Annotated in this window: 210 protein-coding genes, 2 tRNA genes and 1 riboswitch (2 of these 213 only partly in view); of the genes, 116 read left to right on the top strand and 96 right to left on the bottom strand. The window is 36.0% G+C overall.

All coding sequences use genetic code 11. The features are described from left to right. The 3 genes from DYE60_RS07065 to truD all read left to right on the top strand — a co-directional run. Window positions 1-54 carry the 3' end of a LysM peptidoglycan-binding domain-containing protein gene (locus DYE60_RS07065; RefSeq protein ID WP_115315922.1) on the top strand. 378 nt of this gene lie to the left of the window's left edge, so only the last 54 of its 432 coding nucleotides appear in the window; the start codon falls outside the window, past its left edge; the stop codon is at window positions 52-54. A gap of 22 nt (window positions 55-76) precedes the next feature. Then, window positions 77-1,228, top strand: a complete 1,152-nt coding sequence (locus DYE60_RS07060; RefSeq protein WP_115315921.1) for a peptidoglycan DD-metalloendopeptidase family protein — start codon at window positions 77-79, stop codon at window positions 1,226-1,228. A 99-nt stretch (window positions 1,229-1,327) separates the two neighbouring features. Then, the gene (gene truD / locus DYE60_RS07055; RefSeq protein WP_115315920.1) at window positions 1,328-2,332 is read left to right on the top strand and encodes a tRNA pseudouridine(13) synthase TruD; all 1,005 of its coding nucleotides are present in this window, start codon (window positions 1,328-1,330) and stop codon (window positions 2,330-2,332) included. A 60-nt stretch (window positions 2,333-2,392) separates the two neighbouring features. Here truD and DYE60_RS07050 read toward each other — a convergent pair whose 3' ends face one another. Continuing rightward, window positions 2,393-3,334, bottom strand: coding sequence for a 2-dehydropantoate 2-reductase (locus DYE60_RS07050; protein WP_115315919.1), 942 nt, complete (start codon window positions 3,332-3,334; stop codon window positions 2,393-2,395). Between the two features lie 187 nt (window positions 3,335-3,521). Here DYE60_RS07050 and DYE60_RS07045 point away from each other — a divergent pair, with 187 nt between their 5' ends. Continuing rightward, the gene (locus tag DYE60_RS07045) at window positions 3,522-4,190 is read left to right on the top strand and encodes a phosphoglycolate phosphatase (RefSeq protein WP_115315918.1); all 669 of its coding nucleotides are present in this window, start codon (window positions 3,522-3,524) and stop codon (window positions 4,188-4,190) included. Window positions 4,191-4,296: 106 nt separating this feature from the next. Here the strand turns inward: DYE60_RS07045 and DYE60_RS07040 are convergent, their stop codons facing one another. Further along, complete coding sequence (locus DYE60_RS07040; RefSeq protein ID WP_115316444.1) at window positions 4,297-5,673, bottom strand: DASS family sodium-coupled anion symporter; 1,377 nt, start codon at window positions 5,671-5,673, stop codon at window positions 4,297-4,299. 264 nt (window positions 5,674-5,937) lie between these two features. On the opposite strand from DYE60_RS07040, the gene htpG reads away from it, so the two are divergent. The 18 genes from htpG to DYE60_RS06950 all read left to right on the top strand — a co-directional run bounded on the left by htpG (window position 5,938) and on the right by DYE60_RS06950 (window position 25,940). Then, on the top strand, window positions 5,938-7,824 hold the full coding sequence (htpG, locus tag DYE60_RS07035; RefSeq protein WP_115315917.1) for a molecular chaperone HtpG: 1,887 nt from the start codon (window positions 5,938-5,940) through the stop codon (window positions 7,822-7,824). A gap of 255 nt (window positions 7,825-8,079) precedes the next feature. Beyond that, window positions 8,080-8,574 (top strand): 2TM domain-containing protein, encoded by a 495-nt coding sequence (locus DYE60_RS07030; protein WP_115315916.1) that lies wholly within the window; start codon window positions 8,080-8,082, stop codon window positions 8,572-8,574. Window positions 8,575-8,800: 226 nt separating this feature from the next. After that, on the top strand, window positions 8,801-10,018 hold the full coding sequence (locus DYE60_RS07025) for a CDP-glycerol glycerophosphotransferase family protein (protein WP_115315915.1): 1,218 nt from the start codon (window positions 8,801-8,803) through the stop codon (window positions 10,016-10,018). Between the two features lie 39 nt (window positions 10,019-10,057). Then, window positions 10,058-11,389 carry a Gfo/Idh/MocA family oxidoreductase gene (locus DYE60_RS07020; RefSeq protein ID WP_115315914.1) on the top strand — a complete coding sequence of 444 codons (1,332 nt, stop codon included), beginning with the start codon at window positions 10,058-10,060 and terminating at the stop codon, window positions 11,387-11,389. Between the two features lie 50 nt (window positions 11,390-11,439). Further along, window positions 11,440-12,816, top strand: coding sequence for a CDP-glycerol glycerophosphotransferase family protein (locus tag DYE60_RS07015; RefSeq protein ID WP_147285451.1), 1,377 nt, complete (start codon window positions 11,440-11,442; stop codon window positions 12,814-12,816). Further along, window positions 12,800-13,993 carry a CDP-glycerol glycerophosphotransferase family protein gene (locus DYE60_RS07010; protein ID WP_115315912.1) on the top strand — a complete coding sequence of 398 codons (1,194 nt, stop codon included), beginning with the start codon at window positions 12,800-12,802 and terminating at the stop codon, window positions 13,991-13,993. Before DYE60_RS07015 ends, DYE60_RS07010 begins: the two co-directional genes overlap by 17 nt. A gap of 37 nt (window positions 13,994-14,030) precedes the next feature. Then, window positions 14,031-15,293 carry a sugar transferase gene (locus DYE60_RS10350; RefSeq protein WP_245942690.1) on the top strand — a complete coding sequence of 421 codons (1,263 nt, stop codon included), beginning with the start codon at window positions 14,031-14,033 and terminating at the stop codon, window positions 15,291-15,293. Window positions 15,294-15,363: 70 nt separating this feature from the next. Further along, the gene (locus DYE60_RS07000; RefSeq protein WP_115315911.1) at window positions 15,364-15,594 is read left to right on the top strand and encodes an acyl carrier protein; all 231 of its coding nucleotides are present in this window, start codon (window positions 15,364-15,366) and stop codon (window positions 15,592-15,594) included. 14 nt (window positions 15,595-15,608) lie between these two features. Beyond that, window positions 15,609-17,048, top strand: a complete 1,440-nt coding sequence (locus DYE60_RS06995; RefSeq protein ID WP_115315910.1) for an AMP-binding protein — start codon at window positions 15,609-15,611, stop codon at window positions 17,046-17,048. A 1-nt stretch (window position 17,049) separates the two neighbouring features. Next, entirely contained in the window at window positions 17,050-18,462 is a 1,413-nt protein-coding gene (locus DYE60_RS06990; RefSeq protein ID WP_115315909.1) for an XcbB/CpsF family capsular polysaccharide biosynthesis protein, read from the top strand. Between the two features lie 30 nt (window positions 18,463-18,492). After that, window positions 18,493-19,275 carry an ABC transporter permease gene (locus DYE60_RS06985; RefSeq protein ID WP_115316442.1) on the top strand — a complete coding sequence of 261 codons (783 nt, stop codon included), beginning with the start codon at window positions 18,493-18,495 and terminating at the stop codon, window positions 19,273-19,275. A 2-nt stretch (window positions 19,276-19,277) separates the two neighbouring features. After that, on the top strand, window positions 19,278-20,024 hold the full coding sequence (locus DYE60_RS06980) for an ABC transporter ATP-binding protein (protein WP_115315908.1): 747 nt from the start codon (window positions 19,278-19,280) through the stop codon (window positions 20,022-20,024). Window positions 20,025-20,394: 370 nt separating this feature from the next. Next, the gene (locus tag DYE60_RS06975) at window positions 20,395-20,679 is read left to right on the top strand and encodes a chaperone NapD (RefSeq protein ID WP_115315907.1); all 285 of its coding nucleotides are present in this window, start codon (window positions 20,395-20,397) and stop codon (window positions 20,677-20,679) included. Between the two features lie 32 nt (window positions 20,680-20,711). Beyond that, window positions 20,712-23,195 (top strand): nitrate reductase catalytic subunit NapA, encoded by a 2,484-nt coding sequence (napA, locus tag DYE60_RS06970; RefSeq protein WP_115315906.1) that lies wholly within the window; start codon window positions 20,712-20,714, stop codon window positions 23,193-23,195. Between the two features lie 75 nt (window positions 23,196-23,270). Then, window positions 23,271-24,026: a ferredoxin-type protein NapG gene (gene napG / locus DYE60_RS06965; protein ID WP_115315905.1), complete on the top strand. Its 756-nt coding sequence runs from the start codon at window positions 23,271-23,273 to the stop codon at window positions 24,024-24,026. Continuing rightward, entirely contained in the window at window positions 24,026-24,886 is an 861-nt protein-coding gene (napH, locus tag DYE60_RS06960; RefSeq protein ID WP_115315904.1) for a quinol dehydrogenase ferredoxin subunit NapH, read from the top strand. Before napG ends, napH begins: the two co-directional genes overlap by 1 nt. 5 nt (window positions 24,887-24,891) lie before the next feature. Next, the gene (locus tag DYE60_RS06955; RefSeq protein ID WP_115315903.1) at window positions 24,892-25,320 is read left to right on the top strand and encodes a nitrate reductase cytochrome c-type subunit; all 429 of its coding nucleotides are present in this window, start codon (window positions 24,892-24,894) and stop codon (window positions 25,318-25,320) included. Between the two features lie 11 nt (window positions 25,321-25,331). Then, window positions 25,332-25,940 carry a NapC/NirT family cytochrome c gene (locus DYE60_RS06950; protein ID WP_115315902.1) on the top strand — a complete coding sequence of 203 codons (609 nt, stop codon included), beginning with the start codon at window positions 25,332-25,334 and terminating at the stop codon, window positions 25,938-25,940. Between the two features lie 79 nt (window positions 25,941-26,019). Here the strand turns inward: DYE60_RS06950 and DYE60_RS06945 are convergent, their stop codons facing one another. From DYE60_RS06945 to DYE60_RS06930, 4 genes are all read right to left on the bottom strand, one after another. Then, window positions 26,020-26,532 (bottom strand): transposase, encoded by a 513-nt coding sequence (locus tag DYE60_RS06945; RefSeq protein WP_115315901.1) that lies wholly within the window; start codon window positions 26,530-26,532, stop codon window positions 26,020-26,022. A gap of 501 nt (window positions 26,533-27,033) precedes the next feature. Next, window positions 27,034-28,443, bottom strand: a complete 1,410-nt coding sequence (locus DYE60_RS06940) for a surface lipoprotein assembly modifier (protein ID WP_115315900.1) — start codon at window positions 28,441-28,443, stop codon at window positions 27,034-27,036. 291 nt (window positions 28,444-28,734) lie between these two features. Then, window positions 28,735-29,517 (bottom strand): Slam-dependent surface lipoprotein, encoded by a 783-nt coding sequence (locus tag DYE60_RS06935; protein ID WP_115315899.1) that lies wholly within the window; start codon window positions 29,515-29,517, stop codon window positions 28,735-28,737. 81 nt (window positions 29,518-29,598) lie between these two features. After that, window positions 29,599-32,709, bottom strand: a complete 3,111-nt coding sequence (locus tag DYE60_RS06930) for a TonB-dependent receptor domain-containing protein (protein WP_115315898.1) — start codon at window positions 32,707-32,709, stop codon at window positions 29,599-29,601. 210 nt (window positions 32,710-32,919) lie between these two features. Between DYE60_RS06930 and mutL the strand changes: the two genes are divergently transcribed. The 4 genes from mutL to DYE60_RS06910 all read left to right on the top strand — a co-directional run bounded on the left by mutL (window position 32,920) and on the right by DYE60_RS06910 (window position 38,472). Continuing rightward, window positions 32,920-34,836, top strand: coding sequence for a DNA mismatch repair endonuclease MutL (gene mutL / locus DYE60_RS06925; RefSeq protein ID WP_115316441.1), 1,917 nt, complete (start codon window positions 32,920-32,922; stop codon window positions 34,834-34,836). A gap of 24 nt (window positions 34,837-34,860) precedes the next feature. Further along, on the top strand, window positions 34,861-35,952 hold the full coding sequence (locus tag DYE60_RS06920) for a sugar diacid recognition domain-containing protein (RefSeq protein WP_115315897.1): 1,092 nt from the start codon (window positions 34,861-34,863) through the stop codon (window positions 35,950-35,952). 88 nt (window positions 35,953-36,040) lie between these two features. After that, the gene (locus tag DYE60_RS06915; RefSeq protein WP_341701815.1) at window positions 36,041-37,333 is read left to right on the top strand and encodes a GntP family permease; all 1,293 of its coding nucleotides are present in this window, start codon (window positions 36,041-36,043) and stop codon (window positions 37,331-37,333) included. A gap of 8 nt (window positions 37,334-37,341) precedes the next feature. Continuing rightward, window positions 37,342-38,472 (top strand): glycerate kinase, encoded by a 1,131-nt coding sequence (locus tag DYE60_RS06910; protein WP_115315895.1) that lies wholly within the window; start codon window positions 37,342-37,344, stop codon window positions 38,470-38,472. 67 nt (window positions 38,473-38,539) lie between these two features. Here DYE60_RS06910 and DYE60_RS06905 read toward each other — a convergent pair whose 3' ends face one another. Beyond that, complete coding sequence (locus DYE60_RS06905) at window positions 38,540-40,426, bottom strand: PTS fructose transporter subunit IIABC (RefSeq protein WP_115315894.1); 1,887 nt, start codon at window positions 40,424-40,426, stop codon at window positions 38,540-38,542. Window positions 40,427-40,689: 263 nt separating this feature from the next. Between DYE60_RS06905 and tehA the strand changes: the two genes are divergently transcribed. Then, entirely contained in the window at window positions 40,690-41,649 is a 960-nt protein-coding gene (gene tehA, locus DYE60_RS06900) for a dicarboxylate transporter/tellurite-resistance protein TehA (protein WP_115315893.1), read from the top strand. A gap of 18 nt (window positions 41,650-41,667) precedes the next feature. Here tehA and DYE60_RS06895 read toward each other — a convergent pair whose 3' ends face one another. Beyond that, a complete protein-coding gene (locus DYE60_RS06895) occupies window positions 41,668-42,273 on the bottom strand; it encodes a YigZ family protein (RefSeq protein ID WP_115316440.1) in 606 nt (201 codons plus the stop codon). 189 nt (window positions 42,274-42,462) lie between these two features. Here DYE60_RS06895 and DYE60_RS06890 point away from each other — a divergent pair, with 189 nt between their 5' ends. From DYE60_RS06890 to DYE60_RS06880, 3 genes are all read left to right on the top strand, one after another. After that, on the top strand, window positions 42,463-43,425 hold the full coding sequence (locus DYE60_RS06890) for a TAXI family TRAP transporter solute-binding subunit (RefSeq protein ID WP_115315892.1): 963 nt from the start codon (window positions 42,463-42,465) through the stop codon (window positions 43,423-43,425). A 90-nt stretch (window positions 43,426-43,515) separates the two neighbouring features. Further along, entirely contained in the window at window positions 43,516-46,131 is a 2,616-nt protein-coding gene (locus DYE60_RS06885) for a TRAP transporter permease (protein ID WP_115315891.1), read from the top strand. Window positions 46,132-46,134: 3 nt separating this feature from the next. Next, window positions 46,135-46,560 (top strand): universal stress protein, encoded by a 426-nt coding sequence (locus tag DYE60_RS06880; protein WP_115315890.1) that lies wholly within the window; start codon window positions 46,135-46,137, stop codon window positions 46,558-46,560. A 181-nt stretch (window positions 46,561-46,741) separates the two neighbouring features. Here the strand turns inward: DYE60_RS06880 and tsaD are convergent, their stop codons facing one another. Both tsaD and DYE60_RS06870 read right to left on the bottom strand, forming a co-directional pair. After that, window positions 46,742-47,767, bottom strand: a complete 1,026-nt coding sequence (tsaD, locus tag DYE60_RS06875) for a tRNA (adenosine(37)-N6)-threonylcarbamoyltransferase complex transferase subunit TsaD (protein WP_115315889.1) — start codon at window positions 47,765-47,767, stop codon at window positions 46,742-46,744. Window positions 47,768-47,867: 100 nt separating this feature from the next. Further along, entirely contained in the window at window positions 47,868-48,644 is a 777-nt protein-coding gene (locus tag DYE60_RS06870; RefSeq protein ID WP_115315888.1) for an outer membrane protein assembly factor BamD, read from the bottom strand. A 120-nt stretch (window positions 48,645-48,764) separates the two neighbouring features. Here DYE60_RS06870 and rluD point away from each other — a divergent pair, with 120 nt between their 5' ends. Next, entirely contained in the window at window positions 48,765-49,742 is a 978-nt protein-coding gene (gene rluD / locus DYE60_RS06865; RefSeq protein WP_115315887.1) for a 23S rRNA pseudouridine(1911/1915/1917) synthase RluD, read from the top strand. 54 nt (window positions 49,743-49,796) lie between these two features. Further along, window positions 49,797-49,938, top strand: a riboswitch (FMN riboswitch). 240 nt (window positions 49,939-50,178) lie between these two features. Further along, on the top strand, window positions 50,179-51,060 hold the full coding sequence (locus tag DYE60_RS06860) for a DMT family transporter (protein ID WP_218563622.1): 882 nt from the start codon (window positions 50,179-50,181) through the stop codon (window positions 51,058-51,060). A gap of 217 nt (window positions 51,061-51,277) precedes the next feature. On the opposite strand, the gene DYE60_RS10345 is transcribed toward DYE60_RS06860, so the two are convergent. Further along, window positions 51,278-51,796 (bottom strand): hypothetical protein, encoded by a 519-nt coding sequence (locus tag DYE60_RS10345; protein WP_245942689.1) that lies wholly within the window; start codon window positions 51,794-51,796, stop codon window positions 51,278-51,280. 33 nt (window positions 51,797-51,829) lie between these two features. Beyond that, window positions 51,830-52,144, bottom strand: coding sequence for an ORF6N domain-containing protein (locus DYE60_RS10340; RefSeq protein ID WP_245942688.1), 315 nt, complete (start codon window positions 52,142-52,144; stop codon window positions 51,830-51,832). 267 nt (window positions 52,145-52,411) lie between these two features. Here DYE60_RS10340 and rluF point away from each other — a divergent pair, with 267 nt between their 5' ends. The 3 genes from rluF to DYE60_RS06840 all read left to right on the top strand — a co-directional run bounded on the left by rluF (window position 52,412) and on the right by DYE60_RS06840 (window position 55,077). Then, the gene (gene rluF, locus DYE60_RS06850; RefSeq protein WP_115315886.1) at window positions 52,412-53,308 is read left to right on the top strand and encodes a 23S rRNA pseudouridine(2604) synthase RluF; all 897 of its coding nucleotides are present in this window, start codon (window positions 52,412-52,414) and stop codon (window positions 53,306-53,308) included. 235 nt (window positions 53,309-53,543) lie between these two features. Further along, complete coding sequence (locus tag DYE60_RS06845) at window positions 53,544-53,876, top strand: ArsR/SmtB family transcription factor (RefSeq protein ID WP_218563621.1); 333 nt, start codon at window positions 53,544-53,546, stop codon at window positions 53,874-53,876. Beyond that, entirely contained in the window at window positions 53,869-55,077 is a 1,209-nt protein-coding gene (locus tag DYE60_RS06840) for an SO_0444 family Cu/Zn efflux transporter (RefSeq protein ID WP_172460378.1), read from the top strand. Before DYE60_RS06845 ends, DYE60_RS06840 begins: the two co-directional genes overlap by 8 nt. A gap of 120 nt (window positions 55,078-55,197) precedes the next feature. Here the strand turns inward: DYE60_RS06840 and DYE60_RS06835 are convergent, their stop codons facing one another. Further along, a complete protein-coding gene (locus DYE60_RS06835; protein WP_115315885.1) occupies window positions 55,198-55,833 on the bottom strand; it encodes a hypothetical protein in 636 nt (211 codons plus the stop codon). A 21-nt stretch (window positions 55,834-55,854) separates the two neighbouring features. Then, the gene (locus DYE60_RS06830) at window positions 55,855-56,949 is read right to left on the bottom strand and encodes a hypothetical protein (protein ID WP_115315884.1); all 1,095 of its coding nucleotides are present in this window, start codon (window positions 56,947-56,949) and stop codon (window positions 55,855-55,857) included. 205 nt (window positions 56,950-57,154) lie between these two features. Here DYE60_RS06830 and prlC point away from each other — a divergent pair, with 205 nt between their 5' ends. Continuing rightward, window positions 57,155-59,185, top strand: coding sequence for an oligopeptidase A (gene prlC / locus DYE60_RS06825; RefSeq protein WP_115315883.1), 2,031 nt, complete (start codon window positions 57,155-57,157; stop codon window positions 59,183-59,185). Between the two features lie 96 nt (window positions 59,186-59,281). Here prlC and secB read toward each other — a convergent pair whose 3' ends face one another. The 5 genes from secB to DYE60_RS06800 all read right to left on the bottom strand — a co-directional run bounded on the left by secB (window position 59,282) and on the right by DYE60_RS06800 (window position 65,068). Beyond that, a complete protein-coding gene (gene secB / locus DYE60_RS06820; protein WP_115315882.1) occupies window positions 59,282-59,797 on the bottom strand; it encodes a protein-export chaperone SecB in 516 nt (171 codons plus the stop codon). A 28-nt stretch (window positions 59,798-59,825) separates the two neighbouring features. Continuing rightward, on the bottom strand, window positions 59,826-60,275 hold the full coding sequence (locus DYE60_RS06815) for a rhodanese-like domain-containing protein (RefSeq protein ID WP_115315881.1): 450 nt from the start codon (window positions 60,273-60,275) through the stop codon (window positions 59,826-59,828). 104 nt (window positions 60,276-60,379) lie between these two features. Continuing rightward, window positions 60,380-61,678, bottom strand: a complete 1,299-nt coding sequence (gene tig, locus DYE60_RS06810) for a trigger factor (RefSeq protein WP_115315880.1) — start codon at window positions 61,676-61,678, stop codon at window positions 60,380-60,382. 153 nt (window positions 61,679-61,831) lie between these two features. Further along, window positions 61,832-63,487, bottom strand: coding sequence for a putative transporter (locus DYE60_RS06805; protein ID WP_115315879.1), 1,656 nt, complete (start codon window positions 63,485-63,487; stop codon window positions 61,832-61,834). 195 nt (window positions 63,488-63,682) lie between these two features. Further along, on the bottom strand, window positions 63,683-65,068 hold the full coding sequence (locus tag DYE60_RS06800) for an outer membrane protein transport protein (RefSeq protein ID WP_115315878.1): 1,386 nt from the start codon (window positions 65,066-65,068) through the stop codon (window positions 63,683-63,685). Between the two features lie 261 nt (window positions 65,069-65,329). Between DYE60_RS06800 and DYE60_RS06795 the strand changes: the two genes are divergently transcribed. Continuing rightward, window positions 65,330-65,614, top strand: a complete 285-nt coding sequence (locus tag DYE60_RS06795; protein WP_115315877.1) for a YfcZ/YiiS family protein — start codon at window positions 65,330-65,332, stop codon at window positions 65,612-65,614. A 31-nt stretch (window positions 65,615-65,645) separates the two neighbouring features. On the opposite strand, the gene trmA is transcribed toward DYE60_RS06795, so the two are convergent. From trmA to lptM, 3 genes are all read right to left on the bottom strand, one after another. Beyond that, window positions 65,646-66,737 carry a tRNA (uridine(54)-C5)-methyltransferase TrmA gene (gene trmA / locus DYE60_RS06790; protein WP_115315876.1) on the bottom strand — a complete coding sequence of 364 codons (1,092 nt, stop codon included), beginning with the start codon at window positions 66,735-66,737 and terminating at the stop codon, window positions 65,646-65,648. 53 nt (window positions 66,738-66,790) lie between these two features. Next, window positions 66,791-67,114 carry a MaoP family protein gene (locus tag DYE60_RS06785; RefSeq protein WP_115315875.1) on the bottom strand — a complete coding sequence of 108 codons (324 nt, stop codon included), beginning with the start codon at window positions 67,112-67,114 and terminating at the stop codon, window positions 66,791-66,793. Window positions 67,115-67,219: 105 nt separating this feature from the next. Next, entirely contained in the window at window positions 67,220-67,330 is a 111-nt protein-coding gene (lptM, locus tag DYE60_RS06780) for an LPS translocon maturation chaperone LptM (protein WP_115315874.1), read from the bottom strand. A gap of 102 nt (window positions 67,331-67,432) precedes the next feature. Here lptM and hemH point away from each other — a divergent pair, with 102 nt between their 5' ends. The 6 genes from hemH (at window position 67,433) to DYE60_RS06750 (ending at window position 78,478) form a co-directional block, all read left to right on the top strand. Continuing rightward, window positions 67,433-68,383, top strand: coding sequence for a ferrochelatase (gene hemH / locus DYE60_RS06775; RefSeq protein WP_115315873.1), 951 nt, complete (start codon window positions 67,433-67,435; stop codon window positions 68,381-68,383). A gap of 226 nt (window positions 68,384-68,609) precedes the next feature. Continuing rightward, complete coding sequence (locus tag DYE60_RS06770) at window positions 68,610-70,313, top strand: ShlB/FhaC/HecB family hemolysin secretion/activation protein (protein ID WP_115315872.1); 1,704 nt, start codon at window positions 68,610-68,612, stop codon at window positions 70,311-70,313. Window positions 70,314-70,329: 16 nt separating this feature from the next. Continuing rightward, complete coding sequence (locus DYE60_RS06765; protein ID WP_115315871.1) at window positions 70,330-76,515, top strand: two-partner secretion domain-containing protein; 6,186 nt, start codon at window positions 70,330-70,332, stop codon at window positions 76,513-76,515. Between the two features lie 190 nt (window positions 76,516-76,705). Next, entirely contained in the window at window positions 76,706-77,269 is a 564-nt protein-coding gene (locus DYE60_RS06760; protein WP_115315870.1) for a hypothetical protein, read from the top strand. After that, the gene (locus DYE60_RS06755; protein WP_115315869.1) at window positions 77,270-77,839 is read left to right on the top strand and encodes a hypothetical protein; all 570 of its coding nucleotides are present in this window, start codon (window positions 77,270-77,272) and stop codon (window positions 77,837-77,839) included. Window positions 77,840-77,851: 12 nt separating this feature from the next. Further along, window positions 77,852-78,478, top strand: a complete 627-nt coding sequence (locus tag DYE60_RS06750; RefSeq protein ID WP_147285450.1) for a hypothetical protein — start codon at window positions 77,852-77,854, stop codon at window positions 78,476-78,478. A 67-nt stretch (window positions 78,479-78,545) separates the two neighbouring features. Here the strand turns inward: DYE60_RS06750 and accC are convergent, their stop codons facing one another. The 4 genes from accC to rapA all read right to left on the bottom strand — a co-directional run bounded on the left by accC (window position 78,546) and on the right by rapA (window position 84,253). Continuing rightward, window positions 78,546-79,889 carry an acetyl-CoA carboxylase biotin carboxylase subunit gene (gene accC / locus DYE60_RS06745; protein ID WP_115315867.1) on the bottom strand — a complete coding sequence of 448 codons (1,344 nt, stop codon included), beginning with the start codon at window positions 79,887-79,889 and terminating at the stop codon, window positions 78,546-78,548. 18 nt (window positions 79,890-79,907) lie between these two features. Then, window positions 79,908-80,363, bottom strand: a complete 456-nt coding sequence (gene accB / locus DYE60_RS06740) for an acetyl-CoA carboxylase biotin carboxyl carrier protein (protein WP_115315866.1) — start codon at window positions 80,361-80,363, stop codon at window positions 79,908-79,910. 321 nt (window positions 80,364-80,684) lie between these two features. After that, window positions 80,685-81,350 carry a bifunctional tRNA pseudouridine(32) synthase/23S rRNA pseudouridine(746) synthase RluA gene (gene rluA / locus DYE60_RS06735; protein ID WP_115315865.1) on the bottom strand — a complete coding sequence of 222 codons (666 nt, stop codon included), beginning with the start codon at window positions 81,348-81,350 and terminating at the stop codon, window positions 80,685-80,687. 8 nt (window positions 81,351-81,358) lie between these two features. Then, window positions 81,359-84,253 carry an RNA polymerase-associated protein RapA gene (gene rapA, locus DYE60_RS06730; protein WP_115315864.1) on the bottom strand — a complete coding sequence of 965 codons (2,895 nt, stop codon included), beginning with the start codon at window positions 84,251-84,253 and terminating at the stop codon, window positions 81,359-81,361. 300 nt (window positions 84,254-84,553) lie between these two features. On the opposite strand from rapA, the gene aspA reads away from it, so the two are divergent. Next, complete coding sequence (aspA, locus tag DYE60_RS06725; protein ID WP_115315863.1) at window positions 84,554-85,978, top strand: aspartate ammonia-lyase; 1,425 nt, start codon at window positions 84,554-84,556, stop codon at window positions 85,976-85,978. 83 nt (window positions 85,979-86,061) lie between these two features. On the opposite strand, the gene fadR is transcribed toward aspA, so the two are convergent. Next, the gene (gene fadR, locus DYE60_RS06720; protein WP_115315862.1) at window positions 86,062-86,784 is read right to left on the bottom strand and encodes a fatty acid metabolism transcriptional regulator FadR; all 723 of its coding nucleotides are present in this window, start codon (window positions 86,782-86,784) and stop codon (window positions 86,062-86,064) included. A gap of 171 nt (window positions 86,785-86,955) precedes the next feature. Between fadR and nhaB the strand changes: the two genes are divergently transcribed. The 19 genes from nhaB to DYE60_RS06625 all read left to right on the top strand — a co-directional run bounded on the left by nhaB (window position 86,956) and on the right by DYE60_RS06625 (window position 106,138). Further along, complete coding sequence (gene nhaB / locus DYE60_RS06715; RefSeq protein WP_115315861.1) at window positions 86,956-88,494, top strand: sodium/proton antiporter NhaB; 1,539 nt, start codon at window positions 86,956-86,958, stop codon at window positions 88,492-88,494. A gap of 22 nt (window positions 88,495-88,516) precedes the next feature. Beyond that, window positions 88,517-89,053 carry a disulfide bond formation protein DsbB gene (dsbB, locus tag DYE60_RS06710; RefSeq protein WP_115315860.1) on the top strand — a complete coding sequence of 179 codons (537 nt, stop codon included), beginning with the start codon at window positions 88,517-88,519 and terminating at the stop codon, window positions 89,051-89,053. Between the two features lie 157 nt (window positions 89,054-89,210). Beyond that, window positions 89,211-90,309 (top strand): peptide chain release factor 2 gene (gene prfB, locus DYE60_RS06705; protein WP_115315859.1). Its coding sequence is split into 2 segments (ribosomal slippage): window positions 89,211-89,285 and window positions 89,287-90,309, totalling 1,098 coding nucleotides; the frame shifts between segments, so codons are not numbered across the junction. Further along, a complete protein-coding gene (locus tag DYE60_RS06700; RefSeq protein WP_115315858.1) occupies window positions 90,310-92,226 on the top strand; it encodes an ABC transporter ATP-binding protein in 1,917 nt (638 codons plus the stop codon). 148 nt (window positions 92,227-92,374) lie between these two features. Further along, on the top strand, window positions 92,375-93,814 hold the full coding sequence (locus tag DYE60_RS06695; protein WP_115315857.1) for a L,D-transpeptidase family protein: 1,440 nt from the start codon (window positions 92,375-92,377) through the stop codon (window positions 93,812-93,814). Window positions 93,815-93,927: 113 nt separating this feature from the next. Next, window positions 93,928-94,488, top strand: coding sequence for a peptidoglycan L,D-endopeptidase MepK (mepK, locus tag DYE60_RS06690; RefSeq protein ID WP_115315856.1), 561 nt, complete (start codon window positions 93,928-93,930; stop codon window positions 94,486-94,488). A 13-nt stretch (window positions 94,489-94,501) separates the two neighbouring features. Then, window positions 94,502-95,134 carry an MBL fold metallo-hydrolase gene (locus DYE60_RS06685; protein WP_115315855.1) on the top strand — a complete coding sequence of 211 codons (633 nt, stop codon included), beginning with the start codon at window positions 94,502-94,504 and terminating at the stop codon, window positions 95,132-95,134. 45 nt (window positions 95,135-95,179) lie between these two features. Then, a complete protein-coding gene (locus tag DYE60_RS06680; RefSeq protein ID WP_115315854.1) occupies window positions 95,180-95,986 on the top strand; it encodes an ATP-binding cassette domain-containing protein in 807 nt (268 codons plus the stop codon). Continuing rightward, window positions 95,979-96,755: a lipid asymmetry maintenance ABC transporter permease subunit MlaE gene (mlaE, locus tag DYE60_RS06675; RefSeq protein ID WP_115315853.1), complete on the top strand. Its 777-nt coding sequence runs from the start codon at window positions 95,979-95,981 to the stop codon at window positions 96,753-96,755. Before DYE60_RS06680 ends, mlaE begins: the two co-directional genes overlap by 8 nt. Before the next feature lie 30 nt (window positions 96,756-96,785). Beyond that, window positions 96,786-97,286, top strand: coding sequence for an outer membrane lipid asymmetry maintenance protein MlaD (mlaD, locus tag DYE60_RS06670; RefSeq protein ID WP_115315852.1), 501 nt, complete (start codon window positions 96,786-96,788; stop codon window positions 97,284-97,286). A 24-nt stretch (window positions 97,287-97,310) separates the two neighbouring features. Beyond that, entirely contained in the window at window positions 97,311-97,952 is a 642-nt protein-coding gene (mlaC, locus tag DYE60_RS06665) for a phospholipid-binding protein MlaC (protein ID WP_115315851.1), read from the top strand. 5 nt (window positions 97,953-97,957) lie between these two features. Beyond that, window positions 97,958-98,281, top strand: a complete 324-nt coding sequence (locus DYE60_RS06660; protein ID WP_115315850.1) for an STAS domain-containing protein — start codon at window positions 97,958-97,960, stop codon at window positions 98,279-98,281. A 17-nt stretch (window positions 98,282-98,298) separates the two neighbouring features. Next, a complete protein-coding gene (locus tag DYE60_RS06655) occupies window positions 98,299-98,556 on the top strand; it encodes a BolA family protein (RefSeq protein ID WP_115315849.1) in 258 nt (85 codons plus the stop codon). Between the two features lie 66 nt (window positions 98,557-98,622). Continuing rightward, complete coding sequence (murA, locus tag DYE60_RS06650) at window positions 98,623-99,885, top strand: UDP-N-acetylglucosamine 1-carboxyvinyltransferase (protein ID WP_115315848.1); 1,263 nt, start codon at window positions 98,623-98,625, stop codon at window positions 99,883-99,885. A gap of 225 nt (window positions 99,886-100,110) precedes the next feature. Then, window positions 100,111-101,706 carry an ABC transporter substrate-binding protein gene (locus DYE60_RS06645; RefSeq protein WP_115315847.1) on the top strand — a complete coding sequence of 532 codons (1,596 nt, stop codon included), beginning with the start codon at window positions 100,111-100,113 and terminating at the stop codon, window positions 101,704-101,706. A 100-nt stretch (window positions 101,707-101,806) separates the two neighbouring features. Continuing rightward, window positions 101,807-102,811, top strand: coding sequence for an ABC transporter permease subunit (locus tag DYE60_RS06640; RefSeq protein WP_115315846.1), 1,005 nt, complete (start codon window positions 101,807-101,809; stop codon window positions 102,809-102,811). Between the two features lie 17 nt (window positions 102,812-102,828). Beyond that, entirely contained in the window at window positions 102,829-103,722 is an 894-nt protein-coding gene (locus tag DYE60_RS06635; RefSeq protein WP_115315845.1) for an ABC transporter permease subunit, read from the top strand. 405 nt (window positions 103,723-104,127) lie between these two features. After that, window positions 104,128-105,798, top strand: a complete 1,671-nt coding sequence (gene ettA, locus DYE60_RS06630; RefSeq protein WP_115315844.1) for an energy-dependent translational throttle protein EttA — start codon at window positions 104,128-104,130, stop codon at window positions 105,796-105,798. A gap of 64 nt (window positions 105,799-105,862) precedes the next feature. Next, on the top strand, window positions 105,863-106,138 hold the full coding sequence (locus DYE60_RS06625; protein ID WP_115315843.1) for a chorismate mutase: 276 nt from the start codon (window positions 105,863-105,865) through the stop codon (window positions 106,136-106,138). Between the two features lie 49 nt (window positions 106,139-106,187). Here the strand turns inward: DYE60_RS06625 and pyrG are convergent, their stop codons facing one another. Continuing rightward, window positions 106,188-107,825, bottom strand: a complete 1,638-nt coding sequence (gene pyrG, locus DYE60_RS06620; RefSeq protein WP_115315842.1) for a glutamine hydrolyzing CTP synthase — start codon at window positions 107,823-107,825, stop codon at window positions 106,188-106,190. 369 nt (window positions 107,826-108,194) lie between these two features. Here pyrG and infC point away from each other — a divergent pair, with 369 nt between their 5' ends. The 3 genes from infC (at window position 108,195) to rplT (ending at window position 109,488) form a co-directional block, all read left to right on the top strand. Next, window positions 108,195-108,734, top strand: a complete 540-nt coding sequence (infC, locus tag DYE60_RS06615; RefSeq protein WP_115315841.1) for a translation initiation factor IF-3 — start codon at window positions 108,195-108,197, stop codon at window positions 108,732-108,734. Window positions 108,735-108,882: 148 nt separating this feature from the next. Further along, the gene (gene rpmI / locus DYE60_RS06610) at window positions 108,883-109,080 is read left to right on the top strand and encodes a 50S ribosomal protein L35 (RefSeq protein WP_115315840.1); all 198 of its coding nucleotides are present in this window, start codon (window positions 108,883-108,885) and stop codon (window positions 109,078-109,080) included. Window positions 109,081-109,134: 54 nt separating this feature from the next. Beyond that, window positions 109,135-109,488 carry a 50S ribosomal protein L20 gene (gene rplT / locus DYE60_RS06605; protein WP_005596075.1) on the top strand — a complete coding sequence of 118 codons (354 nt, stop codon included), beginning with the start codon at window positions 109,135-109,137 and terminating at the stop codon, window positions 109,486-109,488. Between the two features lie 646 nt (window positions 109,489-110,134). On the opposite strand, the gene aspS is transcribed toward rplT, so the two are convergent. The 3 genes from aspS to DYE60_RS06590 form a co-directional block, all read right to left on the bottom strand. Continuing rightward, a complete protein-coding gene (gene aspS / locus DYE60_RS06600) occupies window positions 110,135-111,907 on the bottom strand; it encodes an aspartate--tRNA ligase (RefSeq protein WP_115315839.1) in 1,773 nt (590 codons plus the stop codon). A 368-nt stretch (window positions 111,908-112,275) separates the two neighbouring features. Continuing rightward, a complete protein-coding gene (locus DYE60_RS06595) occupies window positions 112,276-114,120 on the bottom strand; it encodes a TRAP transporter large permease subunit (RefSeq protein WP_115315838.1) in 1,845 nt (614 codons plus the stop codon). Window positions 114,121-114,210: 90 nt separating this feature from the next. Next, window positions 114,211-115,197, bottom strand: a complete 987-nt coding sequence (locus DYE60_RS06590; RefSeq protein ID WP_115315837.1) for a sialic acid TRAP transporter substrate-binding protein SiaP — start codon at window positions 115,195-115,197, stop codon at window positions 114,211-114,213. Window positions 115,198-115,407: 210 nt separating this feature from the next. Here DYE60_RS06590 and DYE60_RS06585 point away from each other — a divergent pair, with 210 nt between their 5' ends. Genes DYE60_RS06585 through nanA form a run of 3 tightly spaced genes read left to right on the top strand, consistent with a single transcriptional unit; the run spans window position 115,408 to window position 117,897 of the window. Then, entirely contained in the window at window positions 115,408-116,082 is a 675-nt protein-coding gene (locus DYE60_RS06585) for an N-acetylmannosamine-6-phosphate 2-epimerase (RefSeq protein ID WP_115315836.1), read from the top strand. Between the two features lie 38 nt (window positions 116,083-116,120). Then, the gene (locus DYE60_RS06580) at window positions 116,121-117,002 is read left to right on the top strand and encodes an N-acetylmannosamine kinase (RefSeq protein WP_115315835.1); all 882 of its coding nucleotides are present in this window, start codon (window positions 116,121-116,123) and stop codon (window positions 117,000-117,002) included. A 16-nt stretch (window positions 117,003-117,018) separates the two neighbouring features. Next, window positions 117,019-117,897, top strand: a complete 879-nt coding sequence (nanA, locus tag DYE60_RS06575; protein ID WP_115315834.1) for an N-acetylneuraminate lyase — start codon at window positions 117,019-117,021, stop codon at window positions 117,895-117,897. Window positions 117,898-117,978: 81 nt separating this feature from the next. On the opposite strand, the gene dcuC is transcribed toward nanA, so the two are convergent. After that, entirely contained in the window at window positions 117,979-119,325 is a 1,347-nt protein-coding gene (gene dcuC, locus DYE60_RS06570; RefSeq protein ID WP_115315833.1) for an anaerobic C4-dicarboxylate transporter DcuC, read from the bottom strand. Between the two features lie 282 nt (window positions 119,326-119,607). Between dcuC and galE the strand changes: the two genes are divergently transcribed. The 6 genes from galE (at window position 119,608) to metK (ending at window position 127,867) form a co-directional block, all read left to right on the top strand. Beyond that, entirely contained in the window at window positions 119,608-120,624 is a 1,017-nt protein-coding gene (galE, locus tag DYE60_RS06565; RefSeq protein ID WP_115315832.1) for a UDP-glucose 4-epimerase GalE, read from the top strand. A 207-nt stretch (window positions 120,625-120,831) separates the two neighbouring features. After that, window positions 120,832-123,408 carry an ATP-dependent chaperone ClpB gene (clpB, locus tag DYE60_RS06560; RefSeq protein WP_115315831.1) on the top strand — a complete coding sequence of 859 codons (2,577 nt, stop codon included), beginning with the start codon at window positions 120,832-120,834 and terminating at the stop codon, window positions 123,406-123,408. 155 nt (window positions 123,409-123,563) lie between these two features. After that, window positions 123,564-124,529 carry a nucleoside hydrolase gene (locus tag DYE60_RS06555; protein ID WP_218563620.1) on the top strand — a complete coding sequence of 322 codons (966 nt, stop codon included), beginning with the start codon at window positions 123,564-123,566 and terminating at the stop codon, window positions 124,527-124,529. 10 nt (window positions 124,530-124,539) lie between these two features. Continuing rightward, entirely contained in the window at window positions 124,540-125,625 is a 1,086-nt protein-coding gene (dinB, locus tag DYE60_RS06550) for a DNA polymerase IV (protein ID WP_115315829.1), read from the top strand. A gap of 78 nt (window positions 125,626-125,703) precedes the next feature. Further along, window positions 125,704-126,555, top strand: a complete 852-nt coding sequence (htpX, locus tag DYE60_RS06545) for a protease HtpX (protein ID WP_115315828.1) — start codon at window positions 125,704-125,706, stop codon at window positions 126,553-126,555. A gap of 157 nt (window positions 126,556-126,712) precedes the next feature. Further along, on the top strand, window positions 126,713-127,867 hold the full coding sequence (gene metK / locus DYE60_RS06540; protein WP_115315827.1) for a methionine adenosyltransferase: 1,155 nt from the start codon (window positions 126,713-126,715) through the stop codon (window positions 127,865-127,867). Window positions 127,868-128,041: 174 nt separating this feature from the next. On the opposite strand, the gene lpxB is transcribed toward metK, so the two are convergent. Next, the gene (gene lpxB, locus DYE60_RS06535) at window positions 128,042-129,199 is read right to left on the bottom strand and encodes a lipid-A-disaccharide synthase (RefSeq protein WP_115315826.1); all 1,158 of its coding nucleotides are present in this window, start codon (window positions 129,197-129,199) and stop codon (window positions 128,042-128,044) included. Between the two features lie 291 nt (window positions 129,200-129,490). Beyond that, window positions 129,491-132,187, bottom strand: coding sequence for a DNA topoisomerase (ATP-hydrolyzing) subunit A (gene gyrA, locus DYE60_RS06530; RefSeq protein ID WP_115315825.1), 2,697 nt, complete (start codon window positions 132,185-132,187; stop codon window positions 129,491-129,493). A 223-nt stretch (window positions 132,188-132,410) separates the two neighbouring features. Between gyrA and DYE60_RS06525 the strand changes: the two genes are divergently transcribed. The 11 genes from DYE60_RS06525 (at window position 132,411) to pnuC (ending at window position 143,093) form a co-directional block, all read left to right on the top strand. Then, window positions 132,411-133,172, top strand: coding sequence for a DeoR/GlpR family transcriptional regulator (locus DYE60_RS06525; RefSeq protein WP_115315824.1), 762 nt, complete (start codon window positions 132,411-132,413; stop codon window positions 133,170-133,172). Next, window positions 133,165-134,046 (top strand): 4-hydroxybenzoate octaprenyltransferase, encoded by an 882-nt coding sequence (ubiA, locus tag DYE60_RS06520; RefSeq protein ID WP_115315823.1) that lies wholly within the window; start codon window positions 133,165-133,167, stop codon window positions 134,044-134,046. The genes DYE60_RS06525 and ubiA overlap by 8 nt, the downstream gene beginning before the upstream one ends. A 213-nt stretch (window positions 134,047-134,259) precedes the next feature. Further along, window positions 134,260-135,243, top strand: coding sequence for a tRNA dihydrouridine synthase DusB (dusB, locus tag DYE60_RS06515; protein ID WP_115315822.1), 984 nt, complete (start codon window positions 134,260-134,262; stop codon window positions 135,241-135,243). Beyond that, the gene (fis, locus tag DYE60_RS06510) at window positions 135,237-135,533 is read left to right on the top strand and encodes a DNA-binding transcriptional regulator Fis (protein WP_115315821.1); all 297 of its coding nucleotides are present in this window, start codon (window positions 135,237-135,239) and stop codon (window positions 135,531-135,533) included. Before dusB ends, fis begins: the two co-directional genes overlap by 7 nt. 157 nt (window positions 135,534-135,690) lie before the next feature. Then, window positions 135,691-137,016, top strand: coding sequence for an anti-phage deoxyguanosine triphosphatase (locus DYE60_RS06505; RefSeq protein WP_115315820.1), 1,326 nt, complete (start codon window positions 135,691-135,693; stop codon window positions 137,014-137,016). 159 nt (window positions 137,017-137,175) lie between these two features. Beyond that, window positions 137,176-138,201, top strand: coding sequence for a RodZ domain-containing protein (locus DYE60_RS06500; RefSeq protein ID WP_115315819.1), 1,026 nt, complete (start codon window positions 137,176-137,178; stop codon window positions 138,199-138,201). A gap of 21 nt (window positions 138,202-138,222) precedes the next feature. After that, window positions 138,223-139,338: a flavodoxin-dependent (E)-4-hydroxy-3-methylbut-2-enyl-diphosphate synthase gene (gene ispG, locus DYE60_RS06495; RefSeq protein WP_172460377.1), complete on the top strand. Its 1,116-nt coding sequence runs from the start codon at window positions 138,223-138,225 to the stop codon at window positions 139,336-139,338. Between the two features lie 18 nt (window positions 139,339-139,356). Then, entirely contained in the window at window positions 139,357-140,352 is a 996-nt protein-coding gene (locus DYE60_RS06490) for a 2-hydroxyacid dehydrogenase (protein ID WP_115315817.1), read from the top strand. A 107-nt stretch (window positions 140,353-140,459) separates the two neighbouring features. Continuing rightward, complete coding sequence (gene hisS, locus DYE60_RS06485) at window positions 140,460-141,734, top strand: histidine--tRNA ligase (protein WP_115315816.1); 1,275 nt, start codon at window positions 140,460-140,462, stop codon at window positions 141,732-141,734. 9 nt (window positions 141,735-141,743) lie between these two features. Then, window positions 141,744-142,367, top strand: a complete 624-nt coding sequence (locus DYE60_RS06480; RefSeq protein ID WP_172460411.1) for a YfgM family protein — start codon at window positions 141,744-141,746, stop codon at window positions 142,365-142,367. Window positions 142,368-142,400: 33 nt separating this feature from the next. Then, a complete protein-coding gene (gene pnuC, locus DYE60_RS06475) occupies window positions 142,401-143,093 on the top strand; it encodes a nicotinamide riboside transporter PnuC (protein ID WP_115315814.1) in 693 nt (230 codons plus the stop codon). 58 nt (window positions 143,094-143,151) lie between these two features. Here the strand turns inward: pnuC and lpcA are convergent, their stop codons facing one another. Beyond that, complete coding sequence (gene lpcA / locus DYE60_RS06470) at window positions 143,152-143,736, bottom strand: D-sedoheptulose 7-phosphate isomerase (RefSeq protein ID WP_115315813.1); 585 nt, start codon at window positions 143,734-143,736, stop codon at window positions 143,152-143,154. Between the two features lie 9 nt (window positions 143,737-143,745). Beyond that, complete coding sequence (gloA, locus tag DYE60_RS06465; protein WP_115315812.1) at window positions 143,746-144,156, bottom strand: lactoylglutathione lyase; 411 nt, start codon at window positions 144,154-144,156, stop codon at window positions 143,746-143,748. Between the two features lie 78 nt (window positions 144,157-144,234). Here gloA and DYE60_RS06460 point away from each other — a divergent pair, with 78 nt between their 5' ends. Beyond that, window positions 144,235-145,041 carry a hypothetical protein gene (locus tag DYE60_RS06460; RefSeq protein ID WP_115315811.1) on the top strand — a complete coding sequence of 269 codons (807 nt, stop codon included), beginning with the start codon at window positions 144,235-144,237 and terminating at the stop codon, window positions 145,039-145,041. A gap of 99 nt (window positions 145,042-145,140) precedes the next feature. Here the strand turns inward: DYE60_RS06460 and DYE60_RS06455 are convergent, their stop codons facing one another. The 17 genes from DYE60_RS06455 to DYE60_RS06375 all read right to left on the bottom strand — a co-directional run bounded on the left by DYE60_RS06455 (window position 145,141) and on the right by DYE60_RS06375 (window position 163,400). After that, on the bottom strand, window positions 145,141-145,791 hold the full coding sequence (locus tag DYE60_RS06455; protein ID WP_115315810.1) for an ABC transporter ATP-binding protein: 651 nt from the start codon (window positions 145,789-145,791) through the stop codon (window positions 145,141-145,143). Next, window positions 145,791-146,585 (bottom strand): ABC transporter permease, encoded by a 795-nt coding sequence (locus DYE60_RS06450; protein ID WP_115315809.1) that lies wholly within the window; start codon window positions 146,583-146,585, stop codon window positions 145,791-145,793. The genes DYE60_RS06455 and DYE60_RS06450 overlap by 1 nt, the downstream gene beginning before the upstream one ends. Continuing rightward, window positions 146,585-147,700, bottom strand: a complete 1,116-nt coding sequence (locus DYE60_RS06445; protein ID WP_115315808.1) for a capsule biosynthesis protein — start codon at window positions 147,698-147,700, stop codon at window positions 146,585-146,587. The genes DYE60_RS06450 and DYE60_RS06445 overlap by 1 nt, the downstream gene beginning before the upstream one ends. A 15-nt stretch (window positions 147,701-147,715) precedes the next feature. Then, the gene (locus tag DYE60_RS06440) at window positions 147,716-148,861 is read right to left on the bottom strand and encodes a polysaccharide biosynthesis/export family protein (protein WP_115315807.1); all 1,146 of its coding nucleotides are present in this window, start codon (window positions 148,859-148,861) and stop codon (window positions 147,716-147,718) included. Window positions 148,862-148,992: 131 nt separating this feature from the next. Then, on the bottom strand, window positions 148,993-149,889 hold the full coding sequence (gene galU, locus DYE60_RS06435; RefSeq protein ID WP_115315806.1) for a UTP--glucose-1-phosphate uridylyltransferase GalU: 897 nt from the start codon (window positions 149,887-149,889) through the stop codon (window positions 148,993-148,995). Then, the gene (locus DYE60_RS06430) at window positions 149,890-151,062 is read right to left on the bottom strand and encodes a nucleotide sugar dehydrogenase (RefSeq protein WP_115315805.1); all 1,173 of its coding nucleotides are present in this window, start codon (window positions 151,060-151,062) and stop codon (window positions 149,890-149,892) included. Between the two features lie 27 nt (window positions 151,063-151,089). Continuing rightward, entirely contained in the window at window positions 151,090-151,707 is a 618-nt protein-coding gene (locus DYE60_RS06425) for an acyltransferase (protein ID WP_115315804.1), read from the bottom strand. Window position 151,708: 1 nt separating this feature from the next. Next, on the bottom strand, window positions 151,709-152,803 hold the full coding sequence (gene glf / locus DYE60_RS06420) for a UDP-galactopyranose mutase (protein WP_115315803.1): 1,095 nt from the start codon (window positions 152,801-152,803) through the stop codon (window positions 151,709-151,711). Continuing rightward, window positions 152,800-154,833: a glycosyltransferase family 2 protein gene (locus tag DYE60_RS06415; protein WP_115315802.1), complete on the bottom strand. Its 2,034-nt coding sequence runs from the start codon at window positions 154,831-154,833 to the stop codon at window positions 152,800-152,802. Before DYE60_RS06415 ends, glf begins: the two co-directional genes overlap by 4 nt. A gap of 11 nt (window positions 154,834-154,844) precedes the next feature. Next, window positions 154,845-156,470, bottom strand: coding sequence for a hypothetical protein (locus DYE60_RS06410; RefSeq protein WP_115315801.1), 1,626 nt, complete (start codon window positions 156,468-156,470; stop codon window positions 154,845-154,847). Further along, complete coding sequence (locus DYE60_RS06405) at window positions 156,434-157,600, bottom strand: glycosyltransferase family 2 protein (protein ID WP_172460376.1); 1,167 nt, start codon at window positions 157,598-157,600, stop codon at window positions 156,434-156,436. The genes DYE60_RS06410 and DYE60_RS06405 overlap by 37 nt, the downstream gene beginning before the upstream one ends. A 183-nt stretch (window positions 157,601-157,783) precedes the next feature. Further along, window positions 157,784-158,131, bottom strand: a complete 348-nt coding sequence (locus DYE60_RS06400) for a nucleotidyltransferase domain-containing protein (protein ID WP_115315799.1) — start codon at window positions 158,129-158,131, stop codon at window positions 157,784-157,786. Then, window positions 158,124-158,537, bottom strand: a complete 414-nt coding sequence (locus DYE60_RS06395; protein WP_115315798.1) for a nucleotidyltransferase substrate binding protein — start codon at window positions 158,535-158,537, stop codon at window positions 158,124-158,126. Before DYE60_RS06395 ends, DYE60_RS06400 begins: the two co-directional genes overlap by 8 nt. A 35-nt stretch (window positions 158,538-158,572) precedes the next feature. After that, window positions 158,573-159,772: a capsule biosynthesis protein gene (locus DYE60_RS06390; RefSeq protein WP_115315797.1), complete on the bottom strand. Its 1,200-nt coding sequence runs from the start codon at window positions 159,770-159,772 to the stop codon at window positions 158,573-158,575. Then, on the bottom strand, window positions 159,772-161,823 hold the full coding sequence (locus DYE60_RS06385; RefSeq protein WP_115315796.1) for a capsular polysaccharide biosynthesis protein: 2,052 nt from the start codon (window positions 161,821-161,823) through the stop codon (window positions 159,772-159,774). Before DYE60_RS06385 ends, DYE60_RS06390 begins: the two co-directional genes overlap by 1 nt. A gap of 125 nt (window positions 161,824-161,948) precedes the next feature. Beyond that, window positions 161,949-162,386: an NfeD family protein gene (locus DYE60_RS06380; protein WP_115315795.1), complete on the bottom strand. Its 438-nt coding sequence runs from the start codon at window positions 162,384-162,386 to the stop codon at window positions 161,949-161,951. An 87-nt stretch (window positions 162,387-162,473) separates the two neighbouring features. Continuing rightward, window positions 162,474-163,400, bottom strand: a complete 927-nt coding sequence (locus DYE60_RS06375; protein ID WP_115315794.1) for an SPFH domain-containing protein — start codon at window positions 163,398-163,400, stop codon at window positions 162,474-162,476. 123 nt (window positions 163,401-163,523) lie between these two features. On the opposite strand from DYE60_RS06375, the gene alr reads away from it, so the two are divergent. Beyond that, window positions 163,524-164,612 carry an alanine racemase gene (gene alr / locus DYE60_RS06370; protein WP_115315793.1) on the top strand — a complete coding sequence of 363 codons (1,089 nt, stop codon included), beginning with the start codon at window positions 163,524-163,526 and terminating at the stop codon, window positions 164,610-164,612. A 1-nt stretch (window position 164,613) separates the two neighbouring features. Further along, a complete protein-coding gene (gene recO / locus DYE60_RS06365) occupies window positions 164,614-165,333 on the top strand; it encodes a DNA repair protein RecO (RefSeq protein ID WP_115315792.1) in 720 nt (239 codons plus the stop codon). On the opposite strand, the gene ptrA is transcribed toward recO, so the two are convergent. From ptrA to secM, 12 genes are all read right to left on the bottom strand, one after another. After that, a complete protein-coding gene (ptrA, locus tag DYE60_RS06360) occupies window positions 165,317-168,256 on the bottom strand; it encodes a pitrilysin (RefSeq protein WP_115315791.1) in 2,940 nt (979 codons plus the stop codon). The genes recO and ptrA overlap by 17 nt on opposite strands. Window positions 168,257-168,353: 97 nt before the next feature. Beyond that, on the bottom strand, window positions 168,354-169,205 hold the full coding sequence (rapZ, locus tag DYE60_RS06355) for an RNase adapter RapZ (RefSeq protein WP_115315790.1): 852 nt from the start codon (window positions 169,203-169,205) through the stop codon (window positions 168,354-168,356). A 21-nt stretch (window positions 169,206-169,226) separates the two neighbouring features. Next, window positions 169,227-169,766 carry a PTS sugar transporter subunit IIA gene (locus DYE60_RS06350; RefSeq protein ID WP_115315789.1) on the bottom strand — a complete coding sequence of 180 codons (540 nt, stop codon included), beginning with the start codon at window positions 169,764-169,766 and terminating at the stop codon, window positions 169,227-169,229. A 35-nt stretch (window positions 169,767-169,801) separates the two neighbouring features. After that, a complete protein-coding gene (gene lptB / locus DYE60_RS06345; RefSeq protein ID WP_115315788.1) occupies window positions 169,802-170,527 on the bottom strand; it encodes an LPS export ABC transporter ATP-binding protein in 726 nt (241 codons plus the stop codon). Window positions 170,528-170,535: 8 nt separating this feature from the next. Further along, window positions 170,536-171,036, bottom strand: coding sequence for a lipopolysaccharide transport periplasmic protein LptA (gene lptA / locus DYE60_RS06340; protein WP_424450091.1), 501 nt, complete (start codon window positions 171,034-171,036; stop codon window positions 170,536-170,538). A gap of 12 nt (window positions 171,037-171,048) precedes the next feature. Beyond that, window positions 171,049-171,621, bottom strand: a complete 573-nt coding sequence (gene lptC, locus DYE60_RS06335) for an LPS export ABC transporter periplasmic protein LptC (RefSeq protein WP_115315787.1) — start codon at window positions 171,619-171,621, stop codon at window positions 171,049-171,051. 93 nt (window positions 171,622-171,714) lie between these two features. Then, entirely contained in the window at window positions 171,715-172,704 is a 990-nt protein-coding gene (locus tag DYE60_RS06330) for an N-acetylmuramoyl-L-alanine amidase (protein WP_115315786.1), read from the bottom strand. Next, window positions 172,705-173,205, bottom strand: a complete 501-nt coding sequence (tsaE, locus tag DYE60_RS06325; RefSeq protein ID WP_115315785.1) for a tRNA (adenosine(37)-N6)-threonylcarbamoyltransferase complex ATPase subunit type 1 TsaE — start codon at window positions 173,203-173,205, stop codon at window positions 172,705-172,707. Between the two features lie 9 nt (window positions 173,206-173,214). Continuing rightward, a complete protein-coding gene (gene orn / locus DYE60_RS06320) occupies window positions 173,215-173,766 on the bottom strand; it encodes an oligoribonuclease (protein WP_115315784.1) in 552 nt (183 codons plus the stop codon). Window positions 173,767-173,769: 3 nt separating this feature from the next. After that, window positions 173,770-174,207, bottom strand: coding sequence for an 8-oxo-dGTP diphosphatase MutT (gene mutT / locus DYE60_RS06315; RefSeq protein WP_115315783.1), 438 nt, complete (start codon window positions 174,205-174,207; stop codon window positions 173,770-173,772). A 99-nt stretch (window positions 174,208-174,306) separates the two neighbouring features. Then, complete coding sequence (gene secA / locus DYE60_RS06310) at window positions 174,307-176,985, bottom strand: preprotein translocase subunit SecA (protein WP_115315782.1); 2,679 nt, start codon at window positions 176,983-176,985, stop codon at window positions 174,307-174,309. A gap of 50 nt (window positions 176,986-177,035) precedes the next feature. Next, complete coding sequence (gene secM, locus DYE60_RS06305) at window positions 177,036-177,365, bottom strand: secA translation cis-regulator SecM (RefSeq protein WP_115315781.1); 330 nt, start codon at window positions 177,363-177,365, stop codon at window positions 177,036-177,038. 121 nt (window positions 177,366-177,486) lie between these two features. On the opposite strand from secM, the gene DYE60_RS06300 reads away from it, so the two are divergent. Both DYE60_RS06300 and DYE60_RS06295 read left to right on the top strand, forming a co-directional pair. Beyond that, window positions 177,487-177,786: a DciA family protein gene (locus tag DYE60_RS06300; RefSeq protein ID WP_115315780.1), complete on the top strand. Its 300-nt coding sequence runs from the start codon at window positions 177,487-177,489 to the stop codon at window positions 177,784-177,786. A 43-nt stretch (window positions 177,787-177,829) separates the two neighbouring features. After that, a complete protein-coding gene (locus DYE60_RS06295; protein ID WP_115315779.1) occupies window positions 177,830-178,207 on the top strand; it encodes a copper resistance protein NlpE in 378 nt (125 codons plus the stop codon). Between the two features lie 15 nt (window positions 178,208-178,222). Here the strand turns inward: DYE60_RS06295 and DYE60_RS06290 are convergent. Continuing rightward, window positions 178,223-178,312 (bottom strand) — tRNA-Ser (locus DYE60_RS06290). 83 nt (window positions 178,313-178,395) lie between these two features. On the opposite strand from DYE60_RS06290, the gene lpxM reads away from it, so the two are divergent. Then, window positions 178,396-179,337, top strand: a complete 942-nt coding sequence (gene lpxM, locus DYE60_RS06285) for a lauroyl-Kdo(2)-lipid IV(A) myristoyltransferase (RefSeq protein WP_115315778.1) — start codon at window positions 178,396-178,398, stop codon at window positions 179,335-179,337. Window positions 179,338-179,390: 53 nt separating this feature from the next. On the opposite strand, the gene glyA is transcribed toward lpxM, so the two are convergent. The 21 genes from glyA to DYE60_RS06185 all read right to left on the bottom strand — a co-directional run bounded on the left by glyA (window position 179,391) and on the right by DYE60_RS06185 (window position 194,573). Further along, window positions 179,391-180,653, bottom strand: coding sequence for a serine hydroxymethyltransferase (glyA, locus tag DYE60_RS06280; RefSeq protein ID WP_115315777.1), 1,263 nt, complete (start codon window positions 180,651-180,653; stop codon window positions 179,391-179,393). A 182-nt stretch (window positions 180,654-180,835) separates the two neighbouring features. Continuing rightward, window positions 180,836-181,576: a YebC/PmpR family DNA-binding transcriptional regulator gene (locus DYE60_RS06275; protein ID WP_115315776.1), complete on the bottom strand. Its 741-nt coding sequence runs from the start codon at window positions 181,574-181,576 to the stop codon at window positions 180,836-180,838. A 13-nt stretch (window positions 181,577-181,589) separates the two neighbouring features. Next, a complete protein-coding gene (locus tag DYE60_RS06270) occupies window positions 181,590-181,931 on the bottom strand; it encodes a rhodanese-like domain-containing protein (RefSeq protein WP_115315775.1) in 342 nt (113 codons plus the stop codon). A 27-nt stretch (window positions 181,932-181,958) separates the two neighbouring features. Continuing rightward, window positions 181,959-182,390, bottom strand: coding sequence for a dihydroneopterin triphosphate diphosphatase (gene nudB, locus DYE60_RS06265; protein WP_115315774.1), 432 nt, complete (start codon window positions 182,388-182,390; stop codon window positions 181,959-181,961). Beyond that, on the bottom strand, window positions 182,390-183,298 hold the full coding sequence (gene rdgC / locus DYE60_RS06260; protein ID WP_115315773.1) for a recombination-associated protein RdgC: 909 nt from the start codon (window positions 183,296-183,298) through the stop codon (window positions 182,390-182,392). Before rdgC ends, nudB begins: the two co-directional genes overlap by 1 nt. Window positions 183,299-184,142: 844 nt before the next feature. Beyond that, complete coding sequence (locus DYE60_RS06255) at window positions 184,143-185,246, bottom strand: DUF927 domain-containing protein (protein WP_172460375.1); 1,104 nt, start codon at window positions 185,244-185,246, stop codon at window positions 184,143-184,145. Beyond that, complete coding sequence (locus DYE60_RS10385) at window positions 185,164-186,303, bottom strand: DUF927 domain-containing protein (protein WP_115315771.1); 1,140 nt, start codon at window positions 186,301-186,303, stop codon at window positions 185,164-185,166. Before DYE60_RS10385 ends, DYE60_RS06255 begins: the two co-directional genes overlap by 83 nt. Before the next feature lie 67 nt (window positions 186,304-186,370). Then, on the bottom strand, window positions 186,371-186,538 hold the full coding sequence (locus tag DYE60_RS10220) for a hypothetical protein (RefSeq protein ID WP_172460374.1): 168 nt from the start codon (window positions 186,536-186,538) through the stop codon (window positions 186,371-186,373). Next, complete coding sequence (locus DYE60_RS06245; RefSeq protein WP_115315770.1) at window positions 186,528-186,827, bottom strand: helix-turn-helix transcriptional regulator; 300 nt, start codon at window positions 186,825-186,827, stop codon at window positions 186,528-186,530. The genes DYE60_RS10220 and DYE60_RS06245 overlap by 11 nt, the downstream gene beginning before the upstream one ends. Next, window positions 186,820-187,092, bottom strand: a complete 273-nt coding sequence (locus tag DYE60_RS06240; RefSeq protein WP_115315769.1) for a helix-turn-helix transcriptional regulator — start codon at window positions 187,090-187,092, stop codon at window positions 186,820-186,822. Before DYE60_RS06240 ends, DYE60_RS06245 begins: the two co-directional genes overlap by 8 nt. Then, window positions 187,082-187,399, bottom strand: a complete 318-nt coding sequence (locus DYE60_RS06235; RefSeq protein ID WP_115315768.1) for a hypothetical protein — start codon at window positions 187,397-187,399, stop codon at window positions 187,082-187,084. The genes DYE60_RS06240 and DYE60_RS06235 overlap by 11 nt, the downstream gene beginning before the upstream one ends. Next, the gene (locus tag DYE60_RS10380) at window positions 187,392-188,030 is read right to left on the bottom strand and encodes an ash family protein (RefSeq protein ID WP_115315767.1); all 639 of its coding nucleotides are present in this window, start codon (window positions 188,028-188,030) and stop codon (window positions 187,392-187,394) included. The genes DYE60_RS06235 and DYE60_RS10380 overlap by 8 nt, the downstream gene beginning before the upstream one ends. A 99-nt stretch (window positions 188,031-188,129) precedes the next feature. Further along, entirely contained in the window at window positions 188,130-188,360 is a 231-nt protein-coding gene (locus DYE60_RS06225; protein ID WP_115315766.1) for an Ogr/Delta-like zinc finger protein, read from the bottom strand. Then, entirely contained in the window at window positions 188,361-188,576 is a 216-nt protein-coding gene (locus DYE60_RS06220; protein WP_115315765.1) for a helix-turn-helix transcriptional regulator, read from the bottom strand. Between the two features lie 283 nt (window positions 188,577-188,859). Continuing rightward, complete coding sequence (locus DYE60_RS06215; RefSeq protein ID WP_115315764.1) at window positions 188,860-189,819, bottom strand: hypothetical protein; 960 nt, start codon at window positions 189,817-189,819, stop codon at window positions 188,860-188,862. A 141-nt stretch (window positions 189,820-189,960) separates the two neighbouring features. Then, window positions 189,961-190,971: a P2 family phage major capsid protein gene (locus DYE60_RS06210; protein WP_115315763.1), complete on the bottom strand. Its 1,011-nt coding sequence runs from the start codon at window positions 190,969-190,971 to the stop codon at window positions 189,961-189,963. Then, window positions 190,964-191,692 carry a hypothetical protein gene (locus tag DYE60_RS06205; protein ID WP_115315762.1) on the bottom strand — a complete coding sequence of 243 codons (729 nt, stop codon included), beginning with the start codon at window positions 191,690-191,692 and terminating at the stop codon, window positions 190,964-190,966. Before DYE60_RS06205 ends, DYE60_RS06210 begins: the two co-directional genes overlap by 8 nt. 11 nt (window positions 191,693-191,703) lie before the next feature. After that, window positions 191,704-191,910, bottom strand: coding sequence for a helix-turn-helix transcriptional regulator (locus DYE60_RS06200; protein ID WP_115315761.1), 207 nt, complete (start codon window positions 191,908-191,910; stop codon window positions 191,704-191,706). A 571-nt stretch (window positions 191,911-192,481) separates the two neighbouring features. Beyond that, on the bottom strand, window positions 192,482-192,979 hold the full coding sequence (locus tag DYE60_RS06195; protein ID WP_115315760.1) for a hypothetical protein: 498 nt from the start codon (window positions 192,977-192,979) through the stop codon (window positions 192,482-192,484). Window positions 192,980-193,088: 109 nt separating this feature from the next. Then, window positions 193,089-194,285, bottom strand: a complete 1,197-nt coding sequence (locus tag DYE60_RS06190; RefSeq protein ID WP_172460373.1) for a tyrosine-type recombinase/integrase — start codon at window positions 194,283-194,285, stop codon at window positions 193,089-193,091. 202 nt (window positions 194,286-194,487) lie between these two features. Then, window positions 194,488-194,573, bottom strand: a tRNA-Leu gene (locus DYE60_RS06185). A gap of 177 nt (window positions 194,574-194,750) precedes the next feature. Between DYE60_RS06185 and hflD the strand changes: the two genes are divergently transcribed. From hflD to DYE60_RS06160, 5 genes are read left to right on the top strand one after another with little or no spacing between them, the layout of a single operon-like run. Then, window positions 194,751-195,386: a high frequency lysogenization protein HflD gene (gene hflD / locus DYE60_RS06180; protein WP_115315758.1), complete on the top strand. Its 636-nt coding sequence runs from the start codon at window positions 194,751-194,753 to the stop codon at window positions 195,384-195,386. A 19-nt stretch (window positions 195,387-195,405) separates the two neighbouring features. After that, on the top strand, window positions 195,406-196,776 hold the full coding sequence (gene purB / locus DYE60_RS06175) for an adenylosuccinate lyase (RefSeq protein WP_115315757.1): 1,371 nt from the start codon (window positions 195,406-195,408) through the stop codon (window positions 196,774-196,776). A 31-nt stretch (window positions 196,777-196,807) separates the two neighbouring features. Beyond that, window positions 196,808-197,290 (top strand): ankyrin repeat domain-containing protein, encoded by a 483-nt coding sequence (locus tag DYE60_RS06170; RefSeq protein ID WP_172460372.1) that lies wholly within the window; start codon window positions 196,808-196,810, stop codon window positions 197,288-197,290. Beyond that, a complete protein-coding gene (locus DYE60_RS06165; RefSeq protein ID WP_115315755.1) occupies window positions 197,284-197,418 on the top strand; it encodes an ankyrin repeat domain-containing protein in 135 nt (44 codons plus the stop codon). Before DYE60_RS06170 ends, DYE60_RS06165 begins: the two co-directional genes overlap by 7 nt. A 51-nt stretch (window positions 197,419-197,469) precedes the next feature. Next, entirely contained in the window at window positions 197,470-197,802 is a 333-nt protein-coding gene (locus tag DYE60_RS06160) for a DUF1904 domain-containing protein (protein WP_115315754.1), read from the top strand. A gap of 95 nt (window positions 197,803-197,897) precedes the next feature. On the opposite strand, the gene DYE60_RS06155 is transcribed toward DYE60_RS06160, so the two are convergent. The 3 genes from DYE60_RS06155 to DYE60_RS06145 form a co-directional block, all read right to left on the bottom strand. Further along, window positions 197,898-198,785 carry an NAD(+) kinase gene (locus DYE60_RS06155; RefSeq protein WP_115315753.1) on the bottom strand — a complete coding sequence of 296 codons (888 nt, stop codon included), beginning with the start codon at window positions 198,783-198,785 and terminating at the stop codon, window positions 197,898-197,900. Window positions 198,786-198,814: 29 nt separating this feature from the next. Continuing rightward, window positions 198,815-199,663 carry a co-chaperone YbbN gene (locus DYE60_RS06150; protein ID WP_115315752.1) on the bottom strand — a complete coding sequence of 283 codons (849 nt, stop codon included), beginning with the start codon at window positions 199,661-199,663 and terminating at the stop codon, window positions 198,815-198,817. Window positions 199,664-199,921: 258 nt separating this feature from the next. Beyond that, window positions 199,922-201,448 carry a SulP family inorganic anion transporter gene (locus tag DYE60_RS06145; RefSeq protein ID WP_115315751.1) on the bottom strand — a complete coding sequence of 509 codons (1,527 nt, stop codon included), beginning with the start codon at window positions 201,446-201,448 and terminating at the stop codon, window positions 199,922-199,924. A gap of 255 nt (window positions 201,449-201,703) precedes the next feature. On the opposite strand from DYE60_RS06145, the gene DYE60_RS06140 reads away from it, so the two are divergent. The 7 genes from DYE60_RS06140 to DYE60_RS06110 all read left to right on the top strand — a co-directional run bounded on the left by DYE60_RS06140 (window position 201,704) and on the right by DYE60_RS06110 (window position 212,086). Further along, window positions 201,704-203,383, top strand: coding sequence for a carbon starvation CstA family protein (locus tag DYE60_RS06140; RefSeq protein ID WP_115315750.1), 1,680 nt, complete (start codon window positions 201,704-201,706; stop codon window positions 203,381-203,383). Between the two features lie 487 nt (window positions 203,384-203,870). Continuing rightward, the gene (locus DYE60_RS06135; RefSeq protein WP_115315749.1) at window positions 203,871-204,143 is read left to right on the top strand and encodes a cory-CC-star protein; all 273 of its coding nucleotides are present in this window, start codon (window positions 203,871-203,873) and stop codon (window positions 204,141-204,143) included. Between the two features lie 37 nt (window positions 204,144-204,180). After that, the gene (locus tag DYE60_RS06130; protein ID WP_115315748.1) at window positions 204,181-205,161 is read left to right on the top strand and encodes an ArsA family ATPase; all 981 of its coding nucleotides are present in this window, start codon (window positions 204,181-204,183) and stop codon (window positions 205,159-205,161) included. Between the two features lie 643 nt (window positions 205,162-205,804). Beyond that, window positions 205,805-207,244: a uroporphyrinogen-III C-methyltransferase gene (locus tag DYE60_RS06125; protein ID WP_115315747.1), complete on the top strand. Its 1,440-nt coding sequence runs from the start codon at window positions 205,805-205,807 to the stop codon at window positions 207,242-207,244. Between the two features lie 9 nt (window positions 207,245-207,253). Continuing rightward, window positions 207,254-208,498 (top strand): heme biosynthesis protein HemY, encoded by a 1,245-nt coding sequence (locus tag DYE60_RS06120; protein ID WP_115315746.1) that lies wholly within the window; start codon window positions 207,254-207,256, stop codon window positions 208,496-208,498. 171 nt (window positions 208,499-208,669) lie between these two features. Continuing rightward, window positions 208,670-209,977 carry an acetyl-CoA C-acyltransferase gene (locus DYE60_RS06115; RefSeq protein WP_115315745.1) on the top strand — a complete coding sequence of 436 codons (1,308 nt, stop codon included), beginning with the start codon at window positions 208,670-208,672 and terminating at the stop codon, window positions 209,975-209,977. 3 nt (window positions 209,978-209,980) lie between these two features. Continuing rightward, window positions 209,981-212,086: a 3-hydroxyacyl-CoA dehydrogenase NAD-binding domain-containing protein gene (locus tag DYE60_RS06110; RefSeq protein WP_115315744.1), complete on the top strand. Its 2,106-nt coding sequence runs from the start codon at window positions 209,981-209,983 to the stop codon at window positions 212,084-212,086. 115 nt (window positions 212,087-212,201) lie between these two features. Here the strand turns inward: DYE60_RS06110 and DYE60_RS06105 are convergent, their stop codons facing one another. The 4 genes from DYE60_RS06105 to DYE60_RS06090 are packed head-to-tail and all read right to left on the bottom strand — an operon-like array spanning window position 212,202 to window position 214,850. Beyond that, a complete protein-coding gene (locus tag DYE60_RS06105) occupies window positions 212,202-212,669 on the bottom strand; it encodes a redoxin family protein (protein WP_115315743.1) in 468 nt (155 codons plus the stop codon). Between the two features lie 21 nt (window positions 212,670-212,690). Then, on the bottom strand, window positions 212,691-213,341 hold the full coding sequence (locus DYE60_RS06100) for a cytochrome c biogenesis protein CcdA (RefSeq protein ID WP_115315742.1): 651 nt from the start codon (window positions 213,339-213,341) through the stop codon (window positions 212,691-212,693). Between the two features lies 1 nt (window position 213,342). After that, window positions 213,343-214,410 (bottom strand): bifunctional peptide-methionine (S)-S-oxide reductase MsrA/peptide-methionine (R)-S-oxide reductase MsrB, encoded by a 1,068-nt coding sequence (gene msrAB, locus DYE60_RS06095; protein WP_115315741.1) that lies wholly within the window; start codon window positions 214,408-214,410, stop codon window positions 213,343-213,345. Window positions 214,411-214,436: 26 nt separating this feature from the next. After that, a complete protein-coding gene (locus DYE60_RS06090) occupies window positions 214,437-214,850 on the bottom strand; it encodes a putative periplasmic lipoprotein (protein ID WP_115315740.1) in 414 nt (137 codons plus the stop codon). A gap of 196 nt (window positions 214,851-215,046) precedes the next feature. Here DYE60_RS06090 and DYE60_RS06085 point away from each other — a divergent pair, with 196 nt between their 5' ends. The 3 genes from DYE60_RS06085 (at window position 215,047) to DYE60_RS06075 (ending at window position 220,375) form a co-directional block, all read left to right on the top strand. Beyond that, a complete protein-coding gene (locus DYE60_RS06085; RefSeq protein ID WP_172460410.1) occupies window positions 215,047-215,604 on the top strand; it encodes a sigma-70 family RNA polymerase sigma factor in 558 nt (185 codons plus the stop codon). Between the two features lies 1 nt (window position 215,605). After that, window positions 215,606-215,779, top strand: a complete 174-nt coding sequence (locus tag DYE60_RS06080; RefSeq protein ID WP_115315738.1) for an anti-sigma factor family protein — start codon at window positions 215,606-215,608, stop codon at window positions 215,777-215,779. 93 nt (window positions 215,780-215,872) lie between these two features. Further along, window positions 215,873-220,375 carry a S6 family peptidase gene (locus DYE60_RS06075; protein WP_172460371.1) on the top strand — a complete coding sequence of 1,501 codons (4,503 nt, stop codon included), beginning with the start codon at window positions 215,873-215,875 and terminating at the stop codon, window positions 220,373-220,375. A 67-nt stretch (window positions 220,376-220,442) separates the two neighbouring features. Here the strand turns inward: DYE60_RS06075 and DYE60_RS06070 are convergent, their stop codons facing one another. Further along, complete coding sequence (locus tag DYE60_RS06070; RefSeq protein WP_245942685.1) at window positions 220,443-222,479, bottom strand: autotransporter domain-containing protein; 2,037 nt, start codon at window positions 222,477-222,479, stop codon at window positions 220,443-220,445. A gap of 204 nt (window positions 222,480-222,683) precedes the next feature. After that, entirely contained in the window at window positions 222,684-223,631 is a 948-nt protein-coding gene (locus tag DYE60_RS06065; protein WP_115315736.1) for a Kdo(2)-lipid IV(A) acyltransferase, read from the bottom strand. 192 nt (window positions 223,632-223,823) lie between these two features. Between DYE60_RS06065 and hpf the strand changes: the two genes are divergently transcribed. From hpf to hscA, 9 genes are all read left to right on the top strand, one after another. Beyond that, window positions 223,824-224,138 carry a ribosome hibernation-promoting factor, HPF/YfiA family gene (gene hpf, locus DYE60_RS06060; RefSeq protein WP_115315735.1) on the top strand — a complete coding sequence of 105 codons (315 nt, stop codon included), beginning with the start codon at window positions 223,824-223,826 and terminating at the stop codon, window positions 224,136-224,138. Window positions 224,139-224,295: 157 nt separating this feature from the next. After that, window positions 224,296-224,712, top strand: coding sequence for an Rrf2 family transcriptional regulator (locus DYE60_RS06055; RefSeq protein WP_115315734.1), 417 nt, complete (start codon window positions 224,296-224,298; stop codon window positions 224,710-224,712). Between the two features lie 47 nt (window positions 224,713-224,759). Continuing rightward, a complete protein-coding gene (locus tag DYE60_RS06050; protein WP_115315733.1) occupies window positions 224,760-225,974 on the top strand; it encodes an IscS subfamily cysteine desulfurase in 1,215 nt (404 codons plus the stop codon). A 29-nt stretch (window positions 225,975-226,003) separates the two neighbouring features. Beyond that, complete coding sequence (gene iscU, locus DYE60_RS06045) at window positions 226,004-226,384, top strand: Fe-S cluster assembly scaffold IscU (RefSeq protein ID WP_115315732.1); 381 nt, start codon at window positions 226,004-226,006, stop codon at window positions 226,382-226,384. A gap of 121 nt (window positions 226,385-226,505) precedes the next feature. Continuing rightward, window positions 226,506-226,829 carry an iron-sulfur cluster assembly protein IscA gene (iscA, locus tag DYE60_RS06040; RefSeq protein WP_115315731.1) on the top strand — a complete coding sequence of 108 codons (324 nt, stop codon included), beginning with the start codon at window positions 226,506-226,508 and terminating at the stop codon, window positions 226,827-226,829. A gap of 38 nt (window positions 226,830-226,867) precedes the next feature. Beyond that, a complete protein-coding gene (gene hscB / locus DYE60_RS06035; protein WP_115315730.1) occupies window positions 226,868-227,389 on the top strand; it encodes a Fe-S protein assembly co-chaperone HscB in 522 nt (173 codons plus the stop codon). A gap of 25 nt (window positions 227,390-227,414) precedes the next feature. Then, window positions 227,415-228,458, top strand: a complete 1,044-nt coding sequence (locus DYE60_RS06030) for a PDDEXK nuclease domain-containing protein (protein ID WP_115315729.1) — start codon at window positions 227,415-227,417, stop codon at window positions 228,456-228,458. Between the two features lie 23 nt (window positions 228,459-228,481). Further along, complete coding sequence (locus tag DYE60_RS06025) at window positions 228,482-229,159, top strand: DUF2625 family protein (protein WP_115315728.1); 678 nt, start codon at window positions 228,482-228,484, stop codon at window positions 229,157-229,159. A gap of 64 nt (window positions 229,160-229,223) precedes the next feature. Beyond that, on the top strand, window positions 229,224-230,686 hold the 5' portion of the coding sequence (hscA, locus tag DYE60_RS06020; protein WP_115315727.1) for a Fe-S protein assembly chaperone HscA. Its footprint extends 391 nt past the window's final position; the window shows 1,463 of its 1,854 coding nt (coding positions 1-1,463); it begins with the start codon at window positions 229,224-229,226; its stop codon lies off the right edge, out of view.

Raw genomic sequence — 230,686 nt, 5'->3', positions numbered from 1 at the left:
AATTTAAGCTATCCATACACACTGTCAGTTGGACAAGTATTAAAACTTAAATAATTTAATTAAATAGAGGTTGAGGATGAAAAAATCACTTTTACTGTTACCATTAGGTGCAGTAGCATTAGGGGCGTGTAGTACAGATTATGCTGCACCTGTTGAATACGTATCTAAGGTTAAATCACCTGTTGCTAAGAAAATGGCAAAAACGCAATATCAGCGTCAAAGATTAGCACATAATACACAAATACCTGCTCCAATAAAGACGATGTCTCAACCTCAAAAAACGGTGGCTCTTGTAACAAACAAGCCAACAAATATGACGGTGAATAACGTTAAACCTGTTGCAAAGCCAATACAGCCTGTTGTTAAGAAAGTGACTGAAAAAGTTAGAGTAAAGGAAAAGGAAGTAGAGAAAGCCATTACTATTCCGCGTGATGAGCAAACCAACAAACCTATTTATAGTAAGATAGATAAAGGCTCTTATGAGGGCAATATTTATACGGTACGTAAAGGGGATACAATCTTTTTAATTGCATACATTGCAGGAATGGATGTGCCAGAAGTAGCAGAATTAAACGGTTTAAAAGCACCTTATCCGCTTCATATTGGTCAAAAAATTAAATTATCAAGTGGCTATAAAGAAAAAGTTGTCACAAAAGAGGTCGTGGTACCAGTCCCACAACCTGTTAAGCCAAAAGAGCCAGAGGTTACTTATGTACCTGCAGCAAATGGTACAGCATATGGTTCAGATGGTTCTGTAAAAGGACCAATTAAAGCAAGTGTTGGGCAAGAAAAATCACAAGTGAGTGTATCTCATCAAACAGAAAAAAGCGTAAAAACAGCCCCTAAAATTAGTCATTCTCTTAGATGGAATTGGCCAACAGCGGGAAGAATTAGTTCTTATTTTTCATCGTCTGATGGTGGAAATAAAGGGATTGATATTAAAGGTTCAAAAGGTCAAAGTGTTAAATCAGCAGCAAATGGACAAGTTGTTTATGCTGGTGATGCTTTACAAGGCTATGGTAATTTAATCATTATCAAACACGATGATAATTATCTCAGTGCTTATGCTCACAACGATGAAATTTTAGTAGAAGAAAATGATAAAGTGAAATTGGGGCAACGCATTGCAACAATGGGAAACACTGGAACTGACTCTACAAAACTTCATTTTGAAATTCGTTACAAAGGTAAATCAGTGAATCCAATGGATTATTTACCAAAACGTTAATTTGTAAATTTATGAAAAAATATTACCGCTTGCACTTTTTAAAACTTTAAGTGTTGGCGGTATTTTCATATCTATCGTAATAAAAATAAGGATCAGAAAATGAATTTAGCCTATCTTAATGGCGAACCGCAACAAACAGGGCGATTAAAAGCAGAGAGTGCTGATTTTATCGTAAAAGAGGAATTAGGCTATGAACTTGCAAATGAAGGCGAATTTGTTGCAGTAAAAGTACGTAAAACCAACGCAAATACGTTATTTGTCGGTGAAAAATTAGCAAAATTTGCAGGTATTTCTGCCAAAAATATGAGTTATGCGGGCTTAAAAGATCGCAATGCGGTGACCGAACAATGGTTCTGCTTACATTTAGCAGGCAAAGAAACCCCAGATTTTAGTCAGTTTGCAGAAGAAGGCGTTGAAATTTTAGAGGTCACTCGCCATAACCGAAAAATCCGTGTGGGGGCATTAGTGGGCAACCATTTTGAGCTTTTACTCAGAGATGTAAAACAAACAGATGAGTTAGAGCAGCGTTTAGCTCAAATCCAAGCGGTCGGATTTCCTAACTATTTTACCGAACAACGCTTTGGACGAGATGGCAATAATTTAACTCAAGCACAACGCTGGGCAAATGGTGAAATAAAAGTTAAAGATCGCAAAAAACGCAGTTTTTATCTTTCAGCAGCACGCAGTGATATTTTCAATCAGGTCGTTTCTGCTCGTATTCAAGAAAATTTGATTTCACAGGTTGTAAGTAATGACTTACTTCAACTTTCAGGCTCAAACAGCTTCTTCCAAGCGACGGAAAATGAGCTAGCAGAATTACAACAACGTTTAATCGATAATGATGTATTACTGACTGCACCATTGATTGGCGAAGATTCCTTAGAAAAACTCGCCCCACAATCAGAGCAACACATCATCGAACAAAACCAATCTTTTATCAACTTAATGAAAGACGTTAGAATGAAAGCGGCTCGCCGAGCAATGTTGTGTAAACCACAAAATTTCCAATGGCAGTTTATGGATGAAGGATTAAAATTACACTTCTTTTTAGATTCCGGAAGCTACGCGACGGGGTTAGTGAGAGAGTTGGTTTTAACGAATTAAATATGTCATTTTATAGATGATAAAAATGGGGGATTGGGGAAAGCCAATCCCCAAGTAATATTAAATAATCCCCAGCACTTTTTCTTTTCCGTGTACTAATAGAGTGATGAGTTCACAGTAAGGGACGGGAATGCCTTGCTCCTTTCCCTTTCTCGCAATATAGCCGTTGATGTAATCAACCTCCGTGAGGCGATGATTTTTCACTAGATCTTGATGCATTGAAGGGTAGTGCATGCCTTGCTTTTCAGGATCATAAGTACTTTCAATCAGCTTAATCACTGCGGTTTGGTCAATGTCGACATTATCAATAGATTTAGCGATAGCGGCAAATTCGGATACGACTTGAGCCACAAAATCGTGATGGGATGGAATCTGACCGAATTGGTATAAATTGCAATCTAAAATCGCACATATCCCATTTAATACGCCATTCACACAGGCTTTTTTCCAGATGGATACAAGCACATCGTGGCTATATCTTGCTTTCAAGCCAGCTTCATTAAAGATATCCACCAATTGTTGCCCTGATTCATTTTCTGAAGGTGTAATATTTTGAAGCTCAATACTGCCATCGCCCGCTAAATGTATATGCCCAGCACTTACTAGCCCCGCCGTCCACATTGTGACACCGATAAAAATATTTTTATGAGAGACATATTTTTTGATCGTGTCTATATGCCCAAGCCCATTGAGTAAGCAAATAACACGGGTGTTTTGACCGATGATGGATTGTAAATCCGAGAGCATTTCTGGTAACTGCATTGCTTTCACAAAAAGAATAATCGTATCGGCAATCTCTAGGTGTGCTATTTGTTTTGTGTGATAAGCGGTAAAAGGCACGCTTTCTCTTTTACCGTCGCTTTCCACCGTTAAACCATTTTGAGAAATAATATCAATATGTTCTTTCCAACTATCAACTAAAATAACTTGTTGCCCTGCTTGTTTTAGCATATAGCCAAAACGTCCGCCCATTGCCCCAGCACCTGCAATCACTATTTTCATTTTATTGTCCTTACTCATTAGAATGCAACGAAATCACACCTAAAATAGTTCAGCGTTTAATTATATAAGATTTTAAATAATTTTTGAGTATCATTTTTATTCCCTTATTTTTTAAAATTAAAGGTTCTACCTTGATTAAGATTGATTTAAACTATATGCCGATCAATAAATATAAATGGGAAACAAAATGAACAACAAATTTAAACTTATTGGCTTTGATTTAGACGGTACGTTAGTGAATAGCTTGCCAGATTTAGCGTTATCATTAAATTCCGCTTTTGAGGAAGTAGGGTTGCCATCAGCACCAGAAGAAAAAGTATTAACTTGGATTGGTAAAGGGGCGGATGTATTATTCCAAAAAGGCTTAGAATGGTCGGGTAAGGCGGAGCAATTTAATGCGGAACAAATTGCCCAACTTAAACAACGTTTTGATTATTTTTATGGGCAGAATGTGTGTACTAAAAGTGTGTTGTTTGATAACGTGAAATCAACTTTAGAAGCGTTACATAACAAAGGCTATATTTTGGCGGTGGTTACCAACAAACCTACCAAGCACGTGCAACCAGTCTTAAAAGCCTTTGGGATCGATCATTTATTTTCAGAAACCTTAGGCGGGCAGTCGTTACCTTTGGTTAAACCACATCCAGCACCGCTGTTTTATTTATTCGGTAAATTTGGCTGCTATCCAAATGAAGTGCTATTTGTGGGGGATTCTAAAAATGATATTTTGGCGGCAAAAGCAGCAGGTTGTAAAAGTGTTGGCTTAACCTACGGTTACAATTACAATATCCCAATCAGTGAATCTGAGCCAGATTATGTGTGCGAAGACTTTGCAGAAATTTTAAAAATTGCATAATAATAATTTAAAATTGGTAATTTATTGTCTCAGGCTTGGGCTAAGTTACCCATAAAAAAACACCCCAAAGTTGCGTCCAACATTTGGGGTGAATATTATCGGCTAGTTATAGCCAGAATATGTAGGCAACTGTGGCGATAATAAATACGCACATAATATTTAACCAGAAACCTGTTTTTAACATTTCACGCTGTTTTACAATACCCGTACCGAATACAATCGCATTTGGCGGGGTGGCAACAGGTAGCATAAATGCACAAGAAGCCCCTAAACCAATGATAAGCGAGAGTCCAACCACAGGCATATTTAATGCTTGTGCAATTGAAATAAATAATGGCACTAATAACGCAGCACTTGCGGTATTTGAGGCGACTTCTGTTAGGAATATAATAAAAGTGGCAACCAGTAATCCGATTAAGAAGAAGTGGCCGCCTTCCATCATAAAGACAATACCATCTGCTAAAACTTTGCTTGCCCCTGTTTTTCCCAAAACAGTGCTTAATGTGATACCACCCCCGAAGAGCATTAACACGCCCCATTCGGTATTTTTCTGAATTTGCTCCCAAGTAACAACACGAGTCATACAGACTAGCACTACTGCAAGCAGAGCTACCATTCCATCGAACTTAGCAATTTTTCCATCAATACCTAACACTTCAGAGAGTAATGGATTCAAGTAGCGTCCAAACACCCAGCACGCCACAGTGAAAAGGAAAATCGCGAGGGTAATGATTCGATGATTATTTAGTTTGATTTTCTCAAATTTATGCTCAAAATTCTGGTGTAAATTTGGTTTTAATAAGACATAAAGTACGCCGACCATCAATGGTAATAACATTATGACCATTGGCATACCATAGCCCATCCATTCAGAGAAAGACATTTTTAGATTTGATACCACAATCGCATTTGGTGGGCTGCCCACAGGCGTTCCCATACCACCAATACTCGCACTGTATGCGATACCTAATAGCACAAATACATAAGTATTATGATTTGCCTCTCTATCCATTTGACTTAAAATACCAAGTGCTAAAGGTAGCATCATTGCCGTTGTTGCCGTATTACTGATCCACATTGATAAAAATGCAGTCACCCCAAATAAGTATAAGACAGCAATAAATAGCTTGCCTTTTGCTAGCACCATAATTTTGTTAGCAATCAAACGATCCAATTTTTGAATATGCAATGCAGTTGCTAGTGCAAATCCACCAAAAAATAGAAAAATGGTTGGTGATGCAAAGCCTGCCAACGCCGCTTTAGATTGTACAATTCCTAGTCCCACAGCCATAATTGGCACAAGTAATGCAGTGACAGTCACGTGTAACGCTTCCGTTAACCATAACACTGCAATAAAGGCTAATAATGCTAGACCTTTGTTTTCCTCAACAGAAAAAGGTAAAAAATTTAAAAGTGCAAAAAATAGCACTACATCTGCTGAGAAAATAACGGTATTTCGCCAAGAGCGAATTGTTTCAAACATTAATTTTCTTCTAGCCATAACGCCTCCTTAATATAACGATAGGTCTTGATCCTATAAAAAATTCAGGATAATTAAAACAAGTTTGTTACAGAATTGTGACATTTGTCTAATTTTTATTCTTTCTTCGTTTTTTATAAAATTTCTAAAAATAGACTTGAAACCATCGCTATCGCCCCCATTTACCCAAGCCTAAGCGGTCATATTTTTTTAATTTTTTACAAATTTTTTCAAATAGAGTTTCAAAAATAATAGAAGAGGATAACAATGAGTACTAATCAAGAAACGCGTGGATTTCAATCAGAAGTCAAACAACTATTACAACTAATGATTCACTCACTTTATTCAAATAAAGAAATATTTTTGCGTGAGTTAATTTCAAATGCATCGGACGCAGCGGACAAACTGCGTTTTAAAGCCCTTTCTGATACCTCACTTTATGAAAATGACGGTGAATTGCGTGTGCGTGTTAGCGTTGATGAAACCTTAAATACCATCACTATTAGCGATAACGGAATCGGTATGAGCCGTGAGCAAGTGATTGAACACTTAGGGACAATCGCAAAATCAGGCACCAAAGAATTTTTAAATTCACTTGGCACAGACCAAGCGAAAGATAGCCAACTTATCGGACAATTTGGGGTTGGGTTCTATTCTGCCTTTATCGTGGCGGATAAAGTCACCGTAAAAACCCGTGCAGCAGGCTTAACCGCTGAACAAGGGGTGATTTGGGAATCAGCAGGCGAAGGTGATTACACCGTTGCCGATTTAGAAAAACCAACACGTGGAACAGATGTGATTTTACACCTACGTGAAGAAGAAAAAGAATTTTTAAACGAATGGCGTTTACGTAGTATTATCAGCAAATATTCAGATCACATCGGTTTACCTGTTGAAATTCAAGCCAAAGATTTTGATGATGAAGGCAACGAAAAAGGCACTAAATGGGAAAAAATCAACAAGGCCCAAGCCTTATGGACACGAGCAAAAAGCGATGTGTCTGATGAAGAATATAAAGAATTTTACAAACATATCAGCCACGACTTTGCCGAGCCTTTGACTTGGTCACACAACAAAGTGGAAGGTAAACAAGAATATACTAGCTTGCTTTATGTCCCTTCAAAAGCACCGTTTGATTTATTCCAACGTGATCAAAAACACGGCTTAAAACTTTATGTTCAACGCGTATTTATTATGGACGATGCAGAAGTCTTTATGCCAAATTACTTACGTTTTATGCGTGGTTTATTAGATTCAAACGACTTACCATTAAACGTGTCTCGTGAAATTTTACAAGATAACAAAACCACCACAGCATTACGTAACGCTCTAACTAAACGCACTTTGCAAATGCTTTCAAAATTAGCGAAAGACGACAAAGAGCAATATCAAACGTTCTGGAATGAATTTGGTTTAGTGTTAAAAGAAGGTGTCGGCGAAGATCAAGCAAACAAAGAAAAAGTTGCTGAATTATTGCGTTTTGCTTCAACCCATTCTGACAGTAGCGTACAAAATATTGCTCTTGCTGACTATATTGAACGAATGAAAGAAGGACAAAAAGCGATTTACTTCTTAACTGCCGACAGCTACCAAGCCGCAAAAAATAGCCCACACTTAGAGCTATTTAACAAAAAAGGCATTGAGGTGTTACTGCTTTCCGATCGCATTGATGAATGGTTAATCAGCTACTTAACCGAGTTCCAAGATAAACCATTACAAAGCATTACCAAATCTGATTTAGACTTAGGCGACTTAGCAGATAAAGAAGACGAAGCACAACAAAAAGCCCAACAAGAAGAGTTTGGTTCATTCTTAGAAAGAGCAAAAACTTATTTAGGCGATCGTGTAAAAGATGTGGTATTAACCCACCGCTTAACCGACACACCAGCAGTTGTTTCAACAAATTCTGATGAAATGGGGACGCAAATGGCGAAACTTTTTGTCGCAATGGGACAAAAAGCCCCAGAAGTAAAATATACTTTTGAGCTAAACCCTGATCACACAATGGTTAAACATATTGCAGACATTGCCGATGAAGCACAGTTTAATGAATGGATTGAGTTATTATTAGAACAAGCCCTGTTTGCAGAACAAGGTACGTTAGAAGATCCAACGTCATTTATTAAACGAATGAATAAATTGTTGAGTGTTTAATGTTATGTAGGGGCGGTATTAGCAAAGGTAGTTTGCGTATATCCGCCCGTTATTGCTCCCGTTCTTTCAAATATTAACGGGAAAATATTCCATTCGCTTACGCTCATTAAATCCCTACAAAAATAATATAATTCAACTGCTTGATTTATAAGTAAATATACTTATCTGTCAGTATTACGTCACCTTGCTGTCGTCACTTTTTTAAATATTTATAGTTAGAATAAAAGCCTATTTAAACTTTAAAGGAAGTCATCAATGATTATACAAAAATTAAGATTAGAAAAAGGCTGGTCACAACAATTATTATCTGAAATGAGCGGTTTAAGTACTCGTACTATTCAGCGTATTGAAAATGGACAAAAGCCAAGTGTCGAATCAGTAAAATCATTAGCAGCAGTCTTTGAAGTTGATTTTAAAACTTTGAATGAGGCTTTAACTATGAATAATTCAACGACTACATCTCTAAATGAATCGAGCACTTTAACATTAACAGAAAATGAAAAACTCGCTTATCAAAAAATACGCAATATTAAAGCGTTTTATATTAAACTTTTTGTATTTGCTGTGGTAATAACAGGATTATTTATTATCAATATTATTACAACACCTGAAACTTGGTGGATTCAATGGGTATTTCTTGGTTGGGGAATAGCTTTAATTATTAAGGGATTAAAAACATTTGATTGGCTTCCACCATTAGGCATTGAGTGGGAAAAACGTCAGTTAGAAAAATATTTGAATAAAAAATAATAGTTTTTATTTTATAAGTAAGCGGTCACTTTTTTTCAAGAATTTGCAAAAAGTTGAAAAAAAGTGACCGCTTCTTTTGTTTTATAAATAATCGTTGGTATTGTTTGTCTAAAAATAGTACAATCTTGGTGTTCCTTATTATTATAAAAATGGAAAAAATACTGATTTTAAGTACTTGGATGATTGGGAGCCTAAAATAAGCAGTTGAAAAATAAAGAGATAATAGATGAGTTTTAAAAAGTCGATAAAAAAATTTTTATCAAGATATCCATTATTGGATTATATAGCTAAATGTGGCTATACAGTGATTTCTCGGATATGGTTTAGCGTCAAGTATAGAGAAGTCATAAAGCCAAATAGCTTTTTCTTTGAGAGTTTTCAGGGAAGAAGTGCCTCAGATTCCCCTCGTGCTATCTATGATAGAGTAAGAAAAGAAGATCCCTCCGCTATTTGTATTTGGGCTGTAAATTCTATGGATAATGTGAATTTTAAGGAGCTTTTTACTCATAAAAATACGGTATGTGTTGTGAGAAATTCACCAGCTTATTTTAAAGCATTATCTGAGTGCCAATACTTAATTTTCAATAGCCGTACTCCTTTTTTATTAAAAGGAAAACCGAATCAGCGTATTATCCAATGTTGGCATGGTACACCGTTGAAAAAGTTAGGCTATGATTTAACTTGTGATAATCAACCAACAACGAGTTTAAAGGGGATTCGTTATGCATATTCTTTGGAAGCGAAGAAATGCAAATATTTTGTTTCTCCTAGTCCACACGTAACTGCTTGTTTGAAAAGTGCATTTTTAATTAGCGACGAGCAAATTTTAGAATTAGGTTATCCTCGTAATGATGAGCTTGTTGTTCGTAAGCAAGATAAGACGTGGATTCTTAATTTAAAGAAAAAATTAGGCTTAGATTTGGATAAGAAGATTATTTTGTATGCACCGACTTTTAGAGATAACAAGTACGATAAGAAAGAAGGTTTTTTAGCAGAAAATAAGCTTAGTACAGAGGCGTTTTTGAAGTTTGTGAAAAATAATGATTATGTTGTTTTATTCAGAGGTCATTATTTTACGAAAGCGGATTCTGGCGATCGGCATTTTATTGATGTAAGCAGGTATGGTAATATCAATGAGTTAATGCTGGTGTCAGACATTTTGATAACCGATTATTCAAGTTTAATGTTTGATTATTTGTTATTAGAAAAACCGATTTTTCTTTATATGTATGATAAAGAAGAATATTCACAAGAGGTGAGAGGCATATATCTGGATTTGAATAAAGATATTCCCGGTAAGATATGTCATAAAGAGAAGGATTTGATTGATGCACTGAATGATATTCAATCAAACAATATTGATTTTACGTATTTTAATAAAAGATATAATCCTTATGAAGATGGAGATTCTAGTTTGAGAGTATTAGAAAAAATTAAATACTGATGTTGTATTTAAGTTATCATTAAAAGTAAGGAATAAAGAATGAAAACAGTTATTACTTATGGTTCTTTTGATTTATTCCATCAAGGACATATAAATCTTCTAAAAAGAGCGAAAGCATTTGGAGATAAGTTGATTGTTGGGGTAACGAGTGAATTATATGATCGAGAGCGGGGGAAGTTTAACGTAGTTAATTCTTTAGAAGAAAGGGTTAAAACAATTCAAAATCTGCCCTTCGTTGATGAAGTAATTATCGAATATGATAAAGATCAGAAGCCAAAAGATATTCAAGAGTTGAATGTTGATGTGTTTGTGATAGGGGATGATTGGAAAGGTCATTTTGATTACTTAAAAGATTTCTGCGAAGTGATATATTTACCCAGAACCCCTCGCATTTCTAGCACCCAGCTTCGCCAAGACTTAAATGAGATAAATATCGGTGTTATTGGAACTGGTCGTATTGCTAATCGTTTTGTTTCCTCCATTGATGAACATTGTAATGTTATTGTCAAAAGTGCTTTTTCTAGAAATATTCAAAATGTGAATGATTTTATAACAAGGAATGGCATTAGTTATGGATTTGATGATATTGATAAATTTCTAAATTCTGGCATTGATGCCGTCTACATAGCCTCTCCTCATCAAACGCATTTTGAATATGCAAAAAAATGTATTCTGAGCAATAAACACGTCCTTTGTGAAAAGCCTGTTACTTTAAATAAATGTGAGTTAGAAGAACTGATTATTTTAGCTGAGCAACAAAATGTTGTATTTATGGAAGCTATAAAAACCGCATTTTTACCCGCTTTTTCTCAATTATTATCAGAATTAGAATCAGGTATTATTGGCGATATATTAGAAGTTAGAGCAACATTCACCAAGTTAGTTGATGATAAAAATGCCAGAGAATATGATTGTGATTTTGGTGGTGCAACCAATGAATTAGCTAGCTATCCTTTGCTTTTAGCAACAAAAGTTTTAGGTAATGTAAAAGATATCTCTTTTTATCCAATAATGGAGGATAAAGTTGATATAGCAAATAGAATTGTGACAACGCATGAGAATGGCAATATAGCTATATCAACTGTTGGTATTGGGATGAAGCAGGAAGGTTGTGCAGTTATTTCAGGAACGAAGGGGTATATTTATATTCCTGCACCGTGGTGGTTAACTAAGAAATTCTTTATTCGTTTTGAAAATACACATAAAGAAATAGAGTTATTTTATGACTTTGTTGGGGATGGATTACATTATGAAATATCAGAATTTGTTGTAATGATAAGAAGACAGAAAACGTGTTCTGATATCCTCTCTTGTGATGAGATGAAAGAGATAAATAAAGTTATATCTAAATTTCAAGAAGAAAAGGCATAGTATTTTTAAAGTATGAATGTCTGTTTTTTATATAGTTTTAGGAGTGCTATGTGATAGTAAAAAAAGTAATAACGCTGATTAGACATCCTATTCGTGTGTACAACAAGTATGTACTGGGTCAGTCTAGAGTGAAGAAAATAGAGAAGAGTGAGAAAGTAGAGAAATTAAAAATGCCAGTAAAAGAAAGTGTAAAACCAAAATCAGAATTCAAAGTAACAAAATCGGCAGGGAATATTTTTGATGGCTGTTTTGCTAATGTGAATTGCCATGATGAGATTGCGGTTTATTTTAGTGGTAACGTTGCTCAATTATATCAAGTAAAGCAATGGTTAGCTGTTCTTAAAGAGTTAGAAAAATTCAAAAAAGTAACATTTATTACACGTTTTGCAGATGTTTTTGATGTTTTGAGACAGAATACGGATTTTTCAGTTTGCTATTGTCGTACCATTGATGATGTGCTGAGTGTTTATCAAAATGGGCATTTTAAATGTATTTTATATGTAAATCATGGCAATAAAAATTTCCAGTCATTGATTGTGAATGATGCGTTACATATTCATATCAATCATGGAGAGAGTGATAAATTATCAACGATTACGAATCAATCTAAAGCATATGACTATGTGTTTGTTGTTGGTCCTCTTGCGTATGAAAGGTATGAGAATAATTTGATAAATAAAGATATGAGTAAATTTATCCAAATTGGACGACCTCAATTAGATCATATTGAGAAGATTGAGCAATTTGTAACAAATCTTCCAGAACCAAGTAGTCGTAATAAAGAAAAATCAGTTCCAAGAAAAGTCGTGTTATATGCACCTACTTGGGAAGGGACACATGAAACGATGAATTATAGCTCTTTGGGCGATTTTGGTGTGGATCTTGTAAATATGATTTTAGAACAACCAGATCTTTATCTGATATACAAACCTCATCCAACAACAGGAAGTCGTCTTAAGGATATAGATAAAATCAATCAAAGAATTTTAGATAAGTTAAAAAATAGCCATAAAGCAACAGTTGCGACTTGCGAGGATATAAATTCTCTTTATGAACATATTGATTTAGCGATTTTTGATAATTCAGCGGTTGCGGTAGATTATTTGATTGTTGATAAACCTATGTTAATGACGGATACATTTGAGCATCTTGATGGTGTGAGGATTGATAAACCTAAAATTGTGGAAGCAACAAGGCTTATTAAAACGACGGATATGCCAAACTTAATTAAGATTATAAAAGAAGAGCTTCGTGCTGATACGGTGAAGCAGCAACGTAATGAAATTAAAAAATATTTTCTCGGTGATTTTGATTATGCAAATAAGCAGAGTACAAAAATGTTTATAGAGACAATTTGTCAACTTTGTGATCTTAGAGATAGAGAAATTGAGAATAATAAAAAAAGAGTTGATGAGAATCTTATTTAAAAGAATAACTAATCCAATTAAATACTCAAAAATAAGACTTTTTATATTTTTAGTTGGGTTACCTTTTTCTATTTTAAGTATTTTTTGGATGAGGAAGCAAAAGAGGATTATCTTTAATTCTCAGTATAATATGCAGTTCTCTCATAACTCAAAGTATTTATTTTTATATTTTATAAAATATAAAAAGGAGTTTGAAACATCTTTTGTAATTGATGATGATTCGTTGCGTAACAAGCTAATTGCTCAATATGGAAATTATTTTATTAGCTCAAAAGGGTTAAAAAATAAATTATATATTTTAAGTGCAAAAACTTGGATTACTTCTTCCTTTGAAACACCAATTGGGGGATGCTTTCATAAGTTTCGTCGTAATGTTTTTCATTTAGGGCATGGCTCACCTTTAAAAAATATTGGTTTACTTGAAGAGAATATTTTCCTTTTTAAAAAAGTATATTATTCGATCATAAAATATAATTTTAGTTATTTTTTTTCAGTATCTGATGTGTTTCATAAAACGTGGCAGAATAGCCTTCATTTAAAAAATAACCAAATATTACTTTCAGGGCAGTCGAGGAATGATGTAAGGTTGCATTTCAATCAATTAGAGTTAGAGAAAAAATATTTAGAATCTGGATATAAACATATTTTGTATGCACCGACTTGGAGACCTTATGGTGATACAGAGTTGTGCCCTTTTAAAGATTTAGATTTGAATATTTTAAATGATTTTTTATTAGACAATAAAATTAAGATACATTTAAGATTGCACCCATGCTTTGATGATCAAGAAATTAACAGTCTTTTGACGCTAACTAATATTTCTATATTAGATTCGAATGAGTTACCAGATATTAACGAATTACTATTTAGTTTTGATTTATTGATAACAGATTATTCAAGTATATATATCGATTTTTTAATGACTGAAAAACCAGTTTTGTTTCTACCTTATGATATTGATGTTTATGAGAAATATGTTGGTTTTTCAATAGATTATTATAAATATACACCTGGACCTAAGCCTGAATGTATGCAGGATTTTATGATTGATATCTTGAAGTTATTAAATAGCGATTTTTATAAGAAAGAGCGATTACTGGTGAATGAATTATTAAATCCTATATTGAATAATCAAAGTGATGGAAATGCAGAGATTATTCTTAGTAAATTAGTCTGAAATTAAATTTTTATAATAATAAATAGTTGAAAAAACAATGAATATTTTAATGAGAACATTATTGATAAAGCTTTTACAGTATTGGGGGATTCAGTTCTTTATAGGGGCTTTTGTTTCATTATATTTAGTGGGCGTTGTTATGTGGAATGCTGATTTGCATAGCTGGTTTACGGTAGCTATCAAAGGGCAAAGTTTATGTCTTATGGTTGGCGTTTATTTATGCACGTTTTTCAGTATCAATCGTTTTTCGATTCATTTACATAATTTGAGTTATCGCTATATTATTCCGATTTTTTCTTTTTGGTTAATGGTTGCATTGCTTTGTTTATTGATTTTTAGGCTATCCTATTCTGTATATTATTTGGGTGGTTCTGGAATAGTAATGCTGTCTTTATTTCTGTTTTTTGAGTATATCAATATGGTATATGATAAAAAAATTGTAGGTTATTTGCCTTTTGGAAACATTTACACGCCAGAGGTATCTTTTATTACTTGGGTAAAAATAGATGATGCTCAAAAAGTAGATAAGAATATTGATATTATAATGGCTGATTTAAGAGCTGGTCTGCCCAATAAATGGATGTTTTTTTTGGCTGATTGTTCATTGAAAGGAATACCTGTTTATCATAGTTCTAGGTTATTAGAAATGGTATTAGGTAGAGTAAAGATTGATCATATGTATGAAAATGAATTGGGTTCATTGCTTCCATCAAAGAGATATCAAGTGATAAAAAGAATAATTGATGTCTTTTTAGTGATTGTGAGTTTACCTATTACATTCCCCTTGCTTATTATTACGGGGTTGGTTGTGATGATAGATACCAAAGCGTGGTGCATATTTTCTCAAATAAGAATTGGTCAAGGCGGGAAGCCTTTTGTGATGTATAAGTTTCGTAGTATGTGTAAAAGATTAGAAAATACGGGAGCTAAGTTTACTAAGCATAATGATTTTCGTATTACTTCAATAGGACGGTTTATTAGAAAAACACGTATTGATGAATTACCTCAATTATTTAATGTCTTAAGAGGGGATATGAGCTTAATTGGGCCAAGACCGGAGCAAGTAGAGTGTGTTGAAAATTTTAATAAAGAAATCCCTTTTTATAATTATCGACATATTGTAAAACCAGGTATTTCGGGGTGGGCACAAGTAGAGTATGGTTATACAGAAAATGTAGCTGAGACTAAAGTAAAACTGGAATATGATTTTTATTATATTAAAAATTTATCTTTTTCTTTTGATTTACTGATTTTCTTTAAAACTATTAGAACCATAATCACGGGATTTGGTGCTCGTTAGATGTAGTGAGAGACTTTAATGTCTTAAAAGGGTACAACAGTACCATTATTTTTTATTAGGAGTAATAAGTATGAGTTTAGAATCAAAAATTCTTAAAATGGTAGCAAAAGGTGTTCAAAAAAATAAGGTTGAGCTTGGTCAAGAACTAATTTCTACAGGGCTTATTGATTCCATTAGTGTGATGGAGTTAATTATGGAAATTAAAAAGGAGTTTGGTGTTGAAATTCCTTTTGAACAGATTATGGATATTTTTGCTGATACAAAAACATTGGTTGATTTTATTAAAAAAAATGTGAAATAGAATTGGAAATCAATATGAATGAATTAAGTAATTTATTGTTCAAGCGGCTTGTTGGTAATACATCAGAGAATATTGCCATTGAAAATAGTAAAGAGTCGTGTAGCTGGAAAGAGCTTTCGGAGAAAATCACTGTATTTATTAAGCAGTATAAGCAACTATGCTGTGCTGACAAGAATAATCCTTTGATTATTTATGGGCATAAGGAAATAGATTTTGTTGTAGCGATTTATGGCTGTTTACTTCATAAAATACCTTTTATTCCACTAGATAATATTTATCCTTTATCTAGAGTTAATGATATTTGTGAAATTTCGAAAGCGTGTTATATCTATCATACAGATAGCGGTATATTTGAACAGCGTTCTAGTGATGTAGTTGAGTTGGAAGAAAAGGATCTTGCATATTTAATTTTTACATCAGGAACAACAGGAAAGCCTAAAGGTGTACAAATAGGAAGAGAGAGTGTCTCTAATTTGATCCTCTGGATGAGAGACCAATTAAGACTGTCTTCGCCAAATATTTTTATGAACCAGTGTCTTTTTTCTTTTGATGTTTCTATTTTTGACCTCTTTGGTGCATTGATTTATGAAAGTAAAGTGGTTTTGAATAGTCGAGAAGATATCGCTAATCCTAATTTTTGGTTAACATTTTTACAGAAGACAGAGATATCAACTTGGGTTTCAACTCCTTCTTTTGCACTGCAACAATTGATGAATCCTAAATTCAATAGTGAGAACCTCCCTTCATTAAAAGAATTCTTTTTAGCTGGGGAAAGCCTATCTAAGCAAGTCGTCACTTTAATCTTGAATCGATTCCCGAATGCACGAGTAATCAATGGTTATGGTCCAACAGAAGCAACAATTATTAGCTCTTTTGTTGATATAACTGCTGAGATGCTTGATTCTGACGATGATTTACCAATAGGGTTTCCTGTCTTAAATTCAACATTAAGTATTGATAATGGAGAAATATGTACATCAGGTATTCACGTAATGCGTGGTTATTTAAATAATCCAGAAGAAAATAGTAAACATTTATTCTTGTCAGATAGTGAATCGCCTTTGTATAGAACAGGAGATTGTGGCTATGAGAAAGATGGTTTAGTTTATTGTCAAGGAAGAATAGATGAACAAATCAAGTTAAATGGATATCGAATTGAGCTTTCAGAAATAGAGGCAAAGATATTCACCCTTAAAGAGTTTAATATAGAAAAAACAGCAGTAATAGCATTAAGACGTGCAAGCGGTACTGTATTACGTTTAGTTGGGTTTTATACAACCTCCCAGCTAGAATCTATTAGCGAAGCTCAATTAAAAGAATCTTTACAAGAAATATTACCATCTTATATGGTTCCATCGGAGTTGATTAAAATTGATGAAATTCCAACTAGCGTCAATCATAAAGTCGATAAAAAAGCATTGTTACAGAAGTATTTTCAGGAAAAAGAAGATTAAAATGGCTCAGTTAGATTTAAATCAAATTCAAAGTGAAGTTTTATTAGCAATTAAAGATAACTTTGATACACAAAAATTTCACACAAGAATTTATAGTGAGACAACAGTTGCATTTGAGTTTTTGGTAAAAGATTACATTATAGGTATGAGTTATAACATTAAGTACAAAAAGTTTAGTTTCTTTTTGAGATGTGATAGTAAAACCAACAGCACAATTTATGATAATTTTATACAATTCATTATGACAACTTTTGCTGAATTCAAGCCTGTTGCTAAGGATGTAGAAGATCGCAGAATCGGATTTGTTTATTCTGCAAAGAATCAACAAGATTTGATTTCGATGTATGTAAGAGTTTTTACTAGGGTGTATCAGTATATAAATAATATTTCACCTTTAGAAATCATTCTACGAGCAGAGGATATTCAAGATTCTTTGGAAAATTTTGAAAGCGTATTAAATAATGATGCGGTTAATTATTTGGGTATCACAAATCAAGAAAAGAAATTTTTTGTAAAGTATGCTCGTAAGGATAAAAAATTAACAGAAATTGTTTATGCTCTTAATCGAAAAGGGTTTGTTGCCATAGAACATAATTCTGGAATTACCATTTTTAGAAAAATGAATAAAAATAATTATGCTGAATTATTACCTTATTTTTCTAAATCTTTCAATGAATTAAATAATGTTCTATATACGATTGAAAAACCTAAGCAATATTATGCAAATAATAATTTAGTGATTATTTTTCCATATACGAGCAAGTGCGTACCTGATATTTCAGAACGATATTATACTCATACTGCACCATTTCTAACCAGAAGCATTCCACCGAATACTTACATTGTAAGAATTTGTGATTTAGGTGATGCAATGGGAAGTCACGGATTAAATACGCAATTTGATGATGGTATTGAACAGAATATTCAAGGCTTTATTCAAAAAATTATGAGCTTATATTCTATCGCCAAAGAGAATGTATTACTTTTCGGCATATCATCAGGTGCGACAGCTGCACTTTATCATGGTCTATTGGGTAAATATAAAAATTATAGTGTTGAACCTTTTTTAGGAAATATGGGCTATTATGACAATAAAGATCCTCTATTCTTAAAAACATTGAATACCCCTGTTGCAGATTCATTTGAAAAATTACAGGGACAAATTGGCAAGAGTGCCGTATTTAATGAAGGTTTTGAGTCTTTAATTATTTCATCTCCTGATTCTGAGTTTTTCTATCCCAATATCATTGCATTGAAAGAGAAAATTCCTGAATTATCGTTGGTGACTTATAAAGATAATCAAATTGAAGAACACGAAGGATTTTCCTTAATTGTGTACTATTTAACTTATTCATTTATTAACAATTTACTTATCAATATTCGAGTAGGTGACAAATATTTAGATATTACTTAGCGATTTATGAGATACATTGGGAAAAATTTAATGAAATTAAATAGGCATTTAAAACGTGACATCACCAAAAATATATATATTTTATGTGTTTTGGCACATTTGAAACAAAAGGCAAAAGTAAGGGATGCTTTCTTGGGGTATCTCTGGTGGTTTATTGAACCTTTAATGTTGATTATCCTATATAGCTATATTGTGGTTGTTATTTTTGGTCAAGATGGTGAAAATAGAATCTTTATGATAGCTATTGGGGTAACGCTTTGGAAGTGGTGGAGAATGTCTCTATCTCGAGGAGTATCAACTTTTCAACGGTATAAAGGGATCGTGTCTCAAATAAAAATGCCATTGAGTATATTACCTATTTCAGAAGTGTGCGGCGAGGTTTATCTGTTCACTTTTGCTTATGTTATTTTACAAACGACAATGATTGCTTTTGGTCATTATCCGGATATTCCAGCACTGTTACTTTCTTTCTTAATCTCTTTTTTTATAATAAATAGCCTTACTATTTTATTGGCAGTTTTAAATACATTTATTCGAGATATTGAGTTTATTATTGGCTTTGCTTTGCGAATAGTCTTTTATTTGACACCTATTTTATACCCTATTTCTCGCGTGCCTGAAGAGTATCGATTTTTAGTTGATTTGAATCCGTTTGCGTATATGATTACCTTTTACAACAATGCTTTTATTGATACGTATTTAGTAGATTATCAAATTTTAATTTTATCCTTATTATTTAGTTTAGTGCTTTTTTATTTTTCTGTTGTACTTTGCAATAAAGTATCACCTAAAATAGTGAGGAATATTTATTAACTATGGATAACATAACAGATACCCCCGTATTAGAATTAAAAAATGTCACATTACGCTATTCTAGTCGTAAACGTTTAGCCTTAAAAAAATTTTTGCTTTCTAAATATGAAAGAGAAAAAGTAGCAAAACAGACGAATTCAAGCCGTAGTGATGCATTGAGCGATGTTTCTATTAAGTTTTATAGAGGGGACATTGTGGGCATTTTAGGAAGAAACGGCTCGGGTAAGTCAACATTATGTCGCGTGATATCAGGTGTTCTTGAGCCAACTGAGGGCGAGGTCATTTCTAGATTAGACATTGGTTTTTTATTGTCACTAAAATCCTTCTTTTCTAAAGAACTGAGTGGGATTGATAATATCTATTTAACTGGTGCATTACTTGGCAAGACCAAACAAGAGATTGAAGAAAAGATAGATGATATTATTGATTTCTCAGAACTGCAAGATTCTATAAACAAACCTGTAGAAACCTATTCTAATGGAATGCTTTCACGATTAGCGTTTTCTATTGCAACAACATATCGAAGCGATATTCTCATTATTGATGAGGTGCTTAGTGTTGGTGACAAATATTTTAAAGCAAAATGTAAGAAAAGAATGGAAAGTATTATAAAAGATTCTCAATTGATTATTTTAGTTTCTCATTCTGATTCAGATATCAAAAAAATGTGTAATAGAGCTATCTTATTAGACAAAGGAAAGGTTATTTTGGATGGCTCTGTTGATGAGGTGCTTGAATATTACACGTAATAAGAAGCCTCCCTTTTGTATTTTCAGATAAGTATTATCATTTAAGATGACTTATCTGAAATATACTTTTTCAAGAGACATAAGCGGTCATATTTTTCTTAAATTTTGCAAAAATCCCTTTTATTTTCCTTATCTATCATCCGCCCCAATTTTTAGCTATAACAAAACAATACATAACCAAAATAATTAGAAAGATAAACTCAATAGCATTGAGAATGATTTTTGTTAAAATTTGTCGAGAATTGTATCATTGTGGTTAAGAATTAAATTGATTTGAAACAAGAAAAGAACATATTGTTAAGTAAAAGAATATGTGAATACGATACAATAAAAATAATCGTCGCTATAAAAAATAAGGCTTTTAACGAGAATGGAAAAAAAACAAAATTCAATGCTGGTGGAAAATGCACAAGAATGGCACGTTTGTGGTTTAGTCGTGCAAACAAGACCTGAAAATGTGGCAAAAGTAAAGGAAGCCCTTTTAAAGGTTGCCAATACGGAAATCCCGGCGGTTGATGAAGAAAAAGGAAAGATCGTGGTTGTTATGCAATCCCACGATCAACGAGAATTACTCGAAAATATGGAAAATGCACGTAATATCGAGGGAGTGATTGCAGTATCTTTGGTTTATCATCAGCAAGATGATGACCTGTAATATTTTTAAAATAAGTAAAGTGTGGGGACGCTATGAATTTAAGTCGTAGAGATTTTATGAAAAGTAATGCGGCATTAGCCGCAGCAACTGCCGCAGGATTAACCATTCCTGTGAAAAATGTTGAGGCAGCTGATACCAAAATTAAATGGGATAAAGCAGTTTGCCGTTTTTGTGGTACAGGTTGTGCCGTGTTAGTGGGAACAAAAAATGGTCGAGTGGTCGCGTCGCAAGGTGATCCTGATGCAGAGGTAAACCGTGGTTTAAACTGTATCAAAGGCTATTTCTTACCAAAAATTATGTACGGAAAAGACCGTTTAACTGAGCCAATGTTGCGTATGACAAATGGCAAATACGATAAAAACGGAGATTTTGCCCCTGTCACTTGGGATTTTGCGTTCAAAACTATGGCTGAAAAATTCAAATCAGCGATGGAAAAAAATGGTAAAAATGCAGTAGGTATGTTTACCTCTGGACAATCAACCATTTTTGAAGGCTATGCAAAAAACAAATTATTTAAAGCTGGTTTTAGATCGAACAATATCGATCCAAATGCACGTCACTGTATGGCGTCAGCTGCGGTTGCTTTTATGCGTACTTTTGGAATTGATGAGCCAATGGGCTGTTATGACGATATTGAACACGCTGACGCATTCGTGCTTTGGGGTTCAAATATGGCGGAAATGCACCCGATTTTATGGTCACGCATTTCAGATCACCGTTTAGCCAATCCTGAAACGGTTACCGTAAGCGTGCTTTCAACCTTTGAACACCGTTCATTTGAATTAGCGGATTTAGGTATTTTATTTAAGCCACAAAGTGACTTAGCGATCTTAAACTATATCGCAAATTACTTGATCGAACACGATGCGATTAACCACGATTTTATTGAGAAACATACCAATTTTAAACGTGGACAAACAGATATCGGTTATGGTTTACGCCCTGATCACGCCTTAGAGCAAAAAGCAGCAAATAATAAAACTGCGGGCAAAATGTTCGACAGTAATTTTGAAGAATATAAAAAATCTGTTGCACCTTATACCCTTGAAAAAGCCCACGAAATCTCAGGCGTACCAAAAGATCAATTAGAAAAATTAGCTAAACTTTATGCGGATCCAAACAAGAAAATTGTTTCTTTCTGGACAATGGGCTTTAACCAGCATACGCGTGGGGTTTGGGTAAACCACTTAATGTACAATGTGCATTTATTAACGGGTAAAATTTCACAACCGGGGTGTGGACCTTTCTCATTAACAGGGCAACCTTCTGCCTGTGGAACAGCACGTGAAGTAGGGACATTTGCACACCGTTTACCTGCGGATATGGTGGTAATGAATCCTAAACACCGTGAAATTGCGGAGAAAATTTGGAAAGTGCCAGCAGGTGTCGTTTCGCCTGTAAAAGGTTATCACGCAGTCGCTCAGGATCGTGCATTGAAAGACAAAAAAATGAATGTGCTTTGGGTAATGTGTAACAACAATATGCAAGCAGGTCCAAATATCAGCCAAGAGCGTTATCCAGGTTGGCGTGATCCTGACAACTTTATCGTGGTGTCAGATCCTTATCCAACAGTGTCAGCGTTAGCGGCAGACTTAATTCTACCAACCGCAATGTGGGTGGAAAAAGAAGGGGCATATGGTAATGCAGAACGTCGTACACAATTTTGGCGTCAGCAAGTGAAAGCACCGGGTCAGTCAAAATCTGACTTATGGCAAATTGTGGAATTTTCAAAATATTTCACTACCGATGAAATGTGGCCAGCAGAAATTTTAGCAGCAAGCCCTGAATATAAAGGCAAAACCTTATATGAAGTGTTGTATAAAAACGGCAATGTTGATCAGTATAAAAATGAAGAGTTAGACGGACGTTTAAATGATGAGGCCTACGATTTTGGTTTCTACATTCAAAAAGGACTCTTTGAAGAATACGCACGTTTTGGACGTGGTCACGGTCACGATTTAGCGAACTTTGATGATTATCACAAAGCACGTGGTTTACGTTGGCCTGTGGTGGACGGCAAAGAAACCTTATGGCGTTATCGTGAAGGTTCAGATCCTTATGTAAAAGCAGGTACAGGCATTCATTTCTATGGTAAGCCTGACGGTCGAGCGATTATTTTAGCTGTACCTTATGAAGAGCCTGCTGAAAAACCAAATGAAGAATATGATTTATGGTTATCAACAGGTCGTGTGCTTGAACATTGGCATACAGGAACGATGACACGTCGTGTGCCTGAATTACACCGTTCATTCCCAAATAACTTAGTTTGGATGCACCCTGATGATGCGAAAAAACGTGGTTTACGTCACGGCGATAAAGTGAAAGTGATTTCACCGCGTGGGGAAATGGTATCGCATATTGATACACGTGGACGTAATAAAGTGCCAGTAGGTTTAGTGTTTACGACTTTCTTTGATGCAGGACAGCTCACTAATAAATTAACATTAGATGCAACAGATCCGATTTCAAAAGAAACCGACTTTAAGAAATGTGCCGTGAAAGTGGTAAAAGCGTAATAAGTTTTTTGCAAAAAGTTCATAAAAAATGACCGTTTATAAGCAACAAAATAATTAGGGTTGGATTTGTATCAAATGAAAAAAAATCTTGTGACACCAGAACGCCGTAAGTTCTTAAAAAATGCCACTCGCACTGCGGGTGGACTGATTGGAGTCGGCTTGCTGTTAGGTTTACAGCAAAAACAAGTGATGGCGAGAAAAGGCGTTGCATTACGTCCACCTTTTGCCTTGCTTGATGAACAAGAATTTTCAGCGGCTTGCATTCGTTGTGGACAATGTGTGCAAGCCTGTCCTTATGATATGTTAAATCTAGCAAGCCTCGTTTCATCAAAAGAAGCGGGGACACCTTATTTTGTGGCTCGTAATAAACCTTGTGAAATGTGTGTGGATATTCCTTGTGCGAAGGCTTGCCCAACGGGGGCGTTGGATTCCAAAGCAACGGATATCAACAAAGCAAAAATGGGCTTGGCGGTGTTGCTTGATCACGAAACCTGCTTGAATTGGCAAGGGTTACGTTGTGATGTGTGTTATCGTGTTTGTCCATTGATTGATGAGGCGATAACCCTAGAAGAGCAACGTAATCCGCGTTCTGACAAACACGCAATGTTTATTCCAACGGTGCATTCTGATTTTTGTACAGGGTGTGGTAAGTGTGAACAGGCGTGTGTATTGGAAGAAGCAGCGATCAAGGTGCTACCAAATGATCTCGCCAAAGGAATGCTGGGCGAACATTATCGTTTTGGCTGGCAAGAGAAGGAAAAAGCAGGGCATTCGCTTGCACCGAAAGACATCATTAGCTTTCCCATTCGTGGATTTAAGGACGGTCTATAATGGCAAATTGTCCTAAATACGCTGGCAGAGAGGCCAGAGAAAAGCTCGGTTGGTGGTATGCAAATCGCTTTTTATTTTGGCGACGCATTTCACAGCTCTCCATTTTAGCGATGTTTTTATCAGGACCTTATTTGGGTGTGTGGATCTTAAAAGGCAACTATTCAGGGAGCTTATTATTTGATTTGATCCCATTAAGTGATCCGTTAATTACCGCAGAAAGCTTAGCCACAGGGTATCTACCGACAGCAACCACCTTAATTGGTGCGTTAATTATTGTCGGCGTGTATGCCCTATTAGGCAGTAAAGTTTTTTGTGGTTGGGTATGTCCGCTGAATGTAGTAACCGATTGTGCTGCGTGGTTACGTCGTAAATTAGGTATTCGTCAAAATTCACGGGTATCCAGAAATTTACGTTATGGATTATTAGCAATTATTTTAGTTGGTAGTGCCACCAGTGGCTTATTATTGTGGGAATGGATCAACCCTGTCGCAGCCTTTGGGCGAGCCTTAATTTATGGTTTTGGGGCGACGATTTGGTTAATTCTTGCGATTTTTCTATTTGATTTATTCATCGTAGAACACGGCTGGTGTGGGCATTTATGTCCGATTGGGGCAACTTATGGGCTGATTGGTGCAAAAAGCCTATTACGTATTAAAGTGATTGACCGAACAAGATGTGATAACTGTATGGACTGCTATAACGTTTGTCCTGAACCACAAGTATTACGTTCGCCATTACACGGTAAAAAAGAGGAAAGCCTGATTGTGCTTTCAAAAGATTGTATTAGTTGCGGACGTTGCATTGACGTCTGTGCAGAAAAAGTTTTTAAATTTAGTCATCGATTTAATTCGGGGGAGTGATAACAATGAAAAAGTATTTATTGATTTTAACCGCACTTTTAGGTGCAACAACTTTATCAAGCAATGTGTTTGCAGTGGGAAATAATATTGATGAGTCGCCAGAAAATGTAACGCCTGCATTTCATAATCCACCTAAGGAAATAGAATTACCACCATTAAACTATGTGAACCAACCACCTGTGATTCCACATAGTGTGAAAGGTTATCAAGTAACCAAAAATAACAACCAGTGTTTAAGTTGTCATAGCCCTAAAAATGCACGAGTAACAGGGGCGACACGCATTAGCCCAACTCACTTTACGGATCGTGATGGTAATATCGTAGGCGGTACATCGCCACGTCGTTACTTCTGTTTACAATGCCACGTGACACAAGCTGATGTGGATAGCATTGTGCCAAATGATTTTGAACCAATGCCAGGATTTGGGAAATAAGGGTTAAGAAAATGACAGAAAAAAAACAGAAAAAACCAAATTTTATTGTCCGTTTTTGGCAATGGTTTCGTTCCCCAAGCCGTGTTGCTGTGGGTGTGTTAATCACACTATCCTTCATTGTTGGAATTTTATTTTGGGGCGGATTTAACACTGCCTTGGAACACACTAACACCGAAGAATTTTGTTCAAATTGCCATATGAATGACGTTGTACCGGAGTATCGTCAATCATCGCATTATATGAACCATTCAGGGGTTAAAGCAATCTGTTCCGATTGCCACGTTCCACATAAATTCTTCCCAAAATGGAAACGTAAACTTGAAGCTGCCAAAGAAGTGTATGCACACTTTACGGGCAAAGTGGATACCAAAGAAAAATTTGAAGCGGTACGTTTAGAAATGGCAGAACGCGAATGGGCTAGAATGAAAGCCAACGATTCTGCTGCTTGTCGTAGCTGTCATAATTTTGATGATATGGATTTCACAGGACAAAAACGTGTAGCAGTAAAAATGCACAAAATGGCAATTGAAGAAAATAAAACCTGTATCGACTGCCATAAAGGTATTGCCCACCAATTACCGAATATGGAAGGGGTAGAGTCAGGGTTTACCAAAGAGTAAAAACAACGCCTGTTTTGTTTTTAAAAAAAATAAAAATACCGTATCGCCAAGTCATAACTTGGCGAATTTTTGTAATAAATTAAAGATCATTATTATATTTTTTTGACCATTTTGTGGGGTTTTCTAAAATGTATTGGGAAATTTTCTCTAATGAATATTCATTCCTAACAATGTGTTCATAAAAATTAGATTGCCATTGAAATTCAAAATTGAGTTTATGTGCATATCTACTCACGGATGATTTATAACCACCAATAATAGAAGATAAAGAGTTTTTCCCGATATTTTGAAATCTATTTGTTCCTAGATGATTATTATTTTCTATATTATCTGATAATAATATTAAGATGGCGTGAATATGATTTGGCATTATAACGAAATCGCCTAATATTATATGTTTATTCCTATGTTGCATTTCATTCCATAAAACATAACATATTGAACCAATAGGGGAATAATGAATTTTTTCCTGCACTATCTCTCCGAAATAATGCACTTTGTTTTTGGTACAAATAGTTACAAAATAAACAGCAGAATTTTGATAATTCCAATACCTTAAACGTAAGGATTTTGATTTGAATTTATTTTTCATTGTACAAAAATATCTTTATTATTTTTGTGCGTAAAGAATAGAATCATTTTGCGACAGCGATCGAAAAATTTAATTTCGCCAATAAAAAAACAACGTATGCGTTGTTTCTACAAAATATGAATACTGTAGCGTCAAGGCATGCCTTGACGAATGAATATAGGCTGATTAAATATCTTTATTATTTTTGTGCGTAAAGAATAAAATCATTTTGTGACAGCGATTGAAAAATTTAATTTCGCCAATAAAAAAACAACGCATGCGTTGTTTCTACAAAATATGAATACTGTAGCGTCAAGGCAGGCTTTGACGAATGAATATAGGCTGTTAAACATTTTTATTATTTCTGTGCGTAAAGAATAAAATCATTTTGTGGCAGCGATTGAAAAATTTAATTTTGCCAATAAAAAAACAACGCATGCGTTGTTTCTACAAAATATGAATACTGTAGCGTCAAGGCATGCCTTGACAAATAAATATAGGCATTACATTATCAATAATATATTAAAATCTTTTCACAAACTTTAAATAAAAATTGGTTTTATTATAAGAATAAAGCCAATCAACATTACTTTTATTACGGATGTGTTCTACTGTAAAACTTGGTTTAAAATCATAAATAGCCCAATTTTCGTTACCTAGTGAGATAGAATAAGTTTGTTTTTTATCGTGCCTTTTCGCTTGTAAAGAACCGTTATAACCATCAAAACGGCGTTTTTCTAAACTGCCTAACAAGGCAACATTAAAACCGTTATTAAATTGGGTTTGTAAACCTAGCCTTGCACGATATTTTTTATAACTATTAACAATTTGTTTTGTGTGGCTTTTTCCCAAGTCTATCCCTCCAAATAGTAACGTGTTTGACGTGATTCCATAGGATAATGAACTGTAAAAATTAAACTGGTTACCTTCGTTATTTTTATAATCGTTATCAATATAATCCAGCTTCTTATAACTTAATTCAATATTACTATTTAAGTTTGGTGTGATGTTATGACTCCATTCAGCTTGCCCTCCGAAGCTACGATATAACGCGTGGTTACCGTCAAAAACATATTCAAAAGTTGGTGCAATAGAAAGGCTGTTATTGGCATTTTGATAGTTATAACCCACGCTCAATGACAGTGTGCTTTCATTATAATCTTTGTGATCCTTATAGTTTTTTCCATACCATAACCCTCGCATCTCAATGCCGTGCTGATCCCAAAGTTCAATGCGTTTTCCTAATGCTATTTCATAGCTTAATCCCGTTGCATTCAAGGCTTTTGGTGCTTTTCGGTCATTGATACAAAATCCATTCGGTAATCTTAAAAAACAGCGATAATCTTGTGAAGATTGATTGAGATTTCGGCTATGCACTAATCCTATTCCCATATTTCCGTGCCAATCATCTCGTATTTTTAAGGCATTCAAATACGCATTGATATTATTCGTTACTGCAACGGGCAGAGAGGTAGTATCAATTTGACTAAAATTCTGTTTCGCTGAACTATTTTTTTTATTCTCAAATTGAGTGCGTGCAAGATCTAATCTCGCACGAACAAATTGCGGATAAAGATCTAACACTTGCTGAAAATAATCTTCTGCAATCTCATTATCTCCCTTTGCTTTAGCTAAGTGGGCTTGTGCAAATAATCCTAAGGCTTTTTCATAATTTGGATACTGCTGATATTCAGCTAATATTTTTTCTACTAATTGCCATTGATGACGGTTAATCGCCATCATCAACGCCGTTGTAATATTTATTCTTTGTGGCATTGATATAGCATTTTTGGCAATAGGCTCTTCCACAAGGTGTTGCTCTTGGGCTTGATTATGGCGATTTACTTTTTGCCAAATATTAGCCTGTTGATTTTCATCTGCAAAAGCCAAACTGGTAATAAAAGGTAATACTAAAATAAGATTTTTTTTCATAATATTTTCATTAAATAAAAAACATAAGCGGTTATATTTTATAAAGAATTTGCAAAAATTTTGCTGACAGATAAAAAAGCAAGGCAAAGAGCTCTTTTACTATCACAATAAATTTTTCATTTTTTTACTATTTTAGATAACGTTTTATCTTTCTCATCAAACTTCACAATTCTATACGGAATATTTTCATTAAATAAAAAACATAAGCGGTTATATTTTATAAAGAATTTGCAAAAATTTTACTAAAAGATAAAAGGGCAAGGCGAACTTGCCCTTTGTATTTATAATAAATTATTTATTTTTTGTACCACCAAAGGCAGTGTTTTTATCTTTATCAGCAAACTCTGCAATACCTGCTAAGTTAACTGCTTGGTTGCCGAAGAAATGACCTTTTGAGTCTCCTTTTGTTCCATTAAATAAAGCATCTCCATCAAAAGAAGCACTAGCTGGTTTAATTTCGGCTTGAATAACTAATTTATTTCCAGCGTTAGCAATACCACCAACTAATGTATTTTTATCAAAGTCAGCTATTAACTTACCTTTCATTACGTTGTTACCTGTAAATTTATTTACACCGTAAGTTGTATAGGTTGCTTTTCCGCCTTTTGGCATTGTTGTACCTTCTTTATCGCCAACATAGAATACTTGACGACCTTTGAAGTTGCCTTCTGCACCATTTTCAGACCATTCGCCAAACCATACATCAGCACCGCCTACTTGAACAAAGTCAAAGCTACCAATACCTTTATGGATTTTCCACCAGTTACCGTTGCCTTCCATTGTTTTGTATAAATGATTAACTGTAACGCCTTTATCGACTATTGGCTTAGTGTTGCTATTGTTAGCAAGCCCGCCAAAATCAACTTTATCTTCAACGTTATTGTTTTCACTTTTTACACCAACACCTGCTTTATGTTTACTATGAATAAAAGGTGCCCATACAGTTGATTCTCCCACTGCAATTGAAGTATTTCCGTGAGGTTGTGAATTTTTTCCGACGATATTCGCTGCATAAGAAGAAGTGAATACAGAAAGAGCTACTGCACTAAGTGCTAATTTTTTAGAGATTTTCATTATTTTTCTCCTACTATTGTGAATAAATATGTGCAAAATGCACGGTTTATTAGCGTTATTGCTAATTCGATTTTGAGCATTTTAGAAACGCCCAGTAAAACTTAATTTAATATTTCTACCTGGTGCTGGTCTTGCTGTTCGAGTAGCTGGATCGACGTAATATTGATCCGTTAAGTTATTACCAGATAGTTCAAATGTGACATTTTTATTTAATTTATAGCGAGCATAAGCATCCACTAAGAAAGTGTTATCCCAACCATAAACTGGGTTGAATGGCCAAGTGGCTTTTTTATCTGCAATTTCAATATAGTTATCGTAATCTGTTGTGTTTATTCTGTTGTAGTAAGTAATGCGAGAGCCTAGCTCTAACTTACGATCGAGGAAGCGTCCACCTAAATGTAATTTAGCGGATAATTTAGGCACAGCGTGTGTTACAGAGAATGTACCCCAGAAGCCATCATTGACACAGGTTGGTACAGGCTGATCAGCACGATATCCATTACGCTTAGCATCTGTAAGAGCCGCAGTATTTCTATCACATACTTTATTTTTAAGTAGATAATGCACTCCTAAATCACTGAAAAAAGTGCCGTTATCATAACGAGCTTGTAGCTCTAATCCTTTAATACTTTGTTTATCAAGGTTAAATACGTGGAAATTAGGATCGCGATCGATTACATTTTTAATATTATTTTGATAATAAGCCATTTTTAGATCCACTTTTTCTGCGGTTGGGAAATAGCGAGTAAGATTATGCACATAGCCCACTTCTAATTTTTTACTATGTTCTGGGCGTAATGCTAACCCTTCTCCAACATATATGGAGGAGAAAGAGAGTAAGCCTTCACGAGTGCTTGGAAAACGTATTGACTCATTATAGCGAGTATAAATGCGTGAGGTATCTGTGATTTGGTAATTTAAAGCCAAAGCGGGTGTCCATTTATGCCCCTTAGTTTTATCAACAGAGGTTATTTTTACCTCTTTAGATACAGAGGTTAAGTCAGCATTACAACGAGTATCAATACCTAGCATATTTTTAGGTTTAACTAGACCTTCCACTTTACTAATTGTGCCATTTAAACACGGATTGTTTTTTATGCTAAATCTTCCATCGCTATCTTTTTGCCATTCGATAGTATGTTCATCACCTTCGCTATAATATTTATCATCAAAATTTTTAAAATCTTCTTTAAATATTTCTTCTAACCATTTTTGGATAATAGGATCTCTAAGATTATTTACATTAGCTTGATCTCCATTAGGTACTTTGCCACTTGCAACATCTTCTTCAAATTGAGCTTTATATATTAACCCCCAACCAGAATACTCAGGATCATATTCATAGGCTGCTATTTCATTGTTAAGTTTTTTCTTAACAAAGTCTTTTTCATTATCAACCCCAAAAATATCTTTTAATGCTTTTAATCGCCCTGCATCTGTTTTTGTCCAATAGGTATATTTATAATGATCATCTTTTGTGGTAAATTGCGAGTTATTTACAACAGAATCTGGATATTGAAGTTGCTCAGCTAAGAAATCATCAAACATCCAATAAGAATTATATTGAGCTCCAAGATCTAAGGTTAATTTATCCGTTGCTTTCCAATTAACATTAAACCCTGTGCCATATTCTTGGCGACGACCTTTTCGTGGTGTTTGAACCCAGTGTTGCACAGCTCCTTTGGTTGGTGTTGCAGCTCCTATTTTTTCTTTTTGTAAGCTAGCAAAAGCAGTAATATTTACATTATCAGAGAGTTTAAAGCGGTTAGAAATATCTACGCCTTTGCGTGTATGTAAAGTATTTACAAACGCCATATCCTCTGCAAAGTCATCTTGTAGTTTGCTTAAATCCCATTTATTTTTGTTGCGATCGTAATCATCGAAAGTCATTTTCGTTCCGTTATCATTCACAACAAGAATTTTTCCCCCTGAATTGTAGGTTTTCATATCGGTGCGAGTGAGCCATACATTGGTTTTTAAATTGAGATAAGGATTATCTTGTGGATTTAGATAATACTGTAAGCTGTAAGCATCAGCAGTAACTTCGGAAAGTGGCCATTGTATCCCTATATGTGAATTTCTTGCTGCCTCAATACGACTTGGCATAATTTCGCCATAAATACTTTTACTGCGACGGAAATTAAATTTAATTTTTTGTGAATCTGTTGGCTGATAGCTTGTTTTGAACAGATAAGAAGTCATTTTATTAGATGAGTTAAACACTTCTTCACCCGGTTTAAAAAAGTGTGCCATTTCTCTCACGGTTTGGTTATGTGTACTATCTATTGGGGTATTGTAATAATTATAGTTTTTTGCTCCTGCAAAATAGTTACCACGATTACGCTCTGCTATTGCTCCCATAATATCCCAATTATCCGCTTTATAACCTAATGCGACTCGTATTGCATAATCATTGCCTTTTAAAGGATTAAATTGATCACTTTTACTTTTTTGGTTACGTGATTGAGAATATAAAATAGTGGTGCCTGATTTTAAATCCCAACGGGGAATAGTGAAATAATTGTTAGTCTCTGTCCCATCAATTTTATATTCAGGAATATTTACCATTTTCTCGCCAGCATAATTTTTAGGGGCTCTTTGTTTAACTGAGTTTGAACTTCCCTCAACACGAATTTCTCCTCCTAATCCACCTTCTTCTCCAATAAAATCATTTACATCTAAGGTCTTAATTTCAACAGCTCCGCCAATACCAGTTTGCACACCTGTATCTAATCCTGAATCTTTAACCACTCGAATACTGCTGGTTAGCATCGGGTCAATATAATTACGATTTGAAGCACCGTTATAACCACGATAAGCGGTAATTGCTTGCTCTGTGCCATCAATTCGGGTTTTGATTCGTTGCTCTCCTTGTAAACCACGAATATTCGGATCTATCGCCCCACTATTTCTCGCATCACCACTGTAAACCCCAGCAAAGCTTGATAGCAAATCTGATGGTGTTGTACCACGATAAGAATCGATACGCTTTTTGCCCACAAAATCCGTGCTGTAATTATTATCGTAAACAGCGTCGTAATTTTGTTCATCAGTTTTATAACCGTCTAAGGTGGCTGTTTCACCATAAACCGTTACAGGAGTAAGAGTTTCGCTATATACAGAAGAGGTATAACCGCCAAGAATAGCGAGTGTAATTGCAGATAAATGCGTTTTTAAACGATAGTTTTTCATTAGATTTTTCCCTTATATCAAGAATTAAATAAGAATGAATATCAATTAGATATGAGTGCGTGATTATAATAAAATTTCAAATAAAAACAATAATATTAACCATTTTTATTATCATTTGGTTTGAGAGTAATGAGAACTTTTGATGTTTTGGTCACCCTTATAATTTATGCTAAAATTCCCTCAATTATCTTCTTAAAATCTAAAAATAAAATGACACAAACACACCTTATCAATATTTTACCCCCACAACTTGCCAACCAAATTGCGGCTGGGGAAGTGGTAGAGCGACCAGCTTCTGTGGTTAAAGAATTAGTGGAAAATAGCCTTGATGCAGGGGCGACCAATATTCAAATTGATATTGAAAAGGGCGGATCGCAGTTGATCCGTATTCGTGATAATGGCTGTGGTATTGCAAAAGTAGATCTGGAATTAGCCCTCGCTCGTCACGCCACCAGTAAAATTGCGAGCCTTGAAGATTTAGAGGCGATTTTAAGTTTAGGTTTTCGTGGCGAGGCGTTGGCAAGTATCAGTTCGGTATCTCGTTTAACTCTCACTTCTCGCCCTGAAAATCAAACGGAAGCGTGGCAAGCCTACGCACAAGGGCGAGATATGGCGGTGGAAATTCAGCCCGCCTCACACCCTGTTGGCACAACCATTGAAGTGGCAAATTTGTTTTTTAATACCCCTGCGAGACGTAAATTTTTGCGTACCGATAAAACGGAATTTAGCCATATTGATGAAGTGGTGCGACGCATTGCATTGGCAAAACCAAGCATTACCTTTACTTTAACCCACAACGATAAAAAAATCCGCCATTATCGTGGCATTGCTCAGCATAATTTAGCGCAACAGCAAAAACGTGTGGCGGCAATTTGTGGCGATCATTTTATTCAAAATAGCGTGCATTTAGATTGGCAACACGGCGATCTTCATTTGCAAGGTTGGATCGGATCGCCCACCATTGCTCGTACGCAAAATGATCTCAATTATAGCTATGTAAACGGCAGAATGATGCGTGATAAAACCATCAACCACGCTATCCGCCAAGCCTATGGCGATTTACTCGCCAAAGATTGTTACCCAAGTTTTGTGCTGTTTTTGGATTTAGATGCGAGCCAAGTGGACGTGAATGTTCACCCAGCAAAACACGAAGTACGTTTTCATCAAGGACGATTGGTACACGATTTTATTTATCAGGGTATTGCGAATGCGTTGCAAGAGCAGGCGAATTTACCTTTAACTGGCAATCAGGTTAATGAACCGATTCCAAGTTATGCGAAAGATACAAACCGAGCCGCAGCGGGCAAGAATATTTTTGCGGAGCGATTTCAAGAACAATATCAAGCACAACGCCAAGAAAATTATTCACAGGGACTTAGTTTTCAACGACCATCAACGCCTTCTCGTTCCACGAGTTATACGCCCTCTTATGGCTCGTCTTCTTATGGTTCACCAAGTGTAAGTAAATCCTCACAACGTCTTTATGGCGAATTATTACAAAGAGGTACGGAAACCTCTCGACCTTCAGAAATGAAGCGGTCAGATTTTAGTGAAAATTTACCAAAAATGGATAATTTGCAAAAAACCGCAGAAATTACACCGCTTACACAGCCAAGTTCGGACTATATCCAAGCCCTTACGATTGTGAAAAACAAAGCTCTGTTGTTGAAGAAACAAGAATCTTTTTACTTAATTCCATTAAAAAAATTAGCGGAATTAAAACTACAAGCCGAACTGAAAAAAACTGAAACCAAAGTATTACTGATTCCATTAAGTTTAACCCTTGATGAAGCCCAAACCATCGCGTGGCAACAATGTGAGCAACAACTTACTATGATTGGTTTTGAAATTATTGAAAAACACTGGCAAGGACAAACTCGCTTAACCATCAACAAAGTACCACAATGTTTACGAGAACAAAATTTACAACAATTATTACTCGATTTATTCAACCAACAAGCGGTCAGTTTAAGCGAATTTTTTGCAAAAAATTGTGTAAATCACACCGCTTGTAATTTAAGCGATTGCATTACCCAACTCGCAGAAATTGAGCAAAATTTAATGACTAAACAACAACTAGAACAAAGTTATATTGAAGTGGATTTTGGGCAGTTTTTGGAAGAATAACCCTTTTTACTTGTGAGATCTCAAATGAAAATTGATCAACGCCTCGCACAAGATATTGTCAAACGTACGATGAAAATCATCAATTATTCTGTGAATGTGATGAATGAAAATGGAATAATTATTGCTTCTGGTAATCCCTCTCGTATTGGCGAACATCATATTGGTGCAGTGTTGGCGTTGCGTAATTCGAGTGTGATTGAGATTGATCGTGAGCTTGCTCAAAAGTGGCATAATGAAGTGCGTTCAGGGATCAATTTACCTATTACTTATCAATCTCAAAATATTGGGGTTATCGGTATTTCAGGGGAACTGGAAGAAGTACGTTATTATGCACAGCTCGTCAAAATGACCGCAGAGTTGATTGTAGAGCAAGCCTATCTTTTAGAGCGAGAGCAATGGAACAGACGCTATCGAGAAGATTTTATTTTACAGTTGCTTAAAAATAATCTTTCTGAAAGCGAACTTGTTGAACAAGCACAGTTTTTTGCTTTTCCCTTAAACGTCACAAGAACCGTGATTATTATTCAACTAACGCAACCTTCCGTTGAAAATGTACAGCAATTAGTGGGCTATTTTGAGTCAAATCTTGTTAACGTAGAGATTGCTATCAATGCAGAGAAACAGATTATTTTATTGTGGGAGAATGAAATCCCAACGCCTATTCATCACATAATGTCTCCTCTTTTTAAGAAGAATGAATATCGGATAGCGGTCGGTTTAAAGAACTGTTTTGCAAAAGCATTGCATTTATCTTATCAAACGGCGTTAAGCTCTTTGCGTTATGGACAAAAAGCCTTTCCGAGAAAGACTTGTTACTTTTTTGAAGAATATAAATTACCTGCTTTGCTCAATAATATGAGCCATTCTTGGTATGTTGATGAGTTGCTTCTTCCTGTTGAAAAATTGATAGAAAATGACACCAAAAAAGTATTATTTAAAACGCTACAACAATATTTTTTAGCAAATTGTGATCTAGATCGCACCGCTCAGAATTTATTTATTCACATCAATACATTACGTTATCGTTTAAATAAAATTGAGCAGATAACTTCTTTATCATTCAATAAGATAGATGAAAAATTTATTTTATATTTAAGTACGATTTTAAAAAGATAATTTGTAGAAAAATACAAAAATTTGTTAAATCTGCCACACCTTTTTATATTTTTATCCAAAGATTTTCTTTTGAAGAATAGAAATAATAATAGTATCTATTTTACATTCAAAAGGAGTAACAATGATAACTGTATCAGCCTTAGGTGCAATCGTTGCATTAACGGTGGCAATCTTTTTAATTTTACGCAAAGTATCTCCCGCTTACGGTATGCTCGTGGGGGCATTAGTTGGGGGCTTGATTGGCGGTGCGAATTTAACCGAAACGGTTTCACTGATGATCGGCGGTGCACAGGGCATTACCACTGCGGTAATGCGAATTTTAGCCGCTGGGGTATTAGCTGGTGTACTGATTGAATCAGGGGCTGCAAATGCGATTGCGGAAACTATCGTCAAAAAATTAGGGGAAGCGAGAGCCTTGCTTGCCTTAACCTTAGCAACAATGATTTTAACAGCTGTTGGCGTGTTTGTTGATGTGTCTGTGATTACGGTTTCGCCTATCGCTCTTGCCTTAGCGAGACGAGTGGATTTATCTCGCCCAGCGATTTTACTTGCGATGATTGGTGGCGGTAAAGCGGGTAATATTATGTCGCCAAATCCGAATGGGATTGCGGCTGCGGACGCATTTGATTTACCGCTCACATCGGTAATGGTAGCAGGGATTATTCCTGCTATTTTTGGGGTTATCTTAACGTATTTTTTAGCTAAACACCTTATGTCAAAAGGCTCAAAAGTGAATGCTGAAGAAGTGATTGTAATTGATAATCATCATTTACCACAATTCTTACCAGCAATGGTTGCCCCGCTGGTTGCGATTATTCTATTAGCATTACGTCCATTATTTAATATCAGTGTCGATCCGCTTATCGCCTTACCGCTCGGTGGCTTGATTGGGGCTATCTGTATGGGTAAACTAAAAAACGTCAATCAATATGCGATTGTAGGTTTAGGAAAAATGGCACCAGTTGCAATAATGTTATTAGGCACAGGGGCGTTGGCGGGAATAATCGCACATTCAGGGCTAAAAGATGTGTTAATTAACGGATTAGAAGCCTCAGGTTTACCATCTTATGTGCTTGCACCCGTATCAGGGGCATTGATGTCCTTAGCAACAGCTTCAACAACCGCAGGCACGGTGGTTGCCTCTAATGTATTTAGTAGTACATTGCTTGAACTTGGTGTGAGTAGCTTAGCGGGGGCTGCGATGATCCACGCAGGTGCTACCGTCTTTGATCATATGCCACACGGCTCTTTCTTCCACGCAACAGGTGGCTGTGTGAATATGGATATTAAAGAACGTTTAAAACTCATTCCTTATGAAAGTGCAGTGGGTTTAATAATGGCGGTTGTTTCAACCTTGATTTTTGGTGTATTCAAATTTTAGGACAGCGTATGAAAATTATCATTGCCCCTGATTCATTTAAAGAAAGTTTAACCGCCTTAGAAGCGGCGAATGCGATTGAAGAAGGGTTTTCAGCAGTTTATCCAAATGCAGAATTTGTAAAAATTCCGATGGCAGACGGTGGCGAAGGTACGGTGCAATCCTTAGTTGATGCAACAAATGGCTCAATTATAGAAACCGAAGTCACCGCTCCATTAGGGAATAAAATAACCGCTTTCTTTGGGCTATCAGGGGATCGTAAAACGGCATTTATTGAGATGTCCGCCGCCTCTGGTTTACACCTTGTTCCGCCTGAAAAACGTAATCCCCTGAAAACCACTTCTTTTGGCACAGGGGAATTGATTGGTTCAGCGTTAGAGTATGGCGTAGAAAAAATCATTCTTGGGATTGGCGGAAGTGCGACCAACGATGGCGGTGTTGGAGTGTTGCAAGCCTTAGGTGGAAAATTTTTAGATGGTTCAAATCAGCCGATTGGTTTTGGGGGCGAAGCGTTACAAGAGATTGCTCAAATTGATTTATCGGCGTTAAATCCACGTTTAAGCAAGGTTCAATTTGAAGTGGCTTGTGATGTGAATAACCCTTTATGTGGCGAGAATGGAGCGAGTGCTATTTTTGGTCCTCAAAAAGGGGCAACCCCTGAAATGGTTGGGCAATTAGATGAATCATTGGCACATTTTGCGAATATTGTTCAGCAACAGCTTCAACTTGAAATTAAAGAAAAAGCAGGTTGTGGTGCGGCAGGTGGAATGGGTGGCGGTTTATTATTATTGCCTAACGTCACCCTAAAATCAGGCGTAGATATTGTGATTGAAGCCACGTCACTGGCTCAATTTGTAGAGCAAGCTGATTTAGTGATTACCGGCGAAGGCAGAATGGACGCTCAAAGCATTGCAGGTAAAACGCCGATTGGTGTTGCGAAGGTTGCAAAACAGTTTAACAAGCCAGTGATTGCGATTGTGGGCTGTTTACGAGAAGATTATGAAGTGGTGTATCAATATGGCATTGATTGCGTTTTTCCGATTATTCGTAATCTAGGCTCGCTTGAAGAAACCTTGCAACAAGGTAAAGCAAATTTGATTTCAACGGCACAGAATATTGCAAGGTTGTGTCGGGTTGTGTAAATAAAAGCAATCCTATAAAAAAGCAGACTTTAAAAGTCTGCTTTTTGTTTTAGTTATAACGCATATTTTATGCTGTTACCATTTTAGCCTGACGCACTTTTTTCAGTGCGATACAAACAATCGCGGTTACCACTGCACCGGCAATCATACAAAGTAGTGCTAATACCGGTTTATTCATTGCACCAAGTAGGGCAACGATTGGTCCGCCGTGTGCAACGCTATTTGTGATGCCGAATGAGAAGGCTAATACCGCTGCAACCATTGAGCCGATGACGTTTGCAGGGATAACAGATAATGGATCTTGTGCCGCAAATGGAATCGCCCCTTCAGAAATACCCACCAAGCCCATCGCACCTGATGCTTTACCGGCTTCAATTTCAGATTCTTCAAAGAGGTTTAATTTACGTCCCATTACGGTTGCAAGGAACATTCCAAGTGGTGCGACAGGAATAGCGGCTGCCATTGCCCCCATAAATTGTGTTTGACCATTTGCAATCATTCCCACAGAGAAGAGGAATGCCACTTTATTTACTGGTCCACCCATATCAAAGCCTGCCATTCCACCAAGTACGATACCCAGTAAAATCACGTTGCCGGTACTCATTTCTGTTAACATCGCATTTAACCATTGCATTAAATCCGCAATTGGTGCACCGATAACGAAGATAAAGAGGGTTGCGATAAAGACACTTCCTAAGATTGGGGCAATCATAATAGGCACGAGTGGGGCAACCATTTTATGGTAGTTTTGTTGTACGATAAAACGCACAAAGTAACCAACCAGTAAACCGGCAATAATGGCACCAATAAACCCAGTTCCCGCTGACGCACCGTAGAAAGATCCATTATTTGCAATCCAACCACCAATGAAACCTGGAGCAAGGGCTGCACGATCCCCGATCGCATAAGCGATATAACCTGCAAGGATTGGGATCATTAAAGTAAAGGCGACCACCCCAACATTAAGAACGTGGTTCCATAAACTCCCCTCCGGAATTTGCATACCTTGTGGTGTTGGTTCACCTCCCAAAGCAAGGGAAAGAGCAATCATCAAACCACCCGTTACCACAAATGGAATCATATGTGATACCCCATTCATTAAGTAGCGATAGAAATTTGAACGGTTAGATTTTTGGTTGGCTTGTTGGCGGGTTTCTTTACTGTCCGCTGTAAAAATAGGAGCTTGTAAACCTTGTTCAATCACTTGTTTAGCATTGTTTATTGGTGCTTTTACCCCAGTTTGAATGACTTTTTTACCATTAAAACGAGCCATATCCACCTGTTTATCACAGCATACTAAAATAGCAGTGGCCTGTTCGATTTCTTCTTTTGTTGGTGCATTGCGTACCCCAATGGAACCATTGGTTTCTACTTTAATGCTATATCCCATTTCAGCGGCTGCTTTTTCAAGGGATTCTGCGGCAAGATAGGTGTGTGCAATGCCTGTTGGGCAGCCGGTTACGCCAATCAGAAAGCCTTTATTTACTGATGTAGTTGTAACTGATTTTTTCTCGGCAAGTAATAAGGTAAGTGCTTCACTGTTGGTTTTTGCATTGAAAAGTGCATCAATAAAACCGTCTTCAATCAATTTAGAAGAAAGCTCGGCTAATACTTGAATATGGTGATCTGAACTATCATCAGGTGAAGCAATCATAAAGAATAATTTAGATAATTCACCATCTTCGGCATCATAATCAATACCCCTACGGCTAATCCCTACTACGACTGCAGGTTCAGTGATTGCTGAGCTTTTTGCGTGTGGCATTGCAATACCATTTTCAAATCCCGTGTTACCGATTTGTTCACGTGCATAAACATCTTTTAAAAATTGTTCAGGATCTTTTAGCTTTCCTTGTGAATTAAGTATTTCCGTTAATTCACGGAATACTTCATCTTTTGTGGTTGCTTTGAGATCCAAACAGATCAGCTTTTCGTTAATCAGTTGAGTAATCATATTGACCTCTTTTAATAAGTAAGTTTTAAAATAAAAGTAAGGTCTTGAATAATAATGTATTTTGATAAAAATTTTTGTGATCTTATTCTCATTTATAAGAATTTATTGAAAAAACAATAACTAAAATCACATAATTTTGTTTATAAGCGGTCATTTTTTGTGATTTTTTTGCAAAAAATGATATAAATCACACCGCTTCTTTTGGCAGTTTTTATAAATGGTGTATTATTCATTCTTCTATTTATATTATTTTTCTAAACAAAATGACACAATTAAAAACAAAACCTTTTCCTATTCCAATTAACTATTTTGGTATTGTTTTAGGACTTTTAGCTTTAGGACTTGCTTGGCGTTATGCTACGTCATTTTTTAGTTTTTCAGCCATTATTAGTGAATCTTTGATGGGGGTGGGGAGCTTTGTTTGGTTGATTTTTATTCTTGCTTATATTTGGAAATGGATCGCTTATCGCGAGCAAGCAAAAGCAGAATTAAATCATTTAATATTAGGTTGCTTCGTTAGCTTAATTCCGATCACAACCTGTCTAATCGGTTTAGGGATATTGCCTTATTCACCCATATTTGCAAAATTATTATTCATTCTTGGGATTATCGGGCAACTCGGCTTTTCAGCGTTTCATACTGCGGGAATGTGGCGTGGTACTTTTAATCAGGAAAGTGCCACTCCAGCGATGTACTTACCCACTGTGGCAACCAATTTTACAAGTGCTGTGGTGATGGGAACATTGGGTTACCAAGATATGGGAATGATCTTTTTTGGTGCGGGATTTTTCTCTTGGCTTATTCTTGAACCTAGTGTTTTACAGCGTTTACGAACCGTTTCACCCTTAGCCGAAAACCTCAGACCAATCATCGGCATTCAACTTGCCCCTGCTTTTGTGGGCGCAAGTGCATATTTATCCGTCAATGGTGGTGAAATTGATCTTTTGGTTAAAATGCTCATCGGATATGGTTTGTTACAACTATTATTTTTAATCCGTTTGCTTCCGTGGATTTTTGCCAATGGTTTTACACCAAGCGTTTGGGGATTCTCATTCGGACTTGCTTCAATGGCAAAAGTAGGCATTGTTTTAGCTGAACAAAATCAAGCGCCTATTTTTTATATGCTAGGGTTGACAATGTTTAGTTTTGCAACCCTGTGTATTGCCTTGATGTTTATTGGTACGCTCTATTTACTCGTAAAAGGGCGATTTTTTGTTAAGTAATCTTTGGGTGATTAAATATTAGATTTCAATCAACGCAAGCTGTCCCGAAAAACGCTCTGTGATGGCTTGCTGAATCGCCTCTAATTCATTTGGATTGATCCCCAATTCAATCACAATTTTATCGCTAAATTGTTGGTCATAAATCTCAATATCCATTGATTCTAACAAGTTTTGTAGTGAGTTAAATTGATCGTATTCACATTGTAAGCGGTAAGATTTTCTGATGACTTTACGTCTTTTTTCCACTTGCAATAAAGCCTGCTGAACACCATTTCCATAAGCACGAACCAGCCCGCCTGGACCTAATTTGATTCCACCAAAATAACGCACAACGACCACGCTGATTTCCCCTAATCCACTTCCTAATAGATGGTTAAGCATTGGCTTTCCTGCTGTCCCTTGTGGTTCACCATCATCCGTGAAACCATATTGTTGGCTATCATTTGGTGTACCTGCAACGGTCGCCCAGCAGTGGTGACGCGCGTCAGGATAAGTAGCTCGCATTTCCGCTAAAAAAGCTTTGGCTTCTTCAATGCCGTTAGTGTGGCGAATATAAGTAATAAAACGGCTTTTTTTAATTTCTTCTTCAAAAATAACTTCTGATTTTGGGACGTAATATTCCATAGATGTAACAATAAATTGATTTGTGCTTATCATATCATCAATAGCAATCTTTATAAAAATTTATCTCAAACATCAATAATACTTCTTGCAAAAACAATTATTTTCAAGTATATATTTTAATCGTTGCTTTTGAGACAGCACAGTAAACACAGCTCAACTTTTAAATTACAAAAATAAGAGGAAAATTGAATGAAAAAATTATTAAAGCTTTCTTTAGTTGCAGGGCTAGCGATGGGAACGATGATGGCTCATGCTGATGAAAAATTTGTGACGATTGGAACAGGCGGACAAACGGGTGTTTATTATGTTGTGGGGCAGTCTATTTGTAAATTAGTGAATCGAACCACAGCACAAACAAATGTAAAATGTAATGCACCATCAACAGGAGCATCGGTCGCGAATTTAAATGCGATTGCAGGTAATCAAATGCAAATGGGAATTGCACAATCAGATTGGCAGTTCCACGCTTATAATGGTACAAGTGCTTTCGAAGGTAAAAAGAACGATAAATTACGTGCAGTATTCTCTATTCACCCAGAACCATTTACGGTAATGGCACGCGATGATTCGGGTATTAACACATTTGATGATTTGAAAAATAAACGTGTTAATGTCGGCGATCCAGGTAGTGGTACGCGTGCAACAATGAACGTGATTTTAAAAGCAAAAGGTTGGACAGAAAATGATTTCAAAGTTGCTTCAGAATTAAAAGCCGCAGAGATGGCATCGGTAATGTGTGATAACAACCTTGATGCGATTTCTTATAATGTAGGTCACCCAAATGGAGCATTAAAAGAAGCAGCTGCATCTTGTGATGCACATTTAGTACCAGTAACAGGTGAAGCTATTGATAAATTGATTGCGGATAATGCCTATTATGCAAAAGCAACGATTCCAGGTGGCTTATATAAAGGGTCTGATAAACCTGTAGATACGTTTGGGGTTTATGCAACCTTAGTCACCTCATCTGATGTGGATGCAGACAGTGTTTATGCGGTTGTAAAAGCGGTATTTGATAACTTCGATCGTTTTAAACGTTTACACCCTGCATTTGCACACTTAAAAGAACAAGATATGATTAAAAATGCACTTTCAGCACCACTTCACGAAGGTGCAGTGCGTTATTATAAAGAGCGTGGCTGGTTAAAATAATTTAACCTTTTACATATTTTAGGTTATTCCCCCAGTTTATTTAAACTGGGGGTTGTTTCGTTTTTATTATTTTTTACGAGAAAGCATACTATGTCTGAAATAAATAAAGTAGATCTTGATGATCTACAAGATATGGTTGCATCGAATGATTCTGGTGGTCGTAACCCCTATGGTTTGACCAAAAAATTGATCGTTGTAACCGCTATTTTATGGTCTTTATTCCAACTCTATTACAGCTCACCGCTGGCTTATACATTACAAGAAATCGTTAGATCAATGGGCTGGGAGTTTAATGTTGTGATTGACGACACTAAAGCACGTTCAATCCATCTTTCTTTTGCGTTATTCTTAGGATTTTTAACTTTCCCTGCTTTTGCCACCTCACCAAAACATAGAGTGCCACTGATTGATTGGGCTTTTGCTTTTGCTGGTGCATTTTTAGGCTCTTATTATTTATTCTTTTATGAAGAATTGGTCACTCGTTTTGGTGCACCAAATTTACAGGATATTATCGCAGGTTGTATCGGGATTATATTACTACTTGAAGCAACACGCCGAACGCTGGGCTTACCTTTGGTTATTATTGCCTCTGCCTTTTTATTATATAACTACGTTGGACAATTTTTCCCAAGTAGCTGGATTGTTAGCCACCGCACAGGCACACTTTCTCATATCATTAACCAACAATGGGTGACACCGGAAGGTGTCTTCGGGGTGGCGTTAGGGGTTTCCACAAAATATGTGTTCCTTTTTGTATTATTTGGTGCATTGCTAGATAAAGCAGGGGCAGGAAACTACTTTATTAAAACTGCCTTTGCGTATTTAGGGCATCTTCGTGGTGGTCCTGCAAAAGCGGCTGTTGTAGCTTCTGGATTAACGGGCTTAATTTCAGGCTCATCAATCGCAAACGTGGTGACCACCGGCACATTTACTATTCCAATGATGAAACGTGTCGGCTTTTCAGCAGAAAAAGCGGGGGCGGTAGAAGTGGCTTCTTCGGTAAATGGACAAATTATGCCACCTGTAATGGGGGCGGCAGCATTCTTGATGATTGAATACGTTAATATGCCGTACAGTGAATTGATCACCCACGCATTCTTGCCAGCCTTAATTTCTTATATTGCATTAGTGTATATCGTGCATTTAGAAGCGTGTAAATTAGGCTTATCAGGATTAAAAAGAACCGATCCAGCAAGACCACTATTAACGGTTATCATTCGTGCATTAGCGGCGTTCTTAACGATTTGTCTTCTTTATTTCGGTGTAGAATTTGGCTTAGGTTGGATAAAAGACGTTGCACCAGATGCTGCTTTTAGCATCATAATCGTACTTTTAGCCATTGTTTATGTCGGCTTAATTTACCGCGTAGCACAATTTCCTGAATTAGAAGTTGATGATCCAACCTCTAAAATTGTTAAATTACCATCTGTGAAACCAACAGTTAACTCAGGATTACACTTTTTATTACCCGTTGTTGTCTTGATTTGGTGTTTAATGATCGAACGTTTATCACCAGGTTTATCCGCATTCTGGGGAACGCTCGTACTTGGGTTTATTCTTGTTACTCAAAGAGCATTATTAAACTTTTTCAGAAAAGAAGCCTTTAATTTATCATCAATAAAATTAGGAATAAAAGATCTTGTTGATGGCTTAGAAACGGGCGGTCGCAATATGATCGGTATCGGTATTGCTACAGCAACTGCGGGTATAATCGTTGGCGTTGTCTCATTAACGGGTTTTGGGGTACAACTATCAGGCATTATCGAAGCACTTTCAATGGGAAGTGTATTGCTAATGCTGATTCTTGTTGCGGTATTCAGCTTAATTTTAGGAATGGGCTTACCAACCACCGCCAACTATGTGGTGGTATCCTCCCTTATGGCAACGGTTATTGTCGAAGTGGGTCGCCAAAATGGCTTAATCGTACCTTTAATCGCGGTGCATTTATTTGTGTTCTACTTCGGAATTATGGCGGACGTAACGCCACCGGTTGGACTTGCCTCTTTCGCAGCTGCGGCGGTTTCTGGCGGGAATCCAATTAAAACAGGGCTAGTGGCATTTTTCTATAGTTTAAGAACGGCAATTTTACCTTTCTTATTCATCTTTAATACCGACTTATTATTGATTGATATTGGCTGGGCAAAAGGCATACTAGTCTTTATTATTTCCACCACTGCTATCCTGCTCTTCACTGCTGCTACAATGAATTTCTTTGTGACAAATAACAAGAAATGGGAAACGGCATTACTCATTTTAGCCGCATTTATCCTATTCCGCCCTGCACTCTTTATGGAACAAATCTCGCCAAGCACACATACTGTGCCAGCAACGGAATTTATACAGCAGCTAGAAAAAGCACCCGCAGGCGAGAAATTGACTTTAGAAATTGCAGGGGTCAATCCTTATGGTAAACCAATTGAGTTCTTCACCGAACTTGAAGTACCAAACGTAGAAGGCAAGGCACGTCTTAAAGAACTAGGTTTAGAATTATTACAAACCGAAGACAAAGTTATTGTGGATATGGTTGATATTGGCTCGCCAGCAGAAAAAGCGAAGCTCAGTTGGGATCAAGTGATTTTAAGTGTAAAATTACCACAGGCATCATTACCAAAAGAATTGATGTTTATTCCAGCGTTATTGCTTGCTTTTTTTGTCGGTTGGAATCAAAGAAGACGTAAAACAAACCGAATTATTCGTGGGAGCTAATTTATGTATAACAAAATTTTAATTGTTGTGGATCTTGGTAACATCAAAAGAGCCGAAGAAATTGTCAAAATTGCACAGGATATGACTGCTCATAATCCCAATGCTGTTTATCGCGTAGCAACAGTGATCGAACCTTTTGATGGTAGTTTTATTTCATCCTTTTTACCACAAGGATTTGATAAATCAGTGATCGCCGAAGCGAATAAAATGCTACACGAATTTACCAAAGCAAATTTTGATAAAGGGGCAAAAGTACAGCATATTGTTGCACACGGCTCACCCCACGAAGAAATCAACCGCATCGCACACGACAAAAGCATTGATTTAATTTTAATGTTTGCGAAGAAAAAAGAGAGTAAAAAAGGGCTCGATCCTAGCACTGTCAAAATCGCCCGCGATTGCGAAAAACCAATATTATTATTGCGTTGATTTTATTGCCAGTAAGGTATCTATAGATACTATTAAGAAAATCCAAGCCTAAGACCTAAAGTTTTAGGCTTTTTATTAGTACGATATCGAGTTATAAACAGCTTGTGCTATGGTAATAATTTTTCTTATCACAGCTACAATGATTTCTATTTTGATTTATCTAATTGGTATCTACTATCAGTTATTTATTCAATTCCACCATTGGCCAGCGTGGTTTTACGCTAATGCTTAAATCAGTTTGTTCTCCTTTTTTAAGGCGTAAGAAACCAGCGTAAGCAATCATTGCACCGTTGTCAGTACAAAATGCAGGGCGAGGGTAGAACACTTCGCCTTTTTGTTTTTTCATCAATTCGGCAAGATTGTGGCGTAATTTTTTGTTTGCACTTACACCACCTGCAACGACTAAGCGCTTATAACCTGTCTGTTTTAATGCTCGGCGACATTTGATCATTAACGTATCGACAACAGCATCTTGGAATGCATAGGCGATATCACAACGGGTTTGTTCGTCTAACTCGCCTTGTTGGGCTATTTGTTTATTGATTTCGTTAGCGGTGGCGGTTTTTAAACCGGAAAAACTGAAATCTAATCCTGGTCTGTCCGTCATTGGGCGTGGGAATTTAAAGCGTTCAGGATTGCCTTGTTCGGCTAATTTAGATAAAGCTACACCCGCAGGGTAGTCTAATCCAAGTAATTTACCTGTTTTATCAAATGCCTCACCTGCTGCGTCATCAATAGACTCGCCTAATAATTCATAGCTTCCTACTTTTTCGACTTTGATTAGTTGGGTGTGTCCGCCTGAGACCAATAATGCAATAAAAGGAAATTTAGGGGGATTTTCTTCTAGCATTGGGGCGAGTAAATGTCCTTCCATATGATGGACACCTAAAGCTGGCACATTCCAAGCGTAGGCTAATGAGCGAGCGATCGTTGAGCCTACTAATAATGCGCCAACTAATCCAGGACCAGCCGTGTAAGCGATGCCATCAATTTCTTTTGCTGTAATATTCGCTTCATCAAGAGCTGCTTGAATTAAAGGTAAGGTTTTACGAATATGATCTCGTGAGGCAAGTTCTGGTACAACACCACCGTAGTCAGCGTGCATTTCAATTTGGCTATAAAGCTGGTTGGCAATTAGCCCTTTTTGTTCATCATAGATGGCGATGCCGGTTTCATCGCACGAGGTTTCAATTCCTAAAATTCGCATTGTTAGTTGATTATTCCTAAAAAATAAACGCCCTCTTTCATTGCTAAAAGAGGGGGAGTGTAAATAAAAATTTGGTAAAAAAGCTTAAAAATTTGACCGCTTAAAATTCTTCACGATATTCTGGACGTTTTGGTGTTTCAAATTTTTGCTCTTTGGTTGATTTAATTAAATCTGCCGTTTTTTGGGCTGAATCTTGAATGCCCATATTTTCAAACGCTGTTTGTAAATATGGCAACGCATCAACGGTTGCTTTACAATCAGGATAGTAGTGGATCATCTCTTCTACACGGTTTGCCATTGCTACATAAGCTTTGCGTTTTTGATAATATTTTACAATTTCAAGCTCGTGTTCTGCTAAGCGATTTTTTAAGTAAATCATCCATTGTTGAGCCTCTGCTGCATACTGGCTATTTGGGAAACGTTGCACGAGTACTTGGAAAGTACCGTAAGCATCTCGCACCGATTTTACTGCACGAGAAGAGCGATTTACTTTAAAGAAATCTTGAATAAAATTGTCACCTAAACGTACATTAGCTAAGCCGACGATATAGTACACATAATCCATTTTATCGCTGTATGGATTACTGCGAACAAAGCGATCAGCCATTTCAATCGTTTGATAATATTCAGCCATTTTATAGTATGCATAGATTAAATCTAATTGAGTTTGCTCTCTGTATTGACCTTCTCTAAAACGTCCATCAACGGCCTCTAAATAGCGAACGGCAGAGCTATAATTTTCTTCTTTAAGATAGGTTTGAGCTTGTTCAAATAGTTTTTGTGACGGAAGATTTTTAATATCATCTTTTGAACTAGAACAACCTGCAATAAAAAGCCCTGCAATAACGATTGAAACTAATGATTTTAATTGACGCATAATAAATTTACCTAAAGTTAATGTATAATGTGAATAAGACTTGCTATTATTCGCTAAGTTCATTAGCCTATTTTATAGAACATCACTTAATAAAACAACAAATTGGAAATAAATACTTAAATGGCACAAGAAATTACCCTAAAAACCGAGATTTCAGCAGAATTGATCGGTTGTCGCTTAGATCAAGCCCTCGCACAAAGTTTCCCTGATTATTCTCGCTCTCGTTTAAAAGTGTGGATTGATAATGATCGAGTAAAAGTAAACGGTAAAATAGTAAATAAAGCACGTGAAAAAGTGCTTGGTGGTGAGGAAATTGAAATTCTCGCTGAAATGGAAGATGAAGTTCGCTTTGAAGCACAAGATATTCCACTTGATATTGTTTATGAAGATGACGATATTTTGGTTATCAATAAACCAAAAGGCTTTGTGGTTCACCCCGGTGCGGGCAATCCTGACGGTACGGTTTTAAACGCATTATTACATCATTACCCAGCGATTATTGAAGTACCGCGTGCAGGAATCGTACATCGTTTGGATAAAGATACGACAGGTTTAATGGTGGTAGCTAAAACCATTCCAGCTCAAACACACTTAGTCGCAGCCTTGCAAAAACGCCGTATTACCCGTGAATATGAAGCTATTGCAAGTGGTGTGATGACACAAGGGGGCAAAGTTGATGAACCAATGGCTCGCCACCCAACGAAGCGTATTGCAATGGCGGTTCACCCAATGGGTAAGCCTGCGGTGACGCATTATCGCATTATGCAAAAATTCCGTAATTACACCCGCTTACGTTTGCGTTTAGAAACGGGTAGAACGCACCAAATTCGTGTCCATATGGCACATATTGCCCACCCACTTTTAGGGGATCAGGTTTATGGCGGGCGTCCACGTCCACCAAAAGGGGCAAGCGAGGAGTTTTTAACGGTATTACGTAACTTCCAACGTCAAGCATTACACGCGGCAATGCTACGTTTAGAACACCCTATTACCAAAGAGGTGATGGAATGGCACGCTCCATTACCTGATGATTTTGTGGAATTAGTGGAAGCATTGAAAAAAGATTACGAACTGTACAAAGATGATTTAGATTATTAGAAATAGAAAGAGCATATTGACTTTTTAAGCAAATAATTTTAGAGTTCGCACTGATTTAATCTTCAGGGCAGGGTGAAATTCCCGATCGGTGGTTATAGTCCACGAGCTGAGTCGTTATTTATCAAGAATAATTACAACGCAGGAATAAGTGAAATTCTTATACCGACAGTTAAAGTCTGGATGGAAGAAGAAAAAACAAATAGAAATACAACACTTGGTTTTTATCAAGTGTTTTTCTGTATGCTTTTTTAATGCCTTGAAATCTAACGGTTTCAAGGCATTTTTGTTCGATATGATTTATTTTTTTTCCTTTTAACAAAGGGAGAATTAAGTCTATCCTTCCTCACGTACGCCTTAACAATATAAAGATAAAATCGCATTAAGCTTATGGATAAAACCATAAAATTTTATACGTTATATTATATAAGGACTCATTATGAAAATAAGTACCCAATTACTTGGCGGGTTATTTATGGTTATTGCAGGCATTTTATTTGCTGTTTCAAACACTAGTGTGCAATATCTTAGTCAAACCCTCGATCCGTCAGCGATTGCTTTCTTTCAATATGCACTTGCATTCATTTTTATCATCCCTTTTTTAGGAATAAAAGGCAGTAAAAACGCCATAAATTCTAAACATCGTCTATTGCATTTTGTGCGTGTTGCACTTTCCGTATTTGGTGTGCAACTTTGGACTTACGGACTAGCTTATGTTCCGATTTGGCAAGCTATCGCTTTAGTGATGCTATCACCACTTTTCACAACCATTGGCTCAGGTATCTTCCTCAAAGAAGACGTGAGTAAAGCACGTTATATTGCAACATTGGTTGGTTTATTCGGCGGTTTTATTATTCTTTCGCCTTGGTCCGATGATTTTAATCTTTACGCGTTCTTACCGATTACAGCGGCGATCTTTTGGTCTTTTGCTTCGTTAATCACAAAATACACTTCAAAAGATGATAATCCACTGACGATAGTGGCGTATTTATTGGTTTTATTATTGCCTGTGAACTATTTATTTGGTTACTCACATATTCTCATTCCAAGTGATACAACAACGTGGGGAATTTTAATTTTACTCGGTATTGTTACTGCATTAGCACAATTTGCTATCGCAAAATCCTACAATCTTGCTGACGCTTCTTTTGTGCAACCTTTTGATCACTTAAAACTACCATTTAATGTTTTAGCTGGTTGGTTAGTTTTTGGTTACTTACCACCTGGTGAATTATGGATTGGCGCATTATTGATAATTTTTGCGGTAACTATTGTTTCTCGCGTTGAGAAAAATAAGAAAGAGATAGCAGAGCAGTTGTAAGACAATAAGCAAGCGGTCATTTTATTTTAAGAATTTACACATTTTGTAAATTTAGAGAAAAATCTGACCGCTTGTGGAAAATTGCTAGCATTTATTTTGTGGCGTAAAAGCATATTTTGACGAATGTAGAATGATTAACAATTTCTGAATTTAATTAAATATAAAAAAGGATAATGTATGCCTTTTTCCTACAATATTTATGATTATTAAAATTTAATTAAGCGGTCAGTTTTTTATAAAAATTTACATCTATATCTTTTAACAATGAAAACCCGAACACTTTTTTGCCTAAATCTTTTAAACTCGCACCGATAAGGTAAATCTCTTTATCATCAATAATTAAAAATCTATCGTGAAAATTTTTATTGGTTTTAATCTCTATTTTTTTATATTGCTGATTATATTTTTCTAAATCAAGTTTTAAGGTTTTGCTGATTGAATAGGTGTAAATTGTGACGCTTACGTTTTGGTTTTTTTGAAAAAGAGTTAGGGTTGAATCATCAATATAGTTATCAATGAGAACAATATTATTTTGTGCTTTGCGGATTAGATCAGAGACAAATTTATGGGCGTCAAAAATTTGACCATTAAAGAAAATACCTTGCTGTTGAAGGTGATCTTTGCTTTCTAGGGCTTTGAAAATTTTATCTATATTAGTGTTAGTAGTCAGTTGGTTTTGTTCAAGTGCTTCAATACGTTTAAAAATAGTTTCATTTTGAGAGATAAATTTTCTCATTTGAACAAAAGCCCGAAAAATACTGATACTGATCTAGGTGGCTATTTTACTTTTTAATACAGAGCTAAGCATTGATACACCTTGCTCTGTAAAAGCATAGGGCAAACTTCCCCCTAAGTGTTGTCGTGAAGGTATCACATTTTGTGACACCATTAAATCAACTTCATTTTCAGTTAAAATAAACATAAAATCATTAGGAAATTTTTCTAAATTTCTTTTTACTGCTTGCTTTAAAGCTCTATTTTCTACGCGATATAGCAACGCTAAATCCCTATCTAACATCACCTGCTTCTCTCTAATTGTGTAAATTTTTGATTTAATATCAAAATATTCTGTGATTTCATTCATCAAATTATCCTTAGTGTTAAATTTGGAGATCACAATTTGTGATCTCAAATTATGCTAAATATTTCTGATTACAGTATAACTAAAGGCTAAAAAGATAATTTTTCTATTTTTGCGATCCTCATCGCATTTTTTATCTTCAATAAAGCGGTCATTTTTTAGGAAGAATTTACCAAAATAGCCAAAGAATATTCAAAAATAGACCGCACATAAAAAGAGGTAATATGCTATTATTCTCGGCATTAAATTATTTCTAGCTTATTTTTTATTATGGAACAGAACAGAGAGTCAATAAATTTAAACAAATATATCAGTAGCACGGGAATCTGCTCTCGCCGAGAAGCGGAGAAATTTATCGAGCAGGGGCGTGTGACGATTAACGGTAAAAAAACGCAATTAGGTAATCGTGTGTTTGAAGGTGATATTGTGAAAATCGATGGTAAACCGTTAAGAGCAAAGCCCAAAACGCTTTATATTGCACTGAATAAGCCTGTTGGGATTGTGTGTACGACTGACAGCAAAGAGCGAGATAATATTGTGAATTTTGTGGGGCATTCACAACGTTTATTCCCGATTGGACGTTTAGATAAACCGTCGGAAGGGTTGATTTTTTTGACGAATGACGGCGATATTGTGAATAAAATTCTGCGTGCAGGGAATAATCACGAGAAGGAATATGTGGTGACTGTTGATAAGCCGATCAATGATCGCTTTATTCAACGAATGGCAAACGGTATTCCGATTTTGGGGACGGTTACCAAAAAATGTAAAGTGGAAAAAATCAGCGATCGTGTGTTTAAAATTATTTTGATTCAAGGCTTGAACCGACAAATTCGTCGAATGTGTGAATATTTGGGCTATGAAGTGCAAAGATTAAAACGCGTGCGAATTATGAATGTGAGTTTAGACCGTTTAAAAACGGGCGAATGGCGTGAATTAACCGCAAAAGAGATGGCGGAAATCAATAAATTAGTGGCAACCTCTAAGAAAACCAGTGATATTATTGATAAAGTGTCGCATAAAAATGTTGCTCCAAGAAGAGTGTCCAATAAAAATACGCCAAATAGAAATGCGTCCAATAGAAATACACCAAGTAAAAATAAAACATTTAGAAAAGATCAAAGTACGGAAAAACGTTTTAAGCCGAAATTTAGTCGTTCTCGATAGCGATAATTTGGTGTAATAAAAATACCGATAAGCCACTGATAGCTTTATCCGTTGTCAGTGGCTTAGTCTCATAAAAGCATTATTCATTTCTTTTTTGCAATCAAAAATCCTTTCTTTAATTATTTATAGCGGTTAAATTTTATCAATTATTTGCACGTTTTTAATTGACTTTAGGTTTCTATCATTCTAATATTCTATCGTTTTATAGAATATTAGATTTTTATAAGGATAAAAAATGAATTGTCACTTACCCAATTCGGTAGAATTAGAACGCACGGCAAAGATGTTTAATGCGTTGGGCGATCCAGCTCGTTTGAAATTATTGATCCATTTAAGGCAAGGCGAACACTGCGTAAATGAATTAGCAGAATTAGAAAATGCCAAAATAGGGACGATTTCTGCCCGCTTGAAAATTTTGTTTGAATCGAATCTTGTCAAAAAAAGACGGGATGAAAAATATATTTGTTATTCATTGGCGGATCAGCACGTTGCACTTTTATTAGACACTATGCTTGCTCACGCCAATGAATGTATTTCAGCCACTCACAAGGAAAGCCATTATGAATAATATTACTCTTTTTACGCAAAACTTTTTTATGCTGATTTTTGAGTCAGCACCTTGGCTTTTATTTGGTTTCTTAATTTCAGGATTGATAAAATTTATCGTTCCTTCTGATTTATTGCATAAGCATTTGGGAAGTAAGAATATCATTGCGGTAATAAAAGGTGCTCTAATTGGTGCCCCAATTCCGTTGTGTTCTTGTAGCGTGATCCCTGTTGCATTAGGTGTACGTCGTGCTGGAGCATCAAAAGCGGCAACTACCTCATTCTTGATTGCAAGCCCTGAAACGGGAGTAGATTCTATTGCCGTGACTTATGCCTTATTAGGCCCTTTTATGGCGGTGGTGCGTCCGATTGCGGCGGTAACAACAGCGATCATTACTGGTTTAACGGTAATGTTTTTTGAACGTAAAGAGTCTGAAAGCGAAGAAATTTCATCACAACCTTCTCATCAAGAAAAATCCTGCTGTAGCCATAAAAAAGCAGAAAAAATAGAAGATGCACCGAAAAAAAGTTGTTGTAGTCATAAAAAAGAACAGCCTAAAATTACAAAAGTAAGTTGTTGTGCCTCTAAGCAAGCGGAACAATCGAAGAAAAGCTGTTGTGCTTCTAAACAGACATCGCAAGCCTCACTTTCTTTAGCTCAAAAATTGCGTAACTGGTTTCAATTTAGCTTTATTGATTTAGTCAATGACACGGCAATGTGGTTGCTTATCGGTTTGCTTATTTCTGCGACGATAATGACCTTTATCCCAGCCTCTTTTTTAGAAACTTGGGGGGCAAGTTCTTATGCTTATGTGATTATGGCGTTAATGGGCGTGCCGATGTATATTTGTGCGACCTCTAGCACGCCATTAGCGGTGGGATTACTCTTTGCAGGCGTTTCACCTGGGGCGATTTTAGTGTTTTTATTGGCAGGTCCTGCTACCAACGTGGCAACATTGGCGATTGTTAAACAAGAACTAGGTAAACGCGTATTGGTGATTTATTTAAGCTGTTTAATTTCTGTGAGCTTCATTTTTGGCTGGCTTACTGACTATTTAGCCGATTTCTTCCACGTTGGATTAAGAAATCAAGCAATGCAAGAGCATACAATGGCAATTACGTCATTATCAGCAATTTGTGGCATTATTTTATTACTTTTAATGGCATATGTGCTTTATGTCAGAAAATTCTTAAATAAAACAAAAAGTTGTGCTATTTCTTAATTAAAAAAATAAGCCTATAACGCAAATGAATTGTTATAGGCTTTTTATTTTTTGCAAATTGTTTTAAAAATTAGACCGCTTGTAAGTGTATATAGAATACGTCTAAATAATTATTTAAAACTAAAAATTATCATAATTTTTTACTTTTTTAATTATTCTGTTTTGTTGTGATTTTTTCTCTGAACTTAAAGCATTATTCTCCGAGTTTTGTTTAGATTCATCATCTGCTAATTTCTCTTTGATAAAAGATGCCTCAGCTAAGGTTTTAGGGCTAATCCCTACCTCAACTAGCACATAATGTTCTGCTTTATTGATATCATTTTTAACAGTAATAACCCCTCTTAATAAAGCTTCTGCCGAATTTTTAATAGTTTCAGTATAAGTAGAAACATTTTCTCTCGTTACTTCTTTCTCCTTATTTTTTGAGTTTGCAGCAGTTTTAGTCATTTCTTCCATTACTTCATCACTAGTGACTCTTTCTGATAAAAATTTTGCAATATTTGCTTTTGCTCTAAGGGTCGCTTTTTGAGTAGCAATACGAATATCTTTACGATCCCCAAACTCTAGTTCTGCTTCACCAGAAGAACGAATACGTGCAAATTCACCATTATCATTTAATTCATAAGTAACCCCTGTAATACTATCAACAACTTCAACAGTGTTATTTTGTATTGTTTCAACTGTTGTTGTTTCTTCTGCATTTGTAAAAGGTGTCATACCTAATAATGCAATACTTAATAAAATATGTTTTTTCATTTTTTCTCCTAGTAAATAAATTTAATTTAAACAAGATATTGGGTTGTTTCGGTTATCACAATTACTAAAATATATTTTTATTCCTTTTAGATCTTGAATATCACTTTTAGTAAGATTTAAAGTTGAAGATACTTTTGCAGATCCTGTAAAATATCGCGCATGGCGGGAATCTAGAAATAGTAAAGAGCTCTCTTTTATATTAGAAAATCTCGATAGTTTTTCTTTTACAGAAGAATTTCTTTTATTCTCTATAAATCGGAGCTCATCAGCCCCTAGTAGAATAGCCTTATAAACCTCTTTATTTTTATCTAATAGTTCAATAAGTAAGCTTCTATAATAATTGTCAGAAGAATAAAAAGCGTTATCTAGCGCTTTTCTCATTCTCTGAAATTTTTTAGATTCAACTTTATACTCCCTTGAAGGTCTATCACTATTCCAGTTCAAATTATGTACATAAATAGTGGCTAAATCACCTTTATTGGCTTTCATTTCCTTAACAATACGCTCAAATCCAGCAATATATTCTTTGGAAGGTGTGAGCTCTAACTTTAATTCTAGCGGAAAAGTATTTGAATTTTCTTTGGGTTTGATAGGGGTAAGCTTTCCTAAAATTTTAATATTGATCAGTTCCTTATTTTCCTGAATAGGCTTAACTAATAACTCATTGACTAAAGCATCAAAATCTTCGCCACTTTTTTTATTTAAATCTTGTGCATCAAAATGATTTACAGCCTCTAAAAGAATATCGGAATCTATGGCATTTTCGATCACCGCCATCTGCATCTCTTTCAATGCTCCGATAAGTTTTTGGCTTTCAATATCTACGGCGACACTCACCTGATATTCATTATCGGTGATTTTTTGTTGAGATTTTACGTCAATATGTTTGACATAAGCATTGGAATAACTCACTGCCTTTTGGCTAAACTTATCGTTGTTTAATTCTTCTTTATTAACTAAAAATTCGCCTACGCTAAATTTAATGGCATTTGCTACAGCATCTTTTTTTGCTAAATCAGCAGTAGAACCAATTCCCGTTGCTTCAAATAGTTGAGAAAAAGCAGACTGACAAGTTAATAATAAGATAAAACATATGATGGAATAAATACTTTTCATAAGAACTCCTTGGTATAATAAATTAAGCACAAATAGTACAAAAAAAAACAGTAGTGCAATGTTTTAAAAAAAGATTTCAGAATTTTTCCAATATTATTGCCATAACAATTTTTACAAAAAATCATAAAAATATAACCGCTTTCCCTTGATATTTATTCTCATTACCCTAATCTAGTAAGCACTTTCTAAAAAATAAGGAACAAGAATGTCAAATCCACTTTTACAACAAACTGAGCTACCACAGTTTTCAAAAATTAAAGCAGAACATATCAAACCTGCGATTGAGCAGTTAATCAAAGATTGTCGTGAAACCGTTGAGCGAGTGGCTCAAATTGAAACTCCAACTTGGGATAGTTTTTATATGCCGTTGTCAGAAACAGGGGATAAATTAAGCCGTGCGTGGTCGCCTGTTGGGCATTTAAACTCGGTAAAAAATAGCCCTGAATGGCGTGAAGCCTATGAATCTTGCTTGCCGTTATTGTCAGAATACAGCACTTGGGCGGGGCAACATCAAGGGTTATATCAAGGTTATTTAAAATTAAAACAAGGTACTGAGTTTACTAATTATTCTATCGCACAACAAAAAGCGATTAACGATAGTTTACGTGATTTTGAATTATCAGGGATTGCTTTATTACCTGAAAAACAGAAACGTTATGGCGAAATTTCAGCACGTTTATCGGAGCTTGGTTCGCAATTTAGCAACAACGTGCTTGATGCAACAATGGGTTGGGATATTATCATTGAAGATGAAAGCGAGCTAAAAGGCTTGCCAGAATCTGCTTTAGAAGCAGCGAAAGCATCAGCACAGAGCAAAGAGAAATCGGGCTATCGCTTTACCCTTGAATTCCCAAGTTATTTGCCGGTGATGACCTATTGTGAAAATAGTGAGTTACGCAAAACAATGTATGAAGCCTTTGCAACTCGTGCGTCGGATCAAGGTGTAAATGCAGGCAAATGGGATAACTCTGCGAATATTGATGAAAAATTAAAATTACGTTTAGAACTTGCACAATTATTAGGTTTTAATAATTATGCGGAACTTTCACTGGCTACGAAAATGGCAGAAAGTCCAAAACAAGTGACTGATTTCTTAGAAGATTTAGCGACTCGTTCAAAAGCACAGGGCGAGAAAGAGCTACAAGAGCTGTATCAATTTGTTGAAAAAGAGTTTGGTATTACGGAATTAAATGTGTGGGATATTGCGTTTTACAGCGAGAAACAAAAACAAGCACTTTACTCTATCAACGATGAAGAATTACGTCCTTATTTCCCTGAACAGCGAGTAATTTCAGGGTTATTTGAGCTAATGAAACGCTTATTCAATTTACGCATTGAAAAACAACAAGGTGTTGATGTTTGGCACGATGACGTTCAATTTTACAAAATCTTTGATAAAAATGACCGCTTATGTGGTTCGTTTTATTTAGATTTATATGCACGTGAAAACAAACGTGGCGGTGCGTGGATGGACGATTGTGTGAATCAACGTCGCTTAGCCAATGGCGAACTACAAAAACCGGTGGCATATTTAACTTGTAACTTCAACAAGCCGATTGGCGATAAACCTGCCTTATTTACTCACGATGAAGTAACGACTTTATTCCACGAATTCGGACACGGTATTCATCATATGCTCACTCAAATTGATGTTGGCGATGTAGCAGGTATTAACGGTGTGCCTTGGGATGCAGTGGAATTACCAAGCCAATTCTTAGAAAACTGGTGTTGGGAAGAAGAGGCTCTTGCCTTTATTTCAGGGCATTACGAAACGGCCGAGCCATTACCAAAAGAAAAATTAACCCAATTATTAAAAGCGAAAAATTTCCAAGCAGCGATGTTTGTACTTCGTCAGTTAGAGTTTGGATTATTTGATTTCCGCTTACATTTAAGCGAGCCAAGAGAAAATATTGTGTTAGACACGCTACACGCTGTAAAAGATGAAGTTTCTGTGATAAAAGCACCAAAATGGAATCGCTTCCCACACAGTTTCAGCCATATTTTTGCTGGTGGTTATGCGGCAGGGTATTACAGTTATTTATGGGCAGAAGTGCTTTCCGCTGATGCATTCTCTCGCTTTGAAGAAGAAGGGATTTTCAATCAAGAGGCGGGGCAATCTTTCTTAGACAATATTTTAAGTCGTGGTGGAAGTGAAGAGCCGATGGTGTTGTTTGAGCGTTTCAGAGGACGTAAACCAACCTTAGATGCGTTATTGCGTCATAAAGGAATTATGTAAATATTGATAGGGGCGTATTACATACGTCCTGTTCTACGATCAAATAAGGGCGTACAGAGTACGCCCTTACATTCTAAATATATTCAAGAAACTCAATTAGTTAATTGTATTTTCTTCTTTTGCTTCTTCTGCTGCCATTTCAGCTTGTTGGCTTTCTAAGTAATCCATAAATAAAGCATCAAAGTTTACAGGAGAAAGGTTAAGAGCTGGGAATGTACCACGATTTACAAGGCTTGAAATAAGTTCTCTTGCGTAAGGGTATAAAATATTAGGGCAGTGAGCGGCTAAACAATGTGCAAGTTGCACACCTTCAAGACCACTAATTGTGAATACACCGGCTTGTTTCACTTCACAGATGAAAGCAACGTCCTTTGACTCTTTCATTGTAGTTTGAACATTAAGGTGTAACGTTACTTCGTAAAGGTTTTCCGCTAATTCTCTGGTTTCTGTGTCTAACTCAAAACCTAATTCAGGTTCCCACTCTTGTTGAAAAATGGTAGGAAGATTTGGTGCTTCAAACGAAACGTCTTTTACATAGATACGTTGAATTTGAAGATCAAAGGTTTGCTCTTCTTTTTGTTCTTCTGTTGCTACTTGATTTTCTTCAGACATAGTCGTTCCTTATTTGTTAATAATGGGATTATTTGTGTTTTTTAATTAAAGGTAACTTCTCAGCGTGCCAGCCACTGATACCATCTTTTAAAACGTAAACTTTTTCAAAACCTTGTTTAGTTAATAATGCTGCACTCGCATTTGATGTCATACCGTTTGTATCAACTAAAATAACTGGGCGTGCTTTGTATTTTTCAATATAGTGAATGTTTTTACCTTTAATATCCGAAGGTAAAACATGTAAACTATCAATAATATGCCCATGTTTAAATTCATCGTCGGTGCGTAAATCAAAAACAACGCCTTCTTCTTTATTGATTAAGCGAGTTGTTTCAGCATTATTGATGATTTTAAACTTACTGGTTAAGCCTTGATAAATATTCATTACTAATGCGATTAGTAATGCAAACCAAGCAATGACCATAACAGTATGGTTTGAGGTGAATTGTTGAATTTCTTGAATTAATGTTGAATCCATAACTTCTCTCTGTAATTATAAAAAAACGGCTACTTTTAGTAAATTTTTCTCTAAAAGTAACCGCTTGTTAAAACGTAAGATTATCGTCTTAATGTTTTAGAGAATTAGCCTTGTTGCTTATTCATTACTTCGTCAAATGACTGAGCTGTTTCAGTTACTTGTGCTTTTGCAAGAACAGCTTCAACTGCTTGCTCTTCTAAAACTACGTTACGTACGTTATCTGTTAATTGTTTGTTTTTCGCATAGTATTCGATAACTTCTGCTGGATCTTCATAAGCTGATGCTAAATCTGCAATAGTTTGTTTTACTTTTTCTTCGTCAACTTTAATTTCGTTTGATGAAATTACTGCTGAGAATAATAAGCCAACTTGAACACGGCGTTTAGCTTGCTCTGTGAATAATTCTGCTGGAAGTTGAGCTGCAACTTCTGGGTTTCCACCAAATTGTTGTGCTGCTTGTTTACGTAATACTTCGATTTCTTCTTCAACTGCTGATTGTGGAACTTCAATTTCGTTTTCAGCTAATAAACCGTCAATTACTTGAGTTTTTACTTTTGCAATAACGGCATTTTTAAGTTCACGTTCCATATTACGTTTGATTTCTTCACGTAAGTCAGCAACTGTTTTAGTTTTACCAAAACGTTGAACGAATTCATCGTTGATTTCTGGTAATTCCATTACTTCTACTTTTTTCAAAGTGATTGCGAATTTTGCCGCTTTACCTTTTAAGTTTTCTGCGTGGTATTCTTCTGGGAAAGTTACATCGATAACGAATTCTTCACCTGCTTTGTGACCAACGATACCATCTTCAAAACCTGGAATCATTTGACCTTGACCCATTGCTAATGCGAAATCTGATGCTTTACCGCCTTCAAATTCTTCACCATCAATAGAACCAACAAAGTCGATTGTTACACGGTCGTCAGCTTTTGCTGCTTCTGCTGTTTCAGCAAAAGTTGCTTGCTGTTTGCGTAATACTTCAATCATTTTATCAATGTCAGCATCTGAAATTTCAGTTACTGGTTTTTCAACTTTGATATTTTCTAAGCCTTTTAATTCAACTTCTGGGTAAACTTCGAAAGTTGCAGAGAACGTGAAATCTTTACCAATTTCGTAGTTTTCTGGCGTGAATGTTGGGCGACCTGCGATGTTTACTTTTTCGCTGATGATTACATCAAAGAATGCACGTTGCATATTGTCAGATAAGATATCTTGACGAACAGATGCACCGTAGCGTTGTTCTAAAATTGCGTGTGGAACTTTACCTTTACGGAAGCCATCAATGCGTGCATTTTTAGCAACACCTTTTAATTCTTGACGATAAGCTGCTTCAATTTTATCAGCAGGTACAGTAATTGTTACACGGCGTTCTAAGCCTTGAGTTGTTTCGATTGAAAATGACATTAAATTTAACCTCTGTCGGTATGTTAGAAAATGGATAAATAGGTGGTAATTGTAACGATCCCAAGCTTTAATGTCTAGGAATAAAATAACAACAGTATATTTTTAAAGCAAAAAAATAGGGCTATTTGTAGCCCTATTTAATATGTTGAGATCTTAGCCCACAGTCCAAAGTGCAATCGCCAATAATTGTGGCAACATTATGCGTAAGAACATCACCAATGGATAAACCGTTGCATAAGATAATGCTGATGCACCGCTTTCTTCTTTAATTGCGTTTGCAAAGGCTAATGCTGGTGGATCAGTCATTGAACCAGCTAACAGTCCGCAAATGGTTAAGTAGTTCACTTTACCATAAATACGAGCGATACAGCCTGTTACGATAAGTGGAATGAATGTAATTAGCACACCAAAACCAATCCACGACATCCCTTCGCTACTTAATAGTGTTTCAAGGAAATGTCCGCCTGATTTTAATCCAACGACGGCCAAGAAAAGCACGATACCAATTTCACGCAGTGCAAGGTTAGCACTTGGTGGCATAAACCAGTAAAGTTTACCAATGCTTCCGATACGAGCCAAGATCAAGGCAACCACTAATGGACCACCTGCTAAGCCGAGTTTTAATGCGACAGGGAAACCTGGAATATAAAGTGGAATTGAACCAAGTAACACCCCAAGACCAATACCGATAAAAATTGGTAGCATCTGAACCTGTTGTAATTTTTGTTGGGCATTTCCGATAATTGCCATAACGGTTTTGATATCATCTTCACGTCCCACTAAATTTAACACATCCCCAAATTGTAAGGTCATTTCACCGTTTGGTACTAGTTCCACACCAGCACGGTTTAAACGAGAAATAATGACATCATATTTACCTTTTAGCATTAAATGACGTAATTTTTTCCCGAAGATTTTTTCATTGGTGACCACAGCTCGCTCTGAACGATAATGTGTACCTTTGGTAGAAAGTGACATTTCAGCTTCTTCACCTAAAATAAGTTTCATTTTTTGTAAAGTTGCTGATTCACCTACAAGATGAAGCACATCGCCAATCAGTAATTTTGTATCTGCTTTTGGTACGAACAACTCTTCTCCGCCGCGTTTAAGGCGAGAATAGACAACATCGTGGAGTTCAAAATCAGGGATTTCTTTTAAGGCTAAACCTTGTAAATTTGGATTCGTTAAGCGAACATTTAGTGAGCTTAATCCTGTTTTTTTCGTATTTTGGTTTTTGTCGAAGTCATCCGCTTCTTTATCGACATTGATACCAAAAATAATACGTACTAGCCACATCGCTAATAGAATACCGACGATACCAAAAGGATAAGCAATTGCGTACGCCATCCCCATAACTTCGGTATCACCGCCTAATTCTGCTAAAATTTGTTGTCCTGCCCCCAATGATGGTGTGTTGGTTACTGCACCAGAGAATACCCCTAAAATAACAGGAAGTGGTACATCAAATAGTTTGTGTAACAACACTACTAATACGCCACTTAGTGCGACAATTAGAAAAGCAAAACCATTTAATTTTAAGCCAGAATGGCGAAGAGAAGAGAAGAATCCTGGACCAACTTGAATACCGATAGTATAAACGAAGAGAATAAGACCGAATTCTTGTACGAAATGTAGTGTATGTTTATCTAAATGTAATCCGTATTGTTGCATAAAGTGTGCAACAAAAAGCCCACCGAATAATACACCCCCAATGCCGAGTCCAACCCCTCGGACTTTAAAATTACCAATCCATAGTCCTAAAACAGCAACTAAAGAAAGGATACTTACCGTGATTGCAATTTCACTCATTAGTTTCCCCTACGGATAAAATGTTAAAACTAGAGCAAGTGTAACAAAAATCAGTATAAAAAAATTAGATCTACCGCAAAAAATAGAATATTCATTATGAGTTTTACATTTTTGCAATAAAAAAGCGGTCATATTTTCATAAGTTTTTACAAAAAACTAACAAAATATGACCGTTTCAAAAAATATTTTTATAAATTAGAATTTATAGTTTAGGTTTAATCCTACTAAATTTACGTGAGCACGAGATTTAACGTCTAAACCGCCTGCTGTTGTCCCTTCTGTAAAGTTATTTTTATGCCCATAAACATACGCATAACCAAAATCAGTGGTTAAGTTAGGGGTAACTTGATAAGTTGCTCCCACACTATACCAAGTTCTGTTGGTATCAGGAATAGCGATTGATGGCATCGTTCTACTTGCACTTTGCTCATAAGCAACACCTGTACGTAAGGTTAAATTATCCATTGCTTTATAAGTTAAACCAATCGCATAACGGTTTGAATCAGAGAATTTCTCATCTTTGTATAAAAGCTCTTCACCTTTGCTTCCTTTCGCTAGTAACTCTTTAAATACACTCCATTGCGTATGTTTCCAGCTATATTGTAATGCAAGTTGCTCCGTTAATTGATGATAAGCTGATAACTCCCAGAATGCTGGCAATGTGACAGATAATTTTGCTGCTTTATTTTTGCCATTCGTTGCTGGTTTTAAGCCTGCAATTTGAGGTAATGGAACATTGTTTAATGCTGTTGGTAATTCATTAGAAAAATCACCTTTAAAATCTAGTTTTACAGCAGAGTGGTAAGCTAAACCAAAACGATGATTTTCATTTAAGTTATATGAAAGTCCTGCGTTCCAACCATAGCCCCAAGTATTTCCTTCAAGATGTTTGATTTTTGTTGTTGCAGGTGTATTCGCAGCGATCCCCGCGACTTTTCCTAATAACTGTGCTTTTTGTTTATCTTCTTCTTTTGGAGATTGTTGTAACTGTTGTTGAGCTTGCTTTAATTTTCCAGAAAGTGCTTTTGGAATGACGCCCGCATAGCGATCTAATTCTGCTTCAGCGTAAACAGCATTCAAACCTAAACCGAAACTAAAACCGTGTCCTAATTTCATTGCACCACTGAAATTGAAGTTCCCACTGCTTAAGCTAGTCATACCACCTAACCATCCTGCAGCGTAATTTTTACTGAACTCTGTTTTTAAACCGTAATTGACGTTCATTCCACCACCAACGCTGAAACGATCGTTTACAGGTGCGACGAAATAAAAATTAGGTACGATAGCATTTGGGACAATATTCTTATTAGAAGCATCGGTATCGTTGGCTAGTTCACCGTTAATATTTACTTTAGCGGCAATATAGATACCCCCAGCAGAAAGCTGTGCACGAGAGAATTCTGTCATTAACGCAGGGTTAGTCGCAACAACAGACGCATTTTCTGCGATTGCAGCTGTACCAGCAAATGAAGTACCTAAGCCTGAAGTTGAGATTTCAGCAAGTTGAAAACCAGCGGCAAAGGTGTTTGTTGCTGATAAGGTAAGTATTGCGGCGAGTGATAATTTCGTCACTTTTTTCATAATTTATATTTTCCTTTAAAATAGTAAGCGGTAATATTTTTACCGGTTTTTACAAATTTAAATACGGGTTGAGTTTCAAGTGGTGCGATACTAAGGGGCAAAAGTAAATTTTGCAATGCTATTTCAACATTTATGTAACTGTTCAGACCACTTACTATGCTATTTGAATAAAAATAAATCGTTGATTTCTCATTGCAACAAAAACAATAAATCAGTAAACTTTATGCCGTTATAAATTCTAACTATCAAAGAGGTAAAAAAATGTCAGAGTGTCAAGCAGAAGAAAGCAAAGTGTGTTGTTGTGTTGATGTGGGTACAGTGATTGATGGCGAAGATCGTAGCGTTGATTTTAGCCAAGTGTACGAAACAAAAGCACGTGCCGAAGAAGCCCTTGCGTATTTAACTGATAAAGCAAGACAGGCGGAATCTGATCCTTGTGTGATTAAAAGTGAAATCAAACAAGTTGAAAATGGTTATGAATTATGTGCTGATTTTGAATTTAGTTGCCAAGCAGAAGCAATGATTTTCCAATTATCTACTCGTTAATCGAAAATCAACACATTATCATTTCATTTATCTATTTTCTTACTAGCCAAACGCCACTTTCAACGTGGTCTGTGTAAGGGAATTGATCAAACAAAGCACATCGCTCAATGCGGTGTGTTTTGCTAAGTTGCTCTAAGTTTTCACAAAGTGTTTGTGGATTACACGAAATATACAAAATGCGATCATAGGTTTGCACCAAATTTAAGGTGTCTTGATCTAATCCTGCACGAGGTGGATCGACAAAGATTGTGTTACATTCATAATCCGATAATTCAATCCCTTTCAAACGATTAAATTTACGCACGCCATTTAACGCTTGAGTAAACTCTTCTGCTGACATACGGATAATTTGTAAATTATCAATGTTATTCTGTTCAATATTATATTGTGCCGATGCTACTGAAGATTTTGAGATTTCCGTTGCTAAAACCTTTCTAAATTGGCTTGCCAAAGCAATAGAAAAATTCCCATTACCACAGTAAAGCTCTAGTAAATCGCCTTCGCTGTTAGCGGTGCAACTTCTTGCCCACTCTAACATTTTGATATTCATTTTTGCGTTAGGTTGAGTGAAACTATTTTCCACTTGGCGGTAAATATACTCTTTACCATCAACGGTTAATTTTTCTTCCACATAATCACGATCAACAATGATTTTTTGTTTTGTTGCTCGCCCAACTAATTGAATATTAAAGCCTTTTTCAATTAAGTTTTGTTTAAGGATTTGAGCTTGCTCTGTCCAAGCGTCATCAAGTTTTTTATGATAAAGCATTGAAACCACAATTTGTCCACTTAATGACGTTAAATAATCCACTTGGAAAAGTTTGTGTCTTAACAGTTCGTTAAAGCGAATTTCATCAAGCAACACCACCATTATTTGATTTAATAATTTACTCGCAATTGGGAATTGATCCACACGATAACGTTGTTTAGTTTGTTGATTGAACATGACGTGATACAGGTCATCGTCATTGTGCCAAATACGAAATTCTGCACGCATACGGAAATGTTCAGGCTCAGACTCAAAAGTTTCAAGGGAAGGAGCATTAAAAGGGGCAAATAAAGCGGTTAAATTTTCCACTTTTTTTGCAAATAATTGTGGATATTGTTCAACGGGTAATGTCATAAATACTCTATAAATATAAAAACAAAAGGGGATTTCTCCCCTTAGTGTATCGTTTATTCTGATAAATCATCAACATCGTTGCCAAGATTGTCGGCAAGAGTGTATAAACGTTTTGTTTGACTAATTTTAGTACGGTATTTAACCCATACTCTTTCTAATGGCGTTGTTGCCTGTCTTTCAGCTTTAATCATTGCAACAAACTGTATCTCTTCTTCTGTTACAGGCTCTCTTTCGCCTTTTTCTAATGCAAGGCAAGCTTGACCAAATTGCTCTAAAAGTTGAGATTCACGAATAGTGTAATCGCCGTGACGAGAAAAACCTCTCGGATAATTTTTATTATCAAAAAAACGACGGGTTGAACTAAAACTCTCTGCCATATTTTCTCCTAATTTACTGTTCTAAAAAATAAGGGGGGCATTAAAGCAACTTTTAAAAATAAGTCAATTATTTTTTGTGAAAATCGCCTTTATTTCTGCATAAAATTAGTTTGTTTCTTGTTGAACTTCTTTTTCAGGATAATAAAGTGACCCTTTCACGCCACAAGCAGTTAACGTGAGACTTGCGAATATCGCAATAATGAACCATTTTTTCATAGTAACCTTAATCTTAAATTTTAAAAAATATTGATGAATTTTACCCAAGATATGCCATAATTTCCATCATTATATATAAGAAAATATATTTTGAGGAAATTGATGAAAATTGGAGTTTTATTAGTAAATTTAGGCACGCCAGATGAACCTACACCAGTTGCAGTAAAAAAGTATTTAAAAGAATTTTTAAGCGATCCGCGAGTGATTGACCTTCCAAGATTAAGTTGGCTACCGATTTTAAATGGTATTGTATTGCCACGCCGTAGCCCAAAAGTGGCGAAGCTTTATCAAGAAATTTGGACAGAACAAGGTTCACCACTTCTTGCAATTTCACGCCAACAGCAGCAAGCAATTCAGCACTATTTTGATGAAAAAGGTAAGGATGTCATTGTTGAATTGGGAATGACTTACGGTAATCCTTCAATTAGCGAGGCAGTGAGCCGCTTTACAGCACAATGTGTTGATAAAATTATTGTATTACCTCTCTATCCACAATACAGCAGCACAACTACAGCTCCTGTTTTTGATGCTTTTGCACACGCTTTAAAGAGGCATAAAAGAGTGTGTCAGTTTGAGTTTATCCATAGCTATCACGATCATCCTTTGTATATTAACGCACTAGCGGAGTCAGTTCAGTTACAGAAAAATGAGCATTTGCTTTTTTCTTTTCACGGCATTCCAGAGCGTTATCAAACGGAAGGGGATTTTTATGCAAAACACTGTCGAGAAACAGCACAATTAGTTGCACAACAATTAGGTTTGAAGGAAAGTGATTGGACTCTGAGTTTTCAATCTCGTTTTGGAAAAGAAGAATGGTTGAAGCCTTATACGGATCATATTTTAGAAAACTATCCGCAACAAGATATTGAAAATATTGCTGTGATTTGTGCGGGATTTTCGGTAGATTGTTTAGAAACCTTAGAAGAAATCGCCGTAGAAAATAAAGAAATTTTTTGCAAAAATGGTGGAAAATCTTACCGCTATATTCCTGCCCTTAATGCTAGTCAGGCTCATATCGAACTTTTAACGACTTTGATTGATAACAGGTGTTAGAATGACGTTTAAAAAACCTTTAATTTATCTTTGAAATTAAAGGTTTTTTCTATTTTATACAGCTTTAGATTGAATTTTATTCATTTTTTATATACGACGAAATACTTGCATTTTTCTTACAAAAAAACCTTACTTTTTTTGCTGATAAGACCAGTCGGCTAAGCGGTTTATTTTTATATATAATTCGCAAAATTCTTAGTGACATAGAATTTGTAAGGAAATCTGAATGAATTCATCATTCAACAATCATCACTTAATTTCTCTTTTCTTTCTTGGGGTTATCTCTTCACCTTTAACGGCTCAGGCTGTTGAGAGTGATCCGCTTGATCAAGAATTACAAAGATTAAAAAACGAAGCACAATTAACAGAAAGCGAAAAACAAATTGAAAAAGCACGGCAATTTTTGTCTGTGAATACACCATCTCATCTCCAAAAAGTGGTAGAAGATCCGCAGGGACAAGGCTATCCCATTCGTCGTATTAGCGTGGATTTGGCGGGGCAAGATATTGGATTAGATTTTCAACCTGTGATTGCTCGTTATCAAGATAAATCATTAACTAAATCGCAAATTTTAACCTTAGTAAAAGAGTTGACAGAGGTACTGTATTCAAAAGGATACAGCACCAGTGCCATTGGTTTAAAAGATAAAAATATTGCCGATGGGCATTTGAAATTTATCGTACATTGGGGCTGGGTAAAAGGCTTTTTAGTGAATGGTCAGTCAGCGAATACTTTTAAAGATCGTGCGATGTTAAGTACTTTACCAACCTTAACGCAACAACCGTTAAGCGTATTTGATATCGATCAGATCGTTGAAATCACCAATGGTGTGAATAAATCTGCCCAAGTAAAAGTGATACCAAGTGATGAGGTTGCAAAATCTTATTTGAATGTTGAAACAGCACGAAACTCATTACCTCGTTTCTCATTAGGTTTTAATAATTCAGGAGCGGGAAATAATGCAAATGGACGTAATCAGTTGACGACAACGGTGTCTGCCAGTGATTTATTGGGTATCAATGATAGCTGGTCATTTTCAACGGGCTATCGTCTTTATGACAAAAGTAAGCAGAATAATCAGCATAACTATACCTTAAATTATAGTCAGCCATTCGGTTTTTATACCTTGGATTTAAAACTCTCTCATTCCGATTTTGATAAGGCATTGCAAGGTCGAAATGGAACTTACAGCAATGAAGGAAAAACGCAAACCGCAAATCTAAAATTATCACGTATTTTGGTACGAGATAGAGACAGTATGTTAACGGCTTATGGCGAGCTGGAGTTCAAGAAAAAGAAAAATTATGTGGTAAATCGTTTAACCAATGATCATCTTTATAGCAAATTGGATTTGGGATTATCGCATTTAACAACACTTTGGGGCGGTAAGTTACACAGTGATATTCATTTGAGTCAGGGGCTACATTGGTTTGGTTCAAAGCCAACGGCTTACCTTAATAATAAAGATAGAAATTTGCAATTATTGGCTGGAAGTGTGAATTGGCATAAGGCGTTTGTATGGAGTCGCCCGCTTAATTATCAGCTTAGAATTGCGGGGCAATATAGTAAATTAGGTTTACTCTCCGATAATCAATTTAGTATCGGTGATGAATATACCGTACGCGGTTTTAAAGGAGGCGTTGCCTCAGGTGAGCGAGGATTCTATGTATCGCAAACCCTTTCAATGCCTTTTTATCCGCAAAAGAATTATTTGTCCACGATCTCGCCTTTTATTGGGTTAGATTGGGGGCAAACACACCAGAAAGCATTGAAACAGCATAATAAATTGATGGGCTTGGCATTGGGATTTAAAGCACAAGCAAAGAATATTTCATTATCTGTAACTTATGCAAAACCATTAAGCAACACTTTAAAGGATCATTCGGATCGTGGTGGTGTTGTGTATTTTAACAGTTCAGTTCATTTTTAAGTAAGGAAAAATAATTATGAACAAAAATAGATATAAATTAATTTTTAGTAAAGCGAAAGCATGTTTAGTGCCAGTGGCGGAAAATATTAAATCTGCGGTAAATAATGGTTCATCTGATCGTGATCCTTCTAGTGATGGGGAAGAAGATGAGCCCCGATTTAAAATTGCTCCACTTGCTCAGTTGATTAAGGTGACATTAAAAATGTTACCAGTGATCGTCATAGGTACGGCGTCAGTGAATGCAATGGCTAACGGAAAATCGCTAGATGGCGTTGAGGTTGGTTCAACACAAACACAGGTGAGAAATGCGGATAATGGCAGACTGATTGTGGATATTGCAAAACCTGAAAGCGATGGTATTTCTGATAACCGTTTTAATGAATTTAATGTGAAAAATGGGGCGGTATTTAATAACAGTGCCACAGGTGGGAATTCTCATTTAGCAGGACATCTTGAAGCAAATAAATTATTAGCAGGCAATGAAGCAAAAGCGATTTTAAACCAAGTGACAGGAACAAATCCAACCCTTTTACAAGGTGGGTTAGAAGTCTTTGGGGGCAAAGCGGATTTATTAGTCGTCAACCCAAATGGCGTAACGGTGAATGGTGTGCAAACCTATAATACGGATCGTTTTGTTGTTTCTACCAGTGACGTGATTGATCCAACCAAAGGATTAAAACTGAATGTGGATCGCGGTGAGGTGATCATTGGTAAAGATGGGATCAACACCGATGGTTTACAATATTTAGATATTGTTGCCAAAAAAATTCAGCAAAAAGGGGCGATTAAAAATAGTCAGCCAAACAGTGAAGCAACCACAAAAATTAGCTTAGTTGCGGGTTCATCAGACTATGATGTGAAAACAGGGCAAATTCAGTCTAAAAATAAGATCACGAATGAGGTGTTAATCAGTGGTGATGAAGCGGGGGCAATGCACGGTAAACATATTCGTTTTGTCACGACGGATTCAGGTGCGGGCGTAAGACATAATGGAATTATTTTATCTGAAAGTGATCTTGATATTACAACAGAAAGAGGCGATGTAACCTTAAATAAAAGCACAGCGAAAAAAAATCTAAATATCAACAAAGCCAAAGCGGTTCATATCAATAATGATACCAATGCACAAGCGGTCAAATTACAAGCAGAATTTGCAAATGTGAATGGCAAGGCACATCTTAGTGGTAATCATATTGAGTTAGATGCAACGGTGATTAGTTTAAATGATCAATCGAAAGTATCTGCTTCAACCATTAACGCGAAAGCAAAATTATTAGCGGTGAAGAAAGATGCTAAGGTTCTTGGTAAAAACGTCAATCTTAAAAGTGATTATCTTGAAAACAAAGGGACGGTTTATGCTCGCAATGCAGATTTAGATACTACTCAGCTTTATAATAATGGCGTTATTTTGGCAGAACGATCGTTAAAAATTCAAACGAAAGGGCTTGATAGTAAAAGAAAAACGAACGGATACAATAACAGCGGTCGAATTTTAAGTAATGAGAGTGCTGAATTGATTTTCAAGGATGGAACAGATTTTGATGGAAGTGTGCATAAACTCATTGAAGCAAAAAATGATCTAGAAATTACGTCCGCAGGTTTTAACATTGATAAAAAATCCGAAGTGAAAACAGGGGCAAATCTAAAAGTTTATAGTAAAAACTTTACAAACAAAGGGTTAATCACCAGTGCGAAAACGTTAAAAGTTTCTGCAAATAGCATTCAAAATGAAGGCGTGCTTGGTGCAAAAGATTTAGTTAGTTTGATATCACAAACAAATATTACTAATGGTCAAAAAGCCACGATTCATTCGGATGGTCGTCTCTATTTAGAAGCTGAAAATGCAGTGCATAATAGCGGTGAAATTCTGGCTAAGGATAAAATTACTGTTTCTGCGGTGAAACTTGTTAATGAAACGAAATTAGCGGGTGGCGTTACCACGCAAAAAAACCTATTAAAAAGCACACATACTGATAATGGCTCATTCCAATATGATGTTTATACAGCAGAAATTGATGTACCTGAATTGAAAAATAATGTAAGTGTTGCCAGTGTGGGACGAATTTCAGGCGAGTCTGACTTTGAATTTATCCAAAAAGAAACTACTGGATCACACAACGATGCGGGGATCTTTAATTCTGGCGTATTTAATATTCAAGGCGAAGTGAAAAACAGTGGTACAAAGCAAATTGTAAATGAAGCGAATGCACAGCAATTTGATGTGATCTATGATTACTTAAAACACCAAGCAAAAGTAAAAATTGCTTTCTCACCAAGATCAACGGCATTTAATACAGGATTAAGTGGTCAATCGGTTTTGGAAAAAGAGAATTTATACAGCTTATTTGAAGAATTATTGGAAAATGAATATCCAGAACAATTAAAAACGAGCATTTACTATGCACGTAGTATTGAAGTGTTTAAAACCTTGAAAAATATTCAATCAAATGATTTCCAAAAAGTGATGACCCTTGTTTTTGGACAAAATTGGGATAAACAAAGCTATGGCGATTTGAAAAAGGCGTGGCAAGGCTTTAATGCAAAAGGTGGTCACAAACTTCATTTCAATGCCGAAGGAAATACCGCAAAATTCTTAGCAGATAAAATCACTGGCGAAGCGGATTTGCTTAGAAATGGAAAATATGCTGAAAAAGGGAAAGCTCAAAAGAATATCTTGATTGGTAAGCATAAAATTGCTTTACCTGAGGTAGAATTTGACACAGTGAAAAGTCAGATTGAAGAAGAGATGGACATCGATCTTTCAGTGTTTATGGAATTATTAAATAATTCTCATCTTTTTATCACACATTCAGATAAAAAAGATCCAAAGATCGCTTCGCAACTAGAATTAAACGAGCAAGCTCTCGCATTATTACCTGAAACAGAAGAAGAAAAACGTCAACGTATTCTTGATGAAAAACGTCGTAAATCCCAAGAGTTGGAAGAGCGTCAAGCCAAAGAAAAAGCACAGCGTAAACATCAAGAGTTGATGGAGCAACAACAAAAAGCACGTCAGAAAAAATTAGATGATTTATATGCAAGCATTGCAAAAGAAAAAAATAGTGAGAAAAAACGTCAATTACAGCACGAATTGGAAGATTTCCAAGTAGAAGAAAAAGCACGCCGTAAAAAAGAAGAAGCAGAGCGTAAACGTATTCAAGAATATGAAAATCGTTTACTAGAAGCTCGTAAGCGTTTAATTGAATTAGAAAACAAGCGTAAAGCTGAAAATAATTCAAAAGGCGATGTAAAAATCGAGCTTGAAGCTGTTGATAAAACACGTTTAGATTATTTAAGTAAAGAGGGCTATGTTGGAGCGGGTTATTTCTTATCAAAAATGCTCAAAGAATCACAAAAAGCCAAAGTGATTGGCGATGAATTCCTTGAACATCAGCTGATTACACGAATGATCGAGAAAAAAGTCGATAATCATTTAGCCCTAAAATATGATGTTTCTCAAAAAGAACTTGTGAAAAAATTGATTGATAATGCGTATTACAATGCAAAATCATTGAATTTACAAGTCGGGGAAGCCTTAACCAAAGAGCAACAAGCGAAACTTGACGAAGATATTATTTGGTATGTGAGAACCAGAGTACAGGGACAAGATGTGTACGTTCCTCAGGTTTATTTAACTCAAAAAACCTTAGCTGATGCGAAAGAGTTTAAAGGGTTAGGTAATGCTCTAATTCAAGCTCGTGAACTCCGCCTTAAAACACAAAATACCCAAAATAGCGGGACGATTTTAGGTAAAAAACTCGATATTGAGGCCAAAAATAAAATCAAAAATAAAGGGGATATTTTAGGTGAAGAATCTTCTCGTTTGAAAGGATTAGAAGGGATTGAAACACAAGGCACAGTGATTGTAAAAGGTGACGGCAGTACCGAAGTACGCAAAGCAAATATTCAATCAAAAGGACACCTTCATCTTGAAACGAAACAAGATAAAAATATCGATGTGATTGCCTCAAATGTGAAAGGCGAGAGCGGTTATATTAAAGCCAAAGATTTGAATCTTAAAGATACGTATAAAACGGAAAGTTCACGAGAAGAAAGGGATATTCTTTCAAAACTTTCTGGTAAACGTATTGGCGGAGAATCAAAAGAACATGCTAGCGTGAAATCGGAAGGGTCAAAGGCAGAATTTGATCATTTACATTTAGCAATTAAAGGCGATCTGAATCAAACTGGTAGTGACATTAAAACTAATCGCATTACAGGTATTGTTCAAGGGGATTACAATGCGAAAGCAGGTAAGAATATTGAACATAGTGAGCGTAAAGAAGATGTGTTGCAGTTAGAAATTAACCTTTCTGGCAGTGCTGCTGGACATCGTGCAGGTTTAACGATCAATGAAAAAGATGGCGTAACAGGTAAAGTTTCACAAAATGATGGATTCGGATTAAATTCTGGCATTGGTTTGACTTTTTCTAAGGAAAGAGAAAAACGCACAGAATTGACACATCGTAATAGTGAACTCTCTGCGAAAAGCGGTAAATTGCATATTCAAGGATCAGCGGAGATTGGCGGTATTGACATTAACGCTTCACAAACGCCATCAGATACATCGCTAAATGATCAAAAAGCGTTGGAGCAGAGCGATCAAAAAATTGCAAAAAATGAAAAAAATATGACCGCTTCTAACTCAAAAAAAGTAAATATCAAAAAACTTTCAGAGGCAGAAATCAACGGATTGATGGCGGAAAAAGGGCAAAATTTCTTTGAAAATCAAAAACAGCATAGAGCGGAGCAAGAAAGAAAAGGCTTTAATATTGTTGCGAAGAAAATTACATCGAATAAACAGAAAGATGTATTGGAAGAATCATCATCGAAAACGGTATTGAAAATTGGTACGGAATCAGAAGCACATTCTTCTTTTGGCGATGTTGCAAATTCTCTTTCAAGAACAATTACAGATACCCATAAAGGGCTTAAACAAGATGGTACAGCAATACTACAAGCAGGCAGTGACATATTAAATCTGATTACTGGCGATGTTGTGGGCGGTAGCTCAAAAAATAAAGTGGAGATTTCTCATTCTAAAAAACATAGCACGCAACAATCAGATATTCGTAGCAAAATTGGAGGGAATACCACACTTTCTTCTCACTCAGATATTGATCTTAAAAATGTAGAAAGTGATAAAAATAGCAAATTAACCTTGAAAGCCAAAGGTAGTGTGAATTTGAAAGCGGGCGAAACACAACGTGCTGAAACAGAATCAAGCTTCACAATTAAAAGCTCAGCAGGAACAAGCATAAACTGTGGCGTACAATCAGATGGTTGTGGCGTAGGGATTAGCGGAAGTTTTAGCGAAAGTTATGAGAAAACAACTAGTAATTCAAAAACACATACCAATACGCAATTAAATGCTAAGCAATTACGCATTGAAACCGAAAAAGATCTTAATCTTAAAGGGGCAAATGTGGATACGAACAAGCTTACTTTAAATGTTAAGGGTAAGACTAATATTGAGTCTGTACAAGATAAAGTGAGAAAAGACACTTTATCAGCAAAAGTCAATTTAGGTATTGGTGGCTCGGTCACAACGGCATTAACGGTTAAACCAAGTGTGAGTGGTGGCGTTACCATTGGTTTTGAAGGCGAAGAAAGCAAGAAAGTGGCACAGCAGTCAGGGATTAAAGCAAATCAAATTACGGGTAATTTGAATGATTTGACATTGAAAGGCGGTTACCTTGTGAATAAGGGCGATCAATCAAAATTAAATGTGAAAGGTGCAGTACACAGCGAAGAAATCAACGATTCTTACCATAAAGATGGTGGTGAGTTAGGTATCAGTGCTGGGGCAAATTCACAAGGATTATCAAAATTTAATGTGAGTGGCGGGCGTGCTGAGCAAGAGCATTATAAAGCAACTCAACACTCAACATTAACCAATGTAAAGAGTGAAAAAGGTGTGCAAGGTAAGGTAAATCAAGATTTATCTCAATCTAAAACTATTGAGCGTAATGAAAAAGTGGCTAAAACAGGCTTTACTTTTGAAACGCTTGAAATTAAAGGATTAGTAGAAAAGTCTCCGAAACAAAATGAGACTTCTAAGCAAGATGATGCCCAAGAAGAACACATTTATGAAGAGATTAAAGATAACTTGATGGCAAACCGCCCATTACCTCCGATTCCTGAGGCAAAAGTACAAAATAAAGAGGCAACAGAAGAGCCTATTTATGAAAGTATCAAGTAAGTTGGTGAAAATATTAGAGTAGTTTAATAATTACGTTAATATTCATTTTTACTTTTATGAGGGGAACAATTATTTGTGTAATTGTTCCCCTATTTTTATCAAAAAATAAAAGTATTTTATTGATTCGTTAAACATAAAAAATTATTATTTCTTCTGTCGGTTCATCAGTATTTGTATTAAGGATAATGAAATGAAGGACAGTAAATTATCTTATCGAACAGTATTCTTGGTTGTTCAGCATATGGTCTTTTTTCCTAAAATCGTTTTTATCGGCATACCAATTATTATTTTTATCAGTTTATTTTATGTGCCTGCTGATTATAGTGGCTTATCTATCCATTCTAAAACCATGTGGGGAACAGCACAGAATAAATGGTTATTTGATGCATTTGGACTATATTGTTTCTTGATAGTAATTCTATCAATGTTGAAATATTTTATATTCGGATTTCCCCCTTATGTAACTGAAATGATAAAGAAAAATATTCAAATCAATGCGACGTCCGAGGAGCTATCAAAAGTATCCTTAACAATATTAGGTTATCCCTTCTTTTTGTTACTTATGCTTTATCTATTCTTTCTTGGAAATGCCTCGAATGACCCAAGGTTTATGGATCTTTTTCAGAGAAATGTATTTATAAATTTCTTTATGATTTATCCCATAAAATGTCTTACCAGTATCTGGTTTACCTTTTCTATTATTTATTCAATGGAGATTAAACGAAATGTCTTGCCATATATTAAGGAGAATTAAATGAAGGACAGTAAATTATCTTATCGAACAATGTTGTTAGTTGTTCAGCATATGGTCTTTTTTCCTAAAATAGTTTTTATCGGCATACCAATTATTATTTTTATCAGTTTATTTTATGTACCTGCTGATTATAGTGGATTATCCATTCATTCTAAAACCATGTGTGGAACAACACAGAATAAATGGTTATTTGATGCGTTTGGACTATATTGTTTCTTGATATTAATTCTATCAATGTTGAAATATTTTATATTCGGATTTCCCCCTTATGTAACTGAAATGATAAAGAAAAATATTCAAATCAATGCGACGTCCGAGGAACTATCAAATATGCCCTCAAAAATATCCTCAACAATATTACTTGCTCCCTTCCTTTTGTTACTTATGCTTTATCTATTCTTTCTTGGAAATGCCTATAATGGACCAAAGTTTATGGATCTTTTTCAGAGAGATGTATTTATAAATTTCTTTATGATTTATTGCATAAAATGTCTTACCAGTATCTCTTTTATCTTTGCTATGATTTATTCAATGGAGGTTAAACGAAATGTCTTGCCATATATTAAATAATTTTAGGAGTAAATGATGTTAACACCTGAAGAAAAACGAAAAGTAATGCTTGCAAGTGCTCGTTTTCCATTGGGAAAGTTTTATATTTTTAAAGTATGGAATCTTGTTTTCCCCATTCCTTATTTCTTTTTAGCTCTCCCACCTACGCTTGCGTTAATCATTACCTACTTGAACTCTTCTCGGTTTGATGGTGCTTTGAATTTGAAGCTAACCTCGTTTTCACAGCATTTAGATGGGTATGTGAGTAACAATATTTTACTGATTTATGACGCTTATACGATAGGCATTTTAATCATGATGTTATTTGTCTTTTTGATCGTACCATTGAAACTTTTTCACAAACCTAAGTTTTTTAATGACATGAAAATATTAGCTGATTGGTATGTGAAGGAAGATTTACCTCAAAAAAATAGAAAATGTGTAAGGAAAAATAGCTTATATTTTATAGCGATGGTATTTGGTATTGAATTAATGCTTTGGTTCGTTTACCCAGAGCCGCGTCTTAATGGTATGAGAATGAAAATGTTTAGTAATATTTATTATTCTGTATTATTTATTAATTCAATGTATTTAGGTTGTGCATTAGCATTAGGTCAACTGATTAGTGCAATGGAATTAGAAAAGTTAGCTAAAGACTAAAAACATAAAAAAGGGAAAAGTAACGTTACTTTTCCCTTTCATTTATTTTAAGTTTTTTAGCTAAAAGTTAGATTATCCCTAGCATCTTTTCAAGATAGTGAATATTTACACCACCTTCAGCAAAATTTTCATCATCTAGAATATCTTGATGAAGAGGGATATTTGTTTTGATCCCTTCAATAATAGTTTCTGAAAGGGCAATTTCCATTCTTCTAATCGCTATCTCACGGGTTTCACCATAAGTGATTAACTTCGCGACCATTGAGTCGTAATGTGGTGGAACGGTGTAATCTGCGTAAATATGCGAATCCCAACGCACGCCTAATCCACCAGGAACGTGTAAGCGTTTAATTTTACCTGGTGAAGGTAAGAAACTTTTTGGATCTTCTGCATTGATACGGCATTCAATTGCGTGTCCACGCACTTTAATTTGATCTTGGGTAATTGAAAGCGGTAAGCCTGAGGCAATGCGTAACTGTTCTTTCACTAAGTCCACACCGGTAATCATTTCAGTTACAGGGTGTTCAACTTGAATACGCGTATTCATTTCGATAAAGTAAAATTCACCGTTTTCATATAAAAATTCAAAAGTACCCGCACCACGATAGCCAATCTCACGGCACGCATTCGCACAGCGTTCGCCAATGAACTGACGTAATTCTTCGGTAATACCTGGTGCTGGCGCTTCTTCTAATACTTTTTGGTGACGACGTTGCATTGAGCAGTCACGTTCTGCTAAATAAACCGCGTTTCCAAAGGTATCCGATAAAACTTGCACTTCAATATGACGTGGGTTTTCAAGGTATTTTTCCATATAAACCATATCATTATTAAAAGCAGAACGTGCTTCTGATTTGGTCATTGCAATAGATTCTGCGAGTTGTTTTTCATCTCTTACTACTCGCATACCACGACCACCGCCGCCACCAGAGGCTTTGATAATCACTGGGTAGCCAATGCGTCTTGCAATTTCTTTATTTTTTTCAGCATCATCGCCAACAGGTCCATCAGAGCCTGGAACACAAGGAATACCTGCTTTTTTCATAGCACGAATTGCCGAAACTTTATCGCCCATTAAACGAATCACGTCCGCGGTTGGTCCAATAAAGGCAAAACCTGAACGCTCAACTTGCTCTGCAAAATCGGCATTTTCAGATAAAAAACCATAACCTGGGTGAATAGCATCAGCGCCCGTCACTTCCGCCGCTGAAATAATAGCGGGTATATTTAGATAACTTTTTACAGAAGGCGCAGGTCCGATACATACTGTTTCATCCGCAAGGCAAACGTGCTTTAATTCACGATCTGCCGTTGAATGCACTGCGACGGTTTCAATGCCGAGTTCTTTACAAGCACGCAAGATACGCAAAGCAATTTCGCCACGATTCGCAATAACAACTTTTTTTAACATTTGAGTGTCCTATCGTACTTATTCAATAATGATAAGAGATTGATCGAACTCAACTGCATCGCCATCGCTTACTAAGATTGCTTTTACTGTTCCAGCTTTGTCTGATTCAATTTTGTTCATCATTTTCATTGCTTCAACAATACATAACGCATCGCCCACATTCACTGTTTGTCCTACTTCAACAAAAGGTGCTGCATCAGGGCTTGGGCTACGGTAGAAAGTTCCTACCATTGGAGAAGTAATGGTGTGTCCTGTTACCGTTGCTGGTGCAACTTCTTGTGGTACAGATGTAGCAGGTGCTGGAGTTTGTGTCACAGCAATTGTTGGTTGAGTAACAGCCTGTTGAGGTGCAACAGCAGGAGCAGTGCTTGCTCGACTAATACGAACAGAACCGTCTTCTTCTGATACTTCTAATTCAGTAATACCTGATTCTTCAACAAGTTCAATCAATTTTTTAATTTTGCGAATATCCATTATGAGATCCGTTGGTTAATTTGAATAAAAAAACTATCTAAATTTTTAATAAAAAATAGATAGTGAAATAAGTTGGGTAAGGTTACCTGAAATTGACAAAATTTGCGATAATTTTTTTCAAAATTAACGGATATTATGTCAATTTCGTTGCTGATCGTCGCAATTAGGTTAAATTTTTTATAAAAATAGGATGATATTTACTTTTGTTGAAACAGGGCGAACCCTGTTTTTTATCGCTCTATTTTGGTATTTAGTAAAAATTGAAGTTATGATTTTTTACGATAGAATCCGTAAAGTCATACCTTGACACTACAATAAAACCTAAAACGGCACATCACTCTCAAATCGCATTCTTTCCCCTGTAACTGGGTGGGTAATTGTCAGCATTTCAGCGTGTAAACACAATCTTGGAGAGAGGCTTTTGGCTAAGGGATTAGCGTAAAACTTATCGCCGATGATTGGGTGTCCGAGAGCGAGAGAGTGTAGTCGCAACTGGTGTGATCGCCCTGTGTGGGGCGTGAGTTTGACCCTTGTGGTATTATTTGGATAATGTGCAAGCACTTCATAAAATGTAACCGCTTGTTTTCCACGCTCGTAGCAAATTTTTTGACGCGGGCGGTTTTCCCAGTCGCAGATCAGCGGGTAGCTGATTGTGCCTGTTTCTCCGACTTCCCCAAATTTTCCCCATAATAATGCTTGGTAATGCTTTTCTGGTTCGCGGTCTCGGAATTGGCGTTTAAGTTCTTTTTCTGCATTTTTGCTTAATGCGAATAAAATGAGACCGCTTGTTGCCATATCTAAACGGTGTACCGGCTGGGCGAATTTGTATTTTTGCAACACGCGGAACATCGCACTGTCTTGATATTCTGGTCTTGCACCTGGAACAGAAAGCAGTCCGCTTGGTTTGTTGATAACCGTGATGTAATCATCACGGTACACTTCTTCTAAATAAGGTTCGAGTGGGGGATTGTATTTGATCAATGCCATTCTTCGTCTTACCCTTGATTGCTGACAATCACACGCAGGCTGTCTAAACGCCAGTTTGCTTGCTCTAATTCAGCCAAAGATTGTTCTCTGATTTGCTCTAACGCTTGCACTTCATCGGCACGGATATTTTTATTAACCGCTTGGAGTGAGGTTAAACGGTGCAATTCAGCAGTTAGGGTTTGATCGGCATTGTGTTTTGCCTCGTCAATCAGTGATTGTGCTTGGCTGACGATCGCTTGTTCGCTTAATTTAATTAAGTTTTCAATGTCGTTGCGTGCCATTTTCACAATTTTATTTGCCATCTGTTTTTTCAATGGTTTTAACTGTTTTTCAAGCCCAAAGAATGACACTTGCTCCGCCATATTTTTGCCGTTTTTATCCACTAAAATACGCACAGGCGTTGGCGGTAAGAAACGGGTTAATTGCAATGATTTTGGTGCTTGGGTTTCAACCACATAAATTGCTTCAAGCAACAGTGTACCAGCAGGTAAGTGTTTATTCACAAGTAGAGAAATCGCATTTTTACCGATGTCGCCTGAGGTAATGAGATCGATACCATTACGCACCATTGGGTGATCCCACGTTAAGAACTCGATTTCTTCTCGCATTAGGGCAAGATCACGGTTAAAGGTAACGGTATTGCCTTCTTCTGATAATCCTGGGAAGTCAGGCACAACCATATGCCCTGTTGGTTTGATGACGATACTTTGTTCGCCTAAATCTTCTTGCTCTAAGCCGATAATATCAAACAGGTGCAAAATAAAGCTCACAAGCTCAGGCGAGTTGTCTTCCGAGGCAATATCAAGAGCTAATTGTTGTGCCTCATCGCCACCGTTTGAGTTGATTTCTAACAGGCGATCACGTCCTGTTTCTAGCTCTAATTTAAGCTGTTGCTGACGCTGTTTGGTCTGATTTAATAAATCTTCAAAGCCGTCTTGGGTTGGATTTTGTAAATAAGCGGTCAGATTTTGTTTAAATTCTGCAAAAATCGCACTTCCCATTGGGCAAGTTTCTTCAAAGGCATTTAATCCTTCGTGATACCACTGGGTTAAGCGTGCTTGGGCAGAATTTTCAAAACAAGGCACGAAAATTTGAATATCACAACGCTGTCCGATACGGTCTAAACGTCCGATACTTTGCTCTAATAAATCAGGGTTATCCGGTAAATTAAACAGCACTAAATGGTGTGCAAATTGGAAGTTACGCCCTTCTGAACCGATACTTGAACTGATTAAGACATTCGCCCCCTCTTCTTGTTGAGCAAAGTAAGCTGACGCACGATCACGCTCCACAATCGACATTCTCTCGTGGAATACTGCACAACGAATAGCCTCTTTTTCACGAAGAATTTGTTCAAGCTCAATCGCCGTGTTGGCGTGTTTACAAATCACAAAGATTTTTTCATCACGGTGTTGTTGTAAGAATGAAATTAACCATTCCACACGGGTATCAAGCTCGCCCCATTTTGCGTCAGGATCATCATTCAGCAAGATATTTTCAGGGTAAAGTAATTCTTCAAGACTTGGCTCGATTAAATCATCAACGATGTGTCGATAAATTTCTGGCATTGTCAGTGTAATTTGATTGAACACACGATGTGGGAAACCTTTTACGCCAGCACGGGTATTACGGAATAACACTCGGCTTGTGCCGTGACGATCGATAAGCTCTTTGATTAACTCTTGGCGAACTGCGGTTTGTTGTTCTTCATCGCAATCTTTGGCGTTGATAATGCGGAACATTGGCTCAACGTCTTCTTCTGGCAATAAATCGCTGATACTGTTTTGTTCTTGTGTGCTTAATGGTTGGTTGTTCAATAAGGTGTTAACGGCATTTGCCACAGGCTGATATTGTGCTTGTTCTTGTACAAAGGCTTGATAATCGTAGAAACGGTCGCTATCCAGTAATTTTAAGCGTGCAAAATGGCTCTCTTGCCCTAATTGTTCAGGGGTGGCGGTAAGCAATAATACCGATGGCACTTGTGCAGAAAGCTGTTCAACGAATTGATATGCCACGCTTGGTTTTTCTTCATTCCATTCTAAATGGTGGGCTTCATCCACAATCAAAATATCCCACTCAGCTTCAAGCACTTCTCGTGAGCGTCTTGGGGATTTTTCTAACCAGTCAATTGAGGCAATCACTAAGGATTCACTTTCAAAAGGATTAAGCTCAACCCCCATTTCTTCATCAAAAAAGTCGCCACAGCGTTCTTCATCAAATAGTGAAAATTTCAAGTTAAAACGACGTAGCATTTCAACCAACCACTGATGTTGTAAACTTTCAGGTACTAACACTAAAACACGATTTACACGGCTTGAAAAAAGCTGCTGTTGTAAAATCATTCCTGCTTCAATGGTTTTACCTAAACCTACTTCATCGGCTAAAAGCACACGTGGAGCAAGACGTTTACCGACTTCTTTGGCGATATGTAATTGGTGTGGGATCAAACTTGCACGAATGCCACGCATTCCACGAAGTGGCGATAGATATTGAGCTTGTTGATGTTGTAACGAACGATAGCGTAACGCAAAACGATCACTACGATCGATTTGTGCGGCAAACAGACGATCTTGTGGACGACTAAAACTGATCTTATGATCTAATCGCATTTCTGCTAACACTGTTTCTTCGTTGGTATCGCTACGGATTCCAAAATAAATTACAACATCTTGATTAACCATTAAATCGGTCACCTCTAGTTTCCAGCCTTCTTCGCTGGTTACTGTATCGCCTTTTTTAAAAGTAACACGAGTTAAAGGTGCAACGTCGATTGCATATACACGTTGCTCATCGGCCGCAGGGAAAGAGAGTGTGACGGTGCGATTATCTACCGCTGTAACAATCCCTAATCCTAAATTATTTTCACTTTCACTTATCCAACGCTGTCCCACAACAAAATTCATATTCAACTCTACCTATTTATAACTTAACTATTACGGGTATTTTACCTGAATTTCACAGAATAAGGGGCAGAATTTCACAGAAAATTTTGGGTGTCTTTTCCTTTACGTTGTCATCAATACTATTTTGCCTTAAAATTTTTTATGAATAGCGTTAAAAAAGGTAATTTAATAAAAAAATCTAATTGATATTATCAAATAATATCGTAGCATTTTGCTTAAAAATTTGATCTCAAATTTAGGCTTTTGTGCTTTAATAATCGTGATTTAAAAAACATAAAATCAGAACAAAAGGAGTATCAAATGAGCGTTCGTATTGAAGAAGATCTATTAGGGAAACGTGAAGTACCTAGTGATGTGTATTGGGGAATTCATACATTAAGAGCGGTCGAAAATTTTAATATTTCTGACACTACTATCTCTGATGTACCAGAGTTTGTACGTGGAATGGTCGCAGTTAAAAAAGCAACGGCATTAGCAAATGGCGAATTAGGTGTTATTCCTAAAAAAATTGCTAGAGCGATTGTGGAGGCTTGTGATGAAATTTTAGAAAATGGTCGCTGTTTGGATCAATTCCCATCTGACGTTTATCAAGGGGGAGCTGGCACTTCGGTAAATATGAATACTAACGAAGTAGTCGCTAACTTAGCATTAGAAATTTTAGGGCATAAGAAAGGGGAATATCAATTCCTTGATCCAATGGATCACGTCAATGCCAGCCAATCAACCAACGATGCTTATCCGACTGGTTTTAGAATTGCGGTATATAACAGCGTAATGGCGTTAATTGAAAAAGTGCGTTATTTACAAGAATCTTTTGATAATAAAGCCACAGAATTTGCTGACGTATTAAAAATGGGGCGTACTCAATTACAAGATGCAGTACCGATGACCGTTGGGCAAGAATTCAAAGCATTTTCTGTCTTATTAGAGGAAGAAGTGCGTAATTTGAAAAATATTGCTAAGTTATTACTTGAAGTAAACTTAGGTGCGACAGCGATCGGAACTGGAGTAAATACGGCGGAAGGGTATCCTGAATTAGCGGTGAAATATTTATCAGAAGTAACAAAATTACCTTGTTCTCTTTCTGAAAACTTAATCGAAGCAACCTCTGACTGTGGTGCTTATGTAATGGTACACGGTGCATTGAAACGTACTGCGGTTAAACTTTCAAAAGTATGTAACGACTTACGTTTACTTTCATCAGGTCCACGTGCGGGCTTAAATGAAATCAATTTACCTGAATTACAAGCGGGTTCATCTATTATGCCTGCCAAAGTAAACCCGGTTGTGCCAGAAGTGGTAAACCAAGTTTGCTTTAAAGTAATCGGTAACGATACAACCGTCACTTTCGCCGCAGAAGCTGGGCAATTACAACTTAACGTAATGGAACCTGTGATTGGTCAAGCGATGTTTGAATCAATCAGCATTTTAGCGAATGCCTGTGTGAATTTACGTGATAAATGTATTGATGGTATTACTGTAAACCGTCAAGTTTGCCAAGATTACGTGTTTAATTCAATTGGTATCGTGACTTACTTAAATCCATTTATCGGACACCATAACGGTGACATCGTGGGTAAAACTTGTGCAACAACAGGTAAGAGCGTAAAAGAAGTTGTGCTTGAATTAGGATTATTAACTGAGGCTGAAATTGATGATATTCTTTCGCCTGAAAACTTAATGAATCCAAAATATAAAGCGAAAAAATTTACGGATGATGAATAGTTTTTAGCAGAATAAGAAGCGGTCATATTTTTTTAAGAATTTGCAAAAAGTTCTAAAAATATGACCGCTTATTTTTTATTGGATTACTTCGCTTTTTGTTGGAGCTTACTTAATATTTCATTCCAAATCAGTCCGCTTTGTTCTCGATGAATTTTAATACAGTCGCAGACTTTTTCATAATCGCCCTCTAAACAAATTTGATAGAGTGTTTTATAGAATTCTAAGGCGATTTTTCTTCCCTCTGGAATGTTAAAATAAATTCCCCCAATTTGATTGTATAAACCTTTAAAGCTATTAAAAAGCAAGCTATACACCGGTTTGTTCGCTACAACAGTAAAACCTCTGAATACATGGTAATCAAATTCTAGATAATCTTTGGCTGTTTCTTTAAGATTGTCAAGATTATCAAAAATAGCAATCGCCCCTTTTTGATTTACTTGTATTGCTTCTTTAATATAGAAATCAGCCATTCTTGTACGAAGTGAAAGAATATCTGAAATAATAAGTGGTGCAATACTGTGATCTAGTTTCATTAGTTTTTCTGCAATAGTCGGACTTCCGGTTTCCCAAATATTATTTACTTGTGTTGGTTTTCCATGTTGAATATTAAGCCAGCCTTCTCTTGATAGTCGTTGTAAGACCTCTCTTAAGGTTGTTCTAGTTACGCCGATAATATCTGAAAGCTCTCGTTCTGCGGGAAGATAACTGCCTGAAGGATAAGTATTATTCCAAATACTTTTTATTAAATACTCTTCTGCAAGAGCAGCAGGGCTACTTGCCTTTAAAATATCCTTGTTATGGTTCATTTTTATATCTCCCTATGTATAACTATCAGTAATTTTAGATAAAATTTGATCTTGTCGATAATTTTTTATGCTAATTGTATTTTTTTATTATCGTTTAATCTAATCTATATTACAATCGTAATGTTTTTAATTTAAGACGGGAATCACACTTTTTTTAAGGAGAGTAATTTTATGATTAACCTTAGCTCTGTCTATAAAAATTTTTTAGGAAATTCTCCAGAATGGTATAAATTTGCCATTATTTCCTTTTTAGTTTTAAATCCAATTCTTTTCATTATTGATCCTTTTATTGCAGGATGGTGCTTAGTTGTCGAATTCATTTTTACACTGGCAATGGCACTTAAATGTTATCCGCTTCAACCAGGTGGATTACTTGCAATAGAAGCGGTATTTATTGGTATGACAAACCCACATCATATCAAAGAAGAAATTATGTCTAATTTTGAAGTTATCCTGCTATTGATGTTTATGGTGGCGGGTATCTATTTTATGAAACAGCTATTACTTTATGTATTTACTAAGCTGTTGATTATGGTTCGCTCAAAAAGAACACTCTCTATTGCTTTCTGTTTAAGTGCTGCGTTTCTTTCTGCATTCTTAGATGCTTTAACGGTTATTGCGGTAATTATCAGTGTGAGTGTTGGTTTTTATGGTGTTTATCATAAAGTTGCATCTGGTCACTCTTTTAAAGATTCGAGCGATATCAGTTGCGATGAAAAAATCACAACTAATGCACAAGTGCTTGAACATTTTCGTAGTTTCTTGCGTAGTTTGTTAATGCACGCTGGCGTGGGGAGTGCATTAGGTGGCGTAATGACAATGGTGGGTGAGCCACAAAACTTAATTATTGCTGAAAAAGCGGGCTGGCACTTTGGTGAGTTTTTCTTACGTGTAGCCCCTGTGAGTATCCCAGTGATTATTTTTGGTGCATTAACTTGCTATGTCCTTGAACGTTATCGTCTATTTGGTTATGGCGATCCATTACCTCGTAAAGTTTGGGCTATTCTTGCTCGTTTTAATCTTGAACAAGATAAACGAATGACCAGTCAAGATCGTGCTAAATTAGCGGTTCAAGCCATCGCTGGTGTATGGTTAGTGATTGGTTTAGCGTTCCATTTAGCGGATGTCGGAATTATCGGTTTAACGATCATTATTATTTGTACCGCGTTCTGTGGTATCACCGATGAACATAATGTGGGGGAATCTTTCAAAGAGTCATTACCTTTTACTGCATTATTGGTGGTCTTCTTCTCTGTGGTGGCGGTCATTGTAGACTTAAAACTGTTTGAACCAATCATTCAATATGTATTATCAGCAGATGAAAGCTCACAACTTGGTTTGTTCTACATCTTTAATGGTATTCTTTCAATGATTTCGGATAACGTATTCGTTGGAACGGTTTACATTAACGAAGCATTACAAGCCTTAAAAGCGAATGTGATTAGCCGAGAACAGTTTGACTTAATTGCGGTTGCGATCAATACAGGAACAAACTTACCTTCTGTGGCAACACCGAATGGGCAAGCGGCTTTCTTGTTCTTATTAACGTCATCTTTTGCACCGTTAATTCGCCTCTCTTACGGTAAAATGGTCTATATGGCATTACCTTATACAATTGTGCTATCATTAGTCGGATTTTTCTCACTTGAATTTTTCTTACCAACCTTAACCTCTTTAATGGAAAACTGGGGTTGGTTAGTCATTCGTTAGACTTAGTAGGAACTGATTATTTATGCTGAATTACATTAAAGAGCTTTCTCTCACACGCAGTGCTTGGTTTTGTCTGATATTAAGCGGTTTGATCCTAGAAGGTGTCGCCCTCTATTTTCAACATAAAATGGGATTAGCCCCTTGTGTAATGTGCATTTATGAACGTGTTGCCTTATTCAGTATTTGTATTGCAGGGGTGATGGCATTTATTGCCCCTCGTTTTCTTATTTTCAGATTACTGGGATTATTTATCGGTATTTTTGGTGCAATTAAAGGGTTGAGTCTTGCCATTAAGCACACCAATTATCAGTTTAATCCATCACCGTGGAATCAATGCCCAATTAAAGTGGATTTTCCACCAACACTGCCATTAAATGAGTGGTTTCCGAACGTATTTGAAGCGACGGGAAGTTGCAGTGAAGTTCAATGGACTTTTTTAAGTTTCTCAATGCCACAATGGCTAATTGTTGTCTTCGGTGGATATTTGTTAGCACTCGTTCTCATTGCTATTAGCCAATTTAAACGATCAAAAAAGAATAACCAACTTATTTTTGGTTAAATTTTTTAAAGCATAAGCGGTAAGATTTTATTGAGAATTTGCAAATTTTTAATAAAATCTTACCGCTTGTTTATTATATTTAAAATAGTAGGGGTGGATTGAATGAGCAACGCGAATGGAATATCCTCCTGTAAAATCACATAGAAAAGGAATAAAAATGTTTGAAGTAAACCCAATTAAAAACCAACTTACAGATCTAACCGAACGCACCCAAGTTATCAGGGGGTATCTTTGACTTTGATGTCAAAGTTGAGCGTTTAGAAGAAGTAAACGCAGAATTAGAACAACCAGAAGTTTGGAATAATCCTGAAAAAGCCCAAGCGTTAGGAAAAGAACGCGTTGCCCTCGAAGAAATTATCAACACAATCAAAGAATTAGAACAAGGTGTTGATGATGTTGAAGGCTTGATTGAGCTTGCTGTTGAAATGGAAGATGAAGACACCTTCAACGAAGCCGTTGAAGAAGCGGACGTTTTAGAACAAAAATTAGCGAAATTAGAATTCCGCCGTATGTTTAGTGGCGAGAATGATCCAAACGATTGTTACATTGATTTACAAGCAGGATCAGGCGGAACAGAAGCCCAAGACTGGACAGAAATGTTGCTGAGAATGTATTTACGTTGGGCAGAAAGCAAAGGCTTTAAAACGGAATTGATCGAAGTTTCAGACGGCGATGTGGCTGGCTTAAAATCGGCAACGGTTAAAGTGTTTGGTGAATATGCCTTTGGTTGGTTGCGTACTGAAACAGGGATTCATCGCCTAGTACGTAAAAGCCCGTTTGACTCAAATAACCGCCGTCACACCTCATTTAGTGCCGCATTTATTTACCCTGAAATCAACGATAACATCGATATTGATATCAACCCAGCGGATCTACGCATTGACGTTTATCGTGCCTCAGGAGCGGGTGGTCAGCACGTGAATAAAACCGAATCGGCAGTGCGTATTACCCACTTACCAACAAATACTGTGGTGCAATGTCAAAACGGACGTTCACAGCACCAAAATAAAGACAGTGCGATGAAACAACTGCGTGCGAAATTATTTGAATTAGAAATGCAAAAACAAAATGCTGAAAAACAAGCCCTTGAAGAAAGCAAATCCGACATCGGCTGGGGTAGTCAAATTCGTTCTTATGTACTTGACGACAGCCGTATCAAAGATTTACGCACGGGCGTTGAAAATCGTAATACCCAAGCGGTACTTGATGGCGATTTAGATCGCTTTATTGAAGCAAGTTTAAAGGCTGGGTTGTAAATGATTTATTTTACCGATCTAACCTTAAAACGCGGGCAAGCAGATCTTTTAGTACATTCTAATGCCGTTATTCATACAGGGCAAAAAGTCGGTCTTGTGGGAAAAAATGGCTGTGGAAAATCGTCGCTATTAGGTTTACTTAAAAATGAATTTACCCCAGAAGGTGGCGAGGCGAAATATCCGAGTAGTTGGTCTATTGCGTGGGTAAACCAAGAAACGCCTGCCCTTGATATTTCTGCGTTGGATTATGTGATTTTAGGGGATCGTCAATATACCGAGCTGAACAAAGCCTTAGAGCAAGCAAATTTAGATAATGATGGGCATTTAATCGCGACGATTCATGCTCAATTAGATACCATTGATGCGTGGACGATCCAAGCTCGTGCCGCAACCTTGTTAAACGGTTTAGGTTTTAGTACCGAACAACTTGATGAGCCTGTAAAAGCCTTTTCTGGTGGTTGGCGTATGCGTTTGAATTTGGCTCAGGCGTTACTTTGTCGTAGTGATTTATTGTTACTTGATGAACCGACTAACCATTTGGATTTAGATGCGGTCATTTGGTTAGAGCGTTGGCTCACACAATATAAAGGTACGTTGATTTTGATTTCACACGACAGGGATTTTTTAGATCCGATTATCAATCGTGTGATCCATATTGAAAATCAGCAGTTGCACGAATACACAGGGAATTACAGCTCCTTTGAAATTCAACGAGCCACTAAATTAGCCCAACAAAATGCAGCCTATCAGCAACAGCAACGTAAAGTCGAGCATTTGCAAAGTTTTATCGATCGCTTTAAAGCCAAAGCGACCAAAGCAAAACAGGCACAAAGCCGAATTAAAGCCTTAGAAAAAATGGAAATGATTGCACCAGCACATATTGATAGCCCATTTTCATTTGAATTCCGTCCGCCGTTATCTTTACCAAGTCCGCTACTTTCAATGGAAAAAGTGAGTGCAGGCTATGGTGATAAAACAATTTTAGAATCGGTAAAACTTAATTTAGTTCCGGGTTCTCGTATTGGCTTGCTTGGGCGAAATGGGGCGGGTAAATCGACCTTAATCAAATTATTAGCTGAAGAATTAGCCCCAAAAACAGGTAAAGTAGCTTTAGCCAAAGGTGTAAAATTGGGTTATTTTGCTCAACACCAGTTAGACACGCTACGAATGGAAGAGAGTGCATTATGGCATTTAACTCATATCGCCCCAGAAAAAACGGAGCAAGAATTACGAAACTATTTGGGTGGATTTGATTTTCACGGCGATAAAGTCAAACAAGCAGTAAAAAGTTTTTCAGGGGGCGAAAAAGCTCGTTTGGTTTTAGCCTTGATCGTGTGGCAACGTCCAAATTTACTGTTACTCGATGAACCGACCAACCATTTAGATTTGGATATGCGACAAGCCTTGACAGAGGCATTGACTCAATATGAAGGTTCGCTTGTGGTGGTATCGCACGATCGTCATTTATTGCGTAGCACCGTTGATGAGTTTTATTTGGTTCACGATAAAAAAGTGGAAGAATTTAAGGGCGATTTGGACGATTATCAAAAATGGCTTAATGAACAAAATCAGCTTGAACTTGCAAAAAGATCACAAAATCAGACCGCTTCAACGGATAATTTAAACAGTGCGGTGAACCGTAAAGAGCAAAAACGCCAAGAAGCCGAATTGCGTAAACAAACTGCACCACTGCGTAAAAAAATTGAAAAATTGGAAAAAAGTTTAGAAAAATTGACCGCTTGCTTGGCGGAAATTGAAACAAAACTTGCCTCAAATGAACTTTATGAAGTTGAAAATAAAGCAAAGTTAACGCAAATTTTAGCCGAACAAGTTGAAACAAAACAACAACTTGAAGAAGTGGAAATGGAGTGGTTGGAGTGTCACGATCAGTTAGAAGAGTTGTTAAATCCTCTTTGATTTTTGATATTGAGTAGATTAAAAAGTATTGGTTAAGGTTGTAATATCTATGTTACAATCTTCCGTTTGAATATAAATTAACCACAAAAAGATGATTATTAGAATAATTTTGGTTAGTTTAATCGATTTCAGATTCTGAGGAGGATATATGAAAAAAACAGTTTTGGTTATACTATTTTCTTGGGTAAGTTCAATGATGGCTTTACCCAGTTACGCAAAAAATGGTGATAATGTTCTAGCAACCTTGAGTTTAAAAGCTCAACAACGTCATACTCAACAAGAAGTTGAAAAATTACGCGGGTTTATGCAAAATCCCAAGTTATTATTACAAGCAGAAAAGCTTCTTCTTCAGAATGTGCCACGTCATCAATTACAATCTTTTGATTCGTTAAAGAAACTTTATATTCTTGCAAATTTTAAATCAATTTGGAGCGACCCAGCATTAGTGAATCTGTTTATGCAAGATTATGCTATTTTTGTTGCAAGTGGTGTGTCGAAGAGATCATTAAGTACATTAAATCATATTTTAGCGAGTCAGAAAGGAAGTGCGAAACGAGATATTTTATTAAGTGATGCTTTTTTAGATTATTATTATTTCAACAAAAATTTAAAGAAAAATATCAATACTTGGCTTTATGCCCCTTTTGATTATCAGCCTTCTTCTATAAAAGAAGTCGATTTAATTGCTTGGATGAATGCGATAAATAGTAATTATGGCGAGTCATTCCTTAAAAAATTCATTCCGATAGATAATGCTATTTATTTAGCGACTGCAAATAAAGTGTTATCTGGAACACTTGGTCCTAAAAATGAACAGAAATTAGCATTAAATGCTCAGCGTTTGCGTGTTATTCCTAATTTTACGAATGGATTATATGTGAACATTCCAACTTATCAGCTAAATTATTTTAAAAATGGGCAATTGGCATTACATTCTGTTGTTGTAGTAGGAAAGAAAAAACGCCCAACGCCTGTTTTATTTAGTCAGTTAAGTGATGTTGTAGTGAATCCACCTTGGACAGTTCCACCAACGATTTTAGAAAAAGATGTTATTCCTAAATATGCAAAAAATGTGGGCTATGGAGCGAAGAAAGGCTTTACCGTGTTAAATTATGCTGGGAAAAAAGTGGATCCAAGTTCTATTGATTGGGAGAGTTATAAAGGAGAAAATGCGAAGAAATTTCCGTATATGATCCGTCAAAAAGCAGGAAAAACAGCAGCATTAGGACGTTATAAATTTAATATGCCAAGTGCGGAAGCCATATTCTTACACGATACACCACACAAAAGTGTATTTAAACGTAAAAAGCGTGCATTAAGTTCAGGGTGCGTACGAGTTGAAAAAGCCTCTGAATTGGGTAAGATTTTGTTAACAGAAGCGGGGTGGTCACAAGAAAAACATAATCAAGTTTATAAAAGTGAAGAAACGGCTTATGTAAAAATTAGATCAGCAAATCCTGTTTATCTCTATTATGTTACATCTTGGGTTGAAAAAGGCAAAGTGAATACAGTGTCGGATATTTATAATTTAGATCCTAAATTTAGTACAAATAGTCTTGATTGGAAGTCACTTAAGATGGCTTTTTAATCAATAGAGTATAATTTAAGCAAAGTTCCTTAAAATTTTGTTTTTTAAGGAACTTTCTTTGAATATAATAAACTAAATGAAACACATTATTATAAAAACTAAAAGGAGATTTCGTGGAACAAATTGATAATAGTCGTCGCCGTTGGCTTTCTCTTGGAGGCATTGTATTAGGAGCTAGTCTGTTACCTGCATCTGTTGAGGCAAAATTATCAACACCAAAGCCAATTTCTTTACGTTTTCATAATATAAATACCGGAGAGCATCTCCAATCAAAATTCCATAATGGACGCCGTTTTATTTCTTCTGAATTGATCAAACTTAACTATATTTTACGCGATCGTAGAACAAATCGAATTAGAAAAATGGATACAAATTTGTTCTTAAAGCTAGATAAACTTCAAAAGAGCTTAGGGTTTCGTAATGCTGAGGTAAAGATTATTTGTGGTTATCGTACAGCACGAACCAATGCAAAAATGCGTCGCCGTAGCCGACAAGTTGCCCTTAGAAGTTATCATATAAAAGGTCAGGCGATAGATTTACGATTTAGTGGCGTCTCTCTTTCTCATTTACGTAATACAGCAATGAATTTGCACGATGGTGGCGTTGGTTATTATCCTCGTAGTAATTTTGTTCATGTAGATACTGGTCCAGTCCGTACTTGGCGTGGATCATAAGCGGTAATATTTTATGTTTAATTTACAAATTATTCCTGTTGGCGCATTCCAGCAGAACTGTTCTATTGTGTGGGACGATCAAAAAAATGCAGCAATTATTGATCCAGGTGACGAAGCAGAAACCTTGATCAATTTTATCGAAAGTAAGCAACTTAATTTAACCAAAATTTTAATTACTCACGGTCATCTCGATCATATTATGGCAGCAGATAAATTACGCACTCATTTTGGTGTGGCAATTTATGGTTCACAAGAGGAAGATCAACCTTTGTTTGAACAACTTGGTGAAATCACTCAAGAATATGGCTTTCCTCGTGTAGAAGGATTCTTACCGAATCATTGGCTTAATGATGGGGATCTAATTAAAGTGGGCGATTTAAAATTTGATATTCGCCATCTTCCTGGACATTCGCCTGGACATATTGGTTTCTTTGATTTTGAAAATAAAATTGTATTTAGTGGTGATGTGCTTTTCCAAAATAGTATTGGGCGTACTGATTTATATAAAGGGAATTTTGACCAGCTCATTTCAACCATTCGCACGAAACTTTTTGATTTAGATGATGATTTTGTGGTAGTGGCTGGACACGGTGCTTATACAACGATTGGTCAAGAAAAACAAAATAACCCTTTCTTAAAAAAATGATGTAAAATTCATTTAGTTAATTCCTATAAGATTATTGAAATTCAAATGCAAAGTAGCAAAAATTTAGTTGAGGTCAAGAACCTCACTTTTAAGAGAGGGGATCGTATTATTTACGATAATCTCAATCTGCGTGTAGAAGCAGGTAAGGTTACTGCTATTATGGGACCTTCTGGGATCGGAAAAACCACCTTATTACGCCTTATCGGCGGGCAACTACAACCTGATTCAGGCGAGATTTTGTTTGATGGTGAGGATATTTGCAAAGTAAACACTGCAAGACTTTATCAAATTCGCCAAAGAATGGGGATGCTATTTCAGTCTGGTGCATTATTTAGTGATCTGTCTACCTTCGATAACGTGGCTTATCCCATCCGTGAACATACCAAATTGTCTGAAAGTTTAATCAGAAAAATGGTGCTAATGAAATTAGAAGCAGTGGGATTACGTGGTGCGATTGATTTAATGCCTTCGGAACTTTCAGGGGGGATGGCTCGCCGTGCTGCATTGGCTCGTGCAATCGCCTTAGATCCTGAATTGATAATGTACGATGAGCCTTTTACTGGGCAAGATCCAATTAGTATGGGCGTTATTGTTGAATTGATTAAAAAGCTCAATGAAGTACTAAAATTAACCTCTATTGTTGTTTCACACGATGTGCAAGAAGTCTTGAGTATCGCTGACTATGCCTATATTGTTGCAGATAAAAAAGTGATTGCCGAAGGGACGCCACAAACATTGATGCAAAGTGATGATCCTCAAGTGGTACAATTCCTAGCTGGCAATGCAGATGGTCCCGTACATTTCCATTATCCAACGCAAAAAAATTATTTACAGGAGCTATTTAATGATTAAATTTATTTCATTTATTGGAGCGACTGTGATTGATTTTATTCGTCAATTTGGGCGTGCTAATTTTATGCTTTATCACGCATTGATTGGTAAACCACAGTTTCGTAAAAATACCCCACTAGTGATTAAAAATCTCTATGTGTTAGGTGTGCAATCCCTACTCATTATTATGCTCTCAGGACTTTTTATTGGAATGGTGCTTGGGCTACAAGGCTATGTAGTGTTAGTGGACTTTTCAGCAGAAACCAGTCTTGGGCAATTAGTCTCGCTTTCTCTGTTAAGAGAATTAGGTCCTGTGGTTACAGCATTGTTATTTGCAGGGCGAGCAGGTTCGGCATTGACCGCTGAAATCGGTTTGATGAAAGCAACAGAACAACTTTCAAGTTTAGAAATGATGGCGGTTAATCCGTTAAGACGGGTGATTGCCCCTCGTTTTTGGGCTGGCGTTATCTCAATGCCGATTCTTGCGGTGATTTTTACTGCGATTGGTATTTGGGGCGGTTCGTTAGTGGGCGTGGATTGGAAAGGTGTGGACTCAGGCAGTTTCTGGTCTGTTATGCAAAATAGTGTCACGTTAATGGATCTGTTTGACGGCTTGGTAAAAAGTCTCTTTTTTGCTTTTGCTGTTGTTTGGATTGCGTTATTTAATGGTTATAATTGTATCCCGACATCAGAAGGGATTAGCCAAGCCACAACAAAAACAGTGGTGAATGCATCATTAGTGGTTTTAGGTTTAGATTTCATCTTAACGGCGATTATGTTTGGCGGTTAAGGTTTAGTAGTTAATATTAAGGAAAAGATAATGAGACAGTCATTAAAATATGAATTTTGGGTTGGGCTATTTGTACTAATTGGTTTAGGTGCATTAGTCTTTTTAGGATTAAGAGTCGCGAATGTACAAGGTTTTTCAGCGGAGAAAACCTATCCTCTTTATGCAACTTTTGATAATATTGGTGGACTAAAAGTGCGTGCACCTGTTAAAGTAGGTGGCGTTGTCGTTGGACGAGTAGCCGAAATTAGCTTAGATGCAGACAGCTACACACCAAAAGTAACCTTAGCCATCAATGAAAAATTTAATGCCATTCCTGACACTAGCTCTCTTTCTATCAAAACAGCAGGTTTATTGGGCGAGCAGTACATCGCGTTGAATATTGGTTTTATGCTTGAAGGTGAAACAGCTCTATTGAAAGCTGGGGATCGTTTTTATGATACCAATTCAGCAATGGTTTTAGAGGATTTAATCGGTCAATTCTTATATGGCGATAAAAAATCAGAGAATTCCGAGACGAAAACAACAAAATAATAATTTAACTTAATTCGGAGATTTATAATGAAAATGTTAAAAAAAATAATTTTAGGTTCTGTTATGAGTATTGCGGTGCTTTTTTCAGCACAAGCAACAGCAGGAAATAGCAATCCATATCAAATGATGAATCAAACTGCAGATAAACTGTTTAATGATATCAAAACACATCAGACAGAAATTAAAGCAGATCCAAATTATTTACGCACTATCGTTCGTAATGATCTAATGCCTTACGTACATGTGAAATATGCAGGTTTATTAGTATTAGGTAAATATTTAAAAACAGCAGATGCTCAACAAAGAGATAAATTTTTTGATGTGTTTGGACAGTTTATTGAACAGTCTTATGCACAGGTTTTAACGCAATATACTAATCAAAAAGTAGAAATTGAGAAAGAGAAACCAGTGGATGATAAAGTGATTGTCAGTATCCGAGTAAATGTGCTTGCATCAGATAATGTTGCACCAATTAAATTAGATTTTAAATGGCGTAAAAACAGTAAAACAGGTGAGTGGCAAGCTTATGATATGGCAGCTGAAGGTGTAAGTATGGTTGCGACAAAACAAAATGAATGGAGTGGTACACTGCGTAAGCAAGGTATTGATGCACTAATTAAGAAAATTGAACAATCTATTCAAAAACCGATTACATTAAGCCACTAATATTTATGAAATCAACACAATCTATCAACTGGTATATAAAGCAAGAAGTAGATTACATACAAGTTGATTTATCAGGTTCGTTAACAAGAGATACGTTGTTTCCATTGTGGGAACAACGTCATTCCTTTTTATCTACTGAGTTATGTAATACAATTCATTGGAATTTAAGTGATATTGATGTCATTGATTCTGCTGGTTTAGCATTACTGGTTGAACTATTACATCTTTACCATACTAAAAATAATCGTTTAATCAACCTTCCTCAATCAGTGAGTGATTTAGCTATACTTTTTGGATTAGAAGATTGGTTAATTTCTTTTAAACTTTAATTAAAATAAGACTCATAATGGAAACTACACAAATAGAAGAACTTTTAAATAATGCATTAGAACTTGATGAAATTCACGTACAGGGCGATGGCTCACACTTTGGTGTTATTGCCGTGAGTGATAGTTTTGCTTCACTTTCAAAAGTAAAACAACAACAAATGATTTACGCACCTCTAACCGAATTATTTGCAACTAACGCTATCCACGCATTAACAATTAAAACCTTTACTGTTGATCAGTGGAAAAGAGAAAAATTATTAAATATGCCGAGCTAGAATAATCGAGTAAGCGGTCAAATTTTTTTTAAAATTTACAAAAATAAAGAATACAAAGGAATTTCAATGGAAAAATTTAGAGTTAAAGGTCCTGTAACGTTGAGTGGGGAAGTCAATATTTCAGGTGCAAAAAATGCAGCATTACCTATTTTATTTGCTGCTATTTTAGCGACAAAACCCGTTCAGCTGACCAATGTTCCTGATTTAAAAGATGTCGATACCACTTTTAAAATTTTACGAGAGCTAGGTGTTTCTATTGAAAGAGATCAGCATAATGTGGTGCATATTGACGCAAGTAAAATCAATCATTATGTTGCACCTTATGAATTAGTGAAAACAATGCGTGCTTCAATTTGGGCATTAGCACCGCTTTTAACTCGTTTCCATCAAGGACAAGTTTCATTACCAGGTGGCTGTACTATTGGTGCAAGACCTGTGGATATGCACATTTCAGCATTGGAGAAAATGGGTGCAACCATTACTTTGGATCAAGGTTATGTGAAAGCACAGGTTAGTGAACGCCTTGTGGGTTGTCGTATTTATATGGATAAAGTGAGCGTTGGTGCAACATTATCTGTAATGATGGCAGCAACCTTAGCACAAGGTACAACGGTAATTGAAAATGCGGCTCGTGAGCCAGAAGTGGTGGATACTGCAGAATTCCTAAATAAAATGGGTGCGAAAATCACAGGGCTTGGTACAGATATGATTACTGTCGAAGGCGTTGCAGAGCTTGGTGGTTGTGAGCATAGTATCGTACCAGATCGTATTGAAACAGGTACATTCTTAATTGCAGCAGCAGTATCAAAAGGAAAAATCACTTGTCGTGGTACAAAAGCTAACACTCTTGATGCCGTGATTGAAAAATTGCGTGAAGCGGGAATGCAAGTTGATGTCACGGAAGATAGCATTACCCTTGATTCATTAGGCAAACGACCAAAAGCAGTAAACATTCGCACAATGCCACACCCAGCATTCCCAACGGATATGCAAGCTCAGTTCACATTATTAAATGTGATTGCGGATGGTTCAAGCACAATCAAAGAAACTATTTTTGAAAACCGTTTTATGCACATTCCTGAACTAATCAGAATGGGAGCGAAAGCGGAAATTGACGGAAATACCGCAATTTGTCACGGTGTAGAAAAATTATCATCAGCTCAAGTAATGGCGACAGATTTACGTGCCTCAATCAGCTTAGTTCTAGCAGGGCTAATTGCAGAGGGTGAAACAGTTGTGGATCGTATTTATCATATTGATCGTGGTTATGAGCATATTGAAGAAAAACTACGAAAAATTGGTGCTAACATAGAGCGTTTCGAAGAATAATAGTTTCTGCTGTTTTATTTAAATTTAGATAAAGGTAATTCTTAGGAGTTACCTTTATTTTTTTGAGTCCTTCTTTATTTCCTTCATTTTTTTTATTTTCTTCATAAAAAAACTATTGCACTTCATCAAAAAACTTGTATATTCCTAAAGCAAGAGCAAAAAATAACACAACATAATGCTCTTATAATAATTATTTTATGCACACACAACACAGGAGTATAACCAATGAAAACAGTACAAAAACTGTCACTGCTGACCCTTGCTCTCGTTTCTTCGACAGCATTTGCAAATACCAAAACGTTTGTTTATTGCTTAGAAGCCTCGCCTTCATTTTTAAGTCCACAACTTGCAACTGATGGTGCTTCGCTAGATGCGGTAGGTCGGACAGTCTATAATCGTTTAACGGCTTTTGAAAAAGGTACAACAAAAGTTATTCCGTCATTAGCGGAAAAATGGGAAGTGTCCGATGATGGAAAAACCTACGTTTTTCACTTACGTAAAGGCGTGAAATTTCACGGCAATAAAGCATTTAAGCCAACGCGTGATTTAAATGCGGATGACGTGGTGTTTTCCTTTAATCGTCAATTAGATCCTAATCATCCATATAATAAAGTATCAGGTGGAAACTATGAATATTTTACAGGGATGGATATGGCAAACATCCTTGATAAAGTCGAGAAAATGGATGATTACACCGTTAAATTTAGCTTAAAAGTACCAAATGCTCCTTTCTTAGCAAATTTAGGGATGGATTTTGCCTCTATTTTCTCAAAAGAATATGCGGATAAAATGTTGCAAGCGGGGACACCAGAAAATGTGGATACCCAGCCAATTGGAACAGGTCCATTTGTTTTTATTTCTTATCAAAAAGATGCAAATCTACGTTATAAAGCCTTCAAAGACTACTGGCAAGGTAAATCAAAAATTGATCGTTTAGTTTTTTCAATCACGCCGGATGCCTCAGTACGTTATGCAAAATTAACCAAAGGGGAGTGTCACGCCGCACCTTATCCAAATCCTGCGGATATTGACAAATTAAAAACTGATTCTGACATTACGTTATTGTCAAAACCGGGTTTAAACATTGGCTATTTAGGTTTTAATACGCAGAAAAAACCGTTTGATAATTTAAAAGTTCGCCAAGCATTGAGCTATGCAGTGAATAAAAAAGCGATTATTGACTCGGTTTATCAAGGTGCTGGACAAGTGGCTAAAAATGCGATTCCACCAACAATGTGGAGTTATAATGACGAGATAAAAGACTATGAATATGATCCTAAAAAAGCGAAAGCATTGCTAAAAGAAGCTGGCTTTGAAAAGGGCTTTGATGTGGAACTTTGGGCAATGCCTGTTTCTCGACCTTATAATCCAAATGCTCGTCGAATGGCTGAAATCATCCAAGAAGATTGGAAAAATGTGGGTGTAAATACCAAAATTGTCAGCTACGAATGGGGCGAATATTTAAAACGTATGCGTCAAGGCGAGCATCAAGCAGGACTAATGGGCTGGACTGGGGATAATGGTGATCCTGACAACTTCTTAAATACGTTATTAAGTTGCTCGGCAATGGAAGCTGGATCTAATTATGCGAGATTTTGTGATCCTGAATTTGATAATTTAGTGACCAAAGCGGTACAAGAGTCAGATCAAGCAAAACGTACAGAGCTTTATAAACAGGCTCAAGTTGTTTTAAAAGAAAAAGCTCCTTGGCTAACAATTGCACATTCAACAACCTACTTCCCTGTGCGTAAAGAAGTGCAAGGTTATGTGGTCAGTCCTTTTGGCTTACACGATTTTTACGGTGTCGATTTAATTAAATAGTCAAAATTAAACCTAAAGCGGTAAGATTTTATATAAAATTTGCAAAAATCCATTATAATCTTACCGCTTTGTTTTTATGATTTAAATTGAGAAAATATCAATGATTAAGTTTATTTTAAAACGTTTACTCTCTGTTATCCCCACTTTTTTTGCGATAACATTGATTACTTTTGCGTTGGTGCATTTAATACCGGGGGATCCTATTGAAATTAGAATGGGTGAGCGTGGATTAAGCCCAGAAGTACATGCTCAAATGATGCACCAACTTGGGTTAGATCTTTCCTTACCTCAACAATATTTTAACTATTTAAAAGGTATTTTTCAGGGAGATCTTGGCAATTCATTCAGAAATAATGAACCTGTTTTAAGCGAGTTTTTTACGCTCTTTCCTGCAACGGTTGAATTAGCCTTTTTTGCGTTATTATGGTCATTGATTGGTGGAATTATTCTTGGCGTGATTGCTGCGGTTAAAAAGGATTCTTGGTGGTCACATTTTATTAGTTCACTGTCTTTAACGGGTTATTCAATGCCTATTTTCTGGTGGGGGCTGATTTTAATTTTATATGTGTCTATTCCATTAGATTTACCTGCATCAGGGCGATTACCTGCTGAATATTGGATTGATAATGAGACAGGATTTATGCTGATTGATACGTGGAATTCCGACGAAGAAGGGGCTTTTTTAGCCGCAATTAAATCGTTGATTTTACCTTCTATCGTACTTGGTACGATCCCATTAGCGATTGTGACTCGAATGACACGTTCATCAATGTTAGAAGTATTAAGCCAAGATTATATCCGTACTGCAAAAGCAAAAGGTTTGCCACAATCACGCATTGTGATTAACCACGCATTGCGTAATGCGTTAATTCCAATTATCACCGTCGTGGGGCTAATTGTCGGACAGCTTTTATCAGGCGCGGTTCTAACAGAAAATATTTTCTCGTGGCCGGGTATTGGGAAATGGGTCATTGATGCAATTAACTCTCGTGATTATCCCGTGTTGCAAGGTGCGGTTTTAATTATTGCAATGGTCATTGTTTTTGTGAATCTTGCCGTTGATTTATTGTATGGGGTTGTGAATCCTCGTATTCGTCATAGTTAATGTGAGTTGGAGAAAAAATGTCTAGTACAACTATTGATAACACTTTACCCCCAGCAAGATCGCTATTGAGTGAATTTTGGCGTAATTTTAGTAAGAATAGAGGGGCGGTCATCGGATTTAGCTTTATTGCGTTGGTTTTTTTCGTGTGCGTGTTTGCTCACTTCGTCGCACCTTATGATCCGATTGAGCAAAACCGCAGTGCCTTATTACTACCGCCCGCTTTCTTAGAAGGCGGAGATTGGGCATATATTTTAGGTACCGATGATATTGGGCGTGATATTCTGTCACGCATCATTTATGGTGCAAGATTATCGGTTTTCATCGGGTTATTTATCGTCTTACTTTCTTGTTTTTTAGGCATATTATTCGGGCTATTAGCGGGATTTTACGGCGGTATTCTGGATGCGACGATTATGCGATTAGTCGATATAATGCTTGCGATTCCGGGTTTATTATTAACCATTGGTGTGGTAACGATTTTAGGTCCATCCCTGTTTAACGCAGCAATTGCGATTGCTGTCGTCTCCATACCAAGTTATGTGCGTTTAACCAGAGCCTCAGTGATCAGTGAAAAAACACGCGATTATGTGACCGCCTCTAAGGTCACTGGCGTGAGCATTTTACGTTTAATGTTTGTCATTATTCTACCGAACTGCCTTGCTCCTCTTATCGTGCAAATGACAATGGGCATTTCAAACGCCATTTTAGAATTGGCCGCACTTGGCTTCTTAGGCATTGGGGCTCAGCCTCCGACTCCTGAACTTGGTACAATGCTGGCAGAATCGCGTGGTTTTATGCAATCAGCTAACTGGCTTGTGACCATTCCCGGTATTGCAATTCTATTATTGGTACTTGCTTTTAACTTAATGGGTGACGGCTTGCGTGATGCACTTGATCCAAGATTAAAATAAGTAGCGATTTTTTATTAAAGACAAGCGGTTATATTTTTTAAGGAATTTGCAAATTTCCAAAAAAATATGACCGCTTCTTTTATGGTTTTACATAACCTTAAATTTACCAACAGTAAGGCTAAAATAGAATTTCTCGCTGACAACAAATTGATTTTATTGGCTTTATAGATATTTCATTTATTTTTAATTTTATGAGCAATGAGATGGGTGAAGTAGTTGCTCTGAGATTAAAATAATTTTGGCGATCAAGCTTCAAACTGTAATATTTTTTATAACAAGCGGTAAGATTTTTTCAAAAAATTTGCAAATTCTTAAAAAAATCTTACCGCTTGCTTTTCTGTATTTTTCTCTCGTTTTCAAGTAAACTATCTCTCAAATTTTTAATACATAAAGAAAGGATAAATAATGTCATCACAATTTGTTTATACGATGCACAGAGTGGGCAAAATTGTTCCACCTAAGCGTCAGATTTTAAAAGATATTTCATTAAGCTTTTTCCCTGGTGCAAAAATTGGGGTGTTAGGTTTAAACGGTGCGGGTAAATCAACTTTATTACGCATTATGGCGGGTATTGATAAAGAGTTTGAAGGTGAAGCTCGTCCACAACCTGGCATTAAAATTGGTTATTTGCCACAAGAACCTAAATTAGATCCTGAGCAAACCGTGCAAGAAGCGGTTGAGGAAGCCGTTGCAGAAGTAAAAGAAGCGTTAACTCGTTTAGATGAGGTTTACGCACTTTATGCTGATCCTGATGCTGATTTTGATAAATTAGCGACAGAGCAAGGTAAATTAGAAGCAATCATTCAAGCACACGATGGACACAATTTACAAAATCAATTAGAGCGTGCGGCAGATGCATTACGTTTACCAGAATGGAATGCAAAAATTGGTAATTTATCGGGTGGGGAACGTCGCCGTGTGGCACTTTGCCGTTTATTGTTAGAAAAACCTGATATGTTATTGTTAGACGAACCAACCAACCACTTAGATGCAGAATCTGTGGCGTGGTTAGAGCGTTTCTTACACGATTATGAAGGCACAGTTGTGGCAATTACCCATGACCGTTATTTCTTAGATAACGTTGCGGGTTGGATTTTAGAGCTTGACCGAGGCGAAGGTATTCCTTGGGAAGGTAACTATTCAACGTGGTTAGAGCAAAAAGAAAAACGATTAGCCCAAGAGCAAGCAACGGAAAATGCACGTCAAAAATCCATTGAAAAAGAGCTTGAATGGGTACGTCAAAATCCAAAAGGTCGCCAAGCAAAATCAAAAGCACGTATGGCACGTTTTGATGAATTAACATCAAGCGAATACCAAAAACGTAACGAAACCAATGAACTCTTTATTCCACCTGGTCCACGTTTAGGGGATAAAGTAATTGAAGTGCAAAAATTAACTAAATCTTATGGCGATCGTACTTTAATTGATGATTTATCTTTCTCAATTCCAAAAGGGGCGATTGTGGGGATTATCGGTGCGAATGGTGCGGGTAAATCTACATTATTTAAAATGCTTTCAGGAAAAGAGCAAGCAGACAGTGGCTCAGTAACCTTAGGTGAAACGGTTGTATTAGCCTCTGTGGATCAGTTCCGTGATGAAATGGACGACAGCAAAACGGTATGGGAAGAAATTTCTAACGGACAAGATATTTTAACGATCGGTAACTTTGAAATTCCAAGCCGTGCTTATGTTGGACGCTTTAACTTTAAAGGTGTGGATCAACAAAAACGTGTTGGCGAACTTTCAGGCGGGGAGCGTGGACGTTTACATTTAGCAAAATTATTGCAAGTGGGCGGAAATGTGCTGTTACTCGATGAGCCAACCAATGATCTTGATGTAGAAACATTACGTGCATTAGAAAATGCGATCTTAGAATTCCCAGGTTGTGCAATGGTAATTTCCCATGACCGTTGGTTCTTAGACCGTATTGCGACCCATATTTTAGATTACGGCGATGAAGGTAAAGTAACGTTTTACGAAGGTAACTTCTCAGACTACGAAGAGTGGAAAAAGAAAACTTTTGGAGCTGCTGCTGTTGAGCCAAGTCGTATTAAATATAAACGTATCGCGAAGTAATTGAATTTATTCCTTCTTTGGGAATACTCAAAAGAAGGAATATTTAATTTTATTAGGAATAACTATGTTTTCAGACCTATCAGAGGTTCGAGCTAATATTAACCAAATTGATTGTGAAATATTGCAATTGTTGGCTCAACGACAGCAAATTGTGCTTCAAATAGCGAAGATTAAGAAAGATAAAAATCTTCCATTACGAGATGTGAAGCGTGAACAAGAATTGCTTGATTATCTTGTTCGATATGCAAAGGAGCAAGAATTGTTGCTTGAGCCAGAATACATTACTCAGATGTTTAAACGAATTATGGCAGAGTCTTTGAGTATTCAGAAGCGTTGTTAGGATAGGGTTTATAGAAATGATAAGGGAGCATAAATGCTCCCTTTGTTTTTTATTTTAAGTTTCTATCTTGATACTCTTTTGCCGCTTTAATAAAGCCTGCAAATAATGGGTGTCCATCACGAGGAGTTGAGGTAAATTCAGGGTGGAACTGAGCTGCTACAAACCAAGGGTGGTTTGGTACTTCAATAATTTCCACTAACTTACGATCCGCCGATAAACCAGTCACTTTCAAGCCTGCTTTTTCAATTTGTGGAAGTAAGTTGTTATTTACTTCATAACGGTGGCGGTGACGCTCAAAAATGGTTTCTGCACCATAAAGTTCACGAGCCAAGCTACCTTCCACTAAGTGACAAGCTTGTTCGCCTAAACGCATTGTTCCACCTAAGTCTGATTTGTCCGTACGTTGTTCAACGTTACCGTCCGCATCTTGCCATTCAGTAATTAAACCAACCACAGGTTGAGCACAGTCTTTATCGAATTCGCTTGAACTTGCTTCGGTTAATCCAGCTACGTTACGAGCATATTCGATTAACGCAATTTGCATACCTAAACAGATGCCTAAGTAAGGAATTTTGTTTTCACGTGCATATTTAGCAGTTAAGATTTTTCCTTCAATACCACGATAGCCAAATCCACCAGGCACTAAAATTGCGTCTAATCCAGCTAAAACGCCAGTTCCTTTGCTTTCAACATCTTGTGAATCAATATATTTGATATTTACGGTTAAACGATTTTTCAAACCGCCGTGTTTTAAGGCTTCATTCACTGATTTATAAGCATCAGGCAATTCAATATATTTACCTACCATACCGATGGTGACTTCGCCCGTTGGGTTTGATTGTTGATATAACACTTGTTCCCATTCAGATAAATCGGCTTCTGGGCAGTTAAATCTAAAGCGGTCACACACAAATTGATCTAGACCTTGCGATTTTAATAATGCAGGGATTTGGTAAATTGAATTTACATCTTTTAATGAAATTACCGCTTTTTCAGGCACGTTACAGAACAACGCAATTTTTGATTTTTCATTGCTTGGTAATGCACGATCTGAACGGCAAATCAACACATCCGGCTGAATACCAATAGAAAGCATTTCTTTTACAGAGTGCTGTGTTGGTTTGGTTTTCACTTCGCCAGCTGTTGGAATATAAGGTACTAAAGTTAAATGCATAAATAAGGTGTTTTCACGCCCCACATCAACGGCTAATTGGCGTAATGCTTCTAAGAATGGTAACGATTCGATATCACCTACTGTTCCACCTACTTCAACGATCACCACGTCATAGCCTTTACCGCCTGCAATCACACGATCTTTGATTTCATTAGTGATATGTGGGATAACCTGAATCGTCGCACCTAAGTAGTCGCCACGACGCTCTTTGCGTAAAACGTCAGAGTAAATACGACCGCTTGTAAAGTTGTTTGCTTGGGTCATTTTATTACGAATGAAACGCTCATAGTGACCTAAGTCTAAATCGGTTTCTGCACCGTCCTTCGTTACAAAAACTTCACCGTGTTGAGTTGGGCTCATTGTACCTGGGTCAACGTTGATATAAGGGTCAAGCTTCATAATGGTTACATTTAAACCACGAGCTTCAAGAATTGCGGCAAGAGAGGCTGCGGCGATCCCTTTACCCAAAGATGACACAACGCCACCCGTTACAAAAATATAATTTGTTGTCATTTTATTTGCCTTGTCTGTTTGATTTTTTAGTTTGGAAGTCTTAATTTCAGAATGGTAATAAACCATTAGGACGGGATCACAGTTTACAGTAAAAATGGTGTTTATGCTAGCTGATCGCAAATATATTTCGTTTTTATATTAAATTGAGGTGATGTCGAAAATATATGCACAAATGGGAAAATAAAAAATCTTTTGGTATCTAGGTAAACCAGCTATTGCATAATAATCTGAAATCTTTTAAAATCAGCAAGTTTATTTTGTATCCTAAATTACTCACAGAGATAATTAGGGAAACAAAAGCGAAAAGATTCATTTCTTCTGCCCAGCATAAAGAAATGATTTTGTTTAATTTATTAGAGGAATAAAACTATCAAACCAGTAAAACGCATTCAGACAAATCGTGCTCATCGAATCAATGATGAAATTCGTGTAAAAGAAGTTCGTTTAACGAATCACGACGGTGAACAAATGGGTATTGTATCAATTCAAGAAGCTTTAAGTGTGGCAGAAGAAGCCTCAATGGATCTTGTTGAAATTAGTCCAAATGCCGAACCACCTGTGTGCCGTGTTATGAACTATGGTAAATTTATTTACGAAAAAACAAAATCAGCAAAAGAGCAGAAGAAAAAACAGAAAGTCGTACAAGTGAAGGAAGTAAAATTCCGTCCAGGTACTGATGTGGGCGACTATCAGGTAAAACTACGCAACCTGATTCGCTTTTTAGAAGATGGAGACAAAGTTAAAGTAACGATCCGTTTCCGTGGTCGTGAAATGGCTCACCAAGAGATTGGACGTGAAATGCTAGAACGTGTTAAAGCGGATACAGCAGAGTTAGCCGTTGTAGAATCTGCACCGGGTAAACTTGAAGCACGTCAAATCATTATGGTGCTTGCTCCTAAGAAGAAATAATTAGTGCAAACAAGTAATTAGTGGCTCAATTTATTAAGATTTCACAAATTTTTTGTAAAATCTTATAAAAATATGACCGCTTATTCGCCTAATTATTAGTGATTAACCAAAGGTTTTATGCCTTACAACAATGCGGAGTTATTAAACAATGCCAAAAATTAAAACTGTACGTGGTGCTGCTAAGCGTTTCAAAAAAACAGGCTCAGGCGGTTTCAAACGTAAACAATCTCACTTACGTCATATTTTGACTAAGAAAAGCACTAAGCGTAAACGTCATCTACGTCATAAATCTATGGTTGCAAAATCAGACCAAGTTTTAGTAGTAGCGTGCTTACCATACGCATAAGCATTCGTTTTAGTATTTATTTTTTTAGTTAATTTATAGAATAGGAGATTAATAATGGCTCGTGTAAAACGTGGTGTTATTGCAAGAGCACGCCATAAGAAAGTTCTTAAGGCTGCTAAAGGTTATTATGGTGCACGCTCACGTGTATATCGTGTTGCGTTCCAAGCAGTAATTAAAGCTGGTCAGTATGCTTACCGTGACCGTCGTCAACGTAAACGTCAATTCCGTCAATTATGGATTGCACGTATCAACGCTGCGGCTCGTCAAAATGGCTTATCTTACAGCAAATTCATCAATGGCTTGAAAAAAGCGTCTGTTGAAATTGACCGTAAAATTCTTGCTGATATCGCAGTATTTGACAAAGTAGCATTTGCTGCTTTAGTTGAAAAAGCAAAATCAGCACTTTAATCGTTTAGATTAAATTGAAAATAGGACGCTCTAAGCGTCCTTTTTTATATCTAACATTTTCACAGATACCTATCAAAACTTTTTAATATTCTGCTGTTAAGAATTTATGTTTATTGCCTCTTTATAGAAACGTAATTTTATGATTATTTAGACTAAGAAATAGTTTAATGGATAATAGGAGCTTATAATAAGCGAGTAGCTCAATCTCATCATAACGATAAATGCATTTTTAGACGTATAAATTCAAATCAATCTTCCTTTCTTATCAAAAAAATATTTGAGTGTACATATATTTCACGCTGCAAATAAAATTGCAGGTAATTTTATATATTCAAATAAAGCCAAAATTGAGATGTTATAATGGCTTAAACTGGAATAAAAAATAAAATTTTAGAATATTGAAGTTATAAAATATTTTTTAACCTTTTAACCTTTTAACCTTTTAACCTTTTAACCTTTTAACCTTTTAACCTTTTGTCCTTTAAGCAGAATATACTTGCTGAGTTTATGGATATATTAGTAATAAAAATGGATAGAGGATTTTCTTAGTTTTTGGTAAACAGTGATTATTTTATTTACGATAAAAAAACGGCTATATATTTGAAATATAGCCGTTTTAGTTTTCTATTAGAGAAAAGAAATAATTTTATTCTTTATCTTCTGTTTTAACGCTCACGCCTAATTCCACTAATGCCTGCGGATTTGCAAAGCTTGGTGCTTCAGTCATTAAACAAGATGCTGTGGTTGTTTTAGGGAATGCGATGACATCACGGATATTTTCTGTGCCTGTCAGTAGCATTGTTAAACGGTCTAAACCAAAGGCTAAACCTGCGTGTGGTGGTGTACCATATTTTAATGCTTCAAGTAAGAAACCAAATTTTTCTTTTTGATCTTGCTCTGAAAGACCTAACAGATTAAATACCGCTTGTTGCATTTCAGGTCTGAAAATACGTACTGAACCGCCGCCCACTTCGTAACCGTTGATTACCATATCATACGCGTTCGCTACCGCACCTTTTGGATCTTTCATCAACTCTTCTGCGGTTAAATCGCGTGGCGAAGTGAATGGGTGGTGCATAGCTGACCAGTTGCCTTCATCATCTTTTTCAAACATTGGGAAGTCAATCACCCAAAGTGGTTTCCATTCGTCTAATTTGGTTAATTCTAAATCACGTCCTACTTTTAAGCGTAATGCACCCATTGCGTCGGTCACGACATTCGCTTTATCTGCACCGAAGAAAATGATATCGCCATTTTGTGCGTTAGTTCTTTCAAGTAAGCCTTTAACCACATCTTCATTTAAGAATTTAGCGACTGGGCTTTGTAAGCCTTCAAGTCCTGCTTCAACGTCATTTACTTTTGCCCAAGCTAAACCTTTTGCACCGTAAATGCCGACAAATTTGGTGTAATCATCAATATTTTTGCGGGTTAAATTTGCTCCATTTGGTACACGAAGTACCGCAACTCGACCATCTTCATCGTTTGCAGGACCGCTGAATACTTTGAAATCAACGTCTTTAACTAAGTCCGCTACGTCCACTAATTCTAATGGGTTACGTAAATCTGGTTTATCTGAACCGTAACGACGCATTGCCTCTTCAAAGGTCATAATTGGGAAATCGCCAAGATCCTCATTTAAACGATCTAACCATAAACCACGGATCATTTTTTCCATTACTGCACGTACTTCTTCGGCAGTCATAAAGCTGGTTTCCACATCGATTTGGGTAAATTCAGGCTGACGATCCGCACGTAAATCTTCATCACGGAAACATTTTACGATTTGGTAATAACGGTCAAAACCAGACATCATCAACAACTGTTTGAAAAGCTGTGGTGATTGTGGAAGTGCGTAGAATTTACCGTTATGCACACGGCTTGGTACTAAATAATCACGCGCACCTTCAGGGGTTGCTTTGGTTAGCATTGGGGTTTCAATATCTAAGAAACCGTTATCGTCCATAAAACGACGCACGAAGCTGGTAATTTTTGCACGAGCTTTGAAACGCTCTGCGATTTCAGGACGGCGTAAATCTAAATAACGGAATTTTAAACGCTGTTCTTCACTGTTGTTTTGGTTGAAGTCTAACGGTAACACATCAGCATTGTTATAAACTTCTAAGTCTTTTACTAAAACTTCAATTTCACCTGTTGCCATTTCTTTATTGATTTGGCTTGCATCACGAGCAATCACATCGCCTTGAATTTTCACACAAGCTTCGTTACGTAAACTTGATGCTTGTTTAAAAAGTGCTTCATTTTCTTTATCAAAAAATACTTGCACAATGCCTTCACGGTCACGAATTTGTACAAAAATAAATTGTCCTAAGTTGCGTACACGGTGTACCCAACCACTTAAAGTTACACTTTGTCCAACGTGGCTTGCATTTAATTGCCCACAATAATGAGAACGCATCATAAAAATTATTCCTTTTAAATTAAAAATTAAGTCAGATAGCGACGATTATAACGGAAAAGCGGTTATATTTTTATAAAAATTTGCAAAAATATAATTTCTTGTAAAAATCAAAATAGCTATTTGTTGGAGAGGGGGGGGATAAGCAAGGTGGATAGCATATTCTTTCGAAAAATGTAGATAGCGTTTGGGAGTATATACACAGACAAAGTTTGCTAATATTTCCCTATGATATTTTGGAGGATAAGCGGTTATATTTTTATAAAAATTTGCAAAATTTTAGAAAAATATGACCGCTTAAATAAACTATTTTAAATAAAAATGGCGATCTATTTTGTAGATCGCCGTTGTTGATTATGTGAATCAGAAAATTATGGCATTATCAGATTAGGAATAAAGGTAATAATCTGTGGGAAAATTGTAATCAATACGAGGGTAATAAATATCGGAATGATAAATGGAATTACCCCTTTAGTTACCGTTGAAACCGTCATATTACCGACTCGTGCTACGACAAATAATGCCATTCCCATTGGTGGTGTTAAGATACCAATCATCATATTTAAGGTGGTTAATACACCGAAGAAGACAAGATCGACACCAAAGTGCATTGCGATTGGAATGAGCATTGGTAATACGAGGAATTGTAAAGCTAATGCATCAATAAACATACCCAAGAAAAGCAATAGTAAGTTTATCATAACCAATACGGTAAGCTGTGAATCAGCCACTGCGACAAAGACTTCGGCGATTCGCATTGCAACTTGTTCACGGGCGATCATATCCCCAAAGAAGGTGACAGTCATTACCATTAAGACTGTTACCCCTGTAATCGCAATGGTTTCAATACAGCCTTGAAATAAAATTTTTAAAGTTAATTCTTTATATACAAAGAACCCGATAATAATGGAATATAACGCAGCGATAACAGCAGCCTCTGTTGGAGTGAAGTAACCAGAGAAGATCCCACCGATAATGATAATTGGGGTTAAAATTGCCCAAATTGCACTTTTAAAAGATTCCCAACGTTCCTGTTTACTTGCTTTTGGTGTTGGTTTGTAACCACGTTTTTTAGATACAAAATAATTCATTACCATTAAAGCAATAGTAATTAGTACACCTGGCACAAAGCCCGCTACGAATAATTTTGCAATAGATTCATTGGCGATAACACCGTAAATAATCATCGCGATTGAAGGTGGCACTAATGGTCCAATAATACAAGATGCCGCAGTAATTCCTCCACAAATATCATCATCATAGCCCGCATCTCGCATTGCTTTAATTTCAAGCTGTCCAAGTCCACCCGCATCAGCTAGAGCTGAACCAGACATGCCAGAGAAGATTAAGCTCGCGCCGATATTTACGTGTCCCATTCCACCCGTATGATGTCCGAGCATTGCTTTAGCAAAGTGGAAAATACGTTCGGTAATTCCACCGGTGTTCATTAACACACCTGTAAGAATAAAAAATGGTACGGATAATAAGGTAAAGCTGTTTAAGCTGTCGATGAGTTTTGGTGCAGCATCAAGTACGATTTCCCAGCGAGTTAGCGAGAAATACATCACGCTAGAGATAAAGAGAGACCAGCCAACAGGCACACCTAAGAACATAATGACAAGCCAAAATAATAGGGCAATGTAAACCGCATTTTCACCAAAATCAACATATTGTTGAAAATTCAAAAATGAGAAAACTTCTGGAGTTACTGCCATTAAGGAGAATATGAGCAAACTTGCAATAATAAAAAATGTGACTGGAATATAAGAAATATTATATTTTACATTTTGGTATTGAGTTTCGATAAATCGAATAAGTATTAAAATAGATAAGAATGGCAATGGTGCATATAACCATTTTTCACTAATGCCTAAATCATCAAGAGTAAAGAATGCGTCATTAAATACGTAGAATCCAAATTTAATAAATAGAATTAAGCAGATCCAAATAATAAGTTGTGTGGCGGTGTAAGTGATTTTGCGTACTTTTTCAGACATAAAATTAGTGATGAAATCAATAAAAATATGTTGCTGTTGTTTTACGCCAATACTAATTCCAAGCAAAGAGGCATAAACGAAAATTAAACGAGAAAGTTCCTCTGTGCCAACAATAGGAGTATTTACAAGGCGAGAAACAATCTGCACTAATAAAATACCAAAAATAACGAGTAATAAGGATGCACCTATATATTCTTCTAATTTTTTGATTAAGTCCATAATAAGCCTCTCCAAACTATAAATAGGATAAATATAAGCAATCTTTGCCGAAGTAAAGATTGCTTATAAAATTATCTAAGGAATTTTAATTTATTTTAAGCTAAGCATTTCTTCAACGGCTTTTTTACCTGTTTCACCTTGTGCTTTGATATATTCATCATAGAATGGTTTCATTGCTTGTTGGAATGGTTTTGTGTCTGGATAAGTCACTTTAATACCTTTCGCTTTGAATGATTCAACCAATTTTTGTTCATCACCTTGGAATAATTCAGTGTGTAATTTAGCCGCTTTTACTGCCGCATCTTTTACTACTTTTTGTAAATCTGCTGGTAGTTTGTGCATGGTTTGGCTACTTGCAAGATATAATTGGTCGTTTAAGATGTGGTTTGTCATTGCAAGATAAGGTTGTACTTCATAGAATTTTTTCGCATCAATCAATGATAATGGGTTTTCTTGTGCATCAACCGCGTTTGTTTGTAATGCAAGATAAACTTCTGAGAATGCCATTGAAACCACGCTCGCACCAGTATATTGACCGTATGCTTTGTTTGCTGGAGCTCCTGGTACACGAAGTTTTAATCCTTTCATATCTTCAATAGAATTGATTGGACGGTTTGAGGTTGTTTGGCGAGTACCATTATAGCCATCAGCTAATACGGTGATACCTAATTTATTGTTAATTTTTTTCAATAAATCTTTACCAAATTGAGTGTCAAATAATGCTTTTTTAGCCACGTCAAAGTTTGGGAAAAGATAAGGGAGAGCGAATACTTGTGCTTCTTCAAATCCTGGGAATGCAGCAAAACGACCTGATTCAGCAAAGGTAAAATCTAAACGACCTTTTGAAAGTGATTTCATCATTTTTAGGTCATTACCTAGCACACCGTCTGGTTGTAATGTTACTTCAATTTTTCCTTGTGAATTTTTAGCCACTTCATCAGCGAAAAGCTGTGCTGCTTTATATTCGTTAGAATTTGTTCCTGCTTGCATACCGAAGGTTAAGTTATAATCAGCAGCGAAAGCTGAACTCGCTAAACCAGCACATAATACAGCTAATAATGATTTTTGAAATTTCATTGTTTTTCTCCTTTGAGTGAATGACGAGCTTATTCTATAAACAATAAATTCATTTTGGAATGAAAAAATGAATTTTTATTTCAAATTTGAGAGATGTGTCACAAATTTGAAAATATCCCTCTCAAAATATAAAAATAGACTGTCATTTTTAAAAGAACTTCCTATAATGTGGAGCAATTATTTTTTAGAAATATATGTTGTGGAGTTACTATGTCAAACTTACTCGATGAAATTAAATATGGATTGATAGCCTCTTGCCAACCTGTTGATGATGGCCCGATGGACTCACCTGAAATTGTCGCAGCGATGGCAAAAGCCTCTGTGATTGGAGGAGCAAAAGGAATTCGTATTGAAGGCGTGGAAAACTTAAAAGCGGTACGCAAAGCGGTTGATGTGCCGATTATTGGGATTGTAAAACGTGATTTACCTGATAGCCCAGTACGTATCACCCCTTTTTTAGAAGACATTGAAGCACTTGCCAAAGCAGGAGCGGATATCATTGCTGTTGATGGTACAAATCGTCCACGTCCAGTCACCATTGAGCAAGCTATCAAAAAAATTAAAGAAGTGGGCTGTTTAGCAATGGCAGATTGCTCCAATCTTGAAGAAGGCTTGCATTGCCAGCAACTAGGTTTTGATATTGTGGGCAGTACAATGTCTGGCTACACAGGGGGTGAAATTCCAAAAGAGCCAGATTATCAACTTGTTAAAGACCTCAACAAAGCAGGCTGTTTTGTAATGGGCGAAGGACGTTATAACACCCCAGAACTTGCAAGAAGTGCGATTGAAGCTGGGGCACATTGTGTCACAGTAGGGTCTGCTTTAACCCGTTTAGAGCATATTGTAAGTTGGTTTGCTGATGAAATTAAATTGGCAAATAAATAGTTTAGTTTTAATTTAATAATGGAACATAAGGATACTTTATGCGTTGTCTTGCGATAGATATTGGAGGCACAAAAATTGCATCGGCATTGGTGGAAAATAATCAAATCAGCCAACGTCAGCAAGTGGCGACACCAACGGAAAATGTCAGTGTAGAAATGCAAAAAACCTTAGCCACGATTGTGAATGGCTACCAAAATCAGTTTGATTTTGTGGCGGTTGCGTCAACAGGGATTATCAATAAAGGCATTTTAACAGCATTAAATCCAAAAAATTTAGGTGGATTAGATCAGTTCCCACTCAAATATGCCATTGCAAATCATACGGATAAACCTGTTTTATTATTAAATGATGTGCAAGCGGCTGCTTATGCTGAATTTCAAAATGAACGTGAAAACGATATTCAAAATTTTGCTTTTATTACCGTATCCACTGGTGTTGGGGGCGGCATTATTTTAAATAAAACCTTACTCACTGAACCAAATGGGATCGCAGGGCATATCGGACATTCACTTGCTGATCCGAATGGCGAAATCTGTGGCTGTGGACGACAAGGCTGTGTGGAAGCGATCGCTTCTGGACGTGCCATTCAACGAGCGACTGAAAGTTGGGAAACACCTTGCTTACCAAAACAAGTTTTTGAATTATTTAGACAAAATGAACCAAAAGCGACACAAATTATTCATCGCAGTGCAAAAGCGATCGCAAATTTAGTGGCGGATTTGGTGATCAGTTTAGATATCCAAAAAATCGTTATCGGAGGAAGTGTTGGACTGGCAGAGGGCTACCTTCCTTTGGTTAAAAATTATATCAATCAAATGCCTAGCATTTATGGTTGTGAGGTTGAACTTGCTTACTATCAAGGTGACGCAGGGTTAATCGGGGCAGCAAAATGGGGCGAAAATGTATTACAAAATCACTAATATTTGGAGATAAAAAATGAAAAATTTAAAAGGATTATTTTCAGCATTACTCGTGTCATTTAACGAAGATGGCACAGTAAATGAAAAAGGTTTGCGTGAAATTATCCGTTACAACATTGATAAAATGAAAGTGGACGGTTTGTACGTTGGCGGTAGTACAGGAGAAAACTTTATGCTCTCTACGGCAGAGAAAAAAGAAATTTTCCGTATTGCCAAAGACGAAGCAAAAGATGACATCGCATTGATTGCACAAGTCGGTAGCGTAAACTTAAAAGAAGCGGTTGAGCTTGGTAAATATGCGACTGAATTAGGCTACGACAGCTTATCAGCCGTCACACCTTTCTATTATAAATTTAGTTTTGCTGAAATTAAACATTACTACGACACCATCATTGCTGAAACAGGCAACAATATGATTGTTTACTCAATCCCGTTCTTAACAGGGGTAAATATTGGCGTTGAGCAATTTGGTGAGCTTTATAAAAATCCAAAAGTGATCGGAGTGAAATTTACAGCAGGCGATTTTTACCTATTAGAACGCTTGAAAAAAGCCTATCCAAATCACTTAATCTGGGCGGGCTTTGATGAAATGATGTTACCAGCGGTTGCATTAGGCGTGGATGGTGCGATTGGTAGTACATTTAACGTCAATGGTGTGCGTGCAAGACAAATTATGGAATTAACCCGTGCTGGAAAACTTGATGAGGCGTTGAAAGTTCAACATACTACCAACGATTTAATCGAAGGTATTTTGGCAAATGGACTTTACTTAACCATTAAAGAAATCTTGAAATTACAAGGTGTGGACGCAGGTTTCTGCCGCGAACCAATGACATCACAAGCAACCCCAGAACAAGTCGCTAAGGCGAAAGAGTTAAAAGAAAAATTCCTATAAGCGGTGATATTTCCTTTAAAATTTACTGATTTTTACAGCCCCTAAACGTGTCTTTTTTTAGGGGCTTTTTTTAGACTTAAATTAAGCCACAACCAATAACTCTGTGCCTAAAATAACTACTAAGAAACCGACAATCATCGGTACGGAAATACGCTTAATAACCACAAATGGGGATAATTTTGCCATTCCTGAAACCGCAACCACGACACCTGAAACTGGCGATAAGCTACGTCCAATATTTGAGGCTTGTAACATTGGGATTGTTAAGTAAGCTGGATTGATGCCCATTTGCACGGCTAAGCGAGGAATTAACTCAACGAAAGCATAAAATGGTGCATTGCCTGAACCTGTCGCAATCGCAGCAAGTGCGGTAATGAGAGCAAGAGCAATCATCATTAAGAAGCCGCCGCTTCCCATTGATTGCACAGAATCAATCAAGGTTTTGATAAATCCAACAGTACTTAAACCCTGTGCGAAAACCCCTGCTGCAACTAATAAAATAACCACGCCAGAGAACGCATCAGCCATTCCTTTATAAGCCATTTCTAAGTTTTCATAGACCAATTTAGCGTTAAAGGTACGGATAAAATCCAAAATAGCGACTAAGATAAAACAGATAATAATAACCGTAACGATATTTAATTCTGGGGCAAAATTGCCGTCAAAAATTAACACCCCAATAATTGGTGTGAAAGGTAAAATTGCATAAAAAGGCGGTACTTTAGTTTGAATTTCTGATACTTCTAACTGCTCAGCCACAAAACCTTCTTTCTTATCTAAATAGCGTTGCCAGAAGAAATGTGCCACCGCAATCGCAAGAATAGACACCACTGAAATTGGCAAAGTTAAGCTAAATGCAAAATCTGTTAATGGCATTTTTGATACTTCTGCGGCAAGAACTACATCGCCAGAGGTTGGTGAAAGAATAATCGCTGCTGGTGATGCACAAATAGATGCAGCCGCACCACGAGAAATCCCCACATTAACCATAATAGGAAATAATGTTGCCATTAACAACACGCCCAAGCCTGTTGCAGAAGGCACAGCAAAAGACATTAAACACGCTAAGAAATAGGCAACAACCATTAAAAGATAAGGCGAATTGATATATTTCAGTGGACGCGATGCAATTTTTACCACCATATCATTTGCCCCTAAATGGGTCATATAAGCCGCGAAGCCACATAACACCATAATGAGCATTCCCAAGCCACCACCACGATTCATCAGTAGATTTTTGACATATTCAACCACGTCTAAATAAACCACACCTGTTGATTTATCCGCAGGAATAATTTCCTTGCCTAAGATCACGCTCGCAAGTAATAATAAAATACCCACCGTCATCAGCACACCTGTCGCAGAGTAGCCTTTGACGACATAATAGCTGACTGCAATAATTGCAATTAACCCAATAATAAGATCCATAATAAAACCTCTTGTGATTTTGATTAAAAATAAAAGTTATTTTGTTTACTTATTCGCTTGAAGCGGTCAAAAATAGTAGCATATTTGCAATTTTTTTCTGTGATCAATGACAAAGAATTGAGGAAATTAACGCTATTTTACGGATTTGTCGTATTGTATTTTTTAATAATCAGATTAGTTATTTTTTTAAAAACATAAAAAGAGTATAATTGCAAAAGTTGAAGAAAATATGACCGCTTCTTTTTCATAAAGAATATTAAACACAACAGTAAGGAAAACATTATGGCAATTTTAGTTACAGGTGGGGCTGGCTACATTGGTTCACACACGGTAGTTGAGCTGTTAAAGCAAAATCAAGAAATCATTGTGTTAGATAATCTTTCTAACTCATCGGAAGTTTCACTCGCCCGTATTTCACAAATTACAGGAAAATCAGTGCATTTTTATAAGGGCGATATTTTAGATCGTCAAATTTTACGCCAGATTTTTGCTGAAAATAACATTGAATCTGTTATCCATTTTGCAGGGCTAAAAGCTGTGGGTGAGAGTGTTCAGAAGCCGTTACATTACTATCAAAATAACGTAACAGGCTCACTGGTTCTGATTGAGGAAATGTTAGAAGCAAACGTAAATACTATTGTATTTAGCTCATCAGCAACCGTTTATGGCGATCCGCAGATTATCCCAATTACCGAAGATTGCCCAGTAGGTGGTACAACCAATCCGTACGGCACATCAAAATATATGGTGGAGCGAATTTTACAAGATACGGTAAAAGCTCACCCTCAATTTAGTGCTGTGATTTTACGTTATTTTAACCCTGTTGGGGCTCACGAAAGTGGGTTGATTGGTGAAGATCCAAATGGCATTCCAAATAATTTATTGCCTTTTATCAGCCAAGTTGCGGTGGGAAAATTACCACAATTAGCGATTTTTGGTGATGATTACAACACCCCTGATGGCACAGGCGTGCGTGATTATATTCACGTTGTGGATCTTGCTCTTGGGCATTTAAAAGCATTAGAAAAACATCATAATGATGCTGGTTGCCACATTTATAATCTCGGTACAGGAACAGGCTATTCGGTGTTAGATATGGTGAAAGCGTTTGAGAAAACCAATCAAATTGACGTGCCTTATAAAATTGCCCCACGTCGTGAAGGTGATATTGCAACTTGTTATTCTAATCCTAAAAAAGCGTTAGAACAGTTAGGTTGGAAGACTGAACGTGATTTAAACCAAATGATGAAAGATACGTGGAATTGGCAAAAAAATAATCCGAATGGATATGCTGAATAATTAACAAATTCACAAATTTTTTATTCTCATAAGCGGTCATATTTTTCTTGAAATTTGCAAATTCTTAGAAAAATATGACCGCTTTGTATTATGACTTTTTAATCTCTTCCTTGAAATTCCGCAAAAATCCCCCATTTATTGTCTATGATAGTTTGAAATTTGTTCAAACTTAGAAATTTTAAATCCTGATATAAGAGGGGAAAGCAAATGAATATTGAAAAATTTACCAGTAAATTCCAAGAGGCGATTGGCGAAGCTCAGTCGTTAGCAATCGGAAAAGATCATAGCTATATTGAACCCGCACATTTATTGATTACATTGTTAAAACAGTCAGAGGGCAGTGTTGCCCCCTTGTTTACAAGCCTACAAGTTGATGTGGTGGCGTTGCAAAACCAATTAAATACGCTAATTAACAAGTTGCCACAGGTGCAAGGTGTCAATACTCAACCAAGCCAGCAATTTATTCGTTTATTAACCTTATGCGAAAAACTGGCGACAGAAATGGGCGATAGCTATATTTCATCGGAAGTCTTTGTTTTGGCTGCCTTAGAAGATCGTGGCGAGCTAGGGCAACTATTAAAACAGCTCGGTTTAAACAAAGCAAAAGTACAAAATGCGATTCAACAAATTAGAGGGGGCGAGAAAGTGAATAACCCAAACGCAGAAGAAACACGTCAAGCACTAGATAAATATACCATTGATTTAACCGAGCGAGCCAAAGCGGGTAAACTGGATCCTGTGATTGGACGAGATGAAGAAATCCGTCGAGCAATTCAAGTGTTGCAACGCCGTACCAAAAATAACCCTGTGTTAATTGGCGAACCTGGAGTCGGTAAAACAGCGATTGTAGAAGGCTTAGCACAACGCATTGTGAATAATGAAGTGCCAGAAGGCTTGCGTAATAAACGTGTGCTTTCATTAGATATGGGGGCGTTGATTGCAGGGGCAAAATATCGTGGCGAATTTGAAGAGCGTTTAAAAGCGGTGTTAAAAGAGCTTGCCAAAGAAGAAGGGCAAGTAATTTTATTTATTGATGAAATTCATACAATGGTTGGTGCAGGTAAAACTGACGGTGCAATGGACGCAGGGAATTTATTAAAACCGTCATTAGCACGTGGCGAGTTGCACTGTTTGGGGGCGACAACCTTAGATGAATATCGTCAATATATTGAAAAAGATGCGGCGTTGGAACGTCGTTTTCAAAAGGTGTTTATTGATGAGCCAACGGTGGAAGATACTATTGCGATTTTGCGTGGCTTGAAAGAGCGTTATGAAATTCATCATCACGTTAAAATTACCGATCCTGCGATTGTGGCGGCAGCAACCCTTTCACATCGTTATGTTTCTGATCGTCAGTTGCCAGATAAAGCAATTGATTTAATTGATGAAGCAGCATCAAGCGTGCGAATGGAAATTGATTCTAAACCAGAGCCATTGGATCGTTTGGATCGCCGTATTATTCAGCTTAAATTAGAACAGCAAGCGTTACAAAAAGAAGACGATGAGGCAAGCCGTCAGCGTTTAGCAAAATTAGAGCAAGAAATGACCGCTAAGGAACGTGAATATGCTGAGCTTGAAGAAATATGGAAAGCGGAAAAATCAAGTCTTTTAGGCACACAACACTTAAAAGAAGAATTAGAAAATAGCCGTATTTTGATGGAACAGGCGAAGCGTGAAAGCAACTATGAAAAAATGTCAGAGTTGCAATACGGCGTGATTCCTGCCTTAGAAAAACAGCTCAAAGAGGCGGAAGAACGTGAGGAACAAGGCACGGAAAATCACTTATTACGCACCAAAGTGACCGAAGAAGAAATTGCCGAAGTGCTTTCTCGTGCAACGGGTATTCCAGTGGCAAAAATGATGGAAGGCGAGAAAGAAAAATTGCTCAAAATGGAACAAGAATTGCATAAACGTGTGATTGGGCAAAATGAGGCGGTGGAATCGGTGGCAAATGCGATCCGCCGTAGCCGAGCAGGATTATCAGATCCTAATCGTCCAATTGGTTCATTCTTATTCCTAGGACCGACAGGGGTTGGGAAAACTGAGCTTTGTAAAACATTGGCAAATTTCTTATTTGATGATGAAAATGCAATGGTTCGCATTGATATGTCAGAATTTATGGAAAAACACAGTGTTTCTCGTTTGGTCGGTGCACCTCCGGGCTATGTGGGCTATGAAGAAGGGGGCTATTTAACGGAGGCGGTACGTCGTCGTCCTTACTCTGTAATTTTGCTTGATGAAGTGGAAAAAGCCCATAGTGATGTGTTTAATATTTTATTACAAGTGCTTGATGATGGGCGTTTAACAGACGGACAAGGTCGTACTGTTGATTTTCGTAATACGGTTGTGATTATGACCTCAAACTTAGGCTCGGATTTAATTCAAGGTAATAATGATTTTACTTATGAAGAAATGCGGACAATGGTAATGGGGGTTGTGGGGCAACATTTCAGACCTGAATTTATTAACCGAATTGATGAAACGGTGGTGTTCCATTCATTGGGCGAAGAAAATATCAAAGCGATTGCAAAAATTCAGTTACAACGCTTAATTAACCGAATGGCAAGTCGTGGCTATCAAATTGAAGTGAGTGATAATGCCCTTACGCATATTGCAAAAGCAGGTTTTGATCCACTCTTTGGTGCAAGACCGTTGAAACGAGCAATTCAGCAAGAATTTGAAAACCCACTTGCTCAACAAATTTTAAGTGGACGATTATTGCCGAATGAATTGGTCACTCTTGATGTGGCTGAGGGGCAAATCATACTTTCACAACAACGATAAGCGGTTAAATTTTTATCACTTTTTACAATTCCCTTTCTTGATTTTTTTAGTTAAGAAAGGGAACTTTTTAATGATGGAATAGTGATATTTATCGTTTAACATAATGATATTATTTGCTATATTTCATTTAGTTTATGAGGCATAAGGAAATTAAAGTGAAACCAATAAAGATGATTATTGACACCGATCCAGGTATTGATGATGTAATGGCGATTCTATTTGCTCATCAGCATCCAAATATTGATTTATTAGGATTAACCACAGTGATTGGCAATGGCACACTGGAAACGGTGACGCGTAATGCATTGTTATTAAAGAAATATTTTAATTTGGCTTGTGATGTTGCAAAAGGGGCAGATAAACCGCTTCAAGGTGAAGCGAGAGAAGAGCCGACCTTTGTGCACGGTGATAATGGGCTTGGCAATATTGAGATTGATGAAAAAGAGGATTTTGGAAAGATCGATCCTCGCCCAGCTTGTGATTATTTAATTGATCAAATTCGAGCAAACCCAAATGAAATCACGCTGGTTGCTATCGGGCAATTAACCAATCTTGCACTGGCGATTGAAAAAGCCCCTGACATTATTCCCCTTGTTAAACAGGTAATTATTATGGGCGGAGCCTTTGGTTACAATGGGCATTTTGGTAATGTAACTCCTGTGGCTGAAGCTAATATTTATGGCGATCCTTGGGCGGCGGATAAAGTGCTGACGGCAAAATGGGACGTGGTTATTGTGGGCTTAGATGTGACGCATCAAGTGATAATGAAAAATGAACATTTTGAGCAACTCAAAGAAAATTCGCAATATGGGCAATTTATTTATGATATCAGCCGTTTTTACCTTAATTTCTATAAAACAAAAGGCTTAGATAATGGCTGTGCGGTTCACGATTCTTCGGCGATATTTTATGCTCTCCATCCTGAATTATTTAAAACGATCAAAGGACCGGTGAGAGTGGTCACAGAAGGGATCACAAAGGGGCAAACGGTTATTAAAACTAGCGATTTTCAGTTTGGTATTGATGAATGGAAGGAGATGCCTCATCAGACTGTTTGTGTAGATGTTGATGCTCAGGCTTGTTTAGATTTGTATCAAACAACGATGTGTAATTGCAAATAATCTGTAAAAAATGACCGCTAGCTTTTCTTCTTCAACACGCAAGATCATTCATATTGATATGGATTGTTTTTATGCGTCGGTAGAAATGCGAGAAAATCCCTCGTTGGCTGGCAAGCCTGTGGCGGTGGGGGGAAGCCCTGATGAACGAGGCGTATTGGCAACCTGTAATTATGAAGCAAGAAAATTTGGGTTACACAGTGCGATGTCGAGCCAGCAAGCAATTAAAAAATGCCCCAATTTGATTTTAATTTCTGGCAATATGGCGTTATATAGAAGCGTATCGCAACAAATTCAGCAAATTTTTCAACGTTATACGTCCATTATTGAGCCACTTTCTCTTGATGAAGCCTTCCTTGATGTAACCGATTGTGAACAACATTTTAATTCCGCAACGTGGATTGCAGAGGCAATTCGTAAAAGCATTTGGGATGAGTTACATCTAACGGCGTCCGCTGGCGTAGCCCCGTTAAAATTTTTAGCCAAAATTGCCTCAGATTTGAATAAACCGAATGGGCAATTTGTCATTCCCCCTGAACAGGTGGACGATTTTATTCATCGCTTGGAATTAAAAAAAATTCCGGGTGTCGGAAAGGTTACCCATAAAAAATTGTTGGCATTGGGTTTTAAAACCTGTGGCGATATTAAGCGGTCAGATTTAGCGACGATTTTGCAACATTTTGGTAAGTTTGGGCAACGCTTGTGGGATTTTAGTCACGGTATTGATAATCGCAAAATTGAAGTGAATCGCGTGCGAAAATCAATAGGGGTGGAAAATACCTTGCTTGTGGATATTGATGATCTTCATCTTGCACAAACGATGTTAGACGAACTTTTTGAGAAGTTAAAATTTAGGATTATGCGTAATTTTGGCGATAAACCTTTGACGGATTTTAAGAAGTTAGGCGTGAAACTTAAATTTGATGATTTTACGCAAACGACCTTAGAAAAAACGACGGAGGGGGTTACAAAAGCCTATTTTGTGGATTTGTTATCTCAAATTTGGGAAAGACGAGAAAATCGTAAAATTCGTTTGATTGGCATTAGTGTGCAAGTCCCTGAGCAAAAAGTAACAAAACAGTTAAATTTATGGGATTGATTTGTTGAATTTAAGTAAAAATCGCCCCATATTAGAAGCCTCTCATTTTTTATTTTATATACAGTTGGAGAACGATTTATGATGAGAATTGTGTTATTCCTTGCGACTAACTTAGGTGTTATGGTTGTACTTGGAATTATTTTAAGTTTAACAGGGATTGAGCGTAGCAGTTTGACGGGCTTATTGCTAATGGCAACCATGTTCGGTTTTGCTGGCTCGCTTATCTCTTTATTTTTATCTAAAACAATGGCATTGCGTTCCGTTGGTGCAGAAGTGATCAAAACACCACGCAACAATGCTGAACGTTGGTTAATGGAAACCGTACAACGCCAAACTCAGCAAGCGGGTATTCCAATGGTTGATGTGGCGATTTATCATTCTGCGGATGTGAATGCTTTTGCGACGGGAGCGACCAAAAAAGGCTCATTAGTAGCAGTAAGTACTGGCTTACTTGATTCAATGACCCAAGATGAAGCGGAAGCCGTGATTGCCCATGAAGTATCGCATATTGCCAACGGTGATATGGTGACGATGACCTTATTACAAGGCGTTTTAAATACCTTTGTCATTTTTATTTCACGTGTGATTGCGGGCGTGATCTCATCAAGCCGTAACGATGATGGCGAAGAAGAGCAAAGCTCAATGACCTATTTCCTCGTCTCAATGGTGTTAGAATTTGCACTGGGTATTCTTGCAAGTATGATTGCAATGTGGTTTTCACGTTATCGTGAATTTAGAGCAGATGCAGGTTCAGCGAGTTTAGTTGGAAAAGAAAAGATGATTGCGGCATTGCAACGTTTACAATCTATCCACGAACCACAGGAAATGCAAGGTTCTCTTGCTGCCTTTATGATTAACGTGAGAAGCAAAGAATTATTTAGTAGTCACCCACCTCTTGAAAAACGTATTGAAGCGTTGAGAAGTTTATAAAATTTGTTTGCAATTTTGAGTAGATAAATATATTATAGACGTCTAGATGGTTAAACACCTAAGCGGAATTATAGTAAGCGGTAAGATTTTGTAAGAAATTTGCAAAAATTACCGCTTAGACTTTTATGCAATCCACCCTAAATAAAGGAAATAAGCAATGGCAATAAATTTATTTACTTCTGAATCTGTATCAGAAGGGCATCCAGATAAAATCGCCGATCAAATCTCAGATGCGGTATTAGACGAAATTATTAAACAAGATCCAAAAGCACGTGTTGCTTGTGAAACTTACGTGAAAACAGGTATGGCATTAGTCGGTGGTGAAATCACAACGAGTGCTTGGGTAGATATTGAAAACTTAACTCGTGAAGTGATTTGTGATATCGGTTATACCCACTCGGATATGGGCTTTGATGCTCACTCTTGTGCGGTTTTAAATGCGATTGGAAAACAGTCACCAGATATCAATCAAGGTGTCGATCGTGCTGATCCATTTGCACAAGGTGCGGGGGATCAGGGGATTATGTTCGGTTATGCAACCAACGAAACTGACGTGTTAATGCCAGCACCAATCACTTACGCTCACTTACTTATGCAAAAACAAGCAGAAGTGCGTAAAAATGGTAAATTAGATTGGTTACGCCCTGATGCAAAAAGCCAAATTACCTTTGTTTATGAAGATAACAAAATCAAGGGCATTGATGCAGTGGTGCTTTCAACACAACACGCTGATACGATCTCACAAAAAGATCTTCACGAAGCGGTAATGGAAGAGATTATTAAACCTGTGTTGCCAAGCGAATGGTTAAGTAAAGACACCAAATATTTCATCAACCCAACAGGTCGTTTTGTGATCGGTGGTCCAATGGGTGACTGTGGCTTAACAGGACGTAAAATCATCGTAGATACTTACGGTGGTGCAGCGCGTCACGGTGGTGGTGCATTCTCTGGTAAAGATCCATCAAAAGTGGATCGTTCAGCGGCTTATGCTGCTCGCTATGTTGCAAAAAATATTGTTGCGGCAGGTTTAGCTGATCGTTGTGAAATTCAACTTTCTTACGCAATCGGTGTGGCAGAGCCAACGTCTATTATGGTGGAAACTTTTGGTACAGGTAAAGTAAGCAATGAAATTTTGGTTCGCTTAGTGCGTGAGCATTTTGATTTACGTCCTTACGGCTTAATTCAAATGTTAGATTTAATTCAACCAATTTACCGTGAAACAGCCGCTTACGGACACTTTGGTCGTTCACACTTCCCTTGGGAAAAAACCGATAAAGCAGAAATCTTACGTTTTGAATCAGGTTTGAAATAAGATTTAAAATTAAATGAATTTTGAAGAGCATATCATTGATATGCTCTTTTTTTATATTTATAGCGGTATGATTTTTTATGAATTTTACAATTATTTCAATGAGTCATAATTGAATAGATAAATTCTATTTTTGTAAAAATAATAAAGGGCGAATATTATTCGCCCTGATGCTTCTTATTGTAATAACTCTACTACAGCAAGAGCCGCTTGCATATCTGCATCACACTGAATTTCTTTATGGATTTGAGTAAATGTTTGTTTCAATTCATTTTTCTCTTTTAAACTTTCGCTGTCTTGAGCTAGGTAACTATTCAAATGCCACACTAAATTTTCAGGGTTACATTCATCTTGAATAAGTTCAGGCACAAGTGGAGCATTAGCGAGTAAATTCGGTAAGGTATAATACTCAGTTTTAATCAGCCTTTTAGCAATAGTGTGGGTTAATGGTTTTAGCTTATAGCCGACAACCATTGGCGATTTACATAACATTGCTTCAAGAGCAGCCGTGCCAGAGGCGAGTAAAGTTGCTTCGGCACAAATCATCGCTTGGCGAGCATTACCTTGTAGTAAAATAAGCTCTAATTCAGGGGCGACTTTGTTTTTGATTTGTTCAAAAAGCTGCTGTGTTTTTTCATTCACAAGGGGAACTAAAAATTGTAAATCAGGGTGTTTTTCTTTTAATAATTGAGCTGTTTTTAAGAATGGTTCAGCTAAAAACTCAATTTCACTGCAACGACTGCCTGCTAAAATTGCCATATAACGCCCTTTTTCATCAAGCCCTAATTTTTCACAGGCTTCACTGCGATTTGGTTTTAATGGAATCGCATCCGCCATTGTGTGTCCGATAAATTTACAAGGCACATTAAAACGATCGTAAAACGCCTTTTCAAAAGGCAATAAAGCTAAAACAAGATTTGTCGCTTTAGCAATTTTATGCACACGACCTTGTCGCCACGCCCAAACTGAAGGGCTAACATAATGCACGGTTTTAATTCCTTGTTGCTTTAATTTATTTTCCACATATAAATTAAAATCAGGGGCATCAATACCGATAAAAATATCAGGTTTAAGTTCAAGCATTGTGTTAATTACTTGCTTACGACGTTTTAATAAACGAGGTAAATGCTTAACCACTTCTGCTAGCCCCATCACAGAAAGTTCTTGCATATCAAATAAGGTTTCACAGCCAGCTTGTTGCATTTTCTCGCCTGCAATGCCAATAAATTTTGCGTTTGGATAATGCAAACGTAATGCATTGATTAACCCCGCCCCTAAAATATCGCCAGAGATTTCACCAGCCACAAGGGCAATAGTTGGATTTTGTGTATTCATTTTGTATTCCTTCTGAAAGGATTGGAAGAAAATAAGCGGTAATATTTTGAATGAAATTTACCATTATTGAAAATAGGAATTCGTCAAGGCATATCTTGATGCTATGTTTTGAGAGATTTTAATATATTTGTAAAAACAGAGCATTCCCTGTTTAGTTTTAATAAATTTGGTAAATTTTTGATTTAATATGACCGCTATTCTTATCTAATTATATTTTTGAGAAATTTTAGATCGAGTAAAGGGCGGATATACAAACAAAGTTTGATAATCACGCCCTCACATAAATTAAAATTACTCTTGTGTTGTTGCAGTTGCTTCTGTTACTTCAACTTCTGCTACTTCAACCGTTTCCACTGTCTCCGCTTCATCATCTTCCACTTCGCACACTTTTTCTAATCCAACCACGCTTTCTTCATCTGCGGTTCGGATAATGCGAACACCTTGTGTATTACGCCCTACGAGGCTCACTTCATGAACGCGTGTACGAACAAGGGTACCGGCATCAGTAATTAGCATAATTTGATCCGTTTCTTCTACTTGAAGTGCAGAAACGACTTTACCATTACGCTCGTTGACTTTGATTGACACTACACCTTTGGTGTTACGCGATTTAGTTGGATATTCCGTAAGAACGGTACGTTTACCATAACCATTTTCGGTAATCGTTAAGATGTCGCCATTTTCTCTTGGGATAACGAGTGAAACTACTTTATCTGCATTCAAATCAATATCAGATGTTTCATCATCGTTATCTGTTTCAATGTCGTTATCATCTTCGGATAATTCCATATTAGATAACGCCAGTTTCATTCCGCGAACACCTGTCGCAGTACGTCCCATTGCACGCACGGCAGTTTCTGCAAAGCGAACCACTTTACCTTGTGCGGAGAACAACATAATTTCGCTGTCGCCTTCGGTAATATCGACACCGATTAACTCATCGCCGTCACGTAAATTCAGAGCGATTAAGCCGTTTGAACGAACTTTACTAAATGCATCAAGGGTGACTTTTTTCACTGTTCCGCTTGCGGTTGCCATCACTACAAATTTCTCAGCGGAGAAGTCGCCGTTTTGGATTGGTAAGATCGCTGTGATACGCTCATTTTGTTCTTTATCTAATGGTAAGATATTTACAATCGGCGTACCTCTTGCCCCACGACTTGCTTGTGGTAATTGATACACTTTTAATTGATATAAACGTCCACGACTTGAGAAACATAAAATGGTATCGTGGGTATTTGCGACTAATAAACGTTCTACGAAGTCATCATCTTTGGTTTTGGTTGCTGATTTACCTTTACCACCACGACGTTGTGCCTCGTAGTCAGAAATTGGTTGATATTTCACATAGCCTGTGTGAGAAAGGGTAACAACCACATCTTCTGGCGTGATTAAATCTTCAAGGTTAATATCTGCTGAGCTTGCAGTAATTTCAGTACGACGTTCGTCGCCAAACTGTGTTTTAACCGCTTCTAATTCTTCACGGATCACTTCCATTAGACGTTCTGGGCTATTTAAAATATGTAATAATTCACCGATTTCAACTAAGATTGCTTTGTATTCATCCACGATTTTTTCGTGTTCTAAACCAGTTAAACGGTGTAATTGAAGTTCTAAAATCGCTTGAGCTTGGGTTTCAGATAAGTAATATTGTCCATCACGAACCCCAAATTCCGCTGGTAAATCTTCAGGGCGTGATGCATCAACACCTGCCGCTTCTAACATTCCAGCCACATTGCCTAATTCCCAAGCGCGAGAAAGTAATGCTTCTTGTGCTTCTGCTTTGCTTTTTGACGCACGGATCAATTCGATCACAGGATCGATATTAGCTAGGGCGATCGCTAAACCTTCTAAAACGTGGGCTCTGCTACGAGCTTTGCGTAATTCAAAAATCGTACGGCGTGTAACCACTTCACGGCGGTGTTTAACAAAGGCTTCAATAATTTGTTTTAGATTGAATAAGCGTGGCTGACCGTGATCAAGAGCAACCATATTGATCCCAAAAGTCACTTGCATTTGGGTTAAAGCGTAAAGGTTATTCAATACGATTTCGCCGACAGAATCGCGTTTCACGTCAATTTCAATACGTAAACCGTCTTTGTTTGATAAATCGGTTACACCACTAATGCCTTCTAATTTTTTATCACGCACTAATTCGGCAATTTTTTCAATTAAACGGGCTTTGTTTACTTGGTAAGGTAATTCAGTGACCGCAATAATCTCACGCCCTTTGGCATTGGTTTCCACCTCTGCTTTTGCACGTACGTAAACTTTACCTCGTCCAGTGCGGTAAGCGTCTTCAATACCTTTACGACCATTGATAATCGCAGCGGTAGGGAAATCAGGACCCGGAATATGTTGCATTAGCTCATCAATGGTAATTTCATCATTATCCATATAAGCTAAACAGCCATCTAACACTTCATTTAAGTTGTGTGGTGGAATGTTGGTTGCCATACCCACCGCAATACCAGATGAACCATTCACTAACAATGCTGGGATTTTGGTTGGAAGGACATCAGGGATCATCTCTTTTCCGTCATAGTTAGGCGAGAAATCCACGGTTTCTTTATCTAAATCCGTCAATAATTGTTGGGTGATTTTCTGCATACGGACTTCGGTATAACGCATTGCAGCTGGTGAGTCGCCATCAATTGAACCAAAGTTACCTTGTCCATCCACTAACATATAGCGTAATGAGAATGGTTGTGCCATACGCACAATGGTGTCATAAACAGCGGTGTCGCCGTGAGGGTGATATTTACCGATTACGTCCCCAACCACACGGGCTGATTTTACATAAGATTTACTTGCTGTATTTCCACTTTGATCCATTGAGAAAAGTACACGACGGTGTACGGGTTTTAAACCATCTCGCACGTCTGGTAATGCACGTCCGACAATTACCGACATTGCATAGTCAAGGTAAGAGGTCTTTAATTCTTCTTCAATACTGATTGGAATAGTATCTTTGGCTAATTCGCTCATTGAAATGTCCTAATTCTAATTTGTAAAAAAATTGCACGCTTCTTTATAAAAAGTATGCAAAAAATTGATGTCATTGTATCACAAAATCAGAGAAAATTGGTTGAAATATCAGAGATAAAAGTTGAAAATAGACTGTAACCGAATGACAAATGAAAATAAGCGGTATGATTTTAAGAACTTTTTACAAAAATAATGAAATATTTAACCGCTTAGGGAGAAAGAAATGAAACAATCTATCCGACATAACAAAATTATTGATTTTATCAATCAGCAAGGTTATATCAGTACGGAAGAGTTAGTTGCAAAATTAAACGTTAGTCCACAGACCATTCGTCGAGATTTGAATGAATTGGCGGAAAATAATTTAATTCGCCGTCATCATGGGGGGGCGGGGATTCCAACAAATTGTGAAAATAGTGATTATAGCGATCGTAAACAGCTATTTTCCCGTCAAAAAAATATTATTGCTCAACATATCGCACAAATCATTCCTAATGGGGCTTCACTTTTTTTAGATATTGGTACAACCGCTGAGGCAGTAGCTCAAGCATTACTTTCTCATCAGGATTTACGTATCGTCACCAATAATTTGAATGCCGCTCATATTTTATTACCAAAAGAGGATTTCCAAGTTACGATTGCAGGGGGAAATTTGCGTCAGGATGGCGGGATTATTGGTTCTACAACCATCGACTTAATTAGCCAATTTAGATTAGATTTTGGTGTGTTGGGGATCAGTGCGATTGATGATGAAGGTTCAATGCTAGATTATGATTATCACGAAGTCAAAGTGAAACGTGCGTTAATGAATAGTTCTCGTCAGGTTATTTTGGCTGCGGATCATTCTAAATTTTATCGTAAGGCTATTGTGCGTCTTGGTGATATTAGTGAAGTCGATCATTTATTCACAGATGAACCTTTACCAGAAAATATAGAGCAAAATTTAAACACCAAAAATATTAAAATCCATCTTTGCCATGAATAATTTTATAAAACAGCACTTTTCACGCTCAAAATTGCGAGGTTATTATCAATTGATGCGATTGGATAGACCTATCGGAACGCTTTTGTTACTTTATCCAACATTGTGGGCATTATTTTTAGCAACTGAGGGAAAAATTGATTTTTCATTGTTCGTTATTTTTGTTGTTGGTGTCATTTTAATGCGAGCAGCTGGATGTGTGATTAACGATTTTGCTGATCGTCATATTGATGGAAAAGTAGCAAGGACTCATCAGCGACCATTGATTACGGGATTAGTGTCAGAAAAAGAAACAAAAACGCTTTTTTTTGTGTTATTGAGTTTTGCTTTTATTTTAGTGTTATTACTAAATAAAATGACTATTTTTCTCTCCTTTATTGCAGCGTTTTTAGCAATTATTTATCCCTTTATGAAGCGTTATACACACTTGCCACAGCTGGTTTTAGGGCTGGCATTCGGGTGGTCCGTCCCAATGGCATTTAGTGCGGTAAATGAAACTTTACCCCTTGAATGTTGGATTCTTTTTTTTGCAAATTTGGTGTGGACGATAGCCTATGATACCCAATATGCAATGGTCGATCGTGATGATGATTTACGCATTGGCGTGAAGTCAACAGCGATACTATTTGCACAATATGATAATAAAATCATAGTATTATTACAGAGTGTTTCTCTTTTATTATTTGTTATTTTAGGTGTTATCAAATCCTTTCCAATGATCTATTTTTGTATGTTAATTGCTCCATTTCTACTTTTCTTACATCAAGCAAAATTAACAAAAAATAGAGTGCGAGAAAAATGTTTTGATGCTTTTTTAAATAATAATTATGTTGGATTGAGTTTCTTGATTTCTATTTTGATTGGGATTTATTTATAAAAATAGGATTTTTTTCATTTTTTTTGCTATTTGAACAAAAAACAGGCTTCCCAAAGTCAGAAAAAGTGTGTATTATTCGCCCCCTTAGAGATCAGTGAGTCTCTGATGAAGCACTTTTGAAAGAATATGGTTGATTCCATATTTTTTTATTTTTAGCAACATTAAAACTAGATTTGATTAAATTTTATTTAATTAAAGCAAAGGTAATTGGTAATGCATATAGGACAATATGAATTAAAAAACCGTATTTTCCTTGCTCCAATGGCGGGAATTACAGATCTCCCATTTCGCCGATTATGTAGTAAGTTTGGTGCGGGTCTGACATTTTCTGAAATGATGTCAACTAATCCGGATGTATGGCATACTGAGAAATCGAAATTACGCCTTGCTCATCATCATGAAATAGGTATAAATGCGGTACAGATTGCGGGTTATGATCCTTTTGAAATGGCAGAAGCAGCAAAAGTTAATGTTGACTACGGTGCAGAAATCATAGACATCAATATGGGTTGTCCTGCAAAAAAGGTTAACAAAAAAATGGCAGGATCTGCTCTATTACGTGAACCTGATCAAGTTGCTCGTATTTTAGAGGCAGTTGTCAATGCAGTTAATGTGCCTGTGACATTGAAAATTAGAACAGGTTGGGATTTAGCGAACCAAAATTGTTTAGAAATTGCTAAAATTGCTGAACAAGCCAATATCTCTGCATTAACGATTCATGGACGAACGCGTAGCTGTCTGTTTAAAGGACAAGCTGAGTACGACAACATAAGAAAAGTAAAACAAGCTGTGTCAATCCCGATTATTGCAAACGGAGATATAACCTCTGCTCAGCAAGCGAAGTCTGTTTTAGATTATACGGGTGCTGATGCGATAATGATTGGACGAGGCAGTCTTGGTCGCCCTTGGTTATTTAAAGAAATAACCGATTTTTTGGAGTTTGGAGAGGTTTCAGCAATTTCCATAGAGGAAAAAGGTCAAATATTGTTGGAGCATATCGAGAGCCTACATCAATTTTATGGTGAACAAAAGGGATATCGCATTGCTCGAAAACACGTTGGCTGGTATGTTGAATCACTGAAACCAGACTCTGACTTTAAACGTACTTTTAATACACTATGCTCAACTCAGGAACAGCTTAATGTATTGGAAGTTTTCATTAAAAATTTAATTTTGGATAAGAAACAACAATGTTAGAACAACAACCACAGCAAAATCCTTTAACGGTTGCAATGCTAAATTCTCAAGCTCAACAAGTAAATAAACCGTTGCGTGATAATGTAAAACAAGCGTTAAGAAACTACCTATCTCAATTAGATGGTCAAGATCCAACAGAATTATATGAGTTGGTTTTATCTGAAATTGAACATCCAATGCTAGATATGGTTATGCAATATACTCGTGGTAACCAAACTCGTGCTGCGACAATGCTTGGCATTAACCGTGGAACATTACGTAAAAAACTTAAAAAATATGGTATGGGCTAAGGCTTATTTTTAGCTAAATCCTAGTATCAAATTATTTGAAAATCCTTGTAATAGTAATATTACGAGGATTTTTTATATTTGGCACTTTTATAATTGATGAAATACTGTATTATTCTTAAAAATTGATATTAGAAAATTGAGTTATAGGGGATGAAAGATGATTTCAGAAAAATGGATTGAACGATTTGTTGAAGGTAAAAAGAGAGAGCAGGATCATCGCTCACCTTATCAACGTGATCGTGGGCGAATTCTACATTCTGAAGCATTTCGTTGCTTGCAAGCAAAAACTCAAATTCACGCTGTGGGCGAAGATGATTTTTATCGTACACGTTTAACCCATTCTCTTGAAGTGGCTCAAATTGGTAATAGTTTAAGAGCGAAATTATTGGCTGATTTAGAGGGATTTAAAGCGGTCACTTCTGCTGAAGAATTTGCAAATTTTTCAAAAAATCTGACCGCTTTACTTCCATCTCGTAGCTTAATTGAATCCATTTGCTATATGCACGATATTGGACATCCGCCTTTTGGGCATGGAGGAGAGACGGCATTAAATTATAAAATGCGAGATTTTGGAGGGTTTGAAGGTAATGGTCAAACCTTTCGAATTGTGACGCATTTAGAATCTTATACCGAAGATTTTGGTATGAATTTAACACGTCGGGCTTTACTTGGTATTTTAAAATATCCTGCTTTTCTAGATGAAACCAAGCCAGAGCAGTATGCAGAAATAAACACGACTCGTTTTGTCAATGCTCATCATTTTAAAACCAGTAAAGGGATTTATCGTGATGATGAAAAAATGTTTGATTGGGTGTTAGAACCCTTGTCAGAACAAGATAAAAAGCTCTTTCGTACTATTAAAAAAAGTAATGAACCATTTAAACCGAGTAAATCGATTTATAAATCGTTAGATTGTAGCATTATGGAGCTTGCGGATGATATTGCTTATGCGGTTCACGATCTAGAAGATGCGATTGTCGTTGGAATGATTACACCACAATGTTGGGAATATGCTGAACAAAAATTTAGGCAGTGTCAATCTCAGTGGATCAAAGATCTTCTTCCTAAAATGACGGAAAATTTATTTTCTGAACATCGCTATGAACGTAAAGATATTATTGGCTCTTTAGTGAATTATTTTATTACTAATGTGAAATGGGCTGTTCACAGTGAATTTGATGAGCCATTGTTAAAGTTTAATGCTGTATTGCTTTCGGATGTGCTTGAAGTGTTACAAGTGCTTAAAAACTTTGTCTACGAGTTTGTGATTATGGATACTAAAACTCAACGAGTAGAGTATAAAGGGCAACGTATTTTAATGGATACTTTTGATATGCTGATGAGTGAACCACTACGTTTACTTCCTAAATCAGTCCGACAACAATGGAATGAAACGGATAAAGCACATCAGCCAAGAGTAATTTGTGATTATCTAGCGAGTATGTCAGATCGCCAAGCATTTAGGTTATATGAAAGCTTATAAATTTTTACTCGGTATTCTTTTTCCGCTCTAATAAATTTGGGAAATGGAAAAAATCCTTTGATTACTTACTGTTTAAGCACTTAAACTCATAGAGATTTAGTTATTTTTAGGGTAAAATTGGGCAATATTTTCTAACCAAATGAAAAGGGACAACCGGCAATGATTAAAGAGACTACTTTGATAGATGATGAGAGTGTAGAACTGAAAAGAGAACAAGCAAATCACGAATTTGATCAAGAAACATTAGGTAATAAGTTAAAAAAAGCACGATTAAACTTAGATCTTTCAGTAGATGACGTTGCTACAAAATTACGTTTAAGAAGTGCGGTGATCGAAAATTTTGAAAATAATATTTTCACGCTTCCTGATCTTCCTGTTGCTTTTACTAAGGGCTATCTAAGAAGTTATGTTCGTTTTTTGAAATTGCCAGATTCCCTATTTCAGAATGCTTTTAGTGATAGCAGTAAAGAAATCCCCAATTTAAAACCTATGCACATTAAGCCACAAGCTAAACCTTGTCGTGGTTTCCTTAAAACTCTTACCATTCTTATTTTATTGATCGCATTTGGTATGACGCTACTTTGGTGGTGGCAAAATTATCAACAAGAACAAGAAAAAAGAGATGATTTAGTTAATGCGAATAGCGATACGATTTCATTACAAGATTCTCGTTTACCTATTACTCAAACGACAACACTTGAGCCAAATAAAGATGTGACTGATTCTGCAACTGAAACAACGGAATCGGCATCCTCAGCAACTGAGCAGCTAGAGAATCAAACAGATTCTATTGTAAATTCAGAAGAGCAACCTTCGGAACCAGAAAATGTGGCTACTGAAGCTCAAGATACTGCTTTAGAAACACAAACAAATGTATTATTGCAAGATCAAGCAAATGTAGAGAATACAGAGGTAGCAGACTTATCAGAAACAGAACAGCTTCCAGCAATTAACGATCAGTTACGCATTGAAGTTGTTTCTGCACCAAGCTGGATTACTGTACGTGGTAATCATAATAAAACTCTAACCGCAAAATTATATAAGGCAGGCGAGGTTTTAAATTTCAATGATAACGACAGTTACAAATTAACTATTGGGGCACCAGTGAATGTAAAAGTCTATTATAAAGGCGAAGTTGTGCCATTAAAATTAGACGGTCGTGTTGCTCGTATCAAATTACCTTAAACTCAATTAGAAATTATAATAATGTTACAAAAACCTTCGATTAAACGTCGTGAATCGCTAAAAATTTATGTTGGCGATGTGCCTGTGGGGGGCGACGCACCAATAAGCGTGCAATCAATGACAAATACAAGAACCACCGATGTTGAAGCAACGGTGGCTCAAATTAAAGCCCTTGAACGAGTAGGGGCGGATATTGTGCGAGTGTCTGTGCCGACAATGGATGCAGCCGAAGCCTTTAAAGTGATTAAACAACAAGTTAACGTACCATTGGTTGCTGATATTCATTTTGATTATCGTATTGCGTTAAAAGTCGCAGAATATGGTGTGGACTGTTTACGTATCAATCCAGGTAATATCGGTAAAGAAGATCGTATTCGAGCAGTGGTCGATTGTGCGAGAGATAAAAATATTCCAATTCGTATCGGTGTAAACGCAGGTTCATTAGAGCGTGATTTGCAAGAAAAATATGGTGAACCTACTCCAGAAGCGTTGCTAGAAAGTGCATTAAGACACGTAGATATTTTAGATCGTCTTAACTTTGATCAATTTAAAGTCAGCGTAAAAGCCTCTGATGTGTTTTTAGCGGTCGAATCTTATCGTTTATTAGCAAAACAGATCAAACAGCCTCTACACTTAGGCATTACTGAAGCGGGTGGTGCAAGAGCAGGATCGGTTAAATCAGCGATTGGTTTGGGATTATTATTGTCTGAAGGGATTGGCGATACATTGCGAATTTCATTGGCAGCGGATCCCGTAGAAGAGATCAAAGTGGGTTTTGATATTTTAAAATCGCTCCGTATTCGTTCTCGAGGGATCAACTTTATTGCTTGCCCAACTTGCTCTCGTCAAGAAATTGATGTGATCGCAACGGTAAATGAACTGGAACAGCGTTTAGAGGATATTATCACACCAATGGATGTTTCAATTATCGGGTGCGTAGTAAATGGACCAGGTGAAGCCTTGATTTCAGATTTAGGCGTAACAGGTTCAAATAAAATGAGCGGTTATTACCTTGATGGCGTGCGTCAAAAAGAGCGTTTTGATAATGCTCAGCTGATTGATCAGCTAGAAGCAAAAATTCGTGCCAAAGTGAGTCAGCAAGACACCAATAAACGCATTGCGGTTGAACAGTTATAGTAAAATTAAGGAAATGCCATGAAAGTTGCAATATTTGGAACAAAAAATTACGATCGTAAATACTTAGAGTTAATCAATAGCAAATATGGCTTTGAGTTAAAATTCTTTGATTTTATGTTGAATGAACAGACCGTCAAGATGGCGGAAGGCTGTGATGCGGTTTGTATTTTTGTGAATGATGATGGCAGCCGAAAAGTCTTAGAAAAATTGGCAGAATACAAAGTGAAAGTGGTTGCGTTGCGTTGTGCGGGTTTTAATAATGTGGATGTTCAAGCAGCCCAAGAGTTAGGTATCAAGGTAGTTCGAGTACCAGCATATTCACCAGAGGCAGTAGCAGAGCATACGGTTGGGCTAATGATGGCATTGAATCGTAAAATTCATCGTGCTTATCAACGTACTCGTGATGCGAATTTCTCGTTAGAGGGATTAACGGGTTTTAATATGCACGGACGTACTGCAGGTGTCATTGGAACAGGAAAAATTGGTTTAGCTGTCATTCGTATTTTAAAAGGATTTGGAATGAATATTCTTGCTTATGATCCTTTTAAAAATCCAGAAGTAGAAGCACTGGGGGCAAAATATGTTGAGCTCGATGAGTTGTATCAAAAATCTCATATTATTACATTGCACTGTCCAGCAACACCTGAAAGTTATCATATGCTGAATGCAGAAAGCTTTGCGAAAATGCGTAGAGGTGTAATGATTATAAATACCAGTCGAGGTACGTTGATCGATACACAAGAAGCCTTAACGGCATTAAAACAACAGAAGATAGGTGCATTAGGTTTAGATGTCTATGAGAATGAACAAGCACTCTTTTTTGAGGATAAATCTAATGATATCATCCAAGATGACTTGTTCCGTAGAATATCATCTTGTCATAATGTGTTATTAACAGGACATCAAGCATTTTTAACCGAAGAAGCATTGGTTAATATCTCTGATGTGACTTTAACGAATATTGCGACGCTCTTGAAAGGTCAAGCGTGTCCGAATATCGTATTACCAAATTAAATAATCAAGAAACAAGCGGTCAGATTTTTTTAAGAATTTGCAAATTTTTGAAAAAATTTAACCGCTTATAATAATTTTATAAAAGAAGAATAATAAGGATAAAAAACGTGGCAAAAAGTATTCAAGCAATTCGTGGAATGAACGATTGTGCCCCAACAGAAACCCCATTATGGCAATGGGTAGAAAAGCAAATTAGAGATGCTCTGGCAAGCTATGGTTATAGTGAAATGCGTAGCCCAGTGTTAGAGCCAACAGCGTTATTCAAACGTGGTGTTGGTGAAGCGACGGATATCGTTGAAAAAGAGATGTTTACCTTTAAAGATCGTGATGATGAAAGCTTAACATTACGCCCAGAAGGAACTGCTGGTTGTGTGCGTGCAGCGATTCAAAACGGTTGGATTTATAACAACGAACAACGTATGTGGTATATGGGACCAATGTTCCGTTATGAGCGTCCACAAAAAGGACGTTATCGTCAATTCCACCAATGTGGTGTGGAAGTATTTGGGATCAATAACCCAGAGGCTGATGCCGAATTGATTTTATTAACGGCTCGTTTATGGGAAAAATTAGGTATTCGTCAGCACGTTACCTTAGAGTTAAATTCAATCGGTGGCTTAGAAACGCGTACTAAATACCGCGAGGCGTTGGTTGAATTTTTAAATCAACATTTAGCGATTTTAGACGAAGATTGTAAACGCCGTTTAACCACGAATCCAATTCGTATTTTAGATACCAAAAATGCGGATATTCAAGCGGTATTAAATGACGCACCAAAATTACATGATTTCTTAAATGAAGAAGAGAAAACGCACTTTGCAGGCGTTTGTCAGATCTTAGATCAACTCGGGATCGACTATGTAATCAACCAAAAATTAGTGCGTGGCTTAGATTACTATAACAAAACCGTATTTGAGTGGGTAACCACAGCGTTGGGTTCACAAGGTACAGTTTGTGCGGGTGGACGTTATGACGGTTTAGTAGCACAACTTGGTGGACACGCAACTGCGGGTGTGGGCTTTGCAATGGGCTTAGAGCGTTTAGTGCTTTTAGTTCAAGAAGTAAATAGTGAAGTGGTGTTGCCTCGTACAGTGGATCTTTATGTGGTTTACAATGGCGAGAATGTTACCGCATCTGCTTTTAAACTCGCAGAAAAATTGCGTGCTGAGTTGCCTGAATTACGCACAATGTTACATTGCAGTGGCGGTGCATTTAAAAAACAATTTAAACGTGCTGATAAATTAGGGGCAAAAATTGCCTTAGTACTTGGCGAAACTGAAGTGGCAGAAAATACAGTTGTTGTGAAGGATCTGTTTGGTGAAGCAGAACAGATGACAATCTCACAAGCTGAACTAATTAACGAATTAAAAAAACGTTTTTAATAAGGAAAAATTATGAGTGAATATTTGAATCAAACCGAAGAACAAGAATTTAACAATGTTAAAAAATGGTTCCAAGAAAATGGCACGCCAATTCTAGTGGTGATTTGTGTAATTTCATTAAGTGTTTTTGGTTGGAATTTTTGGAAAAATCATAAACTACAAGCAACACAGCAAACATCAACAAATTACCAAGCGGTAATGACAAGTTATTTGCAAAATCCTGAAAAAAATCAACCGCTTGTAGAAAGATTTATTACTGAAAACCAAGATACAAGCTATGCTGTTTTCTCCGCATTAGAAATTGCAAAACAACAAGTTGAATCTGCTCAGTTTGAAAAAGCACAAGCAACGTTGCAAAATGCATTAACGAGTACACAAGATGCAACCTTACAAAATGTGATCCGTTTACGTTTAGCAATGGTTGATTATCAATTAAATCAACTAGATGACGCATTAAACCTATTATCACAGGTGGAAGGCAAAGCGTGGGATCTGCGTAAACAGCTTTTAACTGGCGATATTTTAGTATCAAAAGGGGATAAAGCCGCAGCGAAAAGTGCTTATGAGCAAGCGAAACAAAATGCACCAGCAAGCGTACAATCTTTAATTGATATGCGTTTAAATAATTTATAAAACGTCATTCATTTTTCATTCAAAGGGGGAGTTATGAATACGACACAAACGGATAATTTATTTGAGAAGATCCAACACGAGCTTTTTTCTGGCTGGAAGCCTTTTGAGGTGGTTTGGTTAGGGCTATTTTTAGTCGCTCAGATTATTGCTTTTATCCTTCAACCAGATACTTTGTTGGGAATGATTGCAGGGATTTCAGGGATCATTTGTGTTGTATTTGCTGGTAAAGGAAAAATCAGTAACTACTTCTTTGGTTTGATTTTTGCATATAGTTATTTTTATGTTTCTCTTGGTAATAATTATTTGGGTGAAATGAATACCACCCTCTATGTTTATATCCCTGCTCAGTTCATTGGTTATTTTCTTTGGAAAGAGAATATGCAAAGTCAAGACGGTAATGCGACGGTTGTTGCAAAATCTTTAGACTTAAAAGGCTGGGGAATTTTAATCGCTAGCGTTGCTGTGGGATCGTTATGCTTTATTAGTGCATTAAATCATTTTGGTGGTAGTTCAGCTGGGTTAGATGGTGTTACAACAGTATTAGTTGTTGCAGCACAATTATTGATGATTTTACGTTACCGTGAGCAATGGGCTCTATGGATCGTTATCAATATTCTAAGTATGATTCTTTGGGGCGAAACACCAGCGATGTATTTGATGTATGGAGCGTATTTGCTTAACTCATTATATGGTTATTACAACTGGACAAAATTACAAAAAGCGTAATTTATAATAGATTATAGAAAGAAAAAGGGAACATAATGTTCCCTTTTTTATTGTATTGTTAGCTTTGTTTTGCCATTTCAAATTCAATCAGCATCATTAAAATATGAATCACTTTGATATGAATTTCTTGGGTGCGATCGGCATAACGGAAATGAGGTACACGAATTTCAACATCCGCAATTCCTGCCATTTTTCCACCGTCTTTACCTGTCATTGCAATGGTTTTCATTCCTTTGGCTTTTGCCGCTTGCATTGCATTGATGATATTCTGTGAATTTCCAGAAGTTGAAAGACCGAATAATACATCGCCTTTTTGCCCTACGCCTTCAACATAGCGAGAGAATACATATTCATAACCAAAGTCGTTACTGACACAACTTAAATGACTAACATCAGAAATTGCGATTGCAGGGTAACTTGGACGATTTTCACGATAGCGTCCTGTCAATTCTTCGGCGAAGTGCATAGCATCACAGTGTGAGCCACCGTTCCCGCAAGAAAGTACTTTACCGCCTTGTTTAAAGCTATCTGAAATCAATAATGCGGCTTCTTGAATTAACTGAATGTTTTTTTCATCTGTCATAAATTTATTTAAGACATCAGCTGCTTCTTGCAATTCACTTAAAATTTGTTGTTGATACATCATTTCTCCTTAACTATTACCCAACCCTTTTTGAGCACTTTTGTTTTCAATAAATTCAATTTTGTAACCATCAGGATCTTCAGCAAAAGCGATCACCGTATTACCGCCTAATACAGGTCCAGCTTCTCGAGTAATTTTTCCGCCCGCTTTTTTTATTGCTTCACAGGTTGCATAAACATCATCGACACCTAATGCGATATGACCGTACGCTGTGCCAAGTTCATATTCATTGACACCCCAGTTATAGGTTAATTCAATCACTGCACCTTTATCTTCATCGTCGTAACCAACAAAAGCAAGGGTGTATTTATATTCTTGATTTTCGCTTGTGCGTAATAGACGCATACCTAATACTTCTGTGTAGAATTTCAGAGAACGTTCTAGATCCGTGACACGGAACATTGTATGTAAAATTCGCATTAAAACACCTCATTTGATTATCACAAAACTGTGACATTATGGCATAATAGCCTTTTAAAATCCTAGTAAAATTTATTTATTATGCACGATCACGATTCAAAACCTAAACACGAAATTGCCATTCACGGCTCACTTCCTTTAATTTTAATGCTTTTTATTGAAATGGCATTAAATTTTTATTCTGCACCAGCAAATAGCCTTTTTATTTCACCCTATTTACTCTCTTTTTTTACATTGGGTTTAATTAGCTTTATTGTCCTTTGGAAAGGCAAAATTTGTCGAGGGCAGAGAAGTCGTTTTACTTTTGTTTTAACGCTATTGATTATTTTTGCGGTAGGCAATTTCTTATATGCAGTTATTTTTACCCCTAAACATTCACCCGCGATTATTACAAATTTAGCTTCTGTCTTTTTATCAATTATATATTGGCGATTACCAAAAGATAAAAGTTTGTATCAAACAATGATTTATTGTGCGTTTGGTATTATAGCGGTCGGATTTATTCAATATTTTGCAATTTATTGGTTTGAATTGCCATCCATTTTTAACTGGCTAAGAGGCAATAATTTTGCTCAAATTTTATTGGGTATACTGCTTTCAGGTTGGTATTTAGTACTTGCAAAAAGCCGTTTAGAATCATTTTTAAAGCTATTGGTTAAACTGGCTCTGATTTTTGCAGTATTAAATTATATTTGGACAGCTTTTGTGCTTTATCTTTTGCCAGCACAATTTATCAATTATGTTTTAGTAAGCGGTTATTTTCTTGTGCAATTTTGCATATTAGCAATGCTTGGTTGGTTGTTATTAGGAAAAAATATCAAAAATATGACTGCTTGGACAATTGCTACTTTCTGTGCAATGCTATACCCATTTATCAATTGTTAATTTTTTATAATTGAATTTAGTTCTAAAAATACTATTTTTAAACAAGAAAATGCCCTAGTCTCAAGAGGCTAGGGCATTTGTTGTTATAAATTGAGAAAATTATGATTTCTCATTGTAATATTGATAAGCCTCATCAATAGAATTGAAATGGTGTAAATGACCTTTATCAAGCACCATTGCATTATTGCAGTATGCTCTTATCGAAGAGGGGCTATGAGAAACAAGAATAATTGAACGATCCTTTCTTTTTTCAAAAAGTTCATATTTACATTTTGCAGAAAAACGAGAGTCCCCAACCGCGATCACTTCATCAATTAAATAACAATCAAATTCTACGGAGAGTGAAAGTGCAAATGCAAGGCGGGCTTTCATTCCTGATGAATAACTTTTTACAGGCTCATTCAGGTAATCCCCTAGTTCGGAAAACTCTTTTGTAAATTCTGTGACATAATCAACATCTGCATTGTAAATACGACAAATAAATCGTAAATTATCCATACCCGTCAAGCTGCCCTGAAATGCACCACTAAATGCTAGCGGCCAAGAGATGCTCATTTTTCTATTTATCGTGCCAGAAGTAGGGGCTTCCACGCCACTAATTAAACGAATAAGCGTTGATTTTCCTGCACCATTTTTTCCTAGAATACCGATTTTTTCACCTTTATTTAAGGTTAGGTTAATATCTGTTAAAACTTGCTTTTTTCCACTGCGAGTAGAATACGTTTTATTTACATTGAGAAGTTCAATCATTAAGGTTCAATTCCTTCACTAAATTTTCTGACCATAACAAGTCCTATAAAAATCATCACTAGATCACAAGAGAATAAAAAGAGAATATTCTCGTGCGTGATGACGGAATCTCCAAAATAGCCTTTTCTAAACATCTCTGTGCCTGAAATCATCGGAATCCATTTAGCATATTCTTGAATGTCAGTTGGTAGTGAATCGACAAAGAAAAAAGCACCAGATAATGGAATCATTACAAAAGCAAGCGTACCCCATATCTTACCAAAAGGCTCAATATATTGAGCAATAGAACAAATAATCAAGCCAAGTCCCATCGCAAAAAAAGACATCATTATCCAGGCTACAAGCATATAAAAAATATCCGCTGGCATATCAATTAAATTAAATATAATTAAAATTGCCATAATGACTATTTGAGCAATACTTGCCCCTAAAACTTCTAGTAGCATTCGTGTGAAAATAGTGTCTAAAACACGTACATTTCGATGATATAGCAATGCAATATTGGCAGATATTGAACCAATTGCTTTATTTGACGTATTTCGCCACATCATCGCTAAGGGGTATCCTGTCACAGTAAAAGCAATAATATTCAAATCAGAGATACGATTGGCTTTCATTACTCCCCACATAATTGTAATGATCGCGGTTAGTAATAAAGGCTCAACAAAAAGCCATAAAAACCCAATATTTTTACGGCCATAGCGAGTGATGATTTCACGCATCAATAGTGCATAAATCACTCGCCCTTGTATTCTTAATGATTGCCAAAAAGTTGTAGAATCACCGTATTGCATTAGTTTTTATGCTCTCTTATGCTTGCAACAATCAGTTTTAAGATGCCGAATAACATTAAACAGATGAAGAACGTTGAGATAATGTTATATAGGCGATGTGGTTCTAGTGCAATGTCTGGCTTACTAGGCGGATTGATTACTTCTAAATATAATTGCTGTCTATCAATCTCATTTTGTGTATGCTGTAATGACGTGATCGCACTTGCTAACATCTGATCGGCTAATTTATTATCAAGGATTAAACGTTGATATTCAGAAGATTGGGTAACAAAAGAACCATTTTCATTATAAAGCTCAGAAAGTTGTTTGGTGATTTCATTTTTGATATTTTTTTCCCTTAATTTCAAAGATGAAACCTGAGGATTATAAGGTGAAATCGCAATAAGTTGAGCCAATTGATTCTGGATATCAATCAGTTTAACTTGAAGGTTACTTACTAAAGAAAATTGCTCACCTGATTGAGCTGACAGATCAAAAATATTATTTTTAATACGATAGTTCGTTAGCGTTTTTCCAACTTCTTTTACTCGTTCTTCTGCATCTTTTACATTTTTTTTAGCGAAAAATAAAGCATCATTTCTTGCTCGAGTGTTTAATTTGTTGATTAAGTTTTCACCTAGCCTTAAGAGTTCATTATTTATGTTTACACCATCTTCTGGTGAAAATGCGTGAATACTTAATGTTGCAATGCCTGACGTTCTATCAAGATTAACGTTAATATGTTTACGGAAATATTGATAAAATGATTCTTTCGAATTATCAAGTCCAAAGGTATTAAACTTACTTAAAAAATCACCTTTATCTTCATAAAATGCTTTTACAGGTAATGTTACTTGAAGTTGAGATAAGGCATCACGAGAATAGAGATATTCTCTTAATGTGTAAGAGTCATCTTGTGAGCGAGAAAATCCAACGCCTTGAAGCAAAGCTCCAAATCCACTTAATGAATTATTTGTTGTGGATGAACGAACAACAAAGCTTGATTGAGAAATATAAACATCAGATGCAAATATTCCAAAATAAATGACCGCTAAGAAAGTCGGTGCAACAACAATGCTATAAAATAATACAGAAAATTTTCTTAAAAATTTCTTTAACTTTTTTAATTTTTTCATTTTTATCTTATACCTTTAATTAGCCGTTACTGATTTTACAGAGCGAGCAGTTGATATGCTTGTAGAGAATACCATTCTTAAGAATTTGTTGAATTCTGCAAGAGGTGCATTCGATACATAAACGATATCTTTATCTTGAATTGGAAATTTTTGTAAGATAAAAAATGACTGTGGTTTTGATAAGTCTATATTATACACAGTTGGAATTTCTGTATCTGTTGAATAGCCTTGTTTGTACCATTGTTGCTGTTTTGCATCAGGTAATGTATTTAATGGCATATATCGGAATACAAAAATACCACGAGGATCTGAACGAGTATCGATTAAGCCCCCCATTTTTCCGATAGCTTCCGCTAAATTTAAGCCTTTAGTTGGAAATTTAACTTGGCGATTTGTTCCTAATGCTCCCAATCCAGTGAAACTTGATGGTTTGTCTAATAATGCTAATACATCACCAGAACGAAGTGGGATATTCTGTGCTGGCTCTTTAATCAAGCTTTCAAGAGGAATTGTTTTAACCGCATTTTTTCTTGTTAATTGGACAGTTACTTCTTGTATATTATTCGGCGTTCCTCCAACTGCTGCTACAGCATCTAAAATACGTTCACCATAAGTTGTAAGAGGCATTCGAATACTGCCACCTTCACGGATAATAGAAACATTTGCAGAATTATTCTGAGTCACACGAACGATTACCTGAGGTTGATTCGCCTTATTTCTCAATGAGTTGACTAATTGATTTTGAATTTGCTCAGGAGTTTTTCCTTTTACAAAAACACTGCCAACAAAAGGTACGGTTATACGTCCTCTTTTATTGACCATTTGCTCGGGTAATTTCACCAATTTAGAGTTTCCTTGCCCGATTTCAGGAGAAGTTACACCGAATAGCACTGCAGGCGGTGCTTCCCAAATGTAAACGGATAGGATATCCCCTTCATTAACTTCACCATTAAAACTGCCTTTATTTGTAAGTGTTGACAATTGCTGACTTACAGTCGATGAAGACATTTGTTGAGCAAGAGGAAGATCAACATTAACGATATTTACGCGTTGTGGTAGTTGTGTAATTATTGCATCTTTACTCGGACCTGTTGTCGGTAAGAGTGAACAGCCAGAAACAAGCATTATGGAACTTAGTGCTAAAATTGTTTTTATTTTCATTTTATCTTTTAAGTTAAAAATATAATGGTTAATAATACCACAAATATCAAAGTATTCTAAATATTCATAGATTTACTTTAATAATATCGAATTTAGAGACCAACATATATCGATCCCTTATTTAGAATAGTTTAATTAAGTTCTTTAACAATTTCTTTCAAATATTGCTTCAAACTATCTTTCATTTTCGGATTATGAAGACTATATTTTATAAAAGCTTGTGCATAGCCAATCTTATCGCCACAATCAAACGTATCACCTTTTATTCGAAAAGCTTCTATATTTTGTTCTCTGTTTGCAATTAAAGAATCGATAGCATCAGTTAATTGGATTTCACCACCAGTCCCTTCTTTTGTTTGCTCCAACAAAGGCCATAAATTTTTACTAAATACGTATCGACCAACTACAGCTAAATTAGATGGAGCATCCTCAATCTCAGGTTTTTCAACCATTTTTACAATTTTTGTACTTTCACCTTCTTGAATATCAACCCCTAGACAATCAGCAATACCATAATCCTTCACTTTTTCCCTTGGAACAGGAGATACCATGATTTGACTATATCCAGTTTTATTAAAACGTTGAACCATTGCAGAAAGATTTTCTGTTTTATGATTACTTGAAAAATCAGGTAATAATACATCAGGTAATACCACAGCAAAATCATCATCGCCAATAATACTTCTTGCACACAAAACAGCATGACCAAGACCTTTTGCTTGCCCTTGTCTTATATGAATCAAACGAACATCTTCAGGAATAATATTACGAACTTCTTCAAGGAGTACTTTTTTCTGCCGTCTTTCAAGCATTGTTTCCAATTCAAACGTAGTATCAAAATAATTTTCAATTGAATTTTTACTACTATGAGTAACTAAGACAATTTCTTTAAAACCAGCGTCCACACATTCTTTCACTATATAATGAATAAGTGGCTTATCTGCAATCGTCAACATTTCCTTAGGAATTGCTTTAGTTGCTGGTAACATTCTTGTACCTAGTCCAGCAACTGGAATTATTACTTTCATTTAGTTATCTCCATTAAAAATATCTCTAGTATAAACCTTATCTATTACATCGGATAAGTTGTCTGAAATTCTGTTTGCGATAATAATATCAGACTTATTTTTGAACTTATCTAATGATTTTGAAACATTAATCCCATTAAAATGACTATCTTGTAACACTGGTTCATAAATTACAATATCTACGCCAGCATGTTTTAAATGATCAATAATAGTTTGAATTGCTGATGATCTAAAATTATCAGAATTTGATTTCATAATTAAACGATAAATTCCGACAGTTTTAGGATTCTTACTCAAAATATCATCGGCGATAAATTGTTTTCTAATTTCATTAGATTCAACAATTGCCTTAATCATACTTTGTGGCACATCTTTGTAGTTTGCAAGTAACTGTTTGGTATCTTTTGGTAAACAATAACCACCATAACCAAAACTTGGATTATTATAATGTTCGCCAACACGAGGATCTAAACCAACACCTTCTATAATATGTTTGGTATTTAAACCTTTGATTTGAGCATAAGTATCCAACTCATTAAAATAGGCTACTCGCATTGCAAGATAAGTATTTGCAAATAACTTAATTGCTTCAGCTTCGGTATTATCCACAAATAGTGTCGCAATATTTTCTTTGATTGCACCTTGAACCAATAAATCAGCAAATACTTTTGCTCTTGTAGAGTCTTCCCCAATAATAATTCTGCTAGGGTGAAGATTATCGTATAAGGCTTTACTTTCTCTTAAAAACTCCGGTGAGAAAATAATATTATCCGTATTAAATTTTTGCTTAACACTCTCGGTAAAACCAACAGGAATAGTTGATTTAATGATAATTGTTGCATTTGGATTTAATCTTAAAGCATCTTCAATTACACTTTCAACGCTTGAAGTATCAAAAAAATTTGTTTCTGTATCATAATTTGTTGGTGTTGCTACTAAAATAAATTCTGCTCCTTTATAAGCTATTTCTTTATCCATTGTAGCATCAAGATACAACTCTTTCTCTGCTAAAAATTGCTCAATTTCATTATCAGAAATAGGTGATTTTCGATTATTGATAGCTTCAACTCGTGATTCAACAATATCTAAAAGTGTTACTTTATTGTGTTGAGAAAGTAATACTGCATTTGATAATCCAACATATCCAGCACCAACGACTGTGATTTTTTTCATAATAACCTTCTTATTTTATAGATAAAATTACCAATTATTTATATAGCTACGGTTCCATCCAATATTCTGCTTGAGAACTCTAGCAGGATTTCCTCCGATCACTACATTGTCTTCTTTAAATTTCTTTGCAACTACTGCTTGTGTAGCAACAACACAACCGTTAAGAATTTCCGTACCTTTTAAAATCGTCACTCCACTACCAAACCAATTATTATCACCAATTATTATAGGTTTAGTTGTATTAACACAAATTTTTGGAGAGCCTAAATTATAAATAACATGACCATCGGTAGCTCTTATAGTAATATTAGAGCTAAACATACAGTTTTTTCCTATCGTTATAGAACAATTATCCTCATTAGCCATTGCAAATCTTCCTGACTCTATTGAAAATCCTTCATCTATAAATAAAGACGATCCCTTACCTCCTGCCATATCAACAACAAGATTTCTAATACCTCTTTTATGAGTTTCTAATATCTCTATATTGGAGAACTCTCTCATTTTAAATTGAGTATTATGAAAAATTGTTTTTTCTGAAACGATAACTTTATTATTATCTCCAAAAAAATGAATTGTTAACCCTTCGATAGTAGATACTGGAATAAGAGTACCATCAATATTCTTTATGAATATCTGATTCATATTAAAACTCCCCAACAACTTTCAACGCTTCTGCAATAGTAACATCCATATCTAAATAACGATATGTTCCTAATCGACCGACAAAAGTAACATTTTTTTCTTGAGCTGCCTTGTATCGATATTTTTCAATAAGTTCATTTCCACCAACTAGATTAATTGGATAATATGGCGTATCTTCCTGTTCGCATGAACGACTATATTCTTCAAAATATACAGTGTCTTCAAAGCTTTCCCAAGTAGAAAAATATTTATGTTCTGATATTCTTGTATAAGGCACGCTAACATCGCCATAATTCATTACAGCACAGCCTTGAAAATCACCTTTTGCATATTTTTTCTTAAAATCTAATGTTCTATAAGGTAATCGACCATATTCATAATTGAAATAACCGTCAATAGTACCAGAGTAAAAAACGTGATCAAATTCGACCGCTTGTTCTCTAACAAATGGTGTATTTAAACGAATTTCAATATTTTGATGATCTAATATATTTTCAATCATTTTAGTATAACCATCTTTTGGCATACCTTGATAAGGGTGTGCAAAATAATTATCATCATAATTAAAACGCACAGGTAATCTTTTTAGAATACTTGCAGGTAAATTCTTAGGATCTATACCCCACTGCTTTTGAGTATATCCTTTAAAAAATGCCTCATATAAATCTTTACCAACAAAACGCATTGCTTGCTCCTCAAAACTTTGAGGATCTGTAATACTCATATCAGCCTGTTGTTCAATAAACGCTCTTGCTTCATTAGGTGAAAGCGTTTTATTAAAAAACTGGTTAATAGTATGCAAATTTACAGGTAATGAGAAAACTTGCCCCTTAGTCGTACTTTTTACTCTATTAACATAAGGTTTAAATTCCATATATTGATTCACAAAATCCCATACCTCTTTATTATCTGTATGAAAAATATGAGGTCCATACACATGAATCATAACTCCTGTTTTATCATCTCTTTCTGTATGACAATTACCACCAATATGATTTCGGCTTTCAAAAATTGTAATTTTATGCCCTTTTTCAGCTAATTTTCTTGCTATTACAGCACAAGATAATCCAGCTCCTGCCATTGCGATATTTTTCATATTTTTACCTCTTTTAACCCATCAACTATTTGTTTATGTCTCTTTTTATAAAACTCTAACTTCTCTTTTGGAACTCGATCTCTTGCCCAAGTGAGAAGATCTCTAGTAAATTTTTGCCAATAATTGAAGAGTACTGGATAATCATCATATTTTTTCAATAAGTTATGTGTATATCTATAAGCCTCTAATACCATTAATCTACGCTCATCAGAAATATTTGTAATTTGTTGGCGAACATCAAACTTACGATGTGTACAAATAGCTTTATCAAAAACACCAATATTTTTAGCAGCAATAATAGTATGCCAATGATAAGGAACATCATTATGAACTACTGTTTTACCAAAGAAGATATTTTCATTATGTAATAATGAGGTTTTGATAATTCGTATCCAAGGATAATTTACCATTTGACTCGATAAAATTTTCTTTTCTTGATTTGAAGAAGATTTTAATAATTTATTCCAAAGATCTTGATCTGCGTTCCACATACCTCTTGTCGTATTTTTTTCAAAGAAATTAATTTTATATGTAAACATTAATAAGTCATTTTTGTTTTTATCTGCAAACTTAATTGCCTCTTCCAATGCTTTAATATCAACAATATCATCAGCATCAACAAAATATGAGTATTTTCCTGTTAATAATGGAATAACTAAGTTTCTTGCAACTCCTGCACCTTTATTATTTTGAAAGAATGAATATACTCGCTCATTATTTTTGGCGTAAGAATCACAAAGTTCTGTTGAGCCATCTGTTGAACCATCATCAACCAAGAAAATCTCTGTTTTTAAATTTATTTTTAATAGTTCATCAACTAATTTAGGCAACAAATCAACACAATTATATACTGGTATAACAATTGATAAATCTAAATCAGGGTAGTGTTTATTGTACTCTGTACAACGTTTATAAAAATTCGAACGAATTTTTTCTACTGTGTTTTTAGATAAGTTAGCCTCTTTTTCAATATCCATTGAAACTTGTGCATAACGTTTTTGGATCACTTTTTTGATCTTATCTTGTTCTTGTCTATCAATGACCCAGTTAGATCTATATGAAAAATCAATTAATTCTTTTTTGAAATTTTCAGGAACAAAACTGTCTTTAAATAAAAAGTTTTTTATTGTATTCAAATGACTAAATAATGCAGATAATTTAAAATTCATTGCCCCCATCGTTTGACCTTCTCTTTCCATTCGGTGTTGTGCAACAACATAATCAAGCATAATTACTTTACTTGCTTTTGTTAAAACAAACCAATGCAAAGGGTTATCTTCATAAAAATAGTCACCTTCTGGAAAGCGAATATTATTTTTATTTATAAAAGAGCGTAAATATAATTTACGCCAAGGAACCGGCGATATTCTAAAAACAGATGGTGTATCTTTCGGATGAAATACTTTATTCAACGGAATATCATTCCAATTTCCTTTATCATAAGAAATCTTTTTTTCTCTACTTTTATCATCAAATGTTATAAAGTCAGCAATAACAATTTCAGTATTAGTTCTTTCTGCTAAATCAACCATTTTTTCAATAGCATGCTGATCTAAAATATCATCACTATCAGCATAAGCAATATATTTTCCTTGTGCAGCATCAACACCAACATTACTTGGTATCCCTGCACCGCCTAATGTATTAAATTCAAGATCGATTACCTTAACCCTGCTATCTTGTTTTTCATACATTTTAATGATATTTAAACTATGGTCTGTTGAAGCATCATTAACAATTATTAATTCAATATTTTTATAACTTTGATTTAAAACTGATAAAATTGCAGTATCTAAATAATTTGCCACATTAAAAACAGGCATAATAACCGAAACTAACGGCTGATTACTATTCCCTGTTATAACTTGATTTCTTTGCTGAATAGGAGAACCAATATTTTGCTCGCATAATTTAATATTAAATTGCGCACTTTTATAAAGTAAGCTATCACTAGAAACCTTACGATACTCATCTATTGCTTTTTGATAATTTCCTTGTTCAAAATAAAGATTACCTTGTTTTAAACTCATTTATTGTTCTCCTAATTATTAGTTTTAAATTTTTTCTTTACTTGGCACATACGATATGGCATAACAAACCATAAATGTGGCTTTTTAATGTGACTTAAAAATATTTCGCCGATCTTATAAGATAAATGTTCTTTCAGTTTTTCTGCTTTATCAGAATCAGCGTATTTATGTAAAGGCAGATATGTTTCCTTATTATATTTTTTCTCTCCTTTATAATCTCTGTATTCTTTCCAAAGAAAAAAAGGCATACCCCAAATACCAAATAATGAGTTACTTCTATTTACTAAAATATTACCTAAACGATAAGTTAAATAATGTTTAACTCGTTCATCTGCACCCAAAATAGGGGGGGTTTTAAGTTGATTATTTTCTTTTTCTAAATCTTCAAGTATTTCTTGTGTTTTATTTAACTGTAATAAAATATTATAGTTATGATTAGATAATGAGTGATTTTTTTCTGTTAGCCTTAATATTTCATTTTGAATTAAATTAGTTTGAGACATAAGATTATTATTATCTGTTTCTAATTTTTTGTTAGTAAATATTATAGACGAATTATCTTTTTCTAAATTTTCTAATACATTTTGTGTTTCATTTAGTTGCGATAGAATATTTTGATTAAACTCGCTCAATGAAATACTCTTTTGTGTTAAAGATTGGATTTCTTTCTGCGTCAGTTCGCTTTGGGTTAAAAGTTCTTTATTTATCTCATCAAATTCAGATAACTTTGAATTAAGCGATACAATTTCAGTTTGTTTTTGCTCATTTTCAATTTGATATTGTTTATTTAATGACGACATATTAAGCACAGATTTCCACGCTTTTTTAGCACTTTCAACCGATGGCGTTGTGCTTGGAAGCCCTGCTTTACTTTGTAATTTTTGGTATAAATTGCGTACTTGAACTTGTTCCATTAAAACTTGGGTTAAGATAAGCTCTTGTAATGCGTAATGGTTATGATCTTGTTCTTCAATAACATCAGTTAAAAGTTCTAAATTTTTATAAGGTAGTAAAAATTTATTTTGGAATGATTGAATATAATCAGAAGAACGTGAGCTAAACTCATCAAAATTAATTAGAACGGTGTTTTTAGGATACTTATTAATAACATTACATACTTTGGTGTTATATTTAAGCCAAGAGGATAATTTTTTTAATACTTTTTCATCATTTAAATCATCACATTCATCATCAAGTGAAAATAAATGACTAGGATTACGATATAAAATAACAAATTGGGTCGATCGATCCGCTTGATACCATTTATCCAAAATATCAATCGCGTGAGAATCTTCCCAGCAATAAGGTTCAGAATCTAAATTCGCTAGGTTAAAGTCCATCATTAGATATTCAGCCATTTTTTGCTGATGAATATCTATTTCCTGCTTTTTCTTCTTACTTTTAGCATTGCTAGGTTCTTTGTCCTCCAATAAGTAAGTTTCAAATTCTTGTGCAGAAAGTTTTTTAAATACTTCTGTCATTTCTTTTGGCGACATTTGATTTATTTTTGAGAGGCTAGGCGATTGCATTCCAGCCTCAATAAACCAATTTTCCAATTGTTTACAATCTTCTTCTTGATGACCTAAAATGATTAGTTTTTTCATATTATTCTCTTTTTTATTAAGTTTTTTTTCCACTCTTCCCAATATTTCAATCTCCCTAATGGATCTTTTGTATTCGGATTTTGACTAAGCGATTCTTTTCTATAAGATCCTATTGTAAGCGGTAATTTTATCGTCAAAATTTGCTTTGAAAAAATTTGCTTAATGCGAGCATTAAATTCACTGTCAGCTCCTGTTTTTACCTGTTCCCATAGTCTCATTTTATTCATAACGACTTCTTTTCTAAATAAACAAGAGCTAGGGTTTTCTCTTATCAAGGGATAAATTCGATCAGTAACAGGATCACCATCTTTATCTAATCTTAACCATCTTGAAAATGTTGCTACTAGCTTTCTATCTTTTAGTAATGGAATTACTTGCTTTTCTATTTTTTGTGGGCAAGCCCAATCATCACCATCGTGGCATTGCACAAATTCGCCATTTACATATTCCATTGCAATATGTTTACAGGCATATGTGCCAACATTGTTCGTTTGTTTTATTAGTTTAATATTCGTATGTTTCAATGCGATTTTATCAACAATAGCCACAGTGTTATCTGAGCTTGCATCATCAACCACAATAATTTCTATATTTGTATAGGTTTGATTGAGTAACGATTTTATACTATGTTCAATGTATTTTTCTAAATTATAGGTTGTAACAATAATACTAACTAAAGGCATATCTTCTTTTGGTAAAGGGGTAGCCGTGGAATATAAATTGTCGACAAAAAGATTTTTATTTTTATCCTTTAGTTGTAATAGTTCTAATTCATTTTCTTTAAAAAGTGTATTTAACTGTATTATTTTTTGTTTCGCATCGTTATGTAGATAGTTTTTTAAGAGTAATACTTCACTTGAAGAGTCAGCATTTAACTGACTCTTGATTTCTTTTTCTAACTCTGCGTGTTTACCTAAATGAGCCAATAGACTTAAATAAAAATAAGGCTCTTTTAATTGTTTGCTTTTTAATAGTTCTAATGCCACAGAGGGAGCATAAAAACTTAAGTACCTAATTAAAACACAATAATTTTTGTACGATATCTTTTTGCTCATTAAGGTTTCAAGATTATGTTTTGCATTCTCTTTCTGCAACGCAAAATGAGCGATCACTGTTTCAACAGAGATTGTGGAATCGTATTCTAAAAGTAGAGTCTGAAACATATTATGTTCCAATAAAAACTTTTTTCTGTTGTGAAAGAGAGAAAACATAACACCTTAATATTTAATTATAATTTTTCCTATTATACAGGAAAGCTTATCTGTTTTTGTGATTTTTTTGACAAAAACCATAGATTTTAGTTACCCCCCCCCCCTCTGGTTGATTAAAAAACAACCAAGAGTGGTCTAGTCTAGAGGCTCTCTTATGGAGGGAGGTAACTCTGTTCTGTTTAAAAATAATATGCCTTTTTGCTTTATATGAGTAAGTAGGTCAGTATTATCACAATTTTTTATATCAATAAGATCAAGCTCATAGGGGATCTCTAATTCATCATTTAATAGCCCAGAAAGGTTTGCAAGGGTATCTAGGTTTATATTTTTTCCTTCTAAAGCGATATCAATGTCAGAGCCTTTTTTATAATTCCCTAAGGCTCTTGAGCCAAATATCCAAGCCTTTTCAATTTCTGGGAAAGAAAATAATGTTTTAACAATTAAGTTAAAACTTTTTTCATAAATACCAAAACTATTATTCATAGCTCATCTCTTTGAGCTGTTCATATAATTTTTCAATTTGAGAAAAATAGAGATTTATAATACTTTCAAATACTTGTTTAAAATAATCTTCGTTATAAGTATGAGCCATTAAATTACGTTTATTTAGCATTTCAAGCCAATATTCACCGTTATCAAGTAACTCTAATTTAAATGCTGTTTTAATCACTTGTCTTGGTGATAATATTGCTTCTTCTGTTTCATACTCTAAGTAGTCTTTCAGTGTTTTCCAAGATAATTCAAAAGTATATTCAAAGCGTTGTATCAACCCTTCTTTGGATAATTCATCTAATTCATCGGCTCGAATTACTGCTTTTTTTAGTTGTATAAATGCTTTTTCAAAATTTTGGAAACGTTGTTTAAATCGGGTATATTTTAAATTTTCCATTTTTATCCTTTTGTTTGTTGAATATTCTAGAGACGTTATAATTTTAATATTACCCCACCATAAAAACACCCATTCAAATGCGTTTTATTTAAATGATAGTTTCGATAAAGGGTAAATAGTTCTTCATCTACCTGATTTGGCTCTGACCAAAAATCCTTTAAGTCACCTTGATATGTTAGCCCTTCAAAATCGTAATTTGCTTTTCCTAATACTTTAACTGGCACATTATGCACCATTGCGGAAAGCCCACTTGTGCTGTTTACTGTCACCATTGCTTTCGCTTGTCTTAAAATAATCGGTAATGGAATATCGTAAATATAAAACACGCGATTTTTTAAATCAGGATAACGATTTTCATATTCCTTAATCACTTTCGAATAATTGGTAAAGCCACGATCCATTGGATGATGTTTTATGATCAAATTTAGATTTTTAGGTGCAAATTGACTAAATGAATCTAAAACATAGTTTAATGAATGCTGAACATCCTGAAAATCACTATGTACAACTATTTGTGAATCGTTATACACTTGTAATGGCACAATAAAAAAATCATTCAAATCGCCACGAATAATCTTTTTGGTTAGCCAATATTCTGAAAAACGATGATAAAAACGTTTAATTCCTGACTTAAACCATATTCTTATATAATGATTAAGGCTTGTTTCTCTATGATGAACATTGTATTTGTATTTTGTGCTGCTTTTATTGAGATAGTAATAATATTGAACAGCTTTTATTACCACTTTGATAAAGCTTTTTGTAATTTCTTGAGAAGTTTCAGGTATTTTACTCGGTCGATTCCAAAAAAAGTCAGCATTCTTAGGAATAGGCGAGTAGGCATTTACCCCCTGTTTTTCAAGCGTGACAAAATTAGGGCGAAAATAACCTTCCTCAAAGACCCAAAACGCAATATTTAATTGTTTTGCTACTGCTTTGGCTATTTTGTGGCAGGGGCGGTTATCCCCAAAACAAATGAAAGTATCTATATTTTTTTCTTTTACAATATTTTTTAAATAACTACTTAAAAAACAAAAATGATCTTGAAATTGATAGGTATGATCATTCACTGGATAGAAAAAATCATCGCCACCATTAAAATTTATTTTGAACACTTGCTTTTGTTTAGCGGTTAAAAAAGAGGATAATTCTGCAAAAAAATTGCCAATCGCACCTTGTAGCAATAAAATATTTCGTGAACTATCCACTAACTCGTCAAGATTATGTTTGATCATTATCCCACCAACTTTATCAGTTGTTTTAATTTAAAAATTTGTTTTGAAATCCAAAAACGTTTAAAACCATTATGATTTAATGCTTCTTTTTGTGTTTTTAAAATATTGATTGCCTGTAAAGGATCAATAAAATATTGATGCTGTGGCTCAATATATTGCGGGTAGTAAATCATCACGCCAGCCACAAGTTCATCTAAGGTTAATTTTCTTGTTCTTCTTGGTAAAGGTAAATAATCCTTTGTTAATCCCCAGTTTGAATAAAAAGGTAATCCGTAACAGACTACTTTTTTATTTCTTAGTAATGTCTCAAAGCCCGCAAGAGAAGTAAGAGTATGTACTTCATCTACTTGGTTAATACAATCTAAAATATTTGCAGTTTCAATAAGTTGATCTGCATATTGTAACGCAATGTCACGAGCTATTTTGCCATTTCTATTTTTGCTAACTACATCTGGGTGCGGTTTATAAATAATATAACAGTCTGTATTTTGTTCTCGCACTTTTTGCAACAGGGCTAAATTCGTTTTAATTTCAGGCGAACCGAATTTAATTGATGCGTCATCTTCAACTTGCCCCACTACTAAGAGTGTTTTCTTATCTGAATTTATTTCAAAATCTGCGTTTCCAACGTTATATTTCCCAATATGCTGAGCGATAAGTTGTTTTCTAATTTTATTCGCCAGTAATAAATCGTCTGAACTAAATTGAAAGTTTTGCAAAATCTCTTCTAAATATGACCGCTTGGTCGCATCAAAATAAATGCCAATTGGATCGATCACCAAAGAGAGGGGAGGGACTAAATTTGATCCTAGCCCTACCGAGCGAATAAAGCCGTCTTCCATTTTTAGCACAGGAATTTGGTGCTTGTGCGCTAATTCTTCAATCTGATTTTTACTATTTCCCCATACCAAAATTTTCGCATTTGCAAAAAGTGAAATATTATTCACCGCTTGCTTGATAGAAATAAATTTTAGCTGGCATTGTGGTACATTGAAAAACGGTTTAATAGCAGCTCTTTTCCAAATTGACATACCAACACAATAAATTTCACCAGCCAATTTTTGATTGATGATTTTGCTTCTTTTCAAATAATCAATAACTTCAAAAATATCACTTGGTTTTCCATTAAAAGGCGAAATATAACGACTATATTGCAAGTAAGCCGCAGCAAATAATGCCGTAATATTTTTATTCGTTCGTCTTTTCTCTGTTCTTAATTGAGCAATAAAAGCGTGACGATCGTCTGTTAATCCCCAGCCTGCAAACCAAGGCGTACCAAAAGTGACGACTTTTTTACCCAATAACAATGCCTCAAATCCCATTTGTGAAGTTACACAATAGACATTTTCTGCCTGTTCAAGTAACGATTGAGGATTTACATCATCAGCGATAAAAGTCACTTTTTCTTGAAAATCATCAAAATTGCAAAAATACCCTTTTTTCTTACCGCTTAGCACATCAGGGTGCGTTTTGACCCAAATCTGATTTTTGGGATTTTCAGCAATGGCACATTTGACCATTTGTAAAAAAATTTGTTCATCAGCTTTACCATAAGTAACGGACATATCGCCGAAAGTTTGATCAATAATGAGCGTAACAGGACGACAATCACTTATTTTTGATGAAAAATTTAAGGCGTGATTATATTTTGAAAGCTGATATTTCTGCATTAAATACATTGCTTTCTTCGCTTGATAATTGAGTTCAAAATCATCGTTATAATCTAAAATCAATTTTTCTAAGCGAGAAGGTTTAGAGCTATCGTAATAAATGCCTAAATCATCAACGATCATTGATAAAGGTGGATAGCCATTAATGCCTAATCCAAGCGAGCGTAAAAAACCATCTTCTAAGGCAATATAAGACAAATTATGTTTTCTAGCAAAATCTAAAGCTTTTTTAGTTGAAGGGCGATATCCCCAGCCCATTACAACACTATTTTCAACATCAGTTGTAGAATTGGATAAGCCAAATTCTGGTAGAAAATGTTGTAAATGTGGGATTTTTTTTATGCCACGTGAAAAAATAATTGCTTTAATATCAGAACACATAATTTTTTATAAAATTTTACACCTAAAACGTTACTTAACCAGTATCATTTTTATGAGAAAATGAGAAAATGAGAAAATGAGAAAATGAGAAAATGAGAAAATGAGAAAATATTATAACAATAATCCTAGCATTTTTCTACAATTAAAATAATTCCCTCAACTTTTATAACTTTAATTAAATCGCCAATAACTAATTTTTCGCCTTCCACTTTCCACGTGGAATCTGCGAATTTTGCACGAATTGAGCCGTTATCTAAAATTTCAACTACACGCCCCATTCGTCCGATCATTGCGTGATTACGCTGATTGAGTGATGATTCTTCATCTTGTTTACGATCTTTTTTCTGCTGATAACGCCACCAAATAAAACTGAAAATAGAAGCTAAAACCGCAAAAATTGCAAATTGCCACGATAACGAGATTGTTATCATTGCAACAAGCCCGGACATAATGATGGCAGCAAAGCCCCACCACATAAAGAATACACCTGGTAACATCACTTCTAAAATAAGTAGGATAAATCCACCGATTAACCAACTATTCCAATCTGTAAGCCAGTCCATATAATGCTCCTGTTTAAAAGCGGTCAAATTTTTCATTATTTTTGCAAATAAATTTCAATATTCAACCGCTTATAATGATGAAATTGATTATTTTTTCGTACTGTTTAACAATTCAGCAATACCAGAAATCGATCCCATTAAGTTTGAGGCTTCTAGTGGCATTAACACGACTTTGCTATTATCCGCACCACCAATCTCTTTTAATGCTTCGGTATATTTTTGAGCAATAAAGTAGTTGATTGCTTGGGTATTTCCATTCGCAATTGCATCAGACACCATTTGGGTTGCTTTCGCTTCCGCTTCGGCTTGACGTTCACGGGCTTCGGCACGTAAGAAGGCTTCCTGACGTTCCCCTTCCGCTTGCAGAATGCGAGATTGTTTTTCCCCTTCGGAACGTAAAATTTCAGCTTGGCGGATCCCTTCTGCTTCTAAAATTTCTGCACGTTTATTACGTTCTGCTTTCATTTGAGCATTCATTGCATCAATCAATTCTTGTGGTGGGCTAACATCACGAATTTCAATACGGGTTACTTTCACGCCCCACGGATTGGTTGCTTCATCAACGATCCCAAGTAGGCGACCATTGATCAAATCACGTTGTGAAAGCATATCGTCAAGATCCATCGAGCCTAATACGGTACGCATATTGGTCATCGTTAAATTGATAATCGCTTGATCAAGATTATTCACTTCATACGCAGCACTACGAGCATCAACCACTTGCACGAAACACACAGCGTCAATCGATACACTCGCATTATCTTTGGAAATGACTTCTTGGGAAGGAATATCCAGCACTTGTTCCATCATATTGATTTTACGCCCAACCATTTCAACAAAAGGCACAACAATATTTAACCCTGGTTTTAAGGTGCGGGTATAACGTCCAAAACGCTCAACCGTCCAGTTGTATCCCTGTGGTACAATTTTTAAAGTAGATCGTAAAACAACGATGATGAAGATCACGAAAATGATCGGTAACAAAGGTAAAACGCTAATATCAAAACCAAACATAAATTTCTCCTCTGAAAAAAATGGTTTTCATTATATTACTCCTTTTAGTATTTATTTCTATAATATTTTATTTGAAGTATAATTTACCTCCTAAACGATAAAAATAAGCAAATGGAATGATCAATGAAATCAACGATACTGACGCTAAATAAGACCGCATTATATAATAATATACAACGCATAAAAAGCATTGCACCAAAGAGTAAAATTTGTTCCGTTATTAAGGCGAATGGTTATGGAAAAACAATTCCTTATTTGATTGATGTATTAAAATATGAAGTGGACGCTTTTGCTGTTGCACGTCTTTCTGAGGCGATAAAAATTCGTGAGTTGCATTATCCAGGAACGGTATTGTTATTAGAAGGTTTTTTTAATTCCTTTGAATTACAACAAGTTATCGATAAAAAACTAGATGTTGTGATACATAATTTTGAACAAGTAGAAATGATCGAAAATTTGCAAAAAACGAAAAAAATATCACCGCTTGCAACCATTGATATTTGGATCAAAATTGATACGGGTATGCACCGTTTAGGTTTTCAGCCTGAAAAAGTTGATGAAGTGTATCAGCGTTTAAGTCAGTGTAAATTGGTTAATAATCTCTTTTTTGCTTCCCATTTTAGCTGTGCCGATGAACCTGAAAATGATTATTCTAAAAAACAAATTGCTTGCTTTGAACAAGTGACAGCAAAATACAATAATGAACGCAGTATGGCGGCGTCTGGTGGCATTTTATTTTGGGAACAATCTCATTATGATTGGATTCGACCAGGGATCATTCAACACGGCATTTCCCCAAACAGCACCCCTATTCGAGATCTTGGTTTTCAGCCAACAATGACCCTTTCATCCACCTTGATTGCCGTAAGAAACCACAAAGCAGGCGAGCCAGTAGGGTATGGTAATTATTGGATCAGCGAGAAAGACACTAAATTAGGTGTGGTGGCGATTGGTTATGGCGATGGTTATCCACGTAACGCCCCCTTAGGCACGCCAGTTTGGATCAATGGTCGAAAAGTGCCGATTGTTGGGCGTGTTTCAATGGATATGCTAACTGTTGATTTAGGGCTTGATAGCACTGATAAAATGGGTGATAAAGTGATTTTATGGGGCGAAGAATTACCGATCGAAGAAGTGGCACAGGCGATTGGTGTAATCAATTATGAATTAGTTACTCAAATTACACCACGTGTTGAAATTGAGTATAGTTAGAATGAGCGTAGAAAACTGGCAACGAGGCTTTGTATTACACCGCCGAGAATACAGCGAGAGCAGTTTATTGGTGGATTTTTTTACCGAGCAAAATGGCAGAATAACCTTGCTAGCCAAAGGAGCGAGACGTGTACGTTCGCCATTAAAATCGGTGTTGCAACCTTTCACGCCACTTTTATTACGTTGGGCGGGCAAGGGCGAATTAAAAAGTTTAACCAAAGCTGAGCCTGCCTCATTAAGTTTGCCTATGCAAACCACCGCCCTTTATAGTGGCTTTTATGTAAATGAAATTTTGGTAAGAACCTTAGAAAATTCAACCGCTTATCCAGAACTTTTTCAGCAATATCTTTCTTGTATTACACAATTAGCGGTGCAACCTCAACAAATTGAACCGACATTACGGACGTTTGAATTTCATTTGCTTAACGCATTAGGTTATGCGGTAAATTTTAGCCACTGTGCCGCGACAGGCGATCCGATCGATCCTGAAATGAGCTATCAGTTTAGAGAACAAAAAGGCTTTATCGCATCACTTTTGCAAAATAATCAAAGTTATTTAGGCAAAGATTTGCTCGCTTTTCATCGATTAGATTTCAGTGAAAAATCAACGCAACAAGCGGCAAAGCGTTTCACTCGTGGTGCATTAAAGCCTTTTTTAGGTTCAGCTCCCTTAAAGAGCAGAGAGCTGTTCCAAGCTGTGAAGCCTACCAATATGAAATAGGTAAGGTTTTTTGTAACCCTTCAATACTAGTTATGGTTTTGGCATTTTCTACATTTACTGCATCACTCGGCTGAGCTTTTGTGCCAAGTGCTTGACTGATAAAGACAAAACCTGATTGTTTTATAACCGCTTGATCATAAAAATCAATAATTTGTTCTTTGGTTATGTTACGTGTGATTTCAATCAGTTTATCTCTGGTATCAAAACGTAAATTGTTATGATTAAAATCAGACACAAAGCGTCCAAATTCTTGCTCTAAGGATTCTGGTTTACGCTGTAATTTTTCCAATAAACTTTCACGATATTGCTCAAATTCGTTATCCGTTAAAGTCGTAAGTTTTTGCTCACTTTCTTTAAAGAAACGTTTATTGTGAGTCATAATGCCTTTTGGCTTGGTATTTGGGCTTTGTACCATAAAGCCTAAACCAGAGGTTTTACCTGTGTGAACAGCACGAGAAGCGACTACATAACCAAGTTGTTTATCAGTGCGTAAGTCATTAAAATACCAGCGAGAAATAATATCAGCTAATAAAGTTGAACGAACATAATCTGTTAGTCGCTCCTCCCCTTTTACCAAGTAAGTAACTACTAATGCATCATCTTCATTCGGCACTTGCTGAATATAATTGATTTTTTGAGAAATATTTCTGAAATCCACAAAATACTTTTTATTCAGTTGCGTTTTACTGTTTTGAACATATTTTTGTGCAGTTTTAGTCAATGCTTCCACCTGCTTATCCGTTAAGTTTCCCACTGAAAGTACTTCAATTCCTGTCGTTTGATTAAATAAATGCTCTCTCATTTTTTCAATGTCACTGAGAGAAATTTCATTCACTAACGCTTTTTGTTTTTCAGTATCAAAGTAAGGATAATTTTCTAATTTATAGAACGCATTCATCGCTTGATTTAAGCTATTTTCTTTCTTCTCACGATTTAATGCTTCTAAAATCTGTTGCTTAGCTTGTTTTAAATCTTCTTCTGTTAGCTCAAAATTTTTCATTTTAGTTAAACCATCTTGTAACAGTTTATCAAAATTTTGCGTATAACCAGAAAGGCTTGCACCAATACCATTTTCGCCATAAGAGAATGAGGCACTAATACCAGCGATAGAGGATTGAAATGCTAATTTAGATTGAGCTAATCCGTTCATATAATTGAGTAAAGCAACGGTAATTTGCGGTTTTAGTTCGGTATTTTTAGGGGCGATACCAAAGCCTAGATTGATAATCGCTTTTGGTTCTTTTGGAAAATAATGACTTCCCATTGCATAGATTTTTTCGCCTGCCTCAAAAATGACTTTTTGTGGTTTTAATAGCGAGTTTTTGGTTTTATTTAATGAAAAATCCGTTGCAAAATAAGGGTTTAATGCGGGTAATTTTATTTCAGGATTTTTGCTAAAATCTAACCACTGCTTTTTCTGAGCATCACTAAATTTTTGAATAGAGTAAGGTGCATTCATATAAGGCGTTTGCTTATCCGTTTTAACACCTTTGTGCATTATCAAAATACGGGCATTATCCAGCATCATTCCTGCTAATTTTTCGGCGATTGCCTTTTTATCCATAGATTCTGTTTCAAAACTAGCATTGATCACATTTTCTAATGGATAAAACAGCATTGCATCCGTAATATTTTCTACAAAGCTGAGATTTTTCTCTACTTGTAAATGGGCAAAATCTTGCTCTAAACTTTGTTGCATTTCTTTGAAATAGCTTTCTTGAATGCCTTGTTTTTTGATTTGTTCAATTTGTTGAAAAATAAGGGAAATAATCTTATCTTGCTGGGCTAATCCTTTCTCAGTAAGTTCAATATAAATGGTAAAATCGCCACGATTTCGGCTTACATTTGAATCACTGGTTGCTTGAATACCACTTGATGATAAACCGTTTTTAATCAAATAATCCGATAATGTTCCTTCGGTATTATTATTTAACACATAAGAAATGTAAGTGTTTGTTTTATTTTTGAATTTATCTTCATCATTTGGGAAATCAAAACTAATCGCCAATAATTTTGAGGGTTTAATCGGTTTATAATGTAACATTACGCCCTTATCTTCGGCACGATAAAGCGGTTCATTTATCATAGGTTTTTGCAAATTTTTATTTTTCATCAACCCTAAGGTTTTTACGGCGAGTTTTTGTAATTTCTCAATGGATTGATCCGAATAAAGCACCGCTTTGATAAGATTCGCAGAATAATATTGTTGATAGAATTTTTGTAGCTCTTCTTGTAATTTGCTGTCAGGTTTATCGGATAAACTCTCTTTATTTCCCACTGCAAATTTAGACATTGGGTGGTTCGGATTTGAGGTTGCCAAATTTACGCTATACATTAAATAGCCGTCACTAGACTTCGCTCGCACCATTTCTGCATTGACTGCATTAAGCTCTTTTTTGGCGTTTTGTTCTAATAATAATGGCTCAGATAAAATATCCGACAAACGTGCAACCGCCTCATCAAAGGCGTTATTATTTACTTCTAAATAATAAGCGGTACGATATTTTGCGGTAGAGGCATTATTTAGCCCACCATTTTTACTGAGGAAATGATCCAATCCATTGGTTTCTGGGAATTTTTTTGATCCCATAAACACCATATGTTCAAGATAATGTGCTAATCCTTGTTGAGATTGTGGATCTTCCATTGAGCCAATAGGTAACACCGCCGACATTAACGATTTATTCGCTTTGGGATCAGAAATCAATAATACCGTCATTCCATTATCAAGCTGAATGCCTTGATAAGTTGCCGTATCCGCAGGGCTTTTTTTAATATTATTTGAAATAATTTTAAAGCCTGAATGTTGTTGTGAAACAAGGGAAGGATTTTGGGTGTTTTCTGCTTCAAAACTAACCGCTTGCATGCTAATGGTTGTCGCAAGCACCGCAGAAATAAGATAACTTAACAGTGATTTTTGCATCATATTCTCCTTAATATTGATATTAGCGAACATAAGACAGACAAAAGAAAGGAGAATTCCACATTCTCCTTAAAAATAGTCTAAATTTTTAAAAAACTTAAAATTCTTTTTCTAACTGACGATGACGAATTTTAACGTTATGATTTTTTTGTTTGAAATATTCAAATAATTGTTCAGCCACAAAAACAGAACGATGTTTTCCACCAGTACAACCAATGGCAATCGTTAAATAACTGCGGTTATTGTGTTCTAATTCCGTTAACCACATTTCTAAATAATCGCTCGTTTTTTGAATAAATTGTTCTACAAGTTGATGATTTGATAAAAAATCTTGTACAGGTTTCTCTAAACCTGTCATTGAACGTAAGTTTATATCCCAATATGGATTTGGTAAAAAACGTACATCAAAAACATAATCTGCATCAGGTGGAATACCGTATTTAAAGCCAAAAGATTCAACAATAATATGAAGTTCTTTATTTTCGCTATCTGTGAGTAAATTACGTAATTTAGCCGCAAGCTCGTGTGTGGATAAGTGAGTGGTATCAATAATATTATTAGCATATTGATAGAGCGGTGTGAGTAATTTTGTTTCTAGTGTTATCGCACCTTCAAGGGATAAATTTTCTTTGGAGAGAGGATGAAGACGACGAGAATCACTGTAACGTTGAATTAAGATATTTGGATTACAATCTAAAAAAATAAAACGAGTGTTTACATAGTTAGGTAGTTCAGATAACAGGTTATCAAATTTTTTTATGTAGTTAGGGTAGTTGCGAATATCAAGGCTTACAACAATAGAATCATTGGTTTTAGATAAGATATCCACAAGACTAGGAATTAAGGAGAGGGGAAGGTTATCAACACAATAATAGCCCATATCTTCTAATGCTCTGAGTGCTACTGATTTTCCTGAGCCTGAGCGTCCGCTTATAATGATAAGTTCCATTCTTTCCCCTTATTTATTCGATTATTCGTCCTTTGGCTGAGATGATATATCTTCCTTATTCTCTTCGTCAAGTTCTTCTTCTGGAAGTGTGGCTTGCTCAAATATCGTCCAAATATCTTCTAGGGATTGCGTTGTTCGTAATAATTTTGCTAACTGCTTATTATTTAAGACTTTTACGATTTGTTGTAGGCTATTTTGATATTCATCATCTTCTTTGTCTGGAAAAATAACCGCAAAAATCAAGTCAATTTCTCTATTATCAGCGGTTTCAAAATCAATCGGATTTTCAAGCTGTAAAAAAACAGCGATAGGTTTATCGCCATTCCAATTTGGCAATTTTGCGTGAGGTAGGGCGATACCGTAGTTAATGCAAGTTGAACCTAATTTTTCTCGTTTAAATAAACAAGCAAAACAATCAACATCAGAATGATCATTTTCTGTTTCATCTTGTATTAAATAATCCGTTACTAATGTACCAATAGTTTCTAATGCTCGTTTTTTACTTGAAAAATTCATTCCGAGTTGAATTAGTTCAGGTTTTAGATAGTCGGTTAATTTCATAATTTATGTTTATTTATAATGAATAATTATCAGTTTTATAATTTGAACTGATCCCCTAAGTAAACTTGTTTTACATTTTTATCTTCTAAAATTTGTGATGGTGTACCAGAAGCAATCATTTCGCCACTGCCGACAATATAGGCTCTTTCACACACATCAAGGGTTTCTCTCACATTGTGATCGGTAATTAATACCCCCAATCCACGTTCTTTTAAATTGACGATAATTTTTTTAATATCAATAACAGAAATTGGATCAACCCCAGCAAAAGGTTCATCTAATAAAATAAATTTTGGATTGGCGGCTAAGGCACGGGCAATTTCTACACGGCGACGTTCGCCCCCAGAAAGAGATTGTCCTAAATTGTGACGAATATGATCGATATTGAATTCAGCAATTAGCTCATTAGCACGAGCTTTACGTTGTTCATTATTCAAATCTTTACGAATTTGCAAGACAGCCATTAAGTTATCATAGACACTTAAACGGCGAAAAATAGAGGCTTCTTGTGGTAAATAACCAATTCCTTGACTCGCCCTATTGTGCATTGGTAGCAAACTAATATCTTGATCATCAATTTTAATTGTTCCTTTATCATGGCGAACTAATCCCACAACCATATAAAAAGTGGTGGTTTTTCCTGCACCATTTGGACCAAGTAAACCAACAATTTCTCCTGATTTTACATTCAAGCTAACATCTTTAACAACTTGACGAGTTTTATAGCTTTTCGCTAAATTTTCAACTGATAAAATTGCCATTATTGATCCTATTTATTATTTAATTGTGTTGGAATAAGGATAGTTTTTACTCGTGATGATGTGTTTTGTTTTGCTGCTTTTAATTGCTGTTTTTTCACATCATAAGTAATTTTATTTGCTTCTACTGAGCTATCCATTTGTTTTAATTTTGCATTTCCAGTTAGAGTTAAAAACTCATTTCCTAAATCATAATGTGCTTGATTAGCTTGCCCATCAATAGGTTTGCCATTATCAAGGACTTGATGAAATTTCATTGGGTTACCATAAGCATTGATAATTTCTTTTTTGCCTTTCTGACGTAGAATAATGACTTTATCCGCATTAATTTTAATTGAACCTTGTGTAATCACGACATCGCCATCAAAAATAATGGTATTTTTTTTCATATCAAAATTTTGGGTTTTAGATTCAATATTAATCGGTTGTTGAGCATCGTTTGTTACGCAATAAACAGTAGAAAAAGGGGCTAACGATAAACTAAGCAATAATATTTTCTTCATAAAATTCATTTTTAATATCCTTTATTTTTTATCTAATTTAGTCGGTTCAATGAGCGTTTTTACATTTGATTTTAATTGTGCCGATTGTTGTTTTAAATTACCTTGCAATCCAATTCCCTCACTACTAAAACCAATTCCTTTCACAAAAATATGTTTTTGGGTAAAAATATCTTGTGTATTCAAATTAACAGAAAGTTCATCTGTTTCAATAGATTGTAATTGTGTTTCGCCTAAACTTTCAATTTTTACATTTCCGATTAAATGTAAGATCTTATCTTTACTAATTTCTGCCTGTAAAGAGGTAATTTGCCACTCTTTTAATGAATTAACATCATTAAACAGACTTAATAAGGGGTTGATTAGTTCAACTTTTCCTGTTGCTTCATAGTTTTTAATTTCATCTGCTTCGGCAAAATATTGTGCTTTACCATTGGTATCATAAACAGAAGTTGTGACTTTATCCCCGACATATTCGGGTTGCCCTTCTCTTTTTATTAAGCTTTCTAAATGATTGCTGTCTTGTTGCTGATAAAAATACCAACCACCAAGTAGAACAACAATAATAAAAAGGATAATATTTAAACGTATATTCATATAAATCAAGGTAATCAAATATAAAAAATAGAAGCTATCATAACATAATTTTAATTATAGAATTTGTTTATGATAGCTCAATTTGTAATGTTATTAATGTAATTTTAATTTTTGTCCTACATAAATGAGATTGCCTTTAATATGATTTAATTTTTTTAATTTATGCAACGTTATCTTATGCTTCATCGCAATAGCAAAAAGAGTATCGTTCTTTTGTACAGTATAATAATTTGCTGATTGATTATGCGTAATGTCACTATTTTTTAACCGCTTTTTTTTGTGGTTTGATTTTGTTGTATTTAGGTTAATATAATTTTTATTACGATAATTTATTAATCCTTTATAGATCGCCATTGCAATTTTTTGTTGATAATCTCGTTGAGATAAATATTTTTCTTCTTTTGGATTAGATAAAAAACCTGTTTCTACTAAAATTGAAGGAATATCTGGCGAACGTAACACCGCAAGGCTTGCGTGCTGAGGTATTGATTTTACAAGCGGAATTACTTTATTTAGCTGATCTAATACTTCTTTGCCCATTGCATATCCTGCACGTTGTACGTGTGAAAATTGCAAATCTAAAACAGTGGTATCAAGATAACGATCTTTTTTACTGGAAAGAACGCTTCCAATTCCTCCCAGCAATTCAGATTGTTTTTCATGATCTTCAAGCCATTTACCCATTTCATCATTTGCTCGACGATTAGATAAAACCCAAACCGATGCACCTTGAACACTATGAGATTGTGGCGAAACATCTGCGTGAATAGAAATTAATAAATTTGCTTTATATTTACGAGCAACTTCGGAACGTTCATTAACATTAATGAAATAATCGCCATTACGTGTTAAAACACCTTTAAAATGTGGATCATTATCAAGCAATTTCTTTAATTTTTTTGAAATTCCCAATGTAATTGTTTTTTCCTGAATGTGATATTTTGTCCCAATCGCACCAGGATCTTTACCTCCATGTCCAGCATCAATTGCAACAATTATAGGCTGTGAAAAAGCCATTGTTGAGGTTGTTAACAAGCCCCCACATAAAAAGATAAAAAGATAATTTTTCCACATTTTTTTCATTTACGTACCTGTTCTTTCATTATTTAATTGAGTGATTATTTCCACAAGTTCGGCTGTTTTAGGCAAGAGTGTAATATTTCGTCCTTCATCTGCATAATCAATTTGAATGTCTAAATTTGATTCTGCAATAACTCCTTTTCCTTTTTCTGCCCATTCTAACAAGCATAATGATTGAGCTTGAAAATAATCTCGAATGCCCATAAATTCTAATTCTTCTGGATCACTTAACCGATAAAGATCAAAGTGATAAACAGAATATGGCGAAAGTTGATATTCTTCAACTAGGGTATAAGTTGGACTTTTGACATTCCCTGTATGTCCAAAAGCTTGCACGATACTTCTTGTTAGTGTCGTTTTACCTGCACCAAGTTCCCCATTTAAGTACACAACCAGTGAGTTATTAGGCGATTTTGCAAAATATTGCTTAAATATAACCGCCAATTGTGTCCCAAATTGTAGCATTTGAGTTTCATTTTTAAAGGAAAAAGTTAAGTTTTGCATTTTTATCACTTATAGTTGTATAAAATGAGAACGATAAAATTTGAGCTCTCCAATAGATTCTCGAATATCATCTAAGGCTAAATGAGTATTTTTTTTCTCAAACTGTTTTAAAATATCAGGTTTCCAACGAGTTGCAAGCTCTTTTAAGGTACTTACATCTAAATGGCGATAATGAAAATAGTCCGCAAGCTCTGGCATATAACGATATAAAAAACGTTTATCCTGTGCCACACTGTTGCCACAAATTGGCGACGCACCTTTGACAACCCATTGTTTTAAAAATGAAATAGTTTGTAATTCTGCTGCACGCTCGGTTAATTTACTTTGTTTTACACGCTCGATCAAACCATTTGCGGTGTGGGTTTTCATACACCAGTCACTCATTTTATTTAATAATTCATCACTTTGATGAATCGCAAGTACTGGCCCTTCGGCTAAAATATTCAGATCTTTATCTGTGACTATTGTCGCAATTTCAATAATACGTTCTTTTTCTGGATCAAGCCCTGTCATTTCTAGATCGATCCAAATTAGGTTATGTTTGTTTAAATGATGATCCATAAATTATTCCTGTGCTTCTAGTCTTAGTCGTTTAATGAGTTGTTCGTTTGCTGGGGGAAATTGCTCAGGATCTAATTCAGATTGTTCAATCCAAAAACCTTCTTGCCCCTCTCGCCCAAAAGGTTCGCCTATCCATTCTTCGACCAAATAAAAGAAAAATTCAATGATTTTAGTAGGGTATTCAAAAGTAAAATGTTCATAAGGAAATGCCCCTAAGATATGGATGCCGACTTCTTCTTCAAGCTCTCTTGCCACCGCTTGTTCTGGCGTTTCGCCTTTATCGACTTTGCCACCTGGAAATTCCAGTGCCTGTGCAAAATCTTGTCCTTCAAGGCGTTGGGCTAAATAAATTTGTCCAAATTCATTGCGAATAATCGCAGCAGCAACTTGAACTAAGGGTTTTGAGTTTGTGTCAGGTTTGGGGTTGGGTTTCTCATTCATTGTTTATTCCTCTGGTTTTATCCCTATAAATTCTAGGACAAGCGGTTAGATTTTTATGAAAATTTGCAAAATTTATCCTAAATCTAACCGCTTATTCCATTAAGCAATACTACCGTGACAATGTTTATATTTTTTACCTGAACCACAAGGGCAAGGTGCATTGCGTGAAATTTTTTGTTTTGAGAAATCTTGCTCTTCTTCATCGCTAGTATGATAACCAGCGGTTTCTTTTTCTGCAATTGCTCGACGCTGACGCTCTGCTTCTTCCACTTCTTCTTGGCTACGTACTTGAATACGACTTAAAATGCTGATAGTGTTAAATTTCAAGGTTTCTAACATCGTGGTAAACATTTCAAATGATTCTTTTTTGTACTCTTGCTTTGGATCTTTTTGGGCATAGCCACGTAAATGAATACTTTTTCGTAGATAATCCATCGCCGATAAATGCTCTTTCCAAAGCTCGTCAAGATTTTGCAACATTACGCCTTGTTCAAAATGACGCATTGATTCTTCGCCAACAAGTTGTTCTTTTTGACGATAGATTTCAGTCGCTTTTTCAACAATTCTTTCACGTAAGGTTTCTTCGTGTAATTGATCGTCTTCTTCAAGCCATTTTGCAATAGGTAAATCTAACGAGAAGTCTTGCGATAAACGTGTCTCTAACGCTGGAATATCCCACATTTCTTCAATAGATTGTGGCGGAATATACTGGCTTATTACATTATTGAAGACGTCTTCACGGATATTTTCAATCATATCTGAAATATCGTGGGCTTCTAATAATTCATTACGTTGTTCGTAAATGATTTTACGCTGATCGTTCGCCACATCATCATATTGTAATAAATATTTACGTCCATCAAAGTTGTGTGCTTCCACTTTTGCTTGTGCAGAGGCAATCACTTTGGTCAGTAATTTAGACTCCATTGCTTCGCCTTCTTCACTGAACGCTTTACGCATCATATTTAATTTACCTTCGTTCAGGTAAATTCGCATTAACGCATCATCTAATGAAAGATAGAAACGTGATGAACCCGGATCGCCTTGACGACCTGAACGACCACGCAACTGGTTATCAATACGACGTGACTCGTGGCGTTCTGTACCAATAATATGTAAACCACCTGCTTGCATCACAATTTCGTGGCGTTCTTGCCACGCGGCTTTGATCTCGGCAATTTGTTCTTCTGTTGGGTTATCTAATTTCTCAATTTCCGCTTTCCAGTTACCGCCTAATACGATATCCGTTCCACGTCCTGCCATATTAGTTGCAATAGTGACCGCACCCGGATAGCCCGCATTTTCAATGATTTGTGCTTCTTGTTGGTGGAATTTCGCATTTAATACTTTATGCTCAATGCCTACTTTATTTAATGCCTGAGAAAGCTCTTCTGATTTTTCAATCGACACCGTTCCCACTAACACGGGTTGGTTGCGAGCGATACAATCTTGAATATCTTTAATAACTGCCCCAAATTTTTCTGCTTCGGTTTTGAACATTAAATCGGTGCGATCATCACGGATCATCGGTCTGTTAGTTGGGATAACAATGGTATCTAAGCCATAAATATGTTGGAATTCGTAGGCTTCGGTATCTGCTGTTCCTGTCATTCCCGCTAATTTTTCATATAAACGGAAATAGTTTTGGTAAGTAATTGATGCCACAGTTTGGTTTTCTGCTTGAATTTCAACTTTCTCTTTGGCTTCAATCGCTTGGTGTAAACCGTCAGACCAACGACGACCTGCCATTGTACGTCCTGTGTGTTCATCGATGATCACCACTTCGCCATCTTTGATAATATAATCAACATTTTTCTCAAACAATTTATGAGCACGCAACGCCGCATAAGTATGGTGTAATAAACCGATACGAGCAGGCGAATAAAGGGTTTCATTCTCGTGCATTAACCCCATTTTAGTCAGTAATTCTTCTACTTTAACCTGACCACGCTCAGTTAAATGTGCCTGTTTGTTTTTAAGATCTAAGGTAAAATCGCCTTCGCCGATGTATTCTTCGGTATCTTCTTTTTCTTGGAAGATTAAGTGTGGAACAATTTGATCCACCGCTTGATAAATATGGGTTGCATCGTCCGCTTGCCCTGAAATAATCAGAGGGGTACGTGCTTCGTCGATTAAGATAGAATCCACTTCATCAACTAATGCGTAATAAAGATTTTTCTGAAAACGATCTTCTTTTGAATTCGCTAAATTATCACGTAAATAGTCAAAACCGAGCTCACTATTTGTGGCATAGGTAATATCCGCATCATAAGCGGTTTGCTTTTCCGCTGGTGATAAACCTGGCACATTTACCGCCACGCTCATGCCTAAAAATTCAAATAATGGGCGGTTAGTTTCTGCATCACGACGTGCAAGATAATCATTTACTGTAACAACGTGAACACCTTTGCCTGTTAGTGCGTTTAAATAACAAGGTAAGGTTGCGGTTAAGGTTTTTCCTTCCCCTGTACGCATTTCTGCGATATTACGTTCTGTTAATACCATTCCACCGATAAGCTGAACGTCAAAAGGACGTAAACCAAGTACACGTTTACTTGCTTCACGCACTGTTGCAAAAGCTTCGTGTAATAAGCTATCTAAACTCGCACCATCTGCTAAACGTTGTTTAAATTCAGCAGTTTTCGCTTGTAGTTGCTCATCGGTGAGCTGTTCAAATTCTGCTTCTAATTTATTGATTTGATACACACGTTTTCTTAAACGGCGTAGAGTACGATCGTTACTGCTTCCAAAAATGGCAGTGGCTAATTTTGTAATCATTATGTTTTCCTTTAAAAATAAAATTAAGTGTTTAAATATAAAATAATTGCTTATTGATAAAGGAATGTCGGCCCTGCACGGATAGGATTCGCCTTCGTTTCAAGGTGTTGATATTTTTTTACAAAAAACGGAATAAATGTGACCGCTTGTAAACCAAGCGAAAATTTTGTTTTTGATGGATAAAAATGCTGTAAAGTTTGTCTTAGGACAGAATTCTGATGAGCAAGTTGATAAAAAGGTGTTGTTTGTTGAACACTAATGGACTTAGTTTCACTTTGATTGGTACTACCATATACCGACGAAAACGCACAAAAGGCAACGATACCTAATAATAAGTGCGAAAAGCGAGTAGATTTGTAAATGTGTTTAAAAAGTCCCATTATGAATTTAATTATAACTGTATTTATTTTATGATAAAGTTTTATTATACGGTAATTTGTCTTGATTTGGGAAAATATTGGGGCAAAGTTTATAAATTCAAGTCAAAGAAAAGAGAGTGAGATGAAAAAATCAACAATAAAAAATATAAAAGACATCTTGAAAAATGCTCAGTTGATTCATATCGTTGAGCGGGCTAATTTGTTAAACGATTTGAATTATAAAATACAGCAACGATTACCAGATTCTTATCGAGGGCTTTATCGAGTTGTCAATTTAGTTGATAATCAACTCGTATTAGAAGTTCAGAATGCAACAGTAAAAAGTGGCTTACAATTAAAGCAAGAAGAGTTATTAGCGTTAATAAGAATTGACTTTACAGAGGTAACAGGCTTATTATTTCGCATAAATCCGAGATTTTGAATCTCATTTAATTTACCAATTTATAATTATGGGAGTAATTATTATGAAAAAACTTATGGTTATTAGTATTGCAACGTTATTGAGTGCTTGTTCTATGACTGCGAATAATGTAGCAGGTACATATCAAGGTACTTTACCTTGCAGTGATTGTGATAAAATTGAAGCAAAATTAGTATTAAAATCAGATAAATCTTATATTTATGAGACAACATACTTCCAAAATAAACAGCCTAATGAATATCTTGAAAAAGGTCAATTTGAATGGGATGCAAAGAAAGAAGATGTAATTGTACTTGATGAACACGCAGGTAATCGTAAATTTAAAATTAGAGATAATTATGTAGAAATGTGTGATCAAGACGGGAATGTAGCAAAAACAGGTTTAAATTATAAATTAAAAAAAGTACAGGTAAAAAAATAAGAAGGTTGTAATCCATGGCGGTGAGAGGGGGATTCGAACCCCCGATACGCTTTCGCATATACACGCTTTCCAGGCGTGCTCCTTCAACCACTCGGACATCTCACCAGTCTGAATTCATTTATGAAGTGGCGTGATTTTATAGAGATTACGCCACTTTGGCAAGTTTTTATTTAATCAAACGGATATTTATGACACGCTTAACAGCTCGTAAAGGTTATCGACATCATTTTTCGTGGCAATTTTTACACCCTAAATATTGGGGGATTTGGCTTGGGGTTTTAGGACTCGTTATTTTGGCTTTTATCCCCTTTCGTTTAAGGGATAAATTTGCCTATCTTGTAGGGAAAATAGCTTATAAAAAAGCTCATAAACAACGGAATAAAGCGGAAGTAAATTTACGTTATTGCTTCCCTGAGTGGACAGAGCAAAAGCGTAATCAAACTATCGAAGCAATGTTTATCACCGTCGCTCAAACAATGCTTGCAGTAGGAGAAATTGCGGTTCGTTCTCCAAAATATTTACAATCTCGCACTGAATTTTCAGGGCTGGAACATATTCAATCGGTTAAATCTAATTCAAAAAATGTTATTTTATTAGTGCCTCACACTTGGTCTATTGATGTTTCAGGGGCGGTGTTAACCACAATGGGAATGCCGATGGTATCAATGTATAACCCACATCGTAACCCGTTAGTTGATTGGTTTTGGAACTTGGCGAGAGAGCGTTTTGGTGGAAAAATGCACACGCGACAAAATGGCATTAAACCGTTTTTAAGTGATGTTAAAAGTGGAAAACTAGGCTATTTTTTGCCCGATGAAGATTTTGGAGAAAAGGGCAGTGTCTTTGTCGATTTTTTTGCGACTCAGAAAGCGACTTTACCCGGTTTAACTAAAATGGCAAGATTGACCAATGCCGAAGTGATCCCATTATTTCCTATTTATAATGCGGAAAAAGGCGTGTATCAAATTGAGATTTTACCACCAATGTATTTTTCTGGCGAACCAGTACAAGCAGCACGAGAAATGAATAAAGTGATTGAATATTTTGTGCCAAAAAATCCTGAGCAATATGTTTGGATTTTAAAATTGTTGAAAACACGTCAAGATGGAATAGATATTTATCAAAAATAGATATGAAAAAAGCAGATCATTAGATCTGCTTTTTAATTTTTCAAAGATAAAAATTAAGCGTAAACAGGGAAGCGTTTACAAATTTCTAATACTTTTTGCTTAGTTGCTTCGATCACGCTTTGCTCATTCTCTTTTCCTACAGCATCTAATACATCACAAATCCAGCCTGATAATTCAACCGTTTCTGCTTCTTTAAAACCACGACGCGTGATTGATGGTGTACCAATTCGAATGCCAGAGGTAATAAATGGGCTTTGAGGATCGTTCGGAACAGAGTTTTTGTTCACAGTAATATTGGCTGCACCTAAGGCTGCATCAGCGGCTTTACCTGTAATGCCTTTTTTGATGAAATCGACCAAGAATAAATGGTTTTCTGTCCCATTCGAAACGATATCATAACCACGTTCTTGAAAAACGTTAACCATTGCCTTAGCGTTAGTTAAAACTTGTTTCTGATATGCTTTAAATTCAGGTTCCATAGCTTCTTTAAAACAAACCGCTTTTGCAGCAATCACGTGGATCAATGGACCACCTTGACTTGCTGGGAATACCGCAGAATTTAATTTTTTATGTAATTCTTCATCTTTTAAGCTTGAAAGAATCAATCCACCACGAGGGCCAGCAAGGGTTTTATGAGTTGTTGTTGTTACTACGTGAGCGTGTGGAAGTGGATTAGGATAAACTCCCGCAGCGATTAAGCCTGCGACGTGAGCCATATCAACGAATAAATAAGCACCTACTTCATCAGCGATTTCACGCATTTTTGCCCAATCTACAATTTGAGAATAAGCAGAGAAGCCCGCTACAATCATTTTTGGTTTACATTCAAGGGCTTGGCGACGAATATCGTCATAATCCATCACACCATCGGCGGTAATGCCATATTGTACTGCATTATAAATTTTTCCTGAAAAACTGACTTTTGCACCGTGAGTTAGGTGTCCACCGTGAGCAAGACTCATTCCTAAAATGGTATCTCCCGCTTCTAATAATGCCATATATACAGCGGCATTTGCTTGAGAACCAGAGTGTGGTTGTACATTTGCATACTCAGCCCCAAAAAGTGCTTTTGCGCGGTCAATCGCTAATTGTTCAGCAACATCCGCAAATTCACACCCACCATAATAACGTTTACCTGGATAACCTTCGGCATATTTATTAGTAAATTGACAACCTTGTGCTTGCATAACGCGTGGGCTAGTGTAGTTTTCTGAGGCGATAAGTTCGATATGTTCTTCTTGACGGCGATTTTCATCTAAAATAGCTTGCCATAAAACAGGATCATAATCAGCGATATTCATATTACGATTTAACATTGCGTTCTCCTTTTAGTAAACGTTTATGCGGGGTAGAGATGTGGGGCGTATTTTATCTATTTTTAGTTTAAATAGGTAGCTTTTTCTTATAACGAAGCGGTCATTTTCTGCAAATAATTTACAAAAAATGACCGCTTATTAAAATAAAACTAATTTTTAACTTATTGAATTATTAGCAATAATTAAAGTGTTGCAGCAATTTCATCACTGATTTCACCATTGTGATACACGTTTTGAACATCATCACAATCTTCAAGCATATCGATTAAGCGTAATAATTTTGGTGCAGTTTCAGCATCAAGATCCACTGAAGTTGAAGGGATCATTGTCACTTCCGCCGATTCCACTTTAAAGCCCGCTTTTTCGATTTCATCTTTAACTGCACTCACTTCTTCCCACGCAGTATAGATCTCAAAAGATCCATCATCTTGTGGTTGAATATCATCCGCGCCAGCTTCGATAGCAACTTCAGTTAAAGCATCTTCATCTGCTTCTGCAATTAAAATTAACCCTTGTTTAGTAAATAGATAGCCTACAGAACCTTCTGTACCTAAGCTACCACCACATTTTGTAAAACTTGGACGCACTTGTGAAATGGTACGGTTTGCGTTATCACTTAAACATTCAACCATTACCGCAACACCGCCAGCACCGTAACCTTCATAGATTTTGGTTTCCATATTGGTATCATCGCCACCACCGACACCACGCTCAACGGCACGGTTAATGGTGTCACGCGTCATATTACTCGCTAATGCTTTATCAATTGCAGTACGTAAACGAGGATTCGCAGCAGGATCACCGCCCCCAATTTTTGCCGCTGTAACTAATTCACGAATCAACTTTGTAAAAATTTTACCACGCTGTGCGTCTTGTGCCGCTTTGCGGTGTTTGATGTTAGCCCACTTACTATGACCTGCCATAAATTTTTCCTTCTTATTTTGTTGTTGTTTTGATTGAACCTGTTGCAACTAAGGCGGAAAATCCACCTACATTTTGTGCATTTTTAAATCCAGCTTCTTCTAATAATTTCTTTGCTTGTCCTGAACGATTCCCTGAGCGGCAATATAATAAAAGCGTATCGCTCACTTGGTATCCTTTTTGTAATACATCATTTGCAAAATTTATATTTAATGGAATATTTTCTGCATTTACCACGTGTCCTTCTTGGTATTCAGCGGGAGTACGAACATCAATCCAAAATGTTTTAGCATTTGCAACCCCCATCATTAGTATAAGTGAAGCGACTGTAACAATCTTAGGGATAAGTTTTCCCATTTTTACTCCTATTTATATTTCATAAAATTAAAGATATTGCTCAATCACCTGTGCATTATTCGGTGATTTTGTTAATTGCATTGCATCATTGATATTTAGCCACTGAAAAGCCAAATGTTCGGTTAATATAGGCTCAATTTCTTGTTCAAGTCCTAATAAAAACCAGTGTTCTGTAAAATGCGTCACATTAGGTGCGTATTTATAACGGAATTGCGGAAAAATCTCAAATTTAAAACGCTTTTTTGTGTCATAAAGGGATAAATTTTGAGCAACAATATCAATTCCTGTTTCTTCTTTTACTTCCCTTAATGCCGTTTGAAAAGGCGTTTCATTATCTTCAATTGTACCGGTGACGGATTGCCAAAAATCAGGATCATCTTTACGTTGCAACATCAATACACGCTGGGTATCTTTGGCGTAAATGACCACTAAAACAGATTGATTATTTTTATACACCATTATAAACGCTCTTTAATGCCACCAAATTCTTCAATTAAATATTGCGTAAATTGTTTTAACTCTTCGGTCATCAAGACAAAATCCGCATCAAAACGCTGTGCAATATCTTCTTTCAAAATATCATCATTTTTTTCTTTAATTTCATCGGCATATTTGACACGAGAAAAAGTTACATCATCGTTAAAAATAAAAGAGAAATGATCTTCCCACTCTAAGGCTAATTTTGTGACATATTTTCCTGCGGCGAGGTGCGATTCAATTTCTTCACTTTCTAAATCTTGACGCTTACAACGAATAGTGCTCTCGGTATCAAAGGATTTTAATTCTGCCTCTTCTAATAATGTCAGCCAATTTGGCGTATGCCCTTTTGCGACCCAATTTGTCATCACTTCGCTCGGCTCTAAAACAAAAGAAAGGGGCACAACAGGCAGAGAACCTAAACTTTTACGCAACAAGGCTAAACTGTCTTCGGCACGCTTGCTTGACGCACTATCCACATAAACCAACTGATTTTCTAAATCTAACCAAATTGCGGTATGTTGATGTTTACTGAACGCACGAGGTAGTAACATCGCCACCACATCATCCTTAATCGCCTGCTTCTCAGTTTTCTTCAATCTACGGTTTTCTTTCTCTTCTAAAACCGCAATGCGCTCGTCCATCTCACTTTTAATGACAGGGGCTGGCAAGAGTTTTTCTTCTCTATGAGACACGAGTAAAAATTGTTTATTGACATTAAAGTGTAATTGTTCACTTGTAATTAGCGGCGCTCCCCAGCCAAATCTACTCATATCACTTTGCGTGCAAGGGCGGTATTTGTTTGCTTGTAATTTTTCTTCTAACATTGCACTCGTTAAATCAAGGGGAGTTGTTAGACGATAAATCATTATATTTTTAAACCAGTACATTGAAGATTCCTTGAAATTATAAAACAGAATATTGATACTATTGTATCATTAACAATAAGGTTTATTTAGTAAATATGATGAAATTTTTGCGGGAGAAATAATTAAATAAGAAATGGTTAGGGTCATAACTGAACTAATTCCGCTAAGCCTTGTAAACACTAGCTTTTACCGTTTTCAACATATCAAAAAGGGATCAGTCAAGGGATCATTAAAAATCTTGTTTTAGTTTTTTGATTGATTATTGATCGGTTTTTAGGGTTTAACAATTTTTATCTGATTGTTTGTTGAGGTGGGTCAATTCTGGGTTATCTGTGCAAAAATTGCTTTTTTATTATACGCTGTCTTTTTGGTTTGTTTTTTAAACAAAGTGCGAAGTGAGTATTTTATTCATTTTTGTATTTTATTTTTCTATTCGTTCAAAAGTAGCGGAAAAATGGGATTTTGGGCACAAGGTGCTTTTTTCTTTTTTATTTCAATATGTTGTTTTTTAATTTTGTGCCCATTTTACCCTTTTAAAAATGGGATTGTGCCCAAAAGTTTTCGGGATCATAAAAAAGGGTAAAAGCATAAAATGGGATTTTTGGGCACAAAATTAAACAAAATGGGCACATTTATTTATATAGTATTTAATATAATATATTGTTTTATAATAACTATTTATATAATTATTCTATTTGTGCCCAAAAATCCCACTTTTCCGTTAATAAAAAACGGTTCTGCGTTTTTGGTTTTTTAGTGGTTGTTTTTTGAACTTTGAAATTTTTTCTATTTAACATAATATTTTCTATTCAATATAAAAAAAGCAATTAAGACGGATCTCAATTGCTTTAAAAAAATTCTCTGATTAGTCTTCAAATATGCCTTGAATTAAATAACCTCTCGCCCCTCTGTGTGGTGTGATGTTTGCTGGAATTCTTGAATGGTAGCGATCTTTCTCTTTTCGCTTTAATAAATTCTTTTTTTCTAGGGTCTTTAATGCTTCTAGGCGGTTAAAGCCTTTCATTATAACATTATCAAAAATTTCCGTGTTTATATAAAAATCTTCTCTAATAACTTTATCTTTATCATCTTTTATTTCTAAAATCGCCCCTAAAAATTCAACATTATGCAAGCCTTCCCCTTGTTTAATAAATTTAGGGTAGTTAGTCGATATATAATTTTTTAGTGTTTCGATGATTTGTTCGTCTTCTTTATCGCCTCGCCCAAAATTATCCAGCCATAAATCAAAACAAAAAATTAGAGCCTGCTTTATATCCTGTTGCTTAAAGCCTGTGAATTGTGTTGTAAGTTGTAATGAAGTTTCTAATAGTGAAAATCTTCTCGCTACTCGGTAAGCCTGTGGGGTTATATCGCCTTGTTTTAATAAATAGGCTTGCCATTCTTTTGCATACTGTTCTGATTTTGATTGTAAAAGCTCGGTATTTTTTGCCAAATATTCGATCCAGGCTCTACCAACTAAGCCATAATGATTTTTACATTGTTCATTGATATTATCTGCAAAATCTTTTGCCGTGTTGAATTCGTGCCACTTTTCCGCCTGTTGCATTGGAATATTCAATAATCGCACTAATTCGCCAGCCTTTGCCCCTGTTTTGTTGTTAGCTGTATTTGCGGTTTTTAACATTGTGTCTAGGTCTTTTTCGCCCGTGCTAAATGCTAAAACGTTCCAACGTTTAACGGTTCTATTTCCGCCTTTCTCGTGTCCTTGTAGCTTACTAACGCCACTAAATAGATCATAAGCAATAGAGTTTAATTGCATTGGGTCGGCGGTGGTAATTTCGTCCATTGGTAAAAGGTTATCATTGTGGGCTAAGGCTTCGTTAGTTATACCTAGCTTTGTGCTATTCCACGTTAATCGCATTTCTTCACAATAGCCCCATATACTGCTGGCAATGTTGCCCGCAGTGGTTTTTTCCGTCTGTTGATTTTCCGTAAATATGCACCCCAAAACTATCCGCTTTTAAAAGGTGCAACATTGGAGCAGTAAAGCCACAAGCAAGAGCTAAAATAAAGATAGGGTTACCTTGTGCATATTTTGCGATATTGTCTCGCCAGCTTTCAATCGAACCGCTTACGCCGTAGCCCTTTGCACTGGCTGATTTGTTTTTTAATAATACATTTTTGCCCGTGTCCGCTAAGCTGTCGCCATTTGGCAAAAAGAATACGCCGTGTTGCCAGCCTGTTTTGTTGGTCACATTCCAGCGGGCATTTTTAATCGCTTCAATTTGCCAGTAAGTGGCTAATTCTTTATTAGCTTTTCCATCATAAGGAATAACTAAACCTAGCTCTCTTAGGTCGTCCCAACATTCACCTTTACCAAAATCTTTATTAGAAATAGGCTCTACATATTGTTTATTATTACCTACTGATACCCATTCAAGAATAGTATAATGTTTATTATCTTCATCAATACCTATGCCTTTTGTATAGGCTTCATTGCATAAAAAAATCGGTGTAGCTTCGTATTCATTGCCGTTTTTATCGGTTTTTGTTTCTGCTAAATAGAGCCCATCATTTCCCATTATGTAACGTTTTCTTTGTGGTATAAGAGATTTTGCATTACTCTCCACCAGTTTTAAAACTTCTGGGGTTGCTTCGCCGTTTCTAATGCGTTTTATATAGTCGCTACAATCTTCTTCTGTTAAGCCTTTATCATAAAATAAAAGCGTTTCTGCTTGGGTATATTTCGCCACGGCGACACAAATCGCTGTGATTTGGTCTTCTGATAATTCGCCCATTTGATAAACACAAATACGATCATTCTCGCCATCTGTGATTTTTACATTTGGCAAATATTCAAGTTCTTTTTTCCCTATAAAAACGGGGGGAAATTCCGCTCTGTTTTCAGGTTTAATTGCACTTAAAATAAGTTCGTATTCAACTGAATTTTTGTTATAGGGTTCTGCTTCACTTCCAGCAAGCACGGTTATTTGATAAGGTTTATCTTTTTTCTGCTTGCTTGAATTTCGTGCATTTAGTAGCTTATTATTTATTCCGTTCATCATAATTCGACCTTTTTTAGTTGTTTTATTAGGGGGATTTCTCCCCCTTTGGTATGGTTTATTGTTTCTTTTACTTGCTATGTTTCCAAGCCATTACATCACTTAAACGCCATTGTTTTGGGTTTGTTGTTTCAGGCGGTAGCTCGCCTTTTAATTCAAGTTTAAGCATTCCGATATGGTTTAAGCCTGTGATCGCCATTACTTGCTGGGCAGTAATTAAAACATTCTCATTTTTCATTATTTGCCCCCTGGTCTTTTAGAAACTGAATAACTTCACTTGCATAAAAACGTGGGCGGCTGCTTGGTTTTATTGGTTTTGGAAAGCCTGCTTTTTTTGATAGTGTTCGCATTACGTGGTCATAAGAAACGCCTATATACTGAGCTATCTCTTTATAACTTAGGATTTTATCTGCTGTTTCAGGGCTGATTTTTAATAATGCGCGTTCAAGTAGTTTTTGCTTGCTTTCTAGCTTTTCAATTCGTTTTAAAAGCGTTTGAACGAGTTCCGTATAAGTTGGTTTAGTCATCATTTCCCCCTTGTTCTGTCTGATTATCTCTTTCATCGATTAGCTTTTGCATATAAGCCTTAATTTCACTGCGAACATAAACAACATAATTGCTACCTTGTTTTATTTTTTTAGGAAAATCAGGGCGATAATATCCGCTGTCTTTACGTTGCCAACGGTCAAACACTGCTGGGCTTACTTGAAATAGTTTTATAACGTCCTGCTTACGTATAAATTCAATATTAGGTTCAGGATTTTGAATGCCTGTGATTATCTTATTTTCCATTATTCACTACTCCCATAAATCTATCCGTACTTCTTGAAACCGAGCCTATTTGAGTATTAAAACTTGAAAAGCGTTTTGTTAAATGTTTGATATAAACCTGCTCTAAAATGGCTAATTGCTGAATACTAAATTTTAATCTGTGATAGTCTTGCTCATGATTTTCTGAGCAAATATTTTCACTTAACGCTTCAAGCAGTGTTGGAAATACTTCAAGCACTTCAATATCACAGCTTGTTTCATTGCCTAAATCTTCAAACGTTTGGAGCGTGTTTAGGATTTCATTTAGTGTCATATTTGAATTAAGCATAAAGCCCCCCTTGAACATTATTTGAAAGGGGGCAAGCGGTTGAATTTTTGTGATTTTTTGCAAATCTTGAAAAGCGGTTAGGGTTTAAACGTCCGCATACGGTTAAGAGTTGATAGTCTGCTGTAAGTTTAAAGCGTGCTTCATCTGCGTTTGGGGCTTGAATGCGTACGATTTCAGTATTGAAAGTAGGTTTTGTGCGATTGACACACAATAATAAATAGATCATTGCTGATAACTCCAAGATTAAATTTTTAGAAGTTACCGCATAAGTTTCCAGGCTTGGGCGGTAACACGTAACGAGCTGGAAAACTACAAATCTTGGAAAGTAGCAAAGGGCGAAACCTTTCTCATTACGTGCCACCATTGAGAATAGTCTATCACAAGATAGATCTATATTGGGGTACGTACAAACAAAAAAGCACGCTTGAAAAGGCGTACTACTGTTCACCAAGATTATATTATTCGAGTTTCCAGGCTCGGCTGTAGATTTTGCTACAACTTGGACAATATAACCCTGTTTTTGATGGTTTTCAATGGTTTTTTTGTATGTTGAGTGTGTTTTTTGTTCGTTTGTTTGTGTTTTATAGGGGGTTTTTATTAAAATAGCCCCACTGTGTTTAATTAGTTTCATCTGGTTAACCTTTTTAGTAAAATTTTAAAGCCTTGTTAGACGTTGTCGCCACAACGTCTTTTTTTTGCCTGTCGCAAGCGGTGAAATTTTGGGGAAAATTTACAGATCGCGATATTTAGGCAAATCATCTTGATTAATACCGTTTTTTATTTCTGCATCATCATTCCATTTTGCGGTTTTAATTCGAGTAATCTCGCCCACAAAATCCCCCTTGAAATCGCCACAACCTGTGCAATAAAGTTGAGCGGTTACGGTCGTTTTTGTTGGTCTGTCGCTGGTTCTTGTATGGGTTTTATGCCCACATAACGGGCAATAGATATTCACTGCCATTTATTCCCCCTGTAATGCTTGCTTGCGTTGTTCTAGTAGCCATTGTTCAATATCGTATAAAAGCCACTTTCTAAAACGCCCACACTTGATCGGTTTCGGAAATGCCCCCACTTTTACCCATCGCCAAATCGTCGATCTAGACGCGATACTAAAAGGCGGTTTTGCGAGTTCTTCTGCTGTAAAGAGTTGTAGTTTATTGTGTTCTGGTTGTGTCATAGTTTCCCCTTGTGTGAAAAATTACGCTTAAAAATTCATTTCTAACGTTCGCCAACGTGTTTTTTGAGTTTCTAATGCGTTCTTGTGTTGATTTCATTGCTATTGGATAGCGTGGGGGATCGTAGTGGGTTTGAAGGAGGCAAATAAGACATAAATAATAAATAGCTAGTTATTTATTATTTATGTTCTTTAATTTACTAATTAAATCATGGGGTTATACATTCTAAAAAAAGAAAAGGGCTATTAATTCATTTTAGTGATTAATAGCCTTTTTATTGATAAGTTAATAATTATAATTTTTCTTTTTAATAACAAGAGATCTATTTTGTTGTTTGCTTGGTGCTCCTATATTTTCTTTTTCAAAATATTTTTTTAAGGTAGATTCAGGGATATTATAATTGTCTACTAAGAAATCAATTATTTTATTTTTCGATGCGGTTGGATTTTCTTTAAAAATATTTTTAGCCATTTTAATAATCTGTTCTTTATCTTCTCGTTCTTTACGTCCAACCTTATTTTCTTTTTGCTTTTTATTATTTTCTAAGAATGCGATTAAATCATCATATAACATATATAGATCATCATATTTAAAATGAATATATTTTTTTCTTAAAGGTTGGCTACCATTATCAAAATAGATTAAATCTTCGTCATATTCTTTATCTAGCTCATTACCATATTCATCTAAAAGCCAAGGATCAAGAGCCTTTTCAAATCCCCACAAATAGAATTTAATATTTTTATCATTCGGAGGATAAAATGAAATAATGCCAAATTTATCATCTAAATAGACATCTTTTTTAGTCGCTTTTAATAAATGGTTAAGCCCAAAATCAAAAGTATCTATACCATCAACTTCAATAGGTTTTGAATATTCAAAATTGATATGTAAAAAACCACTAATAACAAAGGCTTCATCTAGTGAATTTATCAGTAGATAGACATTATTTTTATATGTCGCGATATCTTTATTAAACTGTCCAAAATCTAGATCAAAATCATATTTTTTACCATTTATAGACAAAAATAATAAGTTTTCATCAAGACGTACGGAACCTATTTTTTTGTGATACTTTGTTATATGAGTTTTAATACTTATTTTTAATAATCCAATTTTTGCATAATGTATTAAATCATCTTTTGTTACATTTTCATCAGTGTATTTATATATTTGTTCACAAGCCTGATCTAAGGAATACCATTTTTTAGGGGGTAGTTTGAATTGTGAGTTTGTTGTTTTCATCTGTTCCGCCTTGTTAGTTTCTAGCTGTTTTTAGTTGTTTCTAGTAAAAATTTAATCATTGTTTTTTTATGCGTATTCTAGCAAATTTAGATACAAAAAAGCGGATTTCTCCGCCTTGTGCTTCCGTGCAATGCCTAGCTTTTAATCATCTATCATTTGAATATTTTCAATTAAAACGGCTGATTTGTAGCTGTCGATAACATAATCCACGTTTGTACTAAACCAGTGTTCAATGCGTGATTCTGAAGGATTATTTAATAAAGCAAATCTAGTGGATTTATTCTGAATAACAAGCCTTAAATTATCTAGGGTTGTGATTAAAACGCTATCTTCTGGAAAAAATGGCATTGTAAGACATTTTATGCCTGCAATCGTTTTTTGTGATAATGTTGCCTGTTCCTTTTCAAAAGATAGCTCGTTATAAGTAAATTGAATATCAACATCTGGCAAAATATCAGAACCACAAATTGCGATCAATTTACCGCTTTTTGCAATAATTGGGGGTAATTGCTCTTTTGCTTTTTTGAATAAATCATTTAAGTTGTTATTACTTTGTGCCTTGCCTACTGTTTCATTATTTAAAACGGCTTGCGGTGCTTTATCTCTGATTTTCTGTAACCAGCCTTTAATCACATCTTGCCCTAGTGGGTAGCGTTGTGGGTCGCTGTTTTTGCTTCTGTGTGTTCCATTAAAGCCTAGCATTATCAAATTAGAAATAATGTCATCCGTTGCAACGGTTTCTAGTTTCTTTTCTTTTTGAGAAGTTGAAATAAACGCATCAAGATCATTGTAAGTAATATTAGAATCAATGTTGATTTGTTGCACGTTTACTTCTTTTGATTCTTTTTCAAGTACAATTTTAGGTTCTCTCGCAGTTGTTCTTGTGTCTGTTGTTCCAGCGATAGCTTTGCCAGAATTTTGAATATCTAAGGCAACATTGACACAAATAGCTAAGTTAATGAATCTGAAAAGCGGGTGAGTTTGCAAATTAGCAAGTAGATCACGCTCTTTTTCTTCGCTTAAATTTTCCCAACCTGTAAAATCTACTTTATGTTGTAAAAATCGCTGCTGTTCTTCGGACATAACCTTAGAGAGTGTAAAAATATTTTTGTCTTTGTTGTCTGCTAATTTTTTAATAGTGAAATTATTCATTGCTGTTTCCTTCTTGTTTTACTTCAAATTCTGAAAATACTTTTTTAAAGCCTGTAAGCCCTTTATTTTTACGATATTTTTCAAATCCCATTTTTGATAGTCGCTCTCCTTGAACTGTGGGCTTGCTTTCTATATGTAATTCTTTGGGTAGTGCTGTTTTGTGTGAATGTGGGAGTAATTTAGCGATGAATTTATTGTTTGCCTTTCTTACTCTGTCGCTTTCTTCTTCGTATTCGTTGCATTTGGTGAGCAAGTCATTCAAATAGAAAAATAAGTGTAGTTTTTCGGCGTATTCTTGGGAAAATTCATCGAGTAATTTATCACAAGTAAATTCTAACAATATGTCCCTGCGATATTCTGCTTCGCGATATTTGTCAAATGCTTCAATATGTTTTAGATACATTGATTTTTCTTCTATGTCTTCATTAAGAGCCGTAAAATATTCTAGCTTGTCCTTAGCTTCGTTATTTTCTCGGCGTAGTTTAATGAAGTCTTTAATATCAATATTTAATGAATTTACCTGTTTTTCTTTTGCATTTTCTGCTTGTTCTTCAATCGTTGCTTTTAATGCACTGATAACGGATTTATTTTTGTTGTATTCACTATCAAGCCTGCTAATTTCATCTTTAACGCTTTTTAATGCGTTATTGGCTGTATCTAGGCTTGCTTTCAAGCGTTCAAATTCTGCCTGTGTTTCTGGGTTCTTAAATTCAATTTTCATTGTGTTTTCCTTTAAAATTTAATACGGTTATTTGTTGCTTGTTGGTCTATCCAGCTGTCAATCTCGCTTTCTAGCCATCTTGCGGTTTTATTGCCTAAACGAACAGAACGAGGGAAATTATTATTTTTCATTCGGTCATAGATAACCGATCTTGATAACCCTGTGCGGTCTTGAACTTCATCAATAGCAATAAACCGTTCTTTCTTTTCTGTGGTCATTGGTGTTCCTTTTTTGTTGTCCCTAAATACGATTATTTATCCTTGCTAGCTTGCTCGGACGGTTTAAATATAAAGAGAATTGATTTTTTTATCACTCTGTTCAGGTTGTTAAAAGGGGGATAACACGTATAAACCATCAAAAAACATAAATAAGCTAAATTTTCTCGATATAAAAAAGGGAAAAAATTCAAACTGGGACACATCAGGGCGTTTCAGGAATATGAAAAAATAGGCTTTTTTATAAACGGTTGAATTTTCAACATAATGGAAAAAAAGCTCCTAAAAAATAACGCAAATTTTGCATAATTATGCGTAATTTTTTGCGTGATAAAAATCGTAAGCCAAGCTAGATGAAGCAAGGCGTGAACGTCTTTTTATTTTTGCGTAATAAAACACACTTTTAGTGTGCAGGCGACGCGAGGGAAAGGGTATGATCTCTCAGTTTAGACGTCTAAACTTCCATTTTTCAAAATGGGCAAAAAATAAGCAAAAATTATCATTGAATAAATATTCGTTTTTTTGAATAAATTTTTTTGTAAATAGCTAAGAAAAGATTTTGAGATGAGTTAAATTAAATGAAAACTTGCTCCATTGCCGGCTTTTTCTCTGCAATATAGGTATAGATGAAAAGTGACGATATTAGAGCAATAAAAAGAGCAGCGCCTCCGTTTATATCTAAACCTTTATAGAATAATGAGGTAAGCAAAACAATATTTACAAAGTTAATTAAATTAAGTATTGGGATATCCGTCCAACTTGATTCTTGTTTTGTAAATGGCTGTATTTTTTCGTTACTTGGCAATAGCCAAACCCAACAACGCATAAATAAATAGACAATTATAGGAACAAACATAAATTGTGGTAGTTCATAACATAAGAATCCAATACCTAATACAGCTATAAGAGTTCCAACAGCCAGTGCAAGAATAGCAATATATCTGAAAAATATAACGAAGAGAAATACACCTCCAATAATCATCAAAATTATTGGAAAATAAGTAATAATAAGTGCAATTAAGACAAAAAATGCAATAAAAGGAAGACTGATGATAAAAATAATAATTTCCATATTGCTACCCTACGTTTAATAGATTTTCAATTTAAAACTAAATATTAAAAAAGTCAATGAAACTTAATGAAAACAAAAAGGCGGAATAACCCGCCCCATCATTCAATATCTAAGCTTTTCTACAAGCCTCTACATATTCGCCCCACTTATCCATAATCGGGCGACGTTGCTCCAAATAATCGCCCCTATTGTATGCACGCTGAACTTCATTCCCTGTAACGTGCGATAAACAAGCCTCAATTAAATGCGGTTCAAAATCGGTCTGATTATGCAAATAAGTACTTGCAATACTTCGCAAGCCGTGGGCGGTTAGAATGCCCTTGAAGTAGCCGTTATTGATATCTTTTATAGCCTTGTTTGCTGTTGCGCTATTCATCGGATTTAAAGGGCTTCTAACGCTTGCAAAAATATATTGTCTTCGCCCGTTGTGTCTGTGCATTTCTTCAAGAATATTTAATGCCTGTTTGCTTAATGGAACGCTATGCGATCTTGCCCTGTCTTTTCTACCTTTCATTTTTTCAGCTGGAATAAGCCAAACAGAATTTTTAAAATCTATTTCTTGCCATTCAGCTGTAACGGCTTCTCTTGGGCGTACCATTGTTAAAAGTTGCCACATGATCAAAAGCTTTGTTTCCGCTCTACTATTAGAATTTTCTAAACAGTGCAAGAAATGCGGTAATTCATCAGGCTTTATAGTCGGCTGATTTTTAGCTTTAACCTTAATAAAGGCTTTTGTAAGCGGTGTTAAATTATTAAATTTGATTAGCCCTTTAATTTGAGCATAATCAAAAATTTGTACTAATTTCCGCATTACTTTAAATGCTGTTTCAGGGCTTGATTTATATAACGTTTCTAATTCTTGAACAACGATATAAAGCTCTAATTGATCAATGCGATAATGCCCAAACATTGGGAATAAATGCTTATGAAGTCGCCACACTTCCTTTTTTAAGGTGCTTTCTTTAACTGTTGGTTTCCAGAAAGTAAGCCATTCATCAGTAAATTCTTGAACTGTTGGAACTTTTAGAGCTTGTTTTTTATAATTTTTAGGATTGATTCCACGCTGTAAAAGTCCTTCAAATTCTAACCGCTTTTCTCTTGCTTGTTTGAGTGTAGTTGCTGGATAGCTTCCCAAACTAATTTTTAAACGTTCGCCGTTGAATGAATACATATATCGCCATAATTTAGTCCCATTCGGTTTTACTAATAAAAATAATCCGTAGCCATCAGATTTTCTATATTCTTTTTCTTCTGGTTTAAATGATTTGATTTTTGTATCTGTTAAAGGTGCGACTTGTTTCGCCATATTAAAAGCCTTTTTCATCAATTTTTTAAATAAAATTACTTTTAATGATTTATCAAAAGAGGGATCAGTCGAGGGATCATTAAAAATTGCTTGTTATGAAATTCAATGAAACGCTGTGAAACTCTCTGAAACGATAAAGCCTTGCTATTACTGGCTTTATGATACTTTTTGAAACGTTGGCGAACGTTGTGAAATGATGTCTTGGTGCCTAGGGTCGGACTCGAACCGACACGATTATTCATCGGCGGATTTTGAATCCGCTGCGTCTACCAATTTCGCCACCCAGGCGGTGTGAAAACTCTTTAATTATAGAACACATTCTCTTTTTCGCAAGCAGAAAACACAAAAAAATAATTGATTGTTCTAAAAATCAACATTTTTATAATAAATCAAATCAGTTATTCTAAAAAAAAGTAAAAAATGCTATATTCTGCCTCTATATTTACATTAAATTTAAGATAAAAAATGGCAAATTATTTTGATATTTCCGTTGCTGTGGCAGGTGCTTGCCAAGCGGGCAGTTTAGTGCAGAAATTTGCACATCATGATATGACTTTTGATGAAAGTGAAATCCTTCGACATTCCTTAAAAAGTTTATTCGTTATGCAACCTGATTCGACTTTAGGTGTATTTGATGATGATTTATCGCACTTAAAATTGGGGATTGAAACGGGTTTCGCACAATTTGGTGGTGGGAAAGGTAATCTGGATACTGAAATTAGTCGTTATTGGATCGGAATGCTGGCATTAAGCCGAAAATTATTAGAAAACCCAGAAGCTAAACCCCTGTTGGCACAACGTTTACAGCAAATTGAGCGTCAATTATCCCTTTGTGAAAATGATGTTTTAAATGAACAGATTATTGCCAATCTCGCGAGTATTTATCGTGAAGTGATTAGCCCATTGGGAAATAAAATTCAAGTCACAGGCTCACAACAACATCTTGCTCGCACTGATGTACAAAATCGCATTCGAGCCACCTTGCTTGCAGGTGTGCGAGCGGGCGTATTATGGCAACAAGTTGGCGGAAAACGTTGGCAATTTTTGTTTGCTCGTAAAAAAATCTTAAACCAAATGCAATCTTTTTATCAAACCTTATAATTTTATCGGAGAATATTTTATGGAACTGAATACCCTTACCGCTGTGTCGCCTATTGATGGACGCTACCAAGACAAAGTCGCAGATTTACGCCCAATTTTTAGTGAATTTGGATTGATTAAATTCCGTGTAATGGTGGAAATAAAATGGTTGCAAAAATTAGCACAAACCCAAGAAATTCAAGAGGTTGCACCATTATCAGAGCAAGCAGATCACTACTTAAATCAAATCATTGAAAATTTTTCTGTGCAAGATGCTCAGCGAATTAAAGAGATTGAGCGAGTCACCAATCACGATGTTAAAGCCGTAGAATATTTCTTAAAAGAGAAAAGCGAGGCTTTACCTGAATTAGCGAAAATCAGTGAGTTTTGGCACTTTGCTTGTACATCGGAAGACATCAATAACCTTTCTCACGCCTTGATGTTGAAAACAGCACGTGAAGAGGTATTATTGCCACAGTGGAAAGCGGTAACTAATGCGATTGTTGAGCTAGCAAATCATTATCAGCATATTCCAATGCTATGTCGCACACACGGACAGCCAGCGACGCCATCAACAATGGGTAAGGAAATGGCGAACGTGGCGTATCGTTTAAAACGTCAATTTAAACAGTTGCAACAAATTGAGATACTCGGAAAAATCAACGGTGCGGTAGGGAATTATAATGCTCATTTATCGGCTTATCCTGAGATTGACTGGCATAAATTTAGCCAAGAATTTGTGACATCATTAGGTATTGAATGGAATCCGTATTCAACCCAAATTGAACCACACGATTATATTGCCGAATATTTTGATTGTATCGCACGTTTCAATACGATCTTAATTGATTTTGACCGTGATTTATGGGGCTATATCGCGTTAAATTATTTCAAACAACGCACTGTTGCGGGCGAAATTGGATCAAGCACAATGCCACACAAAGTGAACCCAATTGATTTTGAAAATTCCGAAGGAAATTTAGGTTTAGCCAATGCGTTAATGAGCCACCTTGCTCAAAAATTACCGATTTCTCGTTGGCAACGTGATTTAACAGATTCGACCGTATTGCGTAATTTAGGCGTAGGCGTGGGATATTCGTTGATCGCATACAGCTCAATCTTGAAAGGGATTAGCAAATTAGAAGTGAACGAAGAACGTTTACAAGAAGATCTTGATCAAAACTGGGAAGTGTTAGCTGAACCTATCCAAACCGTAATGCGTCGCTATGGTATTGAAAAACCTTATGAAAAATTAAAAGAACTCACACGAGGCAAGCGAGTAACCAAAGAAATTATGCAAAATTTCGTTGAAACGCTACCGCTTCCACAGGCTGAAATTGAACGCTTGAAACAAATGACACCAGCGAATTATATTGGTTATGCGGTGGAGTTGGTGGAGAAGTTGGACTAGGTTTACGTGTAACTTATTAAGGAGCTTTACAATGAACAAGTTTTTTCATTATGTATTATGCTTTGGTTTCTTATTTTTTAGTATGTTTTCAAATGCAGATACAACTAAAAACGTTATTACCCCAATATCAATAGAAGATGAAATAAAAGATAAAAGTATTGATGAGGTTTTAAGTATCGTTATATATCGTAATGATGTAGAAAAAATGAAAGAACTATTGGCTGATAATATTGATGTTAATGTTACTGATGAGTTTGGTTTCACGCCTTTAATGATTGCAGTTCAGGCTGATAGAGTAGAAGTAGTAAAATTACTCATTGAAGCAGGAGCTGATATTAATAAACAAGATGAATTTGGTAATTCTATGTTGATCTTGGCTATTCAGAGAAATAGAGAAAATGTATTAGATATAGTTAATACATTCTTATTAGCAGGAATAGATGTGGAATCTAAGACTGAATCAGGTCTTACTGCGTTAATGGAAGCCTCATTTTTAGGTCAAAAAATATGGTAGAATTACTATTGGATGCTGGTGCAGATGTTAATTCTCAGGATAATAATGGTCATATTGCACTGGAATATGCTTTATTTAATAAACAGTTAGAAATAGCCGAACTTTTAAAATCAGTAAAAACTAAGTGATTTTTTTACTTAGTAAAATTGATAATTTATAAATTAAAACAGGAGTAAACGATGCCACATTTAAAAATTCGTGGAATTGAGAAAAGTTTAATTGTTGAAAACAGCAAAGAAATCATCGATGGTTTAACGGACATTATCAAATGTGATCGTGAATGGTTTACCTTAGAATGTAATTCAACCGAGTATATTTTTGATGGAAAAATCGTTGAAGGCTTTACCTTTATTGAGCTTTATTGGTTTGATCGAGGCGAAGAAGTGAAAAAGCAGACCGCTGATTTTCTGATTAAATTGATTAAACGTATTAACAATGACAAAGATTGCACTGTGATTTTCTTCCCTTTGACTGGGGATAATTATTGTGAAAACGGCGAGTTTTTTGGGTAATTTTAGTGATTAAAAAGCGTATTTAAGCGGTCATATTTTTATCAATTTTTGCAAAAAGATAAATTTTTTTGACCGCTTTATTTGATTATTTTTATTTAAAATAATTTATTCAACCAACCTAATTTTGAGCCTAATACCGAGAAATAGTTGTAATCATCAAGATGCAGTAAGTGTAGGCGATCATTACTCTTACGCACAATAATGCGATCATCTCGTGAGAATGGTAGATAAACTTGACTATCACAGCTCACTTGTAATTCTTCAAGGTTGTTTTCTGTAAAGCGTAATGAGACCTCGCTGTCACCATCAATAACGAGAGGGCGGGCAGATAATGTATGAGGATACATCGGTACGAGTGCCATTGCGTCCATATTTGGGGTGAGAATTGGCCCCCCAACAGAAAGAGAATAGGCGGTTGAGCCTGTTGGTGTTGAGATAATCATTCCGTCTGAACGTTGAGAAAAGGCAAATTTCCCATCAATACAAACTTCAAACTCCATTGTTTTTACTATCTGAGCAGGGTTGATGACCACTTCATTTAAGGCATTATTGCTTTTAATGATTTTACCATTGCGTTCAATATGTGCTTCTAATAAAAAGCGTTCTTCAATCACAAATTCTTCACGTTCTAAGCAACTGTAAAGTTGCTCAAACGCTGTTTGAGGTGCGATGTCAGTTAAGAAACCAAAATTGCCACGATTTATACCGACTAAAGGTACTCTATATTTTGCTAATTCGCGTGCTACGCCGAGCATATTTCCATCGCCACCGATTACGATGACTAAATGAGCTTGTTGTCCAATGTCATCAAGGCTTAAACCAATGGCGGATAAATTGAGTTGTTTTGCCACATTTTTTTCAATAGAAACCTGATAGCCACGATCTTTAAGCCAGTTATAAACCGCAAGATGTGTTTCTAATGCAGCATTGCGACGAGGTTGTCCAACAATGGCGATGTGTTGAAAATTACGTTCTTTTTCCATTTTTTTACTCGTTTTAAAGATAAGAATTGTTAATACAATAACGAATATAGCTGTCGTCTAAATTTTGGTACTAAGGGATCGTTTGTTCCCATTGCTGAAAGTATCGTTAAAAATTGTTTCTTAATTTCGCCGTTTGTGATGCTTAAATCTTGTTTTAGCCATTCAAATAAGAGGGTTAATGCTTCTTCATTTCGTCCAACTTGGTGTAGTTGATTCGCTAATTTTATTGCAATTTCAGGCGTTTTATTTTTTGTGTAATCTTGCTGTAATTGTTGGATTTCAGGAGAATCGCTTGCTTGTTCGAGTAAGGCGATTTGATCCTGTAAACCCTGCCAGCGACTATCACGATCTTGTAATGGAATTTGGTTTAAGATTGCTTTTGCAGGTTCTGTTTGCTTAATGGCAATGTAGGTTTCGGCGTAAAGTAAACCGAAATCACTGTTTTTCTTTTCGTTCAGCTCCCACGCACTTTTTAACAATGGCAGTGCTTTATCAAATTCATTATTTTGTAAGAAAGTTAAGGCTTCATTAAATTTTAATTCATCTTCTTTTGGTAAAATATTGGCTAAGCGAAGACGTAATTCTTGTTCTGTTATTGGCTCTAAAATTGCATCAACAGGCTGACCTTCTAAGAAGAAATAAGTCGTTGGAATAACTTGTAAACGAAATTGTGAAGCAACGAAAGGTTGTGCGTCACAATCTACCAAAGCCAGTAAAAACTGTTCTGGATATTCTTCGGTTAATTTTTCAAAGGTATTTTTTAGTTCAATAGACGTTGGTTGTTGAGCGGAAAAGAAATGAAATACAACAGGCATTGTTGCCGTCATATCCAATACATCTCTAAGATTATTTTCGTGAATGTCAATTATGCAGTTCATAAGCGGTTATTTTTTCGTGAATTTTGCAAATTTTAACAGAAAAGCACAGAGAAATAATCTCTTTTTTCAGATTTGAATATTGTAATAGAGGGACAGTGAAGAGTGATGTTGATATCAAAATATGTTTTTTGAACGGCTAAGCTCACAATTTTACAAGAAGAGTATAATTTGGGGATCTACGCAACCTAAGGATATTTACATTTAGATAATGGCAATAAAAAACGGCACCATTTTGATGCCGTGTTATGTTATTGAATTTTAGTCGTCTAACATTACTTTATAAGTTGGATCTTCCATCACGTTTACATCAATCACGCTTTCCGCATTTTTGATTAACGCTTTACAGTCCGCACTTAAATGGCGTAAATGGACTTTTTTGCCTAGTTTTCTATAACGCTCTGTTAATTTATTCAAGGCTTCAATCGCCGACATATCGGCTACTCGGCTATTTTTAAAATCAATGACGATTTCTTTTGGATCGCCTGATACATTGAATTTTTCAATAAACGCCGTCGTTGAAGCAAAGAATAATGGGCCGTTAACTTCATAATAACGAACGGCTTTGTCATCGACATATTTAGTGACACGGATGTGTTTTGCATTATCCCAAGCAAAGACAAGGGCAGCAATAATGACACCAACCACAACAGCAAGGGCAAGGTTGTGTAACACGATAGTTACTAAGGTTACTAGCACCATTACTAAAATGTCTGATTTAGGGAATTTGGTAAATACTTTTAAACTCGCCCACTCAAATGTACCGATTGAGACCATAATCATCAAGCCTGTTAATGCTGCCATTGGCACTTGTTCAATTAAGCTACTCCCGAACATCACAAACATCAACAACATTACAGATGCGACAATACCTGAAATTCTTGCTCTTGCACCGTTTGAAATGTTGATCAAGCTTTGTCCGATCATCGCACAGCCCCCCATTCCTGAGAATAAGCCTGATAAAATATTTGCTGTACCTTGTGCAATCGCTTCTTTGTTACTCTTACCGTGACTTTCTGTGATTTCATCAACGATATTTAAGGTTAATAGACTTTCAATCAAGCCCACGCCTGCAACAATGGCGGCATAAGGGAAAATGACACTTAATGTTTCCCATTCAAAAGGCACGCTTGGTAAATGGAATGGTGGGAATCCACCTTTAATTGAGGCGATATCGCCCACTGTTTTGGTGTCTAAATTAAAGAGGGTTACGATACCAAAAATAATTAAAATTGATGCCAAAGAAGCTGGAATTGCTTTGGTAAATTTTGGTAATAACCAAATAATTGCCATTGTGAGCAAGACTAAACCTAAGAAAATATAAAGTGGCGAGCCTGTTAGCCAGTTACCTGCATCATCTTTAAATTGTGCTAGCTGTGCCGTAAAAATAACCACCGCTAAACCGTTCACAAAGCCGAATATTACTGGATGTGGTACAAGGCGGATCAGTTTTCCTAATCTAAATGTACCTGCTAATACTTGTAAAATTCCCGCGAGAATCACGGTTGCAAATACATATTCCACACCGTGTGTTTTTACTAAGGCAACTAAGACAACGGCAACCGCTCCTGTTGCACCTGAAATCATACCTGGACGACCACCTAAAATAGAGGTGACTAAGCCCATCATAAATGCAGCATAAAGCCCTGTTAATGGTGAGAGTCCAGCAATTAACGCAAACGCGACAGCTTCTGGTACAAGGGCTAATGCAACGGTTAAGCCGGATAATATTTCTGTTTTGTAATCAATCTGATTATTTTGATTGAATAAATTTATTACTTTTTTCATTAAATTTGGGTTGTTTCCTAATCTTGAAGGGGGATAAGACTATACGTTATTTACGCTTGTTTTTCAATCAAATCAAAAGAAAGTCTGTTTTTTGTAAATTTTCACTAAAAAAAGACCGCTTACTCACTATTTTATTCTAGTGTTATAAATGATAATTGCTTGTTTTTAATTTGTAAATTTAGTATATTTACTGGTTGGGTAGAATTTAATTATTCTCCATTTTTCTCTCAAAAAACTCATTTATAAGGATCTTCTATGAATAGTATTTTTCTCCTTATCGCTGGTCTTGGCTTTATGGCTTTAGGCTTCTTTATTTATTCAAAATTTATCGCTGAAAAAGTCTTCAAATTTAGTGAAGATTTCAAAACGCCTGCACACGAATTTAATGATGGTATCGATTATGTACCAAGTAATAAATACGTGCTTTGGGGACACCATTTCACCTCTGTTGCTGGAGCTGCACCAATTATCGGGCCTGCAATTGCGGTAATTTGGGGTTGGGTGCCTGCGTTCATTTGGGTTGTATTTGGTACAATCTTTATGGCAGGGGTTCACGATATGTCTGCAATCTGGGCGTCGGTGCGTAATCGTGGACAATCAATGGGCTTTATCGTTGGTAAAGTGATTGGCGGACGTGCGAGAGCATTGTTAATGGTGGTTATCTTCTTGTTACTATTGATGGTAAACACTGCATTTGGTACGGTAATCGCTCGAATGATGGTTAACACACCTTCTTCTGTGTTACCTGTTTGGGGTGCATTAGTGGTTGCATTTATCATCGGGCAAGCTATTTATCGCTTTAAATTGTCACTTCCAATCGTGTCTATCGTTGGGGTTATCGCATTATATGCGTTAATTTGGGCGGGTCCACAAGTGCCTCTTGCATTACCAACAGAAATGATGGGAATGAGTAGCACAGGTTGGTGGATTTTAATCCTTTTCGCTTATGCAGCGATTGCTTCATTATTACCAGTTTGGATGTTGTTACAACCACGTGATTACATCAATGGCTTACAATTATTCATCGGTTTAGGTATTTTATACGTTTCAATTATGCTATTTGCACCAGATGTGGTTGCACCGGCATTTAATGAAAATATGCCAAACGGCACACCACCAATTATGCCATTATTATTCGTAACCATTGCGTGTGGTGCGATTTCAGGCTTCCACGGTTTAGTTTCATCAGGTACAACATCAAAACAAATCAATAATGAAAAAGATATTCGTTTTGTTGGTTACTTTGGTGCAATGGGTGAAGGGATGCTTTCTCTTGGTGCAATCATCGCAGCAACAGCAGGTTTTGCAACACTTGCAGATTGGGAAGCGGTTTACACTGCATTTGGTAAAGGCTCAATCGGTGCATTTATCAATGGTGGTGGTGAAATCATCAATCAAGGCGTGGGTATCAGCAAAGAAATTTCAGTGACAATGCTAACCGTAATGGCAGCATTATTTGCTGGAACAACAATGGATACCGGTGTGCGTTTACAACGTTATATCGTACAAGAATTTGGTGAAATCTATAACTTACCAGCATTAAAAAATGGTACGGTTGCAACTTTATCAGCAGTCGGTATCTGTATCGGATTAGTATTCGGAACAGGTGGCGATGACGGTGCGGGTGGTTTAACAATCTGGCCTTTATTCGGTACAACTAACCAGTTAATGGCAGGTTTAACCTTATTGATCGTATCAGTGATGTTATTACGTAAAGGTATCAAAAGCTGGTACACCTTATTACCAATGGCATTCTTGCTTGCGATGACTGTAATGGCTCTTTTAATCCAATTACAATCATTCTACGCAAAAGAGCAATGGTTATTATTGGTGTTAGATATCATCATCTTAATCGCATCAATTTTGGTTTCTTTCGAGTGCGTATCAGTACTTAGAAAAGAATGGCCATCAAAAGAGAAAGAAGCGGTTAAATAATTACTAAAATTTACCAAAATAAAAGTCGTCTAAATGTTGAGTTTAGGCGACTTTTTTGTTTTATCTGGAAGTAATTTATTATTTTTATCATCTAATTATGGTAAATTAAATTGAAATTAGCACCCAAAATTTTACTGAAGCACGATTGCTGAGCCTGTCGAAGCATAAGTGCTTCACACACTGTTTTCCCTTCGACAGACTCAGGGAACGAGTACTGTCTTATTTTGTATTTAATTTTCTAACTTATTGATTGAATAATTATATTTGTAGAGATGTTGTATGCAACGTCTCCAAGCTGGATATTTAATTTGTACATTTAGTCATTAATATAACCGCTATATTTAAATTTTATGTTTAATTTATAAAAATCAATAGGTAAAAGTTTGCGGTTGTCCTAGAGTCTAAATAAAGTACATTATTTAACAAGCTGTTATTTTTTATAATAAAAGTTATAATGCAAATCTATTTTTATAAAAAGAAAAAACCAATGAATATTGCAAATCTTAAAGAAAAATTGACCGCTTTCTATGCCGGTTTAGATGAATTTTATCACGCCCCTTATCGCCAAACCCTCGCACGAGCTAATCGTGATGAGGCAGATTTATTTATGTTAATGCTTTTTGCTGAAAGTCTTGGCGTACCAAATCCTGTGGCATTTTACACCCTTGAATTACAACCAATCTTCCTCGAAGCCTTCCATGAATGGCATACCCGAATGGGCATTGAAAAATCACCATTAGAGCATTTTGGTTGCTGTTAATTCGCCGTTGTTAATAAGATATAAATAGAGAAATAAAATGAAATTAGTTGAAAGTTTATTAGATAAAAAAGTCATCTTTGTTGGTGGTAAAGGTGGAGTAGGGAAAACGACTTCATCGGCGGCGTTAGCGGTGCATTTTGCAAGCTTAGGGCGTAAAACCTTAATTATTTCAACGGATCCCGCCCATAGTTTGGGTGATGCTTTAGCGATTGAACTTAGTCATACAGCAACTCAAATCAATGATAATTTAGATGCCATTGAATTAAATTCTCACACTATTATCCATAAGCATTTTGAACAGGTAGAAAATACGCTACGAGCTTATACCAACCCTGATATGATGCCCAAATTACGTGAGTTTTTAAAACTTTCTCATCACGCACCAGGTGCAGAAGAAGCGGCGATGTTGGAAGCAATTTGTCAGCATTTGGTGGATGCACAAGCGGATTATCAGCATATTATTTTTGATACCGCACCGACAGGGCATACTTTACGTTTACTGAGCTTACCTGAAATGATGCAAGCGTGGACAGACGGCTTACTCGCACAACAAAAACATCAAACTAAATTACGAGAAGCGTCACAAAATTTGGATAAACAGCGTAATTTCAATCCTTTTGTGAAAGAAAATAACCGTTGGAATGATGCAGTAAGCGTGTTGGAAAGACGACGTCAGCTCTTTTCACAAGCAAGAGATATTTTGCATAACCAAGATAAAACGGTGATCGTATTGGTGCTGATTGCAGAAACTTTGCCGATTGCGGAAACGAAACGTGCATTAAAACAGCTTCACGCCAGCCATTTACCTTGCAAGGGTTTAATCGTAAACCAAATTTTAAGCGAACAACAACCGAATGAATTTTGGCAAAAACGTAGTCAAAGACAGCGTGAAATTATGACTCAACTTGATGAGTTATTAGCACAATACAAAGATTTGCAAGCGTTATATGTTCCGTTAAAACAAAATGATATTCAAGGTGTCACGGCATTGGCTGAATTTTGGGACGATGCGTTTTAATTAAGATATATTTCAAATAAGCGGTCAAATTTTTTTTACTTTTTATACATTTTAGTTGAGGGATGAATTATTTCTCAATCATTTTTTATATTTGGGGTTTAATGACATATAGTTCAATAATGATGATGTATTGATAGCACCTTTATATATTGCTGGTGTTCTAATTATATTCAATAAGCGGTGATATTTTTGATGAAATTTGCAAATAAAATCGTATTCAATTAGCATAAATATAATCCTTTATTTGAAAAGAACATATTGATTTTAAAAATAGATATAAAGTTAGACTTATTTTAGTGTATGACGACCTAGTGAATCATGAATCTTTTACTGCTTGAGTGCGATGAAAAAAAGGCTAAAAAATGATATAAATATGAAAATATCCTTTTTTAAACAAGCAAGAATTGATACAATCTTCACTAGTAGTTGCGATATTTTAAGAACCTTGCTTGAAAACACTGCGTTGCAAGATAAAAGTTGACCTATGTTCGTTGATGAACTTATCGTCAAATTTATTGTAACCTTAGGTTATAAAAGAAAATATTATCGTTTCAACACAAGTGAATAGTTCTAGTTTATTGGAAGCAGTGATAAATAAATTAGGATAAAACAGTATAAATATCAATTAGAGAAGGGTGGTTTTATGTCAATACCAAATAAAGACGTTAAACAAACAACGGATAAAGCTGAAGCAGTTGTTTCTGAACAAAAAAATGCACAATCAGGAAAAGCAACGAATAACAAAAATTTCAATAAAAAAGATAAAAAGTCAAATACGACATCAACGTCTAACGTAAACAATTCTAAAAATTCTGAATCAATTTCAGAGAAGACTGAAAAACCTCAACCAGAAAAAACTGAAAAAGTAGCAGAAAAACCAGCACCAAAAAAAGAAGAAAAAGAAACTAAAAAATCAGGTGGTACGGCGATTGCCTTACTTGCATTGTTGATTTCTTTAGGTGTTGGCGGTGCTGGTTACTATTTTGGTATGCAAAAATTTAATCAATTAGAACAAAAGATTGCAAGCCATTCGCAACAATTACCAGCAGGCTCATCAAGTGAAGGATTAGAGCAGAAATTTGCTGAATTAAGCACAAAACTTGAAAATCAAGTAAAAGCAGATATTCAAGCGGGCTTATCTCATTCAATGATGAATGGGCAAACTACTGCCTCAGAGGGTGGGGAAAAAACCGATGTTGTGGCTCACGCTCATTCAAAAATGAAAGAATTAGCGGAAAATTATGCTCAATCACAACAAAAATTAGCAAAATTAGAAGCAGAACAGACCGCTTATGCTCAACAAATCACTCAATTAAGATCACAGCTTAATGTGGTTGAGCAAGCAACAGGCAATACGACACAAACTCGCTCGGTGGCAAGTGTGTTAGCGGATACTGATTTCTTATTAAATAATGCATTACGCAAAATGCTTGCTGATAATGATGTGGAAAGTGCAAAAGCATTATTAAAAGATGCACTTAATGCTGTTTCAATATCAAATTCTCCAGAGTTAATGCAAGTTCAAGCTGCGATTAAATCTGATTTAACAAAATTAGCGAATATCCATGATGTGGATCAGGATGCTTTAATGCTTAAATTAACGCAACTGGCTAAAAATGTTGATGATCTGCCAATGTTAAATGAGCAAGATGAACCAGTGAGCGTTGCAAGTTCAGAAGTGAGCAGTTCTGTTGAAGATTGGAAAAAGAATCTTGAAAACAGTGCGGAATCTTTCTTGTCACACTTCATTCGTATAAATGATAAGAGTGGAACTTCTTTACAAAAAGTATTTACTTCGCCAAGCCAAGAAGCGTATTTACGTGAAAATATCCGTTTACGCTTACAAATTGCAACACTTGCGATTCCTCGTATGCAAACAGCATTATATAAAGAATCATTAGAAACAGCTGCAACTTGGGTTAGAAGCTATTTTGATGTTGAAGATAGTCACGTGAAAGCATTTTTAAATGAAGTAGACAAACTTGCTGATCAGCCGATTTATACTGATACACCACAACAATTAACCAGCTTAGATTTACTCAATAGCCTATCAGGTCAGAGTGAACAAGCGAAAGAACAATAGGGGGAAAAGATGTTTAGAATTCTTTTTTTAATGTTCTTATTACTTGCAGGTTTAGTTGCAGGTCCTTATATTGCTGGTCATCAGGGATATGTTCGTATTGTAACGGATACCAAAGTGATCGAAATGAGCGTGATTATGCTTGTGGTGTTCTTTGTATCTGCAATGGCGGTGGTTTATTTTATTGAGTGGATCTTAAAACGCTTCTTTGCATTAAGTCGTGGATCTTATACGTGGTTCTTTAATCGCAAACGTAAAAAAGCACAAAAACAAACCCTTGAAGGCTTAATTAAAATGAGTGAAGGGGATTATTCTAAAGCTGAAAAACTAATTGGAAAAAATGCGAAACACTCAGATAAACCTGTGTTGAACTTCATTAAAGCAGCTGAAGCGGCTCAAATGAAAGGCAATGAGAAAGCAGCAAACAGATATTTAGTTGAAGCGTCAAAAATTGCAGGCAATAATAATATCGCACTTGAAATTGCTCGTGCAAAAATTCTGTTATTACAGAAAAAATTACCAGCAGCACGCACAGCGATTGATAGCTTATTAGCACTTGAGCCTTGTAATTCAGAAGTGCTTAGCTTAGCGATTCCAATTTATCAAAAATCAGGTGCTTTTGTTGCAGTTGATCATATTTTAGAGAATGTGAAACATCAAAATATCTTAACCAAAGAAGATTATGTAAATCTTGAGCATTGGGTTGATGATGGTTTATTAGATGAAAAACTTCACGAAGAAGGACAAGAAGGTTTATTAAGATGGTGGCAGGATCAACCAAGCCGTCGTAACAGATCTGTCTATGCCCGTGTTGGCTTAATTAAGCGTTTAATTGATTGTGAAGATCACGAATCAGCTCAACGTTTAGTAATGGAAACCGTGAAGAAATTTGATGATAATGAACTTGAAATCTTATTTGATGAATTGACTCGCTTAGAAATTGCAGGCAATACACGTTTATTAAAATTATTAACAAAACGTGGTAAAAAAGCAGCTGAAAATTACAGTGATGATTACGCTCGTATCGTGGGTTATGCATTGGTACGTGATGGTCAATATGCACAAGCAAAACCATATTTCCTTCAACTTCTTGACCATAGAGAGTGTAATGCAAATGACCGTGTGATGGCAGCTTGTGTAGCAGATCATACATCAGATAGAGAGTTATCAGCACAAATTCACGCTTTAAATTTAAAAGAAGTGAATGTGAAAGAAGTGTCTCCTGTTTTAGCATTACCTGAAACGGTAGAGCAATAATAGTACAATATAAAAACAGTTAGTTTTAAATAAAACAGCCCAAAAGTAATCAATCTACTTTTGGGCTGTTGTTTTTTTATCAAAGAAGCTTAGGTTATTCCGTGTTTTTTTATTCTTGCTATGTTAAGATCTTTCTCTTATTTTGTATAAAATTTGTTAATGAGAACAAGAATGATAGATCAACATTTATTGACTGCTCGAAGTGAAAGAGTAGCCATTATTTCAGGTGTGAGAACGCCTTTTGCAGAGCGAGATTCTGCATTCAAAGAGGCGTATGCGACAGATTTGGGAACAATGATTACCAATGAGTTATTAAGCCGAACCCCAATAGATCGCAAAGAGATCAGCCAACTGGTGTTTGGACAAGTTATTCAGCAACCTGATATTCCTAATTTAGCTCGTGAAATTGCTCTATCATTAAGTATGCCTCATTTACAGGCTTATACATTAAGTAGTTCTTGTATTTCTGGAATGCAGGCTTTTGCCAATGTCGCGAGTAGTATTGTCAGTGGCTCGATTACGACGGGGATTGCAGGTGGGGCAGATTCTATTTCAAATGCACCATTTAGTTTAAGTCCGTTAATGGTTAGAAAAATTAAGGGGATTTTTAGACAAAAAACCTTAGAAAGAAAATATGAACTGTTACGTCAGTTATCGTGGCGAGATCTAAAACCGAACAGTGTTAATTTAAAAGATTATATGACACAGCTTTCGGTCTCTGATATTTCAGAGCAAATGGCACAATATTATGGTATTAGCCGTCAAGAACAAGATGATTTTGCTCGTCTTTCTAACCAGAACGCTCAAAATGCGTGGAAAATTGGCTTGTTTAAAGATGAGGTAATTTCGTCTTTTCCAAGACCTTACAATGACTTTGTTGTATCGGATAATTTGAATCCTAAAGCGAGTCGTCGTCGCTATTATGAAGGTTTTTCCCCATTAAGTTCTTCGGATTATGCAACAGTTACTTCGGCAAATATTTCTCAACCAGCCGATGGGGCTGCTGCTATTTTATTGATGAATGAGAGCAGAGCCAAAGCATTGGGATTAAAACCTCTTGGTTATATTAAAAGTTATGCGATCACGGGCAATGATATTTGGGAAAATATGTTTGTTGGTTCGGTGATTTCAAGTGCAAAAGCATTGGATCGTGTGGGATTACAAATACAAGATTTGGATTATGTCGATATCCACGAAACCTCAGCAAGCCAAGTTTTAGCGAATTTACAATTATTTGAATCGCAAAAATTTGCAAAAAATCACTTAAATCGCACCGCTTGTTTAGGCGAAATTGATAGACAAAAACTCAATCATCTTGGTGGTTCTATTGCGTTTGGTAATCCTCGAGCCGTGAGTAGCTTACGTTTAGTGATTCAATCATTAAATGCATTGAAACGTAAAGGGGGCGGTGTGTCATTAGTCGCATCGGGTGGTTTAGGTGGCTTAGGGGCTGCAATGATATTGGAAAGCGAAGGATAAAAAATGCAATCACAATTAAAAAATTTATCATTATTAAAACTTGAAATGCAGCCATCAAATATTGCATTGTTAAGTATTGATGTACCTGATAATGCTGTTAACTGGCTACCTGAACATTTTTTTCGTGAGCTCAATGATGTTTTAGAATATTTAAAAACGGATTTACCTAGTGGGCTAGTGATTACATCAGCTAAAAAGCAGTGTTTTATTCAAGGCTTTGATTTGGATTGTTTTCAAAATAAAACAGCGGATGAATTAAAACAGTATTCTGCGTTTGCACAACAAGTGCTAACGAGTTTAGCGAATTTAACAATTCCAACGTTATCAGCGATAAATGGAAATTGCTTTGGTGTAGGACTAGAAATCGCTCTAGCCTGTGATTATCGTTTTGTCAGTGATAAGCAATCCCTTAATTTGGCATTGCCACAAGTGCTTTCTGGTATTTTACCTTTTGCTGGAGGAACGCAACGTTTGGCTCAATGTATTGGGTTGCGTAATGCCACACCGTTGTTACTTTCTGGTAGAAAAATTTCCCATAATGAAGCGTTAAAATTAGGTTTAGTAGATAAAATAGTACCCGTTCCTCGTTTATTAGCTCTCTCTTATCAATGGATTAAACAGCGACAAAATAATGTGCCACCTCTGAAAAAAAATCCACTTTCTCTGACGATTAAAAAGTTAGAAAATAGCCATTATTTACGTCATAAATATTTAGAGCGAGCAGAAACAAAAATTTGGTTAAAAGAGTTTGGACATTATCCTGCTATTAAAAAAATTATTGATGTTTTGAAAGAAACTGATTTTGACATAGCATTACAGCAGGAACAAAATGCTTTTGTTGAGTTGTTCCAAACAGAAGAATCGCAAGTGTTGATTAAGTTAAAACGTACTCAACGAGCAATGCGACTTCAATATCGTCATATTAGTAATAAAGTGCAAGATGTGAAGCACGTGAGTATTCTTGGTAGTGGTTATATGGGAGCAGGAATTGCGTATTTAACCGCGAATGCTCAAATTCCAGTGCGGATTAAAGATATTCAGCCGATAGAAATCCAAAAGGCATTACATACTTGCTATGCGTTGATGAGAGACGCTGTTGCGAATAAAGAAATGGCGTATGGTGAAATGATTCAGCGAATGAATCTAATCTCAGGAGGCGAGCGTTTGGTTTCAATGCAACAAACGGATTTTATTATGGAAGCCGTTTATGAGAATTTAGCCTTGAAACAACAAATTTTACAGGAAAGTGAACGTTTTTATTCTGAAAAAGCCATTTTTGCAACGAATACTTCGACTTGTCATATTCAAGACATTGCGAGTGTTGCGAGACATCCAGAACGCGTGATTGGTTTTCACTATCTTAGCCCTTTAACAAAACGTAAAATTGTTGAAATTATTCCCCATAAAACGACCAGTGATCAAGTGATTGCAACAGCAGTTCATTTTGCGATTCAGCAAGGACGTATTCCAATGTTGGTGTCGGATACTGAAGGTTTTTTTGTAAACCGCGTTTTAATCCCTTATTTATTAGAGGCGATAGAATGCGTGGTTGATGGCGAAGCGATTGAATTTATTGATCGTTCATTACAAGAGTTTGGATTTCAAATCGGCCCGTTATCAATGATAGATGATATGGGATTGGATATGATTGTGAAGTCAAATTTTGCAATGGTGTCAGAATTAGGTGAGCGTTTTAGATTGCCAAAAAATATCAGTTTACTTGTGCAAAATGAACGTAAAGGACGTAAAAATAAACGTGGTTTTTATTTATATGATTCGAATGGCGAACGTAGCCAAGAAGATAAAAGTATCTATCACGTAATGGAAGTTATTCCGCGTAACGATTTAGAATCAGAAGAAATCGTTCGTCGTTGTTTGCTACGAATGATCAACGAAGCCTGTTGGTGTTTGCAAGATAACGTGATTTCATCAACTGATGAAGGTGACGTTGCCTCTGTATTTGCAATGGCATTTCCTGAATTTAGAGGGGGGATCTATGCCTATATCGATAAAATTGGGGCAAAAGAGATTGTTAAACAGTTACGCAAACACACTGAACTTTATGGTTCACGATTTGAGCCTTGTGATTGGTTGTTAGAACGAGCTTAGTTTTCGTTTGCTCATAAAAAAACACCTTTATTCTTAACTAATTAGGAATAAAGGTGTTTTTTATTGCTTTGAGATAAATGAGGTTTTTTGTAAATTTTTAAAAAAATATGACCGCTTATTCAAATACTTTTTTGATTTGTTCGTTAGTCAAATGCCCTGCTTGAGATTTTTTGATATTAAGTTCTTTATCTAAAATGATACTTGAAGGATAACCACGAATTCTGGCTCGTTTAATAATTTCTCCTTGTTCATCAAGTAGTACAGTGATATTTTTGTAATCTAATCCGTTGTACCAGCGAATAAAATCTTCCGTTGATTTTTCGCCTCTGTGAGTCGGCGAGACAATGGTAATCACTTCAAAATTTTTGTCTTTTTCAGCACTCAATTTATCAAGGTCTGCTAATCCCGCTAAGCAGAATGGACACCACGATGCCCAAACTTTCACATAAACGTCTTTACCTTTATATTGGTTAAGTGAAACAGGCTGATTATTCAAATTTTTAAGTGGAATATCCGCTAAACTTGTTTGTGCATAGGCGTTAATTGAGAATAACGCCAGCAATATAGAAAAATATTTTTTCATTTTTTGTTCCTCACATAGTCTTTACATAAAGACATTTAAGTTATTCGTAATCAGCAAAATACCCATTAAGATAATCAGTACGCCACCAAAAATTTTGAATTTACCGAGATGGTTATTTAATACTTTGGTTTTCTTCAATAATTCTTCTGAGAATAATGAGAAAATGACAAAAGGTGTTGCGAGTCCAAGTACATATACAAACATCATTGTCACCCCATAAAGTGCTGAACTTTCTTGGCTCGATAAGGCTAATACTGATGCTAAAATTGGGCCAATACAAGGTGTCCAACCTAAGCTAAATGTGAGTCCTAAAATAAAGGCTTCAATTGAGGCACTTTTACCTGAGGTTTTAATTTCTACGGTTTTGGTTCTTTCTAAAAAGCCGAATTTAATGATATCTAATTGATGAATACCAAGAATAATGACGATTACCCCTGCGACAACACGCGTCGTTTCATTAAAGAGCAAGTCGCCTAAAAAGCTAAAACTAAATCCGAGTCCAATAAAAGTAACAGATAACCCTAGAATAAATAAAAATGTATTAAGGATTTTTCTGCCTCCTTTACTTAAAATACCAAAATAGATCGGCATAATTGGAAATATACACGGCGATAAAAAAGAGGCTAGCCCCGCTAAAAATACACTACTAATAACTAATTGTTGTTCGATCATCTTATTTTGTTTGTCCTTTTACTTGGTTGATTAAATAACCATATCCTTCTGCTTCCATTTGTTCTAATGGAATAAATTTAATTGCGGCACTGTTAATGCAATAGCGTAAGCCACCTTTGTCTTTTGGACCGTCATCAAAAACGTGTCCTAAGTGTGCTTGACCACTACGGCTTAATACTTCAGTTCTGACCATATTAAAACTCGTATCATCATCATAATTTACGACATCTTTATCAATTGGCTTCGTGAAGCTTGGCCAACCACAGCCCGATTCAAATTTATCCATTGATGAAAATAACGGTTCGCCAGTGGTGACATCTACATAAATACCGTCTTTGAAATTATCCCAATATTCATTACTGAACGAATGCTCAGTGTTTTTCTTTTGGGTAACGCTATATTGTAACGGTGTTAATTTTGCTTTTAATTCTTTATCGCTTGGCTTTGGATAATCATTTGGATCGATAATCACATTATTTGCTTTCTCTAAATCAATATGACAATAACCATTAGGATTTTTTGCTAAATAATCCTGATGATAGTCTTCCGCTAATACATAATTTTTTAACGGCTCAACTTCCACTTGAATTTTATCTTGATATTTTTTCTGCTGTTGCTCAATCACTTTTAATACAACAGCTTTATCCATATCATTTTGGTAGTAAACGCCAGTACGATACTGTCTGCCACGATCATTGCCTTGTTTATTTACGCTGGTTGGATCGATAACTTGGAAATAGTATTTCAATAATTTTTCTAACGAAATTTTATTGGCGTCATAAGTCACTTTTACCGTTTCCGCGTGATCGGTTTTTCCGATTAGCTGATAATTTGTTTGAGATGTTTTGCCATTTGCATAGCCTGAAACAGCGTCTTTCACGCCATATATTTTTTCCATATAGGCTTCAATACCCCAGAAACAGCCGCCCGCTAAGTAAATATGTTGCAAGTTTTCAGTTTGTGTTTGCGTCATCATTGTATGCTCCATCTGATTATTTGTTTTATTGTTTGCCATTACATTAACGGAACAAACTAATAAAGCCAAGATAGAAAAGTTTAATTTTTTCATTTTCTTTATCTCTTTGAGTCTGTTGATTATTTCATCATTTTATCGTGCATTTTCATATTGTTGTGCATTTTCATATTGTTGTGCATTTTCATATTGTTGTGCATTTTCATATTGTTGTGCATTTTCATGTTGTCTTGCATTTTCATATTGTCGTGCATTTTCATATTGTCGTGCATTTTCATATTGTCGTGCATTTTCATATTGTCGTGCATTTTCATATTGTCGTGCATTTTCATATTGTCGTGCATTTTCATGTTGTCGTGCATTTTCATGTTGTTGTGCATTTTCATATTGTCGTGCATTTTCATATTATCATTCATTTCCATATGATTTTGCATCTGCATATTATCTTGCATTGCCATTTCCTTATTCATCATCTTATCGGTGCTACATGCTGATAATGCGAATACGGCTAAAAGAGAAAGACTTAATTTTTTCATTTTGATTACTCCATAAAATAGGTTGATGTTCTAATCTAATAAATTTTTGAAAGATAATGCTAGGTTTCATTCAAAAAATTGACTAATATACAACGATTTCTCGTCTTATCTTATTAGTCGGGCGAATAGCGAAATCCTTACACTTTTTTTTGACTTTTTTTCAGGAAATTAAATGGAATTTGAAAAAGATAATAATATCAATGAGATATCTAACCATCAAATTGATGATATTCGACAACAAATGTTGAAGTTTGCTCATTTACAGCTAAAAAATAGCGATGTTGCAGAAGATATGGTACAAGATGCTTTATTAAGTGCGTTTAAAAATATTGCACATTTTAAACGTAAAGCGGCATTAAAAACGTGGATCTTTGCCATTTTAAAAAATAAAATTATTGATTATTTGCGTCAAAAAGATCGCTTAGTACTAGAAAGTGATCTAATAGATGAAGAAGATGAAAATACATTTTTTGATCAAAAAGATCATTGGAAACCAGAATATAGCCAAACGGCGTGGCAGGAAAATGAAGATAAAATTTATTCAAAGGAATTTTGGTTGATTTTTGAGGCGTGTTTAACTTATTTACCTGCCAAGCAAGCTCAGGTCTTTATGATGAGAGAGTATTTAGACTTTCCATCGAAAGAAATTTGTGAAACCGTCAAAATCACGACGAGTAATTTACATATTTTGTTATATCGTGCCAGATTACAATTACAACATTGTTTATCTAAAAAATTAGTATCGGAGAATTAAAATGAAATGTTTACAAGTGACTAAACTTATTTCACAGTCCCAAGAAAGAAAATTAAAATTGGCTGAAAAATGTGGGGTAGTGTCTCATTTAGTTATTTGCCCACAATGTCGTAATTTTAATCAGAATTGCCAAACAATGCGTCAAATGATGAAAAAGTTTGCTAAAGAAGAATAAAATAATGTCATTTTTGTTTTAATTTCCTTCATTAGGTTCAATTTTTAGGCTTATGGTATAATAACCATAAGTTTTTTATTTTTTATGGTTTTTATGAATTTCAAACAAACAACGCTTTCAGTGGCTCTGACCACTGCTTTTATGAGCATGACCCAAGCTCAACTTCTTAATATTGATACCTTTCATTATCAGGATTATTTAGATTTTGGGCAAAATAAAGGAAAATTTATCCCCACAGATACACCTTTTGATTATCAAGGTAGGAATGGCAATGTTGCTCATTTTACGGCTATGCCTGATTTTTCTCATCGTAATCAGTCAGGGAATATTACGGCAATGGGACGTAATAATGTTGTCACTGCTTATCATGTGCGTACGTATTTTTATCCGAATACGGTAACGACAAAAGGCGACCATTATAATAATCGCTGGGGCAACACCACTTATTTATTTAATTACGACAAGGCTAAGCAAGAAGAAAATAAAGAAGGCGTTTATGGGCGTGATACGATGTTTTTACGCACCAACAAATATGTCGTAGAAGGGAAAGCCGACGCACTTTCTATTGATGGGATTACTGAAAATCCATCAGCTTTAATCAATACAAAAGAAAAACAATGTGCAGCATTACCAGAAAGAGAGCAAAAAGTTGCTTGTTATAATGAAAATTATGCTCGTAAAACAGAGTTTGATAAGCAAATGACGGATTACTTGATGAATAATCTTGCTAAAAATGAGCAAGGTGATCCTCAATTGTATCAATCGGGTTCTGGTACGCTGAGTTTTATTAAAGATAATGAGAAATTTGGTGCGCTGAATGATCCGAAAAAAGATAATGAAGGTATACAGTACAATATCAATCCTTATCACAATGGTAAGAGTGGAGGGCTTTGGTTTTTATCGGAAGAAGTTTCGCCTAATAGTAAAAGTAATCAAGTTGTTAATTGGGGAGTGGCAACAGGTTTTCTTTCAAACAAACGCAAGGAAAAAGAGCTAAATTTTAATGGCGAAGGCTATGTAATAGAAGGCTCATCTTTTGACGGCGATGGAAATTTTAATAAATATAATCCGAGTGATTTTATTAAGAATAAGTTCGTTTCTGCTGTTGATAAAGGTGACAGTGGTAGCGGTGTGGTTGCTTACGATACCAAAACTAAAAAATGGGTATTACTCGGTGTGAATTCTGAAACCAGCTTTACCGATGCTCGGCTTTCTCCCGTGCTTGATGTGGATTACCAAGATTTTAAGAAAAAATATGAAGTGATCAAAACAGCAAATGATAGCTTAGAAAAAGATAAAGACAATGTTTTTCAAACACCCGTCACTTTAAACTTCACCCAAGATCTAGATTTAGACAGTGGCGGTTTGGTGTTCCAAAAGGGCGAGAATACCTTAACGGGAACGGCAAATATTAGCGATATTGCAGGGCTAGATATTGAAAAAAATGCAACGCTTAATCTCAATAATTCCCTGACTTTAAATGGCAAAAATTTGCATAAAGTAGGCGATGGTACGCTTAAAGTGAATACTGCAACCAACGGAAATTTACGATTTGGAAATGGTACAGTTGAACTTAATAATACAAATGCGTTTGAGAAAATTTATATCACAGGTAAAACCGCAACGGTTAAATTGAACAGCGATTTTGACTCAAATAATAAGCTCTTTTTTGCTGACGGTGGCGGTGTTTTAGACCTAAACGGTCATAATCAACATTTAACCCAAATTTCTGCGAATAATAATCGAGCGAAAATTATCAATGGCGGAACACAAGCGGTCAATTTATCCCTTAATTTAGCAGATAATATTCCTGTCAATGAAAAAGAAAAGGGCATTGCCTATCATTTTTCTGACGATGTCGATAAAAAAGCAAATATTGTTCACGCTCAAATTGGCGATGAAAATCATCAGCAAATAAATGTAAATGTGACAGGAAAAGCAGATAAAAAAATTGCCTTTGATGGTGGTTTTAATGTTAATGATCTTCGCGTAGAAAATGGAACGGTTGTGTTGCAATCGCACCCAACTCTTCACGCTTATTTAAAACCAAGTGCTTATTACACCACACCTCGTGGCGATAATGGTCAATCACGCATTAAGCCACAAAATGCTTGTGATGATATGTGGGTATCACGCTATGATAGTTACTATACCAATCCTTCGCGTCAATGCCACATTGAAATGTATCAAAAATATTTGGCGGATAAAAATGAACGAGACATCACTCGCCCGAGTACGCTAACACAATCGGATTGGGATAATCGTCAATACCGTGCTGAAAATATTACCGTGAATGAAAATGCCAACCTTGTTGTTGCAAGCTCAACGGAACTACACGGAAATATTATCGCCAAGCAAGGTTCAACAGTCAATTTTGGTAAAAACCAACATTTTATTGACCGCTTAGATGGCGAAAATACCTATGGTAACGGCTTTAAATATCAGCAAGCAGTCACAGAGGGAACGGCAACAGCAGATTTTGGTAAAAAATCTTTCAATGATGAAATTACCACAGACAATGCCACAATTTCTAGCACAATCGCACATTTTAGTCCAAGCCATTTGACGATGACTGAGGGCGAACTGAATGCAGATTACTGGCAAGTGAAAGACAATCAAATTGCAAATTTTACTCAAAATATGACCGCTAAGGTGAAAAATTTAATGACTGCGGGAAGTATTAACCTTGATAATTCTACTTTAACGGTAAATGAAAAATTCGAGCAAACCGCAGGGACTATTTCAGGCTTAAATAACGCAACATTGAATTTTAACGATGTAAAATTTACCCAACGTGGCGGAAATATTGCGGTACCAAAAGTGAACTTAAATCACACCGCGATTGCTGATCCTGTGAATTTATCAAATTTAACGCACTTAACCTTAAAAGATAACAGTGCGATTAAATTAAATGACATTGATTTAGCTGATACCACACTCCAAACGGACGATAGCTCAAATATTGAAGTTGCAACATTACACGTGCCAAATAAAGCCGTGACTTTGAATGCGAATACCAAAGTGACCAAAGAATTACAGATCACACAAGGTTCAGAAACAGCGGTGCGTTCCGATAAAGCGACAACCTTGGGCGAGCAGGCTTTAATGAATATTCATTTATCTCAGGAATTTGTGGATAACGAGGCGCAAAAAGAAATTACTATTCCTTTTGAAAATTTAACTGCGGATGAGCAACGTGTTGCATACCTAGATGGAAAAGGCGATTACCGTTATACCTATCTGGATAATCAGATTGTTATTCGTAAAGTACCTAAGCCAACCCCACCAGTGATAGAGCCTAAACAGGAAGAGAACATTGTGACGAAACCTGAAAAAGTTACACCGCCAGTAGTTGAGCCTAAACAGGAAGAACAGATTGTCACTAAACCTGAAAAAGTCACCTCACCAGTGGTTGAACCTAAACAGGAAGAACAGATTGTGACTAAGCCTGAAAAAATCACACCGCCAGTAGTGGAGCCTAAACAGGAAGAAAAAATTGTGACTAAGCCTGAAAAAATCACACCGCCAGTAGTGGAGCCTAAACAGGAAGAAAAAATTGTGACTAAACCTGAAAAAGTCACCCCTCCAGTGGTTGAACCTAAGCAGGAAGAACAAATTGTGACTAAGCCTGAAAAAGTCACCCCACCAGTAGTTGAACCTAAACAGGAAAAACCAGTAGAAGTGTGGCAACATCCTTTATTGAGTCATATAAACAATTATGCGAATAGCCAGCATAATGCCTATTTCTATCGCTTATGGAAGGGGATTAACCAAAATGAGAATTCTACGCCATTACGTAAGAAAATGATGAACAAAGTACGCCACGATTTTACTCAATTAGCGAAGTTGGCGGATCCAAGTGTACATCAATGGGCGTTAGTCAATGATATGATTTTGCGTGATCGTGATAGTTTGTTTACTGAAACGATGGCAAGTCATAATGGCGTTATTCAAGCCTTAGGTGGGCATTATAGTGTCAATGATTCAGTGAAACTTGGCTTGACTGCGTTGTTAGGAAGTCGTCAAGGTGCAAGAATGACACTTCAATATCAAACCGAAGATTGGACGATTGCGTTAAGAGAAAGCGTATTGACGAGTAAAGAAAAAGAAAGCTTTATCGCTAAAAGTACTGCTGAAAAGCAATCAGCAAGCTGGCGTAATACCCTCATCAATAGTGAACTAGCGGTTGAAAAATCGTGGGAATTTGCAAAAAATTGGCAGGTGGGAACGCGTGCTGTATTGGGGCATCAAATGCAGAAAAACAGCGGGTTTGAAACCGAAGATTTTGCGGTGAAAGGAAATCGCCGTCAGTGGTTGACGACAGGGGCTGGATTGATGATTCAACAACAATCTGCACAATGGCAAAATCGCGTTAATATTGGTGCAACTTATTTCACACCAATTGGCGATCACAAACAGCGTGTTGGTTTTATTGGTCACTCAAATTATCAAATTGACGCTAAAAAACTGCATTTACAATGGTTTGCAGATTGGGAAACACGTTATCAAATCACACCGAATTTCAGTATCGGATTTGGCGTTGCTCAGAAAGCGAAAAATACCAGTGCTAAAATAGGCATTGATTACCAATTCTAAGAAATAGAAATATAAAAGCCCACAATATTGGCTCAGACCAAGTTGTGGGCTTTTTTGTTCTATTCTTTTAGAAAGTCACGCCAATAACGGCTTGGAAATTTGTATCAGATAGCTTGTCCTGACGACCAATATCTTTATTCAATCCTAAATTGATATAGAACGATGAATCTATTGGTTTAAATTGCAAGCCCGCCATTACATTGACCCAGCTTTTATCTTGCTGAATCGCAGTTAAGAATGCACTACCGTTCAGTGTTGCTTTAATATTCTTTTCTTCGTTGTTCCACTCTTTCACCCAACGTGTGGTGAGATAAGGTTGCCACTGTTGAGACTTATAACGTAAATCAAACCCTATGCCACTTTTCAGGCTGTGTAGTGTATCCACAGCAAATTCCATTTGGGTAATATCCGCATTTTCTTCCCCAAATGCCCCAATGTTGGTTTTGGTTTTATTTAAGTCTGCTAATAGCGTGAAATCCCAATTATTGAATTGCCACTCATAGCCCCCAAATACAGAGAATCCCAAGCTATTGGTATTGCTATGTGCAGATTGAGGATGACTTGATTCCCCAATGTGAGTCATTCGTTGAGTGTCAAATTTAGTCAGATTGAGTTGTGCTGCCGATCCTAAATACCAATGTTGAGCATCATAGCGTAGTGCAGTACTCAATGCTCGGTTTCTGGTTTTAATATTCACCAAGCCATTTTGGGTGTTTTGTTGTTGTGTATTCGCAAAAACCGCCCATTGCCAGTGTGGATCAAATTGTACTTTTGCGCCAATATGCAAGCTATCGCCCTCTTTTTGTTTTTGATAGCTGATAACTGAGCCAAGAGTATGTGCTGTTTGAGGTGTCAGACGATTTTGATTACTTTGTTGGCGGGTGAAATCAGATACAACATCATCTTGTTGTTGTAACATCGGAATTAAAATCCCCATCTGTTTTGGTGTTTGTACCACATTTAAAATATAGTCAGCCATCGCCTTATGAGCTTTGGTACCTGGATGGAAACTATCTGCAAATAATCGTTTATTTGCTACCGCTTGATCTGCTGGATTACACGCGGGGGTTTTTGGATCTGCAGTACTGCCTTCGCAAGCTGGGGCTGTGGTATTTTCAATACCGTAACGCAGTGGATCGCTGATCATCTCTTTAACCAACCCATCAGCATCCACTCGCACAATATTGCCTCCAACTTGGTTTAATGCCGTAGTGATATTCGCATTGACTAAATGGGTGACTTTTAATGCTTCTTGGGTAATTTTTTTGTATGCGGTGAGTAAGGCTTTTGCGATGCCTTTTGCATCATAGCCTGCTTTTGATAATCCCCATTGAGTGATACTCCAACGGCTTTTATAAAAATCTTTGGCAGATTTTTCAAACACCTGTAAGCGATATTTTTCTAAATCTTGTGCATTTTTGGTTGGTTGTGCGGATAGCTCTTTTGCGGCGTGATTAAAAATGGTAATAAAATCATTTTTGTTAATAAAACCTAATGATTTTTGAGAAATCATATTTCCTGCGGTGAGCCCTAACTGATTAAAAAATTCAGGGGTATAAGTGATATTTGGAATTGTTGGTGCAATCACTTGTGTCACACCAGCCTGTTTTAATTTCTGCCATTGCATTGCCATTGTTTGCGTCATTTCTTGCATACTCGCTAAAACATAGGCTTGTTTTTCTTCGGGTGTTTTTTTCGTGATTGCTTGGGCAAGTATTGCCGCCATATCATTTCCACCCGCCCAAAGAATGTGCATCGCGTCTTTTTTTACAGCGGTATTTAAATAGTGATCAACTTGTTTTTCAACCGCCAAATGAGATTGAATCGGGGTACGAGCATTATTTTTACCCACAATCACACCACCACTAAACGCATAATTTGTACCATTTTGTGTCGAGGGGGTTAATTGGCTGCCGAGAGCATTCGCCAAATGTTCGTTATAAAGCCAATGATATTGCCCATTGTTTTTCAAGTATGCCGCTTTATGATTCCAGTTATTTTGTCCCATATCACTTAAACTATCGCCAAAAACGACGACTTCTTGTGCCATAGACACTGAACTGAATAAACATAATAACGATAATGTATTTCTTTTAAATTTCACAAAAATATCCTTACATAATTAAAAAAGATCAAATAATTTTTACCATAACTTCATCGTTATGCCTTATTTTTTCTGTATTTTCGAATTGTGGTCGGAGGTCTTGAAATGGAAGGTTTTGATTGATTTTATGGGACTTTTTGCAAAATTTGATAAAAAAATGACCGCTTGTTGAGATGAGTGAAGCGGTCATTTTTTAGTTAAAATTTACAAATTATATAAATTCGGATCATTTTCATCAGGGCGTGTTTTAAAGCGTCTATGTAGCCACATATATTGCTCTGGGGCATTCATAATCTCTTTTTCCACGACTTTATTCATCAGCGTTGCGGTATCAACATCATTAGTGCAATGGCTAAAATCAACCGCAGGACTAACGGTTAAAGTATAGCCTGAACCATCTTGATTGCGAACTGGCGAGAAGGGAATAACCACTGTATTTGGGGCAGAGCGGAGTAGCATTCTTGTTCCAGTGGTTGTCGCCGTTTGTTGCACGTTAAAGAAAGGCACAAAAACAGTGTTTTTTCTACCGTAGTCGTGATCGGGGGCGTACCAAATCATCTCGCCTTGACGTAACGCTTTAATCATTCCTCGTAAATCTTTGCGGTTAAGTAATGCTTTGTTTGAGCGAACGCGTCCTCTAAATTGTATCCAGTCTAAGAGTGGATTGTCATTTGGTCGGTAAACGCCAATGCCTTGATGATGTAGCCCCATAATTCTTGCACCAAGCTCTAAGGTAAGAAAATGCACACCAACGAGAAGAATACCGTTTTGCTCTTTTTCTGCTTGTTTTAGGTGTTCTAATCCTTCAAATTTTGACCATTTTAAAATACGTTTATCCGACCAAAACCACGCCATTCCCGTTTCAATAATTGCCATTCCGACGGATTCCGTATTTTTTTCTACAAGCTCAGCGATTTCATTTTCAGAGTAATCGGGAAAGCAAAGTTCTAGATTACGTTTTGCGATAGCGGTACGATATTTTCCAAATTTTGCCATTTTGAAAAGTTGACTTAATCCTTTGCTAATTTTTAATAAAATAGGGTAAGGAAGAAGTAAAATGAGGCGGAAAAAGCCTAAGCCAAACCATAATCCCCAATATTTAGGGGCTAAAAAGGCTGTTTGAAAAGGCGGAAATTTTGTTTTATCACTCATTTTTATGCTCATTATTTCTATTTATATCGTCATTTTTCGCTAATTATAATCAAATAAATGTGAAAAGTGTTAGCTACTTCAAATTTTTCAAGTTTTTTTATGATTTTGCTCTTGATATTTTTATTCATAAGACTTAAGTTAGAACTATCTTGAAACGACCTAAAAAAGGTCATCATCAGAGAGGTAAAAACTATGACAATTAACATTTCAAGTAAACAAATGGATATTACCCCAGCCATTCGTAGTCATATTGAAGATCGCTTAGCCAAATTGAGAAAATGGCATACTCAGTTAATAAATCCTCATTTTATGATCCATAAATTACCGCATACCTATGAAGTGGAAGTTTCAATCGGTACACCAAATGGCGACTTATTTGCGAAAGCACAGGATGAGGATCTTTATAAAGCAATCAATGGTGTCGAGCAGAAATTAGAAGTGCAGCTCAATAAGCAGAAAACAAAAACAGAATCGCGTCGCACTGACCGTAGTTTGAATGTTGAATAATTATTTTTATGTTATAATCTTAGCCCACAATCTTCATTGTGGGCTTTTTAATTTGTAAAACCTTTCAATTCAATAATCCATATCAATAGTAAAATTACTTGACTAAAATAGTCAGGTATATAAAATTACGTCTTAATAAAAGCAAATGGGATATTTTATGAAATTAACATCAAGAGGGCGTTATGCCGTTACCGCAATATTAGATATTGCGCTTTATGGAAAATCGAAGCCAGTGAGTTTGGCTGATATTTCAGAACGTCAGGCGATCTCATTATCTTATTTAGAACAACTTTTTGGACAGTTACGTAGAGAAGGCATTGTATCTAGCGTGAGAGGGCCAGGTGGAGGCTATCAGTTAGATAAAGCCGTTTCAGATATTAGTGTTGGAATGGTGGTGAATGCTGTCAATGAAAATCTTGATGTAACCAAATGCAAAGGCAATGGAAATTGCAATAATGAATCAAGATGTTTAACGCATTCCCTCTGGGAGCGTTTAGAAGATCAGATTGCCGATTTTCTTTATACTATTTCAATTGAAGAATTAGTTTCAGAGCATTTAGAACGTCAACGTTAAAAAATTTTAAAGAAGTAGATTAGCTGCTTTTTATATTAGGAGAGAAAATGAAATTACCGATTTATTTGGATTATGCTGCAACCACACCAATGGATCAGCGTGTCGCAGATGAAATGATGAAATATATGACCAAAGACGGTATCTTTGGTAACCCTGCTTCTCGTTCGCATAAATTCGGTTGGGAAGCCGAAGAAGCAGTAGATATTGCACGTAATCACATCGCTGATTTAATTGGTGCGGATTCACGTGAAATCGTGTTTACCTCTGGTGCAACGGAATCAGATAACCTTGCAATTAAAGGGGCGGCACATTTTTATCAAACCAAAGGTAAGCATATCATCACTTGTAAAACCGAACATAAAGCGGTGTTAGATACTTGTCGTCAGTTAGAGCGTGAAGGTTTTGAAATTACTTATTTAGAGCCAGAAACCAACGGCTTGATTGATTTAGCAAAATTTGAATCAGCGATTCGTGAAGACACGATTTTAGTCTCAATTATGTTAGTGAATAATGAAATCGGTGTGATTCAAGATATTGAAACTATGGGTAAAATTTGCCGTAGCAAAAAAATCGTTTTCCACGTTGATGGTACGCAAGGTGTGGGTAAATTACCTGTTGATGTGAAAGCGATGAATATCGATTTAATGTCGTTTTCAAGTCATAAATTATACGGACCAAAAGGCATCGGTGGTTTATATGTAGGACGCCGTCCACGTATTCGTTTGGAAGCGTTAATTCATGGTGGCGGGCACGAAAGAGGTATGCGTTCAGGCACATTACCTGTTCACCAAATCGTGGGAATGGGCGAAGCATACCGTATCGCGAAGCTAGAAATGGCAATGGAAATGGAGCGCTTAACGGTGTTGCGTAATCGTTTATTAGACGGCTTTAAAGATATGGAAGAAGTGTATATCAATGGCTGTATGGAACAAGGTATCGGCTCATTATTAAACATCAGCTTTAACTATGTGGAAGGCGAATCAATGATGATGTCATTACGTGATTTAGCAGTATCATCAGGATCAGCGTGTACATCAGCAAGTTTAGAACCCTCTTATGTATTGCGTGCATTAGGACGTAATGATGAATTAGCACACAGCTCAATTCGTTTCTCTTTGGGTCGTTGGACAACGGAAGAAGAAATTGATTACACCATTGAAGTGGTGAAAAAAGCGGTGGTTAAATTGCGTGAACTTTCGCCACTTTGGGATATGTACAAAGAAGGCATTGATTTAAGCACCATCGAATGGGCAGCACACTAATTAAACAGAATTGAGAAAAAGGATAGAAAATGGCGTATAGCGAAAAAGTAATAGATCATTATGAAAACCCACGTAACGTTGGGACATTAGACAAACAAGATAGCCACGTTGGGACTGGAATGGTAGGGGCACCTGCCTGTGGTGACGTAATGCAACTGCAAATTAAAGTAAGCGATGAAGGCATTATTGAAGATGCGAAATTCAAAACTTACGGTTGTGGCAGTGCAATTGCGTCAAGCTCACTGATTACTGAATGGGTAAAAGGCAAATCTCTTGATGAAGCACAAGCAATCAAGAACAGCGACATTGCACAAGAACTTGAATTACCACCAGTAAAAGTGCATTGCTCAATTCTTGCAGAAGACGCAATCAAAGCAGCAATCTCTGACTACAAAGAGAAAAAACGTTAATTTTCATCATGTTATGAAAAGTTAAAATAAAGCGGTAAGATTTTGTAAATTTTTTGCAAAATTCTACCGCTTGTTTGGTAATTAAAATCAGCAAAAATAAAGAAAATTTAAAGGAACGACAATGGGTATCACATTAACAGAAACCGCAGCGAACAGAGTAAAATTATTTTTAGACAAACGTGGTAAAGGTATTGGATTACGCTTAGGGATTAAAACCTCAGGCTGTTCAGGTTTAGCTTATGTGTTGGAATTTGTTGATGAATTAAATGAAGAAGATCACGTGTTTGAACAACACGGGATCAAAATTATTGTCGATCCCAAAAGTTTAATTCACCTAGAAGGCACACAGCTTGACTACGTGAAAGAAGGCTTAAACGAAGGTTTCAAATACACTAACCCAAATGTCAAAGATGAATGCGGCTGTGGCGAAAGTTTCTACGTATAGTTTTTGTGTATAGTTTAGCGTAACAATTAGGAAAAATAATGAATAATCCTTTTGAACTCTTTGATCTAGCGGTTAAATTTGAGATCGATAATGCAAAATTATCCGCAAATTATCTCGCCTTACAAAAAGCGTTACACCCAGATAATTTTGCAACGGGTACGGCTCAGGAACAACGTCAAGCAATGCAAAAATCAGCACAACTGAATGACGCATTGCAAACCCTAAAAGATCCGATTTTGCGAGCAGAGGCGATCATCGAAATTGCCACAGGAAAAGCAGAAAATATCGAACAAAAAAGCAATAATGACATCGAATTTTTAATGCAACAAATGCAATGGCGTGAAACCTTAGAACAGATCGAAATTGCAAAAAATGAAGAAAATCTGACCGCTTTCACAACTGAGATTGAACAACAAAATAAAGAAATTTTAAATCAATTAAGTGAAACCTTAGCTAACGAACAATGGCAACACGCCAAAGCATTATGCGATAAATTACGTTTTATCAAAAAATTAAATGTCGAAATTGAGAGAGTAGAAGAGAGTATTTTTGAATTGTAAGTGAAATCAGCAAGGGAGTAGCAAAATGAAAAAACAACTTTTAAGTGTGGCAGATAGTGAATATAAAAATTTTATTGTTGAAATAAAAAATAAAATTAAACATTCACAACTCAAAGCAGCAATAAGTGTTAATTATGAACTACTTCATTTGTACTGGGAGTTAGGCGAACTCATTGTTAAAAAACAGCAAGAATATAAATGGGGAGAGGCTTTTTTAAAAGAACTTTCTAATGATTTGAAAAAAGAATTTCCTGATATGAAAGGATTTTCAGAGCAAAATTTAAGAAGTATTCGTTATTGGTTCTCTTTTTATAGCGAATATTTAATTGGCTTACAAGCTGTAAGCGAATTAGAAAAAGTAAAAAACTTGGTAAAAAGTATTCCTTGGGGACATAACCAAAGAATAATGTATAAATGCCAAACAGTGGCGGAAGCCTTGTTTTATGTGCAAAAGACGATTGATAATGGGTGGAGTAGATCTGTTTTAGAACACCAAATTGAAAGTAATTTATATGTTAGAAATGGTAAAGCAATTACTAACTTTGATAATAGATTACCAGAGATTCAATCAGATTTAGCCAAGCAAACCCTAAAAGATCCTTATAATTTTGATTTTTTGACTTTGTCAGAACATCATAACGAAAAAGAATTAGAAAATGCTTTAACCAGCCAGATTACTGAATTTTTATTAGAGCTTGGTGCTGGTTTTTCTTATATTGGTAAACAAGTACATTTAAAAGTGGGAGAAAGTGATTTTTATATTGATTTACTTTTTTATCACGTAAAATTACATTGTTATGTTGTTGTCGAGCTTAAAACAGAGAAGTTTAAGCCAGAATTTGCAGGCAAATTAAATTTTTATATTACAGCGGTTAATAAGCAAATAAAAACAGACTATGATAATGAAACTATTGGTATTTTGATTTGTAAGGATAAAGATAATATTGTTGCTGAGTATTCTTTAAACCGAATTGATCAGCCAATAGGTGTCGCAGAATATGAAATCAGTGAATATTTAGAGAATAAATTAAAAAGTAGTTTACCGAAAATTGAAGATATAGAATTATAACTTTATACATTGGGGGGATTAAAATGCAAGATTTAGAACAGCTAATTAACGTGCCGAAACCTGCGTGGGATATTTTGGAAACGTGGTTTGCTCAGACAAGAAATAGTTTTGAAATTTTAGAAAAAGATGATGAGCGAGCAGCACAAGAATTATTAACCTTGCAACTAAATATTGGTACACCATTGGGTGCTGTTATTTTTGAAACAGGTGGCATTTTAGTTAAAAATGGCTGGTTGCGTTTGTTGGGTTCAGGATCAAAAAAAATGGATCGTGGCTTAACAGAATGGAATTATGGCAAAACCTTTGCGGAATCAGGAGAAAAGCCGAGTTATTTATTAGTGGCTGATGACGTAATTGGTGGTTATTTTGCATTAAATTCTGGCGGTTTGTCTGGTGGGTTGGGTAAAATTCATTATTATTCGCCAGTAACAGAACAATGGAAAGACTTAAATTTAGGTTACTCAGAATTTTTAGGTTGGGCGTTAAATGCGGATTTAGATAGTTTTTATCAAGGGCTATTTTGGGATAATTGGCAACAGCAAGTGGGCGAGTTAAGTGGTAATCAAGTGCTAATTTTTAGCCCTGAATTATCTGTTAAAACGGATAATCAACGTCATTCACAGGTTGTACCGATTGAACGTCATTACCAAGCAACCTTTAAAATAGACGATAAATTTGGCGGAGCGTATTCCGTTAGCTAGAAAATTGTAGGGGTGTATTGCATACGCCCATAAAAAATAAATATAGAAAAGATTAGAGAAAATAATGGCATTATTACAAATTGCAGAACCGGGTCAAAGTGTTGAACCACACCAAGCAAAGCTGGCAGTGGGGATTGATTTAGGCACAACAAATTCGTTGGTGGCAAGTGTACGCAGTGGGCAAGCGACCATTTTAAACGACGAACAAGAGCGAGCGTTAATTCCGTCTATCGTGCATTATGCTGATGAACAGAAATCGGTGGGACACGAAGCTTTCGCACAAGCGAGCGTTGATCCGCAAAATACGGTGATTTCTGTGAAACGTTTGATTGGGCGTAGTCTGAGTGATATTCAGCAACGTTACCCTAAATTACCTTATCAGTTTACAGAAAGCGAAAATGGCTTGCCGTTATTACACACTCGTCAAGGCAACAAAAGCCCTGTTGAGATTTCAAGTGATATTTTAAGTCGTCTTAATCATATTGCTGAACAGCGTTTAGCGGGCGAATTATCAGGTGTGGTAATTACTGTGCCAGCCTATTTTGATGATGCACAACGTCAAAGCACCAAAGACGCGGCTCGTTTAGCGGGCTTAAATGTATTACGTCTGTTAAATGAACCAACAGCAGCGGCGATTGCTTATGGTTTGGATAGCGGTCAAGAAGGTGTGATTGCGGTTTACGATCTTGGCGGTGGTACTTTTGATATTTCGATTTTACGTTTATCTCGTGGCGTATTTGAAGTACTAGCAACAGGCGGCGATACCGCATTAGGTGGCGATGATTTCGATCATCTTATTGCAAATTGGATCGTGGAACAATCGCAGTTTGCACCACAAAATAACACTGAGCAACGTGATTTATTAATCCTTGCAACCCAAATCAAAATTGCATTAAGCGAGCAAGAAAGGGTAACGGTTAGTTGGAAAGCGTGGCAAGGTGAATTATCAAAATTGCAATTTTCTGATCTAATTACACCGCTTGTAAAACGCTCTTTGATGACCTGTCGTCGTGCGTTAAAAGATGCTCAAATTTCTAATGATGAAGTGCAACAAGTCGTAATGGTGGGCGGTTCAACTCGTGTGCCTTATATACGTGAAAAAGTGGGCGAATTTTTTGGAAAAACACCGCTAACCTCCATTGATCCTGATAAAGTCGTGGCACTTGGTGCGGCTATTCAAGCGGATATTTTGGTTGGGAATAAACCTGATTCGGATATGCTATTGCTTGATGTTGTGCCACTTTCACTGGGTATTGAAACAATGGGCGGATTGGTGGAAAAAATTATTCCACGCAATACCACTATTCCTGTGGCAAAAGCCCAAGAATTTACCACCTTTAAAGATGGACAAACCGCAATGACGGTTCACGTGGTGCAAGGCGAACGTGAGTTAGTCGCCGATTGCCGTTCATTAGGGCGTTTTACACTACGAGGCATTCCACCGATGGTAGCCGGTGCAGCACATATTCGTGTAACTTACCAAGTGGACGCTGATGGATTGTTAAGTGTAACCGCAATGGAAAAATC

It is taken from the genome of Phocoenobacter uteri, assembly GCF_900454895.1.
GTDB classification, from domain to species: domain Bacteria; phylum Pseudomonadota; class Gammaproteobacteria; order Enterobacterales; family Pasteurellaceae; genus Phocoenobacter; species Phocoenobacter uteri.
The sequence above is the reverse complement of the archived record's forward strand: the minus strand, read 5'-3'. Positions and strand labels throughout refer to the sequence as shown.

Bases quoted from the DNA above. Each gene is read 5' to 3' on its own strand.
- aspA (WP_115315863.1), top strand. From the start codon at position 84,554: ATGAGCGTTCGTATTGAAGAAGATCTATTAGGGAAACGTGAAGTACCT.
- prlC (WP_115315883.1), top strand. From the start codon at position 57,155: ATGTCAAATCCACTTTTACAACAAACTGAGCTACCACAGTTTTCAAAA.
- DYE60_RS06220 (WP_115315765.1), bottom strand. From the start codon at position 188,576: ATGACACAACCAGAACACAATAAACTACAACTCTTTACAGCAGAAGAA.
- accC (WP_115315867.1), bottom strand. From the start codon at position 79,889: ATGTTAAAAAAAGTTGTTATTGCGAATCGTGGCGAAATTGCTTTGCGT.
- rluD (WP_115315887.1), top strand. From the start codon at position 48,765: ATGGCACAAGAAATTACCCTAAAAACCGAGATTTCAGCAGAATTGATC.
- DYE60_RS06160 (WP_115315754.1), top strand. From the start codon at position 197,470: ATGCCACATTTAAAAATTCGTGGAATTGAGAAAAGTTTAATTGTTGAA.
- msrAB (WP_115315741.1), bottom strand. From the start codon at position 214,410: ATGAAAAAATTAAACTTTTCTATCTTGGCTTTATTAGTTTGTTCCGTT.
- rluA (WP_115315865.1), bottom strand. From the start codon at position 81,350: ATGGCATTGATCAAATACAATCCCCCACTCGAACCTTATTTAGAAGAA.
- DYE60_RS06115 (WP_115315745.1), top strand. From the start codon at position 208,670: ATGATAGATCAACATTTATTGACTGCTCGAAGTGAAAGAGTAGCCATT.
- glyA (WP_115315777.1), bottom strand. From the start codon at position 180,653: ATGTTAAATCGTAATATGAATATCGCTGATTATGATCCTGTTTTATGG.
- ispG (WP_172460377.1), top strand. From the start codon at position 138,223: ATGTTACAAAAACCTTCGATTAAACGTCGTGAATCGCTAAAAATTTAT.
- DYE60_RS06990 (WP_115315909.1), top strand. From the start codon at position 17,050: ATGGCTCAGTTAGATTTAAATCAAATTCAAAGTGAAGTTTTATTAGCA.
- DYE60_RS06680 (WP_115315854.1), top strand. From the start codon at position 95,180: ATGCAAAGTAGCAAAAATTTAGTTGAGGTCAAGAACCTCACTTTTAAG.
- galU (WP_115315806.1), bottom strand. From the start codon at position 149,889: ATGAAAGTAATAATTCCAGTTGCTGGACTAGGTACAAGAATGTTACCA.
- DYE60_RS07010 (WP_115315912.1), top strand. From the start codon at position 12,800: ATGAGAATCTTATTTAAAAGAATAACTAATCCAATTAAATACTCAAAA.
- DYE60_RS06750 (WP_147285450.1), top strand. From the start codon at position 77,852: ATGATGTTAACACCTGAAGAAAAACGAAAAGTAATGCTTGCAAGTGCT.
- DYE60_RS06815 (WP_115315881.1), bottom strand. From the start codon at position 60,275: ATGGATTCAACATTAATTCAAGAAATTCAACAATTCACCTCAAACCAT.
- secA (WP_115315782.1), bottom strand. From the start codon at position 176,985: ATGATTACAAAATTAGCCACTGCCATTTTTGGAAGCAGTAACGATCGT.
- DYE60_RS06490 (WP_115315817.1), top strand. From the start codon at position 139,357: ATGAAAGTTGCAATATTTGGAACAAAAAATTACGATCGTAAATACTTA.
- DYE60_RS07020 (WP_115315914.1), top strand. From the start codon at position 10,058: ATGAAAACAGTTATTACTTATGGTTCTTTTGATTTATTCCATCAAGGA.
- DYE60_RS06245 (WP_115315770.1), bottom strand. From the start codon at position 186,827: ATGACTAAACCAACTTATACGGAACTCGTTCAAACGCTTTTAAAACGA.
- DYE60_RS06995 (WP_115315910.1), top strand. From the start codon at position 15,609: ATGAATGAATTAAGTAATTTATTGTTCAAGCGGCTTGTTGGTAATACA.
- DYE60_RS10380 (WP_115315767.1), bottom strand. From the start codon at position 188,030: ATGAAACTAATTAAACACAGTGGGGCTATTTTAATAAAAACCCCCTAT.
- DYE60_RS06380 (WP_115315795.1), bottom strand. From the start codon at position 162,386: ATGGACTGGCTTACAGATTGGAATAGTTGGTTAATCGGTGGATTTATC.
- iscU (WP_115315732.1), top strand. From the start codon at position 226,004: ATGGCGTATAGCGAAAAAGTAATAGATCATTATGAAAACCCACGTAAC.
- hemH (WP_115315873.1), top strand. From the start codon at position 67,433: ATGAAAATTGGAGTTTTATTAGTAAATTTAGGCACGCCAGATGAACCT.
- DYE60_RS06625 (WP_115315843.1), top strand. From the start codon at position 105,863: ATGTTTTCAGACCTATCAGAGGTTCGAGCTAATATTAACCAAATTGAT.
- DYE60_RS06330 (WP_115315786.1), bottom strand. From the start codon at position 172,704: ATGAAAAAAATGTGGAAAAATTATCTTTTTATCTTTTTATGTGGGGGC.
- DYE60_RS06885 (WP_115315891.1), top strand. From the start codon at position 43,516: ATGTCTGAAATAAATAAAGTAGATCTTGATGATCTACAAGATATGGTT.
- DYE60_RS06225 (WP_115315766.1), bottom strand. From the start codon at position 188,360: ATGGCAGTGAATATCTATTGCCCGTTATGTGGGCATAAAACCCATACA.
- DYE60_RS06500 (WP_115315819.1), top strand. From the start codon at position 137,176: ATGATTAAAGAGACTACTTTGATAGATGATGAGAGTGTAGAACTGAAA.
- hscB (WP_115315730.1), top strand. From the start codon at position 226,868: ATGAATAATCCTTTTGAACTCTTTGATCTAGCGGTTAAATTTGAGATC.
- DYE60_RS10340 (WP_245942688.1), bottom strand. From the start codon at position 52,144: ATGAATGAAATCACAGAATATTTTGATATTAAATCAAAAATTTACACA.
- DYE60_RS06200 (WP_115315761.1), bottom strand. From the start codon at position 191,910: ATGACCACAGAAAAGAAAGAACGGTTTATTGCTATTGATGAAGTTCAA.
- pyrG (WP_115315842.1), bottom strand. From the start codon at position 107,825: ATGACAACAAATTATATTTTTGTAACGGGTGGCGTTGTGTCATCTTTG.
- purB (WP_115315757.1), top strand. From the start codon at position 195,406: ATGGAACTGAATACCCTTACCGCTGTGTCGCCTATTGATGGACGCTAC.
- DYE60_RS06275 (WP_115315776.1), bottom strand. From the start codon at position 181,576: ATGGCAGGTCATAGTAAGTGGGCTAACATCAAACACCGCAAAGCGGCA.
- galE (WP_115315832.1), top strand. From the start codon at position 119,608: ATGGCAATTTTAGTTACAGGTGGGGCTGGCTACATTGGTTCACACACG.
- dsbB (WP_115315860.1), top strand. From the start codon at position 88,517: ATGCTGAATTACATTAAAGAGCTTTCTCTCACACGCAGTGCTTGGTTT.
- iscA (WP_115315731.1), top strand. From the start codon at position 226,506: ATGGGTATCACATTAACAGAAACCGCAGCGAACAGAGTAAAATTATTT.
- napH (WP_115315904.1), top strand. From the start codon at position 24,026: ATGGCAAATTGTCCTAAATACGCTGGCAGAGAGGCCAGAGAAAAGCTC.
- DYE60_RS06920 (WP_115315897.1), top strand. From the start codon at position 34,861: ATGAAAATTGATCAACGCCTCGCACAAGATATTGTCAAACGTACGATG.
- murA (WP_115315848.1), top strand. From the start codon at position 98,623: ATGGAAAAATTTAGAGTTAAAGGTCCTGTAACGTTGAGTGGGGAAGTC.
- truD (WP_115315920.1), top strand. From the start codon at position 1,328: ATGAATTTAGCCTATCTTAATGGCGAACCGCAACAAACAGGGCGATTA.
- DYE60_RS06195 (WP_115315760.1), bottom strand. From the start codon at position 192,979: ATGGAAATTATTATTTTTATCATCAGTCTTCCTTTTATTGCATTTTTT.
- htpX (WP_115315828.1), top strand. From the start codon at position 125,704: ATGATGAGAATTGTGTTATTCCTTGCGACTAACTTAGGTGTTATGGTT.
- tig (WP_115315880.1), bottom strand. From the start codon at position 61,678: ATGTCATTTTCAATCGAAACAACTCAAGGCTTAGAACGCCGTGTAACA.
- DYE60_RS07000 (WP_115315911.1), top strand. From the start codon at position 15,364: ATGAGTTTAGAATCAAAAATTCTTAAAATGGTAGCAAAAGGTGTTCAA.
- DYE60_RS07050 (WP_115315919.1), bottom strand. From the start codon at position 3,334: ATGAAAATAGTGATTGCAGGTGCTGGGGCAATGGGCGGACGTTTTGGC.
- DYE60_RS06895 (WP_115316440.1), bottom strand. From the start codon at position 42,273: ATGGAATATTACGTCCCAAAATCAGAAGTTATTTTTGAAGAAGAAATT.
- DYE60_RS07025 (WP_115315915.1), top strand. From the start codon at position 8,801: ATGAGTTTTAAAAAGTCGATAAAAAAATTTTTATCAAGATATCCATTA.
- DYE60_RS06140 (WP_115315750.1), top strand. From the start codon at position 201,704: ATGAATAGTATTTTTCTCCTTATCGCTGGTCTTGGCTTTATGGCTTTA.
- lptB (WP_115315788.1), bottom strand. From the start codon at position 170,527: ATGGCAATTTTATCAGTTGAAAATTTAGCGAAAAGCTATAAAACTCGT.
- DYE60_RS06440 (WP_115315807.1), bottom strand. From the start codon at position 148,861: ATGAAAATAAAAACAATTTTAGCACTAAGTTCCATAATGCTTGTTTCT.
- DYE60_RS06910 (WP_115315895.1), top strand. From the start codon at position 37,342: ATGAAAATTATCATTGCCCCTGATTCATTTAAAGAAAGTTTAACCGCC.
- DYE60_RS06215 (WP_115315764.1), bottom strand. From the start codon at position 189,819: ATGAAAACAACAAACTCACAATTCAAACTACCCCCTAAAAAATGGTAT.
- DYE60_RS06385 (WP_115315796.1), bottom strand. From the start codon at position 161,823: ATGTGTTCTGATATTAAAGCAATTATTTTTTCACGTGGCATAAAAAAA.
- htpG (WP_115315917.1), top strand. From the start codon at position 5,938: ATGAGTACTAATCAAGAAACGCGTGGATTTCAATCAGAAGTCAAACAA.
- DYE60_RS06785 (WP_115315875.1), bottom strand. From the start codon at position 67,114: ATGGCAGAGAGTTTTAGTTCAACCCGTCGTTTTTTTGATAATAAAAAT.
- DYE60_RS06240 (WP_115315769.1), bottom strand. From the start codon at position 187,092: ATGGAAAATAAGATAATCACAGGCATTCAAAATCCTGAACCTAATATT.
- DYE60_RS06405 (WP_172460376.1), bottom strand. From the start codon at position 157,600: ATGTTTCAGACTCTACTTTTAGAATACGATTCCACAATCTCTGTTGAA.
- trmA (WP_115315876.1), bottom strand. From the start codon at position 66,737: ATGACATTACCCGTTGAACAATATCCACAATTATTTGCAAAAAAAGTG.
- DYE60_RS06645 (WP_115315847.1), top strand. From the start codon at position 100,111: ATGAAAACAGTACAAAAACTGTCACTGCTGACCCTTGCTCTCGTTTCT.
- lpxB (WP_115315826.1), bottom strand. From the start codon at position 129,199: ATGAATACACAAAATCCAACTATTGCCCTTGTGGCTGGTGAAATCTCT.
- recO (WP_115315792.1), top strand. From the start codon at position 164,614: ATGAGCGTAGAAAACTGGCAACGAGGCTTTGTATTACACCGCCGAGAA.
- hpf (WP_115315735.1), top strand. From the start codon at position 223,824: ATGACAATTAACATTTCAAGTAAACAAATGGATATTACCCCAGCCATT.
- DYE60_RS06585 (WP_115315836.1), top strand. From the start codon at position 115,408: ATGTCAAACTTACTCGATGAAATTAAATATGGATTGATAGCCTCTTGC.
- DYE60_RS06660 (WP_115315850.1), top strand. From the start codon at position 97,958: ATGAAATCAACACAATCTATCAACTGGTATATAAAGCAAGAAGTAGAT.
- DYE60_RS06425 (WP_115315804.1), bottom strand. From the start codon at position 151,707: ATGAATCAGATATTCATAAAGAATATTGATGGTACTCTTATTCCAGTA.
- clpB (WP_115315831.1), top strand. From the start codon at position 120,832: ATGAATATTGAAAAATTTACCAGTAAATTCCAAGAGGCGATTGGCGAA.
- lpcA (WP_115315813.1), bottom strand. From the start codon at position 143,736: ATGTATCAACAACAAATTTTAAGTGAATTGCAAGAAGCAGCTGATGTC.
- DYE60_RS06795 (WP_115315877.1), top strand. From the start codon at position 65,330: ATGTCAGAGTGTCAAGCAGAAGAAAGCAAAGTGTGTTGTTGTGTTGAT.
- DYE60_RS06050 (WP_115315733.1), top strand. From the start codon at position 224,760: ATGAAATTACCGATTTATTTGGATTATGCTGCAACCACACCAATGGAT.
- DYE60_RS06145 (WP_115315751.1), bottom strand. From the start codon at position 201,448: ATGAAAAAAGTAATAAATTTATTCAATCAAAATAATCAGATTGATTAC.
- tsaE (WP_115315785.1), bottom strand. From the start codon at position 173,205: ATGCAAAACTTAACTTTTTCCTTTAAAAATGAAACTCAAATGCTACAA.
- DYE60_RS06870 (WP_115315888.1), bottom strand. From the start codon at position 48,644: ATGCGTCAATTAAAATCATTAGTTTCAATCGTTATTGCAGGGCTTTTT.
- DYE60_RS06075 (WP_172460371.1), top strand. From the start codon at position 215,873: ATGAATTTCAAACAAACAACGCTTTCAGTGGCTCTGACCACTGCTTTT.
- DYE60_RS06210 (WP_115315763.1), bottom strand. From the start codon at position 190,971: ATGAATAATTTCACTATTAAAAAATTAGCAGACAACAAAGACAAAAAT.
- DYE60_RS06940 (WP_115315900.1), bottom strand. From the start codon at position 28,443: ATGAAAAAAAATCTTATTTTAGTATTACCTTTTATTACCAGTTTGGCT.
- DYE60_RS06985 (WP_115316442.1), top strand. From the start codon at position 18,493: ATGAAATTAAATAGGCATTTAAAACGTGACATCACCAAAAATATATAT.
- accB (WP_115315866.1), bottom strand. From the start codon at position 80,363: ATGGATATTCGCAAAATTAAAAAATTGATTGAACTTGTTGAAGAATCA.
- DYE60_RS06935 (WP_115315899.1), bottom strand. From the start codon at position 29,517: ATGAAAATCTCTAAAAAATTAGCACTTAGTGCAGTAGCTCTTTCTGTA.
- DYE60_RS06170 (WP_172460372.1), top strand. From the start codon at position 196,808: ATGAACAAGTTTTTTCATTATGTATTATGCTTTGGTTTCTTATTTTTT.
- napG (WP_115315905.1), top strand. From the start codon at position 23,271: ATGAAAAAAAATCTTGTGACACCAGAACGCCGTAAGTTCTTAAAAAAT.
- mlaD (WP_115315852.1), top strand. From the start codon at position 96,786: ATGAGACAGTCATTAAAATATGAATTTTGGGTTGGGCTATTTGTACTA.
- DYE60_RS06155 (WP_115315753.1), bottom strand. From the start codon at position 198,785: ATGGAAAAAGAACGTAATTTTCAACACATCGCCATTGTTGGACAACCT.
- DYE60_RS06770 (WP_115315872.1), top strand. From the start codon at position 68,610: ATGAATTCATCATTCAACAATCATCACTTAATTTCTCTTTTCTTTCTT.
- DYE60_RS06125 (WP_115315747.1), top strand. From the start codon at position 205,805: ATGTCAATACCAAATAAAGACGTTAAACAAACAACGGATAAAGCTGAA.
- DYE60_RS06080 (WP_115315738.1), top strand. From the start codon at position 215,606: ATGAAATGTTTACAAGTGACTAAACTTATTTCACAGTCCCAAGAAAGA.
- DYE60_RS10385 (WP_115315771.1), bottom strand. From the start codon at position 186,303: ATGATGAACGGAATAAATAATAAGCTACTAAATGCACGAAATTCAAGC.
- DYE60_RS06135 (WP_115315749.1), top strand. From the start codon at position 203,871: ATGAATATTGCAAATCTTAAAGAAAAATTGACCGCTTTCTATGCCGGT.
- secB (WP_115315882.1), bottom strand. From the start codon at position 59,797: ATGTCTGAAGAAAATCAAGTAGCAACAGAAGAACAAAAAGAAGAGCAA.
- DYE60_RS06120 (WP_115315746.1), top strand. From the start codon at position 207,254: ATGTTTAGAATTCTTTTTTTAATGTTCTTATTACTTGCAGGTTTAGTT.
- tsaD (WP_115315889.1), bottom strand. From the start codon at position 47,767: ATGCGAATTTTAGGAATTGAAACCTCGTGCGATGAAACCGGCATCGCC.
- DYE60_RS06025 (WP_115315728.1), top strand. From the start codon at position 228,482: ATGCAAGATTTAGAACAGCTAATTAACGTGCCGAAACCTGCGTGGGAT.
- dinB (WP_115315829.1), top strand. From the start codon at position 124,540: ATGACCGCTAGCTTTTCTTCTTCAACACGCAAGATCATTCATATTGAT.
- tehA (WP_115315893.1), top strand. From the start codon at position 40,690: ATGACACAATTAAAAACAAAACCTTTTCCTATTCCAATTAACTATTTT.
- DYE60_RS06205 (WP_115315762.1), bottom strand. From the start codon at position 191,692: ATGAAAATTGAATTTAAGAACCCAGAAACACAGGCAGAATTTGAACGC.
- DYE60_RS06505 (WP_115315820.1), top strand. From the start codon at position 135,691: ATGATTTCAGAAAAATGGATTGAACGATTTGTTGAAGGTAAAAAGAGA.
- DYE60_RS06455 (WP_115315810.1), bottom strand. From the start codon at position 145,791: ATGATTGAACTTCTCAATGTAAATAAAACGTATTCTACTCGCAGTGGA.
- lptC (WP_115315787.1), bottom strand. From the start codon at position 171,621: ATGAATATACGTTTAAATATTATCCTTTTTATTATTGTTGTTCTACTT.
- mutL (WP_115316441.1), top strand. From the start codon at position 32,920: ATGACACAAACACACCTTATCAATATTTTACCCCCACAACTTGCCAAC.
- DYE60_RS06835 (WP_115315885.1), bottom strand. From the start codon at position 55,833: ATGAAAAAACATATTTTATTAAGTATTGCATTATTAGGTATGACACCT.
- nanA (WP_115315834.1), top strand. From the start codon at position 117,019: ATGAAAAATTTAAAAGGATTATTTTCAGCATTACTCGTGTCATTTAAC.
- DYE60_RS06845 (WP_218563621.1), top strand. From the start codon at position 53,544: ATGAATTGTCACTTACCCAATTCGGTAGAATTAGAACGCACGGCAAAG.
- DYE60_RS06165 (WP_115315755.1), top strand. From the start codon at position 197,284: ATGGTAGAATTACTATTGGATGCTGGTGCAGATGTTAATTCTCAGGAT.
- mlaE (WP_115315853.1), top strand. From the start codon at position 95,979: ATGATTAAATTTATTTCATTTATTGGAGCGACTGTGATTGATTTTATT.
- lptA (WP_424450091.1), bottom strand. From the start codon at position 171,036: ATGAATTTTATGAAGAAAATATTATTGCTTAGTTTATCGTTAGCCCCT.
- gloA (WP_115315812.1), bottom strand. From the start codon at position 144,156: ATGCGAATTTTACATACAATGTTCCGTGTCACGGATCTAGAACGTTCT.
- fadR (WP_115315862.1), bottom strand. From the start codon at position 86,784: ATGAACCATAACAAGGATATTTTAAAGGCAAGTAGCCCTGCTGCTCTT.
- rapZ (WP_115315790.1), bottom strand. From the start codon at position 169,205: ATGGAACTTATCATTATAAGCGGACGCTCAGGCTCAGGAAAATCAGTA.
- gyrA (WP_115315825.1), bottom strand. From the start codon at position 132,187: ATGAGCGAATTAGCCAAAGATACTATTCCAATCAGTATTGAAGAAGAA.
- rplT (WP_005596075.1), top strand. From the start codon at position 109,135: ATGGCTCGTGTAAAACGTGGTGTTATTGCAAGAGCACGCCATAAGAAA.
- DYE60_RS06890 (WP_115315892.1), top strand. From the start codon at position 42,463: ATGAAAAAATTATTAAAGCTTTCTTTAGTTGCAGGGCTAGCGATGGGA.
- DYE60_RS06525 (WP_115315824.1), top strand. From the start codon at position 132,411: ATGAAACAATCTATCCGACATAACAAAATTATTGATTTTATCAATCAG.
- DYE60_RS06765 (WP_115315871.1), top strand. From the start codon at position 70,330: ATGAACAAAAATAGATATAAATTAATTTTTAGTAAAGCGAAAGCATGT.
- DYE60_RS10220 (WP_172460374.1), bottom strand. From the start codon at position 186,538: ATGAAAAATGAGAATGTTTTAATTACTGCCCAGCAAGTAATGGCGATC.
- rpmI (WP_115315840.1), top strand. From the start codon at position 108,883: ATGCCAAAAATTAAAACTGTACGTGGTGCTGCTAAGCGTTTCAAAAAA.
- DYE60_RS06955 (WP_115315903.1), top strand. From the start codon at position 24,892: ATGAAAAAGTATTTATTGATTTTAACCGCACTTTTAGGTGCAACAACT.
- DYE60_RS07060 (WP_115315921.1), top strand. From the start codon at position 77: ATGAAAAAATCACTTTTACTGTTACCATTAGGTGCAGTAGCATTAGGG.
- DYE60_RS06055 (WP_115315734.1), top strand. From the start codon at position 224,296: ATGAAATTAACATCAAGAGGGCGTTATGCCGTTACCGCAATATTAGAT.
- DYE60_RS06905 (WP_115315894.1), bottom strand. From the start codon at position 40,426: ATGATTACTCAACTGATTAACGAAAAGCTGATCTGTTTGGATCTCAAA.
- DYE60_RS07045 (WP_115315918.1), top strand. From the start codon at position 3,522: ATGAACAACAAATTTAAACTTATTGGCTTTGATTTAGACGGTACGTTA.
- DYE60_RS10345 (WP_245942689.1), bottom strand. From the start codon at position 51,796: ATGAGAAAATTTATCTCTCAAAATGAAACTATTTTTAAACGTATTGAA.
- DYE60_RS06105 (WP_115315743.1), bottom strand. From the start codon at position 212,669: ATGAAAAAATATTTTTCTATATTGCTGGCGTTATTCTCAATTAACGCC.
- dcuC (WP_115315833.1), bottom strand. From the start codon at position 119,325: ATGGATCTTATTATTGGGTTAATTGCAATTATTGCAGTCAGCTATTAT.
- DYE60_RS10350 (WP_245942690.1), top strand. From the start codon at position 14,031: ATGAATATTTTAATGAGAACATTATTGATAAAGCTTTTACAGTATTGG.
- mutT (WP_115315783.1), bottom strand. From the start codon at position 174,207: ATGAATGAGAAACCCAACCCCAAACCTGACACAAACTCAAAACCCTTA.
- DYE60_RS06150 (WP_115315752.1), bottom strand. From the start codon at position 199,663: ATGAACTGCATAATTGACATTCACGAAAATAATCTTAGAGATGTATTG.
- DYE60_RS06695 (WP_115315857.1), top strand. From the start codon at position 92,375: ATGAAAAAAACAGTTTTGGTTATACTATTTTCTTGGGTAAGTTCAATG.
- DYE60_RS06635 (WP_115315845.1), top strand. From the start codon at position 102,829: ATGTCTAGTACAACTATTGATAACACTTTACCCCCAGCAAGATCGCTA.
- DYE60_RS06840 (WP_172460378.1), top strand. From the start codon at position 53,869: ATGAATAATATTACTCTTTTTACGCAAAACTTTTTTATGCTGATTTTT.
- DYE60_RS06830 (WP_115315884.1), bottom strand. From the start codon at position 56,949: ATGAAAAGTATTTATTCCATCATATGTTTTATCTTATTATTAACTTGT.
- alr (WP_115315793.1), top strand. From the start codon at position 163,524: ATGAAATCAACGATACTGACGCTAAATAAGACCGCATTATATAATAAT.
- DYE60_RS06130 (WP_115315748.1), top strand. From the start codon at position 204,181: ATGAAATTAGTTGAAAGTTTATTAGATAAAAAAGTCATCTTTGTTGGT.
- DYE60_RS06580 (WP_115315835.1), top strand. From the start codon at position 116,121: ATGCGTTGTCTTGCGATAGATATTGGAGGCACAAAAATTGCATCGGCA.
- rdgC (WP_115315773.1), bottom strand. From the start codon at position 183,298: ATGTACTGGTTTAAAAATATAATGATTTATCGTCTAACAACTCCCCTT.
- DYE60_RS06980 (WP_115315908.1), top strand. From the start codon at position 19,278: ATGGATAACATAACAGATACCCCCGTATTAGAATTAAAAAATGTCACA.
- DYE60_RS06300 (WP_115315780.1), top strand. From the start codon at position 177,487: ATGAAAAAATCAACAATAAAAAATATAAAAGACATCTTGAAAAATGCT.
- DYE60_RS07030 (WP_115315916.1), top strand. From the start codon at position 8,080: ATGATTATACAAAAATTAAGATTAGAAAAAGGCTGGTCACAACAATTA.
- DYE60_RS06450 (WP_115315809.1), bottom strand. From the start codon at position 146,585: ATGCAATACGGTGATTCTACAACTTTTTGGCAATCATTAAGAATACAA.
- DYE60_RS06800 (WP_115315878.1), bottom strand. From the start codon at position 65,068: ATGAAAAAAGTGACGAAATTATCACTCGCCGCAATACTTACCTTATCA.
- DYE60_RS06295 (WP_115315779.1), top strand. From the start codon at position 177,830: ATGAAAAAACTTATGGTTATTAGTATTGCAACGTTATTGAGTGCTTGT.
- DYE60_RS06760 (WP_115315870.1), top strand. From the start codon at position 76,706: ATGAAGGACAGTAAATTATCTTATCGAACAGTATTCTTGGTTGTTCAG.
- DYE60_RS06065 (WP_115315736.1), bottom strand. From the start codon at position 223,631: ATGAGTGATAAAACAAAATTTCCGCCTTTTCAAACAGCCTTTTTAGCC.
- DYE60_RS06110 (WP_115315744.1), top strand. From the start codon at position 209,981: ATGCAATCACAATTAAAAAATTTATCATTATTAAAACTTGAAATGCAG.
- DYE60_RS07040 (WP_115316444.1), bottom strand. From the start codon at position 5,673: ATGTTTGAAACAATTCGCTCTTGGCGAAATACCGTTATTTTCTCAGCA.
- DYE60_RS06595 (WP_115315838.1), bottom strand. From the start codon at position 114,120: ATGGACTTAATCAAAAAATTAGAAGAATATATAGGTGCATCCTTATTA.
- DYE60_RS06700 (WP_115315858.1), top strand. From the start codon at position 90,310: ATGATTTATTTTACCGATCTAACCTTAAAACGCGGGCAAGCAGATCTT.
- napA (WP_115315906.1), top strand. From the start codon at position 20,712: ATGAATTTAAGTCGTAGAGATTTTATGAAAAGTAATGCGGCATTAGCC.
- pnuC (WP_115315814.1), top strand. From the start codon at position 142,401: ATGAATACGACACAAACGGATAATTTATTTGAGAAGATCCAACACGAG.
- DYE60_RS06975 (WP_115315907.1), top strand. From the start codon at position 20,395: ATGGAAAAAAAACAAAATTCAATGCTGGTGGAAAATGCACAAGAATGG.
- DYE60_RS06880 (WP_115315890.1), top strand. From the start codon at position 46,135: ATGTATAACAAAATTTTAATTGTTGTGGATCTTGGTAACATCAAAAGA.
- aspS (WP_115315839.1), bottom strand. From the start codon at position 111,907: ATGATGCGTTCTCATTATTGTGGGCAATTAAATGCAAGCCACGTTGGA.
- DYE60_RS06390 (WP_115315797.1), bottom strand. From the start codon at position 159,772: ATGATCAAACATAATCTTGACGAGTTAGTGGATAGTTCACGAAATATT.
- lptM (WP_115315874.1), bottom strand. From the start codon at position 67,330: ATGAAAAAATGGTTCATTATTGCGATATTCGCAAGTCTCACGTTAACT.
- DYE60_RS06350 (WP_115315789.1), bottom strand. From the start codon at position 169,766: ATGAAATTAACCGACTATCTAAAACCTGAACTAATTCAACTCGGAATG.
- nudB (WP_115315774.1), bottom strand. From the start codon at position 182,390: ATGGTGTATAAAAATAATCAATCTGTTTTAGTGGTCATTTACGCCAAA.
- DYE60_RS06860 (WP_218563622.1), top strand. From the start codon at position 50,179: ATGAAAATAAGTACCCAATTACTTGGCGGGTTATTTATGGTTATTGCA.
- DYE60_RS06395 (WP_115315798.1), bottom strand. From the start codon at position 158,537: ATGGAAAATTTAAAATATACCCGATTTAAACAACGTTTCCAAAATTTT.
- DYE60_RS06430 (WP_115315805.1), bottom strand. From the start codon at position 151,062: ATGAAAAAAATCACAGTCGTTGGTGCTGGATATGTTGGATTATCAAAT.
- DYE60_RS06590 (WP_115315837.1), bottom strand. From the start codon at position 115,197: ATGAAATTTCAAAAATCATTATTAGCTGTATTATGTGCTGGTTTAGCG.
- DYE60_RS06235 (WP_115315768.1), bottom strand. From the start codon at position 187,399: ATGCTTAATTCAAATATGACACTAAATGAAATCCTAAACACGCTCCAA.
- DYE60_RS06945 (WP_115315901.1), bottom strand. From the start codon at position 26,532: ATGAAAAATAAATTCAAATCAAAATCCTTACGTTTAAGGTATTGGAAT.
- DYE60_RS06930 (WP_115315898.1), bottom strand. From the start codon at position 32,709: ATGAAAAACTATCGTTTAAAAACGCATTTATCTGCAATTACACTCGCT.
- rluF (WP_115315886.1), top strand. From the start codon at position 52,412: ATGGAACAGAACAGAGAGTCAATAAATTTAAACAAATATATCAGTAGC.
- hflD (WP_115315758.1), top strand. From the start codon at position 194,751: ATGGCAAATTATTTTGATATTTCCGTTGCTGTGGCAGGTGCTTGCCAA.
- lpxM (WP_115315778.1), top strand. From the start codon at position 178,396: ATGACACGCTTAACAGCTCGTAAAGGTTATCGACATCATTTTTCGTGG.
- rapA (WP_115315864.1), bottom strand. From the start codon at position 84,253: ATGAATTTTGTTGTGGGACAGCGTTGGATAAGTGAAAGTGAAAATAAT.
- DYE60_RS06655 (WP_115315849.1), top strand. From the start codon at position 98,299: ATGGAAACTACACAAATAGAAGAACTTTTAAATAATGCATTAGAACTT.
- DYE60_RS06400 (WP_115315799.1), bottom strand. From the start codon at position 158,131: ATGAATAATAGTTTTGGTATTTATGAAAAAAGTTTTAACTTAATTGTT.
- ettA (WP_115315844.1), top strand. From the start codon at position 104,128: ATGTCATCACAATTTGTTTATACGATGCACAGAGTGGGCAAAATTGTT.
- DYE60_RS06270 (WP_115315775.1), bottom strand. From the start codon at position 181,931: ATGGGAAAACTTATCCCTAAGATTGTTACAGTCGCTTCACTTATACTA.
- DYE60_RS06950 (WP_115315902.1), top strand. From the start codon at position 25,332: ATGACAGAAAAAAAACAGAAAAAACCAAATTTTATTGTCCGTTTTTGG.
- nhaB (WP_115315861.1), top strand. From the start codon at position 86,956: ATGATTAACCTTAGCTCTGTCTATAAAAATTTTTTAGGAAATTCTCCA.
- DYE60_RS06445 (WP_115315808.1), bottom strand. From the start codon at position 147,700: ATGAAAAAATTAAAAAAGTTAAAGAAATTTTTAAGAAAATTTTCTGTA.
- ptrA (WP_115315791.1), bottom strand. From the start codon at position 168,256: ATGCAAAAATCACTGTTAAGTTATCTTATTTCTGCGGTGCTTGCGACA.
- DYE60_RS06375 (WP_115315794.1), bottom strand. From the start codon at position 163,400: ATGTTTGGTTTTGATATTAGCGTTTTACCTTTGTTACCGATCATTTTC.
- ubiA (WP_115315823.1), top strand. From the start codon at position 133,165: ATGAATAATTTTATAAAACAGCACTTTTCACGCTCAAAATTGCGAGGT.
- metK (WP_115315827.1), top strand. From the start codon at position 126,713: ATGGCAATAAATTTATTTACTTCTGAATCTGTATCAGAAGGGCATCCA.
- DYE60_RS06805 (WP_115315879.1), bottom strand. From the start codon at position 63,487: ATGAGTGAAATTGCAATCACGGTAAGTATCCTTTCTTTAGTTGCTGTT.
- DYE60_RS06030 (WP_115315729.1), top strand. From the start codon at position 227,415: ATGAAAAAACAACTTTTAAGTGTGGCAGATAGTGAATATAAAAATTTT.
- DYE60_RS06090 (WP_115315740.1), bottom strand. From the start codon at position 214,850: ATGAAAAAATTAAGTCTTTCTCTTTTAGCCGTATTCGCATTATCAGCA.
- orn (WP_115315784.1), bottom strand. From the start codon at position 173,766: ATGGATCATCATTTAAACAAACATAACCTAATTTGGATCGATCTAGAA.
- DYE60_RS06755 (WP_115315869.1), top strand. From the start codon at position 77,270: ATGAAGGACAGTAAATTATCTTATCGAACAATGTTGTTAGTTGTTCAG.
- DYE60_RS06640 (WP_115315846.1), top strand. From the start codon at position 101,807: ATGATTAAGTTTATTTTAAAACGTTTACTCTCTGTTATCCCCACTTTT.
- glf (WP_115315803.1), bottom strand. From the start codon at position 152,803: ATGAAAAATATCGCAATGGCAGGAGCTGGATTATCTTGTGCTGTAATA.
- dusB (WP_115315822.1), top strand. From the start codon at position 134,260: ATGCATATAGGACAATATGAATTAAAAAACCGTATTTTCCTTGCTCCA.
- fis (WP_115315821.1), top strand. From the start codon at position 135,237: ATGTTAGAACAACAACCACAGCAAAATCCTTTAACGGTTGCAATGCTA.
- DYE60_RS06685 (WP_115315855.1), top strand. From the start codon at position 94,502: ATGTTTAATTTACAAATTATTCCTGTTGGCGCATTCCAGCAGAACTGT.
- secM (WP_115315781.1), bottom strand. From the start codon at position 177,365: ATGGGACTTTTTAAACACATTTACAAATCTACTCGCTTTTCGCACTTA.
- DYE60_RS06100 (WP_115315742.1), bottom strand. From the start codon at position 213,341: ATGATCGAACAACAATTAGTTATTAGTAGTGTATTTTTAGCGGGGCTA.
- DYE60_RS06415 (WP_115315802.1), bottom strand. From the start codon at position 154,833: ATGAGTTTAAAACAAGGTAATCTTTATTTTGAACAAGGAAATTATCAA.
- DYE60_RS06190 (WP_172460373.1), bottom strand. From the start codon at position 194,285: ATGGCGAAACAAGTCGCACCTTTAACAGATACAAAAATCAAATCATTT.